Source organism: Polaromonas sp. YR568, from assembly GCF_943372955.1.
GTDB lineage: Bacteria > Pseudomonadota > Gammaproteobacteria > Burkholderiales > Burkholderiaceae_C > Polaromonas.
In genome coordinates this window covers 509681-740366 of sequence record NZ_CALSAL010000001.1, presented here as the reverse complement: position 1 = coordinate 740366, position 230686 = coordinate 509681, and the positions used below count along the sequence as shown (strand labels likewise).

Annotated in this window: 217 protein-coding genes and 4 tRNA genes (2 of these 221 cut by a window edge); 93 read left to right on the top strand and 128 right to left on the bottom strand. The window is 63.2% G+C overall.

The annotated features are described in order from the left end of the window. Positions 1-151, top strand: the 3' portion of a protein-coding gene (locus tag AAG793_RS03485; protein WP_341904058.1) for an MFS transporter. Its footprint begins 1196 nt before the window's first position; 151 of the gene's 1347 nt are visible here — the last part of the coding sequence; its start codon lies beyond the left edge, outside the window; it ends in the stop codon at positions 149-151. A gap of 27 nt (positions 152-178) precedes the next feature. On the opposite strand, the gene AAG793_RS03480 is transcribed toward AAG793_RS03485, so the two are convergent. Then, on the bottom strand, positions 179-1540 hold the full coding sequence (locus AAG793_RS03480) for an MBL fold metallo-hydrolase (RefSeq protein ID WP_341904056.1): 1362 nt from the start codon (positions 1538-1540) through the stop codon (positions 179-181). Between the two features lie 101 nt (positions 1541-1641). Then, a complete protein-coding gene (locus AAG793_RS03475; protein WP_341904053.1) occupies positions 1642-1920 on the bottom strand; it encodes a hypothetical protein in 279 nt (92 codons plus the stop codon). 448 nt (positions 1921-2368) lie between these two features. Here AAG793_RS03475 and AAG793_RS03470 point away from each other — a divergent pair, with 448 nt between their 5' ends. The 22 genes from AAG793_RS03470 to AAG793_RS03365 all read left to right on the top strand — a co-directional run bounded on the left by AAG793_RS03470 (position 2369) and on the right by AAG793_RS03365 (position 11673). Continuing rightward, positions 2369-2695 (top strand): hypothetical protein, encoded by a 327-nt coding sequence (locus AAG793_RS03470; RefSeq protein ID WP_341904051.1) that lies wholly within the window; start codon positions 2369-2371, stop codon positions 2693-2695. Then, positions 2695-2973, top strand: coding sequence for a hypothetical protein (locus tag AAG793_RS03465; RefSeq protein WP_341904049.1), 279 nt, complete (start codon positions 2695-2697; stop codon positions 2971-2973). The genes AAG793_RS03470 and AAG793_RS03465 overlap by 1 nt, the downstream gene beginning before the upstream one ends. Continuing rightward, positions 2970-3188 (top strand): hypothetical protein, encoded by a 219-nt coding sequence (locus AAG793_RS03460; protein WP_341904046.1) that lies wholly within the window; start codon positions 2970-2972, stop codon positions 3186-3188. The genes AAG793_RS03465 and AAG793_RS03460 overlap by 4 nt, the downstream gene beginning before the upstream one ends. Then, on the top strand, positions 3185-3406 hold the full coding sequence (locus AAG793_RS03455) for a hypothetical protein (protein WP_341904044.1): 222 nt from the start codon (positions 3185-3187) through the stop codon (positions 3404-3406). The genes AAG793_RS03460 and AAG793_RS03455 overlap by 4 nt, the downstream gene beginning before the upstream one ends. Beyond that, positions 3403-4668, top strand: a complete 1266-nt coding sequence (locus tag AAG793_RS03450; protein WP_341904042.1) for a protein rep — start codon at positions 3403-3405, stop codon at positions 4666-4668. Before AAG793_RS03455 ends, AAG793_RS03450 begins: the two co-directional genes overlap by 4 nt. A gap of 117 nt (positions 4669-4785) precedes the next feature. After that, positions 4786-4980: a hypothetical protein gene (locus AAG793_RS03445; protein ID WP_341904038.1), complete on the top strand. Its 195-nt coding sequence runs from the start codon at positions 4786-4788 to the stop codon at positions 4978-4980. 2 nt (positions 4981-4982) lie between these two features. Next, positions 4983-5255 (top strand): hypothetical protein, encoded by a 273-nt coding sequence (locus tag AAG793_RS03440; protein ID WP_341904036.1) that lies wholly within the window; start codon positions 4983-4985, stop codon positions 5253-5255. After that, positions 5252-5740, top strand: a complete 489-nt coding sequence (locus AAG793_RS03435) for a hypothetical protein (RefSeq protein WP_341904034.1) — start codon at positions 5252-5254, stop codon at positions 5738-5740. The genes AAG793_RS03440 and AAG793_RS03435 overlap by 4 nt, the downstream gene beginning before the upstream one ends. Next, on the top strand, positions 5727-6419 hold the full coding sequence (locus AAG793_RS03430) for a hypothetical protein (RefSeq protein WP_341904031.1): 693 nt from the start codon (positions 5727-5729) through the stop codon (positions 6417-6419). The genes AAG793_RS03435 and AAG793_RS03430 overlap by 14 nt, the downstream gene beginning before the upstream one ends. Before the next feature lie 90 nt (positions 6420-6509). Next, the gene (locus AAG793_RS03425) at positions 6510-6671 is read left to right on the top strand and encodes a hypothetical protein (protein WP_341904028.1); all 162 of its coding nucleotides are present in this window, start codon (positions 6510-6512) and stop codon (positions 6669-6671) included. Positions 6672-6712: 41 nt separating this feature from the next. Further along, on the top strand, positions 6713-7558 hold the full coding sequence (locus AAG793_RS03420; protein WP_341904025.1) for a major capsid protein P2: 846 nt from the start codon (positions 6713-6715) through the stop codon (positions 7556-7558). Between the two features lie 25 nt (positions 7559-7583). Then, the gene (locus AAG793_RS03415) at positions 7584-7862 is read left to right on the top strand and encodes a hypothetical protein (protein ID WP_341904022.1); all 279 of its coding nucleotides are present in this window, start codon (positions 7584-7586) and stop codon (positions 7860-7862) included. Between the two features lies 1 nt (position 7863). Then, positions 7864-8121 (top strand): hypothetical protein, encoded by a 258-nt coding sequence (locus AAG793_RS03410; protein ID WP_341904020.1) that lies wholly within the window; start codon positions 7864-7866, stop codon positions 8119-8121. Beyond that, positions 8103-8504, top strand: a complete 402-nt coding sequence (locus tag AAG793_RS03405) for a hypothetical protein (RefSeq protein WP_341904017.1) — start codon at positions 8103-8105, stop codon at positions 8502-8504. Before AAG793_RS03410 ends, AAG793_RS03405 begins: the two co-directional genes overlap by 19 nt. Beyond that, the gene (locus AAG793_RS03400; protein WP_341904014.1) at positions 8497-8904 is read left to right on the top strand and encodes a hypothetical protein; all 408 of its coding nucleotides are present in this window, start codon (positions 8497-8499) and stop codon (positions 8902-8904) included. Before AAG793_RS03405 ends, AAG793_RS03400 begins: the two co-directional genes overlap by 8 nt. Continuing rightward, positions 8904-9677 (top strand): hypothetical protein, encoded by a 774-nt coding sequence (locus AAG793_RS03395; RefSeq protein ID WP_341904012.1) that lies wholly within the window; start codon positions 8904-8906, stop codon positions 9675-9677. The genes AAG793_RS03400 and AAG793_RS03395 overlap by 1 nt, the downstream gene beginning before the upstream one ends. Beyond that, entirely contained in the window at positions 9674-10357 is a 684-nt protein-coding gene (locus AAG793_RS03390) for a glycoside hydrolase family 104 protein (protein ID WP_341904010.1), read from the top strand. The genes AAG793_RS03395 and AAG793_RS03390 overlap by 4 nt, the downstream gene beginning before the upstream one ends. Positions 10358-10360: 3 nt before the next feature. Beyond that, on the top strand, positions 10361-10774 hold the full coding sequence (locus AAG793_RS03385; RefSeq protein ID WP_341904007.1) for a hypothetical protein: 414 nt from the start codon (positions 10361-10363) through the stop codon (positions 10772-10774). 3 nt (positions 10775-10777) lie between these two features. After that, positions 10778-11170 carry a hypothetical protein gene (locus AAG793_RS03380; protein WP_341904003.1) on the top strand — a complete coding sequence of 131 codons (393 nt, stop codon included), beginning with the start codon at positions 10778-10780 and terminating at the stop codon, positions 11168-11170. A gap of 10 nt (positions 11171-11180) precedes the next feature. Continuing rightward, positions 11181-11345 carry a hypothetical protein gene (locus tag AAG793_RS03375; protein WP_341904001.1) on the top strand — a complete coding sequence of 55 codons (165 nt, stop codon included), beginning with the start codon at positions 11181-11183 and terminating at the stop codon, positions 11343-11345. Positions 11346-11347: 2 nt separating this feature from the next. Beyond that, a complete protein-coding gene (locus AAG793_RS03370) occupies positions 11348-11509 on the top strand; it encodes a hypothetical protein (RefSeq protein ID WP_341903997.1) in 162 nt (53 codons plus the stop codon). Then, positions 11506-11673 carry a hypothetical protein gene (locus AAG793_RS03365; protein WP_341903995.1) on the top strand — a complete coding sequence of 56 codons (168 nt, stop codon included), beginning with the start codon at positions 11506-11508 and terminating at the stop codon, positions 11671-11673. Before AAG793_RS03370 ends, AAG793_RS03365 begins: the two co-directional genes overlap by 4 nt. A 189-nt stretch (positions 11674-11862) precedes the next feature. Here AAG793_RS03365 and AAG793_RS03360 read toward each other — a convergent pair whose 3' ends face one another. Then, positions 11863-12204: a hypothetical protein gene (locus AAG793_RS03360; RefSeq protein ID WP_341903993.1), complete on the bottom strand. Its 342-nt coding sequence runs from the start codon at positions 12202-12204 to the stop codon at positions 11863-11865. Between the two features lie 1059 nt (positions 12205-13263). Here AAG793_RS03360 and AAG793_RS03355 point away from each other — a divergent pair. Then, positions 13264-13455, top strand: a complete 192-nt coding sequence (locus AAG793_RS03355; protein WP_341903989.1) for a hypothetical protein — start codon at positions 13264-13266, stop codon at positions 13453-13455. 311 nt (positions 13456-13766) lie between these two features. Here AAG793_RS03355 and AAG793_RS03350 read toward each other — a convergent pair whose 3' ends face one another. From AAG793_RS03350 to mltG, 6 genes are all read right to left on the bottom strand, one after another. Continuing rightward, a complete protein-coding gene (locus tag AAG793_RS03350) occupies positions 13767-14450 on the bottom strand; it encodes an ankyrin repeat domain-containing protein (protein WP_341903987.1) in 684 nt (227 codons plus the stop codon). Then, positions 14447-15250, bottom strand: coding sequence for a TatD family hydrolase (locus AAG793_RS03345; protein ID WP_341903985.1), 804 nt, complete (start codon positions 15248-15250; stop codon positions 14447-14449). The genes AAG793_RS03350 and AAG793_RS03345 overlap by 4 nt, the downstream gene beginning before the upstream one ends. A gap of 95 nt (positions 15251-15345) precedes the next feature. Beyond that, the gene (locus AAG793_RS03340; protein WP_341903980.1) at positions 15346-15723 is read right to left on the bottom strand and encodes a PilZ domain-containing protein; all 378 of its coding nucleotides are present in this window, start codon (positions 15721-15723) and stop codon (positions 15346-15348) included. A 30-nt stretch (positions 15724-15753) separates the two neighbouring features. Continuing rightward, on the bottom strand, positions 15754-16842 hold the full coding sequence (locus tag AAG793_RS03335; protein ID WP_341903978.1) for a DNA polymerase III subunit delta': 1089 nt from the start codon (positions 16840-16842) through the stop codon (positions 15754-15756). Further along, positions 16839-17567, bottom strand: coding sequence for a dTMP kinase (gene tmk, locus AAG793_RS03330; protein ID WP_341903976.1), 729 nt, complete (start codon positions 17565-17567; stop codon positions 16839-16841). Before tmk ends, AAG793_RS03335 begins: the two co-directional genes overlap by 4 nt. 9 nt (positions 17568-17576) lie before the next feature. Next, complete coding sequence (gene mltG, locus AAG793_RS03325; protein ID WP_341903974.1) at positions 17577-18590, bottom strand: endolytic transglycosylase MltG; 1014 nt, start codon at positions 18588-18590, stop codon at positions 17577-17579. A 122-nt stretch (positions 18591-18712) separates the two neighbouring features. Between mltG and AAG793_RS03320 the strand changes: the two genes are divergently transcribed. Both AAG793_RS03320 and AAG793_RS03315 read left to right on the top strand, forming a co-directional pair. Continuing rightward, positions 18713-19666 carry a folate-binding protein gene (locus AAG793_RS03320; RefSeq protein ID WP_341903972.1) on the top strand — a complete coding sequence of 318 codons (954 nt, stop codon included), beginning with the start codon at positions 18713-18715 and terminating at the stop codon, positions 19664-19666. Between the two features lie 39 nt (positions 19667-19705). Further along, positions 19706-20548: an NRDE family protein gene (locus AAG793_RS03315; RefSeq protein WP_341903969.1), complete on the top strand. Its 843-nt coding sequence runs from the start codon at positions 19706-19708 to the stop codon at positions 20546-20548. 19 nt (positions 20549-20567) lie between these two features. On the opposite strand, the gene AAG793_RS03310 is transcribed toward AAG793_RS03315, so the two are convergent. Together AAG793_RS03310 and AAG793_RS03305 are read right to left on the bottom strand one after the other, a co-directional pair. After that, entirely contained in the window at positions 20568-21425 is an 858-nt protein-coding gene (locus tag AAG793_RS03310) for a YbgC/FadM family acyl-CoA thioesterase (RefSeq protein WP_341903966.1), read from the bottom strand. Positions 21426-21438: 13 nt separating this feature from the next. Continuing rightward, positions 21439-22386, bottom strand: coding sequence for an alpha/beta hydrolase (locus AAG793_RS03305; RefSeq protein ID WP_341905399.1), 948 nt, complete (start codon positions 22384-22386; stop codon positions 21439-21441). A gap of 255 nt (positions 22387-22641) precedes the next feature. Here AAG793_RS03305 and AAG793_RS03300 point away from each other — a divergent pair, with 255 nt between their 5' ends. Next, entirely contained in the window at positions 22642-23778 is a 1137-nt protein-coding gene (locus tag AAG793_RS03300; protein WP_341903965.1) for an iron-containing alcohol dehydrogenase, read from the top strand. 50 nt (positions 23779-23828) lie between these two features. Here AAG793_RS03300 and AAG793_RS03295 read toward each other — a convergent pair whose 3' ends face one another. Beyond that, a complete protein-coding gene (locus tag AAG793_RS03295; protein WP_341903963.1) occupies positions 23829-24920 on the bottom strand; it encodes a phospholipase in 1092 nt (363 codons plus the stop codon). A gap of 15 nt (positions 24921-24935) precedes the next feature. Continuing rightward, the gene (locus AAG793_RS03290) at positions 24936-27332 is read right to left on the bottom strand and encodes a Tex family protein (protein WP_341903961.1); all 2397 of its coding nucleotides are present in this window, start codon (positions 27330-27332) and stop codon (positions 24936-24938) included. 279 nt (positions 27333-27611) lie between these two features. Here AAG793_RS03290 and AAG793_RS03285 point away from each other — a divergent pair, with 279 nt between their 5' ends. The 3 genes from AAG793_RS03285 to AAG793_RS03275 all read left to right on the top strand — a co-directional run bounded on the left by AAG793_RS03285 (position 27612) and on the right by AAG793_RS03275 (position 29644). Then, positions 27612-28133, top strand: coding sequence for a hypothetical protein (locus AAG793_RS03285; protein ID WP_341903959.1), 522 nt, complete (start codon positions 27612-27614; stop codon positions 28131-28133). A 122-nt stretch (positions 28134-28255) separates the two neighbouring features. After that, positions 28256-29014 carry a DUF1223 domain-containing protein gene (locus tag AAG793_RS03280; protein WP_341903956.1) on the top strand — a complete coding sequence of 253 codons (759 nt, stop codon included), beginning with the start codon at positions 28256-28258 and terminating at the stop codon, positions 29012-29014. 66 nt (positions 29015-29080) lie between these two features. After that, positions 29081-29644: an MOSC domain-containing protein gene (locus AAG793_RS03275; RefSeq protein ID WP_341903954.1), complete on the top strand. Its 564-nt coding sequence runs from the start codon at positions 29081-29083 to the stop codon at positions 29642-29644. A 33-nt stretch (positions 29645-29677) separates the two neighbouring features. On the opposite strand, the gene AAG793_RS03270 is transcribed toward AAG793_RS03275, so the two are convergent. The 18 genes from AAG793_RS03270 to AAG793_RS03185 all read right to left on the bottom strand — a co-directional run bounded on the left by AAG793_RS03270 (position 29678) and on the right by AAG793_RS03185 (position 49380). Next, a complete protein-coding gene (locus tag AAG793_RS03270; protein WP_341903951.1) occupies positions 29678-30829 on the bottom strand; it encodes a HAMP domain-containing sensor histidine kinase in 1152 nt (383 codons plus the stop codon). Positions 30830-31002: 173 nt separating this feature from the next. Further along, the gene (locus AAG793_RS03265) at positions 31003-31659 is read right to left on the bottom strand and encodes a thioredoxin fold domain-containing protein (RefSeq protein WP_341903948.1); all 657 of its coding nucleotides are present in this window, start codon (positions 31657-31659) and stop codon (positions 31003-31005) included. A gap of 75 nt (positions 31660-31734) precedes the next feature. Beyond that, positions 31735-32640, bottom strand: a complete 906-nt coding sequence (locus tag AAG793_RS03260) for an SDR family oxidoreductase (RefSeq protein WP_341903945.1) — start codon at positions 32638-32640, stop codon at positions 31735-31737. 28 nt (positions 32641-32668) lie between these two features. Continuing rightward, entirely contained in the window at positions 32669-33133 is a 465-nt protein-coding gene (locus tag AAG793_RS03255; protein WP_341903943.1) for a GNAT family N-acetyltransferase, read from the bottom strand. Further along, complete coding sequence (locus AAG793_RS03250; RefSeq protein ID WP_341903940.1) at positions 33130-34068, bottom strand: glutathione S-transferase family protein; 939 nt, start codon at positions 34066-34068, stop codon at positions 33130-33132. The genes AAG793_RS03255 and AAG793_RS03250 overlap by 4 nt, the downstream gene beginning before the upstream one ends. 46 nt (positions 34069-34114) lie before the next feature. Continuing rightward, positions 34115-35140 (bottom strand): NADP-dependent oxidoreductase, encoded by a 1026-nt coding sequence (locus tag AAG793_RS03245; RefSeq protein WP_341903938.1) that lies wholly within the window; start codon positions 35138-35140, stop codon positions 34115-34117. 23 nt (positions 35141-35163) lie between these two features. Then, entirely contained in the window at positions 35164-35610 is a 447-nt protein-coding gene (locus AAG793_RS03240) for a PaaI family thioesterase (RefSeq protein ID WP_341903935.1), read from the bottom strand. Positions 35611-35615: 5 nt separating this feature from the next. Beyond that, positions 35616-36407, bottom strand: coding sequence for an SDR family oxidoreductase (locus tag AAG793_RS03235; protein ID WP_341903932.1), 792 nt, complete (start codon positions 36405-36407; stop codon positions 35616-35618). Positions 36408-36468: 61 nt separating this feature from the next. Beyond that, the gene (locus AAG793_RS03230; protein ID WP_341903930.1) at positions 36469-36699 is read right to left on the bottom strand and encodes a hypothetical protein; all 231 of its coding nucleotides are present in this window, start codon (positions 36697-36699) and stop codon (positions 36469-36471) included. Further along, entirely contained in the window at positions 36699-38537 is a 1839-nt protein-coding gene (locus AAG793_RS03225) for an acyl-CoA dehydrogenase (protein ID WP_341903928.1), read from the bottom strand. Before AAG793_RS03225 ends, AAG793_RS03230 begins: the two co-directional genes overlap by 1 nt. Positions 38538-38683: 146 nt before the next feature. Further along, positions 38684-39859 (bottom strand): acetyl-CoA C-acyltransferase, encoded by a 1176-nt coding sequence (locus AAG793_RS03220; protein ID WP_341903926.1) that lies wholly within the window; start codon positions 39857-39859, stop codon positions 38684-38686. A 48-nt stretch (positions 39860-39907) separates the two neighbouring features. After that, entirely contained in the window at positions 39908-42016 is a 2109-nt protein-coding gene (locus AAG793_RS03215; protein ID WP_341903924.1) for a 3-hydroxyacyl-CoA dehydrogenase NAD-binding domain-containing protein, read from the bottom strand. Between the two features lie 213 nt (positions 42017-42229). Beyond that, positions 42230-42925, bottom strand: a complete 696-nt coding sequence (locus AAG793_RS03210) for an ABC transporter ATP-binding protein (protein WP_341903922.1) — start codon at positions 42923-42925, stop codon at positions 42230-42232. Further along, positions 42925-43728, bottom strand: a complete 804-nt coding sequence (locus AAG793_RS03205) for an ABC transporter ATP-binding protein (RefSeq protein WP_341903919.1) — start codon at positions 43726-43728, stop codon at positions 42925-42927. The genes AAG793_RS03210 and AAG793_RS03205 overlap by 1 nt, the downstream gene beginning before the upstream one ends. Further along, the gene (locus tag AAG793_RS03200) at positions 43725-45017 is read right to left on the bottom strand and encodes a branched-chain amino acid ABC transporter permease (protein WP_341903917.1); all 1293 of its coding nucleotides are present in this window, start codon (positions 45015-45017) and stop codon (positions 43725-43727) included. The genes AAG793_RS03205 and AAG793_RS03200 overlap by 4 nt, the downstream gene beginning before the upstream one ends. An 8-nt stretch (positions 45018-45025) precedes the next feature. Beyond that, positions 45026-45979 carry a branched-chain amino acid ABC transporter permease gene (locus tag AAG793_RS03195; RefSeq protein WP_341903913.1) on the bottom strand — a complete coding sequence of 318 codons (954 nt, stop codon included), beginning with the start codon at positions 45977-45979 and terminating at the stop codon, positions 45026-45028. Between the two features lie 118 nt (positions 45980-46097). Continuing rightward, positions 46098-47429 carry a branched-chain amino acid ABC transporter substrate-binding protein gene (locus AAG793_RS03190; protein ID WP_341903911.1) on the bottom strand — a complete coding sequence of 444 codons (1332 nt, stop codon included), beginning with the start codon at positions 47427-47429 and terminating at the stop codon, positions 46098-46100. 322 nt (positions 47430-47751) lie between these two features. Continuing rightward, positions 47752-49380: a 3-(methylthio)propionyl-CoA ligase gene (locus AAG793_RS03185; protein WP_341903908.1), complete on the bottom strand. Its 1629-nt coding sequence runs from the start codon at positions 49378-49380 to the stop codon at positions 47752-47754. 164 nt (positions 49381-49544) lie between these two features. On the opposite strand from AAG793_RS03185, the gene AAG793_RS03180 reads away from it, so the two are divergent. From AAG793_RS03180 to AAG793_RS03145, 8 genes are all read left to right on the top strand, one after another. Further along, complete coding sequence (locus AAG793_RS03180; protein WP_341903906.1) at positions 49545-51026, top strand: YdiU family protein; 1482 nt, start codon at positions 49545-49547, stop codon at positions 51024-51026. 31 nt (positions 51027-51057) lie between these two features. After that, on the top strand, positions 51058-51468 hold the full coding sequence (gene msrB / locus AAG793_RS03175; protein WP_341903903.1) for a peptide-methionine (R)-S-oxide reductase MsrB: 411 nt from the start codon (positions 51058-51060) through the stop codon (positions 51466-51468). Positions 51469-51501: 33 nt separating this feature from the next. Further along, positions 51502-52047, top strand: a complete 546-nt coding sequence (locus tag AAG793_RS03170) for a septation protein A (protein ID WP_341903900.1) — start codon at positions 51502-51504, stop codon at positions 52045-52047. Then, on the top strand, positions 52044-52322 hold the full coding sequence (locus AAG793_RS03165) for a BolA family protein (protein WP_341903898.1): 279 nt from the start codon (positions 52044-52046) through the stop codon (positions 52320-52322). Before AAG793_RS03170 ends, AAG793_RS03165 begins: the two co-directional genes overlap by 4 nt. A gap of 90 nt (positions 52323-52412) precedes the next feature. Further along, positions 52413-53198: a peptidylprolyl isomerase gene (locus AAG793_RS03160; protein WP_341903895.1), complete on the top strand. Its 786-nt coding sequence runs from the start codon at positions 52413-52415 to the stop codon at positions 53196-53198. Positions 53199-53364: 166 nt separating this feature from the next. Then, the gene (locus AAG793_RS03155) at positions 53365-54165 is read left to right on the top strand and encodes an ABC transporter substrate-binding protein (protein WP_341903892.1); all 801 of its coding nucleotides are present in this window, start codon (positions 53365-53367) and stop codon (positions 54163-54165) included. Positions 54166-54273: 108 nt separating this feature from the next. Next, a complete protein-coding gene (locus AAG793_RS03150; RefSeq protein WP_341903890.1) occupies positions 54274-55287 on the top strand; it encodes a tripartite tricarboxylate transporter substrate binding protein in 1014 nt (337 codons plus the stop codon). A gap of 57 nt (positions 55288-55344) precedes the next feature. Next, positions 55345-56949 (top strand): gamma-glutamyltransferase family protein, encoded by a 1605-nt coding sequence (locus tag AAG793_RS03145; RefSeq protein WP_341903887.1) that lies wholly within the window; start codon positions 55345-55347, stop codon positions 56947-56949. 24 nt (positions 56950-56973) lie between these two features. On the opposite strand, the gene AAG793_RS03140 is transcribed toward AAG793_RS03145, so the two are convergent. Both AAG793_RS03140 and purL read right to left on the bottom strand, forming a co-directional pair. After that, a complete protein-coding gene (locus AAG793_RS03140) occupies positions 56974-57945 on the bottom strand; it encodes a tripartite tricarboxylate transporter substrate binding protein (protein WP_341903884.1) in 972 nt (323 codons plus the stop codon). A gap of 76 nt (positions 57946-58021) precedes the next feature. Beyond that, entirely contained in the window at positions 58022-62059 is a 4038-nt protein-coding gene (purL, locus tag AAG793_RS03135; RefSeq protein WP_341903881.1) for a phosphoribosylformylglycinamidine synthase, read from the bottom strand. A 17-nt stretch (positions 62060-62076) separates the two neighbouring features. On the opposite strand from purL, the gene map reads away from it, so the two are divergent. Further along, positions 62077-63120 (top strand): type I methionyl aminopeptidase, encoded by a 1044-nt coding sequence (gene map / locus AAG793_RS03130; protein ID WP_341903878.1) that lies wholly within the window; start codon positions 62077-62079, stop codon positions 63118-63120. A 60-nt stretch (positions 63121-63180) separates the two neighbouring features. Then, positions 63181-65772, top strand: coding sequence for a [protein-PII] uridylyltransferase (locus tag AAG793_RS03125; RefSeq protein WP_341903875.1), 2592 nt, complete (start codon positions 63181-63183; stop codon positions 65770-65772). A gap of 29 nt (positions 65773-65801) precedes the next feature. Here AAG793_RS03125 and AAG793_RS03120 read toward each other — a convergent pair whose 3' ends face one another. The 6 genes from AAG793_RS03120 to smc all read right to left on the bottom strand — a co-directional run bounded on the left by AAG793_RS03120 (position 65802) and on the right by smc (position 74192). Beyond that, on the bottom strand, positions 65802-66524 hold the full coding sequence (locus AAG793_RS03120; protein ID WP_341903872.1) for a methyltransferase domain-containing protein: 723 nt from the start codon (positions 66522-66524) through the stop codon (positions 65802-65804). After that, complete coding sequence (gene def / locus AAG793_RS03115) at positions 66511-67050, bottom strand: peptide deformylase (RefSeq protein WP_341903870.1); 540 nt, start codon at positions 67048-67050, stop codon at positions 66511-66513. Before def ends, AAG793_RS03120 begins: the two co-directional genes overlap by 14 nt. Before the next feature lie 30 nt (positions 67051-67080). Further along, positions 67081-67302 carry a hypothetical protein gene (locus tag AAG793_RS03110; protein WP_341903868.1) on the bottom strand — a complete coding sequence of 74 codons (222 nt, stop codon included), beginning with the start codon at positions 67300-67302 and terminating at the stop codon, positions 67081-67083. 119 nt (positions 67303-67421) lie between these two features. After that, positions 67422-69524, bottom strand: coding sequence for an NAD-dependent DNA ligase LigA (gene ligA / locus AAG793_RS03105; protein ID WP_341903866.1), 2103 nt, complete (start codon positions 69522-69524; stop codon positions 67422-67424). A 41-nt stretch (positions 69525-69565) separates the two neighbouring features. Further along, entirely contained in the window at positions 69566-70630 is a 1065-nt protein-coding gene (locus tag AAG793_RS03100; protein ID WP_341903864.1) for a cell division protein ZipA C-terminal FtsZ-binding domain-containing protein, read from the bottom strand. 25 nt (positions 70631-70655) lie between these two features. Next, positions 70656-74192 carry a chromosome segregation protein SMC gene (gene smc / locus AAG793_RS03095; RefSeq protein WP_341903862.1) on the bottom strand — a complete coding sequence of 1179 codons (3537 nt, stop codon included), beginning with the start codon at positions 74190-74192 and terminating at the stop codon, positions 70656-70658. A gap of 336 nt (positions 74193-74528) precedes the next feature. Between smc and dapC the strand changes: the two genes are divergently transcribed. The 9 genes from dapC (at position 74529) to AAG793_RS03050 (ending at position 86206) form a co-directional block, all read left to right on the top strand. Next, the gene (gene dapC / locus AAG793_RS03090) at positions 74529-75734 is read left to right on the top strand and encodes a succinyldiaminopimelate transaminase (protein ID WP_341903859.1); all 1206 of its coding nucleotides are present in this window, start codon (positions 74529-74531) and stop codon (positions 75732-75734) included. A 32-nt stretch (positions 75735-75766) separates the two neighbouring features. Continuing rightward, complete coding sequence (gene dapD / locus AAG793_RS03085; RefSeq protein ID WP_341903857.1) at positions 75767-76594, top strand: 2,3,4,5-tetrahydropyridine-2,6-dicarboxylate N-succinyltransferase; 828 nt, start codon at positions 75767-75769, stop codon at positions 76592-76594. A gap of 124 nt (positions 76595-76718) precedes the next feature. Next, complete coding sequence (locus AAG793_RS03080) at positions 76719-77906, top strand: PilT/PilU family type 4a pilus ATPase (protein WP_341903854.1); 1188 nt, start codon at positions 76719-76721, stop codon at positions 77904-77906. Between the two features lie 57 nt (positions 77907-77963). Next, the gene (dapE, locus tag AAG793_RS03075) at positions 77964-79121 is read left to right on the top strand and encodes a succinyl-diaminopimelate desuccinylase (RefSeq protein WP_341903851.1); all 1158 of its coding nucleotides are present in this window, start codon (positions 77964-77966) and stop codon (positions 79119-79121) included. Next, positions 79118-80038 (top strand): 50S ribosomal protein L3 N(5)-glutamine methyltransferase, encoded by a 921-nt coding sequence (gene prmB / locus AAG793_RS03070; protein ID WP_341903848.1) that lies wholly within the window; start codon positions 79118-79120, stop codon positions 80036-80038. The genes dapE and prmB overlap by 4 nt, the downstream gene beginning before the upstream one ends. A 67-nt stretch (positions 80039-80105) precedes the next feature. After that, complete coding sequence (locus AAG793_RS03065; protein WP_341903845.1) at positions 80106-82103, top strand: ATP-binding cassette domain-containing protein; 1998 nt, start codon at positions 80106-80108, stop codon at positions 82101-82103. An 83-nt stretch (positions 82104-82186) separates the two neighbouring features. Beyond that, positions 82187-82690 carry a hypothetical protein gene (locus AAG793_RS03060; RefSeq protein WP_341903842.1) on the top strand — a complete coding sequence of 168 codons (504 nt, stop codon included), beginning with the start codon at positions 82187-82189 and terminating at the stop codon, positions 82688-82690. A gap of 1796 nt (positions 82691-84486) precedes the next feature. Further along, positions 84487-84966 carry a hypothetical protein gene (locus tag AAG793_RS03055; RefSeq protein WP_341903839.1) on the top strand — a complete coding sequence of 160 codons (480 nt, stop codon included), beginning with the start codon at positions 84487-84489 and terminating at the stop codon, positions 84964-84966. Between the two features lie 202 nt (positions 84967-85168). Next, positions 85169-86206, top strand: a complete 1038-nt coding sequence (locus AAG793_RS03050; RefSeq protein WP_341903836.1) for a site-specific integrase — start codon at positions 85169-85171, stop codon at positions 86204-86206. A gap of 27 nt (positions 86207-86233) precedes the next feature. Here the strand turns inward: AAG793_RS03050 and AAG793_RS03045 are convergent. From AAG793_RS03045 to AAG793_RS03010, 8 genes are all read right to left on the bottom strand, one after another. Beyond that, positions 86234-86309: transfer RNA gene (locus AAG793_RS03045), tRNA-Lys, on the bottom strand. A 43-nt stretch (positions 86310-86352) separates the two neighbouring features. After that, positions 86353-87213, bottom strand: a complete 861-nt coding sequence (locus AAG793_RS03040) for a tRNA threonylcarbamoyladenosine dehydratase (RefSeq protein ID WP_341903834.1) — start codon at positions 87211-87213, stop codon at positions 86353-86355. Positions 87214-87248: 35 nt separating this feature from the next. After that, the gene (locus AAG793_RS03035; RefSeq protein WP_341903832.1) at positions 87249-88364 is read right to left on the bottom strand and encodes a YeeE/YedE family protein; all 1116 of its coding nucleotides are present in this window, start codon (positions 88362-88364) and stop codon (positions 87249-87251) included. A gap of 56 nt (positions 88365-88420) precedes the next feature. Then, the gene (gene ybgF, locus AAG793_RS03030; RefSeq protein WP_341903829.1) at positions 88421-89170 is read right to left on the bottom strand and encodes a tol-pal system protein YbgF; all 750 of its coding nucleotides are present in this window, start codon (positions 89168-89170) and stop codon (positions 88421-88423) included. 14 nt (positions 89171-89184) lie between these two features. Continuing rightward, positions 89185-89718: a peptidoglycan-associated lipoprotein Pal gene (gene pal / locus AAG793_RS03025; RefSeq protein ID WP_341903827.1), complete on the bottom strand. Its 534-nt coding sequence runs from the start codon at positions 89716-89718 to the stop codon at positions 89185-89187. 60 nt (positions 89719-89778) lie between these two features. Next, entirely contained in the window at positions 89779-91068 is a 1290-nt protein-coding gene (tolB, locus tag AAG793_RS03020) for a Tol-Pal system beta propeller repeat protein TolB (protein WP_341903824.1), read from the bottom strand. 18 nt (positions 91069-91086) lie between these two features. Next, positions 91087-91968, bottom strand: coding sequence for a glycosyltransferase family 2 protein (locus AAG793_RS03015; protein WP_341903822.1), 882 nt, complete (start codon positions 91966-91968; stop codon positions 91087-91089). After that, the gene (locus AAG793_RS03010; RefSeq protein WP_341903819.1) at positions 91926-92693 is read right to left on the bottom strand and encodes a glycosyltransferase family 2 protein; all 768 of its coding nucleotides are present in this window, start codon (positions 92691-92693) and stop codon (positions 91926-91928) included. The genes AAG793_RS03015 and AAG793_RS03010 overlap by 43 nt, the downstream gene beginning before the upstream one ends. Before the next feature lie 235 nt (positions 92694-92928). On the opposite strand from AAG793_RS03010, the gene msbA reads away from it, so the two are divergent. Both msbA and AAG793_RS03000 read left to right on the top strand, forming a co-directional pair. After that, complete coding sequence (msbA, locus tag AAG793_RS03005; protein WP_341903817.1) at positions 92929-94677, top strand: lipid A export permease/ATP-binding protein MsbA; 1749 nt, start codon at positions 92929-92931, stop codon at positions 94675-94677. 33 nt (positions 94678-94710) lie between these two features. Next, a complete protein-coding gene (locus tag AAG793_RS03000) occupies positions 94711-95580 on the top strand; it encodes a glycosyltransferase (protein ID WP_341903814.1) in 870 nt (289 codons plus the stop codon). A gap of 21 nt (positions 95581-95601) precedes the next feature. Here AAG793_RS03000 and AAG793_RS02995 read toward each other — a convergent pair whose 3' ends face one another. From AAG793_RS02995 to AAG793_RS02945, 11 genes are all read right to left on the bottom strand, one after another. Continuing rightward, positions 95602-96810, bottom strand: coding sequence for a glycosyltransferase family 4 protein (locus AAG793_RS02995; RefSeq protein ID WP_341903812.1), 1209 nt, complete (start codon positions 96808-96810; stop codon positions 95602-95604). Continuing rightward, a complete protein-coding gene (locus tag AAG793_RS02990; protein ID WP_341903809.1) occupies positions 96791-97552 on the bottom strand; it encodes a polysaccharide deacetylase family protein in 762 nt (253 codons plus the stop codon). The genes AAG793_RS02995 and AAG793_RS02990 overlap by 20 nt, the downstream gene beginning before the upstream one ends. Further along, positions 97549-99042 (bottom strand): ribonuclease G, encoded by a 1494-nt coding sequence (rng, locus tag AAG793_RS02985; RefSeq protein WP_341903806.1) that lies wholly within the window; start codon positions 99040-99042, stop codon positions 97549-97551. The genes AAG793_RS02990 and rng overlap by 4 nt, the downstream gene beginning before the upstream one ends. Before the next feature lie 42 nt (positions 99043-99084). Then, the gene (locus AAG793_RS02980) at positions 99085-99687 is read right to left on the bottom strand and encodes a Maf family protein (RefSeq protein WP_341903804.1); all 603 of its coding nucleotides are present in this window, start codon (positions 99685-99687) and stop codon (positions 99085-99087) included. Positions 99688-99907: 220 nt separating this feature from the next. Next, positions 99908-100375: a 23S rRNA (pseudouridine(1915)-N(3))-methyltransferase RlmH gene (gene rlmH / locus AAG793_RS02975; protein ID WP_341903802.1), complete on the bottom strand. Its 468-nt coding sequence runs from the start codon at positions 100373-100375 to the stop codon at positions 99908-99910. Then, positions 100372-101163: a ribosome silencing factor gene (gene rsfS, locus AAG793_RS02970; RefSeq protein WP_341903800.1), complete on the bottom strand. Its 792-nt coding sequence runs from the start codon at positions 101161-101163 to the stop codon at positions 100372-100374. Before rsfS ends, rlmH begins: the two co-directional genes overlap by 4 nt. Positions 101164-101216: 53 nt before the next feature. Beyond that, entirely contained in the window at positions 101217-101873 is a 657-nt protein-coding gene (gene nadD / locus AAG793_RS02965; protein WP_341903797.1) for a nicotinate (nicotinamide) nucleotide adenylyltransferase, read from the bottom strand. Beyond that, positions 101870-102784, bottom strand: a complete 915-nt coding sequence (gene hemF, locus AAG793_RS02960) for an oxygen-dependent coproporphyrinogen oxidase (RefSeq protein WP_341903795.1) — start codon at positions 102782-102784, stop codon at positions 101870-101872. The genes nadD and hemF overlap by 4 nt, the downstream gene beginning before the upstream one ends. Before the next feature lie 5 nt (positions 102785-102789). Further along, positions 102790-103440, bottom strand: a complete 651-nt coding sequence (locus AAG793_RS02955; RefSeq protein WP_341903793.1) for a 1-acyl-sn-glycerol-3-phosphate acyltransferase — start codon at positions 103438-103440, stop codon at positions 102790-102792. Positions 103441-103472: 32 nt separating this feature from the next. Then, on the bottom strand, positions 103473-104765 hold the full coding sequence (purD, locus tag AAG793_RS02950; protein ID WP_341903791.1) for a phosphoribosylamine--glycine ligase: 1293 nt from the start codon (positions 104763-104765) through the stop codon (positions 103473-103475). A gap of 48 nt (positions 104766-104813) precedes the next feature. Further along, on the bottom strand, positions 104814-105539 hold the full coding sequence (locus tag AAG793_RS02945; protein ID WP_341903788.1) for a YebC/PmpR family DNA-binding transcriptional regulator: 726 nt from the start codon (positions 105537-105539) through the stop codon (positions 104814-104816). Between the two features lie 101 nt (positions 105540-105640). Between AAG793_RS02945 and AAG793_RS02940 the strand changes: the two genes are divergently transcribed. The 4 genes from AAG793_RS02940 to AAG793_RS02925 all read left to right on the top strand — a co-directional run bounded on the left by AAG793_RS02940 (position 105641) and on the right by AAG793_RS02925 (position 110328). Next, entirely contained in the window at positions 105641-107167 is a 1527-nt protein-coding gene (locus AAG793_RS02940) for a helicase HerA-like C-terminal domain-containing protein (protein ID WP_341903785.1), read from the top strand. A gap of 172 nt (positions 107168-107339) precedes the next feature. Further along, complete coding sequence (gene upp / locus AAG793_RS02935; RefSeq protein WP_341903781.1) at positions 107340-107981, top strand: uracil phosphoribosyltransferase; 642 nt, start codon at positions 107340-107342, stop codon at positions 107979-107981. Positions 107982-107983: 2 nt separating this feature from the next. After that, the gene (locus AAG793_RS02930) at positions 107984-109177 is read left to right on the top strand and encodes a hypothetical protein (RefSeq protein ID WP_341903779.1); all 1194 of its coding nucleotides are present in this window, start codon (positions 107984-107986) and stop codon (positions 109175-109177) included. Further along, on the top strand, positions 109174-110328 hold the full coding sequence (locus AAG793_RS02925) for a HupE/UreJ family protein (RefSeq protein WP_341903776.1): 1155 nt from the start codon (positions 109174-109176) through the stop codon (positions 110326-110328). The genes AAG793_RS02930 and AAG793_RS02925 overlap by 4 nt, the downstream gene beginning before the upstream one ends. A 51-nt stretch (positions 110329-110379) precedes the next feature. Here the strand turns inward: AAG793_RS02925 and AAG793_RS02920 are convergent. Beyond that, positions 110380-110455 (bottom strand) — tRNA-Asn (locus tag AAG793_RS02920). Between the two features lie 189 nt (positions 110456-110644). On the opposite strand from AAG793_RS02920, the gene aat reads away from it, so the two are divergent. From aat to AAG793_RS02885, 7 genes are all read left to right on the top strand, one after another. Beyond that, positions 110645-111388: a leucyl/phenylalanyl-tRNA--protein transferase gene (gene aat, locus AAG793_RS02915; protein ID WP_341903774.1), complete on the top strand. Its 744-nt coding sequence runs from the start codon at positions 110645-110647 to the stop codon at positions 111386-111388. A 93-nt stretch (positions 111389-111481) separates the two neighbouring features. Next, on the top strand, positions 111482-112291 hold the full coding sequence (locus tag AAG793_RS02910; RefSeq protein ID WP_341903771.1) for an arginyltransferase: 810 nt from the start codon (positions 111482-111484) through the stop codon (positions 112289-112291). A gap of 63 nt (positions 112292-112354) precedes the next feature. Beyond that, positions 112355-113137, top strand: coding sequence for an IclR family transcriptional regulator (locus tag AAG793_RS02905; RefSeq protein WP_341903769.1), 783 nt, complete (start codon positions 112355-112357; stop codon positions 113135-113137). 329 nt (positions 113138-113466) lie between these two features. Next, positions 113467-115032: an efflux RND transporter periplasmic adaptor subunit gene (locus tag AAG793_RS02900; protein ID WP_341903766.1), complete on the top strand. Its 1566-nt coding sequence runs from the start codon at positions 113467-113469 to the stop codon at positions 115030-115032. A 22-nt stretch (positions 115033-115054) separates the two neighbouring features. Continuing rightward, a complete protein-coding gene (locus AAG793_RS02895; protein ID WP_341903765.1) occupies positions 115055-118153 on the top strand; it encodes an efflux RND transporter permease subunit in 3099 nt (1032 codons plus the stop codon). Between the two features lie 634 nt (positions 118154-118787). Further along, a complete protein-coding gene (locus AAG793_RS02890; protein ID WP_341903763.1) occupies positions 118788-122027 on the top strand; it encodes an efflux RND transporter permease subunit in 3240 nt (1079 codons plus the stop codon). Between the two features lie 21 nt (positions 122028-122048). Beyond that, the gene (locus tag AAG793_RS02885) at positions 122049-123518 is read left to right on the top strand and encodes an efflux transporter outer membrane subunit (protein ID WP_341903760.1); all 1470 of its coding nucleotides are present in this window, start codon (positions 122049-122051) and stop codon (positions 123516-123518) included. Positions 123519-123521: 3 nt separating this feature from the next. On the opposite strand, the gene AAG793_RS02880 is transcribed toward AAG793_RS02885, so the two are convergent. After that, complete coding sequence (locus AAG793_RS02880) at positions 123522-124490, bottom strand: LysR family transcriptional regulator (protein ID WP_341903758.1); 969 nt, start codon at positions 124488-124490, stop codon at positions 123522-123524. 158 nt (positions 124491-124648) lie between these two features. Here AAG793_RS02880 and AAG793_RS02875 point away from each other — a divergent pair, with 158 nt between their 5' ends. The 6 genes from AAG793_RS02875 to AAG793_RS02850 all read left to right on the top strand — a co-directional run bounded on the left by AAG793_RS02875 (position 124649) and on the right by AAG793_RS02850 (position 131258). Further along, the gene (locus tag AAG793_RS02875) at positions 124649-125566 is read left to right on the top strand and encodes a tripartite tricarboxylate transporter substrate binding protein (protein WP_341905396.1); all 918 of its coding nucleotides are present in this window, start codon (positions 124649-124651) and stop codon (positions 125564-125566) included. Positions 125567-125570: 4 nt separating this feature from the next. Continuing rightward, positions 125571-126596 (top strand): 4-hydroxythreonine-4-phosphate dehydrogenase PdxA, encoded by a 1026-nt coding sequence (locus AAG793_RS02870; RefSeq protein ID WP_341903756.1) that lies wholly within the window; start codon positions 125571-125573, stop codon positions 126594-126596. Positions 126597-126653: 57 nt separating this feature from the next. Beyond that, the gene (locus AAG793_RS02865; protein ID WP_341903754.1) at positions 126654-127826 is read left to right on the top strand and encodes an L-rhamnonate dehydratase; all 1173 of its coding nucleotides are present in this window, start codon (positions 126654-126656) and stop codon (positions 127824-127826) included. A 5-nt stretch (positions 127827-127831) separates the two neighbouring features. Beyond that, positions 127832-128749: a dihydrodipicolinate synthase family protein gene (locus AAG793_RS02860; RefSeq protein WP_341903751.1), complete on the top strand. Its 918-nt coding sequence runs from the start codon at positions 127832-127834 to the stop codon at positions 128747-128749. 45 nt (positions 128750-128794) lie between these two features. Continuing rightward, positions 128795-130273, top strand: a complete 1479-nt coding sequence (locus AAG793_RS02855; protein WP_341903748.1) for an aldehyde dehydrogenase family protein — start codon at positions 128795-128797, stop codon at positions 130271-130273. 169 nt (positions 130274-130442) lie between these two features. Beyond that, complete coding sequence (locus AAG793_RS02850; protein WP_341903746.1) at positions 130443-131258, top strand: alpha/beta hydrolase; 816 nt, start codon at positions 130443-130445, stop codon at positions 131256-131258. Positions 131259-131281: 23 nt separating this feature from the next. On the opposite strand, the gene glmM is transcribed toward AAG793_RS02850, so the two are convergent. The 4 genes from glmM to AAG793_RS02830 form a co-directional block, all read right to left on the bottom strand. Further along, positions 131282-132613, bottom strand: coding sequence for a phosphoglucosamine mutase (glmM, locus tag AAG793_RS02845; protein ID WP_341903745.1), 1332 nt, complete (start codon positions 132611-132613; stop codon positions 131282-131284). A 182-nt stretch (positions 132614-132795) separates the two neighbouring features. Further along, positions 132796-133650: a dihydropteroate synthase gene (folP, locus tag AAG793_RS02840; protein WP_341903742.1), complete on the bottom strand. Its 855-nt coding sequence runs from the start codon at positions 133648-133650 to the stop codon at positions 132796-132798. Between the two features lie 130 nt (positions 133651-133780). Next, a complete protein-coding gene (gene ftsH, locus AAG793_RS02835) occupies positions 133781-135703 on the bottom strand; it encodes an ATP-dependent zinc metalloprotease FtsH (RefSeq protein ID WP_341903740.1) in 1923 nt (640 codons plus the stop codon). Between the two features lie 157 nt (positions 135704-135860). Continuing rightward, positions 135861-136601 carry an RlmE family RNA methyltransferase gene (locus tag AAG793_RS02830; protein WP_341903737.1) on the bottom strand — a complete coding sequence of 247 codons (741 nt, stop codon included), beginning with the start codon at positions 136599-136601 and terminating at the stop codon, positions 135861-135863. 62 nt (positions 136602-136663) lie between these two features. Between AAG793_RS02830 and AAG793_RS02825 the strand changes: the two genes are divergently transcribed. The 3 genes from AAG793_RS02825 to AAG793_RS02815 all read left to right on the top strand — a co-directional run bounded on the left by AAG793_RS02825 (position 136664) and on the right by AAG793_RS02815 (position 140065). Continuing rightward, complete coding sequence (locus AAG793_RS02825) at positions 136664-137137, top strand: YhbY family RNA-binding protein (RefSeq protein WP_341903733.1); 474 nt, start codon at positions 136664-136666, stop codon at positions 137135-137137. Positions 137138-137267: 130 nt separating this feature from the next. Further along, positions 137268-139346 (top strand): M3 family metallopeptidase, encoded by a 2079-nt coding sequence (locus tag AAG793_RS02820; RefSeq protein ID WP_341903730.1) that lies wholly within the window; start codon positions 137268-137270, stop codon positions 139344-139346. Positions 139347-139378: 32 nt separating this feature from the next. Further along, positions 139379-140065, top strand: coding sequence for a glutaredoxin family protein (locus tag AAG793_RS02815; protein WP_341903727.1), 687 nt, complete (start codon positions 139379-139381; stop codon positions 140063-140065). A gap of 42 nt (positions 140066-140107) precedes the next feature. Here the strand turns inward: AAG793_RS02815 and otnK are convergent, their stop codons facing one another. Genes otnK through rpiA form a run of 3 tightly spaced genes read right to left on the bottom strand, consistent with a single transcriptional unit; the run spans position 140108 to position 142993 of the window. Then, positions 140108-141379 carry a 3-oxo-tetronate kinase gene (otnK, locus tag AAG793_RS02810; protein ID WP_341903725.1) on the bottom strand — a complete coding sequence of 424 codons (1272 nt, stop codon included), beginning with the start codon at positions 141377-141379 and terminating at the stop codon, positions 140108-140110. Continuing rightward, a complete protein-coding gene (ltnD, locus tag AAG793_RS02805; protein ID WP_341903722.1) occupies positions 141376-142266 on the bottom strand; it encodes an L-threonate dehydrogenase in 891 nt (296 codons plus the stop codon). Before ltnD ends, otnK begins: the two co-directional genes overlap by 4 nt. A gap of 55 nt (positions 142267-142321) precedes the next feature. Further along, positions 142322-142993, bottom strand: coding sequence for a ribose-5-phosphate isomerase RpiA (gene rpiA, locus AAG793_RS02800; RefSeq protein ID WP_341903720.1), 672 nt, complete (start codon positions 142991-142993; stop codon positions 142322-142324). A gap of 85 nt (positions 142994-143078) precedes the next feature. Between rpiA and AAG793_RS02795 the strand changes: the two genes are divergently transcribed. Then, complete coding sequence (locus tag AAG793_RS02795; RefSeq protein WP_341903717.1) at positions 143079-144140, top strand: quinone-dependent dihydroorotate dehydrogenase; 1062 nt, start codon at positions 143079-143081, stop codon at positions 144138-144140. Positions 144141-144159: 19 nt separating this feature from the next. On the opposite strand, the gene AAG793_RS02790 is transcribed toward AAG793_RS02795, so the two are convergent. From AAG793_RS02790 to AAG793_RS02765, 6 genes are all read right to left on the bottom strand, one after another. After that, a complete protein-coding gene (locus AAG793_RS02790; protein WP_341903715.1) occupies positions 144160-144390 on the bottom strand; it encodes a DUF3820 family protein in 231 nt (76 codons plus the stop codon). 22 nt (positions 144391-144412) lie between these two features. Beyond that, positions 144413-144796: a translation initiation factor Sui1 gene (locus AAG793_RS02785; protein ID WP_341903713.1), complete on the bottom strand. Its 384-nt coding sequence runs from the start codon at positions 144794-144796 to the stop codon at positions 144413-144415. Positions 144797-144826: 30 nt separating this feature from the next. Further along, positions 144827-145468 carry an FHA domain-containing protein gene (locus AAG793_RS02780; RefSeq protein ID WP_341903711.1) on the bottom strand — a complete coding sequence of 214 codons (642 nt, stop codon included), beginning with the start codon at positions 145466-145468 and terminating at the stop codon, positions 144827-144829. 73 nt (positions 145469-145541) lie between these two features. After that, positions 145542-147839 (bottom strand): transglycosylase domain-containing protein, encoded by a 2298-nt coding sequence (locus AAG793_RS02775; protein ID WP_341905393.1) that lies wholly within the window; start codon positions 147837-147839, stop codon positions 145542-145544. A 129-nt stretch (positions 147840-147968) separates the two neighbouring features. After that, the gene (locus AAG793_RS02770; RefSeq protein ID WP_341903708.1) at positions 147969-149261 is read right to left on the bottom strand and encodes an MFS transporter; all 1293 of its coding nucleotides are present in this window, start codon (positions 149259-149261) and stop codon (positions 147969-147971) included. Beyond that, positions 149262-150449 (bottom strand): PLP-dependent aminotransferase family protein, encoded by a 1188-nt coding sequence (locus AAG793_RS02765; RefSeq protein WP_341905390.1) that lies wholly within the window; start codon positions 150447-150449, stop codon positions 149262-149264. Positions 150450-150636: 187 nt separating this feature from the next. Here AAG793_RS02765 and AAG793_RS02760 point away from each other — a divergent pair, with 187 nt between their 5' ends. From AAG793_RS02760 to nth, 3 genes are all read left to right on the top strand, one after another. Further along, positions 150637-151584, top strand: a complete 948-nt coding sequence (locus AAG793_RS02760; protein ID WP_341903706.1) for a BLUF domain-containing protein — start codon at positions 150637-150639, stop codon at positions 151582-151584. A 111-nt stretch (positions 151585-151695) separates the two neighbouring features. Beyond that, the gene (locus AAG793_RS02755; RefSeq protein ID WP_341903704.1) at positions 151696-151920 is read left to right on the top strand and encodes a hypothetical protein; all 225 of its coding nucleotides are present in this window, start codon (positions 151696-151698) and stop codon (positions 151918-151920) included. A 103-nt stretch (positions 151921-152023) separates the two neighbouring features. Then, a complete protein-coding gene (gene nth / locus AAG793_RS02750) occupies positions 152024-152665 on the top strand; it encodes an endonuclease III (protein WP_341903701.1) in 642 nt (213 codons plus the stop codon). Positions 152666-152692: 27 nt separating this feature from the next. On the opposite strand, the gene AAG793_RS02745 is transcribed toward nth, so the two are convergent. The 5 genes from AAG793_RS02745 to AAG793_RS02725 form a co-directional block, all read right to left on the bottom strand. Then, positions 152693-153130 (bottom strand): universal stress protein, encoded by a 438-nt coding sequence (locus tag AAG793_RS02745; protein WP_341903699.1) that lies wholly within the window; start codon positions 153128-153130, stop codon positions 152693-152695. 149 nt (positions 153131-153279) lie between these two features. Then, on the bottom strand, positions 153280-154077 hold the full coding sequence (locus AAG793_RS02740; RefSeq protein WP_341903697.1) for an enoyl-CoA hydratase/isomerase family protein: 798 nt from the start codon (positions 154075-154077) through the stop codon (positions 153280-153282). Further along, positions 154074-155273 (bottom strand): CoA transferase, encoded by a 1200-nt coding sequence (locus tag AAG793_RS02735; RefSeq protein WP_341903695.1) that lies wholly within the window; start codon positions 155271-155273, stop codon positions 154074-154076. Before AAG793_RS02735 ends, AAG793_RS02740 begins: the two co-directional genes overlap by 4 nt. A 108-nt stretch (positions 155274-155381) precedes the next feature. Further along, entirely contained in the window at positions 155382-156356 is a 975-nt protein-coding gene (locus AAG793_RS02730; protein ID WP_341903693.1) for a tripartite tricarboxylate transporter substrate binding protein, read from the bottom strand. Positions 156357-156460: 104 nt separating this feature from the next. Then, on the bottom strand, positions 156461-157681 hold the full coding sequence (locus tag AAG793_RS02725) for an aminotransferase class V-fold PLP-dependent enzyme (RefSeq protein WP_341903690.1): 1221 nt from the start codon (positions 157679-157681) through the stop codon (positions 156461-156463). Between the two features lie 168 nt (positions 157682-157849). Here AAG793_RS02725 and AAG793_RS02720 point away from each other — a divergent pair, with 168 nt between their 5' ends. Together AAG793_RS02720 and AAG793_RS02715 are read left to right on the top strand one after the other, a co-directional pair. Beyond that, positions 157850-158560: a GntR family transcriptional regulator gene (locus AAG793_RS02720; RefSeq protein ID WP_341903688.1), complete on the top strand. Its 711-nt coding sequence runs from the start codon at positions 157850-157852 to the stop codon at positions 158558-158560. Between the two features lie 84 nt (positions 158561-158644). Further along, positions 158645-161716, top strand: coding sequence for an FAD-linked oxidase C-terminal domain-containing protein (locus AAG793_RS02715; RefSeq protein WP_341903686.1), 3072 nt, complete (start codon positions 158645-158647; stop codon positions 161714-161716). Positions 161717-161741: 25 nt separating this feature from the next. Here the strand turns inward: AAG793_RS02715 and AAG793_RS02710 are convergent, their stop codons facing one another. From AAG793_RS02710 to AAG793_RS02630, 17 genes are all read right to left on the bottom strand, one after another. Then, on the bottom strand, positions 161742-162773 hold the full coding sequence (locus tag AAG793_RS02710) for an XdhC family protein (protein ID WP_341903684.1): 1032 nt from the start codon (positions 162771-162773) through the stop codon (positions 161742-161744). A gap of 44 nt (positions 162774-162817) precedes the next feature. Beyond that, positions 162818-164728: a propionate--CoA ligase gene (locus AAG793_RS02705; protein WP_341903681.1), complete on the bottom strand. Its 1911-nt coding sequence runs from the start codon at positions 164726-164728 to the stop codon at positions 162818-162820. Positions 164729-164805: 77 nt separating this feature from the next. Next, on the bottom strand, positions 164806-165783 hold the full coding sequence (locus tag AAG793_RS02700; protein ID WP_341903679.1) for an MDR family oxidoreductase: 978 nt from the start codon (positions 165781-165783) through the stop codon (positions 164806-164808). Positions 165784-166074: 291 nt separating this feature from the next. After that, the gene (locus AAG793_RS02695) at positions 166075-166482 is read right to left on the bottom strand and encodes a globin family protein (RefSeq protein WP_341903677.1); all 408 of its coding nucleotides are present in this window, start codon (positions 166480-166482) and stop codon (positions 166075-166077) included. A gap of 155 nt (positions 166483-166637) precedes the next feature. Then, complete coding sequence (locus AAG793_RS02690; RefSeq protein ID WP_341903675.1) at positions 166638-166913, bottom strand: BrnA antitoxin family protein; 276 nt, start codon at positions 166911-166913, stop codon at positions 166638-166640. Beyond that, positions 166870-167145, bottom strand: a complete 276-nt coding sequence (locus tag AAG793_RS02685; protein WP_341903673.1) for a BrnT family toxin — start codon at positions 167143-167145, stop codon at positions 166870-166872. Before AAG793_RS02685 ends, AAG793_RS02690 begins: the two co-directional genes overlap by 44 nt. A gap of 89 nt (positions 167146-167234) precedes the next feature. After that, entirely contained in the window at positions 167235-167858 is a 624-nt protein-coding gene (locus tag AAG793_RS02680) for an isochorismatase family protein (protein WP_341903671.1), read from the bottom strand. A gap of 180 nt (positions 167859-168038) precedes the next feature. Continuing rightward, positions 168039-168608: a hypothetical protein gene (locus AAG793_RS02675; RefSeq protein WP_341903668.1), complete on the bottom strand. Its 570-nt coding sequence runs from the start codon at positions 168606-168608 to the stop codon at positions 168039-168041. Positions 168609-168952: 344 nt separating this feature from the next. Then, complete coding sequence (locus AAG793_RS02670; RefSeq protein ID WP_341903666.1) at positions 168953-169444, bottom strand: DUF2721 domain-containing protein; 492 nt, start codon at positions 169442-169444, stop codon at positions 168953-168955. Between the two features lie 105 nt (positions 169445-169549). Further along, positions 169550-170809 carry an Hsp70 family protein gene (locus AAG793_RS02665; protein ID WP_341903663.1) on the bottom strand — a complete coding sequence of 420 codons (1260 nt, stop codon included), beginning with the start codon at positions 170807-170809 and terminating at the stop codon, positions 169550-169552. Beyond that, complete coding sequence (locus AAG793_RS02660) at positions 170806-171267, bottom strand: hypothetical protein (RefSeq protein WP_341905387.1); 462 nt, start codon at positions 171265-171267, stop codon at positions 170806-170808. The genes AAG793_RS02665 and AAG793_RS02660 overlap by 4 nt, the downstream gene beginning before the upstream one ends. A gap of 218 nt (positions 171268-171485) precedes the next feature. Then, positions 171486-171953 carry a nuclear transport factor 2 family protein gene (locus AAG793_RS02655; protein WP_341903661.1) on the bottom strand — a complete coding sequence of 156 codons (468 nt, stop codon included), beginning with the start codon at positions 171951-171953 and terminating at the stop codon, positions 171486-171488. Between the two features lie 87 nt (positions 171954-172040). Beyond that, positions 172041-172346, bottom strand: coding sequence for a hypothetical protein (locus AAG793_RS02650; RefSeq protein ID WP_341903659.1), 306 nt, complete (start codon positions 172344-172346; stop codon positions 172041-172043). 40 nt (positions 172347-172386) lie between these two features. Further along, positions 172387-173064, bottom strand: coding sequence for a hypothetical protein (locus AAG793_RS02645; protein ID WP_341903657.1), 678 nt, complete (start codon positions 173062-173064; stop codon positions 172387-172389). Then, positions 173061-174038: an MlaD family protein gene (locus AAG793_RS02640; protein ID WP_341903656.1), complete on the bottom strand. Its 978-nt coding sequence runs from the start codon at positions 174036-174038 to the stop codon at positions 173061-173063. The genes AAG793_RS02645 and AAG793_RS02640 overlap by 4 nt, the downstream gene beginning before the upstream one ends. Before the next feature lie 37 nt (positions 174039-174075). Then, positions 174076-174882 carry an ABC transporter permease gene (locus AAG793_RS02635; RefSeq protein ID WP_341903653.1) on the bottom strand — a complete coding sequence of 269 codons (807 nt, stop codon included), beginning with the start codon at positions 174880-174882 and terminating at the stop codon, positions 174076-174078. A 97-nt stretch (positions 174883-174979) separates the two neighbouring features. Next, positions 174980-176098 carry a PQQ-dependent sugar dehydrogenase gene (locus AAG793_RS02630; protein WP_341905384.1) on the bottom strand — a complete coding sequence of 373 codons (1119 nt, stop codon included), beginning with the start codon at positions 176096-176098 and terminating at the stop codon, positions 174980-174982. A 221-nt stretch (positions 176099-176319) separates the two neighbouring features. Here AAG793_RS02630 and AAG793_RS02625 point away from each other — a divergent pair, with 221 nt between their 5' ends. The 7 genes from AAG793_RS02625 (at position 176320) to soxA (ending at position 182186) form a co-directional block, all read left to right on the top strand. Next, on the top strand, positions 176320-176946 hold the full coding sequence (locus AAG793_RS02625; protein WP_341903651.1) for a C40 family peptidase: 627 nt from the start codon (positions 176320-176322) through the stop codon (positions 176944-176946). Positions 176947-177166: 220 nt separating this feature from the next. Continuing rightward, complete coding sequence (locus tag AAG793_RS02620) at positions 177167-177670, top strand: (2Fe-2S)-binding protein (RefSeq protein WP_341903649.1); 504 nt, start codon at positions 177167-177169, stop codon at positions 177668-177670. Beyond that, the gene (locus AAG793_RS02615) at positions 177667-179898 is read left to right on the top strand and encodes a molybdopterin cofactor-binding domain-containing protein (protein ID WP_341903647.1); all 2232 of its coding nucleotides are present in this window, start codon (positions 177667-177669) and stop codon (positions 179896-179898) included. The genes AAG793_RS02620 and AAG793_RS02615 overlap by 4 nt, the downstream gene beginning before the upstream one ends. A gap of 39 nt (positions 179899-179937) precedes the next feature. Then, a complete protein-coding gene (gene soxX / locus AAG793_RS02610; protein WP_341903645.1) occupies positions 179938-180411 on the top strand; it encodes a sulfur oxidation c-type cytochrome SoxX in 474 nt (157 codons plus the stop codon). An 11-nt stretch (positions 180412-180422) separates the two neighbouring features. Continuing rightward, the gene (locus AAG793_RS02605; RefSeq protein ID WP_341903642.1) at positions 180423-180911 is read left to right on the top strand and encodes a SoxY-related AACIE arm protein; all 489 of its coding nucleotides are present in this window, start codon (positions 180423-180425) and stop codon (positions 180909-180911) included. A gap of 117 nt (positions 180912-181028) precedes the next feature. Further along, entirely contained in the window at positions 181029-181352 is a 324-nt protein-coding gene (gene soxZ, locus AAG793_RS02600) for a thiosulfate oxidation carrier complex protein SoxZ (protein WP_341903640.1), read from the top strand. 21 nt (positions 181353-181373) lie between these two features. Then, the gene (gene soxA / locus AAG793_RS02595) at positions 181374-182186 is read left to right on the top strand and encodes a sulfur oxidation c-type cytochrome SoxA (RefSeq protein ID WP_341903638.1); all 813 of its coding nucleotides are present in this window, start codon (positions 181374-181376) and stop codon (positions 182184-182186) included. 23 nt (positions 182187-182209) lie between these two features. On the opposite strand, the gene AAG793_RS02590 is transcribed toward soxA, so the two are convergent. After that, positions 182210-182743: an OsmC family protein gene (locus AAG793_RS02590; protein WP_341903633.1), complete on the bottom strand. Its 534-nt coding sequence runs from the start codon at positions 182741-182743 to the stop codon at positions 182210-182212. A 10-nt stretch (positions 182744-182753) separates the two neighbouring features. Beyond that, the gene (locus tag AAG793_RS02585; RefSeq protein WP_341905378.1) at positions 182754-183608 is read right to left on the bottom strand and encodes a class I SAM-dependent methyltransferase; all 855 of its coding nucleotides are present in this window, start codon (positions 183606-183608) and stop codon (positions 182754-182756) included. Between the two features lie 270 nt (positions 183609-183878). On the opposite strand from AAG793_RS02585, the gene AAG793_RS02580 reads away from it, so the two are divergent. Continuing rightward, positions 183879-184409: an OsmC family protein gene (locus tag AAG793_RS02580; RefSeq protein WP_341903630.1), complete on the top strand. Its 531-nt coding sequence runs from the start codon at positions 183879-183881 to the stop codon at positions 184407-184409. Between the two features lie 2 nt (positions 184410-184411). Next, complete coding sequence (locus tag AAG793_RS02575; protein WP_341903627.1) at positions 184412-185401, top strand: AraC family transcriptional regulator; 990 nt, start codon at positions 184412-184414, stop codon at positions 185399-185401. Positions 185402-185426: 25 nt separating this feature from the next. Here AAG793_RS02575 and lpdA read toward each other — a convergent pair whose 3' ends face one another. The 4 genes from lpdA to aceE all read right to left on the bottom strand — a co-directional run bounded on the left by lpdA (position 185427) and on the right by aceE (position 192393). Continuing rightward, positions 185427-187265, bottom strand: a complete 1839-nt coding sequence (lpdA, locus tag AAG793_RS02570; RefSeq protein WP_341903624.1) for a dihydrolipoyl dehydrogenase — start codon at positions 187263-187265, stop codon at positions 185427-185429. Next, on the bottom strand, positions 187262-187852 hold the full coding sequence (locus tag AAG793_RS02565; protein WP_341903621.1) for an MFS transporter: 591 nt from the start codon (positions 187850-187852) through the stop codon (positions 187262-187264). Before AAG793_RS02565 ends, lpdA begins: the two co-directional genes overlap by 4 nt. Before the next feature lie 115 nt (positions 187853-187967). Continuing rightward, positions 187968-189629, bottom strand: a complete 1662-nt coding sequence (gene aceF, locus AAG793_RS02560; protein WP_341903618.1) for a dihydrolipoyllysine-residue acetyltransferase — start codon at positions 189627-189629, stop codon at positions 187968-187970. A gap of 22 nt (positions 189630-189651) precedes the next feature. Continuing rightward, positions 189652-192393, bottom strand: coding sequence for a pyruvate dehydrogenase (acetyl-transferring), homodimeric type (gene aceE / locus AAG793_RS02555; protein ID WP_341903614.1), 2742 nt, complete (start codon positions 192391-192393; stop codon positions 189652-189654). Between the two features lie 394 nt (positions 192394-192787). On the opposite strand from aceE, the gene AAG793_RS02550 reads away from it, so the two are divergent. From AAG793_RS02550 to folD, 3 genes are all read left to right on the top strand, one after another. Next, a complete protein-coding gene (locus AAG793_RS02550) occupies positions 192788-195370 on the top strand; it encodes a PAS domain S-box protein (protein ID WP_341903611.1) in 2583 nt (860 codons plus the stop codon). Positions 195371-195448: 78 nt separating this feature from the next. Further along, a complete protein-coding gene (locus AAG793_RS02545; protein ID WP_341903608.1) occupies positions 195449-196075 on the top strand; it encodes a response regulator transcription factor in 627 nt (208 codons plus the stop codon). A gap of 91 nt (positions 196076-196166) precedes the next feature. Further along, positions 196167-197012, top strand: coding sequence for a bifunctional methylenetetrahydrofolate dehydrogenase/methenyltetrahydrofolate cyclohydrolase FolD (gene folD / locus AAG793_RS02540; RefSeq protein WP_341903606.1), 846 nt, complete (start codon positions 196167-196169; stop codon positions 197010-197012). On the opposite strand, the gene AAG793_RS02535 is transcribed toward folD, so the two are convergent. From AAG793_RS02535 to rpsB, 20 genes are all read right to left on the bottom strand, one after another. Beyond that, complete coding sequence (locus AAG793_RS02535) at positions 197009-197458, bottom strand: DUF4149 domain-containing protein (protein ID WP_341903603.1); 450 nt, start codon at positions 197456-197458, stop codon at positions 197009-197011. The genes folD and AAG793_RS02535 overlap by 4 nt on opposite strands. A gap of 51 nt (positions 197459-197509) precedes the next feature. Next, a complete protein-coding gene (greA, locus tag AAG793_RS02530) occupies positions 197510-197986 on the bottom strand; it encodes a transcription elongation factor GreA (RefSeq protein ID WP_341903600.1) in 477 nt (158 codons plus the stop codon). 194 nt (positions 197987-198180) lie between these two features. Further along, entirely contained in the window at positions 198181-201411 is a 3231-nt protein-coding gene (gene carB / locus AAG793_RS02525) for a carbamoyl-phosphate synthase large subunit (protein ID WP_341903596.1), read from the bottom strand. Further along, a complete protein-coding gene (gene carA, locus AAG793_RS02520; RefSeq protein ID WP_341903593.1) occupies positions 201411-202586 on the bottom strand; it encodes a glutamine-hydrolyzing carbamoyl-phosphate synthase small subunit in 1176 nt (391 codons plus the stop codon). The genes carB and carA overlap by 1 nt, the downstream gene beginning before the upstream one ends. A gap of 220 nt (positions 202587-202806) precedes the next feature. Next, the gene (locus AAG793_RS02515) at positions 202807-203607 is read right to left on the bottom strand and encodes an RNA methyltransferase (RefSeq protein WP_341903590.1); all 801 of its coding nucleotides are present in this window, start codon (positions 203605-203607) and stop codon (positions 202807-202809) included. Further along, positions 203604-204221 (bottom strand): ribonuclease HII, encoded by a 618-nt coding sequence (gene rnhB, locus AAG793_RS02510; protein ID WP_341903588.1) that lies wholly within the window; start codon positions 204219-204221, stop codon positions 203604-203606. The genes AAG793_RS02515 and rnhB overlap by 4 nt, the downstream gene beginning before the upstream one ends. Then, positions 204193-205356 (bottom strand): lipid-A-disaccharide synthase, encoded by a 1164-nt coding sequence (gene lpxB, locus AAG793_RS02505; RefSeq protein WP_341903585.1) that lies wholly within the window; start codon positions 205354-205356, stop codon positions 204193-204195. Before lpxB ends, rnhB begins: the two co-directional genes overlap by 29 nt. A 67-nt stretch (positions 205357-205423) precedes the next feature. Continuing rightward, on the bottom strand, positions 205424-206236 hold the full coding sequence (gene lpxA / locus AAG793_RS02500) for an acyl-ACP--UDP-N-acetylglucosamine O-acyltransferase (RefSeq protein WP_341903584.1): 813 nt from the start codon (positions 206234-206236) through the stop codon (positions 205424-205426). Between the two features lies 1 nt (position 206237). Beyond that, positions 206238-206678, bottom strand: a complete 441-nt coding sequence (gene fabZ, locus AAG793_RS02495) for a 3-hydroxyacyl-ACP dehydratase FabZ (protein ID WP_341903580.1) — start codon at positions 206676-206678, stop codon at positions 206238-206240. Continuing rightward, positions 206675-207739, bottom strand: a complete 1065-nt coding sequence (gene lpxD, locus AAG793_RS02490; RefSeq protein ID WP_341903577.1) for a UDP-3-O-(3-hydroxymyristoyl)glucosamine N-acyltransferase — start codon at positions 207737-207739, stop codon at positions 206675-206677. Before lpxD ends, fabZ begins: the two co-directional genes overlap by 4 nt. 48 nt (positions 207740-207787) lie before the next feature. Further along, positions 207788-208294, bottom strand: a complete 507-nt coding sequence (locus AAG793_RS02485) for an OmpH family outer membrane protein (protein ID WP_341903573.1) — start codon at positions 208292-208294, stop codon at positions 207788-207790. Next, positions 208294-210588: an outer membrane protein assembly factor BamA gene (bamA, locus tag AAG793_RS02480; protein ID WP_341903571.1), complete on the bottom strand. Its 2295-nt coding sequence runs from the start codon at positions 210586-210588 to the stop codon at positions 208294-208296. The genes AAG793_RS02485 and bamA overlap by 1 nt, the downstream gene beginning before the upstream one ends. A 12-nt stretch (positions 210589-210600) precedes the next feature. Continuing rightward, positions 210601-211977 carry an RIP metalloprotease RseP gene (rseP, locus tag AAG793_RS02475; protein ID WP_341903568.1) on the bottom strand — a complete coding sequence of 459 codons (1377 nt, stop codon included), beginning with the start codon at positions 211975-211977 and terminating at the stop codon, positions 210601-210603. 1 nt (position 211978) lies between these two features. Further along, positions 211979-213166 carry a 1-deoxy-D-xylulose-5-phosphate reductoisomerase gene (gene ispC / locus AAG793_RS02470; protein ID WP_341903565.1) on the bottom strand — a complete coding sequence of 396 codons (1188 nt, stop codon included), beginning with the start codon at positions 213164-213166 and terminating at the stop codon, positions 211979-211981. 53 nt (positions 213167-213219) lie between these two features. Then, positions 213220-214101 (bottom strand): phosphatidate cytidylyltransferase, encoded by an 882-nt coding sequence (locus tag AAG793_RS02465; RefSeq protein ID WP_341903562.1) that lies wholly within the window; start codon positions 214099-214101, stop codon positions 213220-213222. After that, on the bottom strand, positions 214101-214841 hold the full coding sequence (gene uppS / locus AAG793_RS02460) for a polyprenyl diphosphate synthase (protein WP_341903559.1): 741 nt from the start codon (positions 214839-214841) through the stop codon (positions 214101-214103). Before uppS ends, AAG793_RS02465 begins: the two co-directional genes overlap by 1 nt. Positions 214842-214871: 30 nt before the next feature. Beyond that, the gene (gene frr / locus AAG793_RS02455) at positions 214872-215432 is read right to left on the bottom strand and encodes a ribosome recycling factor (protein WP_341903557.1); all 561 of its coding nucleotides are present in this window, start codon (positions 215430-215432) and stop codon (positions 214872-214874) included. Positions 215433-215487: 55 nt separating this feature from the next. Continuing rightward, positions 215488-216198: a UMP kinase gene (gene pyrH, locus AAG793_RS02450; protein ID WP_341903554.1), complete on the bottom strand. Its 711-nt coding sequence runs from the start codon at positions 216196-216198 to the stop codon at positions 215488-215490. Positions 216199-216308: 110 nt separating this feature from the next. After that, a complete protein-coding gene (tsf, locus tag AAG793_RS02445) occupies positions 216309-217223 on the bottom strand; it encodes a translation elongation factor Ts (protein WP_341903551.1) in 915 nt (304 codons plus the stop codon). Between the two features lie 136 nt (positions 217224-217359). Beyond that, positions 217360-218112 (bottom strand): 30S ribosomal protein S2, encoded by a 753-nt coding sequence (rpsB, locus tag AAG793_RS02440; RefSeq protein ID WP_341903548.1) that lies wholly within the window; start codon positions 218110-218112, stop codon positions 217360-217362. A gap of 228 nt (positions 218113-218340) precedes the next feature. On the opposite strand from rpsB, the gene AAG793_RS02435 reads away from it, so the two are divergent. The 3 genes from AAG793_RS02435 (at position 218341) to AAG793_RS02425 (ending at position 222641) form a co-directional block, all read left to right on the top strand. Then, positions 218341-219693 (top strand): amidase, encoded by a 1353-nt coding sequence (locus AAG793_RS02435; protein ID WP_341903545.1) that lies wholly within the window; start codon positions 218341-218343, stop codon positions 219691-219693. Between the two features lie 112 nt (positions 219694-219805). After that, positions 219806-221065, top strand: a complete 1260-nt coding sequence (locus AAG793_RS02430) for a D-amino acid dehydrogenase (protein WP_341903542.1) — start codon at positions 219806-219808, stop codon at positions 221063-221065. 64 nt (positions 221066-221129) lie between these two features. Further along, entirely contained in the window at positions 221130-222641 is a 1512-nt protein-coding gene (locus AAG793_RS02425) for an NAD(P)H-hydrate dehydratase (RefSeq protein WP_341903539.1), read from the top strand. 3 nt (positions 222642-222644) lie between these two features. Here AAG793_RS02425 and AAG793_RS02420 read toward each other — a convergent pair whose 3' ends face one another. Both AAG793_RS02420 and rnr read right to left on the bottom strand, forming a co-directional pair. Continuing rightward, positions 222645-223196, bottom strand: coding sequence for a YggT family protein (locus AAG793_RS02420; protein ID WP_341903534.1), 552 nt, complete (start codon positions 223194-223196; stop codon positions 222645-222647). Between the two features lie 19 nt (positions 223197-223215). Then, positions 223216-225564 carry a ribonuclease R gene (rnr, locus tag AAG793_RS02415; RefSeq protein ID WP_341905375.1) on the bottom strand — a complete coding sequence of 783 codons (2349 nt, stop codon included), beginning with the start codon at positions 225562-225564 and terminating at the stop codon, positions 223216-223218. Between the two features lie 142 nt (positions 225565-225706). Here rnr and AAG793_RS02410 point away from each other — a divergent pair. Further along, positions 225707-225791 (top strand) — tRNA-Leu (locus AAG793_RS02410). A 117-nt stretch (positions 225792-225908) separates the two neighbouring features. Here AAG793_RS02410 and rimO read toward each other — a convergent pair. The 5 genes from rimO to AAG793_RS02385 form a co-directional block, all read right to left on the bottom strand. Continuing rightward, entirely contained in the window at positions 225909-227318 is a 1410-nt protein-coding gene (gene rimO, locus AAG793_RS02405; RefSeq protein WP_341903531.1) for a 30S ribosomal protein S12 methylthiotransferase RimO, read from the bottom strand. A gap of 53 nt (positions 227319-227371) precedes the next feature. Next, positions 227372-227863 (bottom strand): polyhydroxyalkanoate synthesis repressor PhaR, encoded by a 492-nt coding sequence (gene phaR / locus AAG793_RS02400; protein WP_341905372.1) that lies wholly within the window; start codon positions 227861-227863, stop codon positions 227372-227374. Positions 227864-228145: 282 nt separating this feature from the next. Further along, a tRNA-Val gene (locus tag AAG793_RS02395) sits at positions 228146-228222 on the bottom strand. Positions 228223-228296: 74 nt separating this feature from the next. After that, entirely contained in the window at positions 228297-230561 is a 2265-nt protein-coding gene (locus tag AAG793_RS02390; RefSeq protein ID WP_341903528.1) for a bifunctional (p)ppGpp synthetase/guanosine-3',5'-bis(diphosphate) 3'-pyrophosphohydrolase, read from the bottom strand. Positions 230562-230578: 17 nt separating this feature from the next. After that, a protein-coding gene (locus tag AAG793_RS02385) for an alpha/beta hydrolase (RefSeq protein ID WP_341903525.1) crosses the window boundary here: on the bottom strand, positions 230579-230686 show its final stretch. 810 nt of this gene lie beyond the right edge of the window; only the last 108 of its 918 coding nucleotides appear in the window; the start codon falls outside the window, past its right edge; its stop codon occupies positions 230579-230581.

Sequence of the window (230686 nt, the reverse complement as noted above, 5' to 3'; positions counted from 1 at the left end):
GATCGAGCATGAACACCCTCGGCAGGCACTGCCCTCCGGGCACACCCATGTTCAGGGTGCCACCGCCACACCTGCCGGCGCACGGCACGCGCATCCTTTTGTGGTGGATGACCATCACCCCAACTGGCCTGATCCCGTCAGGGAACGCTGAGTTGGCCGCCCGGCTGAGTGGCCACTACTAATTGAGAGCGACTGACTCCAGATAGCAGGGCAGGTGGCACGACCAGTGCAGCTCGCGCTCAATGCGCTGGCGCATGGCGTCGGCCGCAGCGGGCTCGCCGTGGGTTATGAAGGTCTGCTTCGGCGCCGCCTTGAAACCGCGCAGCCATCCCATGATTTCGGCCGCATCGGAGTGGGCAGACAGGTCGTCCAGCATTGCCACTTCGGCGCGTATCGGCACATCCTGCCCGTGGATGCGCACCGTGGGGGCGCCACCAGCGATCAGCGCACCGCGCGTGCCACCCGGCTGGAAGCCTGCCAGCAAAATGGTGTTGCGCTTGTCCGGCGCGAAAGCCTTGAGGTGGTGCACCACGCGTCCGCCAGTGGCCATGCCGCTGGCCGCGATGATGACCATGGGCCCGTGCTTGGCGTTGAGCAGCCGCGATTCTTCAGGCGTTCCGACCACATGCGCGGTGTGTGCCATGGCCTCGCACTCGGCAGAGGTCAGCCGCAGTTCCGCCCGGTGCTTCAGATACACCTGCGTGGCATTGGCCGCCATCGGACTGTTGAGATAGATGGGCAGCTTGCGGTCGATGACGCCCTGGGTCTTGAGGACCTGAATGCAGTGCAGCAGGCTTTGCGCGCGTCCGACCGCAAAGGCTGGAATCACGACCACGCCGCCTCGCTTGGCCGTGCGGTTGATCACCTGGCCCAAGGCAAGCAGCGGGTCGGAGTCCTTGTGCAGCCGGTCGCCGTAGGTTGACTCAACGACGAGGTAATCAGCCCCGTCCATCTGCGAGGGCGGTTTGAGCACCAGATCGTTTGGTCGGCCGATATCACCAGAAAACAGGATGGAGCGCGAACCGTTGTCGAGCCGGATGAATGAGGAGCCGACCATGTGGCCGGAAGGCGTCAGGCTGGCATTCAGCCCTGGCGCGGGATGCCAATGCGAGCCCATCGGCACCGGATGCAGCAGCTTGAGGCAGCGCATCGCGTCTTCGCGGGTGTAAAGCGGCAACGCCGGCGCGTGCTTGGAAAAGCCGTGGCGGTTGGCGTATTCAGCTTCTTCTTCCTGCAGGTGGCCCGAGTCCGGCAGCAAGATGCGGCACAGGTCAGCCGTGGCCGGCGTGCAGAACACCTTGCCCTTGAAGCCCTGACGCGCCAGCAAAGGCAGGTAGCCGCTGTGGTCGATGTGGGCATGCGTGAGGATCACCGCGTCAATGCTGGCCGGCGAAACCGGCAGCGCCGCCCAGTTGCGTAACCGCAGCGGCTTGTAGCCCTGGAACAACCCACAATCCACCAGCACGGAAGCTTCGCCGTGCCGGACCAGGTATTTGGAGCCCGTGACGGTGTCAGTGGCACCGAGAAATTGGATTTTCATGCTGCAGTGTAGGCAGAGGAAAAAGCAGGGTGTTTGATTTGGCGCATGGGCGGCGCGGATTGCATTGCCTGTTTAGCTGTGGGGACTGGTCCGGTTAATGGTTAACATAATATACAGAGCTTGGACGCCGCCTCCTTGAGGGCAGAGCGGACAGCCGGGTTTTTGGTGCGCTCCGCGTACTGATCCAGCAGCACCGCCTCAGGGCGCTCACCTAAGGCGTTCGCAACGCTGATCGCCGTATCTTCCTCAAGGGTTGTCATCGGTCGCCCCCTGTAGGTGCTGATGGTGTTCCTGCTGATCCCCAGCTCCTTCGCGGCTTTGTAGTCGCTGTCCCAGCCGCGTGCGGCCTTTACCCGATCAATCCAATCTGCTGCTTTCATGGTGGCACTCCTTAGGGGTTGTTCCTAAGGCGAGAGCATAGTCCTCCCCCTGTGAACGTCAATACGGTGTAGACGTCGAGCGTTCGTAGGCTATTGACGCGTTCGGAGGTTCCGACCTATCATCCGCCCCGTCACCCCGCGAATCCTTCAACTCGTGGCGGGCTGGCACTTTCTACGCGGTGGGCCGGGGTGGCTCCTTCGGGATCGCAGGAAGTGCAGGGCCGCTGAGAAAGTGCCAAACCATGACTAAGACACCCCGATACGTCGCTGTGGCTGATACCGTTCACGGCCCGAAAACCCATGAAGTTCGCTGTGCAGTCGATCTGCTTTCTTACTGCGCTGGCTATTGTTCAACCGGGCATTCTTTTGCTGTCCCAGTACCGGACACCTACCCCGACATTTTTATAAAGCTGGGTGATTTTTCCGATCTGGCCGCAGGTGTGCCAGCATGAAAACCACACTCCGCCTTGCTGACGGCTGCCGTCTGACCATCACCGCCCATCACTCGCTGCAGACCGTGGCAGTGACCAAGTTCTTTCCCATGGCCTCAGAGCCGGCACCGGTGAACCTGTTTATCCCCGCCGACATGGCCGGGGTGTTCGCCCAGGCTGTCGAGCTGGCCGCGCTGAAGTGCCTGACCGGGCCGGCTGCACCCAGCACCGCGCCGCTGCAGGCCGCGCAGGCGTTCGCCTCAGGGCTGCGCTGCCACGATGCTGCCGCCTGCCAACTGGGGCAGAGCGATTGCCCTTCTAAGACAGCCTGCGGAATCCACTGATGGCCCGCCTCGCTGATCCGGTGCTGCCGCTGCAGACCATGAACCGCACCTGTATCGAGGTGCGGGCCGCTGCCGAGGCTGCGAAGCCTGAGGCATTCACCCCCAACGCCGCCGCCTTAGACCACCTGCTGAGGCAGGCCACCGACATGAGGATCGAGCTGCGGCATTCCTATGCGTTCGTGAAGGCCAACCCGCTGCTAAAGCTGCGGTACGAGGAGGCGGGCGCCCAGATCGGCGTGCTGATCGCCACGCTGGCGCGAATGAGGGCCGAGGCATGAACCCCGGGATCATGGTGATCGCCCCTGATGTTCGCGTCACGTTGAACGGCACCGAGGTGCGAATCCGGCGCCATCCCGGCAACGGGCAGGTCTGGTGGCTGGAGTTCTCAGGCGCTGGCGCCAGTGGTCGCATCGAGCTGGAAGGCGTGCACCTGGACGCCCTGGGCGCCGCCATGCGCTCCGCTGCCTCTTTCCCTTTTGCCCCCGCGTCATGAACTCTCGGTATGCACGCGAAATCGATACACCGCAAGGCGTGGCGCGGGTTCCCGGGGTGTCCATCGATCCGGCTGAGTGGCTGCTGCTGCCACCAGCGCCGGGATTCTGCTGCACTGGCATGGTGCACCGGGACACCGGCGAAAGCTATCAGGGCATGAATGCCCGGCTGAATCACGAAAACGAGCTGCGCATCGCCGCCAAGAAGGGCAGGGGATGAACGAGCAGACCGAGAAAGCCCGGGCCAATCTGGTCCGGCGTGACTCCCTCAGGCGGCAAGCCCAGTCGATCCTGCACGTCAACGATGGCCGGCCACACAACAAGCAGCACCGCACGTGCTGGTGTGGCCGGCACGCCGTGAGCGAAGGGCCGCTGCCGGTGATGCGCCGCCTGGACGGCTCCGGCGCCCGGGTCGGCAGCGTCAAGACCTGCGGCAGCGTCTGGGCCTGCCCGGTGTGCGCGTCCAAGGTGGCAGAGCAGCGCCGCAAGGAGCTGACCTACGCCATGGAGCAGCACACGGCAGCCGGTGGCCACGCCTACCTGCTGACCTTCACCTTTCCCCACTACCGTGGCCAGACGCTGGCCGAGCTGATGCTGCCGTTTTCCAAGGCGCGGCAGTCGTTCCAGAACTCCAAGGGCTGGAAAAAAGTGATGGGCAAGGACGGCACCGCTGGCCGGGTCGGCAGCGTCACCTCGCTGGAGTGCACCTACGGCACGGCGAACCACTGGCACCCGCACCTGCATATGCTGGTGTTCTGCGCGCCCGGTGCGTTCGGTGAAGGCGAGGCCGACGAAAAAGGCCGGCTGTCCAGTCCGGCCATCGATTACTTCCGTGGCGAGTGGGTCCGGCTGCTGGAAAAGCGCGGGCTGGTCGACGCGAACAATCGCGAGTGGGCCGGAAAGTACGCGCTGGATGTGAGGGGAGGGAAGGGCGCCGCCGAGTATGTGGCGAAGTGGGGACTGGTCGAGGAGCTGACTCTCTCGCACGCCAAAACCGGCAAGCGGAACACCTGGGGCACGAACGACCACTACACCCCTTTCCAGCTGCTGGAAATTTCTAAGCACGACATGGAAAACGGCGGCGATGGCCACGCCACCATGGCCTTCCGTGAGTTCGTGACCGAGTTCGACGGCAAGCGGATGCTCACGTGGTCGCCCGGGCTGAAAGCGCACTTCGGCATCGAGGACATGGAGGACGAACAGGCGGCAGCCGAGCCTGATCTGCCGCTGAACGATGAGCACCCGATAGGCGTGATAGATCAAGGCCAGCTCACCACGCTGGTGTCACGCGGCGCCTATGGCCGATTCCTCGCGTTCGTTGCCGAGTTCGGCCACCTGGACAACCCGCAACAGCTCATTGATGACTGGATCGCCGCCGCGCAGGCCGTGGGCGGGATCAGGCGCAAGGGAAACATCCTCGTGGATCGTCTGGTGATCGGTGGCAATGGCTACTGGCACGAGGCCGAGGAGATCACAGCTTGAGTTACGGGGGCGAGATAGCGGCGGACCGTTAACCCGCGCGGCGAAGTTCGAAGCATTGAACTCTCGCCTCCACCAAAACCGCGCCGGCCGGCTGCCGGCACCTTCTGGAGAAAAGCAATGGGACGTTTCACAATCCTTCAATCGGTCAAAGCCAAACCCACGCACCCGCGCGGTGGTGACGAACACGGCAACGGCGGCGAAGCTGGCCATGTAAGCCTGATCGACCCGGACGACAACGAAAAAGTCGGTGTCACTTGGGACACTGATGGCAAAACCGAGGCCGTCAAGGTCTCTGACCTGATCGCTCTCTGATCATGGGCCGCACCACCTCTGAAAAGGTCGGTCGCGGCATCTGCCCGAATGCCAGCTGCGCAGAGCCTGTGACCTACCGTAAAAGCGCCGGCGGAATGCTCACCCACAAATGCGACTGCTGCGACTCCAGTGGCTACGCGGAACCCGGTGGCAGCGCCTTCAAGGAGCGCATGGCCAGCATCAAAAACGCCACCCCCGAACCCGACGACAAGACTGCAGCACCACCAGCACCGGGCAGCCGGGCAGCCGGTGGCTTTCAACTGGGGCAGCTATGAAAATCACCCAACGAACCGACGAAGGCGCAGCACCGGCCAGCCCACTGGCCGCGCTGGCCGATCAGGCGCAGGGCCTGCTGCAGCCGCCGGCCGAGACCGGTGGCGATACGCCTGAGGGTGAAGTTACAGCGCCCGGGAAAATGTCGAATGCGCAAGTGCTGATGATGGCCGTGGAGCTGGTGCGCGATACGCTGTGCACCTTCGCCAAAGTCACCAGCCCGAAAACCACCATGGCCAACGAAGTTATGCAGCCGGTGGTGGATGCGAATGCTGCTGTCCTGGACAAATACGGGGTTGATCTGAGCAAAGCAACCGGCGACTACATGACCGAAATCAAAGCCGCGATGGTGACCGTGCCTGTGCTGCTGGCCATCCGATCCGGCCTGTCTGAGGAACTGAAAGCGGCGAAGGCCACCACCACCACCGCACCGGCAGCGGGCGGGCCGGTGGTGCTGTCCGCTGTGCCAGTCGATGGCCAGCAGTAAGGCGCTGGTGCTGGCTGCCTTCGGGGCACGCGGCACCGGCAAAACCGCCTGGGTGAAACAGCAGATCGCAGCCATCAAGCCGCCGCGCCTGATGGTGTGGGACTTCAAGCACGATCCCGCGCTGGCCAGCGTGGGCAAGCCCTTCACCGATCTGGCCGCGTTCATCCGGGCGCTGGAAAAGCCGACATTCCAGGCGCGGTATCTGGTAGACCACCGGGTTGATTTTCATGCGCAGTTTGAGTTGTTCTGTCTCGCCGCATGGGAGGCCGGCCGCGTGCTGATGTTCGTGGATGAACTGCCGGAAGTGACCAAAGCCAACAAGGCGCCGCCGGCGTGGCGCCGGTGCGTGAACATCGGGCGCGATTACCGGCTGGCCGGATCAAAGGATCCTCAGTGGCTGTCCATCATCGGGGCAGGGCAGCGCACCAAGGAGTGCGACAAGTCCTTCATCGGGAATGCTGACGTGCTGCACACCGGCCGCCTTTCCAACGTGCCCGACGCGAAGGAGCTGGCCCAGTCGCTGGGCTGCGATTACCGTGATCTGCTGACGCTGCCTGACCTTCACTGGATCGAGCGCCGCGCCGGCCAGATCGAGCCGACACGCGGAAAACTCACTTTTTCTGCAAAAAAAACCACACCGGCAGCCGCTGGCAAACCTCGCCTAAGGGACGATTCCTAAGGCGGCGAATTTTCTTTTTCTGTTCACCCCGGGCATCTTCGGTGCATTGCTTTTTTCACCACCGAAACCACCCACCGAAAGGCTCGGATCATGAACATGTCAAAAGAGAAACTGATCGCCACCGGCATCGCCCTGGGCATCGCCTACGCGATTCAGAAGTTTGTCCCCAATCAAATGGTCAAAGCCGGCGCCTTCGGTGTCATGGGCGTGATCGTCGCCAAGAACATCCCCTACGTGCAGAACGCGCTGTAAGCCACCGCGCCGTCTGACCACCACCAACAAGGGGAAACTCCATGAATAAGCAAATGATTCTCGACCCGTTCCAGAACGTGGTCGCCACCGGTGTCGCTATCTGCGACATGAACAAATTTCTGGGCACCGTCCTGGAAAAGATCATGCTCACGCTGGGCGGCACCGCGCTGACCCGCGCCATGATCACGCTGATCCAGATCAAGGCCAACGGCAAGGTGATCTGGGAAAGCACCGGCACCAACCTCAACCTGATCACCTGCTACGCCTCGCCGGCAGTGGCAGACGCCACGATCCTGAAAATCGACTTCATGAACCGCAAGGCGCGCACCGTCAACGCCTTCCAGGCGGGCGCCATCGATCTGTCCGCTGCATCGGGTATTACCTCGCTGCGCATGGAAGTGACCATTGCGGGCGCCACCGCTCCGACGCTGGTCGGTGTGGCTGATGTGTCGCCACCAACGGCTGACCCTGCCGAGGCCGGTATCCGTTTCCTGATCGCCCGCAAGCACCGCGCCACCGTCAGCATCGCCGCTGCCGGCACCTTCGCGCTGCCGATCCCCCACATCGATCCGGCCGGTGGCGGTTCCAACTATCGCCGCATCGCCTTCTACTCGGCCAACATGACCGCATTCAAAACGATGCGTGAAGGTGTGACCGAGCACGAGCTGACCAAGGAAGAGAACGAAGCTGCCCAGAAGGACAACGGCCTCACGCCTCAGGCCAATCTGGTGGTGTTCGACCCGGTGCAGGATGGCCAGATCATGGGCCGCACCTGGGACACCCGGCCGGCCTCTGGCGTCAAGAGCGCCCAGTTCTACGGCACCTTCAGCGGCGCCGAGACCATCACCATTGAAACTGACGAACTGATCCCGTTCGGCGCGTACTAACTTTTTCTCACGGGGAGGGGAAACCATGACCTATGAGGAATTGATCGCCGCGCAGGATCGCCAGCGCACGCAGCGCAGCTTCATCTCGCTGCTGTCCGGCGCCCTGGGCGTGCCAGAGCAGTCCTACGCGAACGAGGACAGCTACGCAATCAACCGGCCCGGCCAATACACCACCATCACGCCTTACGGCCAGTCGGTGGAGGGCCAGCCAATCAGCAACCTGCAGAACTTCATGGGCCTCGGCATGTCGCTGCCCATGCTGCTGCTGATCGGCGGCGTGGCTTACCTCGCCCTGAAAAAGTGACATGGCCGCAATGCCCCCGGGCTTCATGCCCTCTCTGTCACTGGGCGGTGCACCGCTGCCGCCGCTTGATCTAGGTTCAAGCGCCCAGTCCTCCGCACGCTCTGATGTGTTCGGAAATAGCTGGTCGCTGGGGTCTGGTGACTGGATCGTGAATCAGGCCGGCAGCGGCACCTCGCTGCAGGGCGCCGCCGCCTCAGTGCCGACGCTGGCCATCATCGCTTTGATCGGGATCGCTGCTGTATGGCTGCTGAAAAAGTAAATGCTGTGCCCTGGGACGCTGATCGCCTCGCTGCCATGCAGCCCGCGCTCGATGTCAGCCCATGGGGGCCGCTGGCCACGGTAGACGAGGCCTATGGCCGCGATGCGCTTTTTGAGTTTGAGAACGACCAGCAGCGCGCACTGATCGTGGTGCGCCCGGTCAACTTCAAGCACGGCCGGCGCCTGGACATTGTGGGCCTTCGATCCGAAGGTGACCGGCTCAGTGCTGCCGCGCTGGATCGCGCCGTGATGGGCCTCGCTGCCCGCTACGACGCCGACCTTCTGGCCATGTGCACTCAAGTGCCACACGTGGCAAAAAGCTGCCTTCGCCACCAGTGGATGGTGACCGGCGCCGTGATGCTCAAGGTGCCGAAATATGTCTGATTCGGAAAGCTCAAGCCAAAGCAGCAACGATACCCAGCAGACTGACAACCGCCGGTCTCTGGCGCAAGGCGCCGTGTCGGTGGAAGCCTACGGCGGCAGCTCGGTGAACGTCACCACGCTGGACGCCGAGGTCGCCAACAACGCAGTCAACAAGACCACCGACGCCGCTGTAAAAAACCTGAATGCCTCGCTGACCTTCGGTGCCGACGCGCTCACCAAGGCCTTTACCTTCGGTGTGGATTCGCAAGCTGCCGCGCTGGCATCGCTGGACAGTCAAGCCAACCTGGTGAAAGACGCCTACGCCGACGCGAAGGGCCGGGGCGCACTCACCGACAAAATTCTGATCGGCGCCATCGCCATGGCCGGCATCGTGGCGTTCACCGCCGTCCGGGGAAAATGATGAACAACAAACAAGTCAAGGTCTACACCTTCACCATCCCAGCCAATGGCGCCTTCCCGCTGCTGGTCATCTCAGATTATTTCCGTATCCAGTCGGCCACCGGGGCGGTGGACGTAAACGGCGACACCTTCGGAACGCTGCCTGATCTGCTGACCGGGCAGGGGCTGGAAAACACGCCGTACAACCGCCTGACCTTTGTGGATAAATCCGGGGCACCCAACACGGTGTCGGTGCTGTGCAGTGGTGACCTGTTTATCGACAATCGCCTTTATGGGGTGGTGACCATCTCCGGCGATATTTCTCTGGCAGCTGCAACGCTGTCGGCTGTCACTGACACGCCCAAAGCCAGAACGCTTGCAAATGTGGCCTTTCAGGGTGGCCGCGTGCAGGCTGCTGGTGCCAATGCGTCAGTTGTCCAGCTGTGGAATCCCACGGCAGGCCAGCGTCTTGTCGTTCGAAATATCACCGCCTCAGTCGGCAGCAACGCATCAATTGAGCTGTTCGCCAGTACGGCAGCAATCGCGGGCGTGGCAACTTACGCAGTGAACAAAAATTTAGGCGGCGCCTTGTCGCTGGCAGAGCTACGAAGTCTGGCAAATGCTGCCGTAGCCGGTACTGTTTTGGCAACGCGCCGCCTACTGGGCAACACCACCGAAGCCTTCGATCTGCTTGAACCGATTGTCTTGGCGCAAAACTCGGGCCTGTGTGTGGCAACGACCGGCTCGGGCATCAACTTAGAAGCTGATTTTGAGTTTTACACCGAAGCCGTATGAACCTCACCCTCGCCGCCGCCACCGTGATCACCGCTGCCGTCTTCATCGGCGTGCGGCGTGCGCAGGGCGGGGCGGTGCTGCCTGACTTCACCGACTACACCAGCGACACCTTCACCGACTACGCCCCCGACGAATCCACCGACCAGCTCGCCACACCGTTTGAGGAAATTTTCGTGAACCTGAACCCCACCACCTACATCCCGGCCGCTGTGCCTGCTGACGTGGCTGCGCAGAACGAAAAAGCCTTTCTCGACATGCTGGCCTATGCCGAGATCGGCCACACCGGCCCGGATGGTTACCGCACCCTGTTCGGTGGCAAGTTGTTCAACTCCTTTGCCGATCACCCCCGGGTGTTCACCCCCTTCACCAATGGCCGAGGCGAACGGCTGATGACCAGCGCCGCCGGCCGGTATCAGTTCTTGTCCAGGACATGGGATGCCCTGCAGCGCCGCCTGCAGCTGCCCGACTTCGGGCCGGAATCGCAGGACCGCGCCGCGCTGGAGCTGGTGCGGGAACGCGGCGCCCTGAACGACGTGCGCGCCGGCCGGCTGCAGGCTGCCGTGGCCAAGGTCGCCCCGATCTGGGCATCCATGCCCGGGGCAGGGTACGCGCAGCCGGAAAAGAAACTCACCACGCTGGTCGCCCAATATCAGGCAGCCGGCGGCAACCTTGAGGCCTGACCCATGAAAACAGCATCCATCCCCCCCACCAATCTGCTGCTGCTGGCCGCGCTCGGCATCGGCGCCTACTGGTTTGCCACGCGCAGCGCCCAGGGCGCCGGCCTGTCCTCTCTGGTCGGTGGCATCCCGCGCCCTGCAGCCACGCCGCTGGGACCTGTCGCCCAGACCTACCAGCGCAACGACTCGGCTCTGTGGAACGCTGTGGGCAAGATCGGCGGCGCCGCCTTCGACAAACTGTTCAACAGCACCACGCCCACGGTGTACCAGCAGCAGAACGCCAGCTACAGCGGCACCGGCTCGGTGTACGACGGCAGCGTCACTGGTGATCCTTACAGCGGCTACAACGACGGCTACGCGGCCAACCTGGCACCGGGCTATGGCTCGATCTACGACTACAGCCAAGAATATTGGTATTGATCCATGAAGGTAGCCCCGGTCTCTGGTGATCTGCTGGTCAAACTGGCGCTGGCCGCTGCGGTGGTCGGTGTCGGTGTGGTGCTGGTGCGCCGCGCCGGGGCCGCGCTGCCCGGCCTGCCTGATCTGCCATCGTTTGATTCGGTGGTGCAGAGCTTCAACCCGGCCAGTGATCAGAACCTCGCTTACACCGGCGTGAATGCCCTGGGCAACGCCATTGTGGACGCCAGCGGGCCCGGGCGCAGTGCTGACGGCTCATGGTCGCTCGGGTACTGGATTTATGACGTCACCCACCCGGCTCCGTTCACCCCCGGGATCAACCCTGCCGCGCCGCTGCCCACCGTGCAGCCCAGCCCGGTGCAGGACGATTTTGGCTCTCCGATTTACCCCTACGCTTGAAAGGCACACCATGGCACTCGCAAAAAGCAAAACCTTCTGGACTGGCGTCGCAGCCATCGCCACCGCCGGCACTGGCTACGCCACCGGCGAATTCACCAGCCCTGAGGCTGTCCAGATCGGGCTGAATGGCCTGCTGGGCATCTTCCTGCGCATGGCCCTGCTCAAGTCCCTGTGACCATGTCAGACGGCGTCAAGATCGCGCTCCTGACGGCCGTGCTCAATGGCGCCGTCACCTGGGGCGTGGTGTCCACAAAACTTGAATGGCTCCGGCGGGACGTTGATCGCATCGATGTCCGGCTGGAAGTAGTCGAAGAACGCAACCGGAGCGCACAAAAGTGACCACCCCCAAAATCATCCCCACGCCCACCGAGATTGGCCGCGAAGCCATCATCGTGCTGGCCGGCGCCCTGGTCGCCGCGTTCATCGTCGGCCAGCTGCCGCCGGTGCGTGAGTGGATCCGCAAGCAGTGGGGCCCAGCACCCACCCCCACCGACACCCTGTAACCGTTCCCCCCACCACCAAGGAGCAACGATGCCCACCAAGAAACGCAAACCCGCCAAAAAGACCACCCGCCGCACGCCACCCCGCCACACCAGCGGCCCCAAAAAAGGGCAGTTCAAAAAGCGCAAGTGATCAGGGGAAACCCTGAAACGACAAAACCCGCCTCTCAGCGGGTTTTTTTACGTCTGGTGCTACCTGACGGCCAGCACCGGGGCATTGGCAGCCCCAAACCCGCCCAGGCGTTCCAGGCGGGCTATCCGCGCCCTCAGCATGGCGTTCTCGCGTTCCAGGCACTGGCGGTGCTGCAGCTCACGGATATGGCCATTGTGGGCGGTGGTCTCGATCAGGCTGTATCCCCACCGGGTTTCATAGAACAACGCCAGCAGGGCCGCGCGTGGGGCCTTGTCGGTGGCTTTCCAGTGCTTGAGGGTTTGGGTAGTCACGCCCAGGTGCGCCGCGATGGCGGCCGGGTCGCTGATCAGCAGGTCATCCAGCAGAATGGACAACGGCGGGGTGTGGCTGGCACGAAACATCGGGCCAAGTTACAGGAAATTACAATTGAGCGGTGGTGTGAATAATCCCGTGCTGGGGTATTCAGGCCATCTGCAGGGAAATCCCGAGCGTGCGGGCATGGGCTGCTATCAATTGCAGAGCGTCTGGGACTTTACATAATATACATCGTGGAACATCAATAAGACTGGCAAGAAGGCCCGCCAGTGCCCGGCAGACCGCGCCGAGTCTGCAAAGCGCTTCCGGGCGCTGCTCGCTGACCTCGGCCTGAAACACCCTGAGGCGGCGAAGCTGCTGCATGTCTCGCTGAGGACTTTACAGAACTGGGCCAGCGGACGCCACCCGGTGCCGTATGCCGTCTACAAGCTGCTGCGGCTGCTGCGGTACATGGAGCTGCCCGGCAAGTCGTGGGAAGGCTGGCACTTCAGCCGTGGCATGCTGGTCACGCCCGAGGGCCGCACGCTGACGGGCAAGGACGGCTCGTGGTGGTCGCTGTTGGTCAGGCAGGCCCAAGGGTTCGGTCAGCTCTATCGCGAGGCCCAGATGGCTTGCATCAACGCCTCACACGGCGCACACTTGAGGCAAGCGCCGCACCTGGCGCAGCGGCCAGCCGTTCAGGCGGACGCGAGCGCCGGGGCCGCGCCCAAAACAGATACCCCCCCGAGTAACACGGGGGTAAATGACGGTAAGTGGTGCGAGAGTGGTGCGATAATGGCACCATGGCCACCAATATCCGACTCTCTCCTGCCCTCGATTCCCTCGCCCGCGAGTACTGCGAACGGGTCGGAATCAGCCTCAATTCGCTCGTTGGTGTCGCCCTCGACGCCTACCTGCGAGGCTCCCAAACCGCCGCAAACCCGCCGATTGCCGCCCAGTCTGTGGCCGCTGAACCACAGCCGCCAAAGCCTCCCACAGAGCGATTGGCCGACCTTCGCCGTGAGTTTGCAGGGTCCGTTCCGGCTGCCCCCAAGCCCACGCACCCCGGCCCCAAGGCCCGACCCTCCGAGCTTCGCAGCTACGCGAAGGCCCTCTACGCCTGGAAGGCCGCAAACCCCCAAGGCTGACAGTGCAGGGGGCGCGGTATGAGCCGCACCCCTACCCCTGCTGAGGTGGACGCGCTGAGCGCCCGCCTGCCGCGCTGGTTCCCTGCTGCCGTTGGTTGGTCGCTTGATCTGGCAAACCGTGGGCCGGTGGTCATCCCTCACCCTGTGCGCCTGCTGCCGCTGCGTGGCTGCGCTGCCGTGCTGCGCCTGTACGCCGGGGGTTGGCTGTGAACCGCCCGCCTCTGAGGCCCCTGTGGCTGCCCTCTCTGGGTATGGGGCAACGCCCCATGAAGCGAAGCGCGACTGAACCCGCTTTCAGCTACGTCAAGCGCCACGTCGGGAGTCTGGACGCGAGTGCCGCCGTTCGCCTTCGCCCGCCCTCGTCCGCGCCTTGAAAAACAGGCCCCCTCTCCCCTCAAAAAATTTGACCCATTAATGCAGAAACTGCATCATTCGAAAGTCACCAAATGACCTATACATCGTGGAATATCACCAAGAAGTCGGGAAGAGGCACCCAGACCCCGCCAAACCGCGTGATCTCTCTACCACTGACCTGCCGGCCGCTTGGCCCGTATGGCCGCGGCAATGGCGTCGGCCACGGACTCCCGGTTGGCGCGCTGGGCGAACTGGATGGCGGTGAGGCCTTGCTCGTTCTTGAGTTGCGGGTCGGCGCCTTCTTCAATCAACAGCGTCACAGCCTCGGCCGTGCCGTACATGGCCGCCATCATCAGCGGCGTGGTCTTGTTGGGCGACTCGGCGTCAATGTAGGCATGGTTTTCCAGCAGCAGCCTGATGATGGACAGATTCCCGGCACTGGCTGCGTAATGCAGCGGTGTCCAGCCCGTCTTGTTCACGTCGGCGCCCCGATCAATGAGCTTCTTGACAACGGCCTCATGGCCCTTGATGGCAGCGATCATCAGCGGGCTTTCGCCGCTGCGGTTGAGTGCGTTCACGTCGGTCTTGGGCCAGTCCACCAGCACCTGGGCGGCCGCCAGAGAAGGCTCGGTCAGCGCCTCAAACAGGCCTTGCTGACCGTTGGGGCCCATGGTGTTGGGGTCAAACCCGCGGGCCAGCAGGGCGCTGATGGGCCTCGGCTCGTCGCGCTTGATGGCGGTGAAGAAATCCTCATAAGAGCCAGCAAAGGAATAATTAAATCCTGTTAAAACAACGAGATAAATTGAATATCTAAAGTAATTTATGAGGTATTTTGAGCGGCTTGGAGTCATGCAAGAACCTCCTTGAACAGATGCTCGAAGTTGCGGCTGGTGGCTTCGGCAATCAGCGCGACCGGCTGCTCCTTGAGCTCGGCGATCTGCTTGGCCACGAAGGGCACGTACGACGGATTGTTGGTCTTGCCGCGGTAAGGCATGGGAGCCAGATAGGGGCTGTCGGTTTCAATCAGCATGCGGTCCAGCGGCACAAAGCGCGCCACTTCGCGCAAGTCAGCCGCGTTCTTGAAGGTCAGAATGCCGGAAAACGAGATGTAAAAGCCAAGGTCCAGCGCCGCACGGGCCACTGCCTCGGTTTCGGTGAAGCAGTGAAACACGCCGCGCGCCTTCGGCAGGTCGCCGGCCTCACCTCCCTCCCCCTCCTCCCTGAGGATGGCCAAGGTGTCTTCAGACGCGCTGCGGGTGTGGATCACCAAGGGCTTGTCACTCGCCCTCGCCGCCCGGATGTGCACGCGAAACCGCTCGCGCTGCCATTCCATGTCGGCCACGGTGCGTTCGCCCAGACGGTAGTAGTCAAGGCCGGTTTCGCCAATGCCCACCACACGTGGCCGCGCGGCGCGCTGCAGCAGGTCGTCGACCGTTGGCTCCTGCACGTCCTCGTTGTCCGGGTGCACGCCGACGGTGGACCAGAAGTTGTCATAGGTAGTGGCGAGTCCGTGAACGATGTCGAACTCTTCCAGCGTGGTGCAGATGCACAGGGCACGGTCCACCTGGGCTGCCGCCATGGCGGCGCGGATTTCGGGCAACTGGGCCTGCAGTTCGAGGAAGCTCAGGTGGCAATGGGAGTCGGTGAACATGCAGTCAGAAGGTTGTCATTGGAAAAGCAAAGTGTGCGGATCAGTCCGCAGCGGGCAGACGCCCTTCATCAGCAGCCACAGGAAACCCTGAGGCCCTAGATGGTCTGCGTCGGGCGTTCGGATGCCAAGTGGGCACCCAGAATTTCTTCGATCTTGAGCTTGAGCAGCCGCGATTTCTCATCCGATGGGAAACGCACGCCGACCCCCTGGGTGCGGTTGCCCGCCGCACGGGCCGGGGTGACCCAGGCGACCTTGCCAGCCACCGGATAGCGCTGGATATCGTCCGGCAGTGTCAGCAGCACATAGATGTCGTCGCCCAGCTGATAGTCGCGCACGGTGGGAATGAACATCCCGCCCTCCTTGAACAGCGGGATGTAGGCGGCGTAGAGCGCGGCTTTTTCCTTGATCGCCAGCTGCACCACGCTGGGCCGCGCGGCGCTGGCGGAATTAACTGCCGGAGGGGTTGTGCTCATGCCGCTAGTTTATCGGTTTGACCGTTCGTGTCACGCCCGCAGCGCCATTTGGGCCCGGCTGACAAGGGATTCCAGCATCAAGCCCGGGTTGTAGGGGTGCTCGACAGTGCGGGCCAGCGCGCTCAGCTCGCGCGACCAGCTCACCAGCGGGTAAAGCGAAGGCGCTTCACCCGACCGGGCCACTTTGTCGCGAACCAGCAGATCCTGTGGCCGGAAAAACCGGGGGGCAGCACCCACGCGCACAGCCAGCATGTCGTGGCACAGCTTTTGAAGCGCATCGACGATTTGCGCTGGTGCCCAGTCAGCCAGCGCCGAGATGTCGCCACGCGCCACCGCCTGCGGCAAAGCCTGCCACTGGCTGGCAGCGTCGGCAGCCGGAGTGGCTTGCGCCCAAGCCAGCGCGTCGGCAGGCCGGCCGCCCGAGGCGGTCAGCAGGGTCTGCAAATCAGCCGCCTGCGGTGCTTTGGCCTGTTTTTTACTGGTCTGGTCGCCTTCAGCCAGCGCCGTCTCGCGGGCCAGCCAATCGAGTGCCTGCGATGCTTCGGGCCAGGTCAGCGTGTGGGTCTGGCAGCGGCTGCGGATGGTTGGCAGCAGCTGATGCGCGGCCTCGGTGGCCAGAATGAAGCGGACCTCACCCGGCGGCTCTTCCAGTGTTTTGAGCAGGGTGTTGGCGGTGATGTGGTTCATGCGCTCGGCCGGGAACACCAGCACGACCTTGGTGTTGCCCCGGGAACGGGTGAACTGCGTGAACGACACCGCCTCGCGCGCGGCATCGACCTTGATTTCCTTGCTGGGCTTGCGCTTTTTGCTGTCAAGGTCGTCCTGCGTTTTTTCGTCCAGCGGCCAGCCCAGCGCCAGACTCAGGGTCTCCGGCATCAGCATGCAGAGGTCCGCGTGGGTGTGGACATCCACCGCGTGGCAGCTGCCGCAATGGCCGCAGGCGCCCTGCGGCGTGGGCTGCTCGCACAGCCAGGCCCGCGCCAGTGCCAGCGCTAGCTCGAACTGGCCCAGCCCGGACGGCCCGGTCAGCAGCCAGGCGTGGCCGCGTTGCTGCAGCAGGTGTTCCAGCTGGGCCTGAAGCCATGGCGCCAGCGGGCGGGTCTGAAGGGCGTCGCTCATGCGGCCCCTTTGCCCACGGGCTGCAACCAGCCTTTGGCTTCAAAGACCTGCCGTACCGCCAGCCAGACGGCCTCACGGCTTTGAGCGGCGTCAATCCGCGCAAAGCGCTCCGGATGGCCTTGCTGGCGGTCGGCATAGCCTTGGGCCACACGGCGGAAAAACTCAACTGGCTGGGCCTCGAACTTGTCGGGCAGGCGGGCATCGGCCAGCCGGGCGGCGGCGGCTTCGGGTGGCAGGTCAAACCATACGGTGAGGTGCGGCTCAATCACAGTCTCCACCTGCGGCTGCATCGGGTGGTTGCCAGCCGGGTCGCCCAGCAAGCCTTCATCAGACTGCACCCATTGCTCCAGGGTGGCGAGCACTTTCAAATCGAAGCCGCGCCCTCCTCCCTGGTAGGCAAAGGTGGCGTCGGTGAACCGGTCGCACAGCACCACCTCGCCGCGCAGCAGAGCGGGCATGATGACGTTGACCACATGGTCACGCCGTGCGGCGAACACGAGCAGCGACTCCGTCAGCGGGTCCATCGCATCGTTGAGCACCAGCGCGCGCAGCTTCTCGGCCAGCGGCGTGCCGCCCGGCTCACGGGTCAGAGTCACCACCCGGCCTTCCGCGCGGAAGGCATCGGCCAGACCGGCGATGTGGGTGGACTTGCCCGCGCCGTCGATGCCTTCAAAGCTGATGAACAGCCCGTGCGGTGGGGTGTGCTGGGGGGTCGGGGGAGGCATCTCGCAGACCTACTGGTTGCGCTGGTACTTGTTCACCGCGCGGTTGTGCTCGTCCAGCGTTTCGCTGAAGTAGCTGCCACCGCTGCCATCGCCCAGCGAAACAAAATACAGCGCCTTGGTGGTGGCGGGCTGCACCGCCGCCAGCAGCGAGGCACGGCCGGGCATGGCAATCGGCGTGGGCGGCAGGCCACCACGGGTGTAGGTGTTGTAGGGCGTATCGGTCTGCAGGTCGCGCCGGCGCAGGTTGCCATCGAAGCGCTCGCCCATGCCGTAGATCACGGTCGGGTCGGTCTGCAGCAGCATGCCGATGCGCAGCCGGTTCACAAACACGCCGCCAATCTGGGGCCGGTCGGCGGGCTTGCCGGTTTCCTTTTCAATGATGCTGGCCAGAATCAGCGCCTCGTCGGGTGATTTGAGCGGTGTGTCGGGCTGGCGCTGCGCCCAGGCGGCCGCCAGCCGTTTGTCCATCGCACGGGCGGCTCGCTTGAGCACCGCCAGATCGCTGGAACCCTTGGCGTAGGTGTAGGTGTCGGGGAAAAACCGTCCTTCGGGGTGCACGCCGGGTTTACCCAGCTTCTCCATGATGGCCGTCGGGGGAAGGCCGGCGGTGTCTGGTGTCAGTTGTTCGGCCCTTTGCAGTGCCGCACGGACCTGGGTGAAAGTCCAGCCTTCCACCAGCGTGACGCTCTTGAGGGCTTCCTCGCCACGCACCAGCATGCTCAGCAACTTGCGCGGCGTGGTGCCCGGTGTGATTTCATAGCTGCCCGCCTTGATCATGCGGGCCTGCCCGGAGAGGCGAAACCAGGCATGCAACAGCAGCGCGGGCGTGTTCACACCGCTGCGTGCCACCGCATCGGCCACACCGCTGGCGGGGGTGCCGGGCTCGATTTCCAGGTCCACCACGGTGCTGCCGGGTGGGGTTTGCAGGCTCAGCGGCTCGTGCAGCCACCACAGCGCCGCGCCAAACAGCAGAAGCGCACCGACAAAAATCAGACCCAGAAGACTTGCAAAGACACGACGCACGACCCAGCTACCTCTTTCAGGGCAACGCCCCGTGTACCGACCGATGATAATTCAGCCCTCCTGCTGCACGAACCTTGTCTTAACGCTTCGTCACCTTTGCCTTGTCACATTTGATTGACCCCATGAACGCCCCAGCCCAGTCATCCCATTTGGACACTCCCCACAACCTGTCTGGCCTCGCCGCGCTCACGCATCTGGGCGTGATCCGGGTGGTCGGTGCTGACGCGGTGCCATTTCTGCAGGGCCAGCTCACGCAGGATGTGGCGCTGATGCCCCATTCGCAGGCGCGGCTGGCTGGCTTTTGCAATGCCAAGGGCCGGCTGCAGGCCAGCTTCATCATGCTCAAACACGGCGCCGAAGACGTGCTGCTGATCTGCAGCCGCGACCTGCTGCCGACCACGCTCAAGCGGCTGTCGATGTTTGTGCTGCGCGCCAAGGCCAAACTGACGGACGTAACCGCCGAAGTGATGCTCTATGGCGCCGCTGGCGCAGCCGCCGAGGCGATTGCCGGGAACACTGCCACGCCCTGGACCCGCGCCGATGCAGGCGAGGCCAGCGTGATCACCCTGCCCACCGCCGCCGGTGTACCGCGCGCGCTCTGGCTGGCACCGTCTGGAACCGCACTGCCTGCCGCTGTCGGCGAGCTCGGTCTGAGCGCCTGGCAATGGCTGGAAGTGCAGTCAGGCATCGCCATGGTGACGCAACCGGTGTTTGAGGCCTTTGTGCCGCAGATGCTCAATTACGAGTCCATCGGCGGTGTGAGCTTCAAGAAGGGCTGCTATCCCGGCCAGGAAGTGGTGGCGCGCAGCCAGTTTCGCGGCACGCTGAAGCGCCGGGCTTATCTGGTGCACTCCACTGCCGAACCGGTGGTAGGGCAGGAAGTGTTCCATTCCAGCGATGCCGAGCAGCCCTGCGGCCTGGTGGCCTCTGCTGCGGCACATCCTTCGGGCGGCTTTGATGCGATGGTGTCGATGCAGACGTCTGCGGCAACCGATGGCAGCCTGACGCTGGGCAGCGCATCTGGCGCAGCCCTGACCCTGCTGCCCCTGCCCTATGCGCTGCTCGAAGACATCTGAGGCCCTCCGGTCGCAGCTTGCGAACTGAGCTGATTCGCCATGTGCCTGATCGCCTTTGCCATCGGCGCCTCTGAACGATGGCCGCTGGTGATTGCCGGCAACCGCGACGAGTTTCTGGATCGCCCCACGCTGCCGCTGGCTCGCTGGCGTGCCGAGGGTGCACCGGAAATCGTCTCCGGCCGCGACTTGCGGGCCGGTGGCACCTGGATGGGCCTGACCCCTGGCGGCCGTGTGGCCTTTCTTACCAATGTGCGTGAAGCGCCTTCTGCCGATGCGCCGCCGCCGCGCTCCCGGGGCGCGCTGGTGACGCGGTGGCTGGGGCACCCGGGCCACAGCGACGACTTTGCGGTGGAGGTCGCGGCAGAAGCCGCTGAGTACGGTGGCTTCAATCTGGTGACTGGCGATCTTCACACCGGCCAGTGGGTCTGGATGACCAACCGCATCAATGATGGCGGTGCGTTGCACCTGCAGCCTCTGCGGCCCGGCGTCTATGGTTTGTCCAACGCCGCGCTCGATACCCCCTGGCCCAAAACCTTGACCCTCCGGTCGGTGCTGGAGCGCGCTCTGGCTGACGACACGACGGCCGATCTGGAGTGCCCGCTCTGGTCGGCGCTGGCCAGCCGCACCCGCGCACCGCGCGAGCAGCTGCCTGCCACTGGCGTTTCGCTGCATTTTGAGGAGGCGCTGTCCAGCGCCTTTGTGGAGTCTCCGGAGCATGGCTACGGCACGCGCTGCAGCACGCTGATCGTGGCAAGCGCGGGGAGCGCCGGCAAGGCCAACACCTGGGCCATAGACATCAAGGAACGGGCGCACCGGCATGGTGACGGATTCCCGGCCTCCACTGAGGTCACGCTCGGCTTTTCGCTGCCCGTGGGCCGATGACCAATCCACAAGGGCCGAATCAAAGCGCCTTGAACATCTCCACATGGGGAATGCCGACCTCGTCAAACGGCTGGCCCCGCACCACAAACCCCTGCTGCCGGTAAAAGCCTTCGGCGCTGCGCTGGGCATGCAGCAGCACCTCACGGTCACCACGCCGGGCAGCGGCTTCCACCAGCGCCGCCAGCACCTGCTGGCCCAGACCCGAGCCGCGCAGCACCCGCTGAACGGCCATGCGGCCGATCTTTCCGACCCCTTCTGCATACCGGGTCAGCCGGCCGGTGGCCACGCATTGCCCGAGGGCGTTGATCGCAACCGCATGCAGCGCGGTGGCGTCGGCATCGTCCCATTCCATCGCCAGCGGAATGCCCTGCTCTTCCACAAACACGGCCTGGCGCACGCTGCGAGCCTGCTCCAACACCGTGTCCCAGCCCGCGGTTTGCACGCTGACTGCGGGCTGCCCGGCTTCATAGGCCGCGAGCAGCTCGCGCAGCGGCGCAGGCACCGGCCGCGAGGTCTGCGTGGCCGGGTCGGCAAACACATAGACCAGTTCACAGCCGATCAGCAGGGTTTCACCACGAAAAATCGCACCGACGAAAACAATCGATGAATTGCCGATCCTCTGGCACTTCAATGCCACGTCGAGCGTGTCTTCAAAGCGCGCCGAGCCGTGGTATTCCACGCTGGCCTTTTTCACATACAGCTCACCGCCCATCTGCTCGAAAGCCGCTTCATAAGGCAAGGCCATGGCGCGCCAGTAGTCGGTGATCGCGGTGTCGAAGTACATCAGGTAATGCGCGTTGAACACGATTTTCTGCATGTCCACCTCGGCCCAGCGCACGCGCAGCCGATGAAAAAAGCGGAAGTCCCGTCGATTCATGGCGATGTCCTGGTCAGGGATAAAGATCAAAGGCGTGCCGCAGCGCGCGGGCGGCATCGGCGTGGGCGCGGCGTGCTTCGGGAATCACCCGGCCCATCTTGATGAATTCATGCGTCACGCCGCGGTAAATCTCAATGTCCACTGCCACGCCTGCGGTGCGCAGCTTGTCGGCGTACATCACGCCCTCGTCCACCAGCGGATCGCACTCGGCCAGACCCACCCAGGCGGGCGCCACGCCGTCCAGGTCCGGGGCGTTGGGCGCGTCGAGCGGTGCGAACTGCCAGTCGTCACGGTCGGCCATGCTGCGAATGTATTGGTTGAAGAACCAGGTAATGCTGGCCTCCTCCAGCACAAACCCGGTGGCGAACTTGCGGTGTGAAGGTGTGCTCTGGTGGCCCACGCAGCCGGGGTAAATCAACAGCTGCAGTCCCAGCGGCAGGCCGGCGTCACGCGCATGCACCGCGCAGACCGTCGCCAGCGTGCCGCCAGCGCTGTCGCCGCCCACGGCCAGGCGGCTGGTGTCCAGCCCAAGGCTGTTGCCGTGTGACGCCAGCCATTGCAGCGCGTCCCAGGCGTCGTGGGCCGCTGTCGGAAACTGGTGCATGGGCGCGAGCCGGTAGTCCAGCGAGACCACGGCGCAGCCTGCCAGATGACTCAATTGCCGGCACAGCACGTCGTGGGTCGCAATGCTGCCCACCGTGAAGCCGCCGCCGTGCAGATACAGCAGGACCGGTGCGCGCGCGCCGCCGCAGGTCGCAGCACCCTGGCCTAAATAAAGCCGGGCGGGCAAGCGGTGGCCATCGCGAGCCGGGATGGTGAAGTCTTCCACCCGGGCCAGTTGGGCGGGCGGAATCTCCAGCACGCCAGCGCCCGCCTCGTAAGCGGCGCGGGCCTGATCGGGTGTCAGCGTGTGGAACGGCGGGCGTTTGGCCTTGGCCATGCGCATCAGCACATCACGCATGGCCGGCGTGAGAAGCGCCTGCGCGCCATGCCCGTCCGAGCCGTCGTGGGCATGGTGGGCGGTTGCGGGGTGTCGCTGCATCGGTGATCAGTGGCGGGTGTGGGCGGCAGCGAACACAGGAGGTGTCAGGGTTTGTGGGCTGCGCATGGAGGGTTTCTTGCCATTAAAGTACTGTGCATACGTTTGATTTCGTAGCTGACCCAGCATCCTACAACGCGCACATCCACACCTTCACGCTCACCTTCCCACACACCCATGGCCTTCATTTATTACATCACCCAGGTCCAGTTCGAATTTGGCGCTGTCAAGCTGCTCAAGCAGGAATGCGAGCGCGTGGGCATCACGCGCCCACTGATCGTGACCGATGCCGGCGTTAAGGCTGCAGGCGTGCTGCAAAAAGCGCTGGACGCCCTGCCCGGCGTGCCTGTCACGGTGTTCGACCAGACCCCATCGAACCCGACCGAAGCGGCTGTGCGCGCGGCTGTGGCAATGTACAAGTCGGCCGGCTGCGACGGCCTGATCGCCGTGGGCGGCGGCTCGGCCATCGACTGCGCCAAGGGTGTGGCGATTGCCGCCACGCACGAAGGACCACTGACCACCTACGCCACGATTGAAGGCGGCTCGTTGAAGATCACCGAGCGCGCCGCACCGCTGATTGCCGTGCCCACCACCAGCGGCACCGGCAGCGAGGTGGCACGCGGCGCCATCATCATCGTGGACGACCACCGCAAGCTCGGTTTTCATTCATGGCACATCGTGCCCAAAACCGCCATCTGCGACCCGGAGCTGACACTGGGCCTGCCGCCTAAGCTCACTGCCGCCACCGGCATGGACGCAATTGCGCACTGCATGGAAACCTACATGTCAGCCGCCTTCAACCCCCCTGCCGACGGCATTGCGCTGGACGGCCTGGAGCGTGGCTGGTCGCACATCGAGCGCGCCACCCGCGACGGCAGCGACCGCGAGGCGCGCCTGAACCTGATGAGTGCCTCAATGCAGGGCGCCATGGCCTTCCAGAAGGGCCTGGGCTGCGTGCACTCGCTGAGCCACAGCCTGGGCGGCGTGGACCCGCGCCTGCACCACGGCACACTGAACGCGATGTTTTTGCCTGCCGTGGTGCGGTTCAATGCCGAAGTCGAGTCGCTGCAGAAGGAGCACCGGCTGGACCGCATGGCACGCGCCATGGGGCTGCAGTCGGGCAGCGATATTCCAGAGGCGATTCGTGACATGAATGCACGGCTGGGCCTGCCCACAGGCCTCGCGGCCATGGGTGTCACTGCAGCGCAGTTTGAAGCCATCATCGACGGTGCCATGGCTGACCACTGCCACAAGACCAATCCGCGACTGGCCACCCGTCAGGACTACCGCGAGATGCTGGAAAGCGCCATGTGAGTTGGAAGGCCGGCAACGCTCCGGCCTGACGCCTTTCGGCGCCTTTCTGCCTAAAGGCGCTCTACCCTGCCCGCATCGGGCTTGTGCAGCCACTCCTGCCACTCGTCTGCCAGTTGCTGGCTGGCCACTGCGGCGGCGGTCCAGGCGCTGACCCGCGCGGGCAGATTCACGCCATAGCGGGTGAAGTCGGTGCGGTCAGGCAACTTGCCGTTGGGCAGCGTCCTGACCCAGGCCGGGTCGGGTGCCAGCAGCACCATGGAATCCAAGAAATGGCTGGCGCCATGCCGCCACTTGAGGCCCTTGTCGAGCCAGCCGGGAACCACCGCCTTCTGGAAGTGCGGGTACAACACCAGGCCCGGACCGTTGCCAGCCGTCGAGTGGCTGCGGTGGTAGTCCAGGTGCAGGTGGTAATCGGTGATGCCGCCATCCCAGTAGGCCCCAGGGGGCGCAGCAGGAATGCCGTGCACGGACTTCAGCACAAACGGAATCGAGCAGCTGGCCTGCAAGGCGGGCTGGAAGTTCGCCTCGCTCAAGGCCACCTGACGGGTGCGGTAATCAGTCGTCGCGAAAGGCAGCGCGGCACCGGCGCTGGAAAACACCACCCGTTCCAGCCAGGCCCCCATGGCCTTGCGGCGCACGCTGTTGGTCAGAAAGGCCCCCAGATAGCCCAGCGGCGTGGCCAATCGGTGCTCTCGCCCCAGCAGGTGGCGCCCGCGCGAGGTGACGATGTGCAAGCGGTAGCGTGGGTGCTGCAGCACCTCGTGAATGCGGCCACCGTAAAACGATTCCAGGCTGGCGCCGAACCGTGCGCTCACGTGCGCGGCGGTCGGGCTTTTGCGGCCCGGCTCCAGTTCGTAATCCTGATGGATGTAGTCACGCTCCAGACGCTGAAACGCCTTGACGGACTCGTGCAGGCAGGCAGTCGCCATGCGCCACGCACCAATCGAGGCGCCGACCAGATGCACCGGATGATCAGTTCGCGCCAGCCACTCGCCAAAGATGAAGCGGTCGAGCGGGCCCAGAATCAGACCCTTGGGCCCACCCGCCGCACCCGGCACCACGCCCACATCGCGCGGCTGCAGGCCATGCTGCTCGATGTGGCGGCGGGCCGCCGGGCCGGCGTAGATGCGAAGCGCTCTCATGGCGGTGTGTTGTGCTTATTTCTTCAGCGCCGCGAGCTTGCTGAACGCCGACTCCATGGCGGTCGAAGCGGCGGGCTGCTGTGCGCGGCCCCCGACGCTGTAGTTACCTGCGCGAGCGCCACCCGAACGGCCCGGCGTTGCGCCCTCAAAGCGGTTCTCGCGAAAGCCTTGTGGGCCGTCACGTCGCGCCGGTGGGTCGCCCAGCTTCATGGTCAGGCCGATGCGCTTGCGGGCCACGTCCACCTCGGTTACCCGCACCTTGACGATGTCGCCGGTCTTCACCACCTCGCGCGCGTCGTTCACGAACTTGTGCGCCAGCTGGCTCACATGCACCAGGCCATCCTGATGCACGCCGATGTCGATGAAGGCACCAAAAGCAGCAACGTTGCTGACCGTGCCTTCCAGCGTCATGCCTTCCTTCAAATCACGGATGTCTTCCACACCGTCGTTGAAGCGGGCCACCTTGAAATCAGGGCGCGGGTCGCGTCCGGGTTTTTCCAGCTCGGTCAGAATGTCCTTCACCGTGATCACACCAAACTGCTCGTTGGCGAACAGCTCGGGCCGAAGGGTCTTGAGCATCTCGGAGCGCCCCATCAGCTCGGCCACCGGCTTGCCGGTATGCAGCATGATTTTCTCGACCACCGGGTAGGTCTCCGGGTGCACGCCCGTCATGTCCAGCGGGTTGCTGCCACCGCGCAAGCGCAGAAAGCCCGCGCTCTGCTCAAAGGTTTTGGCGCCAAGCCCGGTGACCTTCAGCAGGTCGGCCCGCGAGGTGAAGGCGCCATTGGCATCGCGCCAGCGCACCACCGACTTGGCCACCGTCTGCGACAGGCCGGACACGCGTGCCAGCAGCGGCACGCTGGCCGTGTTCAAGTCCACGCCCACGCTGTTCACGCAGTCTTCCACCACCGCGTCGAGGCTGCGCGCCAGATCGCTCTGGTTCACGTCGTGCTGGTACTGACCCACGCCAATCGACTTGGGGTCGATCTTCACCAGCTCGGCCAGAGGGTCCTGCAGGCGGCGTGCGATGCTGGCCGCGCCGCGCAGGCTCACGTCCACATCAGGCATTTCCTGGCTGGCGAATTCGCTGGCGGAATACACCGAGGCGCCGGCTTCGCTGACCACCACCTTTTCGATGGCCTGCTCGACCTTGGCCATCAGCTTGATCAGATCGGCCGCCAGCTTGTCGGTCTCGCGGCTGGCGGTGCCGTTGCCGATGGCGATCAGATTCACGCCATGCTTTTCAGACAGTTTGGCGAGCGTGTGCAGCGAGCCATCCCAGTCCTTGCGCGGCTCGTGCGGGTACACGGTGGCGGTTTCGACCAGCTTGCCCGTCGCATCGACCACAGCCACCTTCACGCCGGTGCGGATGCCCGGGTCCAGGCCCATCACCACGCGGGGGCCGGCGGGTGCGGCCAGCAGCAGGTCGCGCAGGTTGTCGGCAAACACCTTGATGGCCACCTTCTCCGCCTCTTCCCGCAGGCGGGTGAATAGGTCGCGCTCCAGCGACAGGCTGAGCTTCACGCGCCAGGTCCACGCCACGCATTTCCGGATCAGGTCATCGGCCGCCCTGCCCTTGTGGCTCCAGCCCAGGTGCAGCGCAATTTTCCCCTCCGCAAGGGAAACCGCTGGGCCCGCTTTGGGTGATGCGCTAAGGTCGGGCGACTCTGGCAACACCAGCTTGGCATCCAGAATCTCCAGCGCACGCCCGCGGAACACGGCCAGCGCACGGTGCGACGGCACGCGGCCGATCGGCTCGTCGTAGTCGAAGTAGTCGCGGAATTTGGCGTTGTCGGGCAGATTCTCGTCTTTTCCGGCAACAAGTTTCGACGCAAACAGGCCTTCGCTCCAGAGCCAGCCACGCAGTGACTGCACCAGCGCGGCGTCTTCGGCCCAGCGCTCCGAGAGGATGTCGCGCACGCCATCGAGCACCGCCTGCACAGTGGTGAAATCGTCGCCGCTTTCGTTCTTTTCGGCTTTCACGTAAGCAGCGGCTTCATCTGCTGGCACCAGCAACGGATTGGCAAACAGGGCATCGGCCAGCGGTTCAATGCCGGCCTCGCGGGCGATCTGCCCCTTGGTGCGTCGCTTGGGCTTGTAGGGCAGGTACAGGTCTTCCAGGTCCTGCTTGGTGGCGGCCAGTTCAATGGCGGCACGCAGCTGGGGCGTGAGCTTGCCCTGCTCCTCGATGCTCTTGATGACGGCTTCTCGGCGCTCTTCCAGCTCCCGCAGGTAACCGAGGCGGTACTCCAGCTCGCGCAGCTGGATGTCATCGAGCCCGCCGGTGACTTCCTTCCTGTATCGGGCGATGAAGGGCACGGTGGCGCCGCCGTCCAGCAGCTCTACGGCGGCGCGGATTTGCTTCTCCTGAACCTTGATTTCAGCGGCGATCTGACGAATGATTTTTTGCATGGGGAAAAGCGGGTGGACTGTGGGCGTTGGGGTGTGTGGCGAACGGACTCAAGGCGACCGGGTGAGCCTGAAGGAATCAAAAAACGATGAATGCGGCACTGTCAGACCGGGGCCACGCGCAAGAAGCGTGAACCGGCTGTGCGCCCTGGCAGAAAACACAAACTGACGACAAGGGTCGGCATTGTCCCACAGGGAAAACGGCCTCCCCAGGGCCATACTTTGACAGGGGCTTGCAGCCCATTTTTTCAGCTTTCCCTTCCTCTGTTTCAGGAGAAACCCATGCGTACCCGAACCCTTTTCCTGATCATCTCCATCGTTCTGCTGGCCGGCTTTGTGGCCCTCAATGTGGACGAATTCACCCGCGTCAGTATCCTGAGTCTGGGCTTTACCACCGTACAGGTGTCGCTCGGGCTGGTGATGCTGGCGCTGGTGGTGATTGCTACCCTGGTATTTCTGGGTAGCACGGTTTACATGCAGAGCACGAACCTGCTGGAGATGCGCAATTACGCACGCCAGCTCAGTGTGCAGCGCGAACTGGCAGACAAGGCCGAGGCCTCCCGTTTCACCGAATTGCGCAGTTACATGGAAGTGCAGGCGCTGGCTGCCCAGCAGCGCGAGACCGCGCACAACACCGTGCTGGCTGAGCGCTTTGCCCAGCAGCAGCAAGCCCTGTTGATGCGCCTTGAAGAATCGGACAAAAGCCTCGCGGCTTACATGGGCCAGCTGGAGGATCGCCTGGAGCGCGGCACCCTGGCAGATGACCGCACTGGCCGCATGGCCAACGGCACGCCCCGCCTGTAAGCCGATGCAACGACGGGCGCTGTAAGAACGCGGACAGCGGCCCGACCAAGCAGTGTCCACAGTCGCAGGTTGCAGGCATTTCCGCAGGCAGCGCAGCGTGGGCATTTTCATGGAGCGATGTCATGCCTCTTGCCCATAATTTGCCTGCAGCCAGCGCCCTGCTGGCCCTTATCACCATCGGTGTCAGCACATCAGCTCTCGCAGCGCCAGGCCAGTGCGCGGCAACGTCGGGCCCCACCATCACCCCGGTGCTGGAGCTCTACACCTCGGAAGGCTGCAGCTCCTGCCCGCCGGCAGATCAATGGATCTCGACGCTGAAAGGCAAGAACCTGGTGGTGCAGGCGTTTCATGTCGGCTACTGGGATTACATCGGCTGGGTAGACCGTTTCGCATCGCCCGCCCACACCACCCGCCAGCGTGAAATAGCGGCCCGCAACAACCAGCGCAGCATCTACACCCCGCAAGCGCTGCTCAATGGTCAGGACTGGCGCAACTGGGGTGGCCAGCCCACGCCAAAGGAAACCGCGCGGGCCAGCATCACATTGCAGCAAGTCGGGCCTGACCAGTTCGAGGCCTCGGTGACATCCCTGCCTGCATTACAGGTGCCCGCGAACTGGTCCGCGTACTGGACGGTCACCGAACACGGCCATGCCTCGAAAGTGCAAGCCGGCGAAAACAAAGGCGAGTACCTGAAGCACGACTTCGTGGTGCGGCAGTACACCCAGGCGGGCGAATACAAACCCGCCGTGGGCACCAGCCAGAAACTCACGTTCCGCAGCATCGCGGCCACACCGGGGCATCCGCGACAGGTCAATCTGGTGGTGTTCGATCCGAAGACAGGCGGCACGCTGCAGGCGCTCAGCCTTCAGTGCCCGGTTTGATGGGTCATCGTCATTGGCCCGACTGGCCCTGCTGGCCAGGCTGCGAGAGGTCGACAATGGCAGCACATGCCAAACAGCCACTCATCCCATGACCTGCGCAGCCTGACGCGCCACTTCCCGCGTGCCGGCCGGCTGGAGCAGATTCTCCTGAGACCCGCGCGCCGGGCTGAAATAAATACCGTGAATGCCGCGCAGGCACTGGCCGGTGTGGGCCTGCAGGGCGACCGCACCGCCCTCACGGGGGCTGAACGTCCTGGCGCTAGCAAGCGGCAGGTGACGCTAATTCAGGCCGAGCATCTGCCTGTTGTTGCCGCGCTTGCCGGATTGGACGCGATTCCTGCCGAATGGCTACGCCGCAATCTCGTTGTCTCCGGGCTGAATCTGCTGGCCGCCAAGTCACTCTTTCGCGACCAGCCGCTGGTGCTGCGCATCGGTGCGGTGTTGCTCGAAATCACCGGCCCCTGCGAGCCGTGTTCGCGCATGGAAGAGGTGCTGGGCCCCGGCGGTTACAACGCCATGCGCGGCCACGGTGGGTTGACAGCACGGGTGCTCAGCTCCGGAACGCTTCAGGTGGGTGATGCCGTGGTGTGCGAGCTCGCAGCGCAGCCCGAGCAGCTGGACCTGATTTGAGCGCTGACCGCCTCCCGTGACCTCACCTCCCCCTCAAAGCTTGTAGGGCGACCTCGGCAGGCGCACGGTGAATATGGTGCCGAATTCCTTGCTGGATTCGACCGAAATCACGCCGCCATGGGATGCAGAAATCTCGCGGGCGATGAACAGACCCAGGCCCGAGCTGTTGGAAAACGGGCTGTTCTTCTGACCATGCAGTCCCAGCTGGACCAGCGGATCAAAAATGGCCTGCAGTGATTCGGCTGGAATAACCGGCCCGAGATTGCAGACCTGCACCACCACGAAGTCGGGACGGCCCTCCACGATCAGGTGAATCGGGTGCGCCTTGTCGCCGTACTGCGCTGCGTTATTGAGCAGGTTGCCAAACACCTGCTGCAGACGGGCGCCATCGAACTGGTCCACGGCTTCGCCAGTAGCGCTCAGGTCAAACTGGAATTCAGGGTGTGCGCCCTGGGCTTCTTCCAGTGCGGCCAGGCAGATCTGCTTGACGTCCACCAATTGCCGCTCAATCGGCATTTCACCACCCAACTGGTTTCTGCCGTATTCGAGCAGGTCGTTGACCATCGCTGACATGCCCGCCGCGCTGGTCACGATGCGCCCGCCTGCCTTCTGCGTTCCCTCGGTGCCCACCGTCGGGCTCTTGAGGTAGTGGCCGGCCAGGGCAATGGCCGTCAACGGGCTTCGGAGGTCATGTCCGAGGATGGCCAGAAAGGTGTCGCGGGTGCGGCTGGTTCTTTCGGTGTAGGTCTGTACCGATTCAGCCAGCGCCTGGTCGACCGCTTCGTTGAAGCGGATCATGTCGTACGTCATGTCTTCGGTAACGTGCGTGATCTGTTTCAGCCAGAGGCGCAGCACGGTGGCCCGCAGCGCCCTGAACTCGGCAGCCACCTGAACCAGCGTGTAGCCGATGTATTGCCGCAGGGTGCCGTGAATGGCCGCCGCGCTCTCCTTGCCATCGGCAGACTGTGAGCCATCAGGCTCCAGCCCTTTGGATTTCTCGGCCTGCTGCTGGGCGCTCTGCGCGGTCTGCATGTCCTCGGCCAGTTCCTCCAGAATCTGCTGCGCGTGGTCGCGCAGTGCGAGCCCGGTTTTACCGGTTTCCACCGGAAACAGCGTTCGGGCAAACAGGTCCCATTCGACAAGGATGGGCGGAAGATTGGCTTGGATAAAGGCGGACAGGCGCATGGTGGGGCCGCGTTGAAGCGGTGTGCGGGCCGCAGACGCAGAGGTGCGCGGCTTTGGGGGTCAAAGGACCTCCAGCCTGAGGCCGGGCATGACCCTTGACAACTTCCCACCACGCTTTGCCGCGTAGGACATCACCGTGACTTTGCCCTCACGGCACCGGGCCAGTTGCCCGGCTAGGGCTTGCCGGCCGCCTCGCCCGCAGGCACTTGCAAGCCCAGCAACTGGGCCAGCTGCGCAGTGGGGACTGCGCCTTCCTGCGTGACCAGTGCGCCGGTCTGGGCGTGTGTGCCGACCACGGTGGGAATCGACGCGAAGCCGAAGCGGTTGAGCAGTGCGGTGTTCTTCGCCACCACCGCCTTCTGGGCTTCAATGTCAGGGCCAGCCGAGATACCGCCCTGCTTGGCGAGCAGCGAGGTCTTGTGGGCATCCATCGCAGCGGCTGCATCTGCTGAGGCCAGCAAGGTGGCGCCCTGCGAGGTGCTGGACGGGTTCAGCAGCCCGACCGGAATCCAGACGAAGCGGGCCTGGGATTTCAGCGGCTTGGCGGCATCCCACAGCGAGCCGCAGTGCGGGCATTGCGCATCGAAAAACACATAGACGGTGCGGGCGCTCATGGTGCTGCCCACCGAGAACCCGCCCGCCTCTGCCGCGATCACCGACAGCGACACGGGTTCGGAGATCTTCGATGCGGCGGGCGCTGACGCGTCCTTGCAGCCCGCCAGCAGGGCCAGCGAGGCGACGGCAGCGATCAGCCAGCGCAGGGGGCGTGGTGAACGGGCAGCGGAAAAAGCGGGAAAAGCGGAAAAGGAGTCAGAGGCAAGTGTGTGCATGGCTCGATTGTCTCCGCACTTCAAACGTCCTCATCGGCGCAAGCCCTTTGCAGGACCTTGAAGCTTGAGGTGCCATCAACCCGCGCGCAGTGCAGCCCGCAGTTGTGCGCCAATCTCGGGCTTGTCGGCAAATGGGTCGGTCGGGTTGCGGGCTTGCAGCACGTCCTCCAGCCGGGTCTGCACCGACTGGATGGCCTTCGGATGGCTGTAGATGTAGAACTGGTTGCTGGCCACCGCGTCAAACACGCGCTGCGCCACGTCGGCGGCAGTGACCTTGCCCGAGCTTACCGCCTTGCCGGTCATGGCCTGCTGGATCATCTGGCTGCGGGTAGGCTTGTCACCCTGCAGCTCGGCTGGGCGGTTGCGATGGCTTTCGCCAATGCCTGTGGCCACAAAAAACGGGCACAGCACCGATGCGCCCACCTGGTCGGTGACGAGGCTCAGGTCCTGGTACAGCGTTTCACTGAGCGACACCACCGCGTGCTTGCTGACGTTGTACACGCCCATGTTGGGCGGATTCAGCAGGCCCGCCATGCTGGCGGTGTTGACGATGTGGCCCTGCCACTCCGGGTCTTTGCCGGCGGCTTCCAGCATCATGGGCGTGAAGATGCGCACGCCATGCACCACCCCCATGACGTTGACGCCCAGCACCCACTCCCAGTCCTTGACGCTGTTCTCCCAGATCAGCCCACCCGAGCCCACCCCGGCGTTGTTGAACACCAGATGCGGCGCGCCAAAGCGTTCCAGCACGGCTCGGCCCATGGCCTCCATCTGGGCGGCGCTGGAAACGTCGAGGCGGAACGCCAGCACTTGGGCACCGGCCGCCTTCATTTCTGCTTCGGCTTTGTCGAGCGCGTCCTGTTGCACGTCGACCAGCACCAGGTTCATGCCCAGCCGGGCACCCAGCCGGGCGCACTCAAGGCCGAAGCCGGAACCTGCGCCGGTCAGCACGGCGGTCTTACCTTTGAAGTCAGTGATCATGGTTACTTCCTCTGGATATTCTGCGTGTTCAGACGGCGCGCAGCATCTCAATGTGCGGAATGCCGTCTTCGATGTAAGGCTCGCCGTCGGGCACAAACCCGTGTTGCCGGTAAAACGATTCAAGCCGTGCCTGAGCGCCAATCCGGATGGGCTGCACGCCCCACTGGCTGTGCACGCTGGAAATCGCCTGCCGCATCAGCACATGGCCTGCGCCCTGCCCTCGTGCCGATGCATGGGTGACTACCCGGCCGATGCTGGCCTCGCGGTACTTCACGCCCGCCTGGAAGCAGCGCGCATAAGCGACAAGAGGCGTATCGGGCGTTACGCCCTGTCGTCCCAGCAGGTGCATGGCCTCGGCATCAGCGCCATCCATGTCCTGGAACACACAGGTCTGCTCGACCACAAACACGGCACTGCGCAACTGCAGCACCTCGTAAAGTTCCGCCGCGCTCAGGGATTCAAAGGCAACAAACTGCCACGCCATCTGGCTCATGCAGCAGCAGCGGCTTTCAGGGCATAACCGATGCGCGGGAAGTGCACGTGTACTGTGCCAGCGCGCTTGTCGGTGCGGCGCAGCGTGTAGTGCATGCGGGTGGCGGCCAACAGTTCGCCCTCGGTCGGCTCCGGACCAAAGCTCTCGCTGGTGATGACCACCCGGCTGCCGAGCGCAATGCCATGATCGTCCTGAAAGGCATCGCCAGACAACGCCGCAGGCGTGGCGGCTGCGGCCACAGCAATCGCGCCACTGGCAGACAGATCCTCCATGGTGCCGTGGCCCAGCGCAGCGACGCGGTCCATCCACTCCAGCACCAGCGGTGTGGCGTTGAAGATGTCGGCCACGGCGGGCGTGCGGACCCGGGTGAACCACAGCGGGTGGTACATCGAGAAGTCGGCAATGCTGGGGGTCTGCCCCAGCAGGAAAGGATGCTCGCCCAGCATGTCGGAAATGCGGCGCAGGTAAGAGCGATAGCCCGCAGCGGCGTCGGCGGGCCGAATGCGCGGCATGCCGGCGCTCATGGCCTTGCGGTCCTCACCAAAGGCGCGTGCCGCTTCGGGGCCGGCCTTCTCAAAGAGTTGCGCAAAGCCCTTGGGCTGCGTGCTGTAGGCCATGGCCGTCCAGAACAGCGTGTTGTCGGCCCAGTGCGCCAGCGTGCGGGCCAGACCCTTGGCGTGCAGCGGGTACAAAGCAGGCTCGGGTTGCAAATGCTCCAGTACATCGCAAATTAGCGCGGTGTCACAGTAAATGTCGGCGCCAATCTGCAGCACCGGCGTCTTGCGGTAGCCGCCCGTCAGCGCCACCAGATCGGGCTTGGGCATCACCGAGGGGATGATCACTGACTTCCACGCCAGCTTTTTCGCGCCCAGTACCAGGCGGATTTTTTCAGCGAACGGTGACAGTGGGTAATGGTGAAGAATCAGCTCGGGCATGGGGGTCTCCAGTGAACGGTAGCGAGAAGGTTCAAGTCGGCGGCCATCAGATCAGCTTGACCAGTTGCTTGCCAAAATTGCGGCCCTTGAGCAGACCAAGAAACGCCTCGGGTGCGTTTTCCAGCCCGTGGGCCACGCTCTCACGCGGCCGCAGTTTGCCGGAGCCCACCAGGGCGCCGAGTTCTTTTAGTGCCTCGGGCCACACCTCCATGTGCTCGCTGACGATGAAGCCCTGAATCTTCAGGCGGCTCAGGAGAATCAGCGAAGGCTGGGTCAGCGGCACCGGCTTGCCGTCGTAGCCGGCGATCATGCCGCAGAGCGCCACGCTGCCAAAGGCATTCATGCGGGGCAGCACGGCATCAAGCACCATGCCGCCGACGTTCTCGAAGTGGCCGTCAACGCCATCGGGGCAGGCGTCCTGCAGCGCGCTGGAGAGCGACAAGGCGTTGCCGTGCTCGCGGTAATCAATACAGTCATCAAAGCCCAGCTCGTTCACCACATAGGCGCATTTGTCAGGGCCACCGGCCACGCCCACCACCCGGCAGCCGCGCGCCTTGGCCAGCGCACCGAGCGCACTGCCCACGGCGCCTGAAGCCGCGCTGACGGTGATGGTCTGGCCCACTTTGGGCTCGATGATCTTCACCAGGCCATACCAGGCCGTCACACCCGGCATGCCAACCGCGCCGAGGTAATGCGACAGCGGCACATGGGTGGTATCGACCTTACGCAGCGCGCCTGGCTGGTCGGCCTTATCCACGTCAACCACGCTGTACTGCTGCCAGCCGCCCATGCCGACCACCTTGTCACCCGGCTCAAATTTCGGCGAGCGGCTTTCAATCACCTCGCCCGCCGTGCCGCCCTGCATCACCTGGCCCAGTGGCTGTGGCGCGGCGTAGCTTTTGCTCTCGCTCATGCGGCCACGCATGTACGGGTCCAGACTCAGGAAGTGGTGGTGCACCAGCACTTGGCCCTCCTTCAGCTCCGGGGTATCGCTGGAGACCAGCATGAAGTTGCTGGCGGCAGCCTCGCCCATGGGGCGGTTGTCGAGAAGAATCTGTTGATTGATGGGCATGGGGTTTCCGGTCGGGATGATGATCAGTCTGTCGAAATTTTGCCGGCGTCGTTGCCACTTTGAGATTCCACTGGCCGGCGCTTGACGTACTTGAAAGTACCGGTCGAATGCGCGCAAGCCTGGCCGGCGGCGTCAAACAGCGTGGCCTCCGTGAAAGCCAGCGTGGCGGTGCGGTGGATCAGGTGGCCTTTGCCGATGAGCTTGCTGCCGTCGCCGGGGGCTGGCCGCATGAAACTGGTCTTCATCTCGATGGTGACCACGCCCATGTCTTTCTGCACGCTGCGCGCGGCAGTGGCCATGGTCACATCGAGCAGGGTCATCACCGCCCCGCCATGCGCCACGGCGAAGGAGTTGAGGTGCTCGGGCGCCGGGGTGTAGCCCAGCTCCGATTCGCCTCCTTCGAACACGTCGAGCGTGAAGCCCAGGTGGGTGACAAAGGGGATTTCGGCGCCGAAGTTCGGGTCAAACATGGTGTTCAGCCGCCGGTGATCACGCTGACACCGCCATCGACTGCCAGCCACTGGCCGGTGATGTGCTTGCCGGCGTCCGAGGCGTAGAGCACACACAGACCCTTGAGGTCTTCGTCATCGCCCAGCCGGCCCAGCGGTGCGTGCGAAGCCAGTTTGTCTTCGCCCAAGGCCTTGAGCGTGCCCACCGTCATCCGGCTTGGGAAGAAGCCGGGGCAGATGGCGTTGACGGTGATCTGGTGCTGGCCCCATTCGCAGCCCAGCGCGCGGGTGAAGTTGATGACCGCGCCCTTGGAGGTGTTGTAGGCAATCGTGGTCATCTCTTTGGGGTTGCCGCCGAGGCCAGCGATCGAGGCCACATTGATGATGCGGCCCGACTTACGGGGAATCATGCTGTGCTTGGCGATGTGCTGCGACAGGATGAAGTAGCCGCGGATATTAAGGTTCATCACCTTGTCCCAGGCCTCGACCGGATGGTCTTCCGCTGGTGCGCCCCATGCAGCGCCTGCGTTGTTGACGAGGATGTCCACATGGCCGAAGCGCTTGATGGTTTCATCGGCCAGCGCGCGGATGTCCGCCTCCTTGGCACAGTCAGCGGCGATCCAGTCGACGTCGATGCCTGCAGCCTTCAGTATGGCTGCCGACTCCTGCAGGTCTTCGGCCTTGCGCGAACTCAGCATCACGCGGGCGCCTGCCTCGCCCAGCGCTTGGGCCAGCTGCAGGCCCAGCCCGCGCGAGCCACCAGTGACGAGGGCCGTCTTGCCGGTGAGATCAAACAATTGCTGGATGGTTCGGGTCATGGGGGGTCTCCTGAAAATAATTGGATCGGTGAGCGAGGCCGCCTCGGCGCAGCTTCGGTGGTCATTGCTGCTGCTTGATGCGGGAGCGCACGTAAATCAGCACAAAGCCAATGGCAGCGACCACACCGCCACCGACCACCAGTGACCAACCCAGCGTGTCGTCGGTCCGCTGCACCGACAGGCCCAGCACCAGCGTGAGCAGGCCGCCGTAAATCAACACCCAGATCAGCGCTTGCAGGCGTGCCACAAAGCGGTCACCGGCAGCGTCTGCAGAGGGTTTGAAAAATGGCATCAGAACAACTCCTCGGGAAAATCGGCACAGGTGCGGTCGCGGTCTTCCACCACCTGCAACCAGGCACCGATTTTCGGCAGTTCGTAGTGATAGAAATAGCGCAAGGCCCCTAGTGTGCCTGCCCCGGAAGACCTCGCCGCTGATGTGCCCGCCACCGAAGTGCCCGCCACCAGCGCCACATCCAGCCAGATCCAGGCCAGCACGGTGTGGCCGAAGGCCTGCATGTAGGGCACGGCATTGGCCAGTGCGTCGCCCGGAACGCCGGTGGCCCACGCGGCCTTGGTGGCGCTGCCCACGTGCTGCAGTGCTTTGCCCAGCGCGTTGGCATGGGCAGCCAGTTCAGGCACCTGGATGGCGCGTTCAATGGTGCTGTTGATGCGGCCTGCCAGCAATTTGAGGCCCTTGCCGCCTTCCATCACCACCTTGCGGCCCAGCAGGTCCATCGCCTGGATGCCGTGCGTGCCTTCGTGAATCATGTTCAGGCGGTTGTCGCGCCAGTACTGCTCGACCGGAAAATCACGCGTGTAGCCATAGCCGCCGTGTACCTGAATCGCCAGTGAGTTGGCCTCCAGACACCACTCGCTGGGCCAGCTCTTGGCAATCGGCGTCAGCACCTCCAGCAAAAGGCGGGCTTCGTCGGCCGCTTCGGCTGCTGCGGTGTGGTGCTCGTCGACCAGCCTTGCGCAATACAGCTCCAGCGCCAGCGCGCCCTCGCAGTAGGCTTTTTGCGCCAACAGCATGCGCTTGACGTCAGCGTGTTCAATGATCCGGCTCTGTGGTGCGGAGGGGTCTTTGCCCGCGCCGGTGATGGGTCGGCCTTGCGGTCGGTTCCGGGCGTACTCGAGGCTCGCGTGGTAGCCCGCCATGCCCAGCATGGTGGCGGCCATGCCGACGCCGATGCGGGCCTCGTTCATCATGTGGAACATGCAGCGCAGGCCTTCATGGGGCTTGCCGACCAGATAACCCACAGCGCCTGCGAGCCCGTCTACGGGGTACTTGCCTTCGCCAAAATTCAGTAACGTGTTGGTGGTGCCGCGCCACCCCAGCTTGTGGTTCAGGCCCGCCAGCGCCACGTCGTTGCGGACACCGGTGAGTTCGCCTTGGGCGTTCACCATCTTCTTCGGCACGATAAAGAGCGAAATGCCGCGCGTGCCGGGAATCAGCTTGCCGTCCGGCCCCGGAATCTTGGCCAGTACCAGGTGAATGATGTTTTCCGTCAGCTCATGCTCGCCGGCAGAAATCCACATCTTGTTGCCCTTGAGCCGAAAGCGTGGGCCGAGCGGGTCGGCTTCAAAATCATCACCGTCGGGCACTGCGCGGGTCATCACGTCGCTGAGCGACGAACCCGCCTGCGGCTCAGACAGGCACATGGTGCCCGAGAAGCGCCCCGAAAACTCATGCCGCGCAAACGCCTCCTTCTGCGCCTCGGTGCCGTGCACCATCAGCAGATTGGCATTGCCGGTGGTCAGCATGCCCGAGCCAATGCTGACCGACGCCATCGCAAAAAAAGCGTTGGCGGCAGCCTCCAGCGTGTAGGGCAGCTGCATGCCGCCCATGTCGTAGTCCTGCGCGGCGCTGAGCATGCCGGATTCGGCATAGGCCTTCTGCGCATCGTGCGTGACCTGCGGCAGGATGACCTTTTCGCCGTCGAAATGCGGCTCCTGCGTGTCGACCGTGCGATTGAACGGCGCATACTTCTCGCGCGCAATCCGCTCGCAGGTGTCCAGCACCGCGTCAAACGTGTCCCTCGAATGGTCTGCGAACCGTGCGCGCTGGTTCAGTGACTCGGCATCGAGCCACTGGTACAGCAGGAAATCAATGGTGGAGCGAAGCGACATGAATCCCTGTTCCTTCTGTAAAACCCAGCTCGCCGTCTGACCAGTGGCTTGGCCAGTGCCTACGCGGAACCGGCTTTGCCGGGCCGCAGCTGGCGTCCCTCTCCGTCCTTTATGAGGGATGACGCCGCAGGCGGCGCAGGGGGGAACTACAGAACTTCAAAAATACCCGCAGCACCCATACCGCCACCAATACACATGGTCACGCACACCCGCTTGGCACCACGGCGCTTGCCTTCGATCAGCGCGTGGCCGGTCAGGCGCTGGCCGGTCACGCCATAAGGGTGGCCAACGGCAATCGCGCCGCCGTTCACATTGAGCTTGTCCATCGGAATGCCCAGTTTGTCGGCGCAGTACAGCACCTGCACGGCAAAGGCTTCATTCAGTTCCCAAAGGTCGATGTCGCTGACCTTCAGGCCCAGCTTGGCCAGCACCTTGGGGATCGCAAACACCGGGCCAATGCCCATTTCGTCAGGCTCGCAGCCAGCCACGGCGAAACCGAGGAAGCGGCCGAGGGGCTTGAGTCCCTTCTTCTCGGCCACGGTTTCGTTCATCACGACCACCGCACCGCCACCGTCAGAGAATTGGCTGGCGTTACCCGCAGCGATCACACCGCCAGGAATGGCGGGCTTGATGCCGCTGATGCCTTCCTTGGTGGTGCCTTCGCGAATGCCCTCGTCCTTGCTGACGGTTACCTTCTTGGTGATCAGGCCCATCACTGGATCCGCCACGCCGGCCATCACGGTGATCGGTGCGATCTCGGCCTCAAAAAGGCCCGCGGCCTGCGCGGCGGTGGCCTTTTGCTGGCTCAGGGCGCCGTATTCGTCCATGCGGTCGCGTGAGATGTTGTAGCGCTTGGCGACCTGCTCGGCGGTCTGCAGCATGTTCCAGTAGATCTCGGGCTTGTTCTTGGCGAGCCAGGTGTCCTGCAGCATGTGGGTATTGGCCTCCTGCTGCACGCAGGAAATGCTTTCCACACCGCCGGCCACATAGATGTCGGCCTCGCCCGCAATCACGCGCTGCGCCGCCGTGGCAATGGTCTGCAAGCCAGAGGAGCAAAACCGGTTGATCGTCATGCCGGACACCGTGACCGGGCAGCCGGCACGCAGGGCAATCTGGCGGGCGATGTTGGAGCCGGTGGCGCCTTCCGGCGTCGCACAGCCGATGATGACGTCGTCCACCTCAGCCGCCTCGATGCCGGCGCGCTGGATGGCGTGCTCGACAGCATGGCCGCCCAGCGTAGCGCCGTGCGTCATGTTAAAGGAACCCTTCCAGCTCTTGGCGAGCGGGGTGCGGGCGGTGGAAACGATTACGGCTGAGGTCATGGAATTCTCCGGTGTCTGGGGTGTAGGGCAACGCGAGGTATTGCGGTGTCAGGTCGACTGGTTGAAGGTCTTGCCCTCGGCTGCCAGGCGTGCCAGCAGCGGCGCTGGCTGCCAGAATTTGGCGTCGTCCAGCGGATTTTTGGCAAAGCGCTTCATGCTCTCCACAACGTTGAACAGGCCCACTTGGTCGGCGTACAGCATCGGGCCGCCGCGGTGAATCGGGAAGCCGTAGCCCATCAGGTACACCATGTCGATGTCGCTGGCCTTGGAGGCAATGCCCTCTTCCAGAATGTGCGCCGCTTCATTGACCAGCGAATACACCAGACGCTGCACGATTTCCTCGTCAGAAATCTTGCGCGGCGTGATGCCCAGACTCTTGCGGTGGTCTTCGATCATCTGCACCACTTCGGCATTGGGGATGGCGTCGCGCTTGCCGGGCACATAGTCGTACCAGCCGGCGCCGGTCTTCTGGCCAAAGCGGCCTTTTTCACACAGCAGGTCGGCGGTTTTGCTGTATTTCATGTCTGGCTGTTCAACCGCGCGGCGCTTGCGGATGGCCCAGCCGATGTCGTTACCCGCCAGGTCACCCATTCGGAACGGGCCCATGGCAAAGCCGAATTTCTCGATGGCCTTGTCTACCTGGGCTGGCGTGCAGCCTTCGTCGAGCAAAAAGCCGCCCTGACGGCCGTACTGCTCAATCATGCGGTTGCCGATAAACCCATCGCACACACCCGACACCACCGAGGTCTTCTTGATCTTCTTGCCCAGTGCCATCACCGTAGCAAGCACGTCCTTGCCGGTTTTGGCGCCGCGCACCACTTCCAGCAGCTTCATCACGTTGGCGGGGCTGAAGAAGTGGGTGCCGATCACGTCCTGCGGGCGCTTGGTAAAGGCGGCGATCTGGTTCACATCCAGCGTGGAAGTGTTGGAGGCCAGAATGGCGCCGGGCTTCATCACACGGTCCAGTTCCTTGAAGACCTTTTCCTTCACGCCCATGTCTTCGAACACGGCCTCAATCACCATGTCGGCGTCTTTCAGGTCGTCGTAGCTCAGCGTGGTGCTCAGCAGGCTCATGCGCTGCTCGTATTTGTCCTGCTTCAGCTTACCCTTCTTGACTTGCGCCTCGTAGTTCTTGCGGATGGTGGCAATACCCTTGTCGAGCGCTTCCTGCTTCATCTCCAGCATCTTCACCGGAATGCCGGCGTTGAGGAAGTTCATCGAAATACCGCCGCCCATGGTGCCGGCACCGATGACGGCCACCGACTTGATCTCGCGCTTGGGCGTGTCTTCCGGCACATCCGGAATCTTGGACGCGGCACGCTCGGCCATGAAGATATGGCGCAGTGCGCGGCTCTCCGGTGTCCACATCAGGTTGATAAAGAGCTCACGCTCGAACGCCAGACCGTCTTCAAACTTTTTCTTGGTGGCGGCTTCCACGGCATCGACGCACTTGAGCGGCGCCGGGAAGTTCTTCGCCATGCCCTTGACCATGTTGCGCGCGAACTGAAAGTAGGCGTCGCCACTGGGGTGCTTGCTCGGCAGGTCGCGCACCATGGGCAGCGGACGGGTATCGGCAATCGACTGGGCAAAAGCCAGTGCTTCGTCCTTCAGGGATTCAGGCGACGAGGCCATCTTGTCAAACAGCTTCTGGCCGGGAATCTGCGCCAGTAGCTCGCTCTTGACCGGCTCGCCGCTGACAATCATGTTGAGCGCCGGCTCCACGCCCACCACGCGCGGCAGGCGCTGTGTGCCGCCTGCGCCGGGCAACAGCCCCAACTTGACCTCTGGCAGCGCCACGCTGCAGCCAGGCGCTGCGATGCGGTAGTGGCAGCCCAGCGACAGCTCAAGCCCGCCACCCATGCAAACCGAGTGAATGGCGGCGACCACTGGCTTGGCGGAACCCTCGACCGCGCGGATCACGCTGTGCAGGTTGGGCTCTGTCATGGCCTTGGGTGTGCCGAACTCCTTGATGTCCGCGCCGCCCGAGAAGGCCTTGCCTGCACCGGTGATGACGATGGACTTCACCGCGTCATCTGCATTGGCCTGCTGCAGGTGCTGCGTCAGGCTGAGTCGGCTGGCATGGCCGAGGCCGTTGACCGGCGGGTTGCTCAGCGTGATCAGGGCCACACTGCCGTGGACTTCATAGAGGGTTGTCATGGCGCTGCTACTTTCGTTGGAGAGGGTTGGGTTGTCTCGGGAGATTCGTTGAACTGGGCGACGGGACTGCGTGGATAGCTTGCTGAAGTCTTTGCAGCGGAAAAATAGTACGACCGTTCTTTTCTTATTGTAGGACGGCTCGATGACTGCACAAGACAGCAAGATACTGAAAAGCCACCCGCTTGTCTCTGCGGTGACAAGCTGGCAGGTTTTTTACACCTCCAGCCATTCCTTGCGGATATAAGCGTCGGCGCGCAAGGACTCTGGGGTGCCGTCAAAAACAATGCTGCCGTGCCCCATCACCAGTGCCCGGTCAGATATTGCCATGGCAATCGTCAGTTTCTGCTCGATCAGCAGCACCGAGATGCCCCGGGTCTTGAGGGTCTGCAGGTACTGCCCGACCAGCTCGACAATCTTGGGGGCCAGGCCCTCGGTAGGCTCGTCGATGATGATGAGGTCCGGGTCACCCATCAGCGTACGGCACAGGGTGAGCATCTGCTGCTCGCCGCCGGAGAGCACGCCCGCCTCGGTGTGCTGGCGCTCCAGCAGTCGGGGGAACATGCCGTACATGTCGTCAAAACTCCAGCGCGAACCCTTGCCAGTGCCCTTTTGCCCCAGCAGCAGGTTCTGGTGCACGGTGAGCTTGGGAAAGATGTCGCGGTTTTCCGGCACATAGCCCAGACCCAGGTGCGCGATCTGGTAGGCCTTCTTGCCCAGGATCTCTGCGCCCTTCCAGCGGATGGAGCCCTGGCAGTCGACAAGACCCATGATGGCCTTGGCCGTGGTCGAGCGGCCCGAGCCGTTGCGGCCCAGCAGCGCGACGATCTGGCCGGGCTGCACATCGAAATTTACGCCGTGCAGAACGTGGCTTTTGCCGTAAAAGGCGTGGAGGTTGTCGATGGTGAGCATCAATGGACTCCTGCGCCAACAGAGCCGCCGGCCTGCGCGTCAGCCACTGACGATCCCAAGTAAGCCTCCTGCACCCGCTGGTCGGCACGCACCCGCTCTGGCGTGTCGTAGGCGATGATTTCCCCGTACACCACCACCGCAATCTTGTCGGCCAGACCAAACACCACGCCCATGTCGTGCTCCACCGTCAGCAGGGTCTTGCCCACGGTAACCTGCTTGATCAGCTGGATGAAACGCCCGGTCTCCGAGCGGCTCATGCCGGCGGTCGGCTCGTCGAGCAGGATCACGCTGGCGCCGCCGGCAATCGTGATGCCAATCTCCAGTGCGCGCTGCTCGGCATAGGTCAGGTTCATCGCCAGCACATCGCGCTTTTTATCGAGCTTGATCATCTCCATCAGCTCGTCGGCCCGGTCATTGGCGTCGTCCAGGTCGGCAAGGAATTTGAGGAAGCTGTATTTGTAGCCCAGGCTCCACAGCACGCCGCAGCGCAGGTTCTCGAACACGCTGAGCTTGGGGAAGATGTTGGTGATCTGGAAGCTGCGCGAGAGCCCCATGCGGTTGATTTCAAACGGCTTTTTGCCATTGATGCGCTGGCCGTGCAGCAGCACCTCGCCGCTGGTTGGCTCAAAGCGGCCGCTGATGAGGTTGAACAGCGTGGACTTGCCGGCGCCGTTGGGGCCGATGATGGCCACCCGCTCACCGGCGGGCACCTGCAGATTGCAGCCGCGAATGATGTCGGTCTTGCCGAAGCTCTTGCGCAGGTCTTTCAGTTCAAGGGCATAGCGATTCGAATTGGGGCTCATAGCGCCTCTCTTCTTTTAATCTCTTTTTCAATGTCTTCCTGCACCTGACCCCACTGCGCGATGAACTGGCGGCGCGCCAGCTCGAACAGACCGAGGCCCGTGAGCAAGACAAACACCGATCCAAACCAGCTGTTGAGGTTCATCGCATTGAGCCGAACACCCATGAAGCTGAGCTCCGGACCCAGCGCCGCGTTGAGCTGCAGGTGGTACACCATCTCGACCATGGCAGCCGCACCTGCCAGCGCAGTCAGGGCCGTCAGCCCCAGGCCAAGGTAGCCGACCCATACCTCGCGCAGCTTGCCAAACGAAGCCACCCGCAGGTTCATCATGATCAGGCTGGCCAGGCCGCCCGGCGCATACATCACCATGAACAGGAAGATCAACCCGACATACAGCAGCCAGGCCATGGACAGCTCGGACAGCAGGATCAGCGCCAGCACCAGCAGCCCGGCGCCGATGATGGGGCCGAAGAAGAAGGTGGCGCCCCCCAGGAAGGTGAAGAGCAGCAGACTGCCCGAACGCACGCCGCTCACCACCTCGGCGGTGACAATTTCTGAGTTGATGGCCGCCAACCCGCCACCAATGCCGGCAAAGAAACCGGCAATGATGAAGGCGTAGTAGCGCACGCGCTGGGTGTTGTAGCCGATGAACTCCACCCGCTCGGGGTTGTCGCGCACCGCATTCAAAATGCGGCCCAGCGGTGTGCGCGTGAAGGCAAACATGGCAGCGGTGCAGATGAAGCAGTAAAACGCGATCAAGTAATACACCTGCACCTGCGGGCCGAAGCTGATGCCTAAGAACGATTGGCCATAGGCCCGGTTGGTGGTGATGCCGCCCTCCCCGCCAAAGAACTCCGGCAGCATCAGCGACATCGCAAACACCAGCTCACCCACGCCCAGCGTGATCATGGCAAAGGTGGTGCCGGCCTTCTTGGTCGTCACGTAGCCGAGCACACCGGCGAAGAAGAGGCCGGCCAGCCCGCCCACCAGCGGTATCAGCGGCAACGGAAGGTAGATGGCGCCTTTGGCGGCCAGGTTCATCGCGTGGATGGCAAGAAACGATCCGAGACCCACATACACCGCGTGACCAAAGCTCAGCATGCCGCCCTGCCCCAGCAGGATGTTGTAGCTCAGGCAGACGATGACCAGATAGCCCGCCTGCGATAGCATGGTCAGCGACAGGCTGCTCTTGAACAGCATCGGCGCCACGATCAGCAGCAAGGCGTAAAGCCCCCAGATGACCCAGCGCCCGACGTTGTAAGGCTTGAATTCGTAATGTGTTTTTGACATGGCCTGCCTCAGTCTTCCCGGGTGCCCAGCAGGCCCCTGGGGCGGAAGATCAGGATCAGCACCAGCAGCAGGAAAGGCAGGATAGGCGCTACCTGCGAAATCGTGAGCTTGAGCAGCGGATAGCCAAAGGTCTCAGGCGTCACGCTGTAATTGAAAAGGCCCAGCATGCTGATCAGCGACTGATCCATCGCCACGGCAAAGGTCTGCACCAGCCCGATCAGCAGCGACGCCAGAAACGCCCCGCTGAGCGAGCCCATTCCGCCCACCACCACCACCACAAAAATGATGGCACCCACCGATCCGGCCATCGCGGGCTCGGTGACAAAGGTGTTGCCACCAATCACACCCGCTAGCCCGGCCAGTGCTGCACCGCCACCAAACACCAGCATGAAGACGCGCGGCACGTTGTGCCCCAGCGCCTCGACGGTTTCAGGATGCGTGAGCGCCGCCTGGATCACCAGGCCGATGCGGGTGCGCGTGAGCACCAGCCAGATGCTGGCCAGCATCACCACCGAGATCAGCATGATGAAGGCGCGTGACTTCGGAAAGTTGGTGCCGAACACGGTGAACAGCGGCCCCTGCAGTCCTTCGGGAAGCACATAGTTCACGGCGGCGCGGCCCCACACCAGTTGCACCAACTCCAGCAGCAGGTACGAGAGGCCGAAGGTGACCAGCAGCTCGGGCACATGGCCGAACTTGTGCACCTTGCGCAGGCAAAAGCGCTCGAATGCCGCGCCCATGGCAAACACCACCAGTGGCGCCACCAGCAGCGCCCACCAGAAACCGACCACCTGCGAAACGCTGTAAGCCACATAGGCGCCGACCATATAGAACGAGGCGTGGGCGAAATTGAGCACGCCCATCATGCTGAAAATCAGCGTCAGGCCCGAGCTGAGCATGAACAGCAGCAGCCCGTAGCTCAGCCCGTTGAGCAGGGAGATGGTGAAAAATTCCAAATTCATCAATTACCGCCTGAAGCTGGAAGGAAACCGGCTACCGCACGCGCAGCCGCCGTCAAACAAAGAAAAAGGCCCGAGGACGGGTCGGGCCTTGGCTCCTGGGTGGGGCGCGATCAATGCGTCAGGAAGGACGCTTCATCTGGCACGACGTCGGCGTGCTGGCCACGTAGGGCTCATAGTATTTCACCGGAGCGAAGGTGTAGCCGGTGTTTTCAGCGTCGTAAGGCAGTTTGCCACCAGCCTTCTCCCAGCGCGTGATGTACAGGCCCTGCTGCAGCTGGTGGTCGGTCTTGCGCATTTCGACGTCGCCGTTGAAGCTCTTGAAGCGCATGCCTTCCATGGCCTTGGCCACAGCAGCGGGCTCGGTGGATTTGGTCTGCGCCATCGCATCGGTCAGGATGGTGAAGGCGTGGTAGATCGCGCCGGTGTAGAAGTCGTCATTGAACTTCTTCTTGTAGTCGGCCATGATCTGCTGGATCTCACCGCCCATGTTGAGGTGGTTGTAGGAGACCATGTACACCCGGCCTGCCGACGAAGCACCCAGCGCGGTCGGCGTACCAGTGACACCCGCGTAGTAGGTGTAGAACTTCACATTGCTCAGACCCGCCTCGTTGGCAGCCTTGACCAGCAACGAGAGGTCGGAGCCCCAGTTGCCGGTGATGACCGTGTCCGCACCCGACTGCTTGATCTTTGCAATGTAGGGGGCAAAGTCACGCACCTGCGCCAGCGGGTGCAGGTCTTCGCCAACGACCTGGATGTCAGGCCGCTTGCTGGCCAGATTGGCCTTGGCAAACTTCGCCACCTGCTGGCCGTGCGCGTAGTTCTGGTTGATCAGGTAGACCTTCTTGATGTCCGGCTGGTCTTTCATGAAGGCCGTCAGCGCCTCCATCTTCATCGAGGTGTCGGCGTCCAGGCGGAAGTGCCAGTAGTCGCACTTGCTGTTGGTCAGATCCGGGTCCACCGCAGCGTAGTTCAGGTACAGCACTTCCTTGCCGGGGTTGCGCTCGTTGTGCTTGGACAGCGCATCAATGATGGCCAGCGCAGCGCCCGAGCCGTTGCCCTGCACCACGTAGCGGGCGCCCTGGTCAATGGCGGACTTCAGTGCGTTGGTGGTTTCCTGGGGGCTGAGCTTGTTGTCGATGCCGATGATCTCGAACTTCACACCCGCCTTGTTCTTCTGGCTGAAGCGCTCGGCCAGGAACTGGAAGCCCTTGAGCTGGTTGGTGCCCACCGCAGCCATCAGGCCCGAGAGCGGGTCCAGCCAGGCGATCTTCACGGTCTGGTTGAGGTTGACAGCGCCCGGCGCCGCAGCAGGAGCCGCGGCCTTGGCTGGTGCTGCAGGTTTGGCTGGCGCCTGGGCCATGGCCAGACTGCAGGCCAGTGCCGAAACGGCAGCAGCCACGGTGGCAAAACGGCGGGGCAAGGCACCGCAAGAACGGGTTTGGGTTGTCATCCCTTGTCTCCTGAAATTGGTATGGAATGGAAGCGTCAAAAACACGTAAGGAACTCTGATTTCGCTCACGGAGATTAGGTCAAAAGCACCCGCACCGGCTCGGGGAATGCCCTAGCCATGTCACAGATGTGACCCCCACGCTTCTCGCTTCGCGTAGTGCGCTGTACGTGCCCACGCCAGAGGCGTGTGCTCTTCCTCCCGTCCGAACCTGCGCAGGCAGGTTTGGAGCCGCGGTCCTCAGCCCCTCGGGGCCGTCCTACAGCCCGGCAAAGCCGGTTCCGCGGCTCATGCTGGTGAAGAAAAACACATCGAAGATCTGCAATCACGTCTGTGGCAATTTGTAATCCTTGAGCACTTCGCGCAGTCTGGTTTTGAGCATCTTGCCGGTGGCACCCAGCGGAATGGCGTCGACAAAGACCACGTCGTCCGGAATCTGCCACTTGGCGGTCTTGCCTTCGTAGAACTTGAGCAGTTCATCCCGGCTCACCTCAGCGCCCGGCTTTTTCACGACCACCACAATCGGCCGCTCGTCCCACTTGGGATGGGCCACACCAATGCAGGCGGCCATGGCCACCGCCGGATGAGACACCGCAATGTTTTCCACATCGATCGAGCTGATCCATTCGCCGCCGGATTTGATGACGTCCTTGCTGCGGTCGGTGATCTGCAGGTAGCCGTCGGGGTCGATGGTGCCCACATCGCCGGTAGGGAACCAGCCATCGACCAAGGGATCGCCGCCCTCGCCCTTGAAGTACTCGCGGATGATCCACGGCCCCTTCACATGCAGGTCGCCGAAGGTGGTGCCGTCCCAGGGCAGCTCCTTGCCATCGGCATCGACGATCTTCATGTCCACGCCGTAGATGGCCCGGCCCTGCTTCATGCGGATCTTCATCTTTGCGTCTTCAGACAGGCCGTCGTGCTTGTTCTTCAGGGTGCACAGCGTACCCAGCGGACTCATCTCGGTCATGCCCCAGGCGTGCAGCACCTCGACGCCGTAGTCCTCGCGGAAGGCGTGGATCATGGCTGGCGGGCAGGCCGAGCCGCCAATCACCGTGCGCCTGAGCGTGGAGAACTTCAGCCCGGCCGGCTTGAGGTGCGTCAGCAGCATCTGCCACACCGTGGGAACGCCAGCCGCGTAAGTGACCTTCTCCGCTTCAATCAGTTCGTACACCGACTTGCCGTCCAGCGCCGGCCCGGGAAACACCAGCTTCGCGCCAGTCAGCGCCGCCGAATAGGGAATGCCCCAGGCGTTGACGTGGAACATGGGCACCACGGGCAGGATCGCGTCGCGCGCCGAGATGCCCATCACGTCCGGCAAGGCCGCTGCATAGGCATGCAGGGTGCTGGACCGGTGGCTGTACAGCGCGGCCTTCGGGTTACCAGTGGTGCCGCTGGTGTAGCACATGCTGGATGCCGAATTCTCGTCAAAGCTGGGCCAGTTGTACTCACCCGACTGCCCGCCCATCCACGCTTCATAGCTGATGAGGCCGGGCACACCGGAGTCCTTGGGCAGATGCGCGTCGTCGCACAGCGCGATGTATTGGCGGATCGTGGGGCAGCGGGCATGGACAGCCTGCACCAGTGGCAGAAAACTGAGGTCGAAACACAGCACTTGGTCTTCCGCGTGGTTGGCAATCCATGCGATCTGGTCGGGGTGCAGACGCGGGTTGATGGTGTGCAGCACACGGCCGGAACCGCTGACGCCGTAATACAGCTCGAAGTGGCGGTAGCCGTTCCAGGCCAGCGTAGCCACGCGATCACTGAAGGCCAGCTTCATGCCGTCGAGCGCGTTGGCGACCTGGCGCGAGCGCCTGGCGGCGTCGCGGTAGGTGTAACGGTGCACATCACCTTCCACACGTCTGGACACAATTTCTGCGTCGCCGTGGTGACGCTCCGCGAATTCGATCAGGTTTGAGATGAGCAGTGGCTGGCTTTGCATTAACCCGAGCATCAGGTTGTCTCCGTCTGGTAATTAAAAAGTGTTCTGGAAGGCAGGAAAGAAAACGGCGGGCACTCCGCCCGCCTGCGTGTTCATGATGCCGCAGCCGTGAGGCCCAGTCATGCGGGATTGCCCGTGAATCTGCGGGCCCATGTCAGGTAGGGGACAATTCGGTCATGACGACTGCCTCCTTTGCCACCTCTTTCCCAGCTGTGACCGAACTGTCCTGGCAAGAGGGATTTGCAAAGCTCGGACCGGCGTTTTACACGCTCCTCAAGCCGCAGCCCTTGCCCGATCCGTACTGGGTGGGTCGCAACGAGGCGGTCGCACGCGACCTGGGTCTGGATGCGGACTGGCTGGCTTCCCACGAAGCATTGCAGGGCCTGACCGGCAACACGGTTCTACAGGGCTCAGAGCCGCTGGCCAGCGTGTACAGCGGCCACCAGTTTGGCCAGTGGGCGGGCCAGCTCGGCGACGGCCGCGCCATCCTGCTGGGCGAGATCAGCACACCATCGGGGCCGCAGGAAATCCAGCTCAAGGGCGCCGGACGCACGCCCTACTCCCGCATGGGCGACGGCCGCGCGGTCCTGCGCAGTTCGATCCGTGAGTACCTGTGCTCGGAAGCCATGCATGGACTGGGCATTCCGACCACCCGCGCCCTGTGCGTGATCGGATCGGACGCGCCCGTGCGCCGTGAAGAGGTCGAAACCGCGGCAGTGGTCACGCGCACCGCGCCCAGCTTCATCCGCTTTGGACACTTCGAACACTTCAGCTACAGCGGCCAGCCCGGTCAGCTCAAGGCGCTGGCCGACTTCGTGATTCAGCGGCATTACCCGGAATGCCTGGAGGCCGATCAACCGTACGCGGCTTTTCTGCAGGCGGTCAGCGAGCGCACCGCGCATATGGTGGCCGCATGGCAGGCGGTGGGCTTTTGCCACGGTGTGATGAACACCGACAACATGAGCATCCTGGGCCTGACCATCGACTACGGTCCGTTCCAGTTCCTCGATGCCTTTGTGCCCGACCACATCTGCAACCATTCAGACACCGAGGGGCGCTACGCCTACAACCGGCAGCCCAACATCGCTTACTGGAACCTGTTTTGTCTTGGCCAGGCGCTTTTGCCACTGATGGACAGCCAGGACCAGGCCATCGCCGCGCTGGAATCATTCAAAACGGTTTTCCCTGAGGCGCTGCAAGCCCGCATGCGTGCCAAGCTGGGCCTGCCGGATGTGCAGGCCGACGACCTCGGACTCATCGACAGCACCTTCCGTCTGCTGGCCAGCAACAAGGTCGACTACACCATCTTCTGGCGCCGGTTGAACGGCTTCACGCCGCAAAGCGGTCACGAGCCGGTGCGCGACCTGTTTTTCGACCGCGAATCCTTCAACGCCTGGGCCCTGCTGTATTCCGAACGCCTCGCGTCGGTTGATGCTGGCCAGCGGGCCGACCTGATGCAGCGAAGCAACCCGAAGTTTGTGCTGCGCAACCACCTCGGCGAGGAAGCCATACGCGCCGCGAAACTAAAAGACTTTTCCGGTGTCCACTCCTTGCTGACGCTGCTGCAATCCCCATTTGATGAGCATCCCGGCTATGAGAGCCATGCCGGCTTCCCGCCCGACTGGGCTGCATCCATCGAGATCAGCTGCAGTTCCTGAACCCTGATTTTCAAGCCCCTGAGGATTCACCATGCCCGCCAAAATCCAGAAAACCGACGCCGAGTGGAAAGCCCTGCTGGCCGAGAAAGGCGCAGAACCCGTCGCCTTTGAGGTGACCCGCCGTGCGGGCACCGAGCGCGCCTTCACGGGCAAATACGAGTCCGTCTGGGCCGACGGCAGCTACCATTGCATCTGCTGCGGTGCCAAGCTGTTTGAATCCACCACCAAGTTCGATGCCGGTTGCGGCTGGCCCAGTTTTTCCCAGGCCGCCACGCCCGACGCCATTGAGGAACACGTGGACCGCAAGTACGGCATGGTGCGGACCGAAACCGTGTGCGCCAGTTGCGGCGCGCACCTGGGCCATGTCTTCCCCGATGGCCCCACTGAAACCGGCCTGCGCTATTGCATGAACTCGGCTGCCTTGAACTTTGTGCCTGAATAAGTACCCGATAGGCACTCGTCCCCATCTGAACCCATGAAACAGCTTCTCGATTTCCTGCCAATCCTGCTATTTTTCGGCGCGTTCAAGGTGTACGACATCTATGTCGCCACAGGCGTCATCATGGTGGCGACCACCCTGCAAATGGCCATTCTGTACAAACTCGATGGTGGCCTGCAAACCATGCACAAGGTCACACTGGCACTGGTGCTGGGGTTTGGTGCACTGACGCTGGGCCTGCATGACGAACGCTTTGTCAAGATCAAGCCAACCGTCTTGTATGCCTTTACCGGCCTGGCGCTGGCCATCGGGCTGTGGATTCTGAAGAAAAACTTTCTCAAGATGATGCTGGGCGCACAGCTCAAGATGCCGGACCCCATATGGCGCAACCTGACTGTTATCTGGATCAGCTACAGCCTGTTCATGGCCACCCTGAACGCCTACGTTGCCTTGCTGTACACCACGGAACAATGGGTCAACTTCAAGCTGTGGGGCTATGCCTTCCCGCTGGTTTTTCTGGTTGGCCAGGGCTTGTACATTGCCCGCCACCTGCAGTCTGACGAGAAGGAGGTCAGCTCATGAGCGCCCCGCCTGTTCACGCAGACGCCATCACTCGGCAATTGACCGAACGCCTGGCGCCCACCGAATTGCGTGTGATCGACGAAAGTGCTGACCACGCCGGACACGCAGGCGCCAATGCCGAGGGTTTTGGCACTCACTTTCGCGTGCGTATCGCCAGCCCCGCTTTCGCGGGGAAGAGCCGCGTGGCGTGCCACCGGCTTGTGTATGATGCATTGCAAAATTTCATTGACCAAGGCCTGCACGCGCTGGCCATCGAGGTCATCCAGCCGCGCTGAAGTGCGCACACCACGCACCGGTCACCGGCCTCCAAAGCTCACATCGTCTTCACCCCGATTTCCCCAAAGCCCAAAGGAACACCTCCCATCATGAAGCAGAAATTTTTACTGGCCACAGCCGCCGCAGCCTTGCTCACCTTGAGTGCACAGGGCGCTATGGCCCAGAATCTGGCCATCGTCAATGGCAAAGCGGTGCCCAAGGCGCGCCTGGATGCCCTGTCACAGCAGGTCGCACGCACCGGCCGGCCGGTCACGCCTGAGATGGAAGGCCAGCTGCGCGAAGAAGTCATTGCCCGCGAAGTGTTCATGCAGGAAGCCGACAAGCTGGGCCTGGCTGCCCGTGACGATGTGAAGGTGCAGATGGAACTGGCCCGCCAGAGCATCCTGATCCGCGAACTGTTCGCTGATTACCAGAAGAAAAACCCGGTGACTGACGCCGACATCAAAGCCGAGTACGACAAGTTCGTTGCAGCCAACGGCGGAAAGGAATACAAGGCGCGGCACATTCTGGTCGAGAAGGAAGACGAAGCCAAAGCCATCATCGCCAGCCTGAAAAAAGGCGGCAAGTTCGATGCGATTGCCAAGAAGCAGTCCAAGGACCCAGGCTCCGGCGCCAAGGGTGGTGATCTGGACTGGGCCAACCCCGCCAGCTATGTACCCGAATTCTCGGAAGCCATGTCCAAACTGGCCAAAGGCCAGACCACCGACACACCGGTCAAGACACAGTTCGGTTTCCACGTGATCCGTGTGGACGACATCCGCGACGCGCAACTACCTTCGTTTGACGAAGTGAAGCCGCAAATCTCTCAGCAGATGCAGCAACAGAAGCTGGCCACCTTCCAGGAAGACCTGCGCAAGAAGGCCAAGATCGAGTAAATCGCAGACCTCTGGACACCTCTTTGTCCAAGGCACAAACGCGGCTCAGGCCGCGTTTTTTTTCGTCTTCTCGCGCTGGATACGACCTGACAGGGCGTCCACCGATTGACGACTCCACGGCTGGCATGTCAAATAATTCGTGTACTTATTATTGAAGGAGACATGCATGCTGAGACAAATCTTTCGTACGGTGGTGGTGTGTGGCATATCCACCCTGCTGCTGGCCTGCGCCTCAAAGCCCGCTGCACCGGTGGCCGAGCTGGCACCGGGCGGCAAGCTGAAGGCGGCCATCAACTTTGGCAATCCCATCCTCGCCGTGAAAGATGCCGCCACCGGGGAGCCCAAGGGCGTCTCGGTTGATCTGGCGCGCGAACTGGGCAAGCGGCTGGGCGTGCCGGTTGAACTGGTGACTTTCACCTCGGCGGGCCGCGTGGTTGAAGCCGTCAAGGCAGCGCAGGTGGACATCGCCTTTGTCGCGATCGACCCGGTGCGCGGCGCCGACATGCTGCAGACGCCGCCTTACGTGATCATTGAAGGCGCGTATCTGGTGAAGAACAATTCACCGATCAAGAGCAATGACGAGGTAGACCGCCCGGGCAACCGCATCGTCGTTGGCAACGGCAGCGCGTATGACCTTTTCCTCACACGCGAACTGAAGGCCGCCAAACTGGTGAAGGCGCCCACCTCACCCACCGTGACCGATGTCTTCCTTGCACAGAACATGGAAGTGGCGGCGGGTGTGAAGCAGCAACTGCAGGCCGACGCCAAACGGCTGCCCGGGCTGCGGCTGCTGGACGGCCGTTTCATGGTGATCCAGCAGGCCATGGGTCTCCCCAAGGGCCGTGATGCCGGGGCGCGCTACGTCACCAACTTCATCGAAGAGATGAAGGCGTCCGGCTTTGTGGCCGCTGCGCTGCAGCGTCACAGCATCGAAGGCGCTTCGGTGGCCGCGGCACAGCCCCGGTAAACAAGGCTACTTATTGGCGATTGGCCTGAAAGTTGCATGCAGTTAGTTGTGCGGCGCACCTGCTTCGGGGGCCTCCAACATTCTCAACTGCTCACTTTAAGGTCAATCATGTCCAGACTCACCGGTAGTGCATTTTCAGTCTCAGGCCTGCGGTCTGCCAGGTCCTTTCTTTCTGCTCTTGTCCTCGGCGCCGTGACGCTGATGAGCGGATGGGCCCATGCGGCCTACCCCGAGCGCCCGATATCTCTCGTGCTGTCTTTCCCACCAGCGGGTGCATCAGACATCCTGGCGCGCGCCATCGGACAGAAGCTTGGCGAGGTCTTGGGGCAGACGGTTGTGATCGAGAACAAACCCGGCGCTGGTGGCTACATCGGGATGGCCTATGCATCCAAAGCCACCCCGGATGGCTACACGATCTACCTGTCGTCCACCACCAATGCGGCAATTGCGGCTTCAGCCTATTCCACGCATCCTGCCCATCTGATCAAGGATTTTGCGGTGATCGCCGGGGTGGCCACCGTTCCACACATGCTGGTGGTCCCAGCCTCGCTGCCGGTGAATACCGTTCCGCAGCTGATCAGCTACATCAAGGCATCGCCCGGCAAGTACAACTTTGCCTCGCAAGGGGCGGGAACGCTGTCTCATCTGGAATCTGAAGTGTTCAAGAACATCGCAGGCCTTGATCTGGTTCACGTGCCCTACAAGGGCAGCTCACAGGCGCTGCCCGATCTCATCGCCGGCACCGCCAGCATGATGTTTGACAGCATTCCAGCCTCCCTGCCGCACGTCAAATCGGGGCGCTTGAAGGTTCTGGCCGTGGCCTCCAGCAAGCGGGTCGGTCTGTTGCCCAACGTCCCCACAGTCGATGAAAGTGGTCTCAAGGGCTTCGAGGCCAACAATTACTTTGGTCTGGCCGCACCCAAGAACACGCCCGCTCCGATCCTGGCCGCCTTGTCCAAAGCCGTGCAGACCGCTCTGGGCTCTGCTGAACTCAAGCAGCGCATGCAGGAACAAGGCGTGGACCTGAAGTTCATGCCTCCGGAGGAATTCGCCACGATCACCGAGCAGGAGTTCCGCGTTTGGGGCAAGGCGGTAGAGGCAGCCAAAGTCAAGCTAGACTGATTGCCCTTCGCAGCGCCACGCTGCCCCACAGTTTTCCAGGTTTTCAAAGCGCTTTTCATGTCTTCTGATTCTTCGTCGTTCTGGTCTTTCCCCTACACCTCACAGCGCATGCCCTTGCTGGCCCGCAACGTGGTCAGCACCTCGCAGCCGCTGGCCTCGGCGGCCGGTCTGCTCACACTGGCGCGCGGCGGCAACGCCGTCGACGCGGCATTGGCCACCGCCATCACGCTCACGGTGGTCGAGCCCTGCATGAATGGCATTGGTGGCGATGCTTTTGCAATCGTGTGGGACGGCAAACAGATGCATGGCCTGAATGCGTCCGGGCGTGCGCCGCGCAAGTGGACGCCTGAGCACTTTTCTCGCTATGACGCGATGCCGCTGCGAGGCTGGGATTCCGTCACCGTTCCTGGAACGGTGTCTGCGTGGCGCGCCTTGTCAGACCGCTGGGGTGCCCTGCCCTTTGCCGACCTTTTTGAGCCGGCACTGCGTCATGCGCGCGAGGGCTTCATGGTGTCACCCACGGTGCACCGGCAGTGGCAGGCCCAAGTGGCCGAGATGCTGCCGCAGCCTGGCTACCGGGAGGCATTCGCGCCGCAGGGGCGCGCCCCTTTGCCAGGGGAGCATTTCATTTGTCCTGGTCAGGCCACCACGCTGGAAAGCATCGCGAAGAGCAAGGGCGACGATTTCTATCATGGTGCTCTGGCCAAAGCCATCGCCGATCATGCTCGCAGCACCGGTGGCCTGATTGAAGAAGCGGACCTTGCTGCGCATCAGGCCGACTGGGTCGAGCCCATCTCCATGCGCTACCGCGATGTCACGCTTTTGGAGATAGGCCCCAACGGTCAGGGCATAGGTGCGCTGATGGCACTCGGCATGCTCGCGCATTTCGATCTTCGCGCTGCGGGCGTTGACTCAGCGTTGTCGCAGCACCTGCAAATCGAGGCCATGAAACTGGCTTTTGCCGACCTGCATGAGTTCGTAGCGGACCCGGATGCCATGCAGACGGTCAAGGCCTCCGATTTGCTCGACAGCGACTATCTAGCGTCCCGCGCCAGGTTGATCGACCCGGATCGCGCTGCAACGCCGCGCCCCGGTTCTCCGCACAGTGGCGGCACGGTCTACCTGACGACGGCAGACCAGAGCGGCATGATGGTGTCGTTCATCCAGTCCAACTTCAAGGGTTTTGGCTCGGGCGTTGTGGTTCCCAACACCGGCATCGCGCTGCACAACCGGGGCTGGGGCTTCAACCTCAAGCCCGGACATCCAAATCAGGTGGCGCCTGGCAAGCGGCCATTTCACAGCATCATCCCGGGGTTTCTGACCCGCGACGGCGCACCGCTGATGAGCTTTGGCGTGATGGGCGGCTCCATGCAGGCGCAGGGCCACGTGCAAGTGACTTCACGGATCGCCGATTACGGTCAGAACCCGCAAGTTGCCAGTGACGCCCCGCGCTGGCGGGTGATGGACGACAACAGCACGGTCGCTGTGGAATGGAATTTCTCGCGTGAGGCCATAGACGGCCTGGTTGCGCGTGGCCATCAGGTGAAAGTCGCCCCGCGTTTTGACACTGAATTCGGTTGTGCGCAGATGGCGATGAAAACCGCACACGGCTACATCGCTGCATCAGACCATCGCAAGGACGGCTACCCGGTCGGTATGTAACTTCTGGCCGCCCTCCCGGCGGACTTACTCCACGATCAACTTGCGGTCCTTGATCAGCTTGGACCACTTGACGGTGTCAGCGGAAACCACCTTGGCCATCTGCGCAGGGGTGCCGCCGGTTGGCGTGGCTCCCAGTTGGCCCAGGCGTTTTTGCAACTCCGGATCCTGAAGCGCCTGATTGAAAGCCGTGTTGACTTTGGCAATCACCTCGGCGCCAGTGCCCTGAGGCGCGTAAATTCCAAACCAGTTGCTGACCTCAAAGCCCTTGAGCCCCTGCTCGTCCAGCGTGGGAACATCTGGCATGAAGGGCAGGCGCTGCAAGCTGCTGACACCCAGCACGCGAATCTTGCCGTCCCTGATGTGAGGCTGCGCCGTCACATAGTTGTCCATCAGCATCTGGATCTGACCCGACATCATGTCGGTCAGCACCAGGCCCGTGCCGCGGTATGGGATGTGGGTCATGAAAACGCCGGTCTGTGCCTTGAACAATTCACCGCTCAGATGGCTGTTGGTGCCGTTGCCGCTTGAGCCATAGTTGAATTTGCCAGGATTGGCTTTGAGCAGCGCGATGAATTCCTTGAGATTTTTGGCAAGCAGCTGGGTGGGGACGACCAGAACAGTCGTGGTTTTGGCGACATCGACGATGGGTACAAAGTCGCGCTCGACGTTGTACGGGATCTTCGGATTAACCACCGGACCGATCGAATGCGTGCTGCCAGTCGCAATCAGCAGCGTGTAACCGTCTGGTGCAGCCTTGGCTACGAGATCAGAGCCAATCGTGCCGCCCGCACCGGGACGGTTGTCGATGACGATCTGCTGACCCAGTTTTTCCGAGGCTTTCTGACTGATGGTGCGCGCCAGCACATCGGTTGCGCCGCCGGCTGGAAACGGAACCACCAGACGTACGGGCTTGGCCGGATAGCTTTGGGCATGTACCAGTGGAGCCACCAACAAACCGGTCCATCCGATCAGGCAAGCCGTGAGAATTCTTTTCATTGAGGTCTTTCGTAAAGCGATCGGGCATGCAAAAAACGTGCGCAGCAAACGTGTGCGGTAGACGTGCGCGCAAGGGTCAACCCACCCAGCGGCGGGCGTTGTGCCAGAGCTGCATCCAGGGGCTGGCCGCACTGCGGTCGCCTGAGGTCCAGCTCATCTGCACATTGCGGAAGACACGTTCCGGGTGCGGCATCATTGCGGTGAAACGACCATCTGCCGTGGTCACCGCCGTCAGGCCGCCTGCGCTTCCGTTCGGATTGGCCGGGTAGGCTTCCGTCGGCTGGCCGTGGTTGTCGGTGAAACGCATGGCGGCGATGGCCTTGCTGGCGTCGCCGCGCCGGGCGAAGTTGGCATAGCCCTCGCCATGCGCCACCGCAATCGGCAACCGGGTGCCGGCCATTCCCGCAAAGAAGATGCTGGGCGACGGCAGGATTTCCACCTGGCTCAGGCGGGCCTCAAAGCGTTCACTGCGGTTGGTGGTAAATCGCGGCCAAGCCTCGGCGCCCGGAATGATGTCGGCCAGTTCAGCAAACATCTGGCAGCCGTTGCAAACACCCAGACCGAAGGTGTCCTGCCGCGCAAAGAAGGTTTTGAACTGTTCTGACAAGGCCTCGTTGAAGGTGATGGATCGGGCCCAGCCGATACCGGCACCCAGCGTGTCGCCATAGCTGAAGCCACCACAGGCCACCACACCCTTGAAGTCGGCCAGCTGCGCGCGGCCGGTCTGCAGATCAGTCATGTGCACGTCGCAAGCCTCGAAGCCCGCTTGCGTGAAGACATACGCCATCTCGACATGCGAATTGACGCCCTGCTCCCGCAGCACGGCGACGCGCGGGCGCGCCGACAGGTTCAGCGCTGGCGCCTGCGCCTTGGAGGGATCAAAGCTCAGGTGCACATGCAAACCCGGGTCAGCAGGCGCCCCGGCGGCCGCGTGCTCGGCATCGGCACAGGCCGGGTTGTCGCGCTGCTGGCAGATCTTCCAGCTCACGGCATCCCAGACCTGGTGCAGGTCTTCCAGCTTGGCGCTGAACACCGCCTTGGTGTCGCGCCAGACCTGAAACTCGCCCTTGCCCACATCGAGTGCCGCATGCGCGGGCCGAGTCTTGCCGACAAAGTGGCTGAATTTGGACAGACCGTGTTCGCGCAGCGTCTGCATCACGGCGTTGCGTGCCTCGGTACGGACCTGGATCAACACGCCCAGTTCTTCATTGAACAGCGCCTTGAGCGTCAGCTCTTCGCGGCGAGCACCGACCTGCGTCGCCCAGTTCTTGCTGTCACCGGTGTCCATGCGGCTGTCGGTGATGCCGTCGCCTTCGACCAGCAGCATGTCGATGTTCAGCGCCACGCCGACATGGCCGGCAAAAGCCATCTCGCAGGCCGCGGCGAACAGGCCGCCGTCGCTGCGGTCGTGGTAGGCCAGAATCTGCCCCTCGCTGCGGAGCTGGTTGATCGCATGGACCAGATTCACCAGGTCCTGCGGGTCGTCGAGGTCGGGCACCTCGCCCTGCTCCATCTGCAGGGTCTGCGCGAGGATGGAGCCGCCCATGCGCTTTTTGCCTTTGCCCAGATCGATCAGGATCAGCGTGGTGTCGGCTTCCTCTGCATTGAGTTGCGGCGTGAGTGTGGTGCGCACATCGGCCAGCGTGGCGAAGGCGCTGACGATCAGTGACACCGGCGCGGTGACCTTTTTGGCTTCGCCACCGTCTGACCACACCGTGCGCATCGACAGCGAATCTTTGCCGACCGGAATCGACACGCCCAGTGCCGGGCACAGCTCCATGCCGACCGCCTTGACGGTCTCGTACAGCGCCGCATCCTGCCCGGGCTCGCCACAGGCGGCCATCCAGTTGGCCGAGAGCTTCACGCGTGGCAACTCCATCGGTGCCGCCAACAGATTGGTGATGGCCTCGCCCACCGCCATGCGGCCGGATGCTGCGGCACCACCTGAGCCCATGGCTGCCAGCGGAGTGCGCTCGCCCATGCTCATGGCTTCGCCGGCAAAGCCCTGGTAGTCGGCCAGCGTCACTGCGCAGTCGGCGACTGGCACCTGCCACGGGCCCACCATCTGGTCACGATGGGTCAGGCCGCCCACGGTGCGGTCGCCGATGGTGATGAGGAAGCGTTTGGATGCCACGGTAGGGTGGCTGAGCACCTTGATCGCGCTTTGCTGCAGGTCCACGCCGGTCAGATCGATGGGCTGGACTGAATGGGTGACGCGTTTGACATCCCGGTGCATCTTGGGCGGTTTACCCAATAAAACATTCATGGGCATATCCACCGGTGGCGCCTTGTCGGCGTCCGACAGCACCAGCTGCTTCTCTTCGGTTGCCACGCCAATCACCGCAAACGGACACCGCTCGCGCTCGCAAAAGGCAGTGAACTGCGCCAGCGATTCAGGTGCAATCGCCATCACGTAGCGTTCCTGGCTCTCGTTGCTCCAGATTTCCTTGGGTGACAGGCCGCTTTCTTCCAGCGGTACCGCACGCAGGTCAAAGCGCGCACCGCGGCCCGCGTCGTTGACCAGCTCGGGGAAAGCATTCGACAAGCCACCTGCGCCGACGTCATGAATCGCCAGAATCGGGTTGGCGGCGCCCAGCTGGGCACACTGGTTGATGACTTCCTGCGCCCGGCGCTCGATCTCCGGGTTGCCGCGTTGCACCGAGTCAAAGTCGAGGCTGGCGGCGTTGGCGCCTGCCGCCATGGAGCTGGCTGCACTGCCGCCCATGCCGATGCGCATGCCAGGGCCGCCGAGCTGGATCAGCAGGGTGCCGGCCGGGAACTGGATTTTCTTCGTCAGGTCAGCAGCAATGGTGCCGACGCCACCCGCAATCATGATGGGCTTGTGATAGCCCCAGCGCTGGCCGGCGACGGTCTGTTCGTACTCGCGGAAATAACCCGCCAGGTTGGGCCGGCCGAACTCGTTGTTGAAGGCGGCGCCGCCCAGCGGGCCTTCGGTCATGATCTGCAGCGGGCTGGCGATGTGCTCGGGCTTTCCGTAGTCTCCATCGAACAGACGGGACACGGTAAAACCTGTCAGGCCAGCCTTCGGTTTGGAGCCACGACCGGTGGCACCTTCGTCGCGGATCTCGCCGCCTGCGCCGGTCGAGGCACCCGGAAACGGCGAAATCGCCGTCGGGTGGTTGTGCGTCTCGACCTTCATCAGCACATGCATCAGCGCGTTGTCGGTGGCCGTGTAGGTTTGATATGCCGTCCGGGCGTTGCCTGCAGCCGGGGCAGGCTTGGCAAAGAAGCGCTGAACGCGCGAGCCTTCCATCACCGAGGCGTTGTCGGAATAAGCGACCACCGTGTGCTGCGGGTGCAGCTTTTCGGTGTTGCGGATCATGGCAAACAGGCTCTTGTCCTGTGCGACGCCATCAATCGTGAAATCGGCATTGAAAATCTTGTGGCGGCAATGCTCGCTGTTGGCCTGCGCGAACATCATCAGCTCGACATCCGTCGGGTTGCGCTTAAGCTGGCTGAAGGCGTTCACCAGATAGTCGATCTCGTCGGCTGCCAAGGCCAAGCCAAACTCGCTGTTGGCCCGCTCCAGCGCCGCCTTGCCGCCGGCCAGCACGTCGATGCTTTGCAGCGGCGCGCCCTTCAGTTCGATGAACAGCTTGGCGGCCTCCTCGCGGCTGGACAGCACGCTTTCGGTCATGCGGTCATGCAGCAAGGCTGCAACTTCCGCGCGCTGGGCTTCGGTCAGGGCGGTTTTGCTGAAGAACCCGGATTTGAGGGTGATGCGGTACTCGGTGATGCGCTCGATGCGTTTGACGGCCAGCCCGCAGTTGTGGGCAATGTCGGTGGCTTTGGACGCCCAGGGCGACACAGTGCCCACGCGAGGCGAGACCAGCAAGGTCAAGTCACCCGAGCGGTCTGCACCTGCAGGCGCTGCAGGGCAAGGCTCGCCATAGGTCAGCAGGGCTGCCAGCTGGGCCTTCAGCGCAGGTGTGGGTTCAGACTCGGTGGCCACCCAATGGACAAAGCGGGCGCTGATGCCGGAAATCTTGCCCTCGATGGCCTGCAGGCGGGGAAGCAGTTGCTGGATACGGAAATCGCTCAGGGCATTGATGCCGTGCGGCTCGCCCTCGAAAGTCGTCAGGTGCAGGGTCACGGTGCGGTGGCCTTGTAGTGGGAAATGGGCAGCGCGGGGCTGGAAGATGGGGGAACGGGGCAGCAGAGCACCTCGGGGCACTCGCGGAAAGCCGAATTTTACCAGCGCATGCCGTCCGGCCCGGCCTTCAAAGCCCTGGCCGATGGCGTTCGGACCAAAGCCCCCGGGCGCTCCCGGAAAAAGCGGTTCACGCCATGCAGTGGGATAATTCGGGCATGAGCATTACCTACAAAGACGCCGCAGGAATCGAAGGCATGCGCCTGGCCGGAAGGCTCGCTTCCGAGGTGCTCGATTACCTCACGCCTTTCGTCAAGCCGGGGGTCACCACCAACGAAATCGACCGCCTCGCCCACGACTACATGACCAAGGTGCAGGGCACCATCCCGGCCACGCTGGGCTACGGCCCTCCGGGTTATGTGCCCTACCCCAAATCCCTGTGCACCTCAGTCAATCACCAGGTCTGCCACGGCATTCCGAACGACAAGCCGCTGAAGAAAGGCGACATCGTCAACATCGATGTGACCGTCATCATTGAAGGCGGCTGGCATGGCGACAACAGCCGCATGTACCTGGTGGGCGAAGCCTCGATTGCGGCCAAACGCCTGTGCCAGGTCACCTACGAAGCCATGTGGCAGGGCATCATGCGGGTCAAGCCGGGTGTGCGCCTGGGCGATATTGGCTATGCCATTCAGACCTATGCCGAGAAACACGGTTATTCAGTGGTCCGCGAGTTCTGTGGGCACGGTATTGGCACCAAATTCCACGAAGACCCGCAGGTGCTGCACTATGGCCGGCCCGGCACGCTCGAAGAGCTGGTGCCGGGAATGACCTTTACCATCGAACCCATGATCAACGCCGGCAAGCGCGACATCAAGGACGGGCCCGAGAAGGATGGCTGGAGCATCGTGACGCGCGACCATTCGCTCTCGGCCCAGTGGGAGCACACCATTCTGGTCACGCCCACCGGCTACGAGGTGCTGACGATCTCGGCGGGCAGCCCGGCGATTCCTTCGTTTGTGCCGCGTCAGGACGTGCCCGCACCGCTTGCGGTCAGCGCTTGACCTTCACGAGCCTCCCACGCCGGCACATCGGACCTGCGGCCCGCATACACGCATGAACGCATGAACGAGCTGACGCAGACCCGTGAGCAATACCGCAGCGGCAAGGCGGCCCTGTGGGACAGCCTCGCCGGGAGCGGTGCCTCCTCACGCGGGCTGCACAGCCTGCTGCAAAAGCTGGCCCGCCACACCGACGGCATCCTCAAGCAGCTGTGGGCGGCTGCGGAATTTCCGCCAGAAGTCTGCCTGGTAGCCGTCGGCGGCTTTGGTCGAGGCGAGCTGTTTCCGCATTCCGATGTGGATGTGCTGCTCCTGCTGCCCGACGGCACCGATGCAGGGACCGACGCTGCCCTCAAAAGCCGGATCGAACGCTTCATCGGCAGTTGCTGGGACAGCGGACTGGAAATCGGCTCCAGCGTGCGCACGCTGGCCGACTGCCTGGAAGAAGCCGCCAAGGACGTGACGGTACAGACCTCGCTGCTGGAAGCCCGCCTGATCTCGGGGCCGCGCAAGCAGTTTGCGCGCCTGGAGAGTGAACTCGCCGCCCTGATTGACCCGCAGGCTTTTTTCGTGGCCAAGACGCTGGAACTGCGCCAACGCCACAACAAGTTCGAGAACACGCCTTACGCGCTGGAGCCCAACTGCAAGGAATCACCCGGCGGGCTGCGCGATTTGCAGGTCGTGCTGTGGGTCGCCCGCGCTGCCGGTCTGGGCAAATCATGGGACGACCTGGCCCGCAACGGCCTGGCCACCGCCTTTGAAGTGCGGCAGATCAAGGCCAACGAAGCGCTGCTGAGCCTGATCCGTGCCCGCCTGCATCTGCTCGCCGGGCGCCGCGAGGACCGCCTGGTGTTCGACCTGCAGACCGCAGTGGCCGAATCGTTTGGCTACAAGGCCGAAACCGACGATGGCCGCAAACTGCCACGCCGCGCCAGCGAGGCGCTGATGAAGCGCTACTACTGGGCCGCCAAGGCGGTGACGCAGCTCAACCAGATCCTGCTGCTCAATATTGAAGAGCGCCTGAACCCCAACACGTCGACCTTGCGGCCGATCAACGAGCGCTTTCACGACAAGGCGGGCATGCTGGAAGTCGTCAGTGATGACCTCTACGTGCGCGAGCCGCATGCGATTCTTGAAACCTTTTTGCTCTACGAAACCACGGTGGGCATCAAGGGCCTGTCGGCGCGAACGCTGCGGGCGCTGTACAACGCCCGCGGCGTGATGAACGGCAAGTTCCGCAGTGACCCGGCCAACCGCGCCATGTTCCTGCGCATCCTGCAGCAGCCCGAGGGCATCACGCACGCCATGCGGCTGATGAACCAGACCTCAGTGCTGGGGCGCTACCTGTGGATCTTCCGCCGCATCGTCGGGCAGATGCAGCACGACCTGTTCCATGTGTACACGGTGGACCAGCACATCTTGATGGTGCTGCGCAACGCGCGCCGCTTCTTCATGGCCGAGCATTCGCACGAGTACCCGATGTGCTCGCAACTGGCGGCCGGCTGGGACAAGCCGTGGATTCTGTATGTGGCAGCGCTGTTTCACGACATCGCCAAAGGCCGGGGCGGCGACCACTCCGAGCTGGGCTGCAAGGATGTACGCACCTTCTGCCGCCAGCACGGCATTGCCCGCCCCGACGCCAAACTGATCGAGTTTCTGGTTGGCGAGCACCTGAGCATGAGCCGCATCGCCCAGAAGGAAGACCTGAGCAACCCCGAAGTGATCGCCGCTTTTGCCAAGCGTGTCGGCAATGAACGCAACCTGACGGCCCTGTACCTGCTGACGGTGGCCGACATCCGCGGAACCAGCCCGAAGGTGTGGAACGCCTGGAAGGGCAAGCTGCTGGAAGACCTGTACCGCTACACCCTGCGGGTGCTGGGCGGCCGTGCGCCCGATGCCGATGCGGAAGTCGAATCGCGCAAACGCGAGGCCTTGACCGCACTAGCGTTGCATTCCGAGCCATTCGAGTCACACAAGGCCCTGTGGGACACGCTGGACGTGAGCTACTTCATGCGCCATGAAGCGGCCGATATCGCCTGGCACGCCCGCCAGCTCTCACGCCATGTCGGCAAGGCCAAGGGCATTGTCCGTGCCCGCCGCTCTCTGGCTGGCGAGGGCATGCAGGTGCTGGTCTACACGCCGGATGCACCCGATCTGTTCGCCCGCATCTGCGGCTACTTTGACGAGGCTGGCTTCAGCATTCTGGATGCCAAGGTCCACACTGCCCGCAACGGCTATGCGCTGGACACCTTCCAGGTGGTGAGCCCCACGTTGGGTGAGCACTACCGCGAACTGGCCGCGATGGTCGAGGCCGACCTGGACCGGACCATCGAGGAGCGCGGCCCGCTGCCCTCCCCCGGCAAAGGCCGGGTCTCGCGCCGGGTCAAGAGCTTTCCGATCGCGCCGCGCGTGGACCTGCGTCCCGACGAAAAAGCCCAGCGCTGGCTGCTCACCGTATCGGCCAGCGACCGCGTGGGTCTGCTTTATCTCATTGCCCGTGTGCTGGCCCGCCACCGCATCAATCTGCAGCTGGCCAAGGTCACCACGCTGGGCGAGCGGGTGGAAGACACTTTCCTCATCGATGGCCCCGAGCTGCAGCAGAACAAGGCGCAGATCGCCATTGAAACGGAGCTGCTCGAAGCCCTGGGTGCCTGAGGCTGCACACCGCGATTACAGCGAGTGGCTCAGGCGTCAGGCGGAGCCACCATCTGTGTCGGCGTGATCGCAGCACTCTGGTAGCGCAGCAACCTGCCCTTGTACGGGCCCGCCAGACCGGGCGCTGTGCGGTAGCGGGTTTCGGTGCGGTCGTAGCCCATGGCGCCCATCTGACGGTTGAAACTGCTCCGGTTGCCACGGTCCGGGTCCACGATCAGCACCTCAGCCCCTTCGGCCGCATGCAGGCCGATGAAGCGCGCCAGAATCGCCGGCTGATCGCGGTCATAGAGCACATCGCTGCCGATGATGAGGTCAAATCGGGCCAGCAAGGGATTGGCGCGTGCCCAGTGGCCTGTCTGGTACTTCATCGCGGGCATGCTGTTCAGTCGCAGGTTTTTCACCAGAAACGCGCCTGCCAGCGGATGGCAGTCACTGGCCGTGATGTCGCCCCCACGCCGGTGAACCACCAGACTCGCAAGACCCAGCCCGCAGCCCAGTTCCAGAATCCGTTTTCCCTGCAACTCGTGGGTTTGCATCACGTGCGCCAGCACACGGCCTGAAGGCCAGAGCAGGCCAAAAATCGGCCACGCCGACGACGAAATTCCGGCACGCTCAGCCTCTCCATTGGGGTCATGGAACTGCTGCCTGTCCAGCAACGAGCGCAGTTGCAGGTCTGCCCCTGTGCCGGTGATGGTTTCGAGTTTGGTCTGGTAACCGGGATCGGAATCGGGCTGAGTTTCAGTCGTCGTCACCGGCATCCAGACCGGGAAACAGCACGTCTGTGTAGCCGAATTGAGTGAAGTCGCGAATCCGCATCGGGTAGAGCTTGCCGATCAGGTGGTCACATTCATGCTGCACCACGCGGGCATGAAAGCCATTAGCCACCCGGTCAATCGGGTCGCCGTAGGGGTCCATGCCGGTGTAACGGATGCTGGCAAAACGCGGCACCACGCCGCGCAGGCCGGGCACCGACAGGCAACCTTCCCAGCCGTCTTCCTCGGCCGCGCTCAAAGGCGTGATCACTGGATTGAGCAGCACCGTACGCGGCACCACTGGTGCTTCCGGGTAACGGGGATTGATCTGGTCGGTACCGAAAATGACGAGTTGCAAATCCACACCAATCTGTGGCGCGGCAAGGCCAGCACCATTGACGGAGCGCATGGTGTCGAACATGTCGGAAATCAGCAGATGCAGCTCATCGGTGTCGAAAGCCGTCACGGGCTGCGCCACACGCAGCAGGCGCGGATCACCCATCTTGAGAATTTCACGAATGGCCATGGACGGATTATCCGTCCTCAGCCCATCAGCTCAGCGCCAGTGGCGATGACGGTGCCCGTAGGGCCCGCGATAGCTGCGATAGCCGTAGTACCCGGGTGCAGGAACCACGACGACAGGCGCAGGCTCTGCATACACGGGCTGGGTCTGGTATACCCCCACCGGGCGGTAACCCACCGGTGCCACCACACAGCCTGAAAGCAGAACGGTCAAGCCGGCAACAGCCGCCAAAGCAGAAAAACGCGTCAAGGTCATATGAACTCCTGTTGGAACAGGTGTTCAACGTACAGCAACGGCCCACGGCGTGACATCTGGCGCGCAAAGTGCTGTAACCCCCTGTAAGCGGTTCAGGCCGCTCACAGGCGTTGCACCGCTCAGGTGCCAGCCAGCATCTCCAACAACGCCGCCTCGTCGATCACCGCCACACCCAGTTCCTGGGCTTTGGTCAGCTTGCTGCCGGCCTCGGCACCGGCCACCACGAAATCGGTCTTTTTGCTGACTGACCCGGCCACCTTGCCACCGGCCGCCTCGACGCGATCCTTGGCCTCGTCACGGCTCAGCGTGGGCAAGGTGCCGGTGATGACGAAGGTTTTTCCGGACAGCGGCTTGGGTGCGACGGCAGCGGGTTCACCTTCGGGCCAGGTGACACCGCAGGCCCGCAACTGCTCGACCACCTCCCGGTTGTGCGGCTGCGCGAAGAAGGTGTGGATGCTGGCCGCCACAATGGGCCCGACGTCGCTCACCTCAAGCAATTGCGCCTCGGTGGCGTCCATGATGGCGTCGAGCTTGCCAAAGTGGCGCGCGAGCTCCTTGGCGGTGGCCTCGCCCACATGGCGAATGCCCAACCCGAACAGGAAACGCGGCAAGCTGGTCTGCTTGGAGTTTTCCAGCGCTTCGAGCAGGTTGTTGGCAGATTTTTCCGCCATGCGGTCCAGGCTGGCAAGCGCCGTGAGGCCCAGTTTGTAGAGGTCGGGCAAGGTGCGGATGACGTTGGCATCGACCAGTTGTTCCACCAGCTTGTCGCCCAGCCCTTCGACCTCGACCGCACGGCGGTGGGCGTAATGCAGGATGGCTTCCTTGCGCTGGGCGGCGCAGAACAGGCCGCCGGTGCAGCGGTAGTCGGCCTCGCCCTCTTCCCGCACCGCCTCGGAGCCGCACACCGGGCACTGGCGCGGCATGGTGAACATCAGGGCGCCGGGCAGGCGTTTGTCGGCCAGCACGCTAACCACCTCGGGAATCACGTCGCCGGCACGCCGCACCACCACGGTGTCACCCACGCGCACATCCTTGCGTCTGGCCTCGTCCTCGTTGTGCAGCGTGGCGTTGGTCACCGTCACCCCGCCGACGAACACCGGTGCCAGCTTGGCCACCGGCGTCAGCTTGCCGGTGCGGCCAACCTGCACGTCAATCGCTTCGACGGTGGTGAGTTGCTCCTGCGCCGGGTACTTGTGGGCCACCGCCCAGCGCGGCTCCCGCGTCACAAAGCCGAGTTGCCGCTGCTGCGCCAGGCTGTTGACCTTGTAGACCACACCGTCAATGTCAAAAGGCAGTGCATCACGCGCTGCGCCCATGGCCTGGTGAAAGGCAATCAGCTCTGTGGCACCGCGCGCCACACGCGTCTGCGCAGCCACTGGAAAGCCCCAGGACTTCAGCGTCATCAGCATCTGGAAGTGCGTGCCAAAGTCGGGGCCGCCCTGATCAGCCGGCGTGATGTCGCCGAGGCCGTAGGCGAAAAAGCTCAGGGGTCGCTGCGCGGCAATGGCCGGGTCAAGCTGCCGAACGGCGCCGGCAGCGGCGTTACGCGGGTTGACAAAGGTCTTCTCACCCTTGGCGCCCTGGGCAATTTTTTCCCGCTGCTTCTCGTTGAGCGATTCAAAATCATCGCGGCGCATGTAGACCTCGCCGCGCACTTCCAGCACAGGTGGCGCGTCTTTTGGTAAACGCAAGGGGATCTGACGGATAGTGCGGATGTTCTGGGTCACTTCTTCCCCCACCTCACCATCGCCACGCGTCGCGGCCTGCACCAGCACACCATCTTCGTACCGCAGGCTCATGGCCAGTCCATCAAACTTCAGCTCGGCCACATATTCGACCGGCGGCTCGGACTCGGCCAGGCCCAGCTCCTTGCGAACCCGGGTGTCAAAGCCCTGCGCGCCAGTCGCCTCGGTATCGGTTTCGGTGCGGATGCTGAGCATGGGCACCCGATGACGCACGCTGGCAAACTGGTCCAGCGGCTTGCCGCCCACCCGCTTCGTGGGCGAGTCAGCGGTCAGCAGCTCCGGGTGTGCCGTTTCCAGCGTCTGCAGTTCCTGGAAGAGCCGGTCGTACTCGCTGTCTGGAATGGACGGTTCGTCCAGCACGTAGTAGCGATGGGCATGCTCATGCAGCGTGGCGCGCAGCTCGGCCATCCGTTGTGACACCGATGCAGGAGGAGCAGCAGGCTCGGGACTGTCAGAAAAAAGATCAGGGGTCGCCATGGTCGGCAAGGCAATCAGCCATCAGGCTAGAGGGCGGGAGATCAAGAGAAAAGCCGCCGGCCCAGCACGGAGCCAGCCGAAAACTCGCGGCTATCGAGCGTGTCGTAGAGCTGTTCCAGATCAGCATGGATGACCTCCATCGCCTCGGGCCGGATCGGCTGGCCGTTGTCGTCGATGATGACGCCTTCCATGTTTTTGGCCAGCGCCAGCGCCACCTCGCACATGCGGGCAAAAGGCTGCTCGCTGCGCTGCACCTGTGGTACGTCCAGCGACAGCGTCAGTTCGCGTAGCGCGGTCTGCTCGGGGTCGTCGGCCATGGCGGCCTGCGTGTCGAAAGCCAGACCCAGAATCGGCGCCAGGCCCTGCTGGCTCGCCGGCAGCACCATACGGCCGGGAATCGCGCCGGCAATAAAGCCCAGCCGCGCGGCGTTCTGCTGCACGTAGCCGGGGCTCCAGGCGGTGCTGGTGGCACGCAGGGTAAAGCTGAGCTGCGCGTCGTGCGCGCTGGCGAACTGGTCCAGTTCGCGGGCCCGGGCGACTTCGTCAAGCATTTCCGGAAACTCTGGCTCGCCGCCAATCGCATCAGCAAAAGCCTGCGCCTTGATGACGAACTCGGAGTACTCAATCTGGTTCAACGCGCCAGTGCGGTTGGCCAGTTGCACGCCGCACTGGAACGCGCTGTAGCGCTGGCCGGCCAACGGAAACTCCCATTCATCGGTGGCGGCATTCAGCCCTTCGACGCCAAATGCCTTGCTGCCGGCGCGGCGGGTGGCTGGCATGGCGGCCAGTGCCGCCTCGCCCGACACCACAGACTCCACCGCCACCGGGGCGACCGCATCAATCAGCACATCCAGCCCCGGCTTTCGCTCGGGCAAGGTCAGCCTGGTGAGGGAACCGAGTCCGGAATCGGTGTCAAAACTGGGTTCCTGCCGGTCGTCCAGCGTCTGCGATCCGTCTGCGGCAGGCTCCACCGGCTCTGGCGATGCCACTTCTGCCGGTGTGGCGCGCTTGGGCAAGTTGCGGCGCGACGACCAGGCGCTGTGCGCTACCACTGCGGCGAGCACCAGACCGCCCGCAACGGCCAAACCGATCTGCAGCGTGCTCATGCGCCGGCTCCCGGTTGCTGCAAGGTCATGCAGCCTCCACGAAGCCCAGTGCGGCCTCCATGTCCACCGCCACAATCCGTGACACACCCTGCTCCTGCATGGTGACGCCAATCAGCTGCTCGGCCATTTCCATCGCAATCTTGTTGTGGCTGATGAACAGGAACTGCGTTTCGCGGCTCATGCTGGAAACCAGCTTGGCATAGCGTTCGGTGTTGGCGTCGTCCAGCGGCGCGTCCACCTCGTCGAGCAGACAGAACGGCGCCGGGTTGAGCTGGAAGATCGCAAACACCAGCGCAATCGCTGTCAGGGCCTTCTCGCCGCCCGAGAGCAAATGGATGGTCTGGTTCTTCTTGCCGGGCGGCTGCGCCATGACCTGCACGCCGGCGTCAAGGATCTCCTCGCCCGTCATCACCAGGCGCGCATTGCCACCGCCGAACAGCTCGGGGAACATCTTGCCGAAATGGGCGTTGACGGTCTCGAACGTGCTCGAGAGCAGCTCGCGCGTTTCCATGTCGATTTTCTTGATCGCGTCTTCCAGCGTCGCCATGGCCTCGTTCAGGTCGGCCGACTGCGCGTCGAGGAACTGCTTGCGCTCGCGGGCGGTGCTGAGCTCTTCCAGCGCAGCCAGGTTGACGGCGCCCAGCGACTGGATTTCGCGGTGGATGCGGTCGATCTCGCCCTGCAAGCCCGCGAGGCGGACATTGCCGGTCTGGATGGACTGCTCGACAGCCGCCAGATCGGCCTGTGCATCAGCCAGCAGCTGGGTGTATTGCTCCAGGCCGAGGCGTGCGGCCTGCTCCTTCAGCTGGAATTCGGTGATGCGCTGGCGCAGTGGGTCCAGCTCGCGTTCGAGTTGCAGGCGACGCTCATCGCTGGCACGCAGCTTGTTGGTCAGGTCGTCGTACTGGCTGCGCTTGGCACCCAGATCGGCTTCGCGCTCCAGCTTGACAGCCAGCGCGCTTTGCAGGCCCGCCTGGGCTGCCGCATCCGTCAGGCGCGAGAGCTCTTCGCGGGCGCGCGCCTCCTCGGTCGCAATCGACGCGGCTTCCTGTGCCGCGATCTCGATGGAGCGCGCCAGCTCTTCCCGCCGTGAGGCGAGGCTACGCAGCGCAAACTGCGCTTCCTGCGCCTGGCGCTCCAGGGTGCGCTGCTGCTCGCGCGATTCACCCAGCTTGCGCTCGGCCTCGATCACACGGTCATCGAGCTGCGCATGGCGCTCCTGGCTGTCGGCCAGCTGCATGTCGAGCTCTTCAAAGCGCGCTTCAGCCGTGACCTTGCGCTCCTGCAGATCAGACAGTTGCGCCTCGATTTCCGCCATGTCGCCCTGAATCTGCTGGCTGCGCGCCCGGGTCTGCTCGGCCAGTTGCGTGAGGCGCAGCACTTCCACCTGCAGCTCATGGGTGCGGCTCTGCCCTTCGGTCGCTTCCCGGCGGGCGGTGGCCAGTCGCTGCGCGGCATCGGCGTAGGCTGCTTCGGCACGCACCAGCGCACTGCGCGCTTCGTCGCTGATCAGGGCCTGCGCCTTCAGTTGCTTGTCGAGGTTTTCGATTTCCTGCGCACGGGCGAGAAGGCCCGCCTGCTCGGAATCCTGCGCGTAAAAACTCACGCTGTGGTGCGTGACGGCATGGCCGCTCTGGACGTAAATCACTTCGCCAGCCTGCAGCTTGTCGCGCGCGGCCAGCGCGTCTTCGATGCTGGAAGCGGTGTAGCAGCCCTGCAGCCAGTCGCCGAGCAAGGCCGACTGCCCGGCGTCGTTCAGGCGCAGCAGGTCCGTCAGGGGTTTCAGGGTAATGCCAGAGTTGCTGCGCGTGGGCGCAGCCGCCTGTGGTGGTGAGTAGAACGAGAGCTTGGCTGGCGGTGCGCCACGGCCGTCGCTGCCGACGAAGCCACGCACCATGTCGAGCCGGCTGACCTCCAGCGCGCCAAGGCGTTCGCGCAGCGCGGCTTCGAGCGCATTTTCCCAGCCCTGTTCGATGTGAATGCGGCTCCACAGACCTTGCAGGTTGTCGAGGCCGTGCTGCGCCAGCCACGGCTTGAGCTTGCCGTCGGTCTTGACCTTCTCCTGCAGCGCCTTGAGCGCCTCCATGCGGGCCGACAGGTCGGCGCGCTTGGCTGATTCAGTATTGACGGTCTGTTGCAGCGTGCGGCGTTCTTCGTCCAGTTGCGGCACGGATTCCGTCAGCTCGTGCAGACGGGCCTCGGCCAGTTCCTGCGCTTCCTGCGCGGCAGTCAATTGCCCGGTGAGGTTCACCAGTCGGGCTTCGTCCGGCGCATTGAGGGCGTTGCGGTCAGCTGTCAGGCGCTCCAGCCGCAGTGACAGCATGCGCGACTGTTCTTCAATGTTGCGCTGGTCTGCCGCGAGCACCTGGATCTGCTGCTGCACCTGGCCGACGCTGGCCCGCTGCTCGTTGGCCTTGGCCTGCGCCTGGCGCAGCGCGTCTTCCAGTGCTGGCAGCTGGCCCTGATGCTCTTCGGTCTGGGCGGCGAGCAGTTCGGCTTTTTCTTCGGCTTCCACGGCCTGCGCGGCGAGACTCTCGGTTTCTGCTGCAGCATCTTCCTTGCGGGTGGCCCACTGCGCGGTGTTTTCGCGGAGCTGGTTCAGCCGCTGCTCGACCCGCACGCGGCCATCGACCACAAAGCGGATTTCTGCCTCCAGCCGGCCGACTTCGGCGCTGGCTTCATACAACTTGCCCTGCGCCTGGTTGACCTGATCGCCTGCCGCGTAGTGGGCCTGGCGAATGGTTTCCAGATCGGCCTCGATGTGGCGCAAATCGGCCACCCGGCTTTCCAGATCATTCACCGCCTTCTCGGCATCGGCCTTGACGCGGGCCTGGTCGGCTTCGCTTTCGGCGCGTTTGAGGAACCACAGTTGATGCTGCTTGAGCGCACCGTCGGCCTGCAGGGTGTTGTAGCGCAGCGCGACCTCGGCCTGCTTTTCCAGCCGGTCCAGGTTGGCATTGAGTTCGCGCAGGATGTCTTCGACCCGCGTAAGGTTTTCGCGGGTGTCGGTCAGTCGGTTGGCCGTCTCGCGGCGGCGTTCCTTGTACTTGGACACGCCCGCCGCTTCTTCGAGAAAGAGTCGCAGTTCCTCCGGCTTGGACTCGATGATGCGGCTGATGGTGCCCTGGCCAATGATGGCGTAGGCGCGCGGGCCGAGGCCGGTGCCGAGGAACACGTCCTGCACATCGCGCCGGCGAACCGGCTGGTTGTTGATGAAGTAGCTGGAGTTGCCGTCACGCGTGAGCACGCGCTTGACGGCGATCTCGGCAAATTGCCCCCACTGGCCGCCGGCGCGGTGGTCGGCGTTGTCAAACACCAGTTCCACGCTGGAGCGGCTGGCCGGCTTGCGGGTGTTGGTGCCGTTGAAAATGACGTCCTGCATGGACTCGCCACGCAGCTCCGAGGCCTTGCTCTCGCCCAGCACCCAGCGCACCGCATCCATGATGTTGGATTTGCCGCAACCGTTGGGGCCGACCACGCCGACCAGTTGGCCGGGCAACACGAAATTGGTGGGTTCAGCAAAAGACTTGAACCCGGATAACTTGATCGAATTGAGGCGCACAGCTGTCCCTGTTGTTCTTGAACCTGATGAACCTGAGGAATCCGATGGCTGCCCGATGAATCGGGTCAGAGCCCGGAAGGTCCGGCAGCAGTTCCATTCCCTGCAGGAGCCATCGTGGAACCGGCCCGTCATGTTACCCGAGCCGAATGCCCGTTTCACCCTGCCGGTGGGTTCTTTTGAGACTGTTCCCGGTGCCGCGGCAGACGTAAAAACGATTACAAAAAAGCCAGCCCGTCTGCGCTACCACCCCCATGTGGCGGACGTTTATCACTGCACTTTTGATAGCAATTCCCCGGAGCGAGGCGAACCATCGGTATCAGACGGGATAATTCAGCCATGAATCCCCTGCTTTCCCGCCTTCAGCCCTACCCTTTCGAGCGGCTGCGCCAGCTGCACGCCGGCATCACCCCCAACCCCGCTTACCGCCCCATCAGCCTCGGAATTGGCGAGCCGCGCCATGCCACGCCACAACTGGTGAAAGACGCGCTGACGGCCAGCCTGGGCGGCCTCGCCAGTTACCCGGGAACGCTGGGCGAGCCCAAGCTGCGCCAGACGATGGCCGACTGGCTGTCGCGGCGCTACGGTCTGGCGCTGGACCCGGCGACCCAAATCCTGCCGGTCAATGGCTCCCGTGAAGCCCTGTTTTCGCTGGCGCAGACGGTGATTGACCCGAGCAAGCCGGGTGCAACGGTCGTATCCCCCAATCCTTTCTATCAAATCTACGAAGGTGCGGCGTTGCTGGCCGGTGCCCAAACCTGGTTTGCCCCCAGCGATCCGGCGCGCAACTTCGCCATCGACTGGGCCAGCGTGCCGGAATCGGTCTGGGCCAAGACGCAATTGCTGTTTGTCTGCTCGCCCGGCAACCCCACCGGCGCCGTGATGGGTCTGGACGAATGGAAGCTGCTGTTTGATCTGAGCGATCGCTACGGCTTTGTGATTGCCTCAGACGAGTGCTACAGCGAAATCTACTTCCGCGATGAACCACCGCTGGGCGGTCTGCAGGCCGCTGCGCAGCTGGGTCGGGCTGATTTCAAAAACCTGATTGCCATGACCAGCCTGTCCAAACGCAGCAATGTGCCGGGTCTGCGCAGCGGCTTTGTGGCGGGTGATGCTGCACTCATCAAGCCCTTTCTGCTCTACCGCACTTACCACGGCAGCGCGATGAGCCCGGTGGTGCAGGCCGCCAGCATCGCCGCCTGGAGCGATGAGCAGCATGTGATTGAGAACCGGGCCATGTACCGCGAAAAATTTGCCAAAGTCACGCCAATGCTCGCAGCAGTGATGGACGTGGCCCTGCCGGATGCCGGTTTTTACCTGTGGGCGGCGGTGCCACCGGCGTTTGGGGGTTCCGACACGGCCTTCGCCGCAGAACTGCTTGCTCTTTACAATGTGGTGGTGTTGCCGGGCAGTTACCTAGCACGCGATGCACAGGGCAGCAATCCCGGCGCAGGCCGCATCCGCATGGCGCTGGTGGCAGAAACCGCCGAATGTGTGGAAGCCGCCGGGCGCATCGTCCAATTCATCCAATCCAAAGTTCACTGACTCACTGAACATCAGCCCTGAAAAATAAAGACATGACACAAGACAACCTGCAAAGCACCATCGACGCCGCCTGGGAAAACCGCGCCAGCCTGTCGCCCCAATCCGCCCCCAAGGACGTGCTGGACGCGGTGGAGCACACCATTGCCCAGCTCAACAGCGGCAAGCTCCGCGTGGCCACCCGCGAAGGCGTTGGCCAGTGGACCACCCACCAGTGGATCAAGAAGGCTGTGCTGCTGAGCTTTCGCCTGAAAGACAACGAACTGATGCGCGCCGGTGACCTCGGCTTTTTCGACAAGGTGAAGACCAAGTTCTCCCACCTCAGCGAAGCCGAAATGCGCGCCACCGGTGTGCGCGTGGTGCCGCCCGCTGTGGCACGCCGCGGCAGCTTTATCGCCAAGGGCGCGATCCTGATGCCCAGCTACGTGAACATAGGCGCCTGGGTGGGTGAAGGCACCATGGTCGACACCTGGGCCACGGTGGGCAGCTGCGCCCAGGTCGGCAACAACGTACATCTCTCCGGTGGCGTGGGCTTGGGTGGCGTGCTGGAGCCATTGCAGGCCAACCCGACCATCATTGAAGACAACTGCTTCATCGGCGCCCGCTCCGAAGTGGTCGAAGGCGTGATCGTCGAGGAAAACTCCGTCATCTCGATGGGCGTTTACATCGGCCAGAGCACACCGATTTACGACCGCGAAGCCGATACCGTGAGCTATGGCCGCATCCCGGCCGGTTCGGTGGTGGTGTCGGGCAATCTGCCCAAGGCCGGTGGCAAGTACAGCATGTATTGCGCAGTGATTGTCAAAAAAGTCGATGCCAAAACACGCTCGACCACCAGCCTGAACGACCTTCTGCGCGACTGAACTGCATCACCAGCTCAGTCTGGAGTGAATGGCAGTTTCCGTTCACTCTAAGGGGTCGAAGGGTGGGTAGCCCGGCGTGAGGCCAGCTGACCTGCAGGCCGAGTTGAATCTAGAGGAGCGAAGCATGAGCACGATGGAACGAATCCTGCGCCTGATGGCCGACAAGAAGGCGTCGGACGTCTACCTGTCTGCGCATTCGCCGGCCCTCATCAAGATCAACGGGCAGGCAGTGCCCATCAACTCGCAGGTGCTGCCTCCTGAGGCACCCCGTAACCTGCTGGCGGAAGTGCTGCCGCCAGCGCGCATTGAAGAGCTGGAAGAGCTGGGTGAACTCAACATGGCGCTGCCGCTGCCGGGCGTGGGCAACTTCCGCATCAGCGGCTTTCGCCAGCGCAGCACCTACGCAGCCGTCATCCGCTTCATCCCCAGTGAGATTCCGCCACTGGACAGCCTGAATGTGCCGCCTATCCTGGCTGACCTGATCATGGAGAAACGCGGCCTGCTGCTGATGGTGGGCTCCACCGGCGCGGGCAAGAGCACGACCCTGGCCTCGATGATGGACCACCGCAATGCCACCACGCTGGGCCACATCCTCACGATTGAAGACCCGGTGGAATTCCTATTCACCAACAAGAAATCGGTGGTGAACCAGCGCGAGGTCGGCAGCGACACCCAGTCGCTCCAGGTGGCGCTGAAAAACGCCCTGCGCCAGGCGCCGGACGTCATCCTGATCGGCGAGATTCGCGACCGCGAAACCATGTCGGCCGCCATTGCCTATGCGCAGTCCGGCCATCTGTGCCTGGCCACCATGCACGCCAACAACAGCTACCAGGCGCTGAACCGCATTCTCAGTTTCTACCCGGTGGAAGTGCGCCCGACCATGCTCGGCGACCTGGCCGCGGCGATGAAAGCCATCGTCTCGCAGCGCCTGCTGCGCACCCAGGCCGGTGGGCGTACGCCAGCGGTGGAGGTCATGCTCAACACCAAACTGGTGGCCGAACTGATTGAAAAAGGCGACTTCTCGGGGGTGAAAGAGGCGATGGAGAAATCCATGGCCGATGGCTCCCAGACTTTCGAGCAGGCCATTGCCAAGCTGATCGTCGACGGCGTCGTGACCCGCAAGGAAGGCATCTTGTTTGCCGACTCGCCCACCAACCTGATGTGGCGGCTCGAAAACGACTTCGCGGTCAAGGCCAAGGCGGCCGAACCCGAGGAAGATCCCGACGACCAGCCGTCGTTCACCGAAATCACGCTCGACGTCAGGCCAGGCACCGACTCCAAGTACGGGACTTCCGGCTTCACACCGCTCTGAAATCCGCTTGAAGCTATTCATCCGAAGCTATCTGCCTGAAGTCTTTTAAGTCCCCTGATGTCCTCCACGCTTCACCTCACCGAACAGCTGATTTCCCGCCCTTCGGTCACCCCTGACGACGCCGACTGCCAGGCCCTGCTGATCGAGCGCCTCGCGCCGCTGGGGTTCCGCTGCGAAACCATCGTGAGCGGCCCCGATCACTTCCGGGTGACCAACCTGTGGGCACGGCGCGAAGGCGCAGCCAGTCAGGTCAAACCCAAAACGCTGGTCTTTGCAGGCCACACCGATGTGGTGCCCACCGGCCCGCTGGAGCAGTGGACGAGCCACCCGTTCACCCCGACCCACCGCGACGGTAAGCTCTATGGCCGAGGCGCGGCCGACATGAAAACCTCTATCGCGGCGATGGTGGTGGCGGTCGAGGAGTTCCTTGCGGAGCATCCGGACCCGGCACTTTCGATGGCCTTTCTCATCACCAGCGACGAAGAAGGCCCGGCAACCGACGGCACCGTGAAGGTCTGCGAAGCGCTCACGGCGCGCGGTGAGGTGCTGGACTACTGCATCGTCGGTGAGCCGACCTCGGTGGAACAGATCGGCGACATGATCAAGAACGGCCGCCGCGGCACCATGAGCGGCAAGCTGACCATCAAGGGCGTGCAGGGGCACATTGCCTACCCGCATCTGGCCAAGAACCCGATTCACCTGTTCGCACCTGCGCTGGCAGAACTGGTGGCCACCGAATGGGATCAGGGCAATGAATTCTTCCCCGCAACCAGCTGGCAGGTATCGAACATCCATGGGGGCACTGGTGCATCGAATGTGATTCCGGGCGATCTGGTGGTGGACTTCAACTTCCGCTTCTGCACCGAATCGACGCCTGAGAGCCTGCAGCAGCGCCTGCAGGCGGTGCTGAGCCGCCACCAGCTGGAATACGACCTCAAGTGGACTTTGGGCGGCCTGCCCTTTCTGACCACGCCGGGCGATCTGGTGCACGCCGTCCAGGCCGCCATTCAGGACGAGACAGGCCTTGCCACCGAGCTGTCAACCACAGGCGGCACCAGCGACGGCCGCTTCATCGCCAAAATCTGCCCGCAGGTGATTGAGCTGGGGCCCGTCAACGCCACCATCCACAAGATCAACGAGCACGTGCTCGTGAGTTCGCTGGAGCCACTAAAGAACATCTACAAGGGCGTGCTCCGGAAACTGGCCTCGGCATGAGCGTGGGCTCGTCAGGCCCGGCCAGCGCGTCAACCACCGTGCTGGCGCTCATCGAAGCCATGGCCGACCGGCTGGAGGCCGCCGGCCTGAGCTTTTCCGATGGCTTTGGCCAGGGCACCACCAACGCCTTTGATGAAGCCGCGTGGCTGGTGCTGTGGAAGCTCGGCCTTCCGGTGGACGATCTGGATTCGGTCGAGACCCGACCCGTCACCCCCGAGCAGTACGCGGCAGTCACAACACTCGTTGATGCCCGCCTGACAACCCGCCAGCCCACCGCCTACCTGACGCACGAGGCATGGCTGATGGGCGTGCCGTTCTACGTCGACGAACGCGTCATCATTCCACGCTCACTGATTGCCGAGTTGCTGGCCGATGCCAGCATTGACCCCTGGCTGGGTGAACACACTCGCCGCGTGCTCGACCTCTGCACTGGCAATGGCAGCCTGGCGGTCCTCGCCGCACTGACTTATCCCGAGGTGATGGTGGATGCGGCCGATATCAGCACCGATGCACTGGCCGTGGCCCGCATCAACATCGACCGCCATCATCTGGTCGACCGCATCACCCTGATCGAATCCGACGGCCTTGCGGCCTGTGCAGGCCCCTACGACCTGATTCTGTGCAACCCGCCCTATGTGAACGCGGCCAGCATGGCGGCCCTGCCGGCTGAGTTTCGCGCTGAGCCGTCGTTGGCACTGGCCGGTGGCGCAGACGGCATGGACTTCATCCGCACCCTTTTTCAGCAGGCTGCCGCCCACATGAGCGAAAATGCGGTATTGGTTCTGGAAATAGGCAACGAGCGCGAGAACTTCTCGCGGGCCTTTCCACGGCTCGATCCCCTGTGGTTCGACACCAGCGCAGGCGCCGACCAGGTGCTGCTGCTGACGCGCGAACAGCTCGCTGCACATCAGGCCTGAAACCTGCGTGCCCTCAGGATGTGTGCCGAGCGCACACCCTGCCCCTTTTGTTGACCCGGCCTTTTGAATGATTACCCTTAAAAACGTGGTGCTGCGTCGCGGCGCCAAAGTGATTCTCGACAGCGCCTCCGTGACGCTCAACCCCGGTGAAAAAATCGGTCTGGTGGGGCGCAATGGCGCGGGCAAGTCGTCGCTGTTTGCCATGCTCAATGGCTCGCTGCACGAAGATGGCGGCGAATTTTCGATTCCCGCCCAGTGGCGCATGGCGCAGGTCGCGCAGGACATGCCGGAAACCGAGCAAAGCGCCACCGACTACGTGATCGAGGGCGACATCGTGCTGATGGCCGCACAGGCCGAAGTCAGCGCGGCCGAAGCCAGCGGCGATGGTGACCGCATGGCACACGCCTACATGGAGCTGTACGACGCTGGCGTGCACGACTCCCAGGCACGCGCGCAGGCGCTGATTCTGGGCCTCGGCTTCAAGGTCAGCGAGCTCGACAACCCGGTCAATAGTTTTTCCGGTGGCTGGCGCATGCGCCTGCAGCTGGCGCGGGCGCTGATGTGCCCCTCCGACCTGCTGCTGCTGGACGAGCCCACCAACCACCTAGACCTGGACGCACTGGTCTGGCTGGAAGCCTGGCTCAAGCGCTACCAGGGCACCATGCTGGTGATCAGTCACGACCGCGAGTTTCTTGATGCGGTGACCGATGTCACCGTCCACATCGAAGGGGCCAAGCTGACCCGTTACGGCGGCAACTACAGCAAGTTTGAAGACCTGCGCTCGGAACAGATGGCCCTGCAGCAAACGGCTTTTTCCAAGCAGCAGGAAAAGATCGCTCACCTGCAGAAGTTCATTGCCCGCTTCAAGGCCAAGGCCAGCAAGGCCAAGCAAGCGCAAAGCCGCGTGAAGGCGCTGGACCGCATGGAAAAAGTGGCGCCGCTGCTGGCCGAGGCCGACTTCACCTTCGAGTTCAAGGAACCCGCGAACCTGCCCAACCCGATGCTGTCGATACAGAACGCCTACTTCGGCTACCCAGCACCAGAGGACGCCCCTGCAGGCACTCCGCCCACTGTCATCGTGCAGAACGTCAGCAAGTCGGTGCTGGCTGGTCAGCGCATCGGCATTCTGGGTGCCAATGGTCAGGGCAAATCAACGCTGGTGAAAACCGTGGCCCGCGCACTGGCGCCGATTGAAGGCGAGATGATTGAAGGCAAGGGCCTGAACATCGGCTACTTCGCCCAGCAGGAGCTTGATGTGCTGCGTCCGGCCGACAACCCGCTGGAGCACATGATCCGGCTGGTGAAAGAAGTCACCGCCGCCGGCAAGATAGGCAACCAGCCAACCCGAGAGCAGGACCTGCGCAGCTTTCTGGGCAACTTCAACTTCAGCGGCGACATGGTCAAGCAGTCTGTGGGCAGCATGAGCGGCGGTGAAAAAGCCCGGCTGGTGCTGTGCATGATCGTCTGGCAGCGTCCCAACCTGCTGCTGCTGGACGAGCCGACCAACCACCTGGACCTGGCCACACGCGAAGCACTGTCGATGGCGCTTAATGAATTCGAGGGCACCGTGATGCTAGTGAGCCACGACCGCGCCCTGCTCCGCGCCGTGTGCGACGAATTCTGGATGGTCTCGCAGGGCGGTGTTGCGCCCTTTGACGGAGACCTCGACGACTACCAGAAGTACCTGCTCGACCATGCCAAACGGCAGCGTGAGGAAGCCAAGAAATCGTCGGCCACTGCTGCGACAGCCGTATCCGCCCCCGTGGTCAACTCGCCGGAGCCAATGGAGAACAAGTCATCCGGCGATCGCAAGGAAGAAGCGCAACGCCGCCAGCGTCAGTCGGATGCGACCAAGCCGCTGCGCAAGGAACTGGAGAAGATTGACCAGCGCATGCAGGCGCTCAGCACCGAGCAAAGCAACCTGCAGGACTTGCTGACGCGCACCACCGCCGCTGCAGAGATCGCCCAGACGGGCAAGCGCCTGAAGGCCATCGAAAACGAAATCACCCTGCTCGAAGAACGCTGGCTTGAACTGACCGAACAAATCGAGTCGGCAGCGGTGTAAAGTGGCTTGAAGAGACCAAGACGGGACGCATATCGTCCATATTGCCCCTATCACCCGTCTTGCTCTTTGAAAGGGACTTGCCCATGCCCACCGCCATGCAGATGGCCGCCGAAGACGCGGCCCTCGCCGCCGCCGTCAAACGCAGCCGCAAGCTGCTGAACAAACGTGCGCTGGTCGCCGCAGCCGCCAGCGCGGTACCGGTTCCCGGACTGGACTGGGCCGTGGATGCGGCCATGCTGTCGAAGCTGATCCCCGAAATCAACCGCGAATTCGGCTTGACGCCTGAGCAGCTGGACCAGCTTGACCCCAAGAAACGCGAGCAGGTGCAGAAGGCCGTGGCACTGGTCGGCTCGGTGCTGGTCGGCAAACTGATCAGCCGCGATCTGGTCATCAAGGCCGCCAGCAAGATCGGCATGCGCCTGACCACCAAGCAGCTGGCCAAGTACGTGCCCTTCGCGGGCCAGATGGTGTCAGCCGCAGTCGGCTACGCCGCGCTTCGCTACCTCGGCGAGCAACACATGAAAGATTGCATCCAGGTGGCGACGAAGGCCCGACTGCGGATTCCGCTGCAAGGCTATCCTGCGTGATTGAAGTGCGGACCCGCCAAAGAAAAAGCCCGCTACTGATTTAATAGCGGGCTTTTGGGTCACCTCAAGAGGTGGTGTTGGTGGGACCTGCGGGGGTCGAACCCACGACAAACGGATTAAAAGAGGTTGGAAGACCTTTTTCAATCGTCCCAAACCCAAGGCTTTCAGACACACGCACCATGTCGAAGGGTGCCATGCGTAGCTCTAATTTGCTGTCAAAAGCTACGAAAGAGCTACGTTATGAAACCACCTTGAAACTGTGCCTTGTCTCTCTTTGCAGAGTCAGCTGCTTGCCCAACTTGGCAACCTAGCTTGTCCACAAAATCCACAGGCCGAAGGCCCGGCGACCCCCCAGAGCTTCGCTCGCTCGGGGGGTGGGAGCCGGGGAACCTGTGGAGGCTTGTGGGCAAGCATGAGAGCACTCAGCTATTTGTAACTATTGAGTTATAGGTACGAGCTCAATCGTTTTTAGATCGTTGATCGTTCAGTTGCTGTATCAAGTACTGAATGTGGTCCAGCCTCTGATTAGTGTGGGCGTGATTAGTATCTAGCGCTTTCAGAATCAACCAAACTCCCCAGCCAAAAACGAGGGCCGCACTTAGCCACTGTTGTCCAGAATCACTCATGCTTTCCCAAAAAGCCAGCAAGAGTACGACCCCGATTGCTATAGCTCCCCACTTAACGTATTTCATTTATCGCCTCGCCAGCTTATGGCTAACAAAAGGTGGGGTGGCAAGCCACCCCACCTCTCATATGGTCACGATGATCAAAATGAGCCAGCCGACAGCACGAATGCACGCAGCTAAATCAATTGTCACATCCACCCTTACAGACATCTTCATGGATTACTCCACTTAATGTCCGCGGCCGCGGACGTTAATCCGCTAAGAATTTATAAAGCGCCCATTGCCGGCGCCGCTCTTTCCCTGACTAGTATGGTTCCGAGCGTCGGCTTCGCTCCAGTTCAGGTAGATCGGTCTGCCTCAGCGGCGGGGGTTTCCCGTGGCATCGGCTCCGAGCCTGACTTTCGCTCACCTTAGGCCAATCGTTACTTCGGCCTCGGGCCTTTACTTCAGCCCTGGGACAGTAAGAGTTGTCCGTATCACCGGGCTCCTAGTGTCTTGCCCCGAATATACGGGATGTTGTACGGTTCTTACTACCAATCAGCTGCCACAGCTTGACATGCGTGATGGGCTCTTGCTACATTCTTACCCAGCGACAGCCTACATACATAGGCCAATGCTGATCCCCCCGATGGGATCGCCCCGCTTAGAAAAAATGCCAGAGTTGTTCACTCAATAAGTTCTGGATAAAGGGGTTACGGTAGCTGGCAGGTTGCTACCGTAGGCGCCACCACATACAGACCAACCGCATCTGTCGCGAATTCCCAACTTTTTGGAGTTCGTATGCGGTCGTCTGCCAGACATCCCTATTCGTTTTCGTTTCCACCATCCTCTGTAGCGTCGCAGCCGGGATGCTTGCCCGCGCGCGGGCTTGCTCCTGGCGGCGAAGCCGCTGGGCTTGTCCCATATAAAACAAGTGGCCCTGATTATTTGTCAGTCAGTTTTGAACCTGACATCGTCCAAGAGCGTCGGGTCAGACGCCTCAGGCGACAAGTCTGGGCAGCTGGTCATCTTCACCGGTTCGCGTGTCCGCGAGGTCACCGTGAAAACGTCTGGTTTGTCACCCTCACCTATCGAGGCGTAGACGACTGGAAACCGGGGCATATCTCCCGCTGCTTCAAAGCCGTTCGCAAGTGGTGCCACAAGCGAGGCATTCCCTTTCGCTACGTCTGGGTGGCAGAACTTCAGCAACGCGGCGCACTGCACTACCACGTCGCCGTCTGGCTGCCCAAGCGCATTCAGCTTCCAAAGTTCGATAAGCAGGGCTGGTGGCCGCACGGCATGACTCAGCGTGTCATTGCAAAGAACGCAGTGGGGTACTTGATGAAGTACCTCTCCAAAATTTCTCCATTCCATAAATTTCCTAGAGGAGTACGTATCCATGGATTCGGCGGACTCACCCAACAAGCCCGCAGCATCTGCTCCTGGCTCAATCTCCCCTACTGGTGCAAGCAACTCTACGGGGTCGGAGACCTACAGACAGTCAAAGGTCGTCGTGTGGTGCGCGAAACGGGCGAAATTCTTGCGCCCATGTACCAGCGAGTTTTCCACCCTGCCGGAATGCGCCTGTATCCCAATGGTGAGATACCTGAGCGCTGGGCGGACGGACCCTACTCCTCCATAGACCGCTTCACCTCGGAGGCTGCGCCATGAACTCGCGCACCCTCGGCGCTGTCGAGGCGGCAAACCTGCTTCGCATCCATCCCCAAACCCTCATGGCCCGCGCACGCGCCGGGGCAATACCTGGCTGCAGGGTGGGTAAGGCGTGGGTCTTTGTTGAATCTTTGTTGATCGAGTATCTGGTGGCACAATCGCAATCGCGTGTGTCTGTAGCCGATGCTCAGGAGAAATCCGAATGTCGCTCTATAGACGAAAAGACTCGCCCTACTGGTGGGCAAAATTTCCGGCCATCCGTGGCGAATCTGGACCGTTACAGGTCAGCACTGGGACTACCGAAAAGCGCAAGGCGCAGGAGTTCCATGACCGACTGAAAGCCGAACGCTGGGAGCAATCCAAGCTCGGCGCAAAACCTCGCCACACGTGGGAAGAGGCGGTCCTGAAGTTTCTAGACGAAACCTCGCACAAGCGCACCCACGAGCGGGACAAATCAATTCTTCGCTGGCTCGACTCGGTTTTCGGGGGCAAGTACCTCGATGAAATCGACCGGGCACTGATTGACCACGTCAAGGCATTGCGGGCCAAGATAGCCACCCAGAGCACGGCCAACCGCTACCTGGCGGTGATCCGGACAATCCTTCTCAAAGCGGCTAACGAGTGGGAGTGGATCGAGAGAGCGCCCAAAGTCTCGCTCTACAAGGAAAAAGACGGCCGTATCCGGTCACTGACGCAGGAGGAATTTCGGCGCTTACTGGCCGAGCTGCCGCCTCACCTGGCTGACATGGCCCTGTTCTCTGTCGCCACCGGCCTCCGGCAAGGCAACGTCCGGCTGCTGCAGTGGTTACAGGTTGATCTGGAACGCCGTCACGCATGGATCACGCCGGAGCAACACAAGAACGGCCGGGCGCACGCTGTACCCCTTAACGAGATGGCGGTAGAGGTTCTGCTGCGGCAAGTCGGAAAGCATCCGGTCTATGCGTTCACGTATCGAGGGCAACCCGTCGTGAGCGTGTCGACCAAGGCCTGGACGAACGCCCTCGAACGCGCCGGAATTGAGGATTTCCGCTGGCATGACCTGCGCCACACCTTCGCGACCTGGCACCGCCAAGCCGGAACGCCCACGCACGAGCTGCAAAGGCTCGGAGGCTGGAAAACGCTGTCTATGGTGGAAAGGTATGCACACGTAGCGCCGGAGGGCTTGCAAGTGGCTGCAAGTCGGCTGGATAATGTGCTTCAGAGCTACGCTTTGGCTACGCCAAAAGAAAAGAGGGACTGACCATGACAGCCAATCCCTCTTTGTTATTGGTGGGACCTGCGGGGGTCGAACCCACGACAAACGGATTAAAAGTCCGCTGCTCTACCAACTGAGCTAAGGTCCCGAGGATTTCTCCCGGTTCGCACTGCGTTTTCCGCAGCACAGCCTCAAATTATAGCGTCATTTTGAGAGGCTTCGCAAACCTGGGATGCAATTTTGCTGAGTGCCCAGCCGGTCGCGCACATGCCGAATGTGGCGGTGACACTGACCACCGAGCCGTAGCCATGGCAGTTCAGTGTGCCATCGCTGGCTGGTGATTGCTCGCAGGTCGAGGCATCCGGTAGTTCTGCCGGTGCAGCAGCCTTCGCTGGCTGCAACACAGGCTCGCGGCTGAAGACACAGGTCACGCCCATTCGTCCCTTGCGCGCCCCCCCATGCTCCTTGCGCAGGCGATAGCGCAGCTGCGCGAGCAGCGGGTCATGCGTGACATCGGCAAGGTCTTCCACGTCCACGCGGTGGGCCAGTTGTTTGCCGCCAGCCGCACCAATGCTGACAAAGTTAACCTTCTGGCGAATGGCCCAGGCGGCCATGGCTGTTTTGGCCTTGACCTGGTCACAGGCATCAATCACGGCGATGTGGGCACGGTCCCACGACGCATCCCATCCAATGACTGAAGGCCAGTTGTCAGGGTCGACAAATTCCTCCACACCAACCACCTGGCAATGCGGATTGATCTGCGCAATGCGCTCCTGCATGGCCTTTACCTTGGATTGTCCGAGCGTGCCATCCAGCGCATGAATCTGGCGATTGATGTTGGATTCGGCAATGTGGTCCAGATCGACCAGCGTGAGGCGAGCCACGCCGCTGCGTGCAGCAGCCTCCGCAGCCCATGAGCCGACGCCGCCAATGCCCACCACAATGATGTGCGCCTCGCGAATGCGCCGTGCACCTGCGACACCGTACAGCCGCGCCAGCCCGCCGAAACGGCGGTCAAGGTCCGCCTCGAAAAGCGGTTCAGTCAATGCCATGGGAATGCGCGCTATTCAGGCGTGTTCTGCCGTTTTCAGGCGCTGCGCTCCAGCTGCCAGATCTGGTATTTCAAACCAGCCACACAGCCTGCGAGGATAGACGCCAGAGCCACCACGCTGGTGGCACTGAGTGTGGATACGCCCGACAGGCCCTGCCCCACTGTGCAGCCCATCGCGGTGACACCGCCCACGCCCATCAGCACCGCACCCACGAGATGATTGCCGGTGTCGCGTGCGTCGCGGAAACCTTCCCAGCGGAAGTTGCCCGAAAAGATCGCCTGCAGCGCGGAACCGGCCACCACGCCAAAGACGGACGCAATGCCGATGGTGATGAGTTTGCTCTTGTCGCTGAAGAACATGACCCAGTCCACCGTGTAGGCCACAGGGGAAACAAAACTCAATGCCTCGGCACGGCCGGAGTTGGTGGCGACAAAGGCCTCCTGCAGGGTGTCCGGGTGCTCGGCAACGTAACCGAGATGGCCGCTCACCCACCACATGCCCACAATCACACCGCCAATGCCTAGACCGGCCAGCAGATTGTCAAAGCGGCGGAAGTCTGCGCCCCAGAATGCCCAAAGGATCAGGCACCCGCCAATCAACAGGGCCAGACCCACGCCAGTAGCCGCGGGCGCAATGCCCGTTGCCGCGCTGACCCAGCTCGGCAAGGTGGCGTTGCCAGCGAAATCGATCGCCACGCGATCCACTGTAGCCACACGCACCACAGCCGTGAGGCCTTTGAGCGTGGCAAACGCGGCGACGCCCATCACAACAAAGACCACCAGGGACTTGAGGCTGCCGCCACCGATTCGCACCAATGTCTTGCTACCGCAACCGGAGGACAGCACCATGCCGAAACCAAAGAGTGCGCCACCGACCAGCGCAGACAGCCAGATGAAGCGGTTGGACGCGTACAGGGTTTTGGCGGGGTCGATCAAGCCCATCGCCGCGAGCGTGAAAAACCCGATCATTGCCACGCCAACTGCCATGCCCCACATGCGCATGCGGGTCCAGTCGCCCATGTTCACAATGTCGCTGACGGCGCCCATGGTGCAAAAGTGGGTGCGCTGTGCAATGGCGCCAAAAACCATCGACAGCGCAAAGGCAGCGATGAGAACCTGTTGTGTGAGTGAGCTGAGCGCAGAGGAGTCCATACCCCGATTTTAATTGGGAACCGCGTGGAGTCCTTCCACGCGGTATTCAGTGCGGACTACTTCAGCTTGGAGAGGCGGTCTTTGGCAACAGAAGCCGCTTCCGACTGGGGATAGGCTTTGACCAGATCGTCCAGCGTCTTGCGGGCCGCGCGGGTGTCTTTGAGTTCCACCTGGCAATTGGCCAGCGACAACAGCGCTTCCGGGGCGCGGCCATGCTCGGGATCGGCGGTGACCAGCGTGCGGAAATTGGTAATGGCGTCGCGGTAGTTGCGCAGCGCATACTGGGCGTTGCCCAGCCAGAACAGTGACGAAGAGCGATAACCCGTCTGCGGGTAACGCCTCATGAAGTTCATGAAAGCAGTCTGCGCCGCGGCAAATTCGCCCTTTCTCAGCGTGGCCAGCGCGGCTTCGAATTCCTGCTTTTCGGCGGGTTCGGCCACAAACTCACGCCCATCCACAGAGACCTTGGCAGGTTCGAACTTGCGCAGGCGCTCATCGACACCCTGCGACATGTCTTTCTGCAGGCGCTGAACCTCAGCGATATCGCGGGCCAATTTTTCGTTCTGCCCGCGCAGATTGGCCAGCTCGGAGCGCAAGGCCTCCATCTGGTTGGAAATGTCCAGCAGGCTGCGACGCAACTGGGCGTTGTCGTCCGTCGAGCGCTTCAGTTCTGCCTGAGTGGCTTCGAACCGCTGCCGCAGGTCGAGAATGGCTTTGCGCGCCTCGTCGTCCTCGAACAGCCCGGCATGGGCCTGGAAGGCCAGACCGCAAACCAGTGCGGCCAAAGCAGCTTTGAAAAACGTCAAGGTGTGCTCCGCTTTCAACGGTAGTTGATCTCGGCACGGCGATTCTTGGCCATGGCGCTCTCATCGGAACCAGTGGCTGCCGGCTTCTCCTTGCCGAAGCTCACGGCTTCGACCTGTGCATCCTGCACGCCCAGCAGGCCCAGTGCACGACGCACCGCCTCAGCGCGCTTTTGTCCGAGTGCCAGGTTGTATTCACGGCCGCCACGCTCGTCCGTGTGTCCCTCAATCGCCATTTTGCGTGCCTTGTTGGCCGCCAGGAAACGGGCATGCGCCTCGATCGCAGGCTGGAATTCGGACTTGACGACATAGCTGTCGAAGTCAAAGTAGATGATGCGCGGGGTGTTGGCGGGGCCGGCGGCCGAGGCATTGGCACCGTCCAGCTGCACGGGCGCCACGGCGTTACCGGTGGCACCCGGATCGGCTGGGCGAACAGCTGCAGCAGTCCTGTCTTCCACCGGTACTTCGTCCAGTTTCACATTAGAGCCACAGGCAGCAAGGCTTGCCACCAGGGCCACGGAAAGGAAAAGTTTGGAAACAAGATGCTTCATCGGATACCTCGAAAGTGAATTGAAACTCGAAAAACAGGGATGGCTGCCAAACCCCAGCGGTCAGCGCTGGAACGGACCCCAGTCGGGCTCACGGATGTCTCCGCTGGCGCCCGACAGTTTGGCCTTGATTTTGCCGTCCAGTGTGGTGGTCATCAGCGCTTCGCGGCCCTGACTCACGGTGGCGTACACAATCAGGCGACTGTTGGGCGCAAAACTGGGGCTCTCGTCAGCGCTGGTATCAGAAATGGGAGTTGCCGCACCGCCCGCAAGTTCCATGACATGCAGCTTGAATGCGCCGCCCACGCGGGAAATATAGGCGAGCCAGCGGCCATCCGGGCTGATGGCGGGGGAAATGTTGTAGCCACCTGTGAACGTCACACGCTCCGGGTTGCCGCCCGAAGGGCTCATTCGGTAAATCTGAGGCGCACCACCACGGTCGCTCACGAAATAAATGAAACGGCCGTCCGGCGAATACACCGGCTCGGTGTCGATACTGGAAGACTGCGTCAGCCGGCGTGGCTCGCCGCCATTGAGCCCCAGGGCGTAAATCTGGGAGCCTCCGTCCCGGCTGAGGGTGGCCACCAGTTGCTTGCCGTCTGGCGACCATGCAGGTGCACTATTGGAGCCGCGAAAGTTGGCCAGAAGCCGCCGGCGCCCCGTGGCGACCTCATGCGCGTAAATGACTGGCTTGCGGGACTCAAAAGACACATACGCCAGTTGACCGCCCATGGGCGACCATGCGGGTGAAATGACCGGCTCCGGGCTGGTCAATGCGGACTGCGCGCCCTCCCCGTCCGAATCGGCCACCCACAGGTTATAGCGTTGAGCAGTCTTGGTGACATAGGCAATGCGGGTCGAGAAGATGCCCTTCTCGCCAGTGAGTTTCTCGTAGATGAAGTCTGCGATGCGGTGGGCTGCAAGACGCAGCTCAGAGGCGGCGACCGGATAGTTCTGGCCACCCAGGTCCTGCCCGCGCACGATGTCCCACAGACGCATCCGGACGTCAAAGCGCCCGTCGGCCAGCTGCGTGACGCTGCCCGTGACGAGCGCATCTGCGCCTTTCTGGCGCCAGCTGGCCAGATCGGGTCGCGTGCTTTCATCTGCGGCGAAGCCTGCGGTGTCAACGCCGCGAAACATGCCGCTTCGCTCCAGGTCAGCCTGGACAATGCTGCCGACTTTCTGGGGAGACTGCGCGTCGCCCCTGAACGCCGCAATGGCGACCGGTACCTGCGTGAGGCCGACTCCGGAAACCTCGATGCGGAACTGGGCCAACGCTGGCATCGCAGGAATCGCACCGGCAGCGAGAAAACCCAGGGTGGAGCGGCGGCTGAAGGAAGGCGGGTTGTTCATTGTTTTATGGATGGTCGTTCAGTTCAGTGTCGTTATTTTGACGGACGCAGTCGGTGTGAGTTCCTGAAGACCTTTTTCGGCCCTCACGCAGGCAGTTTTCATGCGTTCGATAACGCGGGCCCGGTTGACGGATTCGTGATCACGCTTGCTTTCAGGGTGCCAGAGATGAAACACCTCGGTGGCCAGAAATCCGTTCTTGCGCTTCAAACCCAGATGATTGAGCCTGAGCACCAGATCGGCGTCTTCGTGCCCCCAGCCGCTGAACACTTCGTCAAATCCGTTGACCGCGATGAAATCAGATCGCCACACACCAAAGTTGCAGCTCCTGATACCGCGCCATTGAAAGCCCTGTTTTACCCTGAATACATTGGATGGCCAGTTCAGGAGGTGCAACAGTTTGTTGCTGTCGCCACGAATGCGGGCCTGCCACCAGAAGGAAAACGGCTGCGCAGGCAAGTCAACGGCGCCGGAAGTCACCTGCTCCGTCAAGGAAGGACTCAGCAACACCCGGCTCCCATTGACGAAGCAGCCCGCCTCGGCGAGACGGGCGTGCCATTCCACAAAGCGCTGATTGGGAATGCAGTCACCATCCAGAAAGACCAGGTAGTCGCCTGTGACGTGCGACGCTGCAAGGTTGCGCGCCTGCGCTGCCGTGAACCCCACATCGGGATGCCACACGTGGCGCACCGGACAGCGGAACGCGGGGCAACCGCTGAGCAGCATCTGCACATGCTCAGGCCGAGACCCATCGTCTGCGATGAGGATTTCATGCCGCTCGTCGCATTGCGCTGCGAGCGAGCGAAGCACCGGCAGCAAGGCCTCCGTGCGGTTGTAGGTCAGGACGACAAAGCTGATTTTCATTTCGCCCGGGACGCCTGCTCTCCGCGTTGCAGCAGCCACAACTTGAGGTATCGGTAATAGGTGCCCTCGGCGTTTGAGATGGCGAGTACCAGCCCCATACGCCCATCCAGAAACCCCAAGCGGAAAACATAGGTGCGCAAGAAGGCCCACAGCCCATGGCCCAGCGCGCTGCCCAGCGATCCCTTGCGGCCCTTCGCCAGCAGCCCCTTCGCGCCGGCAGAAGAATAGCGGTTCATTTTGTCCAGCACAGACTCAAACGATGTGAAGCTTTCGTGCAAGAGGTCGGCATCCAGACGACCCGCCCGCGACTGGGTGACGAGGCGCTCATGCACCAGATCGTCCGAAAAAGTCGCTGCCTCACGGCGGAAAAGCCGCTTCACCCGATCGGGGTACCAGCCTGAATGCCGGATTGGTTGCCCGCAATAGCTGGACAACCGGGGAAGCTCATAGACATCAAATGTCGGCGCCGCAATGGCCTGCTCAATCTGGCGCTGCAACTGAGGGGTCACCCTCTCATCGGCATCGATGGACAACACCCACTCGGAAGAGGCCAATGCCAAGGCCCGGTTTTTCTGAACCCCAAACCCGGCCCAATCGCTGCGCAAGTGCACCTGCGCACCCAGGGCAGTAGCCCGCTCGACGGTGTTGTCGGTACTGCCTGAGTCCACCACTACGATCTCGTCCGCGAAGGCCACCGATCGAAGACAGGCTTCGATGTTGTGGGCTTCATTCTGGGTGATGAGGATGACGGAAAGACGGGTCAATACAAACCTTCGGGAAGACGTTGACGCATCAGATTTTGCCGCAGAAAAGTGGCGTCAGGACTTTGAGCATAGCAGAGCGTCCCGAGTGAAAAGCATGCCGGAAGAGGTATGGAATCGCCGATAATCCGCTCTTCTCCGGCGACGACCCCCAGTCCACTTTGCACACCAAAACATTCAGCGTTCGACTCACCACTGTCGATTGGCAAGCGGCCTTCATCGGCAGGTTGGCAGCCGTATGAGCCAGGCCCCTGCGTCGCCGCTTTCGAAGCGCATTGCCCGCGTCTGGCCTTATTTCAGCCAGTCACGTGCCGGTTGGGCGCTGGCCATCGGGGCCACGATTGCTGCATCCATCACCGAGCCTTTTGTCCCCGCGCTAATGAAGCCACTGCTGGACCGCGGGTTCAAGCAGGACGGATTCAATCTGTGGTTGGTCCCCGTGGCGCTGATGCTGCTGTTCACGATCCGTGGCCTCGCGGGTTTTCTGGCCCAGTTTGCGCTTTCGAAAATCACCAATGACGGTCTGCTCCTTCTGCGAAAGGCCATGTTCGACAAGTTGCTGCGCGCCCGGTTGACGCTGTTTGCCGACCAGAGCTCCAGCGCCATTGCCAACACTGTGGTGTACGAGGTGTTCAACGGCTCGTCGATGCTGATCAACGCGGTACTGAAGCTGGCACGCGATGTGCTGACCCTGTTGGCATTGATCGGCTATCTGCTCTACCTCAACTGGAAACTGTCGCTGGTTGTCGCCCTGCTCTTCCCGGCAGTGGCCTATGTGATCCAGGTGCTCTCCAAGCGCCTGTACCGGCTCACCCGCGAGAGCCAGACGGCGACCGATGACTTGGCCTACGTAGTCGAGGAGAACGTGCTGGCGCACCGCGACGTGCGCCTTCACGGCGCGCAGGCCAGCCAGGCCGAGCGCTTCAATACGCTCAGCAACACCTTGCGCCGGCTCTCGATGAAGGGCACGGCCGCCTACGCCGGCATGAGCGCCATCACCCAGGTGCTGGCAGCCATGGCGCTGTCGGCGGTCATTTCCATCGCGCTGGTACAAAGTGCAGAGAACACCACCACCGTGGGCGGCTTCGTGGCGTTCGTAACCGCCATGCTGCTGCTGGTGGCGCCGGTCAAGAGCCTGTCTGATGCCACCACGCCGATCACGCGCGGACTCGCGGCCCTCGAACGCGGACTGGACTTGCTCGACCAGACGCTCGACGAGAGCGGTGGTTCCTTCACCAAGGCGCGGGCACATGGCGACATCACATTTTCGGATGTCACTGTTGTCTACAAGGCGGACGCCGTGCCTGCCTTGAATCAGGTGTCACTGTCCATCCGGGCTGGAGAAACGCTCGCCGTCGTTGGCGCCTCCGGTTCGGGTAAAACCACGCTGGTCAACCTGTTGCCACGTTTCGTGGACATGACCTCTGGCGAGATCACACTGGATGGACATCCTCTCCGGGACTGGGACATCGCATCCCTGCGCACGCAGATCGCCTTTGTCAGCCAGCACGTCGTGATGCTCAACAGCAGTCTGGCGGCAAACGTTGCATTGGGTCAGGTTGTCGACCGGGACCGGGCGCAGGCCTGTCTTGTTGCTGCCAATCTGGGCGGCCTTCTGGCCGAGTTGCCCAACGGTCTCGACACGCTGGTGGGCCACAATGCCATGCAGTTGTCGGGTGGCCAACGCCAGCGTCTGGCGATTGCCCGCGCGCTGTACAAGGACGCGCCCTTACTGATCCTCGATGAGGCCACTTCTGCGCTGGATACCGAATCCGAACTGGCCGTGCAGGAGGCCATCAAGCGGCTGATGGCCAACCGCACCTCGCTGATCATTGCGCACCGGCTGTCGACCGTGCAGCACGCGGACCGGATCATCATGATGGATGCTGGCCGCATCGTCGAAAGCGGCACGCACAGCGAGCTGCTTGCAAACAATGGGCCTTACGCGCACCTTTATCACCTCGGTTTTCAGTCGGCCAACCGCTGACCTGCCCCTTCCACGTTCCTGAGAGCCTTCCCGATGCCTGCTTCCATCAGTGGTTTCACTTTCATCCGCAACGGTGTGGACCTGGGTTTTCCTTTTGAGGCATCGATCCGGTCTTTGCTGCCGCTGGTCGACGAGTTTGTTGTCGCAGTGGGCAAAGGTGCCGACGCCACCCTGGCGCGGGTGAAGGCGATTGGCGACCCCAAGATCCGCATCATCGAAACGCTCTGGAACGAGCGCATGTCAGACCGTGGCTTTGTCTACGCGCAGCAGAAGATGATCGCGCAGTACTCCTGCACGGGCGACTGGGCTTTTTATCTGGAAGGCGACGAGGTCGTGCACGAAGCCGAACTGGATGCCATTCGCGCCAGCGTGGAGCGACACCACAATAACCCCGCAGTGGAAGCCCTGGTGTTCGACTACCGCCATTTTTACGGCTCACCCGACTGGATCTCCATCAGCCCGGGCTGGTACCGCCGCGAGTGCCGCCTGATCCGCAACACCATCCGCAGCTACGCACCAGACGGCCAGTACTGGCTGGTCACCACCCAGCACAAACGCGGCCGCAACCCCCACGCCGCGCTGGCCAACGCCTACATCTACCACTACGGCTGGATTCGCCGTAACGAGGAGATGCAGAAGAAAATGGACGCAGTGAGCAAGTACTGGGCAACCCCTGCAGCGAAGATTGTGTACAGCCAGTTTGACCAGCGGGCACTGGCGCCATTCACCGGCACACATCCGGAAGCGGTCAAGCACTGGCTGGCGACCGAGGCAGAGCAGACGCTCAACATCGACCCGAATTACAAGCCGACGCCCAAGGAAAACAAGTACCACTTCATGCGGCAGATCGAGAGCCTGACGGGTCTGGATTTCAGCCGCAAGCACTTCAAGCTGGTGGCCTGACTCCCTCGCAGAAGAGCGGCATCAACCCCGCTTTCTGCGCGCCAGCACGACCTTGTGGTACAGCTGCTCCTGCTGAAGGGCCAGCTCACGCCACTGGTAGGCTGTCGCAAATTCGCGTGCGTTCGTGGCCAACGCTGATCGCACCCCTTCATCGGTCAGAACTTGGGTCAGTGTCTGCGCCATGGCGGCGGCGTCTGTCGGGTCGTCCATCAGGATGGCATTGATACCTGACTGAAGCAGCCCGGCAATCCCGCAATAGCGCGGCCCACTGACCAGTACCGGCAGGCTGTGCGCCATGGCTTCCAGCACCACCATGGCAAAAGTGTCTTCCAGCGTCGGATGCACCAGACAATCAGCCGCTTCATACGCCGGCGCCACGTCCTGGAGAGAACCCAGAAAGAACACCCGGTCCTGCAGTCCGAGCGCGCCTGCTTCGGCCTCGAACTCCGGAATGTGTGCACGGTTGCCGACCACGGCCAGCACCACCTCAGGCGCAAGCCTGGCCAGTGCCTGCAGCAAAGTCGGCAGGCCTTTCTTGCGGTAATCATTGCCGACAAACAGCAGACACGGAGAGTCCTGCGGAAGACCGAGCAGGGTTCTGGCTGCCGCCCGGGTGGTCGCGGTGGGTATTGAAGCCGGCAGGTGAATACCAGGCGTGATCACCGACAGCATGGGCAGGCACTGCGGGTAGCTCTCCGCCATCACCGCACGAATATGGTCAGAGGTCACCACCACCTGCCGACCCTGCTGGGGCGCGTAGCGTGCCCGCTCGAGTCCGAGGTAGGTCAGCAGGCGTGGGCTGGTCCAGACCTTGATGTGGCGCAACAGCCGGCGCCAGCCGCTGCGCCCCCGAAAAAGGCTGTAGAGCACAGGCATCACATGCACCGTCTGTACATCGCCATGCCAGGAATTTTCGTGTGAGTGCACCACGTCAAAGCCACGGCGGGTGGCCCACCAGGTGGCAGCGGCAAACCACAGCTGGTTCACCCAGCGCGGTTTGCGCAAAGGGGCTGAAACGCGGTGGTAGGTGACTCCGGGCCACTGGTGGTGGATTTCCTGCGCGAACACATGCACCTCATGCCGCGCAGCCAGTTCCTCCACCAGTGCAATCGAGTAGCGCTCGGCGCCGCCGCCCGTGGCAGAGAAGGTGCGGTTGAACACTGCCACGCGCCACCGGGGAACGGCGGCAGCAGCTGTCAAACCCACGGTCTCAGTTTGCGGAAGGCTCATCGTGCCGGTCTTCATAGGCGCTTGCCAGCTTCATCCAAAGCACCGGCAGGCTCGTGGACCGGTGTACCGGCACGCGCGGCAGCTCAAGCATGTCCATGCCAGCCAGGCAGCGGCTGCGGGCTGTCGTGGTGGCCGTCGCAAAACCCAGCGCATCGACCATGGCGCGATGCCGCGATTCGTAGCGGCCATACGGGTAGCAGAACTGGGTCACCGGCGTGCCAAGCACAGACTCCAGAACAGCCTTGCCACGCTGCATGTCGGCTTCCGCGACGCTGTCGCTGGCCTCCATCAGGTTCACATGCTGATCGGTGTGCGAGCCCACCTCCTGCCCACCAGCCACCCACTGGCGCAATTCGGCCTCGGTCATCAGCGGGGTTTGCGGCACGCCAATGTCTTTGTCCCAAACGTTGGTTTGGCCCATCAAGCCACTGACGGCGTAGCAGGTCGAGGAAAAGCCGTTCCGCTGCAACACCGGCAGGGCATTGGTGAGGTTGTTCTGGTAGCCGTCGTCAAAGGTGATGCCAAACACCTTGCCGTCGCGCTCGCCGCGCAGATAGGGTTCCAGCGCAGTCATCGAGAGCCCGGTGTAACCCAACATCCTCAACAATGCCATCTGGCGTGCAAACGCCGTGGGCGACACGCACAGACTGCGAAAAGGCGTACCCTTGGGCGGCGCTGGTGCGATCTGGTGATACACCAGAATCGCGATTGGCTTTCGGTTGGCAGTGGTCGTCGGCTTCACAGCAAAACGATGTCGTATTGTTCCTGCGCCATGGCCGCCTCGGCCTGCAATGACACCGGTTTGCCGATGAAGTCGCTCAGGCTGGCCAGATGCTGGCTTTCCTCGTCTAGGAACAGTTCAATCACTTTCGGCGAGGCCACCACACGGAATTCTCGCGGGTTGAACTGCCGGGCCTCGCGCAGGATCTCGCGCAGGATGTCGTACGTCACGCTGCGCGCGGTTTTCACCACGCCTTTGCCGCTGCAGGCGCTGCACGGCTCGCAGAGCTGGTGCGCCAGTGATTCGCGGGTGCGTTTGCGGGTCATCTCCAGCAAACCCAGCGCCGAGAAGCCGTTCACCGCGGTCTTGATGCGGTCACGCGCGAGCTGCTTCTGGAACTCGGCCAGCACCGCCTCGCGGTGGTTGTCCTTCAGCATGTCGATGAAGTCAACGATGACGATGCCGCCCAGGTTGCGCAGCCGCAACTGGCGGGCGATGGCCTGCGAAGCTTCGAGGTTGGTCTTGAAGATGGTGTCGTCGAAATTGCGGGCACCGACAAAACCGCCGGTGTTCACGTCCACCGTGGTCAGGGCCTCGGTCTGATCGATGATGAGGTAGCCGCCGGACTTCAGATCCACGCGCCGGCCAAGCGCCTTGGCGATCTCCTCGTCAATGTTGAACAGGTCAAAAATCGGCCGTTCGCCGCCATAGTGCTGCAGCTTGCTGACCGTGGCCGGCATGAACTCTGTGGCGAAGGCGTGAAGTTTGTCGAACTGCTCATGCGAATCGATGCGGATGGTTTGGGTGTTCTCAACCACCAGGTCGCGCAGCACGCGCTGCAACAGGCTCAGGTCCTGGTGCAGCACTGACGCGGGTGGCAGCCGCATGGAGGCGTCCTTGATGCGTGCCCAGGTCTTGCGCAGATAGGCAATGTCGTCAGCCAGTTCGATGTCGGTCGCGTCTTCGCCGTTGGTGCGAAGAATGAAGCCACCACCCGCGCTGCCCGCCAGCGTCTGCACCCGCTGGCGCAGCGCTTCCCGTTCGCGCGGCGGGATTTTCTGCGACACACCAATGTGGTTGTCCTGCGGCAGGAACACCAGCAGGCGGCCGGCAATGCTGATCTGCGCCGTGAGGCGCGCGCCCTTGGTGCCGATGGGGTCCTTCAGCACCTGCACCATCACCGACTGCCCTTCGAAGAGCTGTTTCTCGATCGGCAGGAGTGTTGGCGTACCGTTGCCATTGGGGCCTGCGACGGCTTCGGGTTCGGCATGCCGGCTGTTGATGCTGCTCATCAGGTCGGCGACATGCAGGAAAGCCGCGCGGTCCAGTCCGATGTCGATGAAGGCCGATTGCATGCCCGGCAGCACACGGGCCACCTTGCCGAGGTACACGTTGCCGACCAGACCCCGCTCCAGGGTACGCTCGACGTGCAGTTCCTGCACCGCCCCGTGCTCGACCACTGCCACACGGGTTTCCTGGGGCGACCAGTTGATCAGGATGTCTTGGTACATGCAAGGATTGTAGGGAGGCCGACGCGCGGGCGGGCCAAAGCCCTAGAACTTGAAACCGGCCTTTCGCAACAAGGCCGTGGTCTCGTACAGCGGCAAGCCCATGATGCCAGAGTAGCTGCCACTGATGCGGCGGATGTGCATGGCCGCCCTGCCCTGCACTGCATAAGCACCCGCCTTGCCCAGCGGCTCGCCAGTGGCCACATAGGCCTTGATCTGCGCGGCGCTCATGGGCTCGAACGACACCTGTGAAACACTGAGGGCTTCGTGCACCTGCCGGCCGCGCTGCACCGCCACAGCGGTCAGCACTCGGTGGGTACGCCCCGAGAGTTCCCCCAGCATTCGCATCGCATCGCGCGCATCGGCGGGTTTGCCGTAAATGGTGCGACCGAGGGCGACTGTGGTGTCAGAGCACAACACCGGCGCCGCCGCAAGCGAGCGCCGCTTCATCCGTGCGACAGCAGCCGCCAGTTTGAGCCGCGTCACGCGCTGAACGTAGGCGGTGGGCGATTCGCCGGGCAGCACGTCCTCCAGCGACTCTGCATCTTCATCAGCATCAGGCAGCAGCAGCTGGTAGGCCACGCCCAACTGCTCCAGCAACTGCCGGCGCCGCGGGCTCTGGGAAGCGAGGTAGATAAATGGACTCATAGGCATGGACGGTCTGGTTTGATACTGCCCTTCAATACCTCCGGGCGAACGGACGCGGGAGAATAATTAGACAGGCTCAGGACGAATGAAACTGAATAACGGATGTAGGCGAGGGCATGCCTTGACCAGCTGAGCCGTGGAACCGGCTTTGCCGGGCCACAGGCGGACGGCCCCCTCGGGGGGCAGCGCAGTACGCGAAGCGACAAGCGTGGGGGCTCCATCACTCTCTGTGATAGGGGTGATTGATGGTGATGCTCCACGCCCGGTAGAGCTGCTCGATCAGCAGCACGCGCACCATGGCGTGTGGCAAGGTCAGATCCGACAGGCGCAGACGTTCGTGGGCAGCGCGTTTGAAGTCCGGGTCAAGCCCGTCCGGCCCGCCAATCACGATGGCCACATCGTCGCCTGACAGTTGCCAGCTTTTGAGCCGCTCGGCCAGCGCCACGGTGGTGACAGCGGTGCCCCGCTCGTCCAGCGCCACCACGTGGGTGCCCCGTGCGATCACGCCCTCAATGCGGGCGCGCTCTGCGGACAAAAGTGTTTCCAGCGTCTTGGAAGCGCGCGGCTCCGTTTTCACGGCCTTGAGCTCAACCTTGAGCTCCGGCGGGAAACGCTTGGCGTAGTCGTCGTAAGCCGTTTGCGCCCAGTCAGGCACCTTCTGGCCCACGGCAACGATGGTGAGCCTCATCGGCTGCGCGGTGCGGCTTTCTTCGCAGCGGGTTTGCTGGATGCTTTGGAGGCAGGTTTGGCCGTTTTGGCTGCCGCAGTCTTCTTGGCTGCGACTTTCTTCGCCACTGGCACCTTGACAAGCGGAATCTTCGCTGCGGGTTTGGCTGCGCGGGGTTTGGCCGGCTTGGCAGCAGGTTCTGCCGCAGGTGCTGCCAGATTGCGTTTAGCGGTCCAGTCGTTGGTTTTTCCCACGCGGCCCACATAACCCGGCTCAGGATCGCGGGGAGCAGGCTTGGCGGCTTTCACGGCCGGCTTAGCGCCGCGCTTGGTGGATGCGGCCTTGTTACCGGTTTTAGCGCCCGCTTTGGGCTTGGCTTCTGCCACCGGTTCTGGCTTGGACGCCTTGGCCATCGGCGCGGGAGCACCGAGTTTCAGCTTCACGGGCTTGTCGCCCCACAGCTCTTCCAGGTGGTAATACTGGCGAATGGTGGGCTGCATGATGTGCGCCACGACCGCGCCGCAGTCCACGATGATCCACTCGCCGTTGTCTTCGCCTTCGATGCGGGGCTTGTTGAAGCCGGCATCGCGCACCGCGTCACGCACGCTGGCCGCCAGGGCCTTGGTCTGGCGGTTGGACGTGCCCGAGGCGACGATCACGCGCTCGAACAGCGAGGTGATGTGCTCGGTGTCGAACACCTGAATGTCCTGGGCTTTCACATCCTCCAGACCATCGACGATGGCGCGCTGCAGCTTCTGGACATCTTTTTTGGCATCGATGCCCGTGGTTTTGGCAGTGGTAGGGGTCATTCAGTACTTTGCTTGAGGGGTGAAAACGGTGAAGGCCGGCTTTGGTTCCGGCTTTAACCTTGAGTTTGGTACAGCCGATGGGCTGCAATATAACGCGCCACAGGCTCGGGAACCAGCCCGGACAAGTCCGGGGCCTTCGGGGCCAGTGCCCCACTGGCAGCCACCAATTCGCGGATTTGCGTGGCACTCACGTGCATCAGCGGCAGGTTCAGGGTCAAAACGGCGCTTTGCCGATCTGATGAAAGTTGCGATGACTGCAGGGATTCCGTGGAATCTGACGCAGCACCGGAGCGATCAGCTATGCAAATTATAGCAATGTCGCGTATCTCGCCAGAACGCTGCCATTGGCCGAAGACGGCAAACTGGTCCGCACCCATCAGCAGGTAGAGCTGCGCCCCGGGGTGCTCGCCCTGCAATGCGGCCAGCGTGTCGGCGGTGTAGCTGGGGCCGGCTCGCCGCATCTCGCGGTCGTCGACCTTCACCTGGGGCAGACCGTCAAACGCCAGTTGCGCCATGGCAAGCCGGTGTTTAGGGGCACTGAGTGCGCGCGGCTTGTGCCAGGCGTGCCCGGTCGGGATGACGTAAAGCGTGTCCAGACCCAACTGCTCAACAGCCGCCCGGGCAAGCGCCTGATGGGCGCAGTGCGGTGGGTCAAACGCCCCGCCGAACATGCCGATGCGGCGCACGCCCGGCCGCGGTGTGGGTGTCACACCCAGTCCCTACGGATAAGGAAGTCCTGCGTCAATCGCGCCTCCGGAGAGCCCGCTTCGTTCTGGCGCTGGTACGACCAGCTGACCAGAGGCGGCATCGACATCAAAATGGACTCGGTGCGCCCGCCTGACTGCAAACCGAAGTGGGTTCCCCGGTCCCAGACGAGGTTGAACTCGACATAGCGGCCGCGGCGGTACAGCTGGAAGTCTCGCTCCCGCTCGCCATAGGGCGTGTCTTTTCGCCGCTCGACCAGCGGCAGATACGCCGGAATCAGGCCGTTGGCGACGCTTTGCATCATGGCAAAGCTCTTCTCCTGGCCCAGCTCATGGAAGTCGTCAAAGAAAACGCCGCCCACACCGCGCTGCTCGTTGCGGTGTTTGAGGAAGAAATACTCGTCGCACCACTGCTTGAAACGCGGGTATTTGTCGTCACCAAACGGCACCAGCGCGTCCTTGCAGGTCTGGTGGAAGTGCTTCGCGTCTTCTTCAAAGGCGTAATAAGGCGTGAGGTCCATGCCACCACCGAACCAGCACACCGCCTCGCCACCGCCCACAGGCGTCGCTGCCAGCATGCGCACATTCATGTGCACCGTGGGCACGTAGGGGTTTCGCGGATGGAATACCAGCGAGACGCCCATCGCCTCAAACGGCGCGCCAGCCAGTTCGGGCCGGTGCTGCGTGGCAGAAGGCGGCAGCTTGGGACCGCGCACATGCGAAAAGCCGCAACCTGCCCGCTCAAAGACATTGCCCTGCTCCAGGATCATCGTGACGCCGTCGCCCTGCAGCGGTTCGCCCGGCTCCTTGCGCCAGGTGTCGGCCGCGAACGGTTTGCCGTCGAGCCCGGCAATCGCACCAGTGATGCGCTCCTGCAGGCCCAGAAGAAAACTGCGCACGTCAGAAAGTTCCGTCATTCTTTTTACCTCTGTTCAAGCATTGTGTCCGTTGCCGGGCGATGAAGATGCGGCAACCGGACGGGCGCGGCCTTGTTCGGCCGCAAGCCCTGGCAGTCGCCGAGCGCATCAGCGATCCGCGTCATGTCGGCCGGTTCGTCGCCCGTGAGCTGGACAAAATGGCGCAGCACCAGCTTTTTTCGCGCGTAGTCCAGGCCGGCCAGACCCACTGGCACGCCCGCCTCCAGCGCCACCCGGTAAAAACCGCTTCGCCAGCCGGGTGTGTAGCCACGTGTGCCTTCTGGTGACAAAGCCAGCCAGAAATACTCGTTCTTCTGCTTCTTTTCTGCCATCAAACGCGCCATCTGGCCAACCACGCCATGCGACGACTTGCGGTTGACGGGAACACCTCCCAGCCAGGCCAGCCAGCGACCAAACAGCGGAATGCGAAAAAGCGAATCCTTGGCCCAGAACTGGAGCGGCACGCCCAGCGACCACTTCAGCAACAGGCCGACGACGAAATCCCAGTTTGAGGTGTGCGGATACACGACCACCACGCCCTGGGGTGTCGGCAGCCCGTCAAAATCGGCCTGCCAGCCCATCCAGCGCAGCGCCAGGCGAGCGCATGAGCTGCCCCGGAACTGCAGGGGGTGCGGCGGCTGCAAGTCAGGCGTCATGGCGACTTCAGCATGACATCAATGGAAGGTACTCAAGCCTTGATTGCGCGGTACCCGATGTCCCTGCGGAACTGGGCGCCGTCGAACCCGATGCCGTCGGCCACTTCATAGGCCCGTTGCTGGGCAGCCTTCACCGTGCTACCCAAGGCCGTCACGCACAGCACGCGTCCGCCGGACGTCACCGTACCATTGCCCTCTTTGCGGGTGCCGGCGTGGAACACCATGGTGTCTTCAGTCGCGGCAGGCAGGCCGTGAATGGCATCGCCCTTGCGCGGGTTGAGTGGGTAGCCGTGCGCGGCCATGACCACGCCGAGCGCGGGCCGGCGATCCCAGTCCATCTCGATCTGGTCCAGTGTGCCGGAGGTGGCCGCCATCATCACGTCGTACAGATCACTCTTGAGCCGCATCATGATGGGCTGCGTTTCAGGATCGCCCATGCGGCAGTTGAATTCGAGCGTTTTGGGCCGCCCCTCGGCATCTATCATCAAGCCAGCGTACAGAAAGCCGGTGAAGGGAATGCCGTCTTTTTCCATGCCCTTGATGGTGGGCAGGATGATTTCGCGCATCGCACGGCCGTGCACTTCGGGCGTGACCACCGGCGCGGGTGAATACGCACCCATGCCACCGGTGTTGGGGCCCTGGTCAGCATCGAGCAGGCGCTTGTGGTCCTGGCTGGTGGCCATGACCGCCACATTCTTGCCGTCGCACATGACGATGAAGCTGGCTTCCTCGCCCTGCAAAAACTCCTCAATCACCACCCGCGCGCCGCCCACGTTGTGCGTCACGCCCAGCGGATTGAAGGCTGGATCGGGCGCCAGCATGAATTCAATGGCCTCGTGCGCCTCGTGCAGCGTCATCGCCACGACCACGCCCTTGCCTGCGGCCAGGCCATCGGCCTTGACCACAATCGGCGCGCCTTTTTCGTCCACGTAGGCGTGGGCCGCCGTGGCGTCGGTGAAGGTTTCGTACTCGGCGGTGGGAATGCCATGGCGCTTCATGAAGGCCTTGGAAAACGCCTTGGAGCTCTCCAGCTGCGCGGCAGCCTTGGTCGGGCCAAACACCCGCAGGCCATGCGCGCGGAATTCGTCCACAATGCCGGCGGCCAAAGGCTGCTCGGGGCCCACCACTGTCAGCGCAATCTTTTCGGCCAGCGCCCAGGCGCGCAGTTCGACCACGTCGGTGATGTTGATGTTCTCCAGCCGCGCATCGAGCGCGGTACCGCCATTGCCGGGGGCCACATAGACCGCCTGCACCTTGGGGGACTGGGCCAGTTTCCAGGCCAGTGCGTGTTCGCGGCCACCGCCGCCAACCACTAAAACTTTCATGCGAACGCTTTCATTGTTGTTGTCATGGAGTCTGCCATGCGGGTGTTATCAGTCAGATAGCGCAGCATTGTGATAAACCTCCTGGGTGTCATCCAGGTCCTCCAGCACATCCAGCAGCTTCTGCATCCGCCGGGCCTCGTCGCCCGACATCTCGATGGTGTTGTCGGCACGCATGGTGACTTCTGCCACCTCCGCTTTCAAGCCGGCGGCTTCCAGCGCGTTTTTTACCGCCTCGAAGCCGGTGTAGGGGGTCAGCACCTCGATGGCGCCGTCTTCGTGGGTGATCACGTCGTCAGCGCCGGAGTCCAGCGCCACCTCCATGATCTTGTCTTCGCTGGTACCCGGGGCGTAAATCAGCTGGCCGCAGTGTTTGAACTGGAAGGCCACCGACCCCTCGGTGCCCATGTTGCCGCCATGCTTGGAAAACGCGTGCCGAACTTCTGCCACGGTGCGCACCTTGTTGTCGGTCATGCAGTCCACGATGATGGCCGCGCCGCCGATGCCGTAGCCCTCATAGCGCACTTCCTCGTAATGCACGCCTTCCAGATTGCCCGTCGCCTTGGCAATGCCGTATTTGACGTTCTCGCTGGGCATGTTGGCCGCCTTGGCTTTTTCCACCGCCAGGCGCAGACGCGGGTTGGTCCCCAGATCGCCCCCGCCCATGCGGGCCGCCACCATGATTTCGCGCATCACCCGCGTCCAGACGCGCTGGCGCTTTTCGTCCTGCCGCCCCTTGCGGTGCTGAATATTTGCCCACTTGCTATGACCCGCCACTGCACAATCCCCGGTTACTTTCTGCGCTCCGACAGGTCGGAACGGATGAATTGATTTAATCTACGCCTGCTATTTTACTTTTTCACCTTCTGGACACCGCCATGGCCAATTCCCCCGTCGCTCCGCTGCTGATTGCCAAAAACGCATCCACCCACTGTGAGCTGCTGCCTGGCCTGGCCAACCGCCATGGTCTGATCACAGGCGCCACCGGTACCGGCAAGACAGTGACGCTGCAGACCCTGGCCGAAGGCTTCTCGAAAATCGGGGTGCCGGTCTTCATGGCCGACGTCAAGGGCGACCTCACCGGCATCAGCCAGGCAGGCAGCATCGGCGAGAAGATGGCAGCGGTACTGAAAGACCGGCAGATCGACCTGCCCGAATCAGCCGCCTGCCCGGTCACGCTGTGGGATGTGTTTGGCGAACAGGGCCACCCGGTGCGCGCCACCATCTCCGACATGGGCCCGCTGCTGCTGGGCCGCATGCTCAACCTCAATGAAACCCAGGCGGGCGTGCTTAACCTGGTTTTCAAGATCGCCGACGACAACGGCATGATGCTGCTGGACCTGAAAGACCTGCGCGCCATGCTGCAGCATGTGGGCGACAACGCCAGCGATTTCACCACTCAGTACGGCAACGTCAGCGCTGCCAGCGTGGGCGCCATTCAGCGCGGTTTGCTGCAGATTGAAAGCCAGGGCGGCGAGAAGTTCTTTGGCGAACCGATGCTCAACATCAGCGACTTCATGCAGACGGTCGATGGCAAAGGCGTGGTCAACATCCTCACCGCCGACAAGCTGATGAACTCGCCGCGCCTTTACGCCACCTTCCTGCTGTGGATGCTGTCCGAGCTGTTCGAGCAGTTGCCCGAAATCGGTGATCCTGACAAGCCCAAGCTGGTGTTTTTCTTTGACGAAGCCCACCTGCTCTTCAATGAAGCGCCCAAGGTGCTGATTGAGCGCATCGAACTGGTGGTACGACTGGTGCGCTCCAAGGGTGTCGGTGTGTATTTCGTGACGCAGAACCCGCTGGACATTCCTGATTCCGTGCTGGCACAGTTGGGCAATCGTGTGCAGCACGCACTGCGCGCCTTCACCCCGCGCGACCAGAAGGCTGTGAAAGCCACCGCGCAGACCATGCGGCAAAAGCCGGGCCTCGACATCGAAACAGCCATCACCGAGCTGGCGGTAGGTGAAGCGCTGGTCAGCCTGCTGGACGTCAAAGGCCGACCCGGTATCACCGAACGGGTCTATGTGCTGCCCCCGGGCAGCCAGATCGGGCCGATCGCACCACAACAGCGCCAGTCGCTGATTCAGAACTCGCTGGTTGCTGGCGTTTACGAGAAAGCAGTCGACCGGGAATCGGCTTACGAAAAGCTCAAGGTCCGCGCAGAAGCGGCCGCAGACAGCGCCGCCCAGGCGCCCAACGGCGGCGCTGCCGGCCAAAACAGCTCCGGCGGCATCCTCGGCGGGCTCAACGACGTGCTGTTTGGCAGCACCGGCCCCCGTGGCGGCAAGCACGACGGCCTGGCGCAAAGCATGGCCAAGTCGGCGGTGCGCACCATGGGCTCGGCCGTGGGCCGGGAAATCATCCGGGGTGTGCTGGGTGGCATCTTTGGCGGCAAACGGCGTTGACCCTCCTGACAATCCACGCACCAAGGGTCACGGGTCCGCAACACATAGTAACGAAAACCAGTTGGCTTCGGCCTGCGTACTGGAATGGTTGACCGGCCGGCTCAAACCCCCTAAGGCCAACCCTGAGCAGATTGTCCGCAACGACTTGCCTCCAACCCCACGTCCACCGAACATGACCCATCCACCCGCCCAAGTCCACGTCGTCAACCACCCGCTGGTGCAGCACAAGCTCACGCTGATGCGCCGCAAGGACGCATCGACCAATACCTTTCGCACGCTGCTCAATGAGCTCAGCATGCTGATGGCTTATGAGGTCACGCGCGACATGCCGACGCAGGAGATCGATATCGAAACCCCGCTGGAGAGGATGAAGTCCCGCGTGATCGATGGCAAGAAGCTGGTCTTTGTGTCCATCCTGCGGGCGGGCAACGGCATCCTCGAAGGCATGCTCAGCGTGGTGCCGGGCGCCCGTGTCGGCCATGTGGGCCTGTACCGCGACCCGAACACGCTGATGGCGGTGGAGTACTACTTCAAGATGCCGCAAGACATGCAGGAGCGCGACATCGTGGTGGTTGATCCGATGCTGGCCACCGGCAATTCGGCCATTGCGGCGGTCGCAAGGCTGAAGGCCCTGAAACCGAAGTCCATCAAGTTCGTCTGTTTGTTGACCTGCCCCGAAGGTGTTGCCGCCATGCAGGCCGCGCACCCGGACGTGGCCATCTACACCGCCGCCATTGACCGGCAGCTCAACGAGCACGGCTACATCCTCCCGGGTCTGGGCGACGCCGGCGACCGCATCTTCGGCACCAAATAGACATGGGCCTGCATTGCACCGCACGGCGGGTGGCCGTGGCCTTGCTGCTGGGCATCAGCACGCAACTGATTGCCGCGCCTTTCACGCCGGCCAGTGACAGCGAAGTCGTGGAGCGGCTGCCCCTCGCGACCGATCCATCGGCCCGCCGCGTGGAGTCTCTGCGCCGGCAACTGGCGGCCAAGCCTGCTGACAACGCGCTGCGCATCGAGGTGGCCCGGCAGTACTTTGAACTCGCCATGGCCCAGGGCGATCCGCGTCTGGTGGGCTATGCCGCAGCGACGATTGCGCCCATGGCCCCCACGGCGGCTGACAACTCGGATTACTGGTTCATCCAGGGCCTGATTCAGCAATACAGCCACAACTTTGAGGGCAGCCTGCAGAGCCTGGCCAAGGCAGCGCAGCTCAATCCGGCAGCGACTGGCCCGCTGTCGTGGCGCTCGGCAGTGTTGATGGTGCAGGCCCGCTACCCCGAAGCGCTGGCCGAGTGCGAACGACTGGCACCACTGGCCGAGCCACTGCTGGTGCTGGGCTGCCGCACCTTCGTCAAAGCCACCACCGGCGAGCTGCGTGCCAGCTTCGAAGCCATGCAACAGGCCCTGAAAGACACGCGCAACGCATCGCCAGAACTGCTGCTGTGGCTTTACACCCGGCTCGGCGAGATGGCCATGCGGCTGCCTCAACCCGATGTGGCTGAAGACTTTTTCACCAAGGCCCTGAAGCTGGGTCTGACCGACCAGTACCTGCTGGGCGCTCACGCCGACTTGCTGATGGCGCGCCAACGGCCAGCCGAAGTCATCCAGCTGCTGGAACGTTGGGAACGCTCCGACGTATTGCTCTTGCGTCTGGCGCTCGCCGGCAAGGCCATCCAGCACCCAAAAGCCAGGGACTGGGCCGCCCAGCTGCGCGACCGTTTCGCCGCCGCTGCCTTGCGTGGCGACAGACTGCACGAGCAGGAAGCCGCCCGCTTTGCGCTGGACGTGGAAGGCAACCCCTCGCAGGCGCTCTTGCTGGCCACCAACAACTACCAGATCCAGAAGGAACCGCGCGACGCGGAAATCCTGATGCGCGCAGCACTGGCCGCAGACAAAGCCGCCGCAGCCGCGCCAGCGCTTGAATGGCTGCAGACCAGCCGCTACGAAGACCCGGCCATGGCCGCCCTCGCCGCACAGCTTCGCAGCAAGGGAGCCAAACCATGATGCAGCGCCTGGCCGCCCGCGCATTGGGGATGCTGATCGGGGTAGTGGCCTTGTTCAGCAGCAGCGCCTGGGCCCACAAACCCAGCGACAGCTACCTCACCCTGCGCGCGGCAGAAGGCAGCAGCGCCATTGCCGTGCGCTGGGACATTGCCCTGCGCGACCTCGACTACGTGCTGCAACTCGACCGCGACAGCAACGGTGAGATCACATGGGGCGAGGTACGCACGCGCGCCGACGACATCACCCAGCTCGCCACCAGCCGACTCGCCTTGAGTGCTGCCGATCAATCCTGCACCTGGGCAAGCACCGGCCCCTTGCAGCTCGACACGCACAGCGATGGCACCTACGCTGTGCTCAGCCTCACCGCCCAATGCGGCGCAGCGGCATCACTGCAAGCTCCGCTGAAGGCCGTCTATTCATTGTTCTTTGAAGTGGACCCTTCACACCGTGGCCTGGTGCAATGGACGAGCCCCGGCGTAGAGTCTGTGCAAGCGCTGATCTTCGGCAACGATTCAGCCGAGCAAACGCTGGCGCTGCAACCTGCTGGCGCGTGGCAGACCCTGCGCCAGTATCTGATCGACGGCACCTGGCACATCTGGATCGGCTATGACCACATCCTCTTTTTACTGGCCCTCCTGCTGCCCGCCGTGCTGGTGCGCAGCGGCAACCAGTGGGAGAGCGCGCCACGCTTCGGCGGCGCCGTCAAAGAGGTTTTCAAGGTCGTTACCGCCTTCACGCTCGCGCATTCCATCACCCTCAGCCTAGCCGCCCTGCAGATCGTTACCCTGCCCTCGCGGCTGGTCGAATCGGCGATTGCAGCGTCTGTGGTCATAGCCGCACTGAACAACCTCAGGGGCGCTGTCGATTCAAAGCGCTGGGTCATGGCCTTTGTGTTCGGCCTGATTCACGGCTTCGGTTTCGCATCCGTACTCGCCGATCTGGGTCTGCCTTCAGGCGCACTGGTGCTGGCACTGGTGGGATTCAATGTGGGCGTCGAGCTGGGCCAGCTCGCTATCGTGGCGGTATTCCTACCACTGGCGTTCTCGCTGCGCCACACCAGCTTTTACCGGGTGGGTGTGCTCAAAGGCGGCTCAGTGCTGGTGGCGATTCTGGCCGCGTGGTGGCTGGTGCAGCGACTGTTTGATCTGTAGCGGAAGCCAATAAAAAAGGGCCAGCACTTACGCGCTAGCCCCTGAATTCATTGGCTCCTCAACCTGGGCTCGAACCAGGGACCTACGGATTAACAGTCCGGCGCTCTACCAACTGAGCTATTGAGGAATACAGCCTAAGATTATAGCGCGGTTTTCGGTGCTTTCCGGGGCAGCACCTTCTCGACTTGCCCAAACCCGCGTCTTTGGTGCGCCCAAGGCATTCAAGGATGCCGCCAAGCCGTGACAGGACTAATATTCACCGCATGGTGTCCGCGCTTGCTTTGTTCACAGGTCTCTCACGTGGAGCCCGCTGGCTATGGTGAAACCTGTGCGCTCGGTTCACTGGCTGACGCCGGGCGATGCGTTTCCCCCTTTGAATGATGCGTGGGGCCCGAATGATCCCGCGCCGGGGCTGATTGCGGCTGGCGGTTCGCTCGACACACCGACGCTGCTGGACGCCTATTCGCGAGGCATCTTCCCGTGGTTCAGCGATGGGCAGCCGACGCTGTGGTGGAGCCCGGACCCGCGCATGGTGTTGCAGACGGCGCAGTTCCGCCTGCACCGCTCACTCAAGCAGGTGCTGAAACGCTTTCGGGACGACGCCGACTGCGAGGTGCGGTTTGACAGCGCATTTGTTCAGGTGATCCAAGCCTGCGCCGCGCAGGCCCGCGAAGGCCAGTCGGGTACCTGGATTGTTCCGGAGATGCAGGAGGCTTACGTCGCCTTGCACCGCGCAGGCCACGCCCACAGCGTGGAAACGTGGGTTCGTGGCGAACTGGTGGGTGGCCTCTATGGTGTGAACCTGGGCCGTATGGTGTTTGGCGAGTCGATGTTTTCGCGGCAAACAGATGCATCGAAGATTGCGCTGGCGGCGCTGGTGGCGTTTTGCCGCGCGCAGGGCGTGGCGATGATCGATTGCCAGCAAAACACCCGGCACCTTGCGTCGCTCGGCGCAGGCGAGATTCCCCGCCGTGAATTTGCCGCGCATCTGGGCGCTACGGTACGGGAAACCGCCCCCGTCTGGCGCTTCGAACCCGTATACTGGAATCAGCTTTTTTGAAGACGTTTTTGATCGCTTTTCAGTCTTCATTCCGGACTTCAAAACTCCACCGCTAGGACCGCCACCGCCCCTTGTGACGCGCAGTGAAAAACAGTGACACACCTTAAGGACCTGCCCCTTCAGACCTTGCAGTTCTATGCAACGGCACCCTACCCCTGCAGCTACCTGCCGGGGCGGCAGGCCCGCTCGCAGGTGGCCACGCCCAGCCACCTGATTCACAACGACGCGTACTCCGAGCTGGTGACCAACGGTTTCCGGCGCAGCGGCATGTTCACTTACCGACCCTATTGCGATGGCTGCCAGGCCTGCGTACCGCTGCGGGTTCCCGTGAAGACCTTTGCCCCGAGCCGCAGCCAGCGCCGCGCATGGAAGCAGCACGGCAACCTGCAAGCGCGCATCCTCAAGCTGTGCTTCATGCCGGAGCACTACCAGCTCTACCTGCGCTACCAGAACGGGCGCCACGCCGGCGGCGGCATGGACCACGACAGCATTGACCAGTACACCCAGTTCCTGCTGCAAAGCCGGGTCAACTCGCGGCTGGTGGAGTTCCGCGAGTCACTGCCCAATGGCGAGCCCGGGGCGCTGAAGATGGTGTCCATCCTCGACGTGCTGGAAGACGGCATTTCTGCGGTTTACACCTTCTACGAACCCGACCAGGGCGCCAGCTACGGCAACTACAGCATCCTGTGGCAGATCGACCAGGCGCGGCAGCTTGACCTTCCCCATGTCTACCTCGGCTACTGGATCGCCGAAAGCCCGAAGATGAACTACAAGGCAGGCTTCCAGCCCTGCGAGGTGCTGCTGGGCGGGCAGTGGGTCAGCGCGACTGACGGTGCATCGGGCCCGACTGGTGACGGCCGAATTAGTGCATTGACGCAGCCGCTGACCGATCCATCGCCCTGAGCTCCATGGGCGCCATGCGCGCTGTCATTTCACAAGGTAAAATTTACTGCAGGAACCCTGCACATGAAAAAGCCTGACAACGCACTGCCCGCCACGCCGACCGTTCAGGTCATTGAACGCATGTTCACCCTGCTGGAGATTCTGGCGAGCCGCGAGGAAGCGGTTTCACTCAAGGAAATCAGCGAGAAGTCAGGGCTGCACCCCTCCACCGCCCACCGCATCCTGAACGATCTGGCCACTGGCCGTTTTGTCGATCGGCCTGCTGCCGGCAACTACCGCCTTGGCATGCGTCTGCTGGAACTGGGTAATCTGGTGAAGGCGCGGCTGAGTGTGCGCGACGCCGCACTGGCGCCCATGCGCGAGCTGCACAAGTTGACGCAGCAGCCGGTGAACCTCAGCATGCGCCAGGGGGACGAGATTGTGTATGTCGAGCGCGCCTACAGCGAGCGCAGCGGCATGCAGGTGGTGCGCGCCATTGGCGGGCGCGCGCCGCTGCACCTCACCTCGGTCGGCAAGCTCTTTCTGGCGTTCGACGACCCGCAGCGCCTGCGCACCTACGCCACGCGTACCGGCCTGCCCGGGCAGACGCGCAACAGCATCACGCAGCTGCCGGTGCTGGAGCGCGAGCTGTCGAAGGCGCGCCAGTACGGGATTGCGCGTGACAACGAGGAGCTGGAGATGGGCGTGCGCTGCATGGCGGCAGGCATTTACGACGACCAGAACAAGCTGGTCGCGGGCTTGTCCATTTCGGCCCCTGCAGACCGGCTTGATGAGCAATGGCTGCCCAAGCTGCAGGCCACGGCCAACGAGATCTCGACCGCGCTGGGCTACAGAGCCCGCGCATGAAATCAGCCAGTCACCCCGCCCGACCACGGATGGCCAGACGCTCCCTGCAACCACGCAGAGAACCTGAGCGCATGACGTCTCCGCCTGCCCTGCCACCCGCCTCCAACTTTGCTTTACCGCCTGTTTACCGGACGCCATCCTGTCCTACATCTGCGATGCCCACCGTGCCACCATAATCAATTTGACAATTGGCCCGCCCGTTGAGCATTCAGCGGGCCGGAGCGCGGGACGATCTTTCCGCACTCCCGCCGCCTTTTCATGGGTCATTCCCATCCAATAAAAACAAAGCGGGTCCGGTCATCGGACACTGTGGGTAACGAGGACATCCGATGGATCCGACTGCCAAGACGACACCCTACACGTCGCCAGACACTCCCCAACCACGGCGCTTCAGTCGCCGCGCCAAAATCATCGGCGGGCTGCTGGCCCTGCTCCTGCTGGCCGGCACCGGCTGGCTGGCCTGGTACCTGACCCGCCCCGCGGCAGAGGGTGCCGCCGGCCCCGGTGGCAGACGCGGCGCACCTTCCACAACTGTTGGCGTGGCCACCGCAGAGGCAGCCAGCATTCCGGTCGTTATCGAGGCACTCGGCACCGTCACGCCACAGGCCACCGTCAGGGTACGCCCCCAGGTGTCTGGCGTGATGGAGAAGGTCCTCTTCAAGGAAGGCCAGATGGTCAAGGCGGGCGACCTGCTGGCCACCATCGATCCGCGCCAGTTTGAAATGGCCCTGATGCAGGCCAGCGGCCAGCGTCTGCGCGACGAAGCCCAGCTCGACAGCGCGCGCGTCACCTTGCAGCGCTTCAGGACACTGCTGGAGCAGGACTCGATTGCCCGCCAGGAAGTAGACACCCAGGCCGCGCTGGTCAAGCAGCTGGAAGGCACCGTCACCATCAATAAGGCCAACGAGGGCACGGCACGCCTGAACCTCGGCTACACCCGGGTCGTGGCACCCATCAGCGGCCGCGTCGGCCTGCGCACGGTGGACGTGGGCAACGTGGTGAGCAACAGCGACGCCAATGGCATCGCCCTGATCACGCAGGTCACGCCGATTGACGTGGTGTTCGCCGTCCCGCAGGACCGCGTGGGCGAGCTGCAGCAAAACGTGGCCAGCGGCACGCCGATGAAGGTCACAGCACTGGATCGCACCCGCACCACTGTGCTGGACACCGGTGTGTTCGCGTCGCTCGACAACCAGGTCGACACCACCACCGGCACGGTCAAGGCCAAGGCCCGTTTCACTAACAGCAAGCTGAGCCTGTTTCCCAGCCAGTTCGTGAATGTGCGGCTGGAAGTCAGAACCATCGATAACGCCGTGGTCGTGCCCGTCACCGCCGTGCGGCTGGGCGCCACCGGCGACTATGTGTATGTGCTCAACCCGGCTGAACGAACCGTGTCGCTGCGACCGGTAAAGCGGGGGCAGGCCACCGCAGAAAAAATCATCATCGCCTCGGGCCTGAAGGCTGGCGAGCAGGTCATCACCGAAGGCGCTGACCGCCTCTCGGATGGCTCACGGGTCGCACTGCCGGGCGATGCACCCGCCGGCGGCCGTGCCGGCCAGGGGCGCAGGCCACGACCGGGTGCCAGCGCACCCGCAGGCAGCGCATCGGTACCTGAGGCGGCGATTCCAGCCGTCCCAACGATTGCTCCGGCGCCAGCCTCTGCTACACAAACCGGCACACCGCCATCGCCCGTTGCCGCCCCCCAACCACAAGGCGTAGAGCGGCCCACCCCCGCACAGCGCCAACGCCTGCTGGATCAGGTGAAAGATGACCCGGTGGCGCTGGAGCGCCGCAAGCGCTTTCTGGAGAACCTCGACAAGGGCGAGCCGGCGGCGCTGGAGCGCTGGCAACGCATGAAGGACAACATGGGCCAGCGCGAGCGGCCCGCGCAGTGACACGGCTTCCGGACACCGCCCGATGAGCCCTTCCAGTCCCTTTATCTTTCGGCCTGTCGCCACCTCGTTGCTGATGGTGGCCATCGTGCTGGCTGGCCTGGTTGGCTTCAAGTTCCTGCCACTGTCGGCGCTGCCGCAGGTCGATTACCCCACCATCCAGGTGCAGACGCTGTACCCCGGCGCCAGCCCGGAAGTGATGGCGCAAACCGTCACCGCACCGCTGGAGCGCCAGTTCGGCCAGATGTCGGGACTGCAGCGCATGAGCTCCACCAGCGCAGCCGGCGTGTCCATCGTCACACTGCAGTTCGATCTGGGTTTGGGCCTCGATGTGGCCGAGCAGGAAGTACAGGCCGCCATCAACGCGGGCGGCTCGCTGCTGCCAGCCGACCTGCCCGCGCCGCCGGTGTATGCCAAGGTGAACCCGGCCGATGCGCCGGTGCTCACGCTGGCCATCACGTCAGACACGCTGCCGCTCACAGAAGTGCAGAACATGGTCAACACCCGGTTGGCGCTGAAGATCAGCCAGGTCAATGGTGTGGGCCTGGTGTCGCTCAGCGGCGGGCAGCGCCCTGCCGTGCGCATTCAGGCCGACACGCGGGCGCTGGCCTCCTACGGGTTGGGGCTGGATTCGCTGCGCTCGGCCATCACGGCGGCCAACGCCAACGCAGCCAAAGGCAGCATTGACGGGCCGACCCGCTCCTACTCCATCAATTCCAACGACCAGCTGGTCGCGGCGGCGGATTACCAGAACCTCATCATTGCCTACCGCAACGGTGCGGCGGTGCGGGTATCCGATGTAGCAAGAGTCGTTGACAGTGCGGAAAACGTGAAGCTGGGCGCCTGGTCTGGTCTGAAGCCAGCCATCATCCTCAACGTGCAGCGCCAGCCCGGTGCCAACGTGATCGCCACCGTCGACGCCATCAAGGCGCGCCTGCCCGAGCTGCAAGCCGACCTGCCGAGCCAGGTGAAGGTCGACATCCTGAGCGACCGCACTACCGGCATCCGCGCCTCGGTGCTGCATGTGGAGATTGAGCTGTTGCTGGCAGTGCTGCTGGTGGTGCTGGTGATCTTTGCCTTCCTCGGCAGCCTGCGCGCCACCGTGATTGCCAGTCTGGCGGTGCCGATTTCCCTGATCGGCACCTGTGGCGCGATGTACCTGCTGGGCTACAGCCTGAACAACCTGAGCCTGATGGCGCTGACGATTGCCACTGGCTTTGTGGTCGACGACGCCATCGTGATGATCGAGAACATCTCGCGCTACATCGAGGAAGGCGAGGCGCCTCTGGCGGCAGCGATCAAGGGCGCGACGCAGATCGGCTTCACCATCATCTCACTGACCGTGTCGCTGATTGCCGTGCTGATCCCGCTGCTCTTCATGGGTGATGTGGTGGGCCGGTTGTTCCGCGAGTTCGCGATCACGCTGGCCATCACCATCCTGATCTCCGGTGTGGTGTCGCTCACCTTGGTACCCATGATGTCAGCGAGATGGTTGAAAGCGAAGGCAGACCATCAGCCCGGCAACGGACAACTGGCTCAATTCAGCGAGAAGATGCACCGGTTCTTCGAGGGCGTGATCGCCCGCTACGACCGCATGCTGGGCTGGGTGCTGCTGCGCCAGGGCGCGACACTGCTGGTGGCGCTGGCCACGCTGCTGCTGACGGTGCTGCTGTATGTGCTGATCCCCAAAGGCCTGTTCCCTACGCAGGACACCGGGCAGCTCCAGGCCAGGGTCGAGACCGCAAAAACGGTGTCTTACGCACGCATGGCCGAGCTGCAGCAGGCGGCGGCCAGGGCGATTCTGGAAGACCCGGATGTGGACGCACTGAGCTCCTTCATCGGTGTGGATGCGGCTAACAACACCATGCTGCACACCGGCCGCATGCTGATCAATCTCAAGCGCGAGCGAACGACCAGCCAGCAGGAAACGATGGACCGCCTCAAGCGCCGCGCAGCCACGGTGGCAGGCGTGACGCTTTACGTGCAGCCCACGCAGGACCTGACCATCGACGCCGAAACCGGGCCCACCCAGTTCCGTGTGTCGCTCGAAGGATCCAGCAACGCTGCGGTGATTGAATGGGCCGGGAAGCTGGCCGAGCGCATGCGTAGCCTTGGCAGCCTCCAGAACATCGCGTCCGATGCAGGCTCCGCCGGTGCCGGCGTTTATGTGACGGTGGACCGCGACACCGCCTCCCGGCTGGGCGTGACCACCTCGTCCATCGACGACGCGCTCTACAGCGCCTTCGGCCAGCGCATCGTCTCGACCATCTTCACCGAGACCAACCAGTACCGCGTGATTCTGGAGGCGCAGGCCGACCAGCTGCTGACGCCTCAATCGCTGGGCAGCCTGCAGCTCAAGACCAGCGCAGGCACCACCACGCCGCTGTCGGCGCTGGCCACCATCTCGGAAAGACCAGCACCGCTGCAGATCACCCGCGTCGCACAGTACCCGGCCACCACGCTGGGCTTTGACACAGCACCGGGCGTGTCGCTGGGCAAGGCAGTGGACCAGATCAAGCAGGCGGCCAAAGACATCGGCCTGCCCAGCAGCGTGACGATGACTTTCCTCGGCGCCGCGGGTGCCTACCAGGCCTCGCTGTCGAACCAGCTCTGGCTGATCCTGGCGGCCGTGATCTGCGTGTACATCGTGCTGGGTGTGCTGTACGAGAGCTACATCCACCCGCTGACGATTCTTTCCACCCTGCCCTCTGCCGGTGTTGGCGCGCTGCTGGCGCTGATGATCAGCGGCTCCGACCTGGGCGTGATCGGCATCATCGGCATCATTTTGCTGATTGGCATCGTGAAGAAGAACGCGATCATGATGATCGACTTCGCGATTGATGCCGAACGCAACGAAGGCAAATCCCCCGAAGAAGCCATCCGGCAGGCCGCGCTGATGCGCTTTCGCCCCATCCTGATGACCACCCTCGCCGCTCTGTTTGCTGCAGTGCCACTGATGCTGGGCTGGGGTGAAGGCGCAGAGCTGCGGCGGCCGCTGGGCTTGTCGATTTTTGGCGGACTGATCGTGAGTCAGGTGTTGACGCTGTTCACCACGCCAGTGATTTATCTGGGGTTTGATCGGTTGGGGCGGAGGTTTGGGCGCGGAAAGGGGCTTGTTGCGTGAGGTCCTTTTCCTGCTTTCAAGTGAGGCGGTCTTTGCTGAGGGTTGAGGCCGGGACTCGCCCCGGCGGGCGAGGCACTTTTCTTTGCTTCGCCAAAGAAAAGTACCCAAAAGAAAGGCTACCCGAAGTCTGGGTCCCTGCGCTTCGCTGCGGACAACCTGCGCTGCTCGACTCCGGCGGGGGTCCGCAGAACTCGCTGCGCTCAAACAACTGCGGCCCTGATCCCGCCTCCATCTGCGCTGCTCGGCCCAGCCACACGGGACAAGCGGGAACGGGAACCAAGTCCACACGGACACGCCATGGCGTGACCTTGTGGACTTCGGTATTTGTCTTTGAATCCCCAACCCTTGTGAATGCGCCGAGGAGCACAGGGCCAGGCGGATCAGGGCTGGCGTTGTCTGAGCCGAAGGCGAGTTTAGCCAGACCCCGCCTGAACCGAGCACCGCAGGTTGCCCGTAGCGAAGCGAAGGGACGCAGGCACCAGGGTCGCCTTTTCTTGGGTTACTTTCTTTTGGCGAAGCAAAAGAAAGTGACTGGCTGCCGGGCCACCCCGACCTCAACCCTCAGCAAACAGCACAACGATCAAGATAAAGACGGCTTCGCCAAGCTCAGTCCGAACGGACAAGGCAGGTCCGCATGAATCTTTCCGAGCCATTCGTCCGCCGCCCAGTCGCCACAGTCCTCCTCACCATCGGCCTGGCCCTCGCCGGCATCGGCGCCTTCTTCGTGCTGCCGGTCTCGCCGCTGCCGCAGGTGGACTTCCCCACCATCTCGGTCAGCGCCTCGCTGCCGGGGGCCAGCCCGGCCACCATGGCCAGCAGTGTGGCCACGCCGCTGGAGCGCCGGCTGGGCGTGATTGCCGGGGTCAACGAGATGACGTCGAGCAGTGGCACCGGCTCTACCCGCATCAGCCTGCAGTTTGACCTGAACCGCAAGATCGATGCAGCGGCGCGTGAGGTGCAGGCAGCCATCAATGCCTCGCGGGCCGACCTGCCCGCCACGCTGCGCAGCAACCCGACCTACCGCAAAGCCAATCCGGCATCTGCGCCGGTCATCATCCTGGCGCTCACGTCACAAACCCGCTCGCCAGGGCAGATTTATGACGAAGTGTCGAATCTGATCCAGCAAAAAATCGCGCAGGTTCCGGGTGTCGGTGACGTGGAGCTGGGCGGTGGTTCGCTGCCTGCGGTGCGGGTGGAGCTGCTGCCTTTTGCGCTGAACCGCTACGGCGTCAGCACAGAAGACGTGCGCGCCGCGCTGCAGGCCTCGAATGCCAACCGGCCCAAAGGCGCCATCGAAGGCAATGGCCAGCGCTTCCAGATTTATTCGGGCTCCAACATGGCCAGCGGCGGGCTCAAGGCGGCTGACTACCGCGACCTGATCGTCGCCTGGCGCAACAACGCAGCGATCCGTCTCAGCGATATAGCGCAGGTCATTGACGGCGTGGAGAACGTCAACACGCTGGGCCTGTTCAACGGCGAGCCTGCGGTGGTGGTGCTGGTCAGGCGCCAGCCCGACGCCAATGTGATCGAGACGGTGGATGGTGTGCGCGCTCTGCTGCCCGAGCTGCAGGCGCAACTGCCGCAAGACGTGAAGCTGCAGGTCGCATCGGACCGGACCACTTCGATCCGCACCTCGCTGCTGGAGATCGAAGTCACCCTGCTCATCTCCATCGTGCTGGTGGTGCTGGTGGTGAGCGCGTTTTTGCGCAGCGCCCGCGCCACGGTAATTCCGGCAGTGGCCACCGTGGTGTCGCTGCTGGGTACCTTCTGCGTGATGTACCTGCTGGGTTTTTCGCTCAACAACCTGAGCCTGATGGCGCTGACGGTGGCCACCGGCTTTGTGGTGGACGATGCCATCGTGGTGCTGGAGAACACCAGCCGTCATATCGAAGCCGGCATGGACCGGTTCAAGGCGGCGCTGCTCGGCGCAAAGGAAGTGGGCTTTACCGTGCTGTCGATCAGCCTGTCGCTGGTGGCGGTGTTCATTCCCTTGCTCTTCATGGGCGGGCAGACCGGGCGGCTGTTCCGCGAATTTGCGGTCACGCTGTCGGCCGCGGTGATGATTTCGCTGGTGATCTCGCTGACCACCACGCCCATGATGTGCGCCTGGCTGCTCAAGCCCGACGCCCACCTGCAGAAGCGCGGCCGTGTGTCGGGCTGGTTTGACGCCGGGTTCAAGCGGGTCTTGCGGCTTTATGAAGTCAGCCTCGACTGGGCACTGGCCAGCAAAGGCCTGGTGATGCTGATTCTGGTGGCCGTGATTGGCCTCAATGTGTACCTTTACATCGCAGCGCCCAAGGGATTTTTCCCGCAGCAGGACACCGGGCAGATCAATGCCGGCATCCGCGCTGACCGGAGCATTTCCTTTCAGGCACTGCAAGGAAAATTGAAGGAACTGGTGGACATCATCCGGCGCGACCCGACGGTGGACACGGTGGTCGGCTTCACCGGTGGCTCGCGCGCCGGTGGCGGCTTCATGTTCATCAACCTCAAGCCGGTGGCCGAGCGCACCGACTCCGGTCAGGCCGTGATTGCACGGCTGCGGCCGCAACTGGCGCAGGTGACGGGGGTGAGCCTGTTCCTCAACCCGGTGCAGGACCTGCGCGGTGGCGGCAGGCAAACCAACTCGACCTACCAGTACACCCTGAAAAGCGACAGCTCGGCTGACCTGAAGGTCTGGGCCACGCGGCTGGCCGACCAGATGAAGCTGCAACCGGCCCTGATTGATGTGGACACCGACCAGCAGGAAAACGGCGTGGAGGTGATGGTGACGGTGGACAAGGAGAGCGCGGCACGCCTGGGCATCAGCTCGCGCGATGTGGACAACGCCCTCTACAACGGCTTCGGCCAGCGGCAGGTGGCCACCATTTATGCCGAGCTCAACCAGTACCGTGTGGTGATGGAGATGGCGCCGCAGTACACCCGCAGCCCGGAATCGCTGAAAGACATCTACATCCCGGTGCGCGGCGGTGCGGGCAGCACACTGGCCGGGGCCACACCTGCCACCACCAGCACAGCCGCAAACCCCGGCTTGCGCGACGCCTCCAGCGGTCAGGTGCTGAGCGCCACCGTCACCCCCATGGTGCCGCTACCCGCGATTGCCAGCATCGGTGAAAGCGCCACGGCGGCATCGGTCAGCCACGAAGACGGGGAGCTCTCCACCACCATCTCGTACAACCTAGCGCCGGGCAGCACGCTCAGCGACGCCGAGGCCGCTGTGCGGCTGGCCGAAGCCCAGATCAGCCTGCCCAACAAGGTGCGGGGCAGCTTCTCGGGCACAGCCCTCAGCGCCCAGCAGTCGCAGAACGAGCAGCCGCTGCTGATTCTGGCGGCCCTGGTGGTGATCTACATCGTGCTGGGCATTCTTTACGAGAGCCTGGTGCACCCGATCACCGTGCTCTCCACCCTGCCCTCGGCCGGCGTCGGTGCGGTGCTGGCGCTGCTGATGTTCAAGCTCGACTTTTCCATCATTGCGCTGATCGGCGTGTTCCTTCTGATCGGCATTGTCAAGAAGAACGCCATTCTCATCATCGACTTTGCACTGGAAGCCGAACGCTCGCGCGGGCTATCGGCTGTCGAAGCGGTGCGCGAAGCCTGCCTGCTGCGCTTCCGGCCCATCCTGATGACCACGCTGGCAGCCATCCTCGGCGCCCTGCCGCTGGCCATCGGCTTTGGTGAAGGTGCCGAGCTGCGCCGGCCGCTGGGCATTGCCATCATCGGCGGGCTGATTGCCAGCCAGTTGCTGACCCTGCTCACCACACCAGTGGTCTATGTGCTGATGGACAGGCTGCGCCGCCGCAGCCCGGGCGAGCGGCAACTGGGCCGGCTGACTGCAGCACCACCCACGCTGGGCGCGCCACAACCTGCGCCCTGACAGACACACCGGGTACACACCATGACTTCCATTTCCCACCATCGCCCGCCGCCTCAAAAGCACAGCACCGGTTCCTTGCTGGTCGCTGCATTCCTCGCGCTGCTGGTCACTGGCTGTGCTGTCGGCCCTGACTACCAGCGCCCGACCACCGTGGATGTCACCGCCTTCAAGGAAGCCGAAGGCTGGGTGCCAGCCGCACCCGCCGATGCGCTGGAGCGCGGCCCGTGGTGGGAGCTGTTCAACGACCCGGTGCTCAACCAGCTGGCCTCGCGTGTGGAGGTGTCCAACCAGAATGTGGCGACGGCTGTGGCCGCCTACGCACAGGCCCGTGCACTGGTGCGTGAGCAGCGCGCCGGGCTCTTCCCCTCGGTCAACCTGAGTGGCGGTGCGTCACGCTCGGGCACCAGCGCAAGCACCAACAACGCCACGGGTCTTACCACCGGCGGCCGCGTGAGCAACAACTACCAGGTCAGCCTGGGCGGCAGCTGGGAGCCCGATGTGTGGGGGCGCCTGGGCCGTACGGTGGACAGCGCACGCGCCAGCGAGCAGGCCAGTGCGGCCGATCTGGCCTCGGCACGCCTCTCTGCACAGGGCGAACTGGCGGTGAGCTACCTCTCGCTGCGGCAGACCGATGCCCAGCTCGCGCTGCTGGCCACCACCCTTGCCGGCTTCCAGCGCGCTGTGGAGATCACCCAGAACCGCTATACCGCCGGCATCGCACCCAGATCCGATGTGCTGCAGGCGCAGACCCAACTGGCTAACGCGCAGGCCGACAACGCCGGGCTGCAGCGCCAGCGCGCCCAGTTCGAGCACGCGATTGCGGTGCTGGTGGGCGAAGCGCCGGGCAACTTCTCGCTGGCGGCAACGGCGTGGAGTCCGACAGTGCCCGAGGTGCCAGTGGGCGTGCCATCGACCCTGCTGCAGCGCCGGCCCGACATTGCGGCGGCCGAGCGCCGCGTGGCCTCGGCCAACGAACAGATCGGCATTGCCAAGAGCGCCTATTACCCCAGCCTGTCGCTCAGCGCGTCGGTGGGTCAAGGCGCCAGCCGCGTGGCGGACCTGTTCAAGGCGTCGAGCAGCGTGTGGTCGTTGGGCCTCTCGGCGGCGCAAGCGCTGTTCAACGCGGGCGCTACCGGCGCAAGGGTGGCGGGCAGCGAAGCAGCGCGGGATCAGGCGGTGGCGCGCTACAGGCAGACCGTGCTGACCGCATTCCAGGACGTGGAAGATCAGCTGTCCGCTACACGGGTTCTGGCCACGCAGCAGGCCCTGCGCCGACAGGCCTCGGAAGCGGCGGATCAGGTCGAGCAACAGGTGCTGAACCGCTACCGCAGCGGCCAGGTGAGCTACACCGAAGTCATCAACGCCCAGGCCACCGCGCTCAACGCCCGGCGCGCACTGGTGCAGGCCATGGCGGACCGGCAGACCACAGCGGTGGCGCTGATCCAGTCGCTCGGTGGCGGCTGGCAGGCGGATGCGGCTGCAGCGAAATAAAAGTCAGCCTGAGGGGGCTGTCGCGGCCGATGCCTGTGACTGCTCATGCAGCGCGTCAAGAAAAAAACGCGCCGCGTCGCTCAACGGCCTGTCCTTGCGGGTGATGGAACCAAAGGCCTCCATCTTGTGCTGGATGCGGCAAGGCAGCACCTTCAGCAAACCGTGATCGCCATAGTGCCGCGCAATCGACTGCGGCATCACGCCGATCATCTCGGTCTGCCCGATCAGGTTGGTGGTGGTCAGGATGGAGGCGGTTTCAATCAGGCCCTTGGGCGTGGGGGCCTGCAGCATGCGGAACTCCTGGTCCAGCACCTCACGCATCGGGCTGCCCAGCGGCTGCAGGATCCACGGGTAGTCCAGCAGGCTGGCAAAGGGCACCACGCGGCGCCCGGCCAGCGGATGCTGCACGCCCACCACCACTGACAGCGCCTCGTTCTCCAGCGCGGTGAAGGTGTAGTCGGCACGGTGCTCGTCGCGGATGCGACCAATGGCCACGTCCAGCTCGCCTTCGCGCAGCAGCTCGAACAGGCGGTCGCTGGTGTCGAGCTGTACATCAACCGACAGCAGCGGATAGGCCTTCTTCAACACCACGATCGCCCGCGTCAGCAGATTGGGCGACGGCGCCATGATGCTGCCCACCGACACCCGACCCGACGAGCCCAGCGCCAGCTCGGCCAGCTCGCGTGTCATCGATTCGACCGAACCGCGCATGCCGCGGAAGTAGCGCAGCACGCTCTCCCCAGCCGGGGTGAGCTTTTGCCCGCGCCCCACCCGCTCGAACAAACGCTGTCCCAGGGCTGACTCCAGCTCCTGGATCATTTTGGTGGCCGCCGGCTGCGTCATGCCCAGCTCGGCCGAGGCCTTGCGCAAGGTGCCATGCTCGCCCACCGCCAGGATCAGCGCCACCTGTCGCATGCGCAGGCGGTTCAGAAGCTGGGGCGTGGCGGTGTGGGAAGTTGATCGTGCAGACATGCTTTAAATGATAACTTGGGATTATCAAATAATCATTTATTTTCAATTTACGTTAACAGTCAGTCTGCCTACCATCGGTTCATTCGATCACCACAACCGACAGGAGACACCCGATGAAATTCCTTTCCACTTTGCTCGTCAGCGCCTGCACGCTGGCCATGGCTGGCACCGCCTTGGCTCAAGATTGGCCGACCCGCCCGGTTCGCATTCTGGTGGGTTCTGCCCCCGGCGGCGGCACCGACGCCATGGCCCGCGCCGTGGCTGACCGCCTCGGACCGCTGCTCAAGCAATCCGTCGTGGCTGAAAACCGCCCTGGCGCCTCCAACACCCTGGCCGCCGACGTGACGGCGAAGTCCACCGACGGCCACACCATGGTGATGGGCGTCTCGACCGCCCATGCCATCGCACCGCACCTGCTCAAGCTGGGCTATGACAACAACAAGGACCTGGTGCCTGTGGTCTTTGTCGGCGCCGTGCCCAATGTGCTGGTGGTCAACAACGCCCTGCCGGTGGACTCGGTCAAGTCGCTGATCACGCTGGCCAAAAGCCAGCCCGGCAAGCTGAACTACGCCACCAGCGGCTCCGGCAGCACGCAGCACATTGCGGCTGAGCTGTTCAAGGACCAGGCGGGCCTTTTCATCACCCACATCCCTTACCGCGGCAGCGGCCCGGCGCTGGTCGACTTGATCGGTGGCCAGGTGCAAATGAGCTTTGACACCATGCCCTCGGTCATTGGTCACATCAAGAATGGCCGCATCAAGGCACTGGCCGTGGCAAGTGCCAAGCGCAACCCGCAGTTGCCCGATCTGCCGACCATGGCCGAAGCCGGCCTGAACGGTGTCGAGATGAGCGCCTGGTACGGCATCTACATGCCGGCCTCTACGCCCAAGGCCGTGCAGGACCGCGTCTACACCGAGGTCACCAAGGTGCTGGCCATGCCCGAGACCCAACAACGCCTGGGCGCTATCGGTGCCGACCTGACCCCGATGACACAAGCGCAGTTTCTGGCCTTTCATAATGCAGAGAACAAGCGCTATGGCGACCTGATCGCCAAGAAAAACATCAAACTGGATTGATACCGTGGAATCACCTGTCATCGCACCTGTCATAGCGATAACGCTGGGCGACGCAGCCGGCATCGGGCCGGAGCTGATTGCGCGCTTGCTGAGCCAGCCTGGCATCACAGCCCGCGCCAACATCGTGCTGGTGGGCGACGCATGGCTCTGGCAGGAAGGCCAGGCCATTGCCGGCCAGAGCGTCACCACGCAAGCGGTGAACAGCCTCGCCGATGTGCGCCAGCGCGCAGACCGTTCACTGCCCGCTTTTCTGGCGGTGAACACCATTGCCCGCGAGCAGGTGCAGCGCAGCCAGGCACAGGCCGCTTGCGGCGCCGCGGTGCTGAAGGTGCTGAACCTCTGCATGGACGGTGCCAAGGCCGGTGCGGTCGATGCCATCTGCTTTGCCCCGCTGAACAAGCAGGCCATGAAGCTGGGCGGCCTGAAGCACGAGGACGAACTGCACCACTTTGCCGAGTACCTGGGCGTGACCGGTTATTTCTGCGAGTTCAACACCCTGGGCGACTTGTGGACGGCGCGGGTGTCATCACACATTCCGCTGAAAGACGCAGCCTCGGTATTGAGTCAGGAACGCATCGTGGCAGCGACCGAGCTGATTTACCGCTCACTGCAAGCCAGCGGCAACGCCAACCCCCAGGTGGCGGTGGCTGCCTTCAACCCGCACGGTGGTGATGGCGGTGTGTGCGGTCGTGAGGAGATCGACATCATCGAGCCCGCTGTGAAAGCCCTGCGCGCCAGTGGCATTCCGGTCGATGGACCCTTCCCGGCCGACACGATTTTTCTGAAGGCGCGCGACGGGCTTTACCAGGCCATCGTCACCATGTACCACGACCAGGGCCAGATCGCGATCAAGCTCATGGGCTTCAGCAAGGGCGTGACGGTGCAAGGCGGCTTGCCGGTACCCATCACCACACCGGCCCACGGCACGGCCTATGACATTGCCGGTAAAGGCCAGGCCGATGTCAACGCCACGCTCAATGCTTTCAAAATCGCCCAGCGCATGGGTGCCGCCCGCCTGCAAACCGCCTGAGCGTCTGAGCGGCTCACCCCCTCTGCGCCATTTCTTTTTTCTCCATCCAGCCACATCATGAAAATCAAATCCGTCCGCGCCCGCGTCTTCGAATGGAAGGGCAAGACCGTTCCGCCGCAAGGCAACTTCTGCTCCAACGCCATGGATCTGGTGTACTCCAACACCGAATCGATGAGCACCTTCCGCTTCCATTCATGGACCGTGGTGGAAATCGAAACCGACGACGGCATCGTTGGTCTGGGCAACGTGGCGCTGGCACCGCACATTGCCAAAGCCATCATCGACCAGTACCTGACGCCGCTGGTCGTGGGCCAGGACCCCTGGGACTACGAATACCTCTGGCAGCGCATGTACCGCGCCACCCATGCCTGGGGCCGCAAGGGCGTGACCATGGCCGCCATCTCGGCGGTGGACCTCGCCATCTGGGACATCCTGGGCAAGTCGGTAAACAAGCCGGTGTTCAAGCTGCTGGGCGGCCGCACCAAGGAAAAGATTCCCTGCTACTACTCCAAGCTCTATCGCACTGACCTGAAGGCGATGCAGGACGAAGCGCAGAAGTACAAGGACGAAGGTTTCACCGCCTTCAAGATGCGCTTTGGCTACGGCCCGGCGCACCTGCAAAAGGGCGTGGCCGAGAACCTGAAATCGGTCGAGGCAATCCGCGAAGTCATCGGTTACGACAACGACCTGATGCTTGAGTGCTACATGGGCTGGAACCTGGAATACGCCAAGCGTATGCTGCCCAAGCTGGAGAAGTTCGAGCCGCGCTGGCTGGAAGAGCCCGTGATTGCCGACGACATTGACGGCTACGCCGAACTGAACCAGCTCACCAGCATTCCGATTTCGGGCGGCGAGCATGAGTTCAGCCTGTACGGCTTCAAGCAGTTGCTCGACAAGAAGGCCGTGAGCGTGGTGCAGTACGACACCAACCGCGTCGGCGGCATCACTGCAGCGCACAAGATCAATGCGCTGTGCGAAGCCTACAGCGTGCCGGTGATCCCGCACGCCGGCCAGATGCACAACTACCACCTGACGATGAGCACCATCGCCTCGCCGATGAGCGAATACTTCCCGATGTTCGATGTGGAAGTGGGCAACGAGCTCTTCTATTACATCTTCGACGGCGAGCCGGTCGCTGAAAACGGTTTCCTGCAGCTTGATGACAACAAGCCTGGTCTGGGCCTCACAATGAAGACCGAGTTCCTCAAAGACTTCAACATTGTCGAATGACCAACATGGCAGCCAGATACCAGGGCGTATTTCCGGTGGTGCCCACCACCTTTGATGAAGCCGGTGCGCTGGACCTGGAGAGCCAGAAGCGCTGCGTCGATTTCATGATCGACGCCGGCTCCGCGGGCCTGTGCATCCTCGCGAATTTTTCCGAGCAGTTTGTGCTATCGGACGACGAACGCGAAGTGCTCACCCAAACCATCTTGAAACATGTGGCAGGCCGCGTGCCGGTGATCGTGACCACCACCCACTTCGGCACCAAGGTGTGTGCCGAGCGCAGCCGCCGCGCGCAGGACCTGGGCGCCGCCATGGTGATGGTAATGCCGCCCTACCACGGGGCCACCATCCGGGTGAGCGAGGCGCAAATCTACGGATTCTTCAGCCAGCTTTCGGATGCCATCGACATCCCCATCATGATCCAGGACGCGCCAGTCAGCGGAACGCCGTTGTCCGCCGCGTTTCTGGCCCGCATGGCCAAAGAGATCACCAACGTCTGCTACTTCAAGATCGAAACGCCCGGCGCTGCTTCCAAGCTGCGCGAGTTGATCCGCCTCGGCGGCGATGCGATTGAAGGCCCATGGGATGGCGAAGAAGCCATCACGCTGCTGCCTGACCTGCATGCGGGCGCGACTGGCGCCATGACGGGCGGCGGCTACCCAGACGGCATCCGAACCATCATGGACGCCTGGCAGACGGGCAAGCATGAGGAAGCCGCTGACGCTTACCAGCGCTGGCTGCCGCTGATCAACTACGAAAACCGCCAGGGCGGAATTCTGACCGCCAAGGCACTGATGAAGGCCGGCGGCGTGATTGCCTGCGAGGCGCCACGCCATCCCTTTCCTGCCATGCAGCCTGAAGTGCGCGAGGGCCTCCTAGCCACTGCCCGGCGGCTGGACCCGCTGGTTCTGCGCTGGGCACGATAGCCCGCCCCGAAATCCATACCCACTCACGCAAAGACGCATTCCACCATGGCCTCCTCACCCCATCACAACCTTATCAACGGCCAATGGGTCACTGGCACCAGTGGCAACATCAGCACCGGTGAAACCACCAGCGCCAACATTAACCCGTCAAACCTGTCGGACGTGATTGGCGAATACGCGCAGGCCGATGCCTCAGGTCTTGACGCTGCAGTACAAGCTGCGCAAGCGGCCTTTCCGGCCTGGTCCACCTCGGGCATTCAGGCCCGCTCGGACGCACTTGACAAGATCGGCACCGAAATCCTCGCCCGCCGCGAGGAGCTGGGCACCCTGCTCTCGCGCGAAGAAGGCAAGACCCGGCCCGAGGGCATTGGCGAGGTCACCCGCGCCGGCCACATCTTCAAGTTCTTTGCCGGCGAATGTCTGCGCCTGAGTGGCGAGACGCTGCCCTCCGTGCGACCCGGCATCGGTGTGGAGATAACCCGCGAGCCGGTGGGTGTGGTGGGGCTCATCACACCGTGGAACTTTCCCATCGCCATTCCCGCGTGGAAGGTGGCGCCGGCGCTGGCCTTCGGCAACTGCGTGGTCCTCAAGCCCGCCGATCTGGTGCCCGGCAGCGCCTGGGCGCTGGCCGACATCATTTCGCGCTCCGGCATTCCGGCTGGCGTGTTCAATCTGGTCATGGGCCCCGGTCGCGTGATTGGTGATGCCATGGTGAACCACCCCGGTATCCACGCCATCAGCTTCACCGGCTCGGTCGGTGTGGGCAGCCGCATTGCCGAGGCCTGCGCGAAGAACCTGAAAAAAGTGCAACTGGAAATGGGTGGCAAGAACCCGCAGGTGGTGCTCGACGATGCCGACCTCGCACAAGCCGTGGAGTTGTGCGCCCAGAGCGCGTTCTACTCGACCGGCCAGCGATGCACCGCCTCCAGCCGCCTGATCGTGACAGAGGGCATCTACCCCGCTTTTGTGAAAGCCTTGCAGGAACGCATGGCGCGCATCAAGGTCGGCGACGCGCTCACAGCCGGTACCGACGTGGGCCCGGTCTCGTCCGAAGCGCAGTTGGAGCAGGACTTGAGCTACATCGCCATCGGCAAGGCCGAAGGCGCAACACTCGCTTTCGGCGGCGAGCGCATCGCCTGCCACACCGGCAGCGGCGCCACCGGTTACTTCATGGCCCCGGCACTCTTCAGCGAAAGCGCAGCCACCATGCGCATCAACCGCGAGGAGATCTTTGGCCCGGTCGCCAGCATCATCCGCGTGAAGAACTACGACGAAGCGCTGGCCACGGCCAATGACACGCCGTTTGGCCTGTCTGCCGGCATCGCCACCAGCAGCCTCAAACACGCCACCCACTTCAAGCGCCACAGCCAGGCCGGCATGGTGATGGTCAACCTGCCAACGGCCGGTGTGGACTATCACGTGCCCTTCGGTGGGCGCAAAGGCTCCAGCTACGGCCCGCGCGAGCAGGGCAAGTACGCGCAGGAGTTCTTCACTACGGTGAAAACCGCCTACACGCTGGCTTGAGCGTGACACCGGGATTACGCTGCTGACTGCGGCGAAAGCTTGCCCAGGCTTGCCATACGGGCTCGCGTTCGTCCAGAATGGGGATCGCTTGTTCCCATTCACCCAGGAACCCCGCATGATCCCCTGTGCCACTTCTCTGGCTGCGGTCGGCCTGACCTGATCGCAGTACATGGCCTCTTCTGTCGAACCCTCTTCTGTTGAACCGTTTATTCGCGAAGCCGGCAACGGCCCCGGTGTGGTCTGCATCCACTCCAACGCCAGCAGCTCCAGCCAATGGCGCAGTTTGATGGACCTGCTGGCACCACGCCATCAGGTGCTGGCCCCTGACTCCTACGGGTCGGGCAAAAGCCCAGACTGGCACTCTGATCGTGTGATTTCACTGGCCGACGAAGTGGCGCTGATCGAGCCGGTGTTGACGCGTGCCACTGCGCCACTGGTGCTGGTGGGGCATTCGTACGGCGGCTCTGTGGCCCTGAAAGCCGCATTGATGCACCCGGCCCGCGTGCGCGCGCTGGTGCTGTACGAACCGACGCTATTTGCCGTGCTGGAAGCAGAAAAACCCTCCCCCAACCAGGCTGACGGCATCCGCCATGCCGTCAGCGCTGCCGCCGAGGCTCTGGACAGAAACGATCTGGATGCGGCAGCAGAAGCTTTCATCGACTACTGGATGGGAGCGGGCGCATGGGCCGCAACGCCCGAGCAGCGCAAGCCCGCAATCGCGGCGTCCGTGGGGAATGTGCGCCGCTGGGCGCATGCGCTGATGACCGAGCCCACACCACTGGCCGCGTTCGCGGCGCTGAAGGTGCCCGTGCTCTACATGCTGGGTGGGCGATCACCGGAATCTGCGCACGGCGTTGCCCGGTTGCTGGTGCCGGCACTGCCACAGGCGGAGGTGCTGACCTTCGACAAACTCGGCCACATGGGGCCGATCACCCACCCGGATGTGGTGAACGCGGCGATTGCCAGTTTTCTTGATCGGCTTTGAACCGGCGGGCGATCAGGGTTCGCTCAAGCCCTGAGCGTATCGGCCACGCGCTGTGCACAGGCGCGTGCCTGCTCGGCATCGCGCGCTTCCACCATCACACGAAGCAGCGGCTCGGTACCGCTAGGGCGGATCAGTATCCTGCCGGTGTTGCCCAATTCGGCCTCGACCGACCGCGTGGCTTCTGCCATCGCCGCGTTGTTCTTCCAGTCCTGACCGGGCCGCAGCCGCACATTGATGAGGGTTTGCGGGAACAGCTGAACATCGCCCAGCAGCTGGGCAATCGTCTTGCCGCTGCGCACGCAGGCCTGCAGCACCTGCAGGGCGCTGATCAGGCCATCTCCGGTGGTGTGCTTGTCCAGCGCCAGCAGGTGGCCGGAGCCCTCGCCGCCCAGCAGCCAACCGCGCTTTTCGAGTTCTTCAAGCACGTAGCGGTCGCCGACCTTGGCGCGTACAAACTCCACGTCCTTTTCTTTCAGCGAGACTTCCACAGCCATGTTGGTCATCAGGGTGCCCACCGCACCGGGCACCGCCTCTCCGCGCGCCAAGCGCTCATTGACCATCAGGTACAGCACCTCATCACCATTGAACAAACGTCCGTCCGCATCGACCAGTTGCAAGCGGTCGGCATCCCCATCCAGCGCAATGCCGTAGTGGGCCTTGTTGGCCTTCACGGCGCGGATCAGCGCCTCGGGGTGGGTAGCGCCCACCTCGTGGTTGATATTCAGGCCATCGGGTGAGCAGCCAATCGAAATCACTTCGGCGCCCAGCTCGTGGAACACCTGCGGCGCAATGTGGTACGCCGCGCCATGGGCGCCATCGACCACAATCTTCAAGCCCTTGAGCGTCAGGTCGTTGGCAAAGGTGCTCTTGCAGAACTCGGTGTAGCGCCCGGCTGCGTCGTCCAGCCGGCGGGCCTTGCCCAGAGAGGCGGAATCTGCCCACACCGGTGGCTCTTCCAGGGCGGCCTCGACGGCCAGTTCCCACGCGTCGTCGAGCTTGGTGCCCTGGGCGCTGAAGAACTTGATGCCGTTGTCGGCAAACGGGTTGTGGCTGGCACTGATGACCACGCCCAAACTGGCACGCAGCGCACGGGTGAGGTAGGCCACGCCCGGCGTTGGCAAGGGCCCAAGCAGCACCACCTCGACGCCTGCCGAGTTGAAGCCTGATTCCAGCGCGCTCTCCAGCATGTAGCCGGAAATCCGGGTGTCCTTGCCGATCAATACCGTGGGTTTGGATTCTGTGCGCCGCAATACGCGGCCGACCGCATGCGCCAGACGAAGAACAAAGTCTGGAGTGATGGGCGGCTGGCCCACCGTGCCGCGAATGCCATCGGTGCCGAAGTATTTTCTGGTCATGGAAGGGTGTCTCAGGTGATTGCAGCGGTGCTGTTGTGCGGTAGCGCGAGGACGGGACGCAGGCCGGGCGTCTGCCCGGGTGCATCCACAGTTTGCAACATTTTAGGGCGGCCCCCATGGTTATACGGTGCGGCGATGCACAGACCGGTGTAGCCAACTCCGCACCCCCGCCCACCCAATCACTAGACGGCTGACCAGACCTTCAGCGCCTGCACCGTTTCATGCACATCGTGCACACGGACTACCCGAGCGCCGCGCTCAACCGCCAACACGGCTGCGGCTACGCTGGGCACCATGCGTTCGGTCACGTCCAGCTGGGCTACGTCGGCCAGCGAGGTGCTGCAGACCACCGCCAGTGACGACTTGCGCGACCATGCGGCCAGCACCGGGTAACCCAGCGTCAGCAGTTCGTTCTGCCTGGCCAGCAATGAAAAATTCTGTGCCACGGTTTTGCCAAAACCCACGCCCGGGTCCAGCACGATGCGCGAGCGTTGCACACCGGCCGACTGCAGGCGCTCGGAAGCGTCGGCCAGAAACGCCCTGACCTGCGGCACGACATCGCCTTCCATCGGCGCGACCTGCATGGTCTGCGGTTCGCGGTGCATGTGCATCAGACAGACCCCGCAGCTGGGGTGGGCAGCCACCACTTCGGTTGCGCCGGGCTGACGCAGCGCCCAGATGTCGTTGATCACGTCTGCGCCGAGGTCCAGTACGGCTTGCATCACCTCGGGCTTGTAAGTATCCACAGAGACTGGAACACCCAAAGCCACGGCGTAGCGCACCACTGGAACCACGCGGGCCAGTTCCTCTTCAAGTGACACGGGGGGTGCGCCAGGCCGGCTCGATTCACCGCCAATGTCCAGCAGGTCAGCGCCGTCCTTGAGGAGCTGCTCGCAATGTGCAATCACGCTGGCCAGCTTGTCGCTGCCGCTGAAGTACTGGCCGCCGTCCGAAAACGAATCCGGAGTGGCATTCACAATGCCCATGACTCTGGGCTGGCTCAGGTCAACTTGAAAGCGTGCGGTTTGCCAGATCACGCGGGACTCCGGGTGTGACAGAGGCCCGGTCCGAAGACCGGGTCCAGCTGGGTCTGAACTGAAAATGGGGAGCTTACAAAGAAAAACCGGGGCCAGGCCCCGGTTTTCATCTCATGCTGTGCGACAGGGCTCAGGCCACGCCGGTTGCTGGGTCGGTGTTGACGGCAGGTGTGCCGCCACCGGGGCCGCCAGTGCCACCCACGGGAGGTACGCGCGGCGTCCAGTCTTTCGGTGGGCGCGGCTCACGGCCGGCCATGATGTCGTCCAGTTGCTCCACGTCGATGGTTTCCCATTCGAGCAGGGCCTTGGCCATGGCATGCATCTTGTCCTTGTTGTCCTCGATCAGCTTGCGCGCCAGGGCGTACTGCTGGTCAATGATGCGGCGCACTTCGCCGTCGACCTTTTGCAGGGTCGATTCGCTCATATTATTGGTCTTGGTGACCGAGCGGCCCAAGAACACTTCGCCTTCGTTCTCAGCGTAGACCATGGGACCCAGCGCCTCGGTCATGCCGTAGCGGGTCACCATGTCGCGGGCCAGCGAGGTGGCGCGTTCAAAGTCGTTGCTGGCGCCGGTGGTCATCTGGTTCATGAACACTTCTTCGGCAATACGGCCACCAAACAACATGCTGATCTGGCTGAGCATGTATTCGCGGTCGTAGCTGTAGCGGTCTTGTGCCGGCAGGCTCATGGTGACACCCAGGGCGCGGCCACGCGGGATGATGGTGACCTTGTGCACCGGATCGCACTTGGGCAGCATCTTGCCAAGCAGCGCGTGGCCAGACTCGTGGTAAGCCGTGTTGCGGCGCTCTTCCTCGGGCATGACCATGCTCTTGCGCTCAGGGCCCATCAGGATCTTGTCCTTGGCCTTTTCGAAGTCCTGCATCTCGACGGTGCGGGCGTTGCGGCGCGCAGCCATCAGGGCGGCTTCATTGCAGAGGTTGGCCAGATCGGCGCCCGACATGCCGGGCGTGCCGCGTGCGATCACGCTGGCGTTGACGTCCTGACCGAGTGGCACCTTGCGCATGTGCACGTTCAGGATCTGCTCGCGGCCGCGGATGTCGGGCAGCGTCACATACACCTGGCGGTCAAAACGGCCCGGGCGCAGCAGGGCGGCATCCAGAATGTCAGGGCGGTTGGTGGCAGCCACCACGATCACGCCGACATTGGTTTCGAAGCCGTCCATCTCGACCAGCATCTGGTTGAGGGTCTGCTCGCGCTCGTCGTTGCCACCACCGAGGCCTGCGCCACGCTGGCGACCGACCGCGTCGATCTCGTCGATGAAGATGATGCAGGGCGCGTTTTTCTTGGCGTTCTCGAACATGTCGCGCACGCGGGCGGCGCCCACACCAACGAACATTTCAACGAAATCAGAGCCGGAAATCGAGAAGAACGGCACCTTCGCTTCGCCGGCGATGCCTTTGGCGAGCAGCGTCTTGCCGGTGCCCGGGGGGCCGACCAGCAGCAAGCCACGAGGAATACGGCCGCCGAGCTTCTGGAACTTGGCCGGGTCTTTCAGGAAATCGACAACTTCCTTGACTTCTTCCTTGGCCTCGTCACAACCGGCCACGTCGGCAAAAGTGACGGGGTTGGTCGATTCGTCGAGCATGCGGGCCTTGGACTTGCCGAAGCTGAATGCCCCGCCCTTGCCGCCGCCCTGCATCTGGCGCATGAAGTACACCCAGACGCCAATCAGCAGCAACATCGGGCCCCAGCTGACCAGCAGCGTCATCAGCAGCGAGCCTTCCTCGCGGGGCTTGACGTCAAATTTCACATCGTTGGCGATCAGGTCGCCGACCAGGCCGCGGTCGAGGTAGGTGGCGGTAGTGCGCACCTTGCGGTCGTCGGTGGTGGTGGCGGCAATCTCGGTGCCGCCCTGGCCTTCGGCGATGGTGGCCGTCTTGATGCGCTTGGCACGCACTTCTTCCAGAAACTCGGAGTAACCCAGATAGCTGGATCCTGCTGCACCACGAGTGTCAAACTGCTTGAACACGGTGAACAGCACCATGGCGATCACCAACCAGATTGCAATTTTCGAAAACCACTGATTATTCAAGGACGACTCCGGTGAAATAACCCAATACTCTTGCTAGGGCACATGCGAACCATTTTAGGGGTTTCAAGGGCAAAACCCGTATGAATCCCGCCTACCCCGCCGTTTGAAGTGGTTTTAAGTGACAAATGCCCCCGCAAACACATGCGGATACACGGGTTTAGCCCGGAAGGGCCGGCTTCTTCAGACCCCGGCCGATCAGGAAGGTTTCCGACGATCCGGGCCGGGACGCTTTTGGTTTGAGGGGTTTGACTACCTTGAAGGTGTCCTTGAAAAGCTTCACCAGCTGGTCATAGCCGCTGCCGTGAAAGAGTTTGACGACCAGCGTGCCGTCCGGTTTCATGCGGTTCTGGGCAAATTCCACCGCCAGCTCAATCAGGTGGGCAATGCGCGCCGCATCGGCTGATTCAATGCCCGACAGGTTGGGCGCCATGTCGGAGATCACCAGATCGACCGGCGTCGGGCCATGCAGCGTGGCCAGTGTGTGCTCCAGCTGCTCCAGCACCGCCGCCTCCCGGAAGTCGCCCTGGATGAAGGTCACGCCTTCAATCGGCTCCATGGGCAGCAGGTCCAGCCCGATGATGCGGCCATTGAGCGTGCCTGCCGCAGCGCCCGTGGGCGAGAGCTTGCGGCGCACATATTGGCTCCAGGCACCGGGTGTGCTGCCCAGATCAACCACACAGTCCCCAGGCTTGATCAGGCCAAAGGTTTCGTCGATTTCCTTGAGCTTGTAGGCGGCCCGCGCACGGTAGCCTTCCTTTTTGGCCAGCTTCACATACGGGTCGTTGATGTGGTCGTGCAGCCAGGCCTTGTTGAGCTTTTTGCCCTTGCCGCCGCTTTTGACGGCCGCCTTCGGGCTCCCCGGGGGGTTATTGGAGTTGTTGCCGCCATTTACTTTCATGGCCCCTATTGTCCTCTGACCGTCCTCAGCGATATCCACCAATATCCGCCGATAATTGGGGCATGGCTCAAATACAACTTACCCCCGCGCAGCGCAAAGACCACCGCGCCAACGCCCACCACCTCAATGCCGTGGTGATGATCGGCTCCGACGGCCTCACCCCCGCCGTCAAAAAGGAAACCGATGCCGCGCTCAATGCCCACGGTCTCATCAAGGTCAGGGTGCAGTCTGATGACCGCGCCGGGCGCGAAGCCATTTTCCAGAGCTTGGCCGATGAGCTCAATGCCGCGCCCATCCAGCACATCGGCAAACTTCTCGTGCTGTGGCGTCCGCAGCCGGAAAAGGAAAAAAAGGTCAATGAAGACCGCATGCCCGGCCCGCGTGACGTCAAGGTGCTCAAGAACAGCTCGCGCTACGGCCAGCGCCCCGAGATCAAGACCCTGCGCGTGCTGGGCAACCAGCGACTCACGCCTGGCGGTACCGTCAAACGCGCCAAACCCAAACAGCGCAGCGTGAAGAAAAGCGCCCAGGGCTGAGGGCGCCCTGACAGCCTTCTGCCTGCCCCGCCTGGGGGCTATGGCGCCCATAGGGAATTTTTGGGACTTTTTTCTTTTCAAGGTAAGGCGGCCCCTTTAGATTGTCGGGTTTCGTCCGCAACTCCAAGCCATGACATACCCAGCCTCTGCCAATCCGCTCCTCGACTTCTCCGACCTGCCCCTGTTTGACCGCATCCAGCCGGAACACGTGGCGCCAGCCATGGATGAGCTCCTGGCGAAGGCCGATGCGGCCCTGGCCCAGGTCACGGCCACCGACTTCCCCGCCGCCTGGACCGATATCGCCCGGGTACTGGATGTGGCCACCGAAAACCTGGGTCGCGCCTGGGGAGCAGTGAGCCACCTCAACAGTGTGGCCGACACGCCCGAGCTGCGCGCTGCCTACAACGCCGCCCTGCCCCGTGTGACCGAGTTCTGGACGCGTCTGGGCGCCGACGAGCGGCTGTACGCCAAATACAAGGCCATTGACGTGGCCAGCCTCAACAGTGAACAGCGGCAGGCCCACAAGAACGCAATCCGCAACTTCGTGCTGTCGGGTGCCGAGCTGACCGGCGCTGCCAAGGAGCGCTTTGCGCAGATCCAGGAGCGCCAGGCCGAGCTGAGCCAAAAGTTCAGCGAGAACGCCCTGGACGCCACCGACGCCTTTGCCTACTACGCTACCGACGCCGAGGTGGGTGGCATCCCGGCCGACGTGCTGCAAACGGCGCGCACCCAGGCCGAGGCTGAAGGCAAAGCGGGCTACAAGCTCACGCTGAAGATGCCCTGCTATCTGCCGGTCATGCAGTTTGCCAACAGCAGCGCGCTACGTGAGACTCTTTACAAGGCCTACACCACCCGCGCAAGCGATCAGGCAGCGCCCGAGTTCAGCCGTTTCGACAATTCGGCCGTGATGCAGGAAATCCTTGCCCTGCGGCAGGAAGAAGCCAAACTGCTGGGCTACCGCAATTTCGGCGAGGTCTCGGTGGTCGCCAAAATGGCGAAGTCCCCGGACGAAGTCATCACCTTCCTGCGCGACCTGGCTCGCCGCGCCCGCCCGTACGGCGAAAAAGACGTGGCCGACCTGCGTGCCTTTGCTGCAGAAACCCTCGGCCTCTCCAACCCCCAGCCTTGGGACTTTGCCTACATTGGCGAAAAGCTCAAAGAAGCCCGCTACGCCTTCAGCGAGCAGGAGGTCAAGCAGTACTTCACCGCGCCCAAGGTGCTGGCCGGGCTGTTCAAGATTGTGGAAACGCTGTTTGAAGTGGCCATCCGCAAGGATGTGGCGCCGGTGTGGAAGCCGGGCGTGGAGTTTTTCCGCATTGAACGCAACGGTCAGCTGGTAGGCCAGTTTTACCTTGACCAGCCGGCTCGCACCGGCAAGCGCGGTGGCGCCTGGATGGACGACGTGCGCTCGCGCTGGCTGCGGCCCGACACCGGCCAGCTGCAAACCCCGGTGGCGCATCTGGTCTGCAACTTTGCCGACGGTGTGGGCGGCAAGCCGGCCCTGCTGACGCACGACGATGTGACCACCCTGTTCCACGAGTTCGGCCACGGCTTGCACCACATGCTGACGCAAATCAACGAGCACGATGTCTCGGGCATCAGTGGTGTGGAATGGGATGCGGTGGAGCTGCCGAGCCAGTTCATGGAGAACTTCTGCTGGGAGTGGGATGTGCTCAAGCACATGACGGCACACGTGGACACTGGCGAGCCACTGCCGCGCGCACTGTTCGACAAGATGCTGGCGGCCAAGAACTTCCAGAGCGGCATGCAGACCCTGCGCCAGGTCGAGTTTTCCCTGTTCGACATGCTGCTGCACACGGCACACCAGCCCGGCGATGACCTGATGGCCCTGCTGCAGCAGGTGCGCAACGAAGTCGCCGTGATCCAGGCGCCCGCCTACAGCCGGACCGCCCACACATTCAGTCACATTTTTTCTGGCGGGTACGCTGCAGGCTACTACAGTTACAAGTGGGCGGAGGTGCTGTCGGCAGACGCCTACGCAGCCTTCGAGGAATCCGCCGCGCAGGCACCGGGTGGAAACACTGATAACCCGGCCGCACCCAGCACCGTTAACGTAGAAACAGGCCGGAAGTACCGGCAGGCCATCCTGGAGGCCGGTGGAAGCCGTCCCGCGATGGAGTCCTTCAAGGCCTTCCGGGGCCGTGAACCCTCGCTGGACGCACTGCTTCGCCATCAAGGCATGGCTTGAAAATCAGTCAAGAGACACTTATAAAGATGACCATGACACCCAGCACTGCACTGCTCAAGACACCCCGTTTATCCAACGCGCTGGTCGCTGCGGCGGTGATGGTGTTCGCAGGTGCACTGCTGCCGGTCACCGCTTCCGCGCAGCAGGTGTTTCGCATCGTCGGGCCGGATGGCAGGGTCACCTTTTCAGACCAACCGCCGCCACCGGGCAGCAACACCCGGGCCAGCACGGCCAACACGGGAAGCAGCAGCGGCACCAGCGCCGCCGCGCTGCCTTTCGAGCTGCGCCAGGTTGTCAGCAAGTTCCCGGTGACCCTGTACACCGCCAACGCCTGCGGAGCCTGTGACGCCGGCCGCGCCATGCTCACCAACCGCGGCATCCCGTTCACCGAGCGAACCATCGGTACACCGGAAGACACCCAGGCGCTGCAGCGCCTCGCGGGCGATGCCGCGCTTCCCTTCCTGACAATTGGGGGCCAGCAAATCAAGGGCTATGCCGATGTCGAATGGACGCAGTTCCTCGACGCGGCAGGCTACCCCAAGAGTTCCATTCTTCCGGCAGGCTACCGGCGCGCCGCCGCAACGCCGCTGGTTACCGTGTCGGCACCGCCTGCGGCTGCTCCGGCGGCTGCGCCCGCAGACGCATCCGCCACCGTGGCCCGGCCTGCTCAGCGGCCAGCGCCAGTTCCCAACGAAAATCCGGCTGGCATCCAGTTCTGACGCTGCTTGACGGCGTTTGACACTGTTAGACGCCCTTGTTGTTCAAGCCAGGAGGGCAAACGCCTTGGTGAAGAAGTCGTCGGTGCCAAAGTTGCCCGACTTCAGCGCAATGTGCAGCCCGCCAGAAGCAGGTGGCTGCAGTGTGGCGTGGCACCAGGGCACGCCCGGGTCAATCTGCGAGCCGATCTGAAGCTGCGAAACGCCCAGTGCCTGCACGCAGGCACCCGAGGTTTCGCCGCCAGCCACCACCAGCTGACGCACACCCGCCAGCACCAGACCCTGGGCGATGGCTGCAATGGCGTGCTCCACCATGGCACCGGCAGCGTCCACACCGAGCTGGCCTTGTACTGATTTCACTGCATCTGGCTGGGCCGTGGAATAAACCAGCACCGGCCCGCTGTTCAACAACGGCGTGGCCCATGCCAATGCCTCGCCCACCACATCGGCACCGCCGGCCAGTTTAAGGGGGTCAATCGCCAGCGCCGGCCGGCCCAGCCGGATGAACTCTGCCACTTGCCGGTTGGTGGCCAGCGAGCAGCTGCCGGACACCACCGCCTGCAGCCCACTGGCGGGCGGCAACGCACTGGCCTGCACGGACGGTGCTATACCGAAGTTCTGCGGCAGGCCAATGGCCACCCCCGAACCGGCGGTGACCAGCGGCATGCCTTTCAGCGCTGGCCCCAAGCGCAGCAGATCGTCGTTGGAGACCGCATCGACAATCGCCACGCCCACGCCGTCAGTCCGCAGCTGGGCAATGCGCTCGCGCACTGCCGACTCGCCGCGGGCCACCACCGTGTGATCGATGAGACCCACCTGTCGCTTGGTCTGCGACTGCATCACTCGGACCAAATTGGCATCGGTCATCGGCGTCAGCGGGTGGTTCTGCATACCGCTTTCGTTCAGCAGCACATCACCCACGAAAAGATAGCCCTTGAAGACCGTGCGCTTGTTGTCGGGGAAGGCCGGCGTGGCGATGGTGAAGTCGGTTCCCAGTGCATCCATCAGTGCCTCGGTGACCGGGCCGATATTGCCTGTGGGCGTGCTGTCAAAGGTCGAGCAGTACTTGAAGTAAATCTGCGCCGCGCCCTGCCCTTGCAGCCACGCCAGGGCCTCAAGTGACTGGGCGACTGCCTCGTTCGCCGGAATGGTGCGCGATTTGAGGGCGACCACGACCGCGTCCACTTCGGCGCCCAGCGGCCCGGCGGGAACGCCAATCGTCTGCACCACACGCATGCCAGCACGCACCAGGTTGTTGGCGAGATCGGTCGCCCCGGTGAAGTCATCCGCAATACACCCGAGGTGAATCCTACTCATGGTTTTTTGGGCAACTCAATGCCCGGAAAAATCTTGATGACGGCGCTGTCATCCTCGCGCGCAAAGCCTGCGGTGGAGGCCTGCATGAACATCTGGTGCGCGGTGGACGACAGCGGCAAGGGGAATTTACTGCTGCGCGCCATGTCGAGCACGATGCCCAGATCCTTCACAAAAATATCGACCGCCGACAGCGGCGTGTAATCCGCCGCCAGCACGTGGGCCATGCGGTTTTCAAACATCCAGCTGTTGCCCGCGCTGTGGGTGATGACTTCATACAAGGCAGCCGGGTCCACCCCCTCACGAATGCCCAAGGCCATCGCTTCGGCGGCCGCCGCAATGTGTACGCCGGCCAGAAGCTGGTTGATGATCTTCACCTTGCTCGCAGGACCGGCCTGGTCGCCCAGCTTGTAGACCTTGCCGGCCATGGCGTTGAGCACAGGCTCGGCCACCGCATAGGCTGCAGGCGAGCCGGAGGTCATCATCGTCATCTGTCCGCTGGCCGCCTTGGCCGCGCCGCCGGAAATCGGGGCGTCGATGTAGAGAATGCCCATCGCGGCGAGGCGCTTTTCCAGCGCCACCGACCAGTTGGGCTCCACGGTGGAGCACATCACAAACACGCTACCGGGCTTCATCGCAGCGGCGCAGCCTTCGGGGCCGAACAGCACGGCCTCGGTCTGCGCGGCATTCACCACCACCGACACCACGACATCGCAGGCTGCAGCCAGCGCGGCGGGTGACTCCCAGGCTTTGCCGCCATCCCGGGCGAACGTCGCTGCCGCCTCGGCGCGCACATCAAATACCTGTACCTCGTAGCCGCTGCGGCGCAGCGACTGGGCCATGCCGCTGCCCATGGCGCCCAAACCAATCAGACCTGCGATCACTGTCATGTTGTTCCTTCTGTTGCAGGCATGTTCGCCCGGATACGTCTGAGGGAGAGTTGCGTCAAAACACCATCGTCTTCACACCGGCTCCAGTGCCCAGCAGACAGATCTGCGCCTTCTGCAGCGCAAACACGCCCACGGTGACCACGCCGGGCCACTGGTTGACCTGGGTTTCGAACGCCAGCGGATCGCTGATTTTCAGACCCCTCACATCCAGGATGTGCTGGCCGTTGTCGGTCACCAGCGGTGCGCCGTCTTTCAGTCGCAGGGTGGCGCTTCCGCCCAGCGCTGCAAATTGCCGCATCACGCGGGCCGCCGCCATCGGAATGACTTCCACCGGGAGCGGGAAGGCGCCCAGCGTCTGCACCAGCTTGGTTTCGTCGGCGATGCAGACGAACTGGTGCGATTGCGCCGCCACAATCTTTTCGCGCGTCAGGGCCGCCCCGCCACCCTTGATCATGTAGCCCGCATGGTCGATCTCGTCGGCGCCATCGATATAGACACCAAGCTCATCGACCTCGGCAGCCTCGAGCACGTGGATGCCCAGCGCACGAAGACGCGCCGTTGAGGCCTCGGAGCTCGACACCGCGCCAGCAATCTGGTCCCTGATGGTGCCCAGCGCATCGATGAATTTGTTGACGGTGGAACCGGTGCCCACGCCCACCACAGTGCCGGGCTTGACGTAGTGAAGGGCCGCCTGGCCGACCAGGGTCTTGAGTTCGTCTTGGGTCATGGAAGGGGGTGGAATAAGGGGTTGCAAAGGCATCATGGCGGTTTGAGACAATCAGCCACTACCGCCACCTGGTCCCAATTATCCAATGTCCCTGCTGCCTTACGCCCTCGCCCGTCCCTTTTTGTTTGGCCTCGACCCCGAAACCGCGCACGACCTGACCATGGCCTCGCTGGCCCGGACACAGGGCACGCCTCTGTCGCTGGCCTACTGCGGCAGCCGGGTCAGTGACCCGATCGAGCTGGCCGGGCTGAAGTTTCCCAACCGGATCGGTCTGGCAGCCGGGCTGGACAAGAACGCCCGCTGTATCGACGGGCTGGCAGCCATGGGCTTTGGCTTTGTCGAGGTGGGCACCGTCACACCGATGGGCCAGCCGGGCAACCCCAAGCCGCGCATGTTCCGCCTGCCCGAGGCCAACGCGCTGATCAACCGGCTGGGCTTCAACAACGACGGGCTGGAGGCTTTTCTGGCCAACGTCCAGAAATCGGCGGTGCGCAAGGCCGCCGCCGGATCGGCAGGGCGCCTGCTGCTGGGCCTGAACATCGGCAAGAACGCCGCCACGCCGATAGAAAACGCGGTCGACGATTACCTGCTGTGCCTCGATGGCGTGTACCCGCATGCCGACTACGTAACGGTCAACATCTCCAGCCCGAACACCAAAAACCTGCGTGCGCTGCAAAGCGATGAAGCGCTCGACGCCCTGCTGGGCCGCATTGCCGAGAGGCGCGAAGTGCTGGCTGGGCAGCATGGCAAGCGCGTACCGATTTTTGTGAAGATCGCGCCCGACCTCGACGAAGCCCAGGTTGCCGTGATTGCGGCGACACTGCAGCGCCATGCCATGGACGGTGTGGTGGCTACCAACACCACGCTGGGCCGCGAGGCAGTGAAAGGCATGCGCCATGCCGAAGAAACCGGCGGCCTGAGCGGTGCGCCGGTGCTAGCGCCCAGCAACGCGGTGATTCGCCAGCTGCGTGCGGCGCTGGGCAAGGGCTTTCCCATCATCGGTGTGGGCGGCGTGATGAGCGGCGCCGATGCAGTCTCGAAAATCAAGGCCGGGGCCGATGTGGTGCAGATTTACACCGGCCTCATCTACAAGGGCCCGGCGCTGGTCACCGAGGCGGCGAAAGCCATCCAGCAAATCAGCACCTGACGCCACACTATCCAAAGAGTCAGCGAGACGGCCCGCGCGAAGGCCCACGCAGCGGATCCAGCAGCGGCTTCAAGCCGTTGTGATCGATCTCCTGCATCAGGGCCAAGAGGCGGCCGATTTCTCCCTTGGGAAAGCCTTCACGCGCAAACCAGTTGAGGTAGTTGCCGGGCAGGTCGGCAATCAGCACGCCCTGGTGTTTGCCAAAGGGCATTTTCAGCGTCACCAGCTTCTGCAGGTCTTCGGGGTTCATGGGTGTGGCTTTCGAGGCGGGCTCAACCCGCCCTCTTGGCCGCGTGACCTTGCTTGTTCAGTACCGCCACCAGCAGATCGGCATGGTCGCCCTGCACTTCGATCACGCCCTCTTTCACGGTGCCGCCCGAGCCGCAGGCCGCCTTCAGCTGCTTGGCCAGCTGTGCGAGCGCCAGCGCCTCCAGCGGCAAACCGGTGACAACCGTGACGGTTTTCCCACCTCGCCCCTTGGTCTGGCGCGTCACGCGCACCGGGCCACCGGCTGGCGGCACGACGGCCTTGCCGCACACGCAGGCTGCCACGGCCTCGCGACAGTTCGGGCACATGCGCCCTGATTCAGTGGAATAAACCAGCCCGCTGGCGCCATGCGCCGCAGCCAGCGCCGGAGGGGATGCTTTTTTGTTCATGCCCGGTTTATACAGGCCATGCCCTGACGGTCACACTTCCTTGAGCACAAACTCCATCTCGGTTCCTGCCAGGTTGAGGATGTCGCGGCTGGCCAGCAGCAAGGCCCGCGGGCCGATGGGCTGGCCGTTCAGCGTGGGCTGAACTGGCCCATCCATGCGCACGACGTAATAGCCGTCACGCCGGTGCGAGATCGACACCACCGCCACGCCCGGCTGACCAAAGGTGGTGACCGCCTTGACCACAGGCACCTCCAGCCCGGCCGAGGTGCCCGACAGCACCCGCAGGCTGGCATGCATGACGCCCGTGGTGCCCGGCAGGCCCAGCGCATCGAGCGACATGGCCATGGTTTTCTCGGGTTTTTCTGGCGCCTCGTGCTCCGACGAGCTGAGGTACTGCACCCGGAAGTTGCCGATGGTGATGACGTCGTTGTTGCGCAGCAGCTGCCGCGACTTGATCATCTGCCCGTTGATGTAGGTGCCGTTGGTGCTGCCGAGGTCCTCGATGTAGACATCGGCGATGCCCTGCAGGTCAAACGCGCAGTGCTCGCCGCTGACGACCAGGTTGTCCAGCACGATGTCGTTGTACGGCTTGCGGCCCAGCGTGGTGCGGTCCTTTTGCAGGTACACATGCTTGATTTCGACACCCTCGACGGAAGCAATCAGTTGCGGCATGGGCTCTCCAGTGCGATGCGAGTGGAACCATCGTAGCCATCTGCCGGCCCGGGCACAAGAAGCAGAGACCCGCTCAGCGCGGGGAGCCAAACACCGGCGCGGAAAACTGTGTGTTGTCACCCTGTATCGGGCCCGCCGGAACCCCGCCCTGCCCCGGCTGACCTGCGCCCTGCGGCGCTGAAGACGGGTCGCGCTCCAACTCGCGCGGGCTGCTGTTGGTGTTGCCAAAGAGCGATGAAAACCAGTCGCCGAGTGCCTGTACCGGATCGACCGGATCGGGCACCACCATCATGGGTGCAGCAAACCGGCTGCGCACATCAATCACTTTGGTACGTAGCGATTGCTGGAAGAACTCGCCCACCATCGGTAGCGCACTGCGGGCACCCTGGCCCCAGCCGTTGCCCATGGTGATGCGGTTGTCATTGAACCCGGCCCAAGCCCCGGCCACCAGTTGCGGATGCATCAGGATGAACCAACCATCGGTGTTGTCCTGTGTGGTGCCCGTTTTGCCCGCCACATCGGCGGTGATGCCATATTGACTGCGAATGCCGGCCCCAGTGCCCTGGTTGATGGCAGCCCGCAGCGTGTCGAGCAGCGTATGCGATACCGGCACAGGCATTGCCGTTTCCGGCAATCGGGGCTGCATGACCTCCAGCACCTTGCCGTTACGGTCTTCCACCTGCAGGATCAGCACGGGCTCGATGTACTGACCTTCGTTGGCAATGCTGGCGTAGGCACTGACCATTTCCTTGAGCGTCACCGGGCTGGTGCCAAGGGCAAGCGAAGGCACCTCCTCCAGCTTGCTCTGGCGCACGCCCAGCGCCTGCGCCAGTTGAGCCACCTGTGGCGGCCCAACCGCCTGCATGACCTGCGCCGTGATGGTGTTCTTCGAGGAAGCGAGGCCCTGACGCAAGGTCATCATCTCGCCACTCGGTCCGCCGGCGTCGGTCGGCCGCCAGAACGCGCCGTTGCCCAACGGAATCTCGATGTCGCCGTCGAGAAAGCGGTCCGAAGGCGACATGCCTTTCTGGAAAGCCGCGCCGTAGACAAAAGGCTTGAAGGTCGAGCCGGGCTGACGGCGCGCCTGCGCCACATGGTCGAACTGGTCGTCAGCAAAGTCGCGACTGCCCACCCAGGCCTTCACATGGCCGTTGCCAGGGTCGATGGCCAGAAAGCCGGCCTGCAGCCGCGTCTTGTCGGCCTGCAGTTTCTGCATGAACGGGGCATTGGCCAGCAGGGTTTTCAGGGCTTCGTCGTCACTTTGACCGGATTCACGGGCAGACTTGAACTCGGGTGATTCGCGCACAAACGAGTCCACCAGTTCCCGAAAACGACCCGTTTTCGCCTGCCACACCGACCGACCGCCCCACTGTCCGTTGGCCAGGCTTTGCAGACGGGTGGTTTGCCGCGTCACAGCCCGGTTGGCCATGGCCTGCAGGCGCGAGTCGATGGTGGTGCGCAGCACCAGGCCATCTGCATAAATGTTGTAATCGTTGCGATCGGCCCACTCAATCAGCCAGCGGCGCAGCTGCTGCGCCACATGGGCCGCCGGGCCAAGTGGCTCGGTCTGCCGCTCAAAGTCGACTTTCAGCGGCGCTTTTTTCAGCCGCTCCAGCCGGGCTGCCGGCAGCTTGTCGTGCTTGACCATTTGCGCCAGCACGATGTTGCGGCGCTGGATGGCCCGCTCCGGGTTGATGACCGGGTTGTAGTAGCTGGTGCCCTTGAGCATGCCCACCAGCGTCGCGCTTTCCAACACATCCAGCTCGTCCGCCGACTTGTCGAAATAGGTGCGTGCCGCCATCTCGATGCCAAACGCGTTGTACAGAAAAGGCACGGTGTTGAGGTAGGTCTCCAGAATTTCGGGCTTGGTGTACACCGCCTCGATCTTCAGCGCCGTGATGGCTTCCTTGATCTTGCGTGTGAGCGTCGGCGCGCGGCCGATCTCTTCTGGATAAAGATTGCGCGCCAGCTGCTGCGTGAGGGTGGAGCCGCCCTGCGTATCCCCAGAAGCGGTTTTCAGCGCGGCAGACGCGATGCGCCGGAAGTCCAGCCCGTGGTGGGAGTAAAAGCGATGGTCTTCGGTGGCAATCAAGGCTGCCGTGACCTGTGGTGAAATGTCTGCGAGCTTGACCCAGTCGCGGTTGGCGCGCCTGAACATGGCCAGCTCCTGCCCGTCGGCCGACATCACCACCGACGGCTTGGCTGTCTTGGCACGGCGCAGATCGGAAATGCTGGGCGTGAATGGAATCAGCACCAGCACATACAGCAGCAACAGCGCAGGAACCGCAGCCACCGCCAGGGCCACGCCGCGACGACTGGGATGGCGCAATCGGGCCATGTAGACCGGGGACTGTGCCGAGAGCCGATCCATGGCAGACCGCACGCGGGCGATGAATGAAGAGATGTGGCGATTCATGGGGAGTCAGAAACCTGACGCGAGTCTAGGCTTTTGGCGGCTGCTGCGCTGTAGGACGCCTGCCCAACCCCAGGGCTTCAACCGTCAAACCGCCAGCCGGGCTGCGGCATCACGCCGCTTCAGGGCCCATGCAAAGTACGCGCCCTCCAGCGCCATGGCGGCGCCACCCAGGGCCACCACGGCGCTGCTGCCGATGCGCTCCACCAGCAGAGCCGCCAGTACCACCCCCAGCGACTGGCCGAGAAACAGGCACGAGGCAAACAGCGACACCGCCGTGCCGCGCGCCTGCGGCATCATCTGCGTGGCGTTCGCCTGCATGGTGTTGTGGAACATGAAAAACCCGAACCCTGCCAGCAGGCTGGCGGGAATGGCCGGTGCCCAGTGTGGCGTGAACGCCAGCACCAGTGCCGACACACCGACCAGTGCGCCGCCCACCAGCACCAGACCCTGCTGGCCCATGCGGCGAATCAGGCGCCGGCCCACCACCATGAAACCCACGCCACCCAAGCCAAACAGCGCCACGATGGCGCCGCACATCGACAGCGGCAAACCCAGGGACCGGTGCAAATGCGAGGCCCACATGGCCAGCACGCCAAAGCCCACAGCGCCCTCCACCACCGCCATCAACAGCACGGTGCGCGACCATTTGCCACTGACAATGACCAGCGCCTGCTTCAGGAAATGCGGGCGTGCAGCAGTGGTGGCCGCAGGCGCGCCCGACGCGACGGGCGGAACAGGTGAGACAGAGACCGTCGCCGCGTTCTGAAGGCGCAGATCGCGGAACAGCAGCAAACCCACCACACTGAAGAGCAGCAGCAGGAACCCGAAAGCCCAGCGCCAGCCCAGCGCGTCGGTGAGCAGGCCACCCATCAACTGGCCACCCACAATACCCAGCGTGCTACCGAGACCGGTGCGGGTCAGCATTTCCTGCAACTGGTCAGCCGGGACCGCATCTCCCACCCAGGCCATCGCCAGCGGAATCAAGGCCGCAGCACCCAGCGCCATCAGAAGCCGCGCAAAAACCAGCGTATCCAGGCTGGCGGCGAACAGCGCCAGGGCACTGCCGATGCAGCAGCCCAGCGTCGCAAAGGTCACCACGCGGAACTTGCCCAGCCGGTCGCCCAGCGGGCCGTAAAAGAGTTGCGACACGCCATAAGTCACGGCAAACACCGACACCACTTGCGCCGCCTGAGGCAGACCCACCGCAAACACCCGCGCCAGCTCGGGCAGCATGGCGTCGCAAATGCGTTGAGCCGCCATGCTGGAGAAGGTGGCCAACGACAGCAACAGGATGGACCGGCGCGTGGCCGCCGAGATGGGTCCGGAAGCCGGCCCGGAGGCTGGTCCGGAGAGCGACCCAGAAGCGTGGGCCGACACTTAGAGCGCCTTGCCCAGCCGCCCCACACCCTCTTCAATCTTTGCCACATCTGCCGTGGCAAAGCTGAGCCGGAAAGTCGACATGTCCGGCTGCGCCGCGTAGAAAGGCGCGCCGGGCACAAAGGCCACCCCCTGCTCAATCGCCTTCTTTGCAAAATCGCCCGCGTCCTGCGTCTTGCCGCCTGCGCCGGTCAGGCGTGCCCAGAAGAACAGGCCGCCTGCGGGCTGGGTGAAGCCCACCGCATCGCCCAGCGTCTGCTGCAGCGCACGGCCCATCGCCGCGGCACGCTCGGCATAAACCTTTCGCACATTCAGCAGCATGGCTGGCATGCGGCCCGCCTTGAGGTACTGCGCCGCCGTGGCCTGTGCAAAGGTGCTGGTGTGCGCATCGCTGAACTGCTTGCACATGGTGGCCTTGGCCAGCAGCTCGGCGGGGGCAATCATCCAGCCCACGCGCAAACCGGGCGACAGTACCTTGCTGAGCGAGCCGCAGTGCGCCAGCAGCTCGCGCGAGCCCGGCACGCTTTCGCTCAGGGCCAGCATTGAAGGCGGTGGAGGCTCGCCAAAATAAAGCTCGCCGTAAGGGTCGTCTTCCACAATCAGCGTGTTGTACCTGACGGCCATCTCCAGCACCTTCTTGCGGCGTTCCATGCTCAGCATGGCACCGCTGGGGTTTCCGAAGGTGGGAATCAGGTAAACGAATTTCGGCTTGTGCTGCGCGATGAGCTGCTCCAGTTCGTCGGTTTTCACGCCCTCGGCGTCAATCGGCGCGCTGATGAGCTCGGCGCCGTAGAGCCGAAAGCACTGGATGGTGGCGAGAAAGGTCGGGCCCTCCACAATGACCTTGTCGCCCGGCGAAATCATGGTCTTGCCGAGCAGGTCCAGCGCCTGCTGGCTGCCGGTGGTGACGATGAGCTGTTCGGCCTGCACGCGGGCGCCCTTGGTCGCCATCAAGGCGCTGAGCTGGTCGCGCAGCGGGCCATAGCCCTCCGTAGCGCCGTACTGGAGTGCGCCGCCCGGTTCGTCTGTCAGCGCCTCGTTGCTGGCTTCGCGAATGCCCTCCACATCGAACATCGCCGGGTCTGGAAACCCCCCTGCAAAACTGATGATGCCGGGCTTGCCCAGCAGTTTGAAAAGTTCACGGATGGCAGAGGTTTCTACGTTGTTCAGGCGGTCGGCGAATTGCAGGGGCATGTTGGGTTCCTTCGAAGCCTCCATTTTCGCCAATATTCACCGTGACACTCACAATCTGTTTCATTCCTTGGGGATTGACGCGGATTTTTCACTTTGGCACCATTGAGCGATGGTCAACAAGGCAGCGCCTTTTGTTGCTGGCCCCGGGGAAGTCGAAGTTGAGCGTGTCGTAACCGCCAGCATGTCCACCCTGAAGGGAGCCATTTTTGGTGAGATGGAACGCATCCGCTCACGCGCGCTCGACAAGAACAACCCCCACGGCATTCACGCCGTGCTGCATTACCAGAGCGGCTGGTTCGTCCATTGGGCCGAAGGGCCATCCGCCGCACTGCGCGGCCTGCTGCAACACCTTCAACATGACCCGCGCCACCACTCGCTGCACACGCTGCACATCAGCCGGGGCTTGCGCCTGCTGCACACACCGTGGTCGATGGCCATGTCCCAGTCGACCGAGCCCGCAGTGCAGTTCGGCCGGCGTGTGATCGCGCTGCGCGAGCAGCTTGAAAAAGGCAAGCAGTACTCACCGCCTTCGGTGCTGCGTCGCCTGTCTGCCCCCATGCAACTCACCCGCGCACAGGCCCTGCCCGACCCGGAGGCCTTTCACCGCGTCGGCATCTGCGCCGCCAGTGGCAATGCCGCGTTTGACATGGTCGAATGGCTGGCAGCGCAACATGGCGAACCCGTGGTGCGGCGCCGGTTCGCCGGGGAGCGCGACATGGACGGCAGCAGCGAATACGTGGATTTCATGGAGAACGACCACCCCTGCCGCATGATTGCCGTGGCACGCACCGGCCTTTCCCACGGACTGCGGCGCGCCTTCCTGCCCGACTGGCCCTACTTCGTGATGCTGTTCACCGGCTCGCCACCCTTTGATGACGACCTCATGACACGCATGGTCGCCGCCTGTGAGGGCCTGCCCGTCGCGCCCTGCCTGCTGGGTGTGGCGCCCGATTCCATCACCCACCAGCGAATGCGCCACATGGCGCAGACCGCCGGGCTGGACTACGTGATCGGTGACATCACCACACCCGATAACTGCGCCGGTATCTGGGAGGTGGTGCGCGAACAGTTGCAGCAGGCTGGCCCACCTCCGAATTCGGCGTGGGACGTACCGCGGCTGGCCGCCTGACCGACTATTTGATCCGCCGCCTGACCAGATTTGCGCAGAAAGACGTCTTTGCCCTCAGTAAACACAGCCCGTCACTCCCAAGCTTTGCTTTCAGTGGCCACATGGGTCTGCATGGGTGCTTCGCTCTGCTTCTGGTTTCTCTATTTCAGTCTGTACTGGCCGTATCGGGATCTCTTCAACGAAGAAGGCCGCTACTTTGATGAGAGCACTTCGGCGGTGTACCACGCGCAGAGCAGCTTGCTGCTCGTTCCGGCGCTGGCTTTTTTAGTGCTGGCGGCAGGCTTAGGCGCGGCCTGGCGGATGCGTCGCCAGGTGGGCCGTGGCGTCGCACACTGACGGGTGTGCGCTGCGCGTGACCCGGGCATCATCCGGAAAAATGCGCTCTTGGGCGACGCGAATGAAACGTGAATGAAGTGAGGCGCGCCGATACACTCTTCGCATGAAATCCGCCGACATCGCCCCCTTCTTCGCCACCCTGAAAGCCGCCAACCCGATGCCGGTGACGGAGCTGGAATACACCAGCGTTTTCGAGTTGCTCACGGCCGTGCTGCTGAGCGCGCAGGCGACCGATGTGGGTGTCAACAAGGCCACGCGCAAGCTCTTTCCGGTGGCCAACACGCCGCAGAAGATTCTGGACCTGGGCCTTGAGGGACTGGAGGCTTATATCAAGACCATCGGCCTTTACCGCAGCAAGGCCAGACACCTGATGGAGACCTGCCGCATCCTGGTGGAGCGGCATGGTGGCGTGGTGCCGCGCAGCCGCGAAGCGCTCGAAGCGCTGCCGGGCGTGGGCCGCAAGACGGCCAATGTGGTGCTGAACTCAGCTTTCGGCGAGGCCACCATGGCGGTGGACACGCACATCTTCCGGCTCGGCAACCGCACCGGCCTTGCGTCCGGAAAAACACCGCTGGAAGTGGAGTTGAAACTGCTCAAGCGCATCCCGGCCGAGTACCTGGTGGACGCGCACCACTGGCTGATCCTGCACGGGCGCTATGTGTGTCTGGCACGCAAGCCGATGTGCTGGCAATGTGGCGTGGTGCCCTACTGCAGCTTCAAGCCCAAGACGCCTCAGCCAGACTGAGGCGCCTGGTGGCTCAACGGGTAATGATCAACGGGTGATGACCACCAGCACGCTGCAGGGCGCACGCTCGATCAGCGCCTTCGACACCGACCCGCGCCACCAGCGCGCCGCCCAGCTGTCCAGATGCTTGTGGCCGACCACAATCAGGTCGGCTTTGTGGGTGGTCGCCTGGCGAACAATGACGTCGGTCGAGTCGCCCGTCAGCACCTCGCCGCGGGCGGTGTGACCGGCCTGCGCCAGCCGCTTGAGCCCGTCGTCCAGCACCGCCTGGTACTTTTCTTTTTCGGCCTCTTCCAGCTCCTCGTTGTACACGCCGCCTTCCACACCGCTGAAACCAAGGGGCAGCGGCATCACCGCAATCAAAAACAGTTCCGACTGACTCCATTGCGCCACTTCGTTGCAGTCGAGCAAGGCTTTTTGCCCCGCCTCGGAGCCGTCATACGCCAACAAGATTCGCTTGTACATATTCCATCCTTGGGCTTGCGGGCAATGCCACCCGTCACACAAGCATAGACCGAAGCCGGCCTGAGTGGTGAAAAAACAGAGCCCTGTTCAAGCCCTTTTCAAACACTTTTCGGATCAGGCAGGCCCACTCGCCGACCGATGGGCAGCAGTCAACGCCCCTGCCATTGCGGGCTGCGCTTGCCCACAAACGCGCTCACGCCTTCGTGGAAGTCTTCGCTGCCGTAGCAACGGTGAATCAGGTCCTCATCGGCGGGCAGGCCGTAGGCGACGATGCGCCGCAACGCCTCGCGGCTGACCTGCTGGGTCACCGGCGCCAGCGCGACCAGGCGGCTGCACAGGCTGGCCGCAGCCTCGTCGATGCCGGAGGCGTCGACCACATCCTTCAGGAAGCCGCAGGCCAGCGCCTCGTCCGCGTTCAGCACCTCGGCCAGCAGCAGCATGCGCTTGACGCGCGGCAAACCCCATACCGCCACCTGACGCGCCAGATTGGCCACCGACAGGCAATTGCCCAAGGTCTTCGCGATCGGTACACCGAAGCGCGAGGCCGGTGTGGCAATGCGGAAATCGCAGGTCGTGGCGATCGCGAGTCCGCCACCAATCGTCCAGCCCTCGATGATGGCCAGCGTGGGCATGGGCAGCGATTCGAGCTTCTGGATGCACTTGTCGATCTGCTTTTCGTAGGCCACCCCATCGTCACCGGCCGGGCGTTCGCTGCCAAAGGCGGTGAACTGTTCGATGTCGGTACCCGCCACAAAGGCCTCGCCACCAGCGCCGCGGAAGGTCACGACACGCACCGATGCGTCGGCTGAGAGCTGGTCGCAGATGTGCATCAGCTGGCTGTACATGGCCCATGTCATTGCATTACGGGCCTGCGGGCGGTCGAACAGCACTGAGGCGACGGGGCCTTCAATGCGAAGGCGTACGGCTCCTTCCTCCGCAGTGCTCATGGTGCGAAGGCGCCCTGCGCTTCCAGCTCCGCCCGACCTGCGGCGTCAATGCCCAGCTCAGCCAGCAGTTCGTCGTTATGTTCGCCAAGCAACGGCGGGTGGCGGCGCACCTGCTGCGGCGTGCCCGAAAGCTTGACCGCAAAGCCGATGTTGGGCACCTTGCCTTCGATCGGGTGGTCAATTTCCATCTTCATCTGGCGTGCAGTGCCATGTTCGCCCTCGAACGCCTCCGGATAGGTCAGGATGGGGCCAGCCGGTATGCCAGCGTCCAGCAGCGTTCCAACCCAGTAGTCCTTGGTCTGCTGCCGGAAGGTTTTTTCCAGCTCGGCTTCCAGCGCAGAACGGTTATTGAGCCGCAGCGAGATCGTCTTGAAGCGCTCGTCGGCCAGCAGTTCCTCACGGCCCATCAGGCGGCAGAGCTTTTCCCACAATTTCTGGTTGTTCGCACCCATCACGAAGTAGCCGTCAGAGCAGGCCATGGCCTGGTACGGGGCGGTCATCTTGTTCGAGGTGCCCAGCGGCTGCGGCGGTTTGCCGGTGCCCCAGTAATCGCAGATGTCCCACACCGAGAAGGCCAGCGCGGTATCGAACAGCGAGGCGTCGACATACTGCCCCTGCCCGGTGTTTTTGGCGCCGATGTAGGCCGACAGCGTGCCGTAGACCGCAAACAGCGCGCAGCCGATGTCGGCCACCGGCACACCGCATTTCACCGGCGGCGAATCGGGGTAACCCGTCACGCTCATCACCCCGGACATGGCCTGCGCCATCAGATCAAAGCCCGGCCGGTCTGACCACGGCCCGGTCTGGCCGAAGCCCGAGATGCTGGTGTAGACCAGCTTGGGGTTGACCACTTTCAGGTCTTCATAGCCGAGACCGAGGCGCTTCATCGCACCGGGACGGTAGTTCTCAATCAGGATGTCGGCGTCTTTCGCCATGCGCAGCAGCACCTCGCGGCCCGCTTTTGATTTCAGGTTCAGCGTGACGCTGCGCTTGTTACGGTTCATGTTCAGGAAGCCCATGGAGTCGGGCCCCTTCATCTTGAAACCCATCGAACCCCGCGTCTGGTCACCCGTGCCCGGCGGCTCGATCTTGATGACGTCAGCGCCCAGATCCGCCAGCAACATGCAGGCATAGGGCCCCGCCATCACCTGGCTGATGTCCAGCACCCGCACCCCCTCCAATGGCAATGGCCTCATACAAGAACTCCAGCAATGTCTTTACCAGTGGCCGCAGTGGAACCGGCTTTGCCGGGCCACATGCGGCGCCCCCTGAGGGGATGATGACCAAAGGTCATCATGGGGGGGTCAACCCTCTCCTTTGACGCCACCGTCCTTGATGATCTTGGCCCACTTGATCTGCTCGGCCGCCATGAACTCGCCGAACTTCTCGGTGGAACCACCGCCGTCCTGCGCGCCCGAAGCCGCCAGCCGCTCCATCACGTCGGGCATCTGCATGACCTTGTTGATGTCTTCGTTCATGCGCTTGGCCATGGCCACAGGCATCTTGGCCGGTGCTGCCAGGCCGTACCAAGTGGTCGCTTCAAAGCCGGGGAAGCCGGACTCTGCCATGGTTGGCACGTTGGCATAGGCAGCAACGCGGTTCTGACGCGTCTGGGCGATTGCAATCGCTTTTCCGCTCTTCACATGAGGCGTCGCGGCCGTCATGGTGTCGAAGCTGTAGTTGATGGTGCCGCCGATCAGGTCGGTGAGCATGGGGCCAGAGCCCTTGTACGGCACGTGGATGGCCTTGACCTTGGCTGCCAGCATGAACATTTCGAGTGCCAGATGCTGCGCGCTGCCGGTGCCGGCAGAGCCGAAGCTGATCTTGCCGGGGTTGGCTCGGCACAGTTCGACCAGGTCTTTCACGGTCTTGGCGGGTTGGCTTTCATTGCAGATCAGCAGGTTGGGCGTGACGCCGACCAGCACGATGGGCTGGAAATCCTTGGCCGGGTCGTAGTTGACCTTCTGCAGGCCGGGGGTGATGGCTTGGCTGTTGATGTGCGCCATCAGCAGCGTCGCGCCATCGCCGGGCTGCTTGGACACGTACTCGGCCGCGATGGTGCCCGAGGCGCCCGCCTTGTTCTCGACAATCACCTGCGTCTTCCACATGTCACCCAGCTTCTGGCCGATGACGCGCGCCAGAATGTCGGTGCCGCCCCCCGGTGCAAAGCCCACGATGATGCGGACCGGGCCGGTCGGCAGGGTCTGCGCCCTCAGCATAGGGGCCGCCAGAGCGGCGGCGGTGGCGGTGGTGGCGTGAATGAAAGTTCTGCGTTGCATGGTGTTGTCTCCTTCTGTATGTGAATGAAAAGAATGGCAAAAAGGCCTGCCCATACGCTGTGGGCGTGAAGTCGGGGGAACTCTGAAAGTCGGGTGAAGCGGACTCAGGCCGCCTTGCGCTGCGGAACCACCGCCGCGTGGCTGGAGAAATAGTCCATCGCGGCCTGCACGCCAGAGCCCGCCAGCTTCACGCCGGCCAGCTTCAGCCCCATCTCGCAGCCGCTGAGGGCAGCCATCAGGGTCAGGTCGTTGCAATCGCCGAGGTGGCCGATGCGGAACATCTTGCCCTTGACCTTGCCCAGACCGGTGCCGAGCGAGCAGTCAAAACGCTCGTAAATGATCTTTCGCACCGCGTCGGCGTCCACACCCTCAGGCGTCATCACACCGGTGAGAATGGGCGAATACACCGACGGGTCGGCGCACTGGATTTGCAGACCCCAGGCCTTCACCGCCGAGCGCACGCCCTCGCCCCAGCGCTGGTGGCGTGCGAACACGGTCTCCAGCCCATGCTCCAGCAGCATGTCACAGGCTTCACTGAGCGCGTACAGCAGGTTGGTGTTGGGCGTGGTCGGCCAGTAGCCGGTCTTGTTCATCTCGATGATCTCGTCCCAGGCCCAGAAGGACTTGGGCAGCGTGGCCTTCTTGCTGGCCTCAATCGCTTTGGCTGACACCGCATTGAAGCTGATGCCGGGTGGCAGCATCAGGCCTTTCTGCGAGCCACTGATGCTGACGTCCACGCCCCACTCGTCGTGGCGGTAGTCGGCGGAGCCCAGACCCGAGATCGTGTCCACCAGCAGCAGAGCCGGGTGTTTGGCGGCATCGATGGCGCGGCGGACGGCTGCGATGTTGCTGGTCACGCCGGTCGATGTTTCGTTGTGCACCACGCACACCGCCTTGATGCTGTGCTGCGTGTCGGCCTTGAGCCGCTCTTCAATCAGCGAAGCCTGCACGCCGTGGCGCCACACCTCCGCACCGGGGTAGGACAGCACTTCGGTTTTAAGGCCCAGGCGCGTCGCCAGCTTTTGCCAGAGCGCGGCGAAATGGCCGGTCTCGTACATCAGCACGTGGTCGCCGATGTTGAGGGTGTTAACCAGCGCGGCTTCCCACGCGCCGGTGCCCGATGCGGGGTAAATCATCACCGGCTGGCGGGTCTGAAACACCTTCTTGATGTCGGCCAGCACCTTCAGGCCCAGTGCTGCGAACTCGGGGCCGCGATGGTCAATGGTGGGCAGGCTCATGGCTCGCAACACGCGGTCTGGCACCGGTGAGGGGCCAGGAATCTGCAGAAAGTGGCGGCCAGTGGGGTGGAAGTCGAGCGTCAACATGAAAGAAAGGTCTCCTGGGGGTCAGTCCGACTACGGCCGGAAATTAAACGGATGGGGCATTTTTTGCATACAAAATTCATTTGTCAATCGAAAATGGAGCTTATTCGGGTTTGTACTGCGCTTGGCAGGTCATTTGACAGGGTATTTTTTTGCATACAAAATCTTGCAATGTCTGCTGAAATCATCTCTATCCCCCGTTCGGCACTGCACGAACAGGTGGCCCACCGGCTGCGCCAGATGCTGGTGGAAAACCGCATCCCGCCGGGCGCCAAGCTCAACGAACGCGAGCTGAGCGAAGAACTCAAGGTCTCCCGCACCCCGCTGCGCGAAGCCATCAAGATGCTGGCTGCCGAGGGTCTGGTCGAGCTGCTGCCCAACCGCGGCGCGATTGCGGTCGAGCTGACCGAAGCCGATGTGCTCAACACCTTTGAAGTGATGGCTGGGCTGGAAGCCCAGTCGGGCGAGCTGGCCGCCCAGCGTATTACCGACGCCGAACTCGCCGAGATCAAGGCCATGCACTACGAGATGCTGGCGGCCTACACACGGCGCGACCTGCCCACTTACTACCGGCTCAATGCCGCCATTCACCGCGCCATCAACGCTGCTGCCAAAAACCCGGTGCTGATGAACACCTACAACCAGGTCAACGCCCGGCTGCAGGCGCTGCGCTTTCGCTCCAACCAGAACGAGGAAAAATGGCGCGAGGCCGTGAAGGAACACGAGCAGATGGTCGCCGCCCTGAGTGCACGCGACGCGGCTGCCATGCGCACCGTGATGGCCAGCCACCTGGCCAACAAGCTCGACACCGTCATCCAGCAGCTGCGCAGCCAGGGCACAGCCGCCCTCACCGATCAGACCGCGAGCGCGTCCAGCGCCTGATCGACCCGTCGCGACCTCTGCACGAGCTGTTGCCCCCAACTTTCAAGCCCGGACCCTGCACCGCGCTAACCCTGTAGAACACCGATGAACGCTCCCCTTCCCCTGAACATCACCCGAAGCACCGCCGCCCAGGCCTATGACGACGTGGCCCGCGTCAGCAACGAAGTGGCCGGCAAACTGGCGCAGCGCCTCGCTGCCGAGACCACAGGCGAGGTACTGTTTTCCCCAGCCGACCGTGGCCGTTACGCTACCGACGCATCGATTTACCAGCAGATGCCCGTGGGCGTGTTTGTGCCGCGCACGGCAGCCGATGTGAAAACCGCGCTCGACATCTGCCGCGACTTGCAAGTGCCGCTGGTGCCGCGTGGCGGTGGCACCAGCCAGTGCGGCCAGACCGTGGGCGCAGGCCTGGTGATGGACCACAGCAAGTACATGCGCAAGGTGCTGCAGCTCGACACCGAGGCGCGCACCGCAGAGGTGGAGCCCGGCATCGTGCTGGACCACCTGAACGCCAGCCTTAAGAAGCACGGCCTCTGGTACCCGGTCGATGTTTCGACCAGCGCGCAGGCCACGCTGGGCGGCATGGCCGGCAACAACTCCTGCGGCAGCCGCAGCATTGCCTACGGCAACATGGTGCACAACGTCATTGGTGCCAGCGCCTGGCGTTCTGACGGCACGCTGCTGGAGCTGGGCCGCTACGACACGGCCAGCGGCGCGGCGCGGGAACTGGGCGACTACGTCAAGACCCTCGCCGACCAACTGCGCCCCGAGCTCGAAGCGCACTGGCCCAAGGTGCTGCGCCGCGTGGCGGGCTACAACCTGGACATCTTCCACAACCAGAACGAGAAGCCCTACACCGCCGACGGCTCGGTCAACCTCGCGCACCTGCTGGTCGGCAGCGAAGGCACGCTGGCCCTCACGAAATCATTGAAGCTGCAACTGAGCGAGCTGCCGCGCACCAAGGTGCTGGGCGTGGTGAACTTTCCGACCTTCTACAAGGCCATGGACTCGGCCCAGCACATCGCCAAGCTGGGCGATGGTGCGCTGACAGCGGTCGAACTGGTCGACCGCACCATGATCGAGCTGTCGTTGCAGAACCCCGCCTTTGCGCCCACGGTGCGCACCGCGCTGATCGGCCAGCCCGATGCGATTTTGCTGGTGGAGTTCTCGGGCGCGTCCAAGGCTGAGCTGACACCCAAGATCAAACAGCTGGTGGACCTGATGGGCGAACTGGGCCTGCCCGGTTCCGTGGTCGAGATGATCGACGACGCGCCGCAGAAAAACCTGTGGGAAGTCCGCAAGGCGGGCCTGAACATCATGATGAGCCTCAAGGGCGACGGCAAACCGGTGAGCTTCATTGAAGACTGCGCCGTGCCGCTGGAGCACCTGGCCGAATACACCGACGCGCTGACCCAGGTGTTCCGCAAGTACGGCAGCAAGGGCACTTGGTACGCCCATGCGTCAGTGGGCACGCTGCATGTGCGACCGATTCTGGACATGCGGCGCGATGGTGGCCAGAAGATGCGCGCCATCGCTGAAGAAGCCTCGGCCCTGGTGCGCCACTACAAGGGCGCCTACAGCGGCGAACACGGCGACGGCCTGTGCCGCGGCGAATGGGTGCAGTGGCAGTTTGGCCCGAAGATCATGGAGGCCTTTGCACAGATCAAGACCTTCATGGACCCGATCAACCTGCTGTGCCCGCAGCGCATTATTGACGCGCCCAAGATGGACGATGCGCGCCTGATGCGCTTTCCGCCCCACTACAAGGTCATCCCGATCCAGACCGCGCTGGACTGGAGCGCATGGAACGTGCAGAACGACCCGGTCACCGAGCTGACGAGCGCACCCGGCACCGGTGGCGACCCCGCACAGGGCTTCGCCAAGGCGGTGGAGATGTGCAACAACAATGGCCACTGCCGCAAGTTCGACGCCGGCACCATGTGCCCCAGCTACCGCGTGACGCGCGACGAGAAGCACCTGACGCGCGGCCGCGCCAACACGCTGCGGATGGCACTCAGCGGTCAACTCGAAGGCATGAACGCACAGGACGCATTCACCAGCGAAGTCGTGCACGAAGCGATGGACCTCTGCGTGGGCTGCAAGGGATGCAAGCGCGACTGTCCGACCGGCGTGGACATGGCCAAGATGAAGGTGGAGTTTCTTCACCACTACAAGGCCCGGCACGGCCACACCCTCAAAGACAAGCTGGTGGCCCGCCTCCCCGACTACGCGCCCTGGGCCGCCCGACTGGCGCCGCTGCTGAACCTGCGCGACCGCATTCCGGGCCTCGCACTGCTTAGCGAAAAGCTCATGGGCCTGTCGGCACGCCGCACCTTGCCGCAGTGGAAGAGCAGCCACTTCTTCAACACCCCCCGGCGCAGCGCATCGCGGGAGCAGGTTCTGGTCGCCACACGGCCTGTGGTGCTGTTTGTCGATACCTTCAACGGTTATCTGGAGTCTGACAACGCCAGCGCCGCACTGAAAGTGCTTCAGGCCGCCGGCTACACCGTGCACGTGGCCACCAAGGCGGTGGCAGACGGCAAGGCCCTGTGCTGCGGTCGCACCTATCTGGCTACCGGCATGGTGGACGAGGCACGCACCAAGGCAAAAGAACTGCTGGACGCCCTGCTGCCCTTCGCCGAAAAAGGCATTGCCATCGTCGGGCTGGAGCCATCATGCCTGCTCACGCTGCGCGACGAAATGCTGGCCATGGGACTGGGCGCAGCGGCTGAAACCGTGAGCGGGCAGGCGATGTTGCTGGAAGAGTTCCTGGCGCGCGAAGCCTCGGCTGGCAAGCTGAAGGCGCTGAAAGACCAACTCAAGCCGATGGCCGAGCCGCTGCTGCTTCACGGCCACTGCCACCAGAAGGCTTTTGGCGCGGTCACGCCGATCATGGAAGTGCTCAAGATGATCCCCGGCGCCAAACCCGAATTGATCGAGTCAAGCTGCTGCGGCATGGCCGGCAGTTTTGGCTACGAGGCGGGGCACTATGACGTGTCGATGCAGATGGCGGAACTTAGCCTGCTGCCCGCCGTGCGCCAGCAGCCCGGTGCGGTGGTGGTGGCCGACGGCACCAGTTGCCGCCACCAGATCCACGACGGCGCGCAGCGCGAGGCGATTCATGTCGCCGCGCTGCTGGCGCGGCAGCTGGGTTGATCGTTGGGCTGATCCAGCGAGCCGCTCAATCCTTCGGGAGAAAGCACACCTCGCCGGTCGGCGCGATGCCAGCTTCTTCCTTGGCGGCAGCCACACCAGACACCCGCCGGGTATCGACGCCGTTCTTCACCGCCGTCAACTCGGCCAGTATGGAAATGGCAATCTCTGGTGGCGTCTTGCTGCCGATGTAAAGGCCGATGGGCCCGTGCAGCCGGTCGAGCTCGGCGTCAGTCATCTCAAAGTGTTCGGCCAGCCGTTCCCTGCGGCGCTGGTTGTTCACGCGTGAGCCGATGGCGCCCACATAGAACGCCTCGGAGCGCAGCGCTTCCATCAGCGCCAGGTCGTCCAGCTTGGGATCGTGTGTGAGCGCAATCACGGCGCAACGTGCGTCGAGCTTCATGGCCTGCACCACGTCGTCGGGCATGCCGGTGGCTAGGGGCACGCCGGGCACGGACCAGGAATCGCGGTATTCCTCGCGCGGGTCGCACACCGTCACCTGGTAGTCCATGCCCTGCGCAATCTGCGCCACAAAACGCGACAGTTGCCCGGCGCCAATGACCAGCAAGCGCCAGCGCGGCCCGTGCACCGTGACCAACGCCGCTTCCGACACATGCATGGGCTGGCTGGGCTGGGCAGCACTCAGTGTGACGGCGCCCGTCTGCATGTCGAGCCGGCGCGCCACCAGTTCACCGGCTTCAAGTTTAGCCAGCAGCGTGTCGATCCGGCTGGCAGCCGTCAGCGGTTCAATGGCGAGCTCGATGGTGCCACCGCACGGCAGGCCGAAGCGGTGCGCCTCGTCGGCGGTGATGCCGTAGGTGACGATGGCCGGCGTGCGGCGCGTCAGCCCCTCACGCCGCGCCTTGTCGATCATGTCGTCTTCAATGCAGCCGCCCGATACAGAGCCGACCACCCGCCCGTCTTCGCAAATCGCCAGCATGGAGCCGGGTGGCCGGGGGCTGGAGCCCCAGGTGCGCAGCACGGTGACCAGCTCGGCGCGCAGGCCACTGGCCAGCCAGTGCGAGCAGGTTTTCAGTACTTCCAGATCGATGTTGTCCATGGCGCGGCTCCGGGGCAGTTCACCGCATGCTAGCGGCAAGCGCCTCAGGACGCCATGCGGTCCCGGATTTGCTGCAGCGACGCGGGGTCATCCATGGTCGTCAGGTCGCCGGCATCGCGCCCTTCGCACACCGCCTGGATGGCGCGGCGCAGCAGCTTGCCGCTGCGCGTCTTGGGCAGCACGCTGACAAAGCGCACGCGTGATGGCCGGGCCACGGCGCCCAGGTCGCCATCCACCCGCTTCATGATCTCGCCTTCCAGCTTCATCGCGGCGGCGGGATCCGTGAGGACGGTGGAATCCTTGGGTACCACAAATGCCATGGCCACCTGGCCCTTCAGCGCGTCGGCCACGCCCACCACCGCGACCTCGGCCGCGCCTGCATGGCCAGAAATGCTTTCCTCGATCTCGCGCGTGCCCAGCCGGTGGCCCGCCACATTGATCACGTCGTCGGTGCGGCCGAGTATGAAGTAGTAGCCGTCTTCGTCGCGAATGCCCCAGTCGAAGGTGCTGTAAACCATCTTGCCGGGAACGCTCTTCCAATAGGTGTTCACAAAGCGGGCGTCGTCCTGCCACACCGTCTGCATGAAGCCGGGGGGCGTCGGACCTTCCAGCACCACCACGCCTTTTTCATTTGGCTGGGTCAGTTCCTCGCCGGTCGATTCATGGAGCAGCTTGACACGGTAGCCATACATCGGAATGCCAGGGCTGCCGAACTTGCTGGGTGTTTTCTCCACGCCGTTGGCCACCGTCAGCAGCGGCCAGCCGGTTTCGGTCTGCCAGTAGTTGTCGATGATGGGCACGTTCAGGCCCTCGCTGATCCAGCGCGCTGTGGGCTCATCCAGCGGCTCACCCGCCAGATACAGCGCGCGCAGGCTGGAGAGGTCGTATTTCTTGAGCAGTGCCGGGTCCTGTTTTTTCAGCACCCGCACCGCGGTCGGCGCGCTGAACATGCCTGTGACCTTGTACTTTTCGACCAGGCTCCACCAGATGCCGCCATTGGGCTGGCCGTCCAGGCCCTGTGTCGGCAGGCCCTCGTACATGATGGTGGCCATGCCGGCGATGAGCGGGCCGTAGATGATGTAGCTGTGCCCCACCACCCAGCCGATGTCGCTGGTGGAGAAGTAGGTCTCCCCTGGCCGCCCATCAAAAATATGCTTCATGCTGGCGGCCAGCGCCACCGCGTAGCCGCCGGTGTCACGCTGCACGCCCTTGGGCTTGCCGGTGGTACCGCTGGTGTAGATGGTGTAGCTGATGTCAGTGGAGTCCAGCCATTCGCAGGGCACATGCGCGCTCATGTACTTGGCGCGCAGGTCGCTCCACAGCAGGTCACGGCCGGCCACATGCTCCATCGGTGCAAGCCCGCGGTCGACCAGCAGCACCACTTCGGGCTTGTGCTTCGACAGCTTGATGGCTTCATCGAGCAACGGCTTGTACGCCACCACCTTGCCGCCGCGCGAGCCGGCATCGGCGCTGATGATGACGCGCGGCGTGGCGTCGTCAATGCGCGAGGCCAGCGAGCCGCTGGCAAAACCGCCGAACACCACGCAATGAATGGCACCGATGCGCGCGCAGGCCAGCATGGCAAAGGCCGCTTCGGCAATCATCGGCATGTAGATCAGCACGCGGTCGCCCTTGACCACGCCCATGGCCTTCAGGCTGGCGGCCATGCGCTGCACTTCCTGGTGCAGCTCGCGGAAGGTGTAGGTTCTTTCCACGCCGGTTTCGGTGGACACATAAATCAGCGCCGGCTGGTCGGACCGGGTGGCCAGGTGCCTGTCGACCGCGTTGTGGCACAGGTTGGTCTGCCCACCTTCAAACCAGTGTGCGAACGGCGGCTTGTCAAAGTTGCAGACGCGGGTGAAGGGCCGGTGCCAGTCGATCAGTTGGGCCTGCTCGGTCCAGAAGGCGTCGGGCTGTTCGATGGAGCGGCGGTAAAACTCGGCGTAGCTGGTCATTCAATGTCTCCGATGGGTCGAGGGTGCGTCCATGCGCGGGCAATTACGGGCAGTTATGGGCAATGACGGCAGTGTTTTCAGATTTTGACGATCACTCGGCCGCGCACCTTGCCGGACATCAAGTCGGCGGCTTTTTCGGCAGCGCGCTCCAGTGGCACTTCTTCCACCATGGTCTCGAGCTTGGCCGCATCGAGGTCTTTCGCCAGGCGGTCCCAGGCCTGCCGGCGCCGGGCCAGCGGCGCCATCACGCTGTCGATGCCGGCCAGCGTCACGCCGCGCAGGATGAAGGGCATCACCGTCGACGGGAAATCAGCGCCCTGCGCCAACCCGCAGGCCGCCACCACGCCACCGTAACGCGTCTGGGCGCAGGCATTGGCCAGCGTGTGCGAGCCTACGGCGTCTACCACGCCAGCCCAGCGTTCTTTTTGAAACGGCTTGCCGGGGGCCGCCAGTTCGGCGCGGTCGATCACGCTGCTGGCGCCCAGTTGCTTCAGATAGGCCTCTTCGCTGGCCTTGCCGGTGGCAGCGACCACGGTGTACCCCAGCTTGCTGAGCAGGGCGACAGCTACGCTGCCCACACCGCCGGTAGCGCCCGTGACCAGCACCTCGCCATGACCGGGCTGCACGCCATGCCGCTCCAGCGCCATCACGCACAGCATGGCGGTGTAGCCAGCCGTCCCAATCGCCATGGCCTGCCGTGTGGTGAAGGCCGCCGGCAACTTCACCAGCCAATCGCCCTGCAGGCGGGCACGCTCGGCCATCAGGCCCCAGCGTGTCTCGCCCAGGCCCCAGCCGTTGTGCACAAAGCGGTCACCCGCCTTCCAGCCGGCGTGGGTGGATTCGATCACCGTGCCGGCCCCATCAATGCCCGCCACCATGGGCCAGGTGCGCACCACCGGCCCCTTGTTGGTGATGGCCAGACCGTCCTTGTAATTGAGGGTGGAGTACTCGACCTGCACCAGCACATCGCCAGCCGGGAGTTGGGATTCGTCGATGGATGTTACGGCGGCAGCAAAGCCCGCCTCGCCCTTGGTCAGCTGAAGTGCCTTGAACAAATCTTGTCTCCTGTTGAATCCGTGCCGAATCTGTGCTGAATCTGTTTAGTGCCGCCATTCAGCCCATGAGTTGGCTTGCAGGCGCTGGCGAACACCAAAACTGAATTCTTAATTATGGATAACGGGCTTGCACAGGGCTGACGGAAGGTCAAATGTCCCTGAACATCGCTCTGCCCCAGTGCCACGCCGAGCCGTTCGGCGCGACTGTCGGCACGAAGGGCCTCTGGGCTGCTTCGGCGCGTTGGCTTCGGCGGGGCGAATGCGCCGAGGAATCGACCTGCCGCCCTGCTCTCAGGCCTTGGCCGCGTCCCTCATCACGCCGGCCATCACACCGTACACCGAAGTCCAGGCCGCTTTCACATCCGGCGTGAAAGCGGGTCCGAGCCCCTGCCCCAGCGTCTGCAGCAGCGCACCACCGACGGTGTCGTAGTGGGCGTCCTTCACGCCGTAATCGACATGGCGACGCGCCAGGCCCTGAAGGATGGGCACCAGCGTATCCAGGTCGTTGAGCTTGCCCACAGCCGCGCCGATCATCTGCATCAGTTTGGCGCCCTGCTGCTCCATGTCGCCACGAAACAGCGGCTTCAGGGCGGGATCAGCTGCAAACAGGTTTTGATAGAAAAGCGCCGCGGCCTGAGGCGCGATGCCTGCAACACTCTTCCACGAGGTTCGCACGAGCGTGACGGTTTGTGGGTCCATGTTGATTTCCTCCTGGGTTTGTTGAAACACGGAAGGAGGAGTTTGCTGGGCTTGGCGCCCGGCGTCAAATTAGTCAGCCTACGTCCGATAGCTCTTTCGGCAGTTTGCCGCCACTCGGAACGACCAGCGTGTCGGGTACCCAAATTCAGGATCTATCACCGGACCTTGCTCAAGCGATCCGCCATACGCGTCTGCCACCCGGGTCCAGTGGCTTTCCATCGCTCGATCACGTCGACGGGTAGCCTGATCGACAGCAGCTTGCGCGGATTCTCTGAAACCGGTCTGCCACCTCTTTTCACCTTGGCCCGGGCGAGCATGTCGTCTGTGAGCTCAGGCAGGTCGTCATACTCGCCTTGCTTCACAACGTGTGCGTCTACACGAGCCAGGTCAGATTTCAAGGAGCGGCGCAATGCGGGCTTGCTCGCGTTCATTTGCTTTCCTCATGCTGAAGACGTGACGTTCCGCGCCACGCGGGGTGTATCCGACGACTACCATTCGACCGGCCAACGTGCCGTAACAAATGATCCTTACTTCACCGTAATCTTTTCGCGTGTCTTCCACTTCCACGGTGACGCACTCGAATACCAGGGCAGCGTCTTCAAAGTCCAGACCCCGGTCAGCAAGTGCCTTGTCGCGTTTGGCAGGATCGAAGGTGACGCGCATAGGTTATTGTAGCTACAACAACCATCTCAAGCAAACGGGGCCATGGCGGTGAGCGTTGACCTTGGCAGGGGTTGGCGCGCGATACCTGACTACTTCACCAGGCCCAGCACATCCCTGAAGGCCGGGTGATCGGCGCTGCCCAGCCACTCGAAAGCCACCATCTCGGTGGTCACCAGCTCGGCGCCATTGCCGGCCAGGCGGTCAAAAGCCGCGTCGCGGTTGCGCTCGGTGCGTGAGCTGCAGGCGTCGGTCACCACCCACACGTCGAATTCCTGCTCCAACAGGTCCAGCGCGGTTTGCAGCAGGCACACATGGGCCTCGCAGCCGGCGATGACGATGGTGCTGCGGCCAGGCTCTTCTACCGCCGCAGGTTTTTGCAGGTGCTTGGGCAGGCTGCGGGCGTTGGGCCCAGCCTGCACCTTGCGCACCGGCGGGCGCAGCCAGTCGGCCAGACCATCGGGCACGGCACTGAAATGCATTTTGGACAGCACCTTGCCGCGGGCGGCTTCGATGGCGCTGTGCACCTCGGGGGTGTTGGGGCCGAGCTTGTCGGGGTTCTGCGCGGTACCCCATACCGGCACTTCCATGAGTTGTGCCAGACGGGCGAGCTTGACGGCGTTGGCCAGCACCTGCTCGCCTCCGAAGATCGCCGGCATCAGGCGGGTCTGGTAATCCACCAGAACGAGTTGGGAGTCATCGGGGTCGAGCAGCATGGAAGTGATGGAGAGTGAAGAGGGATCGGGCCGTTCACGCAGTCTACCGCCACGCGCGACCGCTCCGCATCTGCCGGTCAACCCGTCCCAATGAAAACGGGCCGACCGCAAGGCGGACAGCCCGTTCGACTTCGCTTCATGCCGACATCACATCAGCATCGAGCGATGTTCAGGATTGCGTTAAAGGCTGGAAAGATTTTGCACAGCATCGATCACCATGTTGGTGCCGATGGCCAGCAACAAGATGTCGGCTGCAACGCGCACGTACTTGTGGCCTGCAGGTGGCGCGCCGAGCTGCACCACCAGTGCTGGCGGGACGGGGTACCAGACCACGCCTGCTGGCAGTGGCTGACCCAACGAGTACTTCTTGGCCTGGCCCGGAGGCATGCAGCCGTTGTTCTTTTTCGCCAGGCCCGGTGGGCATTTGCCAGCCTTGAACTGCGGGCCGTAGTACTCCTGCAGTGCCACGCGCTGGTTGCTGCCGAAATAGGCACCGACGCGGACATCACTTCCGCCGCCGTTGCCGTTGCCGTTGCCACCACCTTGCTGGCCCTTGCCGGCTTTCTTGCCGCCCTGCCCGCGATCGTCATACACCTCGGACTTGTTGCCCTTGTTGCCTTTGTCGCCCTTGCCGCCACCGGCCCAATCCGGCTTTTCAGCGAATGCGGCGCCACAGGCCAGAGCACAGGCCAACATCAGTGCGACGCTGCGGCCACCACGGGAAGGTTTGAAAAAAGCAGATTGAGTCATGGATATCTCCGGTTTGTTGAAACGCTCAGGACAGTCAATGCGTCAAACACCACTTGGCGCACGATGAGCCGGCTGGCCCGTACGATGCAATCAAAGTGGCACTTTCGCAATATGTCGAAAGTTCACAGCTGTCCAACGGTTGCCCCAGCTTGTGGTTGACAGTGCTTTCGCGGGCTGCTGGAAGGCCAGCAGCATTCACGAAGTCACTGCGTCACGGCACAGGGAAGACCTGAGTCATCATAATTTTCGGGTGCGATTTGGCTGTCAGCCAACACCTCGTTTCGGCGTGATACGTTTCCATACAAAACACCCACGCAAAGCACCCATGCAGAGGGCGGGTCGCACTACTTCGGCGGCGAATGCGCTGACCCCGCCTGTGCCAGCTTCTGCGGCATCTCTGCAAATTTCAGCAGCCGGGTGGCGATCAGTGTTTCAGCCAGAAAGCAGACCAGTGCAAAGAGAAAGCACATCACGCCAGCCAGAAAGCACACAGTGGCCACGCGCAAAGTGGGCAGCTCCGAGGTCTCGCCCAAAAACAGCAGGATGATGGTGAAGCCGATCAGGATGGCGCAGAACGTGAGCAGCGCGATGCAGCTGTTCACCAGCCAGCCGCGGCGGCGCAACTGGCGCAGTTCGGCGTAAATGCGGTCGGCGCGCGACGCGTCCACTTCGCCGGATTCGAGGCGACCTTCCAGATGCCGTGCGCGGTCGATGATGCGGGCCAGACGACCAGCCACCGCCGCGATGATGCCGGACACGGCGGTGAGCAGAAAGACCGGTGCCACAGCCAGCTGGATGCCGTGGGTGACCGTGGCGAGATCGGGGGCGAAATTCATTCAGGGCTCCGGCAAAAACGGGCTCACACGGGTGGCAAGCCATGGCGAGATTCTGTCACGCCACCCCGTCCGCGTAACAACGGACGCTTGAGACGAGCGCCGGCTTCACTCGCCAAACTGCCGCGCGGCATCCAGCGCCAGACCGGCGCCGATGCTGCCAAACCGGTCACCCTCCACCGCGCGCGGATTGCCCAGCAGCGACGCAATGCGCTCGCGCAGCAGCGGCACGCCGCTGGAGCCACCGGTGAAAAACACGGTGTCCACCTGCGCAGCGGCCACGCCCGCATCGTTGAGCAGTGCCATCACTGTGGTGCCGATGCTGTTCACCAGATGGTCAATGGCTGCATTCAGGTCGTCACGGGTGATGGACAACTGCTCGCCCGGCGACACCCGCCCCAGGTCGAGCACGGTGGAGGATGCGTCTGACAACGCGATCTTGGCCGCCTCCGCCTGCATGGCCAGCCAGTGCCCGGCGCGCTCGCTCACCAGGCGCTGCAGCCGCTGCAGTTTGTCTTTTTCTGCCGCAGCGCGGGCCATGTCGGTGATGTGCGTCCAGGCCTTGCGGGTGTAGGCCATGTTGATGGTGTGCCAGGTGGCCAGGTTGAAGTACTGGGCAGACGGCACTTCCAGCCCGTTGAGCTGCCGGCTGCCCAGCCCCATCCACGGCATGACGGTGGCCAGACTCAGGTATTTGTCGAAGTCGGTGCCGCCAATGTGCACGCCACCGCTGGCCAGAATGTCGCTGCGCCGGTCGGCCTTGCCCGCCCGGCCGGGGCCCAGGCGCACCAGCGCGAAGTCCGATGTACCACCGCCAATGTCCACCACCAGCACCAGCTCCTCGCCAGTGATACGGGATTCATAGTCGAACGCGGCAGCAATCGGCTCGTACTGGAAGGCAATGTCTTTCAGGCCCACCGAATGCGCGATCTCGGCCAGCGTGGCCTCGGCCTGCCGGTCGGCACGGGCGTCGTCATCGACAAAAAACACGGGGCGCCCCAACACCGCCTGCGTGCAGCCCTGTCCCGCCGCACTTTCCGCCCGGCACTTGAGCTCACCGATGAACTGCGCCAGCAGTTGCCGGAACGGCAAGGCCCGGCCAGCGACTTCGGTGTGGTCGTCGATCATGGCGGTGCCGAGCAGGCTCTTGAGGGAGCGCATCAGCCGCCCTTCATGGCCAGCAAGATAGTCGGCCAGCCCGGCACGGCCGTAGCTCACATGCGCGTCTTCTGCATGGAAGAACACCACCGACGGCAAGGTGACCTTGCCCTCTTCCAGCGGCAACAATGCGGGATGGCCGGGCCGGCTCCAGCCCACCGTGGAGTTGGAGGTGCCGAAGTCAATGCCCAGCGGGATGGAGCGACTCACCGCTCCCCCGGTCGGGCAAATCCGCCTTCTGCCCATGCCACTGCGCTGGCGCGCGTGAGCTTGAACGAGGGCGACACACGCACAGAAGCCAGCTCGTCGCCGCCTTCGCCTGTTGCACTGAGCCGCGCAGACGGGTTGTCTTCATCAGGCTCGATGTCGAGGGACACCGTCACGCGCTGGCCACCTGCCGTCACGGTGATGCTCTGGTGCAGCGTGGCATGCAGTTGCTGCTCGTGGCGGCGCACGAATTCAGACGCGGTCTTGACCAGCGTGCTGAAGGCCGGGCCGTCGAGCGGCTTGGGGTTCTTCTTGTCGCGCCCCATGGTCCACGGGCCGACCAGCGCCGGCTCGGGCTCGCCGTCCTTGATCATGGCAACGGCCCAGCCATCGTCGTCTTCGTTCTTGATGACTTTGGCGGTCCAGCCGTCACCACACCACAGGCGGGCCTCCTGTATCAGGGGGTGGGCGTCGGATGCGGTGTCGTCAGGCGGGCTTGCCGGCCCGGAGGGGGAAGCGTGGGGATCGGTCAAGGGGATCACTTGAAATGGAACGGAAATGGAGCCGATAGAAGCAAGAGAACACCGGCACGCGCCTGCCGCAAGCAACAGCTCGCGATAACAAAGGCAAGGGGGTGCAGGGCGTCGAAAAAGCGCGGGAGCAGGATTCTACGTTGCGCTCACAAACCCAGGTCGCTGAGGCTGGGGTGATCGTCAGGCCGACGGCCCAAAGGCCAGTGGAATTTGCGCTCTTCGGCCTTGATCGGCAAGTCGTTGATGCTGGCGTGGCGCACCGCCATCAGGCCGTTGGTATCGAACTCCCAGTTCTCGTTGCCGTAGGAGCGGAACCAGTTGCCGGCGTCGTCGTGCCATTCGTAGGCAAAACGCACCGCGATGCGGTTGCCACCGAATGCCCACAGTTCCTTGATGAGGCGGTAGTCCAACTCACGGTTCCATTTGCGGGTCAGCAGGCCCACAATTTCCGCGCGGCCGGTGACAAACTCGGCGCGGTTGCGCCAGCGGCTGTCGGGCGTGTAGGCCATGGACACCTTCTGCGGGTCACGGTTATTCCAGCCGTCTTCGGCGGCGCGCACCTTCTGTACGGCGGTATCGTGGGTGAAAGGGGGAAACGGGGGGCGTGATTCCATGGCGGCTCCGCAGGGCAAGGTGAAACGAGGCGATGAACAATCAGGTCTGCATGGCCTGCCGGCCTGATTGTGAAGGAAGGTGCCAGATTACGCTGGATGGATATCGAACTGGGCGTCGCCCATGTAGCGGTCCGGGCCGATGGCGGCGGTCATGGCAGCCGACTCTGCCGCCTGCCACTGGGTGAATATTTCCAGTTCCTCGGGCGACAGCACGTCTTCTGCCGGCGACTCGCCATAGGTGGCAACCAGCTTCATGTACGTTCGGTACACCGGCCACACCAGCGCCGCATCGCCCAGCGAAGCATCGAGCGCCGCCCTGAAGCGCTGCTCCGCCGCCTGCACCTGCTGGGGTGTGGCGTCTTCGGCGGCGTGGAGTTTGACGCGGTAGCTCACGGTTCGGGGAACAGCAAAAACATCTGGGGCATCACGGGCATCAGGGGCGGCTGGCGGCCGGGTCCTGCGTGATGGCGATGCGGCGGCGCAGGCGCTCGGCCTCCTGGGTGTTGCCGCCCTGCTCCGCCCGTTTGAGCTGCACGCCCAGCCACGCGAGCAAGGGCCGCCGCCAACCCTGTGCCGACGCGGTGTCGATGGCCTCGCGGATCACACCCGGGTCGGCCTTGCCGGTCTGAAACAGCACGCCCGCTGCCACCAGCCGCGACAAGGGGTCGGCAATGCGCGGCAAAGCCGACACATCACCCGCCGCTGCGCCACGCTGCGCCTCGGGCAGCAGCGCTATCGCCTGAGGCGACACGTTGCCGCGCAGGTAGGTCGCGTAGGCCCGCGCGGGCTCAGTCGCATCTTCCCTGAGCACCTCAAAACCGGCGCAGGGTTCAAACACCAGACTGGCGACCCGGCTGGCGCAGTGCAGAAGCTCGGCATTGGCCAGCAGATCGGCCCGACCAGAACGCGAAAGCTGGCCACGCGCCCGGGTCAGCTCGGCCTGCTCGACGCGGGCATTGCCTTCAAGGTAAGCAGTGACAGAGCGCTCCATCGAGCTTTTGGCCTCCAGCTGCCATTGGGGCACGGGCGGGCCGCTGGCGCAACCGGCCAGCAAAACACACACCGCCAGCGTAGTACCGGAACCCTTCAGAAAAGCATGCAAGGCGTTCATGGCAGCTTGATCTCCGCGTCGCGCGGGTCTTTGGCAAACGGCCATTTGCGGGCGATCTCACTGATCAGGCTGTCCACCTTGCGCAGACTGGCATCGACATCGGCGCGAAGCGCGCCCAGATCACTGGTTGCGTCCTTCGCGTTGGCAGTGACCGCCTGCACATTCTGCAAAATCGCATCGGCCTGCTTCAGGCTGGTCCGGGCATCGCCCAGCAGCGCGTTGAGCTGAACGACCGTAGCGCGGGTTTCGGGCAGCAGACCCTTGTCGCCAAACACCTGCGTGTCAGTCTTGGCGGCCAGGGTGTCCAGCTTCGCCAGCAGCGCGTTGGTGCGCTCCAGCGCCAGCGCCAGCTTTTTGGCCTCTTCCTCGCTGCCCAGCAGCACCGTGAGCGCGCCGCCCGGCCCATTGAGCCGGTTGGTGGTGGTCTGCAGATTGGCCAGCATGGCTCCGACGGCACCGCTGCTGCTGGTCAGGCTGTTGAGGTTTTCAATCAGCTCCTTGGCGGCCGAAATGACCTTGGGAATCTCGGCACTGGCATCGCCCTGCAACACGGTGCGCACCGCGCCATCGGGCAGCGGCGGGTCGTTCAGCAGGCCGGTATAGGCCCGGATATTGGGAGCGCCGACGATACCGCGCACCAGCGTGAAGACGCTGCTGGTGCGCAGCCAGCGGGCGTCCTTGCTGGCCACATCGACCAGGATGCGGGCCTTGCCGTCTTCGGCCAGTTCAATGCGGCTGACGCGGCCAATCGGAAAGCCGGAGAAAGTCAGATCCATGCCGACCACCACACCCTCGGAGTCTTCCGCGATCAGCACCAGCCGCTGGGTGGCCTCAAAAGCGCCCCGGGCGTACAGCACATACAGCGCCGAAGTGCCAATCAGCACCACCATGAACAGCAGCAGCAGGCGCGCCTTGAGCTCCAGGTTGGGCACGACGTCGCGGGGTGGGACCGGGGGTTCTGGCGTGGGGCTCATGAGGGGGTTGCGAGGCTTCTGGTTTTACTTCGTTGAATCAATAGTAATTGCCGACCAGCGAGGCCAACTCGATCAGCAGTATCACCGCAAACATGCGCACCAGGCTGCGCATCTCGGCGCTGGTGCGCACGCTGCCGCCGCGCAAACCGTAGAGCGCCGAAGCCATGGGAATCAGCGAGACCGCCAGGCAGAAAAACAGCGTCTTGAGCACAAAGATCAGCGTCACCGAAGGTGCAAACACCTGTCCGAACAGCCGGGTGAACGATGGCAGGCTCGACAAATCGAAACCGTAGCCCGCGACATAGGCCACGCAAAGCGCCACCACGCTGCTGAGCGCCGCCAGCGTGATGCCCGAGAACATGCCGGCCACCACACGCGGCAGGACTTCCTGCCGGATCGGGTCACCGCCCTGACGGCGAATCTCATCCAGCTCGCCGCTGCTCTGCATCGTGGCCACCTCCACACCATCGGGAATGGTGCAACGCAAAGCGACAAACAAGGCCGCGGTCAGCGGGATCAGCTCCAGCACCAGCACCCGGATCACCACCTGCAGGGCGTATTGCGACAGGCCGTAACTGAGCGCGGTCACCAGCACGATGCGGGTGAGCACCACGGTCACCAGCGCGCACAACACGGTGAACCACAGCAGGATGGGCGCGGTGTTCAGGTAGATATGGCGGGCCAGCACCGGCCGCATGTCGCGGCCATAGCTCGATGGCGACAGGGCCAGCACCAGAATCATGGCGCCCAGATGCACCAGTTGCCACCAGGTGGCTAGCCAGCCCTGGGCGTTTTGCGAGAGGCGCTCCGTGAAGCCAGCGGTCCGCGAGGGCGTGGGAGTCATCGGGCCATGATACCGGGGCGAACCCTTCAGCGCGCTGCGACGCACTCACCAAGCCAATAATTTGTAACCAGCCTGGTCACCAGCCGTGTAACCAGTTTCACCCCCTTGGAAGAAGCCGGATGAGTTTGCCGCTGGGGCTGTCGGTCAGTACATAAAGCAGCCCGTCTGGCCCCTGCCGCACGTCGCGAATGCGGTCACCGGCCAGCAGGCGGTTTTCACGCACCACATTGCCAGAAAAAGGCGCCGAAAGCTCAATGCGGTTCAGGTAGCCGAACTTCAGCGAGCCCACGAACAGGTTGCCCTGCCACGACTTGCCGTAACGCTCGCTGGTCAGAAATGCCATGCCGGACGGCGCGATGGACGGCGTCCAGTGGTGCAGCGGCGGCGCCATGCCGGGCGCAGAGGTCAGCCCGTCGCCGATTTTGCCGCCGCCATAGTTCTCGCCAAAGCTGACCGTCGGCCAGCCGTAGTTGGCGCCACGCCTTGGCAAATTGATCTCATCCCCACCCTGCGGGCCGTGCTCGTGCATCCAGAAGGTGCCGTCCGGTGCCAGTGCGGCACCCTGCGGGTTGCGGTGGCCGTAGCTCCAGATTTCGGGCAAGGCGCCGGCACGCCCCACAAAGGGGTTGTCTGCGGGCACCGTGCCATCCTTGTTGATACGGATGATCTTGCCGTGGTGGTTGTCCAGCTTCTGGGCGTCCTCCTTGCGGGAGTAACGCTCGCCCAGCACGAGGAACAACTTGCCGTCCGCTGCGCCGCCGGCGCGGCTTTCGACAATGCGGCAGCCAAAATGCAGGCTGCTGGACATCTTGGGCTTCTGGCTGAACAGGATCTTGAGGTTTTCCAGCCGGGAGTCGTCTGCGCTGAGCGTGGCGCTGGCCAGCGCGGTGCTGTTGCCATTGCCCACAGCGGCCGGCTCCGAAAAGCAGAAATAGAGGGTCCGGTTGCGTTCAAAGCCGCTGTCGGTCACCACATCGAGCAAACCGCCCTGCCCGCCGGCGGCCACTTCCGGCAGACCCGCGACCGGTGCACCCATCTTGCCGTCCGCTCCCACCACCCGCAGCCGGCCCGGTCGTTCGGTGACCAGAAAACGGTTGCCCGGCAGAAAGGCCACCGCCCACGGGTTCTGCAGGCTGCTGGCGACCACCTCGGGCCGGACACCCTGCGCCCACGCCAGCTGGCCCGACCAGCCACAGGCCGCCAATACAAACGTCATGGCCATCTTGGCGTGAATCCATCGTTTCGGCATCATTTCAGACTCCTGAGTCAGGGGTGACAGCGTCATTGGTCTCCCGTCGGTTATACGTGAATCACCCAACCAGACGCCAAACAAGGGTTTTGAGCGCAGCAAATTCCTTACAAATCAATTATCTGCATGCGTTATGTAGAAACAACGTTAGGTTGACGCAGGGCTCGCGCGTCAAGTATCCTCGGGCCATGCCCCAAAAGTCCATTGCCTTGCTGATTGCTGTTGCCAGCCTTGTGGCCGGGCACGCCATCGCATCGCCGGCGAATTCGGGCGTAAATCCCCCGGATGACATGGACAAGCTGCTGGCCGACAAGGGGCTGCTGACCCGCATCGACAACGTGCGCCAGAACGTCACCCACAAGGCCTCGGAGCTGGTGGTCAATGCCATGGGCTTCTTGGGCGTTCCCTACAAGCGCGGCGGCAACACGGCCGAGACCGGTTTCGACTGCAGCGGATTTGTGCGCTCCATTTACGAGCAAAGTGTCGGGCTGCTGCTGCCCCGCAAAGCCGAGCAGCAAGCCGCTGCGACGCAGCAAATCGACAAGACCGAGCTGCAACCGGGCGACCTGGTGTTTTTCAACACCCTGCGCCGGGCCTTCAGCCATGTCGGCATCTATGTTGGCGACGGCAAATTCATCCACTCCCCCAAGCCCGGCGCTGAAGTCCGGGTGGAGAGCATGCGCGTGAACTACTGGGCCCAGCGCTTTGACGGTGCGCGGCGTGTGGCAGCTCCCGGCCAAGCCATCGACACGGTGACAGCCCAACCGGTCAGCCAGCAGTGGCAAGCCCCACCGTCCGATCTGTACAGCCGCTGATTTTTCAGCGTTTCACTTCACGGGTTTACCCTTAACCCGCTGACTACGCAGCCCTTGCGGCTTGCGCACTCCACTCCCTATCGCCCATTCCGTAGAGCGTCTTACTCAGGTATCCGACGCGTGCATGCGTGCGTCATCATGCGGCGCTAGCATCAGCCACACACGCACTGGGGGTACCACCGGTCGTGTGAATCCTTCGGCACCTATTTGGAGCAACGCAATGGCAAAACTGAACGTGAACGGCAAAGTACGGGAGTTTGAAGCAGAGGGAGACACCCCGCTTCTCTGGGTCATCCGGGAGCAGCTCGGTCTGACGGGCACCAAATACGGCTGCGGCGTCGCCGCTTGTGGCGCCTGCACGGTGCACATTGACGGCGTCCCGACACGCAGCTGCGTGCGGCCCGTGTCCACGGTCACCGCGAAGGAAAAAATTGTCACCATCGAAGGCCTCTCGCCAAAAGGCAATCACCCGCTGCAAAAAGCCTGGGCCTCACTCGACGTGCCCCAGTGCGGCTACTGCCAGTGCGGAATGATCATGGCCGCCGCCGCCCTGCTGAAGGAAAAGCCGAACCCGACCGATGCCGACATCGATGCAGGCATCACCAACATCTGCCGCTGCGGCACCTACAACCGGGTGCGCGCAGCCATCAAGGTGGTTGCTGCTGGCGGCAACACCAAGACCGCCGCACTGGCCATCCAGCACACCGATGGGAGCACGACATGACCGCACGCGACCCAATGACTGCACGCGACCCGAACACATTGCCCGCCGTGGCGTCTGAATCACCGGTGAACCTCACCCGCCGCGGCTTTCTGGGCGCGTCGGCAGCCGCCGGTCTGGTGGTGGGCTTTCATGTGCCGCTGGCCAGCACCGCCCACGCCGCCGACACCGCCACGCCCGAAATCAACGCCTGGGTGGTTGTGAAGCCCGATGACACCGTGGTGATCCGCATCGCCCGCTCTGAAATGGGCCAGGGCAGCCTGACCGGCCTCGCCCAGCTGGTGGCCGAAGAACTGGAGTGCAAATGGGCCAAAGTCACCACCGAGTACCCGACGCCCGGCCAGAACCTCGCACGCAACCGCGCCTGGGGCAACTTTTCCACCGGTGGCAGCCGCGGCATCCGCGAGTCGCAGGACTACGTCCGCAAAGGCGGTGCCGCTGCCCGCATGATGCTGGTGCAGGCCGCCGCAGACAACTGGAAGGTGCCTGTGTCCGAGTGCAGCGCAGCCAACAGCGTCATCACCCACGGCCCCAGCAAGCGCACTGTGACTTACGGCAAGGTCGCCGCCGCCGCTGGCAAGCTGACCGCGCCCACCGACATCAAGCTCAAGGACCCGAAAGACTGGAAGCTGGTCGGCAAGCGTCTGGCACGGCTGGACACGGTCGAGAAAGTCACCGGCAAGCAGATTTATGGTGCCGACCTGAAGCTGCCCGGCATGCTCAACGCGGCCATCAAGGATTGCCCCGTGTTCGGCGGCAAGGTCAAGAGCTTCAACGCCGCCGCGATTGAAAAGCGCCCCGGCGTGAAGAAAGTGGTGCGCGTGGGCGACAGCGCCGTGGCGGTGGTGGCCGACACCTGGTGGCGTGCCAAGACCGCGCTGGATGCACTGCCCATTGAATGGGACTTTGGCGAGCATGCCAATGCGTCGAGCGCCGAATTCGCGAAGGTGCTGAAGGCCGCGCTCGACGTGCCGGAAGCGGTGGTCGGCAACCAGAACGGCGACGCAAAAGCCGCGTTGGCAGGTGCGGCACGCAAGATCGAGGCGGTGTATTCCTACCCGCACCAGAACCACGCGACGATGGAGCCGATGAACGCGACGGTGCGCTACACGCCCGAGCGCTGCGAAGTCTGGACGCCCACGCAAAACGGCGAGGCGGCCCTCGCTGCAGCGTCGGAGGCCTCTGGCCTGCCGGCCTCGAAGTGCGAGGTCTACAAGCTGCACCTGGGCGGTGGCTTCGGCCGGCGTGGCGCGGTGCACGACTGGGTGCGCCAGGCGGTGGACATCGCCAAGCAGATGCCCGGGGTGCCCGTCAAGCTGCTGTGGAGTCGTGAAGAAGACATGCTGCATGGCCGCTACCACCCGGTGACGCAGTGCAAGATGACGGCAGGCCTGGACGCGCAAGGCAACATCACGGCGCTGCACATGCGCATTGCCGGCCAGTCCATCCTGGCGGGCGTGTTTCCGCAGAACATCCGCAACGGCCTGGACCCGGTGCAGTTCCAGGGGCTGAACGCGCCCGGGCCCGAGGCCTCCATGGGCTACAGCTTCCCGAACCTGCTGATCGACCACGCGATGCGCAACCCGCATGTGCCGCCTGGCTTCTGGCGCGGGGTGAACCTGAACCAGAACGCGATCTATCTGGAGTCGTTCATCGATGAGGTCGCCGTGGCCACGCAGCAGGACCCGCTGGCGCTGCGTCGCAAGCTGATGGCCAATCACCCCAAGCATCTGGCGGTGCTCAACGCGGTGGCCGAGCGCGTGGGCTGGGACAAGCCAGCCCCCAAGGGCGTGTTCCGCGGACTGGCGCAGACCATGGGCTTCGGCAGCTATGTGGCCGCCTGCGCCGAGGTGTCGGTCAGCGATGCCGGTGAGCTCAAGATCCACCGCATCGTGGCCGCCACCGACCCGGGTTACGCGGTGAATCCGCAGCAGATCGAAGCGCAGGTGGAAGGCTCGTTCGCCTACGGACTGTCTGCCGCGCTGTACGGCGAATGCACGGTGAAAGACGGCCGTATTGAGCAGGACAACTTCAACACCTACCCGGTGGTGAAGATGGCTGACATGCCGAAGGTCGAGACGGTGCTGGTGCCATCGGGCGGCTTCTGGGGCGGTGTGGGCGAGCCCACCATCGCCGTGGCAGCGCCGGCGGTACTCAACGCCATCTTTGCGGCCACCGGCAAACGCATCCGCGATCTGCCGCTGAAGAACCAGAGCCTGAAGAAGGCCTGAGCCAGACGGCACGCCGGAACCACAGCCATAGCCCCATCGATGACCAGGCCGCTCAGCCAGTCAGTCCTGCCTCTGCGGCCCTGGCTGCTGGGCGTGTGTCTGATCATGGCAGGGGCGTCCTCCGCAGCACAGAGCCAGACCTTGCCGCCCCAGGTGATCGGTGATGCGATTCCCGCACCCCTCACCGCCACGCCCGGCGATGCTGCCCGCGGGCGGGCGATTGTGGCGAACCGGCAAGTGGGCCTGTGCCTGTTGTGCCATGCAGGGCCTTTTCCCGAGGAGCGGTTCCAGGGCAACCTGGCGCCCGACCTCTCGGGAGCGGGCTCGCGATGGAACGAAGGGCAGCTGAGGCTGCGTCTGGTCAATTCACGCCATCTCAACCCTGAAAGCATCATGCCTACCTACTTCCAGACCGAAGGCCTGTACCGCGTCAGTAACGCCGTGCAAGGGCGCCCCCTGCTGGATGCGCAGCAGATCGAGGACGTGGTGGCTTTGCTTCGCACACTGAAATGACATCACAGAGATTGAAGAGCACCCCCCTCCCCGACCGGCGTCGGGTGCTGGCCACTGCCGCCGGGCTGGGAGCCTGGGCATGGTTAGCACCTGCCACCGTTAGCGCACAGACGGCCCCCACGCCGCAGGCCGATGAGCTGGCTGCCGCCATTCAAACCTACACCGGCGGCGCGCCAGTGCGCGTGGGCAAGGTCAAACTCAGTGTGGCCGAGCTGGTGGACAACGGCAATGTGGTCCCTCTGGGTGTGTCGGTTGACAGCCCGATGACCGCGGGCGACCACGTCAAAACTATCGCTGTTTTCAACCAGAAGAACCCGCAGCGCGACATTGCCCGCTTCACGCTCGGCCCGCGCGCTGGCAAAGCCCAGGTGACCACCCGTGTGCGACTGGCAACCTCGCAGAAGCTGGTGGCTGTCGCGCAGATGAGTGACGGCAGCTTCTGGTCCCACTCGGTCGACGTCATCGTCACCTTGGCAGCCTGCATAGAGGGTGAAACATGACCCCCACGCTTGTCACTTCGTGTACTGCGCTGCCCCCCGAGGGGGCCGTATTTTCCTTGGGGCGGCCCGGCGGAAAATATCTTGAAATGGTTGGCGCTCCGCGCCGCCGCTTTTAATATGGCCCGCACCCTCATCAATGCACCCAGCACCGCCAGACGCGGTGAAGTCATCGAGATTCGCGCCACCATCGGCCACCCGATGGAAACTGGCTTTCGGCCAGGCGAAGACGGCAAGGTGGTGCCACGCAACATCATCCAGCGCTTCAGTTGCCGCTACAACGGCGAGCTGGTCTTCAGCGCCGAGCTGTTTTCTGCGCTCTCCGCCAACCCCTACCTCTCGTTCTTCACCACCGCAACGGAGACGGGCACACTGACGCTGACCTGGGAAGGCGACAAGGGCTTCACCCACACCGAAACCGTGGCGCTGCGGGTGACGGCGTGAATTGCAGCTCATGAGCAGCATATGAGGCTGCAAAGCTTGATCGGCAGGGGCTTTCGACTGCTGCCGGGGCTGATGACCGCACTCGCCTGCTCGGTCAGTCTGGCCCAGACATCGCCCACACCCCCTGCAGCAGACACGCGCCGCTCCGGCTTTGCGGACATGGGTGCCAGCACCCAGGCCATGCAGCAGGACGACTCGCTCAACCCCGGCATGCTGTGGGCGCAAGGCGGCAAGACCTTGTGGAGCCAGCCCGCCGGCCAGAGCGGCAAGGCCTGCGCCAGCTGCCACGGCGATGCGGCGCAAAGCATGCGCGGGGTGGCGGCGCGCTACCCCGCGTTTGACAAACGAACGAGCAAGCCCATCACCCTCGGGCAGCGCATCAACCAGTGCCGGCAAACCCACCAGCAGGCCAGCCCCTTGCGGACAGAGAGCGAGGAGCTGCTGGGCCTCGAAAGCCATGTGGCGCTCCAGTCACGCGGCCTGCCCATCGTGCCCCCGGACGACCCGCAACTCAATGTGCCCCGCGCACGCGGACAGCAGCTCTTTGTGCAACGCATGGGTCAACTGAACCTTTCGTGCGCGCAGTGCCACGACCAGAACGCCAGCGGTCGTCTGGGCGGCAGCATCATTCCGCAGGCCCACCCGACCGGGTATCCGATTTACCGGCTCGAATGGCAAGGCATGGGCTCGCTGCAACGCCGGCTGCGCAATTGCATGACCGGCGTGCGCGCTGAGCCCTTTGCCTACAACGCAGACGAGATGCTGGCGCTGGAGCTGTACCTCGCTGCACGGGCCAAAGGCATGCCCGTCGAGACGCCCGCCGTCAGGCCCTGAACTGCTGACGAACGCTGAGCCCTTCAGCCAGCGTCAAACGACACCGTGACTGGCGTACCCCGACGCAGGGTCTGGATCACCACGCAAGAGCGCTCGGCAGCACGGGTGAGTTGACCCACGCGCTGCGCGTCGGTCGATGGCGCGACACGCAGCCGCACATCCACCGCAAACGACTGAAAACCGACAGGCACCGCCGGGTCCATGCCCAGCGTGCCGCGCACATCGACCTCGCCACGCGCATGCACCTGCAGTTCCGTGATCTCCACCTGCAAGAGGGTGGCGACCATGCGCAGGCTGGACTCCTGACAGCTGGCAATGGCCGCGCACAGAAGATCACCCGGGCACGGGGCATCGTGCGGACCGCCGAGCGCATCGTGCACGGCGAATTCAAACGGCACCGAAGGTCCGCCACCCACCCGCACCTCACCGTGGAAGGGATCCTGCGGCCCGGTGCTGCCGGTGGATGCGTGGTCGGTGATCAGCGCCAGCGTCGGATTCTGGCGGTAGCTGTCGCGCAGTGCCGACTGGCGCTGACGCAGTTGTTCTGCGATGTTCACGGCGCACTCCTCACTGGCGTGTGATGACGATTTCGAGGTAATCACTGGGTATGACCAGGCTGGCCTCACCCCGGGTGTTGAAGCGGGCCAGCAGTGCCAGCAAGTCGCTTTCGAGCGCCGGGCCTTTGTCGCCGAGTGCCAGAAAGGCCTTGTGGACCGGGCCATACCAGGTGCGGAACACCTCCAGCCAGTGGGCGGCCGAACGGTAGCGGAAACTGAACTGGCGCTTCGTGCAGCGGATTTCGCTGGCGCCCGCGCCACACAGGGCCTGCAGGTGGGGCTCGGTCCCCCACAGTGCGGGCGACTGAACGCCAGCCGGCGGCGGCAGGTGCTTGCCGATGGTCTTGAAGACCTGGCCGATGAAGCCGTCCGGCGTCCAGTTGGCCAGCGCAATGCGCCCGCCGCTGCGGCACACCCGCAGCATTTCGGCGGCGGCTTTGTCCTGATGAGGTGTGAACATCACGCCAAAGGTGGAGAGGACGAGATCAAACTGCCCGTCGGCATAGGGCAGCGCTTCGGCATCGGCGATCTCAAAGGTCACAGACAGGCCTTCTGCTTCGGCACGCGAACGTCCGCGTTCCAGCAAACCGCCCACATAGTCGGTGGACACCACGTTCGCACCGCGCCGGGCGGCGGCCAGCGTGGCATTGCCGTTGCCGGCGGCCACATCAAGCACCGACTCGCCAGTCAGAACATCTGCCGCTTCGCACAGCGCTTCGCCAACGATCTGCAGGGTGGTACCCACCACCGCGTAGTCGCCAGAAGACCACGCGGCCTGCTGCTTCTGCTTGACGGCAGCCAGGTCGGGGCCAGCGGCCGGGGCGGCAGGAGCTGGAGGTGTGAGATTCGACACGGGGGAATTCATGACGCTGGACATGCAAGTCTCCTTGAGAAGGTTCATCGCCCGGTTGGCAATGTGCTGGCAGTGTGTTTCGAAATGCCCGCCGGTTCCTGCCACAGTCACCGGCAAAACTGACCATCCATCCGGCAGTTGTTGCGAGGTGTCAACCGGGTTGCCCGAGCGTCCCGGAAGCCTGCCCGACCGTCCGGCCAATTACCCTGCAGGCGCTGCGGGTTGCCACAGTCCGGGGTACCGCCGCACAATCCAGCGATACCCGCCCACGGAGTGCTGAACATGTCTGACTCACCCATTTCCCTCGCCCTGCAGCGCGCCGAAGAGGCCTTCGCGCAAAAGCCTGGTCTGGCCCTGCAGAACGATGCGCCGGCGAAAGCGGTTTTTGTCGGTGGTCTGGCCACGCAGGTGGCGGGGCCAGCGGGGCACACGGTGGGCACCGACATGCCGGTCACGCTGGGGGGCGCCGGTGCGTGCCCGGGCCCTGGATGGTTAATGCGTGCCGGGCTGGCATCGTGCACCGCCACCGTGATTGCCATGCGTGCCGAGCGTCTGGGCATTCGCCTGACCCGGCTGGCCGTCACAGCCAACAGCCGCTCTGACGCCCGTGGGCTGCTGGGCGTGGACCCACTGGTTGCTGCAGGCCCGCTGGAGGTGAATCTCGACATCGACATTGCCGCAGACGGACAGACGCCCGAGTCACTGGCCGAATTGGTCGCGTGGGCCGACGCGCATTCGCCAGTCACCAACGCACTGCGCCGCGCCATCGACGTGCAATCTCAGGTGCGCTACGGCGCCATCACGCCCGCCTGACGATGGATGCATTGTCTGAAGTGCTGCGCGTGGTGCGCCTCAGCAGCGCGATTTTCTTCAACGCTCGCTTCACGGCCCCCTGGTGCTTCAGCTCGCCGGCAGCAGCCGACGTGATGCAGACCCTGCACCCCGGTGCCGAGCGGCTGGTGGTCTTTCATCTGCTGACCGAAGGGCAATGCCATGTGCAGATCGAGGGCAGCCCACCGCAGGTGCTTAACGCCGGCGATGTGATCATCTTTCCGCACGGCGACGCCCACCTGATGGCCTCAGCCCTGGGTGTAGCGCCTGCCGGGCCGACGGACCTGCAAGCCATTCTGAAGCGCCGCCCGCATCTGCTGAAATATGGTGGCGGCGGTGAAGCGACGCGCTTTGTGTGTGGCTATCTGGTCTGCGATCCACGGCTGTGCCGCTCCATATTGAATGCGCTTCCGCCCATGCTGATCGTCAGCCTGCGCTCCCACGGCGAAAAGGACTGGTTGGAGCAATCCATCCACTACGCAGTGACGGAAGCCGCGTCACCGCGGCCCGGCGGTGAAGGCGTTCTGGCGAAACTCTCGGAGGTGCTGTTTGTGGAAACCTTGCGCCGCCACATCGCGCAGTTACCCGCCGAGCAGACCGGCTGGCTGGCCGGTCTCAGGGACCGCATTGTTGGCAAGTCGCTGGCTCTGATGCACGAGCGCCCTGCCGAGCCCTGGACACTGGAGAGCCTCGCGCGACATGCGGGCACATCGCGTTCGGTACTCGCCGAACGCTTCAGCCACTTTGTGGGGCAGGCCCCCATGACTTACCTGACGCACTGGCGCATGGCACTGGCCGCCAACCTGCTGCGCCACAGCGCAATGGGCATGCACCAGATTGCGGCTGAGGTCGGCTACAGCGCCGACACGGCCTTCAGCCGTGCCTTCCGGCGCGAATTCGGCGTTCCACCAGCCAGCTGGCGGAGGCAGCAGTCGGGGCCTTCGGCGTTGCCAGCCTCACCAGCGCCACACTGAAGTCAGGCTCGGATTGGCAGAGCGATTACTTGCGCGCCGGTGGCAAGTCGGTGCAGCTGCCATGTGCCACCTCGGCGGCCATGCCAATGCTTTCGCCCAGCGTGGGGTGCGGGTGGATGGTCTTGCCGATGTCGACGGCGTCGGCTCCCATCTCGATCGCCAGTGCGACTTCGCCAATCATGTCGCCGGCATGCGTGCCGACGATGCCGCCGCCCAGAATCTTGCCGTGGCCATGGGCCTCGGGTGAGTCGTCGAACAGCAGCTTGGTGAAGCCTTCGTCGCGACCATTGGCAATCGCCCTGCCCGAAGCGTTCCAGGGGAACAGGCCTTTTTTGACCTTGATGCCCTGTGCCTTGGCCTGATCTTCGGTGAGGCCCACCCAGGCGATTTCGGGGTCGGTGTAGGCCACGCTCGGGATCACCCGGGCATTGAAGGCGGCGCTGGCCAATTCCTTGTTGCCCAGCAGCTCGCCGGCTATCACTTCAGCGGCCACATGGGCTTCATGCACGGCCTTGTGGGCCAGCATGGGCTGGCCGACGATATCGCCGATGGCAAAAATGTGCGGCACGTTGGTGCGCATCTGGATATCGACCGGGATGAAGCCACGGTCGGTGACGCTGACACCGGCCTTTTCGGCCGCAATCTTCTTGCCGTTGGGTGTGCGGCCCACCGCCTGTAGCACCAGATCATAGGTCTGCGGCGCCGGCGCGCCCTCGCCTTCAAAGGTCACCTCAATGCCGGCCTTGGTCGCTTTGGCGCCGACGGTTTTGGTCTTGAGCATGATGTTGTCAAAGCGCGGGGCGTTCATCTTCTGCCAGACCTTCACCAGGTCGCGGTCGGCGCCCTGCATCAGGCCGTCCATCATCTCGACCACATCGAGTCGGGCGCCCAGCGTGGAGTAGACCGTGCCCATTTCCAGCCCGATGATGCCGCCGCCCAAAATCAGCATGCGCTTGGGCACTTCCTTGAGGCCCAGCGCGCCGGTGGAGTCCACCACGCGCGGATCGTCAGGCATGAACGGTAGGCGCACCGCCTGCGAGCCGGCGGCAATGATGCAGCTCTTGAACGCGATAGTCTGCTTCTTGCCGGATTTTTCCTGTCCGCTGCCGGTGGTTTCTTCTACCTGCAGGTGATGGCTGCCCACAAACTGGCCCAGACCCCGCACCACGGTGACCTTGCGCATCTTGGCCATGGCGGTGAGGCCGCCTGTCAGCTTGCCCACGACTTTTTCCTTGTGGGTTCGCAGCTTGTTGATGTCGAGCGTGGGCTCGCCAAAGCTCACGCCCAAGCTGTCGAAATGCTTGACCTCGTCCATCACGGCCGCCACATGGAGCAGTGCCTTGGAAGGGATGCAACCCACATTCAGGCACACACCGCCCAGGGTGGCGTACCGCTCAACCAGAACCACCTTGAGGCCGAGGTCGGCGGCACGGAAAGCGGCCGAGTAGCCACCGGGGCCGGCACCCAGCACCAGCAGGTCGCAGTCCAGATCGGCCGTACCGGCAAAAGATGCTGCCGTCGACGCTGCTGCAGGTGCGGCAGGCGCAGCTGCTGGTACGGGTGATGCAGCGGCGGGCGCCGGAGCAGCAGCCGGTGCAGGCGCGGCGGCAGCGCCACCGCTGGCTTCCAGCGTCAACACCACAGAACCTTGTTTGACCTTGTCGCCCAGCTTGACGCGAAGCTCCTTGACCACGCCCGCCTGCGAGGCCGGGATTTCCATGGATGCCTTGTCGCTTTCGACGGTGATCAGGCTCTGCTCGGCCTTGATGGTGTCGCCGGGCTTGACCAGCACTTCGATGACGGTCACTTCGTCAAAGTCACCGATGTCCGGTACCAGAATATCGACGAGGGAAGATGCACTCATTGGGAGGCTTTCAATTTGAGGGTGAATATCTCGACCGGTCCCGCAGTGTTCTTGTCGAACTCACAGCCGGCATTCATGCCGGCCATCGCGACTTCGCGCGCGGTTTTGGCCGTGTTCCAGACGGCATGCATGGCCCCCAGCGCAAAACTGCGCCCGGAACCAATGCCCCAGAACTCCTTGAACTCGAACACTTCGCGGTAGCTGTACAGGCCATAAATGCCGCTGGCGTTCGCAATGACCACAGTGAACTGGCTCGACTCATAGGGGTCGTTGTCGTCTTCCTTGGTCTGCAGGAAAAACGACTCCTTGAGCAGCGGGTGCAGCTTGATGAAGGTGGCAAACACCTCATCGCGCGAACCGAGCTTGAGTTGCTCGCGTGGCAGGGCAGCCATCGCCAGGCGCAGCACTGGAAAGTGCGCCACCGTGCCAGCCATGCCCACATAGCTGATGCCGGCAGGCGTGTCGACCTTGAAGATCTTGCCATTGGCTTCATAGCGATGCGACAGGCTGGTGTCCCCGAAGGTCACCAGCGTGTCGGCCGCGATGGCGACCTGCCCGGCTTTCTTGACGACGACGAGCGTTGTCATTGCTACGCCTTCCTGAAATCCATTTCGGAGCGCTCAAGCCGCAGCGCAGGGCCGCCCCAAGCAAGGCTGGCCCCCTCGGGGGGCAGCGTATTACACGCAGTGAAAACCGTGGGGGTCACAGCAATACTCGGCGGAAGTCCGCCAGGATCTGGCCGAGGTAGGCGTTGAAGCGGGCTGCTGCAGCGCCATCAATCACACGGTGATCCCACGTGAGCGACAGCGGCAGCATCAGGCGCGGCTGGAAGGCCTTGCCATCCCACACCGGTTCCATCTGGCTCTTGCACACGCCCAGAATGGCCACCTCGGGCGCATTGATGATGGGCGTGAAGTAACGCCCGCCAATGCCGCCCAGGCTGGAGATGGTAAATGTGGCACCGCTCATTTCGGCCGGACTCAGCTTGCCCTCGCGCGCCTTCTTGGCCAACTCGCCCATTTCCTGGCTGATCTGTAGCACGCCTTTTTTGTCGGCGTCCTTGATGACCGGCACCATCAGGCCGTTGGGCGTATCAGCCGCAAAGCCGATGTGCCAGTACTGCTTGTAGATCAGTGCGTCGCCGTCGATGGAGCTGTTGAACTCGGGGAATTTCTTGAGCGCGGCCACGCAGGCCTTGATCAGGAAGGCGAGCATGGTGACCTTGATGCCCGACTTCTCGTTTTCCTTGTTGGTCGAGACGCGGAAGGCTTCGAGGTCGGTGATGTCGGCATCGTCATGGTTGGTGACAGCCGGAATCATGATCGCGTTACGCAGCAGATTGGCGCCGCTGATCTTCTTGATGCGTCCCATCTCCTTGCGCTCGATCGGGCCGAACTTGCTGAAGTCGACCTTGGGCCATGGCAGCAGATCCAGACCGGCACCGCCGCCCGAGGCCGCCGGCGCTTTGGCCACTTGTGCCTGGGTGCGTGTGTCGCCAGCCATCACCGCCTTGGTGAAGGCCTGCACATCGTCCTGCGTGATTCGGCCTTTAGGGCCACTGCCCTTGAGCTCTGCCAGTGGCACGCCGAGTTCGCGGGCGAACTTGCGCACGGAAGGCGAGGCATGCGGCAGATTGCCTTGCGGTGCCACAGTCGGGTTGTGCACAGGTGCGGCCACCGGAGCAGCCGCCGAGGGCGCGGGAGCCAACGCGGCCGCAACCTGCGCTGGTACAGCAGTGGGTGCGGCCGGTGCTGCAGCTGGCGCTGCGGGGGCAGCAGCGGCTGAGCCTTCAAGAATGGCCAGCAGGTCACCGATGTTCACGGTGTCGCCCATCTTGACTTTCAGTTCCTTCAGCACGCCAGCGGCAGACGACGGAATTTCCATCGAGGCCTTGTCGCTCTCGACGGTGATCAGGCTCTGCTCGGCCTTGATGGTGTCGCCTGGCTTGACCAGGATTTCAATGACTGCGACGTCCTTGAAATCGCCGATGTCGGGCACACGCACTTCCACCGGGCCGGAAGCGGCTGCCGGTGCCGCCGCAGGCGCGGGGGCGGGAGCTGGAGCTGCAGATGGCGCTGGGGCGGCGGCTGCCGGTGCGGGCGCTGCGGTGGCCGCCGCGGCTGCGCCTGCCACTTCCAGTGTCAGCACCACCGAACCCTGCTTGACCTTGTCACCCAGCTTGATTTTGAGTTCCTTGACCACGCCGGCGGCGCTGGACGGAATTTCCATTGAGGCCTTGTCGGATTCCACCGTGATGAGGCTCTGCTCGGCCTTGACCGTGTCGCCTGGCTTCACCATCAGCTCAATCACCGTCACTTCATCGAAATCACCGATGTCGGGGACCTGAATTTCCATAATTGCCATGTTCTGTGTCTCCGTGCCGATGTCAGGCGTACAAGGGGTTGACTTTGTCGGCCTTGATGCCGTACTTCTTGATGGCGTCCGCCACCTTGGCGACCGGTACCGTGCCCTCTTCGCTCAGCGCCTTCAGCGCCGCCACGACGATGTAGTGGCGGTTGATCTCGAAGTGCTCGCGCAGCTTGCTGCGGAAATCACTGCGGCCAAAACCGTCGGTGCCGAGAACCTTGTAGGTGCGGCCCTTGGGGATGAAGGGACGAATCTGCTCGGCGTAGGCCTTCATGTAATCGGTCGACGCAATCACCGGGCCGGTGTGCTTTTCAAGCTGCTGCGCCACGAACGGCACCTGCGGCTTGTCGGTGGGGTGCAGCAGGTTGTAGCGATCAGCGGCCTGGCCGTCACGGCCCAGCTCGTTGAAGCTTGGGCAGCTCCACACGTCGGCAGACACGCCCCACTCTTTCTCCAGCAGTTCCTGCGCGAACAGGCTTTCGCGCAGGATGGTGCCGCTGCCCAGCAGCTGCACACGCGGCGTGGCTTTGGCACCGGGTTTGCACAGGTACATGCCCTTGATGATCTGATCTTCGGTGCCGGGCGTGAGGCCGGGCATGGCGTAGTTTTCGTTCAGCAGCGTCAGGTAGTAGAAGACGTTTTCCTGCTTCTCGACCATGCGCTTCAGTCCGTGGTGCAGGATCACACCGACCTCGTGCGCAAATGTCGGGTCGTAGCTGATGCAGTTGGGAATGGTGCCCGCCAGAATGTGGCTGTGGCCGTCTTCGTGCTGCAGGCCTTCGCCGTTCAGCGTGGTGCGGCCCGAGGTGCCACCCAGCAGGAAGCCTCGTGCCTGCATGTCACCGGCCGCCCAGGCCAGATCGCCAATGCGCTGGAAACCGAACATCGAGTAGTACACATAGAACGGCACCATGATGCGGTTGCTGGTGCTGTAGCTGGTGGCCGCTGCGATCCAGCTGCTCATGCCGCCGGCCTCGTTGATGCCTTCCTGCAGGATCTGGCCGGCCTTGTCTTCCTTGTAATACATGACCTGGTCTTTATCGACCGGGGTGTACTGCTGACCTGCCGGGTTGTAGATGCCGACCTGACGGAACAGGCCTTCCATGCCAAAGGTGCGGGCTTCATCCACCAGGATGGGCACCACGCGCGGGCCCAGCGCCTGGTCACGCAGCAGCTGCGTGAGGAAACGCACGTAGGCCTGCGTCGTGGAAATCTCGCGGCCTTCTGCCGTGGGCTCCAGCACCGCCTTGAAGGTCTCGATGGACGGCACGGTGAAGCTCTCGTCGGCCTTGGTGCGGCGATGCGGCAGGTAGCCACCGAGAGCTTTGCGGCGCTCGTGCAGGTATTGCATCTCGGGCGTGTCGTCGGCCGGCTTGTAGAACGGCAGCTTGGGCAGTTCGCTGTCGGGGATCGGGATGTTGAAGCGGTCGCGGAAGGCCTTGATGTCCTCGTCGGTGAGCTTCTTGGTCTGGTGAACGGTGTTCTTGCCCTCGCCGATCTTGCCCATGCCAAAACCCTTGACGGTCTTGATCAGCAGCACGGTGGGCTGGCCCTTGTGTTTGACGGCTTTGTCGAACGCGGCATAGACCTTCTGCGCATCATGGCCGCCGCGCTTGAGGTTCCAGATCTCGTCGTCGCTCATGTGGGCGACCATCTCCAGCGTGCGCGGATCGCGGCCGAAGAAGTGCTTGCGGACATAGGCGCCGTCGTTGGCCTTGAAGGCCTGGTAGTCGCCGTCGTTGGTTTCCATCATCAGCTTGCGCAGTGCGCCTTCCTTGTCGCGGGCCAGCAGCGGATCCCAGCTGGCGCCCCACAGCAGCTTGATGACGTTCCAGCCCGAGCCGCGGAATTCGCCTTCCAGCTCCTGAATGATCTTGCCGTTGCCGCGCACCGGGCCATCGAGGCGCTGCAGGTTGCAGTTGATGACAAACACCAGGTTGTCGAGGTTCTCGCGCGCAGCCAGACCAATGGCGCCCAGGCTTTCGACTTCGTCCATTTCACCGTCGCCGCAGAACACCCAGACCTTGCGGTTTTCGGTGTTGGCAATGCCGCGGGCGTGCAGGTACTTCAAAAAGCGCGCTTGGTAAATCGCCATCAGCGGGCCGAGACCCATGGACACCGTGGGGAACTGCCAGAACTCGGGCATCAGCTTCGGGTGCGGATAGCTGGACAGACCCTTGCCATCGACTTCCTGACGGAAGTTGAGCAGTTGCTCCTCGGTCAGGCGGCCTTCCAGATAGGCGCGGGCATAGACGCCGGGCGACACGTGACCCTGGATGTAGATGCAGTCGCCGCCGTGGTTTTCACTCTCGGCATGCCAGAAGTGGTTGAAGCCGGCACCAAACAAGTTGGCGAGCGAAGCAAACGAGCCAATGTGGCCACCGAGGTCACCACCGTCCGCTGGGTTGTGGCGATTGGCCTTGACCACCATGGCCATGGCGTTCCAGCGCATGTAGGCGCGCAGGCGCTCTTCAATCTCGATGTTGCCGGGGCAATGCACCTCGTCCTGCGGCTCGATGGTGTTCACATAGCCGGTGGTGGCAGAGAACGGCATGTCGATGCCTTCCTGGCGCGCCTGCTCAAGCAGTTGCTCCAGCAGGAAATGCGCACGCTCACGGCCCTCTGCATTGGTGGCGCTGCTGGCGATGACGGCCGACAGCGCATCAATCCATTCGCGGGTTTCCTGGGTGTCTTTGTCGATCGCGTCGTTTGCGGCGGCACGCAAGTTGTCCGTGCCAGCCTGATGGGGATTCGCAGCCATTTTGTCTCCTGCTTGTTGCCTGTTGAAGCTTTCAACCCTGCGCTGCGGTCTCTTGTCGGGCCGCGTGCAGAGCCAGTGCCTGAGGTGCGCCGGGAGGCGCGCTCCAAGATGAATTCACACGTTGTAAACCCAAATTAGATTCCAGCCTCTAGTTTCTCATAATATTTCCGCTATTTCAAATAGTGCTTTTTCATTTCACATTAAGAAATATACGGCGCTACTAACCGTCTCTCATCAACCATAAGCGGTCTTTCCAACCACTTCTTGCACAACACTTACTCCAACCACTGCGGCTTGGGCAGTCCTGAGGCGTCCCTGCTCTGCGGCGCCCGACTCTCGAAGGGGCATCAACAACCCGTTCTGACCTTAAACTGCACCTCCCTCCCGGAATGCCATGTCCAACCCAGACACCCTGCCCTCCCCCAGCGCCGCCAGCCCCGTCAGCGCTGCGACGCCTGCGCCACTGGCCCTGTGGCGCCGGTGGTGGCGCAAGCAATCGCCCTCGCGGCAGGACCGCTTCATCACGCTCGGCCCGCTGGCGGCGGTGGTGCTCTTTCTGGCGGCGGTGATCGCGGCCTTCGGCTACCTTCGAATTGAAGAGATTGACCGGGAACAGCAGGCCGTCAAACGCGATGTGGAATACGCCCAGCAGCGCCTGCGTCTGCGGCTGCTGGAACGGCAGGAACAGCTGATGCGGATTGGCCGCGATGTCTCCAACAAGGAGATTGACCGCGAGGAGTTCATCTCGCAGGCCGAATCGCTTGTCAACCAATACCCCGAGCTGATGGCCGTCAGCTGGGTCGACAGCCGGCGCCGCGTGGTGGTGACCTATGCATCCCCCAGCGCCAACGCCGGTCAGATCCGCAGCCCGGGCGACGTGCTTCGTACCGGCGAGACCGATGGCACCTACGAGCTGGCGCGCGACCTGCGCCAGCCGGTGTACTCCAGGCCCTTGCTGGCAAAAGAGGCCACAGGAGACAAGGCCCCGACGCTGCAACTGCAGGTGCCGCTGGACGAACAGGGCAAGTTTGCTGGCGTGATCATGGGTGAATACTCCGTTGATGGGCTGCTACGCTTCGGCGTGCCCACCGAAGTCGCCGCCAAGTACGCCGTGACGCTGGTGACAGACAAGAACGAAATACTGGCTGGCAGCATGCCCCCACCCCCCAACCGCGCTGCGCGCCTGCTACCCTGGGCCGATGCCGCCGCCGAGTACGAGATTCCGGTGTCACCGGTAGGCAACGGCCTGCTGATCCGCGCCGAAGGCTACCGTGCCTCGCTGGGCGTGGTCGGCAGCGGATTCTTCTGGCTGGTCAGCGCCCTGAGCGCGCTGACCGTGTGGATGCTGCTGGGCACATGGCGCCACACGCGCCGCCGGGTGCAGGCGCAGCAGGCCCTGATTTCAGAAACCAACTTCCGGCGTGCGATGGAAAACTCCATGCTCACCGGCATGCGGGCGCTGGACCTGCAGGGCCGCATCACCTATGTGAACCCGGCTTTCTGCCAGATGACTGGCCTCACCGAAGCCGAACTGGTCGGGCAGACGCCGCCCTTCCCCCACTGGCCAGAGTCCGAAATCGACATCCTGATGGCCCGGCTGGACGACGAGCTGCATGGCCGCACACCACCCGGGGGGTTCGAGGTGCGCGTCAAGCGCAAGAACGGCCAGATTTTCGACGCCCGCATGTATGTCTCGCCGCTGATTGACCCGCGCGGCCAGCAGACCGGCTGGATGACTTCGATGACGGACATCACCGAGCCCAAGCGCATTCGCGAAGAGCTGTCGGCCTCGTACGAGCGCTTCACGACCGTGCTGGAAGGTCTGGACGCCGCCGTGTCCGTCGCCCCGCTCGGCAGCGAGGAACTGCTGTTTGCCAACAAGCTGTACCGCTCATGGTTTGGCGGCGAAGTCTCCGGCCATGTGAACCTGATCGCGCAGGCCGGCGTTCCGGCAGCGGCGCCCAGCGAAGACGCCATGGACGCCGTCGACGGACTCGCCGGCCTGCCCACCGACGCGCTGACCGACGCACTGGCAGAAAACGCGGAGATTTTTGTCCCCGAGCTTGCCAAGTGGCTGGAAGTGCGCTCGCGCTACCTCACCTGGGTCGACGGGCGTCTGGCGCAGATGGTGATTGCCACCGACATCACGCCCCGCCGCCGGGCCGAGGAGCAGGCCGCCCTGCAGGCCGAGCGGGCCCAGACCGCCAGCCGGCTGATCACCATGGGCGAGATGGCGTCGAGCGTGGCGCATGAGCTGAACCAGCCGCTCACCGCCATCAACAACTACTGCAACGGCATGGTGTCGCGCATCAAGGCCCAGCAGATCAGCAACGAAGACCTGCTGATGGCGCTGGAAAAAACCGCCAGGCAGGCACACCGGGCGGGCCAGATCATCCAGCGCATCCGCGCCTTTGTGAAGCGCAGCGAACCCAACCGCACCCGGTCTGATGTGCCGACCATCGTCAGCAACGCGATGGAGCTGGCCGATATTGAACTGCGCCGCCACCATGTGCGGCTGTCGCACTACATCGCCGCGCGCCTGCCCTCCATCCTGGTGGACCCGATCCTGATCGAGCAGGTGCTCATCAACCTGATGAAGAACGCGGCCGAATCCATCGAGCAGGCACGCCTGCCTGCCGCCCGCCGCAGCGTGGAACTGCGCGTGGTGCCCAAAACCATCGACGACCAGCCGGTGGTGGAGTTTTCGGTTCTGGATTCCGGCCGCGGACTCTCGCCGGAAGTGATGGGGCGGCTGTACGAAGCCTTCTACTCGACCAAGGCCGAAGGCATGGGCATCGGCCTCAAGCTGTGCCGCAGCATTGTGGAGTCTCACCAGGGGCGGATGGATGCGGAGAACCTCTACAATGGCGAGGAGGTCGTCGGGTGCAGGTTCACCTTCTGGTTGCCGGTGACACCCCTGCTGTCATCCGCGCCCGCCACCGACGGCTCAGCCATCAGGGACGCACGCATTCACTGACGAATCAAAAGAGACATGGCAGGGCCACGCTGCTGACAACAAGAGTCAAGACGAAGAAATTCACTGAAAAGGTTTGGCATGAGTTTGATCCCCAAAAAAGGCACGGTCTACGTCGTTGACGACGATGAAGGCGTGCGCGACTCACTGCAATGGCTGCTCGAAGGCAAGGACTACCGGGTGCGCTGTTACGACTCGGCTGAAACCTTCCTGTCCCGCTACGACCCGCGTGAAGTGGCCTGCCTGATCGTCGACATCCGCATGGGTGGCATGACCGGCCTGGAGCTGCAGGATCGCCTGGTCGAGCGCAAGTCACCGCTGCCCATCGTCTTCATCACCGGCCACGGCGACGTGCCCATGGCTGTCAACACGATGAAAAAAGGCGCGATGGATTTCATCCAGAAGCCCTTCCAGGAAGAAGCGCTGGTCAATCTGGTGGAACGCATGCTGGAGCAGGCCAAGGATGCCTTCGCCGGCCACCAGCAGTCCGCCAGCCGCGATGCACTTCTGGCCAAGCTCACCTCGCGCGAGGCGCAGGTGCTCGAGCGCATCGTCGCCGGACGCCTGAACAAGCAAATCGCTGACGATCTGGGCATCAGCATCAAGACGGTGGAAGCCCATCGCGCCAACATCATGGAAAAGCTCAACGCCAACACCGTGGCCGATCTGCTAAAGATTGCCCTGGGCTCCAGCGCACCCAAGGTCTGAGATTCCACACGCTGTCGGATGACAGCCCCCTTTCCGCCCAACGCCCGTTTCTTTTGAATTGACGGGCGTTTTCACTTCAAAAATCACACCCATGACCGCCCAACTGATTGACGGCAACGCCCTCTCCAAACAACTGCGTGCCGACGTCGCCGTACGCGCCGCCGCACTGCGCGCCCGTGGCGTCACGCCGGGCTTGGCAGTGGTGCTGGTGGGTGACAACCCGGCCAGCCAGGTGTATGTGCGCAACAAGGTCAAGGCCTGCCAGGACAACGGCCTGCACTCGGTGCTGGAGCAGTACCCGGCGACGCTGAGCGAAGCCGATCTGCTGGCCCGCGTCGATGCCCTGAACAATGACCCGACCATCCACGGCATCCTGGTCCAGCTGCCGCTGCCGCCGCACATTGACGCGCAAAAAGTCATCGAGGCGATTTCACCCGCCAAAGACGTGGACGGCTTTCATGTCGCCAGCGCTGGTGCGCTGATGGTTGGCCAACCCGGCTTCTGGCCCTGCACACCCTACGGCTGCATGAAGATGCTGGAGAGCATTGGTTACCAGCTCAAGGGCAAGCACGCGGTAGTGATTGGCCGCAGCAATATTGTGGGCAAGCCCATGGCGCTGATGCTGCTGCAGCAGAACGCGACAGTGACCATTTGCCACAGCGCAACCGCCGACCTCAAGGCCATGACACTGCAGGCCGATGTGGTGGTGGCCGCGGTGGGCAAGCGCGATGTGCTGACGGCCGACATGGTCAAGCCCGGCGCGGTGGTGATTGACGTCGGCATGAACCGCAATGAAGAAGGCAAACTCTGCGGCGACGTGGACTTTGCGGGTGTGAGCCAGGTGGCAGGCTACATCACGCCCGTACCGGGTGGTGTCGGCCCCATGACCATCACGATGCTGCTGGTCAACACGCTCGAAGCGGCGGAACGCGTCTAATCCTGCCCCGTTGCTGGAACCGTGCGCGTCAGGCGCCACAGGGCTGCACCCGCGCAGAGCCACTGCGTCAGGTACATTGCGCTGCCCAGGCCGTGCCAAAGCCTCAGATTGCCCCCTTCGGCACGCGCACTCACGATGCGGGCCGACACGCCAAACTCCACCAGCAAGGCCAGCAGCAAACCAGCCACCACCAGCTTCATGGCCGCTGCGGCCCACGCCGAGTGCACGGGTCCGTCCTTGCGATTGAAAGCGGTCAGCAGCAGCATGGTGCACGCCACGCTGAGCCAGGCTTGTGCGGTGAAGAGTTTGGCAGCCATCGCGCCTGCGGCTGCCGGGCTGCCCAGGTGCACAAACAGCAAGGGCACGACCAGAAACCCCAGCATGGTGAGGCTGCCCCACCACAGGGCCGCGATGACCACGCACATGCGCTGACGGGTAGAAGTCATCAAGACGTGGTGTGCAGGAGAACGCCGGGATGAACTGGTCAGCTCAACTGGTCAGATGTACGAAACCTTGACGATCTCGTAGCGCTTCACGCCGCCAGGCGTCTGCACGGACACGGTGTCGCCCTCGTCCTTGCCGATCAGCGCACGGGCAATCGGTGAGCTGATGTTCACCCGCCCCTGCTTGATGTCGGCCTCGTCCTCGCCGACGATCTGGTAGGTCACCGCATCACCGGAGTCTTCGTCCTGCAGTTCGATGGTGGAGCCGAACACCACCTTGCCGCCGGCATCCAGACTGGCGGGATCAATGATCTGGGCAGCCGACAGCTTGCCTTCGATTTCCTGGATGCGGCCTTCGATAAAGCCCTGGCGGTCCTTCGCGGCGTCGTATTCGGCGTTCTCGCTCAAGTCGCCCTGGGCACGCGCCTCCGAAATGGAGTTGATGACCCAGGGGCGGTCCACGGTCTTGAGCTGATGAAGCTCTGCCTTGAGCTTTTCAGCGCCGCGTTTGGTGATCGGAAGGGTTGCCATCAGATTTTTGCTCCTGCAAAAAGCGAAACCGCCACCAGTCACCTGGCGGCGGAGTGCGAAACCGCCACCGGTCACCCGGCGGCGCAGTATTTAATCGGTCTGGAGTTTAATGCAAAACCAGCCCATCGACCCCGGCAGTTCCACCGATTGCCCGGGGGCGTGCGAGAGCTCTGCCAGCAATGCCGATCAGCCAATCACGCCAACTGTGCGTGAAGCTCCTGCACCGAGTACACCGGCAGGTTGTCGAGGTACTTCATGCCCTCGACAGCCGCTTCAGCGCCGGCGATGGTGGTGTAGGTCGTCACGCGGGCCAGCAAGGCCGAGGTGCGAATCTGCCGCGAGTCGGCAATCGCGTTGCGGCGTTCCTCCACGGTGTTGATGACCAGCGCGATTTCCTCGTTCTTGATCATGTCCACCACGTGCGGACGGCCTTCAGTGACCTTGTTGACCACGGCACACGGCACGCCGGCAGCCTGAATCGCCGCTGCAGTGCCCTTGGTTGCCACCAGGTCAAATTTCATGTCGACCAGCTTGCGTGCCACTTCCACGGCGCGGGGCTTGTCGTTGTTTTTCACCGTGAGGAACACCTTGCCCGATGTCGGCAACTTGGTGCCAGCACCGAGCTGCGACTTCACAAAGGCCTCGCCAAAGGTTTTTCCAACGCCCATCACCTCGCCGGTGGATTTCATCTCGGGGCCGAGAATCGTATCCACACCGGGGAATTTGACGAAGGGGAACACCGCTTCCTTGACGCTGAAGTACGGCGGAGTGACTTCCGATCCAATGCCCTGCGACGCCAGCGACTGGCCCACCATGCAGCGGGCCGCCACCTTGGCGAGCTGGATGCCGGTGGCCTTGCTGACAAATGGCACCGTGCGCGATGCGCGCGGGTTCACCTCGAGCACGTAGATCACATCCTTGCCATCGATGTTCTGGATGGCGAACTGCACGTTCATCAGCCCCACCACATTCAGAGCTTGGGCCATGGCAGCGGTCTGGCGCTTGATCTCGTTCACCGTGGCGGTGCTGAGCGAGTATGGTGGCAACGAGCACGCCGAGTCGCCGCTGTGCACGCCCGCCTGCTCGATGTGCTCCATGACGCCGCCGATAAAGGTCTGACCTGCCGCATCGCGGATGCAATCCACATCGCACTCAATCGCGTCATTCAGAAAGCGGTCCAGCAGCACGGGCGAGTCATGGCTGACCTTGACCGCTTCGCGCATGTAGCGCTCCAGATCACGCTGCTCGTGCACGATTTCCATCGCACGGCCGCCCAGTACATAGCTGGGGCGCACCACCAGTGGGTAACCCAGCGCAGCGGCTTTCTCCAGCGCCTCGGGCTCGGTACGGGCCGTGGCATTGGGCGGCTGGCGCAGTTCCAGTGCGTGCAGCAGTTTCTGAAAGCGCTCGCGGTCTTCCGCAGCGTCAATCATGTCGGGCGACGTGCCAATGATGGGCACGCCGTTGGCTTCCAGACCCAGCGCCAGCTTCAACGGGGTCTGCCCGCCGTATTGCACGATCACGCCGAGCGGCTTTTCCTTGTCGACGATTTCCAGCACATCTTCCAGTGTCAGCGGCTCGAAGTACAGGCGGTCGCTGGTGTCGTAGTCGGTCGAGACGGTCTCGGGGTTGCAGTTGACCATGATGGTCTCGTAACCGTCCTCACGCATCGCCAGGGCGGCATGCACGCAGCAGTAGTCAAACTCGATACCTTGCCCGATCCGGTTCGGACCACCGCCCAGTACCATGATCTTTTTCTTGTCGGTGGGCGCGGCTTCGCACTCGCTGCCTTCGGCTTCATAAGTCGAATACATGTAGGCCGTGTTGGTCGCGAACTCAGCGGCGCAAGTGTCCACGCGCTTGTACACCGGCCGTACACCCAGCGCCTTGCGCTTGTCGCGGATGGCGGTGTCAGTGGTCTTGAGCTGCTTGGCCAAACGGCGGTCAGAGAAGCCTTTTTGCTTCAGCGCACGCAGCGTGGCGGCGTCGATCTGGTCCAGCGAGATGGTCTCCAGTTCCAGTTCGATCTTCACGATCTGCTCGATCTGCACCAGGAACCAAGGGTCGATTTTCGTCAGCGCAAACACCTCGTCCACGCTCATGCCCTGGGCAAATGCATCGCCCACGTACCAGATGCGGTCAGGTCCAGGCGCGCCGAGCTCCTTCTCCAGCACTTCGCGGTCCTGCGTTTTCTCATTCATGCCGTCCACGCCGACTTCCAGTCCGCGCAGGGCTTTCTGGAAGGACTCCTGGAAGGTGCGGCCCATGGCCATCACCTCGCCAACCGACTTCATCTGCGTGGTCAGGCGCGAATCAGCGGTCGGGAACTTCTCGAAGGCAAAACGCGGAATCTTGGTGACCACATAGTCGATGCTGGGCTCAAAACTGGCAGGCGTAGCACCGCCCGTGATCTCGTTTCGCAGCTCGTCGAGCGTGTAGCCCACGGCCAGCTTGGCCGCCACCTTGGCAATCGGGAAGCCTGTTGCTTTCGACGCCAGTGCGGATGAGCGCGACACGCGCGGGTTCATCTCAATCACCACCATGCGGCCATCGACCGGGTTGATGGAGAACTGCACGTTGGAGCCACCGGTGTCCACACCGATCTCGCGCAGCACTGCCAGGGAGGCATTACGCAGGATCTGGTATTCCTTGTCGGTCAGCGTCTGCGCGGGTGCCACGGTGATGGAGTCACCGGTGTGCACGCCCATCGGGTCCAGGTTTTCAATCGAGCAGACGATGATGCAGTTGTCTGCAGTGTCGCGCACGACTTCCATCTCGTACTCTTTCCAGCCGAGCAGCGATTCTTCAATCAGCAATTCGTTGGTGGGCGAGGCTTCGAGGCCACGCTTGCAGATGACCTCGAACTCTTCGGAGTTGTAGGCAATGCCGCCGCCGGTGCCACCCAGCGTGAAGCTGGGGCGAATGACGGTCGGGAAGCCCACCGTCTTCTGCACCGCCCAGGCTTCTTCCATGCTATGCGCGATGCCGGAACGGGCAGAGCCCAGTCCGATCTTGGTCATCGCGTCCTTGAACTTGAGACGGTCTTCGGCCTTGTCGATGGCTTCGGGCTTGGCGCCGATCAGCTCGACCTTGTACTTGTCGAGCACGCCGTTGCGCCAGAGGTCCAGTGCGCAGTTGAGCGCCGTCTGCCCGCCCATGGTGGGCAGGATGGCATCGGGCTTCTCCTTGGCAATGATCTTCTCGACCGTCTGCCAGGTGATGGGCTCAATGTAGGTCACATCGGCCGTGGCCGGGTCCGTCATGATCGTGGCCGGGTTGCTGTTGATCAGGATGACCTTGTAGCCCTCCTCACGCAGCGCCTTGCAGGCTTGCACGCCGGAGTAGTCGAACTCACAGGCCTGGCCGATGATGATGGGACCGGCACCGATGATGAGGACGCTTTTGATGTCTGTGCGTTTGGGCATTATTTTTTCCCTCCATGCTGATCCATGAGGGCAGTGAACCGGTCAAACAAATACGAAATGTCGTGCGGGCCGGGGGATGCTTCGGGGTGGCCCTGAAAGCAGAACGCCGGTTTGTCGGTGCGGGCCAGGCCCTGCAAGGTGCCATCAAACAGGCTGATGTGCGTGGCGCGCAGGTTGGCTGGCAACGTCTTCTCATCCACCGCGAAACCATGGTTCTGGCTGGTAATGCTGACGCGGCCGCTGTCGAGGTCTTTCACCGGGTGGTTGGCGCCGTGGTGGCCAAACTTCATCTTGAAGGTCTTCGCGCCGCTGGCCAGTGCCATGATCTGGTGGCCCAGACAGATGCCGAAGGTCGGAATACCGGTCTCGATCAGTTCACGAACAGCGGCAATCGCGTAGTCGCAAGGCTCCGGGTCACCGGGGCCGTTCGATAGAAATACACCGTCGGGCTTGAGTTTCAGGACGTCAGCCGCCGGGGTTTGCGCGGGCACGACGGTGATGCGCGCACCGCGCTCGGCCAGCATGCGCAGGATGTTTTTCTTCACACCGAAGTCGAAGGCCACCACATGGAACTTCGGCGTGATCTGCACCCCGTAGCCCGAGCCCAGCTTCCACTCGGTCTGGGTCCACTCATAGGTCTGCGCCACAGACACCACCTTGGCCAGATCCAGCCCGGACATGCTGGGCGCGCCCTTGGCAGCTTGCACTGCCTTGTCGATGGCTGAGGGGCTCACCGCTTCGCCAGCGGCGAGCGCTAGGATGCAGCCATTCTGGGCGCCCTTGGTGCGAAGGTGACGTGTGAGCTGGCGGGTATCAATGCCGGCAATGGCAACTGTCTTTTCACGGATCAGGTAGTCCGACAATCCCATCGACTGGCGAAAATTGGAGGCCAGAAGCGGCAAGTCCTTGATGATAAGGCCGGCGGCGTGAACCTTGTCGGCCTCCACGTCTTCGGCGTTGACGCCGTAGTTGCCGATGTGCGGATAAGTGAGCGTGACGATCTGCTGGCAGTAGCTGGGATCCGTGAGGATCTCCTGGTAGCCGGTCATGGCGGTGTTGAACACCACCTCACCGACGGTGGAGCCGGGAGCCCCAATGGAATTGCCGATAAAGACCGTGCCGTCTGCGAGCGCCAGAATGGCGGGAGGGGTGTTTCCCTTGAGAGACAAAAGCACTGGGTTCTCCGGGTTGGTTACGGTTCGCCCAAGCGTGCACAGAGATCATCTCGATCGAGACTCCTGCAGGCTGCTTTGTGAGGGTGTGTGCTTTGTGTGCGCTCGGGCGAGGCTGTGTTTTGAAAAGCCCTTGATTATAGCCCGAGGTGCATCAGGGCTTGATGCCTTTCGTGCATGAGAGACGCGCCGGGTGCGCCGCTTTCCGCTTTACTGCAGGCAATCAGGCCGGGCTGGCCACCAGTGCGCTCGCATGCAGGCAAATCGCGGCCGCCGCAGCCACGTTGAGCGACTCCTCGCCGCCGGGCTGGTCAATCCGCACCTTCAGGGCCGCCTGCGCCATCAGGGACACGTGAACCCCCTGCCCTTCGTGCCCCATGGCCCATGCGCAGGGCATCGGAAGGGCCTTGTCGCGGAGCAGGCGGTTCAACAACTGGCCATCGTGGGAGCTGGTCACCACCAGCGGAATGCCCAACACCGACAAGGCGTCCAGGTCCACCCCTTCCACCAACCGAAGTGCGAAATGCGCTCCCATGCCGGCGCGCAGCACCTTGGGCGACCACAGCGCCGCCGAGCCCTTGAGCGCAATCACCTGCCCAAAACCGAAAGCCGCAGCGCTGCGCAGGATGGAACCAACATTGCCGGCATCCTGCACACGATCCAGAATCACCGATGCAACCAGCGGCTGCAGGGCTGGTGCAGCGGGCAAGTCAAGCACAAAGCCCATGCGCCCCGGTGATTCCAGGCTGCTGATTTCGACCATCAGCGCGTCGGCCAGCACCATATTCCTGCCTGCGGCCTGAACCCAATCCGGCTGGGCATCCCGCCACCCCGACTCGGCGTATACCGCGATGGCGGGTTGGAGGCCGCGGGCCAGTGCAGCCCGGCAAAGGTGGTCCCCCTCCAGCCACACACGCCCCTGCTTGCGGTAGGCCGTGCTGTCCTGCGACAGCTTGCGCAAATCCTTGACGACGGGGTTGTCCCGCGACGTGACGTAGATAGCATCGCGGGATGAAGTGGTCACCGCAGCACCTCGGCCACCGGCGCGAAAGACTTGCGGTGCTGCGGGCAGGCGCCGTGCTCGCGCAGGGCCGCCAGATGCGCGGCAGTGCCATAGCCCTTGTGCCCGGCAAAACCGTATTGCGGGTACTCCAGGTGAAATTCATCACACCAGCGGTCGCGGTAGACCTTGGCCAAAATCGACGCCGCCGAAATCGCAGGCACGAGGGCGTCGCCCTTGACGATGGCCTCGGCGAGGATGTCGAGCACCGGCAACCGGTTGCCGTCCACCATCACCTTGTGAGGCTTGAGGCGCAAGCCCTCCACCGCGCGTTTCATGGCCAGCATCGTGGCCTGCAGGATATTGAGCGAGTCAATCTCTTCGACGGTGGCCAATGCGATGGAACAGCACAGCGCCTTGGCGCGGATTTCGTCATAGAGCTTCTCGCGCCGCAAGGGCGTGAGCTTCTTGGAGTCCGCCAGCCCCTTGATGGGGTAGAGGTCGTCCAGAATCACCGCAGCCGCCACCACCGGCCCGGCCAACGGCCCCCGGCCTGCCTCGTCCACACCCGCCATCAGGCCGGGCACGTCCCATGACAAGGCGGTTTGCTCAGCCTTCAAGAATTTTCTGGATCGCATCGGTGGCCAATTGGGAGGTATCACGCTGCAGTTCGGCATGCAGCGCTGAAAAGCGTTTTTCGACAGCCGCTATTTTCTCAGGTGCAGACACCCGGGCATCCAGCCACTGCATCACCGCTGTCGCCAGCGCTTCAGGCGTGGCGGCGTCCTGCAACAGTTCAGGCACCACAAAATCCTGGCACAGGATGTTGGGCAGCCCGACCCAGGGCTGCAGTTTCTTGCGCCGCATGATCTGCCACGACAGCCAGTTCATGTTGTAGGCGATCACCATGGGCCGCTTGAACAGCGCCGCCTCCAGCGTCGCCGTACCGCTCGCAATCAGGGTGACGTCACACGCGGCGAGCGCCATGTGCGACTGGCCCTGCAGAATCAGCACATCAGAGTGAATACCAGCGGCGCGGGCCCTGGATTCAATGCGCTCTTTCAGTAGCGGTACAGCCGGCACAACGAACTTCGTTGAAGGCCGCTCTTTCCGGATAAGCGCCACCGCGCGGAAAAACCGGTCGGCCAGATACTGGATTTCAGACGCACGGCTGCCGGGCAACACGGCGACCACCGAATCATTAGCCGCCAGTCCCAATTGGCGACGGGCCGCGGCACGGTCCACCTGCATTGGAATCGCATTGGCCAGTGGATGCCCCACATACGTCGCTGCAATGCCGTGCCGGGCCAGCAAGGCGGGCTCAAAAGGGAAGATGCACAGCACCTGGTCCACGCTGCGGCGTATCTTCTCAACCCGGTCGGCACGCCACGCCCAGATGGACGGGCTGACGAAGTGCACTGTGGGAATGCCTGCCGCCTTCAGCGAGGCTTCCAGATCGAGGTTGAAGTCAGGCGCATCGACGCCGATGAAGAGGTCGGGCGGGCTGGCCAGCAAACGGGCCTTCAGGGCGTCGCGAATGCCGACAATCTCGCGGTAATGGCGCAGTACCTCCACATACCCGCGTACCGCCAGCTTGTCGCTGGGCCAGGCCGGCTGAAATCCGCGTGCAGCCATCTGGGGGCCGCCAATGCCTGTGGCCACCAGGTCCGGCCAGCGGGTACGCAAGCCATCAAGCAGCAGCCCGGCCAGCAAATCCCCCGAGGCCTCGCCTGCCACCATGGCAACCCGCAGGGCACGCTGCCCGGAGGTCACCCCTTGCTCAGAAGTACCGGCGCCTGTGCCTGCTGGGGTGTGAGACCCTTCAGCATTCATTGCTCGCCTAACGGACGATCCCGCGTTGCGGTGAGGTCTGCGCGAGAAAGGCGGTCATCATGTCGACGTCTGGCTGGGCTTCCGGGTGCTTTTCGACCAGCGCCACAATCTGCGTACGCGCCTGCTCCAGTGTCAGGTCTTCACGGTACAGGGCCTTGTGCATCGCCTTGACTGCAGCGATACGGTCCGGTGAAAAACCGCGACGGCGCAGGCCCTCAAAGTTCATCGAGCGGGCTTCGGCCGGTTGCCCCTGGCACATGACAAACGGCGGCAGGTCAGCGAACAACAGGGAGCACATGGCCGTCATGCTGTGGGCACCGAGCCGCACAAACTGGTGTACTACCGTGAAACCACCCAGGATCACCCAGTCCCCCACCTGCACATGGCCGGCTAGCTGGGCATTGTTGGCAAAGATGGTGTGGTTGCCGACCTGGCAGTCATGGGCCAGATGCACATAAGCCATGATCCAGTTGTCGTTGCCCACGCGGGTCACACCGGCATCGCCGGGTGATCCGATGTTGAAGGTGCAGAACTCGCGGATGGTGTTGCCGTCACCGATGACCAGCTCACACGGTTCACCCGCATACTTTTTGTCCTGCGGAATGGCGCCGAGGGAATTGAACTGGAAAATGCGGTTGTTCTGGCCAATCGTGGTGTGGCCTTCGATCACACAGTGCGCACCGATGCGGGTGCCCGCACCGATCCGCACGTGCGGCCCGATGACGGTGTAGGGCCCGACGCTGACCGAAGTGTCCAGTTCGGCCTTCGGGTCTACCAGCGCGGTGGCGTGGATTCCGGGCGTGACAACTTCCACGCTCATCTCAGGCGATGGTGCGCATGGTGCACATGAGCTCGGCTTCGCAGGCGACCACCTCACCCACGCGCGTGACGCCCTTGAACTTGAAGATGCCTGCCTTCATGCGGTCCAGAGACACGTCCATGATCAGCTGGTCGCCCGGCTCCACGGGCCGCTTGAAGCGTGCACCGTCAATGCCGGCGAAGTAATACACCGTCTTGTCATCTGGGGTGACGCCCAGTGTGTCAAATGCCAGCAAGGCCGCAGCCTGCGCCATCGCTTCGAGCATCAGCACACCCGGCATCACCGGGTGATGCGGGAAATGGCCCATGAAAAATGGCTCGTTGATGGTGACGTTCTTGAGCGCCTTGATGCGTTTTCCCTTTTCAATCTCGAGCACACGGTCCACCAGCAGGATGGGGTAACGGTGCGGCAGGGACTTGAGTATCTGGTGAATGTCCATCATGATTTTTCTGGGTTGTTCTGGAGGCGCGAGAGTGATTTTTCAGCATTTTTGAGGCGTTCCCTCAGCACGTGAAGCTGCTTGAGGGACGCTGCATTTTTTTCCCACGACACATTGTCGTCGATGGGAAAGAGCCCGGTGTACTGCCCCGGCTTGAGAATCGAACGGGTCACCACCGATGCGGCGGAAATGTGCACATGGTCGGCCAGCACAAGATGGCCAAGTACAACGGCACCGCCACCCACGGTGCAGTGCGCGCCAATCGTCGCACTGCCGGCCACGCCGGCACAACCGGCCAGCGCACTGTGTTTGCCAATGCGGACGTTGTGACCGATCTGCACCAGGTTGTCGAGCTTGACGCCATCTTCCAGTACCGTGTCTTGCAAGGCGCCTCGGTCAATGCAGGTGTTGGCGCCGATCTCAACGTCGTCACCCACCACCACCGCACCCAACTGCTCAATCTTGATCCAGCGCCCCTCATGCGGCGCAAACCCAAAACCGTCAGCGCCAATCACGGCACCAGAATGAACAATGCAGCGCTGCCCCACCCGGCAGCCGTCGGACACCGTCACACGCGGGTGCAAGCAAGTCAGGTCGCCAATCACCGCTTGATACCCAATCACGCAGTGCGCGCCAATCTGCGCGCCGTGCCCGATGACCGCCTCCGGACCGATGCAAGTGAACGCACCAATCGAAACGCCGTCACCAATCCGGGCTGATGGATCAATCACGGCACTGGGATGGATATGCGGTGCTGCCGCAGACCGGTGACTCCGCTTCCACAGCTGTGTGACCAGCGCAAACGCGTAATAAGGATCGTCGACAACAAGGCAACTGCCCCGCGCAACGGCGGCATCACGCGCAGAGCTGGCCACCAGCACACACGCGGCCCGGGAATCCGCCAGTTTGGCGGCATATTTGGGGTGACTGAGAAAGCTCAGCTGAGCTGATGTGGCCGCTTCCAGCGTGGAAAGCCCGTCGATCACCTGCTCGGGATCTCCCACCAGTTCGACCGCCATGTGGGCCGACAGGAAGCTGACTATATCGGCGAGGCGTAGCGTCACACTGCGCCTCTTGTGGTCACGCTCGCGTCGGACGTGCGCCCCACAAGCTCAGCGAGACGCGTTAAGCGCCTTGATCACCTTGTCGGTGATGTCGTGCTTGGGACTGACGTAAACCGACTCCTGAAGAATCAGGTCGTATTTTTCTGTCTCTGCCAGTGTCTTGACCACTTTGTTGGCACGTTCGATCACGAGCTGGAGCTCTTCGTTCTTGCGGGCGCTCAGGTCTTCCTGGAATTCGCGGCGCTTGGTCTGGAAGGTGCGGTCCTGCTCTACCAGCTGGCGCTGGCGCATGGTCCGCTGGCTCTCCGACAGGGTGGGCGCTTCGCGTTCGAACTTGTCAGAGTTGGTCTTGAGCAGCGTCGCCAGGTCGTTGAGCTCTTTCTCGCGCTTGCTGAACTCCTGCTCCAGCTTGGTCTGTGCAGCCTTGGCAGAGTTCGCTTCGCGGAAGATGCGATCAAGATTCACAACCCCGACCTTGAACTCCTGGGCACTCGCAGAAAACCCGGCCAGTGCCACCACAAGACCAAGGAAAACTTTGCTTGAGAAATGCTTCATTAGAAAGATGTACCGATCTGGAATTGAAACCGCTCTATTCTATCGCCTGGCTGCTTGCGCAATGGTGCAGCGATCGCCAGACGCAGTGGTCCGACAGGGGAAATCCAGCTGATACCGATACCCACAGAGGCCCGCAAGTCGTTCAACCGGTACTGCTCCCGCTCGCCAAAAACGTTACCAACATCGAAGAAGCTGTAAAGGCGCAAGGTACGGTCATTGCCGGCACCAGGGAATGGTGCGATCAACTCGGCATTGAGCGTCAGTTTCTTTGGGCCACCGACAGCGAGGGTGCCGTCACGTGGGCCCAGTGAGCCCTGCTGATAGCCCCTGACAGAGCCCAATCCGCCGGAGTAATAGTTCTTGAACAGCGGGAAAGCCAGTCCGTTGAGGCCTTTGCCCCATCCGAACTCTCCATTCAGCGCAATCGTGAACTGCTTGTTGAGGGGAATGTACTGCTGGACCTGGTAGTTCACGCGGACGAAGCGCAACTTTCCGGCGAGACCCCAGTCGCCATAGAGCCGCTGAAACCGCCCGGAGGTTGGAACCAGCGCGCTGTCGCGGTTATCACGCGACCAGCCAACGGTCAACGGGATGGAGTTGCTGCTCAAGCCAAATTGGTTGATGTATGTCTGGTAACTGCTCGGCAGGTTGTTACCGGGTACGATTTTCAGGCCTTCATACGCGGTACCGAAGTAAACCGTGTCTTCCTCGGTGAAGGGAACACCAAATCGCAGGCTGGCACCCCGCGTCTTCAGGCTGTAGTCGCCCTCCTGGCCGTTCTGGGGCTTGGAGGTGCGTTCATACACCTCGATGTTCCGCGAAATGCCATCGGCCGTGAAATAAGGGTCGATGGTACTCACGACCAACTGCCTGTTGGTCTTGCTGGTGTTGACTTCGAGGCCCAGGTAGTTGCCGCTTCCGAAAACATTCTCCTGTTTGATACCGAAAATCAGGGAAAGACTGTCAGCGCTGGAGTAACCCGCACCCAGTTGGAGGTTACCAGTCGGCTTCTCCACCACGGTCATGGTCAGATCGACCTGATCGGGCGTACCGGGCGCCTCTTGCGACTCCAGATTCACCTCGTTGAAAAAACCGAGGCGGTCCACGCGGTCTCGCGACAGTCGTATCTTGTCGCTGTCGTACCAAGACGACTCGAACTGCCGGAACTCGCGGCGAATCACCTCGTCACGGGTCCGGTTGTTGCCGGCAATATTGATGCGCCGCACATAGGCCCGACGAGAGGGTTCTGCCTGGATGACAAGGGCCACGCGGTTGTTGGTGCGGTCAATTTCAGGGACTGCATCCACCCGTGCAAATGCAAACCCAAAGGTGCCGAAATAATCGGTGAAGGCCTTGGTGGTTTCGGCCACCGTGTCTGCGTTGTAGGGCTCCCCCGGTGCAATCTTGACCAGGGTCTTGAACTCTTCTTCCTTGCCGAGGTAGTTACCGTCCAGTTTCACGCCAGACACCACAAAACGCTCGCCCTCGGTGATGTTGACCGTCACCGCAATGCTCTGCTTGTCTGGTGAAATAGCGACCTGCGTGGAATCCACGCGGAACTCCAGATAGCCGCGCTGCAGATAGTAGGCACGCAGCGTCTCGATGTCGGCATTCAGCTTGGCCCGTGAGTAACGGTCAGACTTGGTGTACCAGCTCAGCCAGCCACCGGTATCCAGATCAAAAAGATTCAGCAGTGTCGACTGGCTGAACGCCTTGTTGCCAGTGATCCGGATTTCCTTGATCTTGGCAACGTCGCCTTCGGTGACGCTGAAGGTCAGGTTGACCCGGTTGCGCTCGATGGGCGTCACCGTGGTCACAATCTCGACGCCGTAGAGGCTCTTGTTGATGTACTGGCGTTTGAGCTCCTGCTCCGCCTTGTCGGCGAGCGCCTTGTCGAACGGCTGGCCATCGGCGATGCCTGCTTCGCGAAGTGCCTTTTTCAGCACCTCCTTATCGAACTCCTTGGTTCCAACGAAGTCAACATCGGCCACCGTGGGACGCTCTTCAACGATCACCACCAGCACGTCGCCGCTGACTTCAAGACGCACGTCCTTGAAAAGACCAAGGCCAAACAGCGCGCGAATGGCGGTGGAGCCTTTCTCGTCGTTGTAGGTTTCACCGACCCGGAACGGAAGGGAGGCAAAGATCGTTCCAGGCTCGACCCGCTGAAGGCCTTCCACACGGATGTCGCGTACCGTGAAGGGGTCTACGGCCCATGCCGAGCTGGCTGCGAAAAGACTCGCGGCGATGGCACAAACAGCCCTGACCTTGAAGCGATTGAATTGTTTTTGCATGAAATGTAAGCGTTAGCCCAAATACCGGGAAACATCATTGAAAAGGGCAACGCACATCATGCCCAGCAAAACCGCAACGCCACCGCGCTGCAATCTGTCCATCCAGGCGTCAGAGACCCCGCGCCCGGTGACGAACTCCCAAAGATAATACATCAGGTGCCCACCGTCCAGAACCGGTAATGGCAGTAAATTGAGGACGCCCAGACTCACGCTCACCAGAGCCAAAAACACCAGATAAGCCGTCCAGCCGATGGTTGCGGACTTGCCCGCGTAATCGGCAATCGTCAATGGTCCACTGAGATTCTTCAGCGACGCCTCACCGATAACCATTTTCCCCATCATCTTGAGCGTGAGCACCGAGACCTGCCAGGTTTTTACAGCACCTTGCCAGAGACCGTCAAAAAAGTCATAGCGGATCTCGACGAATTCAGGCCGGGCACCCACATACGCGCCGATCCGCGCCACGCGCGCCCCACCCTCCACGCGCACCTCTGGCGTGACGTCCACCTCAAGCACCTGACCATCGCGACTGATCTGCCAGCGCTTGGGTGCGACGGTCTGTGCTGTCGAAGCTCCCTGTCCGGCCGAGGAACGGATGAGTTCGCGCAGTTGCTGCCCATCAACTACTGCCATATCGCCGATACGCTGCACCACATCACCCGCACGCAAACCGGCGCGCTCTGCAGGGCTTGCAGGCATCACATCGCCCATGACAGGCGCCGTCCATGGACCGAGCAGGCCAATCTTGCGAAACATCTGTGCATCCGCATCGGGCGATTCCATTGCACTGAGGGGCAATCGCACCTCACGCCCAGGTGCCGACTCACTGCGGCCCACCACCAGCGTCACATCGCGTGACTCCAGCGCGCCTTGCGTCAGGCGCCATCGCAAGTCCTCGAAGGAGCGAACAGGCTCAGGCTCTTCGTCATCAAAAGCCGCCTGCTGCACCACTTCCCGACCCTGCAAGCCGGCGACGTCGGCGATGGAACCCGCCACCGGGCTCGCCAGAACTGCCCTGGGCTCCTGCACGCCGCTCCAGTTCACCACAGCGTAGAGCAGCACGGCCAGCAGCAGGTTGGCTGCCGGGCCGGCCGCCACGACCGCTGCACGATATTTGAGAGGTTGGGTGTTGAACGCGAGGTGGCGCTCGGCAGGATCGACAGGCGCCTCGCGCTCGTCCAGCATCTTCACGTAGCCACCCAAAGGCAGCATGCCAATGGAGAACTCAGTGCTCTTGTTCTTCAGCCGCCAGGTGTAGATGGGCTTGCCAAAGCCGATGGAAAACTTCAGCACCTTGATGCCGCACGCCACCGCCACCCGGTAGTGCCCGTACTCATGCACGGCAATCAACACCCCCAGCGTCACCACAAAGGAAACGAGCGTCAGCATGTCAGGACTCCAGTTGTTGGGCGATGCGCGTCGCCCTCTGCCTTGCCTCGGCGTCGATAGCCAGCAGGCCGCCGAGATCGCCAGCGTCAGACAGCGTCATGGCCTCCAAAGTTGCATGGTTGACGCGGTGAATGTGGTCAAACCGGATTTTCCCCTCGAGAAAGGCAGCAACCGCCACCTCGTTGGCCGCATTGAGCACCGCCGTGCTCCCCACCGGCGCGTCCAGCACCTGCCAGGCGAGCGGCAGACCCGGAAACCGCTCGGGGTCTGGCACCTCGAAAGTCATGGTGGCCAGAGACTTGAAATCCAGCGCTTTGGCGCCGGAGGCGATGCGATCAGGCCATGCCAGCCCGTAGGCAATCGGCACGCGCATGTCGGGCGTTCCCAGCTGCGCCACCACCGAGGTGTCGTGGTACTGCACCATGGAGTGGATCACGCTCTGCGGATGAATCACGACCTCGATCTGCTCCGGGGCCAGCCCGAACAGATACTTGGCCTCGATCACCTCCAGCGCCTTGTTCATCATCGTGGCGGAGTCCACCGAGATTTTGCGTCCCATGACCCAGTTGGGGTGGGCACAGGCCTGGTCCGGCGTGATGCTGGAGAACGAGGAGGGATCGCGGGTGCGGAATGGGCCGCCTGAGGCCGTCAGGATGATCTTCTCGACCCGCTCCGCCCAGGTGGATGGGTCTTCCGGCAGTGACTGGAAAATGGCTGAATGCTCGCTGTCGATGGGCAGCAGTTGCGCCTTGCCTGATCGCACGGCCTGCATGAACACTTCGCCGCCGACCACCAGCGCCTCCTTGTTGGCGAGCAGCAGGCGTTTGCCGGCACGTGCGGCCGCCATGCAGGCGCCGAGCCCCGCGGCACCCACAATCGCCGCCATCACGGAATCCACCAGCTCATGTGAGGCGATCATCTCCAGTGCCTCGGGTGCCGACAGCACCTCGACCGATAGCTGGTTGGCCTTGACTTTCTCCGCCAACTGGCGGGCGTGAGGCTCACTCACCATCACGGCATAGCGAGGCTTGAATCGTGCGCACTGGGCCAGCATCAGGTCCACCTGGGTCGCTGCGCTGAGCGCAAACACCTCGAAGCGCTCCGGGTGTGCTGCCACCACATCCAGCGTGTTGACGCCGATGGAGCCGGTTGAACCCAGGATCGTGATGCGCTGCTTTTGAAAACTCATGGGCACTGCCTGCAGAGGGTGTGAAGGTATGGAGATATGCGGGTCTGGCGATGTCAGAAGGGCCGGAAGCTGGCCAGCATCATGGCCAGGGGAACGGCGGGCAGCAAGGCGTCCACGCGGTCCAGCACGCCGCCGTGTCCGGGCAGCAGACCGCTGGAATCCTTGACGCCGGCGCTGCGTTTGATGAGCGATTCCACGAGGTCACCCACCACGCTCATGGCCGTCAGGAAAAGCACCGCCAGCAGCATCATGGGCACACCATGCAGGGCCACCAACCGGCTGTAAAGGGTTTCCGCCGCCAGCGCCTCATGCCAGCTGCCAGTCAACGCAGCAGATGCCCCGAAACTGGTCCACGCCAGCGACAGCAGAACCACACCCATCATGCCGCCCCACACGCCTTCCCAGCTTTTGCCGGGGCTGATGGACGGTGCCAGTTTCCCGCGACTGAATCGCCCACCCAGCGCCCGCCCGGCAAAGTAGGCGGCGATATCGGCCACCCACACCAGCAGCAATATCGACAACAGGAACTGCACGCCGATCACGCGGGCCTGTGCCACAGCGAGCCAGGTCAGGCACAGCGCCAGCAGGCCGCCAATCAATCGTACGGGCGCCGGAATCAGCGGCCAGCCCACCACGCCGCGGCGCAGCAGCCAGCCACCGGCCAGCACCCAGATGGCACCGGTCACTGCCCAGACGACAGGCAGTGGTCGCGTCAGCCAACCGAGATACCAGAACGAAGCGCAAGCCAAGAAACACAAGGCCGCCAGACATACCGAGCCAGCTTGACCAAACCCGTTCAAGCGCCCCCACTCCCATCCACCGGCGGCAATCAACACCAGCGCGACCGCACAAAACGGCGTGGGCGTTTGATAGAACAGGGCGGGTAGAAGGATGGCCAGCAGCACCACAGCGGTGATGACGCGCTGCTTCAACATCAGGCAGCCTTTGTGTCGTGTCGGTCGACGGCCGGTGCCAGCTGGGCCGAGGTCTTGCCAAAGCGCCGCTCCCGACCGCGATAGGCCCCGATAGCCTCATCCAGCGCTGCCTCGTCGAATTCGGGCCAGAGCTTGTCGGAAAAATGCAGTTCTGAATAAGCCGCCTGCCACAGCAGAAAGTTGCTGATGCGCTGCTCTCCCCCGGTGCGGATGATCAGGTCGGGGTCAGGCACATGCGCCAGCGCCATCGCGCGGTCCAGCGCTTGCTCGGTGATGGGCTCTCCCCGGCTGGCCAGCTGCTGTGCCGCCTGGGCAATGTCCCAGCGACCACCGTAGTTGAAACACACGTTGAGGATCAGGCGGCTGTTGCCCGCCGTACTCAGCTCCGCTTGAGCGAGCCCCTCACGAACGCGTTCGGACAGCTGCTGGCGCTCTCCCACGAAACGCAGTTGCACGCCATTGGAGACCAGGCTGGGCACCTCGCGCGCCAGCGACATCGCCAGCAACTCCATCAGCCCCGAAACTTCGTCGGCCGGGCGATTCCAGTTCTCAGAAGAAAAGGCAAACACTGTCAGCACCGGAATGTGGCGATCGATACAGGCGCGCACGCAACGGTTCAGCGAGTCCACGCCCTGCTTGTGACCGGCAATGCGCGGCAGAAAACGGCGGGTGGCCCAGCGTCCGTTGCCATCCATCACGATGGCGATGTGGCTGGGGCCAGCAGAGGTCTGGTTGGCCATGGGTGTTCGTTCAGGCCACATGCAGTGCGGTCAAACCGCCATGATGTCTTGTTCCTTGCCAGCGACCAGCTTGTCGACCTCGGCAATGAAACGGTCTGTGAACTTCTGGATATCGTCCTGCGAGCGGCGCTCTTCGTCCTCGGAGGCCAGTTTGTCCTTCACGAGCTTCTTGATGCCATCGTTGGCATCGCGCCGGAGGTTGCGGATGGCGACCTTGGCGTGCTCGCCCTCGCTGCGCACCACCTTGGTCAGCTCCTTGCGGCGCTCTTCCGTCATGGCGGGCATCGGCACGCGAATCAATTCGCCCTGGGTGGCAGGGTTGAGGCCGAGATCCGAGTCACGGATGGCTTTCTCGATCTTGGCGCCCATGCCCTTTTCCCAAGGCGACACGCTGATGGTGCGTGCATCCAGCAACGACACATTGGCCACCTGGCTGATGGGCACCATGGAACCATAGTAGTCCACCTGCACCGTGTCGAGCAGACCCGGATTGGCGCGGCCCGTGCGGATCTTGGTCAGTCCGTTCTTGAAGGAATCGATGGACTGCTGCATCTTCTGCTGTGCGTGCTGCTTGACTTCGTTAATGCTCATTCTCAACTCTCCGGATTTTGATCAGCAAAAAAGGCCAACGGGGGCGCGCGGCGGGTCATACGTGAACCAGGGTGCCCTCGTCCTCGCCCATCACCACACGCTTGAGCGCACCATGCTTGAAGATGCTGAAGACCTTGATCGGCAGCTTCTGGTCGCGGCACAGCGCAAATGCGGTGGCATCCATCACTTCAAGGTTCTTGCCCATAGCCTCATCAAAGGTGATGTTGGTGTAACGGGTAGCCTTCGGGTCCTTCTTTGGGTCGGCGGTGTAGACACCATCGACCTTGGTCGCCTTCAGCACGATCTCGGCGCCGATTTCCGCACCTCGCAGCGCCGCAGCGGTGTCGGTGGTGAAAAACGGGTTGCCGGTACCGGCTGCGAAAATAACGACCTTGCCCTCTTCAAGGTACTGCAAAGCCTTGGGCCGGACATAGGGTTCAACCACGCGCTCGATGCCGATGGCAGACATCACGCGGGCGATCAGGCCCGCCTTGTCCATGGTGTCACCCAGCGCCAGCGCGTTCATGACAGTGGCCAGCATACCCATGTAGTCGGCCGTGGCGCGGTCCATGCCGACCGAGCCGCCCGCGACACCGCGGAAAATATTGCCGCCACCAATCACCACCGCCACCTCGACACCCATGCGGGTGACTTCGGCGATTTCCTCGACCATGCGAACGATGGTCGCACGGTTGATGCCGAAGGCATCATCCCCCATCAAAGCCTCACCTGACAGTTTTAACAAGATTCGCTTGTAGGCTGGCATGTGAGAGCTTTCCGTGGTTGATTGGTTTGAAGTTTAGCGGCCTTCCCGCAGGACTGGAATCTGGCGCACACCGGGCGCGCCTGACGCACCCGGTGGCTGGGGCAGCTTGTTCAGGCTGCCTTGGCAGCCGCCACTTGGGCAGCCACTTCAGCGGCGAAGTCGTCGACCTTCTTCTCGATGCCCTCGCCCACCACATAGAGGGTGAAGGATTTGATGGTCGTGGCTTTCTCCTTCAGCATCTGCTCGACCGTCTGCTTGTCGTTCTTCACGAAGCTCTGGTTGTACAGGCTGACTTCTTTCAGGTACTTCTGCACGCCGCCCTCGATGCGCTTGGCAACGATTTCGGCAGACTGCACTGGCTTGCCAGCAGCAGTTGCGATGGCAGCATCTTCAGCGGCCTTGGCAGCGGCAACGGAACGCTCCTTGGCGACCAGTTCGGCAGGCACATCAGCGCTGGTCAGCGACACAGGCTTCATGGCAGCCACGTGCATGGCCACATCCTTGGCAGCGGTCTCGTCGCCCTCAAACTCCACCACCACGCCAATGCGCGTGCCGTGCAGGTAAGAGGCCAGCTTGCCGCCGGTGAAGCGCTTGAATCGGCGCACGCTCATGTTCTCGCCAATCTTGCCAATCAGGCCCTTGCGCACGTCTTCCACCGTCGGGCCGAAGCCGTCGAGGGACAGCGGCATGGCGCCAATAGCTTCCACGCTGTCAGGGTTGTTCTTGACGATGCCTTCAACCACAGCCTTGGTGAAGGCCAGGAAGCTGTCGTTCTTGGTGACGAAGTCGGTTTCGCAGTTGACTTCAACCAGTGCGCCGACATCGCCTTCGCGGTGGGTTGCAACGACGCCTTCTGCCGTCACGCGGGAGGCAGCCTTGCCAGCCTTGTTGCCCAGCTTGACGCGCAGGATTTCCTCGGCCTTGTCGAAGTTGCCTTCGGCTTCGGTCAGCGCTTTCTTGCACTCCATCATTGGGGCGTCGGTCTTGGCGCGCAGTTCAGCGACCATGCTTGCGGTAATAGCCATGTGTAATTTCTCCGTTTGTCGTGTTTCACCGGTGTGATGGTTTCAGCCACCCACACCATCTCGTCAAGTTGTGAAAAAGGGGCTACGCGAGCCCCTTTTTCGCGTCAGGCGCAGCGCCATGACTGGCGCACCGTCATCAGGCGGCTGCGTTTTCCACTTCCACAAATTCGTCAGAGCTCTCGGCAGACACTGCCTTGACCACGTCATTCACGGCGTTGGCACGGCCTTCGAGGATGGCGTCTGCAATGCCCCGTGCATACAAGGCGACCGCCTTGGAGGAGTCGTCATTGCCGGGGATCACGTAGTCGATGCCGATGGGCGAGTGGTTGGAGTCGACCACGCCGATCAGGGGAATGCCCAGCTTTTTGGCTTCCAGGATCGCGATCTTGTGGAAACCCACGTCGATCACGAAGATCGCGTCTGGCAAGGCGTTCATGTCCTGAATGCCACCGATGTCTTTTTCGAGCTTCTCGATTTCGCGCTTGAAGGTCAGCTGCTCTTTCTTGCTGATGGAGTCGAGGCCGGCTTCCTGCTGGGCCTTCATTTCCTTGAGGCGCTTGATGGAGGTCTTGACCGTCTTGAAGTTGGTCAGCATGCCGCCCAACCAACGCTGGTCAACGTAAGGAACGCCAGCGCGCTTGGCTTCGGTGGCGACGATTTCGCGGGCCTGGCGCTTGGTGCCCACCATCAGGATGGTGCCGCGGTTGGCGGACAGTTGCTTGGCGAACTTCATCGCTTCCTGGTACATCGGAAGCGATTTTTCCAGGTTGATGATGTGAATACGGTTGCGGTGACCGAAGATGAACGGGGCCATCTTGGGGTTCCAGAAGCGGGTTTGGTGACCGAAATGGACGCCAGCTTCCAGCATTTCACGCATGCTTGTCGACATAGTAGTAACTCCAAAGGTTGTGTCTAAAATCAGCGCTTATCGCCTGCATGCACTGCACACATCGTGTGACTGGCCGCCGGCAACACCTTGAGTGGCTGATTCGCGATTTACCTTGCAAAAGGTTGAATCGAATGAAATCAAGTCCCGGGTAGTCCCCGATTTCATCGGCATCCGGACATCCGGCTGCACCATTCGCAAAGCCTGTCAAGTATAACACCCTTCGCACCCATGAGTCACCCCCCTGCCCCCAGCGACATTCACTCCGCCCGCGACGCCCTTGCCAGCGGAAAAACCACTGCCCGGCAGCTGGTTCGGGAGGCCTTAACTGCCGCGCACAGCGACGTCTGCCGCCATGTCTTCATGCCCGGTAGCCCCTTGGCAGAAAACGACATCCTGGCGGCGTTGCCCACCGACCCCGCCAGGCCCGACCTGCCTCTGGGGGGCATTCCGGTGTCCGTCAAGGACTTGTTCGACATGGCTGGACACCCCACGCTCGCCGGCTCCACCGTTCTCGCTGGGGCCGAGCCAGCCGCAGCCGATTGTCCAGCTGTAGCTCGCCTCAGGGCTGCAGGCGCTGCCCTCATCGGCCGCACGAACATGGTGGAATTTGCGTTTTCGGGCGTGGGCATCAACCCGCACTACGGCACGCCCGTCAACCCGGCCGACCCGCAGGTGCCCCGCATTCCCGGGGGTTCGTCGTCTGGCGCCGCCGTATCTGTGGCGGCCGGAGCGACCATGGTGGGTCTGGGCTCCGACACCGGTGGCTCAATCCGCATTCCGGCCGCCTTGTGCGGCATCGTGGGCTTCAAAGGTACCGCGCGCATGGTGCCCACCACCGGCGCCATTCCGCTGTCAACCAGCCTAGACACCGTCTGCGCCATGACGCGGTCAGTGCGCGACGCCATCACCGTCCATGAGGTGCTGACCGCACGCAAGGTCTCGCTGCCAGGCAAGCCGCTCTCTGCGATCCGCTTGGGCCTGGTACGTACGCAGATGCAGGACGGCCTCGACACCACGGTGGGTCAGGCCTTTGACCGCAGCTTGAAGCTGCTGACGGACGCCGGTGCGCACATTGAGGCCATTGAGCTCTCCGAAATCAACGAGCTTGCTGCCATCAACGCCACCGGAGGCCTCTCCGCGGCCGAAAGCCACGCCTGGCATCGCCGTTTGCTCAGCCAACACCAGAGCCAGTACGACCCGCGTGTGGCGCTGCGCATCCTGCGTGGCGCCAGCATGAGCGCAGCCGACTACATCGACCTGCTAGCCGCCCGCAAGGACTGGATCAGCCGCGTGGAGCAGCGTCTGTCAGGCTTTGACGCCATCCTCTCACCGACGGTGCCGCTGGTCGCCCCGCCAATCGCCAGCGTGATCGATGACGACACCGAGTTCTTCCGCGTCAATGGCTTGCTGCTGCGCAATACCGCGGTGGTCAACATGCTCGACGGCTGCGGCATGTCGCTGCCTTGCCATACCCCCGATCAACTCCCCGTGGGCCTGATGCTGTGGCACGCGGCCCTGCACGATGACGCGGTGCTTGATGCCTCGCTGCAGGTGGAATCGGTATTGCGTCGTTCGCTGTAAAGTCGGCGGCCCAATGCAAACCGCCTTTTTGAATGACATCAATTTCCCACGCGCCCATGACCCGTCGCCCGCAGCCACATGGCTTCTCACCTGCGTACAGAAAGGCGTCTGAATGAGAGTGGCCGTGATCGGTGCCGGCATTGTCGGCATCACGACCGCCTACGAGCTGGCACTGGATGGCCACGAGGTCACCGTCCTTGAGCGCCGCGGCGCAGCCGCTGAGGAAACCAGCTTTGCCAACGCTGGCGTCGTCGCCCCCGGCTACGTGACGCCGTGGGCTGCACCGGGCATGCCGGGCAAGGTGCTGCGGCACCTGCTGAGCCGGCATGCACCGGTCAAGCTCGCCCTGCCCCTGTCGGCACAAGACCTGCGCTGGATATGGAAGTGGTGGCGCGCCTGCCGGCTCGACACCTACCTGCTCAACCGCACGCGGATGCAGCGCCTGGCTTTCTACAGCCGGGAACGCCTGCACCACCTCACTGCCGAACTGCAGCTGGAATACGACCACAGCCCGGGCTACATGGTGCTTTTGCGATCCGCCAAAGACAGCGCACAGGTTGAGCACGGCCTGCAGGTGCTGCGCGATGCGGGCGTGACCTTCCGGCAGATCGACGCCGCCGAGGTGCTGAAGATTGAACCGGCCATCAACCCCGATACCAAGTTTCTCGGCGCGATTCACCTGCCCGATGATGAAGTCGCCAACTGCCGCCAGTTCGCCCTGCTGCTGAAAAACGAAGCCCAGCGCATCGGGGCGCGGTTTGAGTTCAACACCTCCGTCGCCCGGCTTGATCCGGCAGACCCTGGCCGGGGGGTGGTCGCGGCTGACGGATCAGTGCGTCAGTTCGACAGCGTTGTGGTGTGCGCGGGGCTGGATTCCGCCGCGCTGCTGCGCCCGTTGGGGGTGAAAATTCCGATGGCCGCCGTGTACGGCTACTCCATCAGCGCACCGATCCGCGAGCCGCTGAACGCCCCCCGCAGCGCGCTGATGGACGAGCGCTACAAGGTGGCCATCTCGCGCTTGGGCAACCGGGTGCGGGTGGCCGGCAGTGCGGAGCTGGGCGGCACGCTCGGCAACAAGCGCGGCGCGTCGATCCAGACGCTTTACAAGGTGCTGCACGACTGGTTTCCAGGCGCGGCCCAACTGTCCAACTCGGGCACCAGCGTGCAGGAATGGAAAGGCGCCCGGCCCATGCTGCCGGACGGCCCACCCCTCGTGTGCAGCGGCGGACGGCCAGGACTCTGGTTCAACCTCGGGCATGGCTCCAGCGGCTGGGCCTTGAGCTGCGGCAGCGCGCGCGCCGTCGCCGACATGGTGGGTGGACGCCGGCCAGAGATCGACATGGACGGCCTGGACTTGAGCCGATTCGCCTAACCGGCGGACCTGGGACCGGGCGACATGGCTTGGCGCAGCAGCCACGCGCGCCGACAATCGGGTCATGCAGAGAATATCCAGCGCACGGTCATGGCCGCTTCACGGCGTCGCCACCACGCGTCTCATTGAACAGGACTGCGCAGCCCAACTGCCACCTCACACGCTGATGCAGCGCGCCGGACTGGCGGCGGCCCGGCTGACACTGGCGCTGGCGCCCCACGCCCGCCACATCTGGATCGCCTGCGGACCCGGCAACAACGGCGGCGACGGCTTTGAAGCCGCCCTGCACCTGCACCGCTGGGGCAAGACCGTCACCGTCAGCTGGACCGGGCTGCATGTTGACAACAAGGTCCAGCCTGCAGACGCCGCCGCTTCCAGACGACGCGCCGAGGAGGCTGGCGTACGTATACAGAGTGAGCCACCGACCGACTTTGACGTCTGCATTGACGCCTTGCTGGGCATCGGTGGCATGCTGGATGCCTCCCGGCCCGGTTCGGCGCTGATGCTGCAATGGCTCGCGGCCATGGACCAGAGCAGTTCCGGAAGATTGTGTGTGGACGTCCCCACGGGATTGAACGCCGATACCGGCCACGATGCCGCGGCGGATCGCCCGCGCAGCCCTGGCAAGCGGGTCACCCTGAGCTTGCTGACACTTAAGCCCGGTCTTTTCACTGCCAGCGGCAGGGACTGCGCCGGGGAGGTGTGGTTCGACGATCTGGGCACGGATTCACGCCACGCCGCAGCGCCAGACGTCTGGCTGCTGGGCCATGACCGAGCCCTGCCACTGAGACGCGCTGGCGCTCGCCATGCCAGTCACAAAGGCAGCTTCGGCGATGTCGCAGTGATCGGCGGCGAATCCACCGCCACCAGCCACATGGCTGGTGCGGCGCTTCTGGCCGCCCGCGCCGCCCTGCATGCGGGGGCTGGCCGGGTGCTGGTCGCCCTGCTCGGCCAGCCGCAACTGGCGGTGGACACGGTACAGCCAGAGCTGATGTTCCGCAGCCTGCAGGCACTGGACATGTCACGGGAAGTCGTGGTGTGCGGCTGTGGCGGCGGCAATGCGGTGCGCGCGGTGCTGCCCAAGGTGCTGTCCACGGCAACCCGCTTGGTGCTGGATGCCGACGCGCTGAATGCGATTTCCGGCGACGCCTCGCTGCAAACGCTGCTGCGCGCGCGAGAACGGCGCCAATGGCAGACGGTGCTCACCCCTCATCCGCTGGAAGCGGCACGCCTCGGTGGCCTGACCTCTGCCGAGATTCAGGCTGATCGCGTGGGTGCCGCCCAGGGCCTGGCCGACCGATTCGGTTGTGTGCTGATCCTCAAGGGTTCGGGCACGGTGGTGGCAGCACCCAACCAGACGCCACACATCAACAGCAGCGGCAATGCACTGCTGGCCACAGCGGGAACCGGCGATGTGCTGGCAGGAATGGTGGGCGCGGGTCTGGCCCAGGGATTCAGCGCGTGGGACGCTGCTTGCAGCGCGGTGTTCCGGCACGGGCAGATCGCCGACCAGTGGCTGGCCCAACGGCCCGCACAGACCCTGACGGCTTCTGACCTCGCGGCACCCCAGGCCTGAACCTCAACCGAGCAGCATCAGCCCGATCTGCAGCAGCAGCAACAGCACCAGCGCAGACAAGTCCACGCCGCCGATGGTGGGGATCACCCGCCGCAGCGGTGCCAGCAGGGGCTCCGTCAGGCGGGCCAGCAAGCCATACACCGGCGAGCCCGGCTGTACCCATGACAGGATCACATAGCCGATCACCAGCACAAACGCCATCTGCAACACCACGCGAATCAGCATCCGCAGCGCAAAGCCGAGCAGCGTGACCACAGCGGTCCCGGAGAACACCGACAACAGCGCGCCCAGCAGCAGACCCCACAGGATGGTGTACACCAGCGCCAGCAGCACCGCCGCAATGACGCTGGCCCAATCGACGCGTGACTGGGCTACTGCTTTAGGCAGGACGCGGCGCAACGGCTGCACGATCCAGTCGGTCAGCGCCATCACAAAAATGCCCGGCTGACCACGCATGTTGATGCGCAGCCAGTTCATCCACGCGCGCAGCAAAGCTGCGGCGATCAGCATGAAAAACACGGTCTGCAGCAGAAAGGCCAGAATTTGCATCAGCATGACAGTCGGTTCCTGCAGTTCAGCGGCGCGGCTTCTTGCCCTGCTTGCGACCCGGATTACCAGCTGCCTTCTTGACAGCCGCTTTCAGCGCCTGGATCGGTGATTTGGCGGTGCGCTCACTGCTGCCACGTCCTGAAGCCGCGCTGCTGCCGGATCCGCCCGTACGGGATGTCGACCGCGACTCTCCGCGGCCAGACGATGCCTTGCCGCCGCTCTTGCCGCCGCCTTTGGTGCCTGCAGCGGTACGTCCACCACCGGCATGGCGGGACGAACCGCGATCCTGCCCGGTCGGCTCATCGCCGTGCCCGCCAGCCTTGTCCTTCATGGCACGGGCCACCAGTTCCTGCCCCTCATTGACGAGGCGGAAATCAATCTTGCGCCCGTCCAGGTCCACCCGGCTGACTTGCACCCGAACCCGCGTCCCAATGGCATAGCGGATGCCGGTGCGCTCACCGCGGAGCTCCTGGCGTGCCTCATCAAAGCGGAAGTACTCGCCGCCGAGCTCCGTGATGTGAACCAGCCCCTCAACATACATCGCGTCCAGGGTGACGAAAATCCCGAAGCCGGTGGCTGCCGTGACAACACCACCAAACTCCTCGCCGAGGTGGCCGCGCATGTACTTGCACTTCAGCCAGGCTTCCACATCACGGCTGGCCTCGTCAGCCCGGCGCTCATTGGCGCTGCAATGCAGGCCGGCGGCCTGCCAGGCCAACTCGTCGGCGCTGGCCTTGCGGGGTTTCTGGGTCGGCTCCTTGACGCGCGAGGCCAGGCGCTTGGACAACTTGGCTTCGGCTTCGCCCGGCGTAGGCAGGGTCGGGAGCTGGTACTTGGCCTTGTTGAGCACCGCCTTGATGACCCGGTGCACCAGCAAGTCCGGGTAGCGGCGGATCGGGCTGGTGAAGTGGGTGTAAGCCTCGTAAGCCAAACCAAAGTGGCCACTGTTGATCGGCGTATAGATGGCCTGCTGCATCGAGCGCAGCAGCATCGAATGGATCTGCTGCGCGTCCGGCCGGTCCTTGGTGGCCATGGCGATCTGCTGGAACTCGCCCGGTGCCGGGTCGTCGCTGATGGTCATGCCGATGCCAGCCGCCTTCAGATAGTTGCGCAGCATGTCCTTCTTCTCAGGCGTTGGGCCTTCGTGCACGCGGTAAAGACCCACATGCTTGCTCTCGGCAATAAAATCAGCCGAGCAGACGTTGGCAGCCAGCATGGCCTCTTCGATCAGGCGGTGAGCGACGTTACGCGTGCGCGGCACGATCTTCTCGATGCGCCCGGCTTCGTCGCAGACGATCTGCGTCTCGGTGGTTTCAAAATCCACCGCACCGCGCACGCTGCGCTCCTTGAGCAGCGCCTGATACACATCGTGCAGGTTCAGCAGGTGCGGCACCAGCGTCTTGCGCTGCGCAGCTTCAGGGCCGCGCGTGTTGGCCAGAATCGCCGCCACTTCGGTGTAGGTGAAGCGTGCCTGGCTGAACATCACGGCCGGGTAAAACTGGTAGGCGTGAACCTCGCCCTTGGCATTGACCAGCATGTCGCACACCATGCACAGACGCTCGACATTCGGGTTCAGCGAGCACAGGCCGTTGGAGAGCTTTTCCGGCAGCATGGGAATGACGCGGCGCGGAAAGTACACGCTGGTGGCGCGGTCGTAAGCATCAATGTCGATGGCGCTGCCGGTCTCCACATAGTGGCTCACGTCGGCAATCGCCACCAGCAGGCGCCAGCCTTTGCCACGGCCGACCTTGGCCGGTTCACAGTACACGGCGTCGTCAAAATCGCGGGCATCTTCGCCGTCGATGGTCACCAGCGGCACATCGGTCAGATCGACCCGGTGCTGTTTGTCTGCAGGTCGCACGGCATCCGGCAAGGCCCGCGCCAGGGCGAGGGCTTCGTCGCTGAACTCGTGCGGCACACCGTATTTGCGCACCGCAATTTCGATCTCCATGCCTGGGTCATCAATCTCGCCCAGCACCTCGACCACACGGCCGACTGGCTGGCCAAAGAGCGCGGGCGGCTCTGTCAGTTGGACCACCACCACCTGCCCGACCTTGGCCGTGCCTGTAGCGCCCTTGGGGATGAGCACGTCCTGGCCGTAACGCTTGTCTTCCGGTGCAACCAGCCAGACGCCGCTTTCCTGCAGCAGACGGCCGATGATGGGGTTGGACGACCGTTCAATGATCTCGGTAACGCGCCCTTCGGGGCGGTTTTTGCGGTCGTGGCGGACGATGCGGGCCTTGACGCGGTCCTTGTGCAGCACTGCGCGCATTTCATTGGGCGGCAGGTAAATATCCGCTTCGCCGTCGTCGCGCAACACAAAGCCGTGGCCGTCGCGGTGGCCGGAAACCGTGCCCTCAAATTCGGCAAGCAGTCCGGACGAGGCGCCGGCGTGGGAATGGGTGGTTTTGATAGGAAATCTCTCAGGGTTGGAGACAGCGCTTTTGAGTATGCAACTGAAAATTTCAGCCGGGCTGTCTGGAAAATCGTTGAACTAATGGTACACTGCTAGCTGTGCCCGGGTGGCGGAATTGGTAGACGCGCACGGTTCAGGTCCGTGTATCGCAAGATGTGGAGATTCGAGTTCTCTCCCGGGCACCAAATTTACCCAGACAGCAATTCCAGCAAGTACGTTGGCGTTGAGGTCAAACAAAGACAAAGCCACTGTTCGCAGTGGCTTTTTTGTTGCCTGTGCGGGTTTCGAAACGGGTTCTACAATCAAAAAGGCAGGGCAATCAGGTCGTGGCCCTGGGTGCCCACAATGCGCGCCCGCGTGAACTCGCCCACCTTCAGCGTCTTGCTGATTTTTTTGGGTGGCAGCAGCTTCACCACGCCGTCAATTTCGGGCGCATCCGCGTAAGACCGCCCGGTGCCGCCCTTGCGGCCCAGTGCAGGCGCCGAATCCACCAGCACCTGCATGGTGGCGCCGATGCGCTGCTGCAGCTTCTGGCTGGACACGGCCTCGGCCACCGCCATGAAACGGACACGCCGCTCTTCACGGACTTCCGTCGGCAGCATGCCGGGAATGTCGTTGGCCGCAGCGCCCTCTACCGGGCTGTAGGCAAAGCAGCCGGCCCGGTCAATCTGCGCTTCCTGCATGAACTGGAGCAAGTGCTCGAACTCGGCCTCCGTCTCACCCGGAAAACCGGCGATGAAGGTGCTGCGAATCACGATTTCGGGGCAGATCTCGCGCCAGCGCGCAATCCGCTCCAGGTTTTTCTCGCCGCTGGCCGGCCGCTTCATGCGCTTGAGCACATCCGGGTGGCTGTGCTGCAGAGGCACATCCAGATAAGGCAACACCTTACCGGTGGCCATGAGGGGCAAGACGTCGTCGACGCTGGGATACGGGTACACGTAGTGCAGACGCACCCAGGCGCCGTAGGGCTCGGCAATCTCGCCAAGGGCCTGCACCAGATCAAGCATGCGCGTCTTGACCGGCTTGCCGTCCCAGAAACCCATGCGGTATTTGACGTCTACGCCGTAGGCCGAGGTGTCCTGGCTGATCACCAGCAGTTCCTTCACGCCGCCTTCAAACAGGGCGCGCGCTTCATTGAGCACATCGCCAATCGGGCGCGACACCAGATCGCCGCGCATCGACGGAATGATGCAGAAGGTGCAACGGTGGTTGCAGCCTTCGCTGATCTTCAGATAGGCGTAGTGACGCGGCGTGAGCTTGATGCCCGCGATGCCAAATGAGTTGGGCACCAGATCGACAAACGGATCGTGCGGTTTGGGCAGATTCAGATGGACCGCGTCCATCACTTCCTGCGTCGCATGCGGGCCGGTGACGGCCAGCACGCTCGGGTGCATCTGACGCACCAGGTTGCCGCCGCCCTCACCCGCCTTGGCCCCAAGACAACCTGTGACGATGACCCGGCCGTTTTCCGCCAGCGCCTCGCCAATGGTGTCCAGGCTTTCCTTCACGGCGTCATCAATGAAGCCGCAGGTGTTGACGATGACGAGGTCTGCACCCTCGAAAGTTTTGGAGGTCTGGTAACCCTCGGCGCTCAATTGCGTGAGGATCAGTTCGGAATCGGTCAGGGCCTTCGGACAGCCGAGGCTGACAAAGCCAACACGCGGAGCCGGTTTGGCAGGCGATGAACTCGCGGGGGAAATAACTTCACTCATTCAGGGATTGTCTCAGAGCAGCACACGCCAACGCGGGCTGGAAGGTAGGCCATTCAGCGCTTGAGTCCGAAAGCCGAGAGCATCTGCTCGCTCTGCTTTTGCATCTGCTCCTGCATCTGCGTGAACACACTCTTGGACTGCTCTACGTAGGTGCCCATCAGGCCCTGCATCATCGGCGACTGGGCGTTCATGAACTGCGCCCATTTCTCGGGGCTCAGGCCCTTCGATTGCTCGGCCATCTTGACCTGCAAGTCCATGAAGCTCTGGACGTTTTTCTCCAGGTACGCGCCCATGAAACCCTGCATGGCGTTGCCGTAAAAACGGATGATGTTGCCAAGCACCGCCTCGGTGAACATCGGCGCACCGCCGGTTTCTTCTTCGAGAATGATTTGCAGCAGGATGCTGCGCGTCAGGTCTTCGTTGGTCTTGGCATCGCGCACGACGAAGTCGGCGGTGTCCATCACCAGCTGGCGCACATCGGCCAGCGTGATGTAGGCCGAGGTTTCGGTGTCATACAGGCGCCGGTTCGGGTATTTCTTGATCACACGGGATGCTGCCGTTTTGCCAGGCGACGCGGCATCCGGGGCTGGTGCAGCCTGCTCGTTCGCGGCTGAATGGCCAGCCTTGGTACCGGTGGATTTGCTTTTTGGCACTGAATGCTCCTGTGAATGACAGCTCGGCTGACGCGCGACCAGCATGGATCACGCCGGTGTCAAAGCTTAGGGCATTCTAGAAATTATGTAAGGACCAACCCCCTTGGTTTTCCCTGTGCATGCTGAAGGCACCGTGGCGGTGCATTGCAAAATCAGGAAACCGTTTGGGGAATTTGGTAGGCGCGATTGGACTCGAACCAACGACCCCCACCATGTCAAGGTGGTGCTCTAACCAGCTGAGCTACGCGCCTAAGGACTGTTCGAAGCTGAAATTATAGCAGACAGTCTGCCGCATTCTTTGCACCGCTGTGGCCGGCACCTTCGCTTATCGCCGGCGGGCGGAGCGCACACCGGGCACTTCAGCCACGATGCCCAGTACCTGGTTCAGTCGGCCAGACTGCGCGACCTCGACAGTGAACGTCATCCACGCCGTGCCGCCGCGGCTGTCCTTGACCGACTGCGTCTGCACGCCAATCACATTCATTTTTTCCTTGGCAAACACCTCAGAGATGTCGCGCAGCAGACCTTGCCGGTCGGCGGCCTCCACCGACACGTCCACGGGGTACACCGCACCATCGACCGACTTGGGCGAGTTCCATTGCACCTCGATCACCCGGTCAGGGCTGCCGGCGGCCATGTTGCGGAAATTGCTGCAGTCGCTGCGGTGGATGCTCACGCCTTTGCCCTTGGTGACGAAGCCGCAAATCACATCAGGCGGCGCGGGCTTGCAGCACTTGGCCAGTTGCGTCAGCAGCGATCCCATGCCGACCACCAGTACGCCGCCGCCCTTGGCATTCTGGCTCGCTGGCCGCGCCTTTTTGGCCGGCACATAGTCGTCCTGCGATGGTGGGGGCTCCTGGGGCCGGAGCATGTTCTCGATGGTTTTGAGCGACAGCTCGTCCTTGCCCACCACTTCGAACAAATCGTCTGCCGCCTTGAAGCCGAGCTGGATCGCCAGATCGTCGAGCTTCATCGCGGTTTTGCCTTCGCGCTGCAGCAGTTTCTCCACCGCCTCGCGGCCCTTGGCCACGGTCTGCTCCATCACCTGCGCGTTGAACCAGGCGCGCACCTTGGCCTTGGCGCGGTGGCTCGCGAGAAAGCCCAGTTCGGGGTTGAGCCAGTCCCGCGAGGGTCCGCCCTCCTTCACAGTGATCACCTCCACCGTCTGCCCGTTCTGCAGCGGCGTGTTGAGCGGCACCATCGCGCCGTCCACCCGCGCGCCACGGCAGCGATGGCCCAGGCTGGTGTGCACGCTGTAGGCAAAGTCCACGGTCGTCGCGCCCTGTGGCAACTCGACAATGGCGGCTTCGGGCGTCAGCACGTAAATGCGGTCTTCAAACAGGCCCTGCTTGGCATCCCGCGCACGCTGGGCGGCCGGGGCCGACAGGTCGCGCTCCCAGGCCAGCAGTTGCCGCAGCACGGCAATCTTGGCGTCGTATTCGCTGCTGGCCGAGACACCGCCGTAGCCCTTGGCACCTGCTTCCTTGTAGGCCCAGTGCGCTGCCACGCCATGCTCGGCGTGGTCGTGCATGGCCTGCGTACGCACCTGAATTTCCACCGCCCGCCCGGCCTCATCGCGCACCACGGTGTGCAGCGACTGGTAGCCGTTGGACTTGGGCTTGGCGATGTAGTCGTCGAACTCGCCGTCCACCGGTGTGAAGCGGGAATGGACAAAGCCCAGCGCGGCGTAGCAGCCTTTCACATCGGCCGTGATCACGCGCAGCGCCCGGATGTCAAACACCTGGTCAAAGTCCAGTGACTTGCCGCGCATTTTCTTCACGATGCTGTAGATGTGCTTGGGCCGGCCCTGCACCAGCGCGGCAATGCCGTTCTGGTTCAGCTCGCGCTCCAGCTGGGCACGCAGCGCCTCCATGAAACCTTCGCGCTCGACACGCTTCTCGTCGAGCAGCTTCGCGGTCTGTTTGTAGGTGTCGGGCTCCAGAAAACGGAAGGCCAGATCTTCCACTTCCCACTTGATCTGCCAGATGCCCAGCCTGTTGGCCAGCGGCGCAAACACATGCAGCGATTCGTGGGCCACCGACAGCGGCGCCGTCTGGCGAGTGGCCGCGTAGTAGCGCAGCGTCTGCAGGCGTGACGCCAGGCGCAGCATGACGACCCGCAAATCACGCGAGAAGGCCAGCAGCATCTTGCGCACGGTCTCGGTCTGCGCGGCGGGGTCGTCCAGCAACTGGGCCTTGGCCCCGGCGGTACGCGCCTGACGCTGCACCTGCACCAGCTTGGTGGTTTCCATCGCCAAGGCGGCGTAGTTGGCGCCAAAGGCCTTGGTGATCACCTCCTGCGGCTTGTTGAGGTGCGCGCAGGCATAGACCAGATAGGTCGCCGCCTGCATCGCTTCCGAGCCCCCAATGGCCTTGAGGGTTGCTGCCACGGCGTCGGCATGCTCGAGAATGTTTTCGCCGGTGTCCAACGTCTCGCCGCCGATCAAGGGTTCGGCAAAAGCCCGGGCCCGCGCCAGCGCGTGGGGCTGGTCAGGCAGGCTGTCGGCCGTGGCCGTGACGATGGAGGCATTCAGCCCCGCTGAACCACTGATACCGCCGGCGCCACCTGGCCCCAGCACATTGCTTTTCATGACAACTCAATCCAAAACTAGTTCAGCAAAAACCCGGTGACTGCGGCCAGCTGGTCGCTGGGGATCAGCGTTGGCGCATGGCCCACGCCGGCAAACTCCACCAGACGGGCACGCGGGCCGCGCTG

Bases quoted from the DNA above. Each gene is read 5' to 3' on its own strand.
- nth (WP_341903701.1), top strand. From the start codon at position 152,024: ATGAAATCCGCCGACATCGCCCCCTTCTTCGCCACCCTGAAAGCCGCC.
- rng (WP_341903806.1), bottom strand. From the start codon at position 99,042: ATGTACCAAGACATCCTGATCAACTGGTCGCCCCAGGAAACCCGTGTG.
- AAG793_RS02420 (WP_341903534.1), bottom strand. From the start codon at position 223,196: ATGCTGATGCAAATTCTGGCCTTTCTGCTGCAGACCGTGTTTTTCATG.
- AAG793_RS02795 (WP_341903717.1), top strand. From the start codon at position 143,079: ATGTCCCTGCTGCCTTACGCCCTCGCCCGTCCCTTTTTGTTTGGCCTC.
- AAG793_RS03200 (WP_341903917.1), bottom strand. From the start codon at position 45,017: ATGTCAAAAACACATTACGAATTCAAGCCTTACAACGTCGGGCGCTGG.
- AAG793_RS03310 (WP_341903966.1), bottom strand. From the start codon at position 21,425: ATGAATCGACGGGACTTCCGCTTTTTTCATCGGCTGCGCGTGCGCTGG.
- AAG793_RS02720 (WP_341903688.1), top strand. From the start codon at position 157,850: ATGTCTGCTGAAATCATCTCTATCCCCCGTTCGGCACTGCACGAACAG.
- rimO (WP_341903531.1), bottom strand. From the start codon at position 227,318: ATGAGTGAAGTTATTTCCCCCGCGAGTTCATCGCCTGCCAAACCGGCT.
- AAG793_RS03235 (WP_341903932.1), bottom strand. From the start codon at position 36,407: ATGACCCGAACCATCCAGCAATTGTTTGATCTCACCGGCAAGACGGCC.
- AAG793_RS02830 (WP_341903737.1), bottom strand. From the start codon at position 136,601: ATGAAAGTAAATGGCGGCAACAACTCCAATAACCCCCCGGGGAGCCCG.
- AAG793_RS02785 (WP_341903713.1), bottom strand. From the start codon at position 144,796: ATGAACAAAAAAGCATCCCCTCCGGCGCTGGCTGCGGCGCATGGCGCC.
- AAG793_RS03430 (WP_341904031.1), top strand. From the start codon at position 5,727: ATGGCCAGCAGTAAGGCGCTGGTGCTGGCTGCCTTCGGGGCACGCGGC.
- AAG793_RS03290 (WP_341903961.1), bottom strand. From the start codon at position 27,332: ATGCAAAAAATCATTCGTCAGATCGCCGCTGAAATCAAGGTTCAGGAG.
- AAG793_RS03035 (WP_341903832.1), bottom strand. From the start codon at position 88,364: ATGGACTCCTCTGCGCTCAGCTCACTCACACAACAGGTTCTCATCGCT.
- AAG793_RS02690 (WP_341903675.1), bottom strand. From the start codon at position 166,913: ATGAACGCGAGCAAGCCCGCATTGCGCCGCTCCTTGAAATCTGACCTG.
- glmM (WP_341903745.1), bottom strand. From the start codon at position 132,613: ATGACCAGAAAATACTTCGGCACCGATGGCATTCGCGGCACGGTGGGC.
- AAG793_RS02545 (WP_341903608.1), top strand. From the start codon at position 195,449: ATGAGTTTGATCCCCAAAAAAGGCACGGTCTACGTCGTTGACGACGAT.
- AAG793_RS03445 (WP_341904038.1), top strand. From the start codon at position 4,786: ATGGGACGTTTCACAATCCTTCAATCGGTCAAAGCCAAACCCACGCAC.
- AAG793_RS03000 (WP_341903814.1), top strand. From the start codon at position 94,711: ATGCCTGCTTCCATCAGTGGTTTCACTTTCATCCGCAACGGTGTGGAC.
- AAG793_RS02730 (WP_341903693.1), bottom strand. From the start codon at position 156,356: ATGCAACGCAGAACTTTCATTCACGCCACCACCGCCACCGCCGCCGCT.
- AAG793_RS03345 (WP_341903985.1), bottom strand. From the start codon at position 15,250: ATGTTCACCGACTCCCATTGCCACCTGAGCTTCCTCGAACTGCAGGCC.
- AAG793_RS03125 (WP_341903875.1), top strand. From the start codon at position 63,181: ATGAACGAGCTGACGCAGACCCGTGAGCAATACCGCAGCGGCAAGGCG.
- AAG793_RS03385 (WP_341904007.1), top strand. From the start codon at position 10,361: ATGAAAACAGCATCCATCCCCCCCACCAATCTGCTGCTGCTGGCCGCG.
- AAG793_RS03280 (WP_341903956.1), top strand. From the start codon at position 28,256: ATGCCTCTTGCCCATAATTTGCCTGCAGCCAGCGCCCTGCTGGCCCTT.
- hemF (WP_341903795.1), bottom strand. From the start codon at position 102,784: ATGACGGAACTTTCTGACGTGCGCAGTTTTCTTCTGGGCCTGCAGGAG.
- AAG793_RS03460 (WP_341904046.1), top strand. From the start codon at position 2,970: ATGAACCCCGGGATCATGGTGATCGCCCCTGATGTTCGCGTCACGTTG.
- AAG793_RS02815 (WP_341903727.1), top strand. From the start codon at position 139,379: ATGACACCCAGCACTGCACTGCTCAAGACACCCCGTTTATCCAACGCG.
- AAG793_RS03355 (WP_341903989.1), top strand. From the start codon at position 13,264: ATGAGCCGCACCCCTACCCCTGCTGAGGTGGACGCGCTGAGCGCCCGC.
- uppS (WP_341903559.1), bottom strand. From the start codon at position 214,841: ATGGCCAACCAGACCTCTGCTGGCCCCAGCCACATCGCCATCGTGATG.
- rpiA (WP_341903720.1), bottom strand. From the start codon at position 142,993: ATGACCCAAGACGAACTCAAGACCCTGGTCGGCCAGGCGGCCCTTCAC.
- msbA (WP_341903817.1), top strand. From the start codon at position 92,929: ATGAGCCAGGCCCCTGCGTCGCCGCTTTCGAAGCGCATTGCCCGCGTC.
- otnK (WP_341903725.1), bottom strand. From the start codon at position 141,379: ATGAGTAGGATTCACCTCGGGTGTATTGCGGATGACTTCACCGGGGCG.
- AAG793_RS02575 (WP_341903627.1), top strand. From the start codon at position 184,412: ATGGATGCATTGTCTGAAGTGCTGCGCGTGGTGCGCCTCAGCAGCGCG.
- soxX (WP_341903645.1), top strand. From the start codon at position 179,938: ATGACCAGGCCGCTCAGCCAGTCAGTCCTGCCTCTGCGGCCCTGGCTG.
- msrB (WP_341903903.1), top strand. From the start codon at position 51,058: ATGCCCGCCAAAATCCAGAAAACCGACGCCGAGTGGAAAGCCCTGCTG.
- AAG793_RS02900 (WP_341903766.1), top strand. From the start codon at position 113,467: ATGGATCCGACTGCCAAGACGACACCCTACACGTCGCCAGACACTCCC.
- AAG793_RS02735 (WP_341903695.1), bottom strand. From the start codon at position 155,273: ATGAGGCCATTGCCATTGGAGGGGGTGCGGGTGCTGGACATCAGCCAG.
- AAG793_RS02670 (WP_341903666.1), bottom strand. From the start codon at position 169,444: ATGAATTTCGCCCCCGATCTCGCCACGGTCACCCACGGCATCCAGCTG.
- AAG793_RS03410 (WP_341904020.1), top strand. From the start codon at position 7,864: ATGGCCGCAATGCCCCCGGGCTTCATGCCCTCTCTGTCACTGGGCGGT.
- AAG793_RS03320 (WP_341903972.1), top strand. From the start codon at position 18,713: ATGAACGCCCCAGCCCAGTCATCCCATTTGGACACTCCCCACAACCTG.
- AAG793_RS03230 (WP_341903930.1), bottom strand. From the start codon at position 36,699: ATGCCATTTTTCAAACCCTCTGCAGACGCTGCCGGTGACCGCTTTGTG.
- AAG793_RS03455 (WP_341904044.1), top strand. From the start codon at position 3,185: ATGAACTCTCGGTATGCACGCGAAATCGATACACCGCAAGGCGTGGCG.
- AAG793_RS02775 (WP_341905393.1), bottom strand. From the start codon at position 147,839: ATGGATCGGCTCTCGGCACAGTCCCCGGTCTACATGGCCCGATTGCGC.
- AAG793_RS03220 (WP_341903926.1), bottom strand. From the start codon at position 39,859: ATGACCTCAGCCGTAATCGTTTCCACCGCCCGCACCCCGCTCGCCAAG.
- AAG793_RS03350 (WP_341903987.1), bottom strand. From the start codon at position 14,450: ATGACTCCAAGCCGCTCAAAATACCTCATAAATTACTTTAGATATTCA.
- AAG793_RS03190 (WP_341903911.1), bottom strand. From the start codon at position 47,429: ATGACAACCCAAACCCGTTCTTGCGGTGCCTTGCCCCGCCGTTTTGCC.
- AAG793_RS02680 (WP_341903671.1), bottom strand. From the start codon at position 167,858: ATGCTGCTCGACCCCGATGACTCCCAACTCGTTCTGGTGGATTACCAG.
- lpxA (WP_341903584.1), bottom strand. From the start codon at position 206,236: ATGAGCGTGGAAGTTGTCACGCCCGGAATCCACGCCACCGCGCTGGTA.
- AAG793_RS02890 (WP_341903763.1), top strand. From the start codon at position 118,788: ATGAATCTTTCCGAGCCATTCGTCCGCCGCCCAGTCGCCACAGTCCTC.
- AAG793_RS02710 (WP_341903684.1), bottom strand. From the start codon at position 162,773: ATGGACAACATCGATCTGGAAGTACTGAAAACCTGCTCGCACTGGCTG.
- AAG793_RS02550 (WP_341903611.1), top strand. From the start codon at position 192,788: ATGTCCAACCCAGACACCCTGCCCTCCCCCAGCGCCGCCAGCCCCGTC.
- AAG793_RS03370 (WP_341903997.1), top strand. From the start codon at position 11,348: ATGTCAGACGGCGTCAAGATCGCGCTCCTGACGGCCGTGCTCAATGGC.
- AAG793_RS02430 (WP_341903542.1), top strand. From the start codon at position 219,806: ATGAGAGTGGCCGTGATCGGTGCCGGCATTGTCGGCATCACGACCGCC.
- AAG793_RS02715 (WP_341903686.1), top strand. From the start codon at position 158,645: ATGAACGCTCCCCTTCCCCTGAACATCACCCGAAGCACCGCCGCCCAG.
- AAG793_RS02435 (WP_341903545.1), top strand. From the start codon at position 218,341: ATGAGTCACCCCCCTGCCCCCAGCGACATTCACTCCGCCCGCGACGCC.
- ispC (WP_341903565.1), bottom strand. From the start codon at position 213,166: ATGAGTTTTCAAAAGCAGCGCATCACGATCCTGGGTTCAACCGGCTCC.
- ligA (WP_341903866.1), bottom strand. From the start codon at position 69,524: ATGGCGACCCCTGATCTTTTTTCTGACAGTCCCGAGCCTGCTGCTCCT.
- AAG793_RS03315 (WP_341903969.1), top strand. From the start codon at position 19,706: ATGTGCCTGATCGCCTTTGCCATCGGCGCCTCTGAACGATGGCCGCTG.
- soxZ (WP_341903640.1), top strand. From the start codon at position 181,029: ATGGCCCGCACCCTCATCAATGCACCCAGCACCGCCAGACGCGGTGAA.
- AAG793_RS03450 (WP_341904042.1), top strand. From the start codon at position 3,403: ATGAACGAGCAGACCGAGAAAGCCCGGGCCAATCTGGTCCGGCGTGAC.
- tolB (WP_341903824.1), bottom strand. From the start codon at position 91,068: ATGAACAACCCGCCTTCCTTCAGCCGCCGCTCCACCCTGGGTTTTCTC.
- aceE (WP_341903614.1), bottom strand. From the start codon at position 192,393: ATGGCTGCGAATCCCCATCAGGCTGGCACGGACAACTTGCGTGCCGCC.
- AAG793_RS02725 (WP_341903690.1), bottom strand. From the start codon at position 157,681: ATGTTGACGCTCGACTTCCACCCCACTGGCCGCCACTTTCTGCAGATT.
- AAG793_RS03415 (WP_341904022.1), top strand. From the start codon at position 7,584: ATGACCTATGAGGAATTGATCGCCGCGCAGGATCGCCAGCGCACGCAG.
- ltnD (WP_341903722.1), bottom strand. From the start codon at position 142,266: ATGACAGTGATCGCAGGTCTGATTGGTTTGGGCGCCATGGGCAGCGGC.
- AAG793_RS02955 (WP_341903793.1), bottom strand. From the start codon at position 103,440: ATGACGCCTGACTTGCAGCCGCCGCACCCCCTGCAGTTCCGGGGCAGC.
- def (WP_341903870.1), bottom strand. From the start codon at position 67,050: ATGGCCATTCGTGAAATTCTCAAGATGGGTGATCCGCGCCTGCTGCGT.
- folD (WP_341903606.1), top strand. From the start codon at position 196,167: ATGACCGCCCAACTGATTGACGGCAACGCCCTCTCCAAACAACTGCGT.
- AAG793_RS03245 (WP_341903938.1), bottom strand. From the start codon at position 35,140: ATGCCCATCAATCAACAGATTCTTCTCGACAACCGCCCCATGGGCGAG.
- AAG793_RS02645 (WP_341903657.1), bottom strand. From the start codon at position 173,064: ATGAACGCCTTGCATGCTTTTCTGAAGGGTTCCGGTACTACGCTGGCG.
- AAG793_RS03110 (WP_341903868.1), bottom strand. From the start codon at position 67,302: ATGACCTTGACGCGTTTTTCTGCTTTGGCGGCTGTTGCCGGCTTGACC.
- AAG793_RS03240 (WP_341903935.1), bottom strand. From the start codon at position 35,610: ATGTTTGACCCGAACTTCGGCGCCGAAATCCCCTTTGTCACCCACCTG.
- AAG793_RS02880 (WP_341903758.1), bottom strand. From the start codon at position 124,490: ATGTCTGCACGATCAACTTCCCACACCGCCACGCCCCAGCTTCTGAAC.
- AAG793_RS03195 (WP_341903913.1), bottom strand. From the start codon at position 45,979: ATGAATTTGGAATTTTTCACCATCTCCCTGCTCAACGGGCTGAGCTAC.
- carB (WP_341903596.1), bottom strand. From the start codon at position 201,411: ATGCCCAAACGCACAGACATCAAAAGCGTCCTCATCATCGGTGCCGGT.
- AAG793_RS03480 (WP_341904056.1), bottom strand. From the start codon at position 1,540: ATGAAAATCCAATTTCTCGGTGCCACTGACACCGTCACGGGCTCCAAA.
- AAG793_RS03440 (WP_341904036.1), top strand. From the start codon at position 4,983: ATGGGCCGCACCACCTCTGAAAAGGTCGGTCGCGGCATCTGCCCGAAT.
- AAG793_RS02885 (WP_341903760.1), top strand. From the start codon at position 122,049: ATGACTTCCATTTCCCACCATCGCCCGCCGCCTCAAAAGCACAGCACC.
- AAG793_RS03380 (WP_341904003.1), top strand. From the start codon at position 10,778: ATGAAGGTAGCCCCGGTCTCTGGTGATCTGCTGGTCAAACTGGCGCTG.
- dapD (WP_341903857.1), top strand. From the start codon at position 75,767: ATGACACAAGACAACCTGCAAAGCACCATCGACGCCGCCTGGGAAAAC.
- greA (WP_341903600.1), bottom strand. From the start codon at position 197,986: ATGGCAACCCTTCCGATCACCAAACGCGGCGCTGAAAAGCTCAAGGCA.
- rlmH (WP_341903802.1), bottom strand. From the start codon at position 100,375: ATGAGGCTCACCATCGTTGCCGTGGGCCAGAAGGTGCCTGACTGGGCG.
- AAG793_RS02390 (WP_341903528.1), bottom strand. From the start codon at position 230,561: ATGAAAAGCAATGTGCTGGGGCCAGGTGGCGCCGGCGGTATCAGTGGT.
- AAG793_RS03295 (WP_341903963.1), bottom strand. From the start codon at position 24,920: ATGAGAGCGCTTCGCATCTACGCCGGCCCGGCGGCCCGCCGCCACATC.
- AAG793_RS03145 (WP_341903887.1), top strand. From the start codon at position 55,345: ATGTCTTCTGATTCTTCGTCGTTCTGGTCTTTCCCCTACACCTCACAG.
- AAG793_RS02620 (WP_341903649.1), top strand. From the start codon at position 177,167: ATGGCAAAACTGAACGTGAACGGCAAAGTACGGGAGTTTGAAGCAGAG.
- AAG793_RS03475 (WP_341904053.1), bottom strand. From the start codon at position 1,920: ATGAAAGCAGCAGATTGGATTGATCGGGTAAAGGCCGCACGCGGCTGG.
- AAG793_RS03305 (WP_341905399.1), bottom strand. From the start codon at position 22,386: ATGCGTGATGTGCTGATGCGCATGGCCAAGGCCAAACGCCCGCCGTTC.
- AAG793_RS02895 (WP_341903765.1), top strand. From the start codon at position 115,055: ATGAGCCCTTCCAGTCCCTTTATCTTTCGGCCTGTCGCCACCTCGTTG.
- AAG793_RS02740 (WP_341903697.1), bottom strand. From the start codon at position 154,077: ATGAGCACTGCGGAGGAAGGAGCCGTACGCCTTCGCATTGAAGGCCCC.
- aat (WP_341903774.1), top strand. From the start codon at position 110,645: ATGGTGAAACCTGTGCGCTCGGTTCACTGGCTGACGCCGGGCGATGCG.
- frr (WP_341903557.1), bottom strand. From the start codon at position 215,432: ATGAGCATTAACGAAGTCAAGCAGCACGCACAGCAGAAGATGCAGCAG.
- AAG793_RS03080 (WP_341903854.1), top strand. From the start codon at position 76,719: ATGAGCACGATGGAACGAATCCTGCGCCTGATGGCCGACAAGAAGGCG.
- AAG793_RS03225 (WP_341903928.1), bottom strand. From the start codon at position 38,537: ATGTCGCTTCGCTCCACCATTGATTTCCTGCTGTACCAGTGGCTCGAT.
- AAG793_RS03395 (WP_341904012.1), top strand. From the start codon at position 8,904: ATGAACAACAAACAAGTCAAGGTCTACACCTTCACCATCCCAGCCAAT.
- AAG793_RS03400 (WP_341904014.1), top strand. From the start codon at position 8,497: ATGTCTGATTCGGAAAGCTCAAGCCAAAGCAGCAACGATACCCAGCAG.
- AAG793_RS03265 (WP_341903948.1), bottom strand. From the start codon at position 31,659: ATGCACACACTTGCCTCTGACTCCTTTTCCGCTTTTCCCGCTTTTTCC.
- AAG793_RS02565 (WP_341903621.1), bottom strand. From the start codon at position 187,852: ATGACAACGCTCGTCGTCGTCAAGAAAGCCGGGCAGGTCGCCATCGCG.
- AAG793_RS03420 (WP_341904025.1), top strand. From the start codon at position 6,713: ATGAATAAGCAAATGATTCTCGACCCGTTCCAGAACGTGGTCGCCACC.
- AAG793_RS03275 (WP_341903954.1), top strand. From the start codon at position 29,081: ATGCCAAACAGCCACTCATCCCATGACCTGCGCAGCCTGACGCGCCAC.
- AAG793_RS02850 (WP_341903746.1), top strand. From the start codon at position 130,443: ATGGCCTCTTCTGTCGAACCCTCTTCTGTTGAACCGTTTATTCGCGAA.
- AAG793_RS03210 (WP_341903922.1), bottom strand. From the start codon at position 42,925: ATGCTCACCATCGACAACCTCCACGCCTTTTACGGCAAAAGCCACGTT.
- pyrH (WP_341903554.1), bottom strand. From the start codon at position 216,198: ATGCCAGCCTACAAGCGAATCTTGTTAAAACTGTCAGGTGAGGCTTTG.
- prmB (WP_341903848.1), top strand. From the start codon at position 79,118: ATGAGCGTGGGCTCGTCAGGCCCGGCCAGCGCGTCAACCACCGTGCTG.
- purD (WP_341903791.1), bottom strand. From the start codon at position 104,765: ATGAAAGTTTTAGTGGTTGGCGGCGGTGGCCGCGAACACGCACTGGCC.
- AAG793_RS03160 (WP_341903895.1), top strand. From the start codon at position 52,413: ATGAAGCAGAAATTTTTACTGGCCACAGCCGCCGCAGCCTTGCTCACC.
- AAG793_RS02755 (WP_341903704.1), top strand. From the start codon at position 151,696: ATGGGTGCTTCGCTCTGCTTCTGGTTTCTCTATTTCAGTCTGTACTGG.
- AAG793_RS03050 (WP_341903836.1), top strand. From the start codon at position 85,169: ATGTCGCTCTATAGACGAAAAGACTCGCCCTACTGGTGGGCAAAATTT.
- AAG793_RS02705 (WP_341903681.1), bottom strand. From the start codon at position 164,728: ATGACCAGCTACGCCGAGTTTTACCGCCGCTCCATCGAACAGCCCGAC.
- AAG793_RS03335 (WP_341903978.1), bottom strand. From the start codon at position 16,842: ATGAGCGACGCCCTTCAGACCCGCCCGCTGGCGCCATGGCTTCAGGCC.
- AAG793_RS02635 (WP_341903653.1), bottom strand. From the start codon at position 174,882: ATGACTCCCACGCCCTCGCGGACCGCTGGCTTCACGGAGCGCCTCTCG.
- AAG793_RS02695 (WP_341903677.1), bottom strand. From the start codon at position 166,482: ATGGACCCACAAACCGTCACGCTCGTGCGAACCTCGTGGAAGAGTGTT.
- AAG793_RS03155 (WP_341903892.1), top strand. From the start codon at position 53,365: ATGCTGAGACAAATCTTTCGTACGGTGGTGGTGTGTGGCATATCCACC.
- AAG793_RS02875 (WP_341905396.1), top strand. From the start codon at position 124,649: ATGGCTGGCACCGCCTTGGCTCAAGATTGGCCGACCCGCCCGGTTCGC.
- AAG793_RS02925 (WP_341903776.1), top strand. From the start codon at position 109,174: ATGATGCAGCGCCTGGCCGCCCGCGCATTGGGGATGCTGATCGGGGTA.
- upp (WP_341903781.1), top strand. From the start codon at position 107,340: ATGACCCATCCACCCGCCCAAGTCCACGTCGTCAACCACCCGCTGGTG.
- AAG793_RS03340 (WP_341903980.1), bottom strand. From the start codon at position 15,723: ATGAGCACAACCCCTCCGGCAGTTAATTCCGCCAGCGCCGCGCGGCCC.
- AAG793_RS02580 (WP_341903630.1), top strand. From the start codon at position 183,879: ATGTCTGACTCACCCATTTCCCTCGCCCTGCAGCGCGCCGAAGAGGCC.
- AAG793_RS03390 (WP_341904010.1), top strand. From the start codon at position 9,674: ATGAACCTCACCCTCGCCGCCGCCACCGTGATCACCGCTGCCGTCTTC.
- AAG793_RS03140 (WP_341903884.1), bottom strand. From the start codon at position 57,945: ATGAAAAGAATTCTCACGGCTTGCCTGATCGGATGGACCGGTTTGTTG.
- AAG793_RS03185 (WP_341903908.1), bottom strand. From the start codon at position 49,380: ATGCTCGGGTTAATGCAAAGCCAGCCACTGCTCATCTCAAACCTGATC.
- AAG793_RS02930 (WP_341903779.1), top strand. From the start codon at position 107,984: ATGGGCCTGCATTGCACCGCACGGCGGGTGGCCGTGGCCTTGCTGCTG.
- AAG793_RS02820 (WP_341903730.1), top strand. From the start codon at position 137,268: ATGACATACCCAGCCTCTGCCAATCCGCTCCTCGACTTCTCCGACCTG.
- AAG793_RS03465 (WP_341904049.1), top strand. From the start codon at position 2,695: ATGGCCCGCCTCGCTGATCCGGTGCTGCCGCTGCAGACCATGAACCGC.
- AAG793_RS03435 (WP_341904034.1), top strand. From the start codon at position 5,252: ATGAAAATCACCCAACGAACCGACGAAGGCGCAGCACCGGCCAGCCCA.
- AAG793_RS02940 (WP_341903785.1), top strand. From the start codon at position 105,641: ATGGCCAATTCCCCCGTCGCTCCGCTGCTGATTGCCAAAAACGCATCC.
- AAG793_RS02995 (WP_341903812.1), bottom strand. From the start codon at position 96,810: ATGAGCCTTCCGCAAACTGAGACCGTGGGTTTGACAGCTGCTGCCGCC.
- AAG793_RS03165 (WP_341903898.1), top strand. From the start codon at position 52,044: ATGAGCGCCCCGCCTGTTCACGCAGACGCCATCACTCGGCAATTGACC.
- AAG793_RS02865 (WP_341903754.1), top strand. From the start codon at position 126,654: ATGAAAATCAAATCCGTCCGCGCCCGCGTCTTCGAATGGAAGGGCAAG.
- AAG793_RS02790 (WP_341903715.1), bottom strand. From the start codon at position 144,390: ATGAACCCCGAAGACCTGCAGAAGCTGGTGACGCTGAAAATGCCCTTT.
- AAG793_RS03150 (WP_341903890.1), top strand. From the start codon at position 54,274: ATGTCCAGACTCACCGGTAGTGCATTTTCAGTCTCAGGCCTGCGGTCT.
- rnhB (WP_341903588.1), bottom strand. From the start codon at position 204,221: ATGCGATCCAGAAAATTCTTGAAGGCTGAGCAAACCGCCTTGTCATGG.
- AAG793_RS02640 (WP_341903656.1), bottom strand. From the start codon at position 174,038: ATGAGCCCCACGCCAGAACCCCCGGTCCCACCCCGCGACGTCGTGCCC.
- AAG793_RS03375 (WP_341904001.1), top strand. From the start codon at position 11,181: ATGGCACTCGCAAAAAGCAAAACCTTCTGGACTGGCGTCGCAGCCATC.
- aceF (WP_341903618.1), bottom strand. From the start codon at position 189,629: ATGGCAATTATGGAAATTCAGGTCCCCGACATCGGTGATTTCGATGAA.
- AAG793_RS02745 (WP_341903699.1), bottom strand. From the start codon at position 153,130: ATGTACAAGCGAATCTTGTTGGCGTATGACGGCTCCGAGGCGGGGCAA.
- AAG793_RS02535 (WP_341903603.1), bottom strand. From the start codon at position 197,458: ATGACTTCTACCCGTCAGCGCATGTGCGTGGTCATCGCGGCCCTGTGG.
- pal (WP_341903827.1), bottom strand. From the start codon at position 89,718: ATGAAGCATCTTGTTTCCAAACTTTTCCTTTCCGTGGCCCTGGTGGCA.
- AAG793_RS02685 (WP_341903673.1), bottom strand. From the start codon at position 167,145: ATGCGCGTCACCTTCGATCCTGCCAAACGCGACAAGGCACTTGCTGAC.
- AAG793_RS03470 (WP_341904051.1), top strand. From the start codon at position 2,369: ATGAAAACCACACTCCGCCTTGCTGACGGCTGCCGTCTGACCATCACC.
- AAG793_RS02860 (WP_341903751.1), top strand. From the start codon at position 127,832: ATGGCAGCCAGATACCAGGGCGTATTTCCGGTGGTGCCCACCACCTTT.
- AAG793_RS03060 (WP_341903842.1), top strand. From the start codon at position 82,187: ATGCCCACCGCCATGCAGATGGCCGCCGAAGACGCGGCCCTCGCCGCC.
- AAG793_RS03215 (WP_341903924.1), bottom strand. From the start codon at position 42,016: ATGACAACCCTCTATGAAGTCCACGGCAGTGTGGCCCTGATCACGCTG.
- AAG793_RS02825 (WP_341903733.1), top strand. From the start codon at position 136,664: ATGGCTCAAATACAACTTACCCCCGCGCAGCGCAAAGACCACCGCGCC.
- AAG793_RS03250 (WP_341903940.1), bottom strand. From the start codon at position 34,068: ATGCCCGAGCTGATTCTTCACCATTACCCACTGTCACCGTTCGCTGAA.
- AAG793_RS02780 (WP_341903711.1), bottom strand. From the start codon at position 145,468: ATGCCGCAACTGATTGCTTCCGTCGAGGGTGTCGAAATCAAGCATGTG.
- AAG793_RS02625 (WP_341903651.1), top strand. From the start codon at position 176,320: ATGCCCCAAAAGTCCATTGCCTTGCTGATTGCTGTTGCCAGCCTTGTG.
- AAG793_RS03285 (WP_341903959.1), top strand. From the start codon at position 27,612: ATGCGTACCCGAACCCTTTTCCTGATCATCTCCATCGTTCTGCTGGCC.
- fabZ (WP_341903580.1), bottom strand. From the start codon at position 206,678: ATGATGGACATTCACCAGATACTCAAGTCCCTGCCGCACCGTTACCCC.
- AAG793_RS02905 (WP_341903769.1), top strand. From the start codon at position 112,355: ATGAAAAAGCCTGACAACGCACTGCCCGCCACGCCGACCGTTCAGGTC.
- AAG793_RS03425 (WP_341904028.1), top strand. From the start codon at position 6,510: ATGAACATGTCAAAAGAGAAACTGATCGCCACCGGCATCGCCCTGGGC.
- AAG793_RS03300 (WP_341903965.1), top strand. From the start codon at position 22,642: ATGGCCTTCATTTATTACATCACCCAGGTCCAGTTCGAATTTGGCGCT.
- AAG793_RS03360 (WP_341903993.1), bottom strand. From the start codon at position 12,204: ATGTTTCGTGCCAGCCACACCCCGCCGTTGTCCATTCTGCTGGATGAC.
- AAG793_RS03255 (WP_341903943.1), bottom strand. From the start codon at position 33,133: ATGAGCCAGATGGCGTGGCAGTTTGTTGCCTTTGAATCCCTGAGCGCG.
- AAG793_RS03100 (WP_341903864.1), bottom strand. From the start codon at position 70,630: ATGAGCACGCTGCAGATCGGTTTGGCCGTTGCGGGCGGTCTGGTGCTC.
- AAG793_RS02585 (WP_341905378.1), bottom strand. From the start codon at position 183,608: ATGAATTCCCCCGTGTCGAATCTCACACCTCCAGCTCCTGCCGCCCCG.
- AAG793_RS03180 (WP_341903906.1), top strand. From the start codon at position 49,545: ATGACGACTGCCTCCTTTGCCACCTCTTTCCCAGCTGTGACCGAACTG.
- AAG793_RS02655 (WP_341903661.1), bottom strand. From the start codon at position 171,953: ATGGAATCACGCCCCCCGTTTCCCCCTTTCACCCACGATACCGCCGTA.
- AAG793_RS03205 (WP_341903919.1), bottom strand. From the start codon at position 43,728: ATGAGCCCCAATTCGAATCGCTATGCCCTTGAACTGAAAGACCTGCGC.
- AAG793_RS03170 (WP_341903900.1), top strand. From the start codon at position 51,502: ATGAAACAGCTTCTCGATTTCCTGCCAATCCTGCTATTTTTCGGCGCG.
- AAG793_RS03260 (WP_341903945.1), bottom strand. From the start codon at position 32,640: ATGATCACTGACTTCAAAGGTAAGACCGCCGTGCTGACCGGCGCAGGT.
- AAG793_RS02425 (WP_341903539.1), top strand. From the start codon at position 221,130: ATGCAGAGAATATCCAGCGCACGGTCATGGCCGCTTCACGGCGTCGCC.
- AAG793_RS02855 (WP_341903748.1), top strand. From the start codon at position 128,795: ATGGCCTCCTCACCCCATCACAACCTTATCAACGGCCAATGGGTCACT.
- AAG793_RS02980 (WP_341903804.1), bottom strand. From the start codon at position 99,687: ATGAGTCCATTTATCTACCTCGCTTCCCAGAGCCCGCGGCGCCGGCAG.
- bamA (WP_341903571.1), bottom strand. From the start codon at position 210,588: ATGCAAAAACAATTCAATCGCTTCAAGGTCAGGGCTGTTTGTGCCATC.
- soxA (WP_341903638.1), top strand. From the start codon at position 181,374: ATGAGGCTGCAAAGCTTGATCGGCAGGGGCTTTCGACTGCTGCCGGGG.
- lpdA (WP_341903624.1), bottom strand. From the start codon at position 187,265: ATGAGTGCATCTTCCCTCGTCGATATTCTGGTACCGGACATCGGTGAC.
- AAG793_RS03040 (WP_341903834.1), bottom strand. From the start codon at position 87,213: ATGGCATTGACTGAACCGCTTTTCGAGGCGGACCTTGACCGCCGTTTC.
- AAG793_RS03405 (WP_341904017.1), top strand. From the start codon at position 8,103: ATGGCTGCTGAAAAAGTAAATGCTGTGCCCTGGGACGCTGATCGCCTC.
- AAG793_RS02465 (WP_341903562.1), bottom strand. From the start codon at position 214,101: ATGTTGAAGCAGCGCGTCATCACCGCTGTGGTGCTGCTGGCCATCCTT.
- AAG793_RS02675 (WP_341903668.1), bottom strand. From the start codon at position 168,608: ATGACTCAATCTGCTTTTTTCAAACCTTCCCGTGGTGGCCGCAGCGTC.
- AAG793_RS02760 (WP_341903706.1), top strand. From the start codon at position 150,637: ATGTCCACCCTGAAGGGAGCCATTTTTGGTGAGATGGAACGCATCCGC.
- tmk (WP_341903976.1), bottom strand. From the start codon at position 17,567: ATGCCTCCCCCGACCCCCCAGCACACCCCACCGCACGGGCTGTTCATC.
- rpsB (WP_341903548.1), bottom strand. From the start codon at position 218,112: ATGTCGACAAGCATGCGTGAAATGCTGGAAGCTGGCGTCCATTTCGGT.
- AAG793_RS02630 (WP_341905384.1), bottom strand. From the start codon at position 176,098: ATGACGTTTGTATTGGCGGCCTGTGGCTGGTCGGGCCAGCTGGCGTGG.
- rseP (WP_341903568.1), bottom strand. From the start codon at position 211,977: ATGCTGACGCTCGTTTCCTTTGTGGTGACGCTGGGGGTGTTGATTGCC.
- AAG793_RS02485 (WP_341903573.1), bottom strand. From the start codon at position 208,294: ATGAAGCATTTCTCAAGCAAAGTTTTCCTTGGTCTTGTGGTGGCACTG.
- dapE (WP_341903851.1), top strand. From the start codon at position 77,964: ATGTCCTCCACGCTTCACCTCACCGAACAGCTGATTTCCCGCCCTTCG.
- dapC (WP_341903859.1), top strand. From the start codon at position 74,529: ATGAATCCCCTGCTTTCCCGCCTTCAGCCCTACCCTTTCGAGCGGCTG.
- AAG793_RS03065 (WP_341903845.1), top strand. From the start codon at position 80,106: ATGATTACCCTTAAAAACGTGGTGCTGCGTCGCGGCGCCAAAGTGATT.
- AAG793_RS03270 (WP_341903951.1), bottom strand. From the start codon at position 30,829: ATGCGCCTGTCCGCCTTTATCCAAGCCAATCTTCCGCCCATCCTTGTC.
- AAG793_RS02615 (WP_341903647.1), top strand. From the start codon at position 177,667: ATGACCGCACGCGACCCAATGACTGCACGCGACCCGAACACATTGCCC.
- rsfS (WP_341903800.1), bottom strand. From the start codon at position 101,163: ATGACCCCTACCACTGCCAAAACCACGGGCATCGATGCCAAAAAAGAT.
- tsf (WP_341903551.1), bottom strand. From the start codon at position 217,223: ATGGCTATTACCGCAAGCATGGTCGCTGAACTGCGCGCCAAGACCGAC.